Source organism: Shewanella maritima (assembly GCF_004295345.1).
GTDB lineage: Bacteria > Pseudomonadota > Gammaproteobacteria > Enterobacterales > Shewanellaceae > Shewanella > Shewanella maritima.
The window spans coordinates 1,095,756-1,326,441 of record NZ_CP036200.1 but is presented as its reverse complement, the minus strand read 5'-3'; the positions used below and the strand labels follow the sequence as shown (position 1 = coordinate 1,326,441).

The window sequence follows — 230,686 nt, the reverse complement described above, 5'->3', positions numbered from 1 at the left end:
CTACATGACAGATCTTCGCTATCAATTGAAAAACGAATTCGCTATAAAAATAGTTGGATCTTTTTTCATGCATGTAACTTTCGCTAGATTCAGTCAGTTAAGGTTCGTGCTTTTAGAGTAGGTGTAATGAGTTACCGTCGAGTAGTGATTAAATTGGGCACCAGTGTGCTGACATCAGGCAGTCAACAGCTTGATAAGGCACACATGGTGGAGTTAGCAAGGCAAATGGCCGCGTTAATGAAAGCGGGCGTTGAAGTTGTGTTGTGCACCTCGGGCGCGATTGCCGCAGGCCGTGAGCATTTAAATTTCCCCAGCTACCCCGACACTATGCCCAATAAGCAGCTATTAGCGGCGGTAGGCCAGAGCCAGCTTATTCTGGCCTGGTCACAACTTTTCAGTATTTATGGGCTGCATGTAGGGCAGTTGCTATTAACTCGCGCTGATCTGCAAGACCGTGAGCGCTATCTTAATGCTCGCGATACCTTAAATGCGCTGCTCGATAACAACATTATTCCAATCATTAACGAAAATGATGCTGTTGCCACCACAGAAATCAAAGTGGGCGACAATGACAACTTGTCCGCCCGAGCAGCGCTGCTTTGTGATGCCGACTTACTGATTTTATTAACCGACCAGCAAGGGCTATTTGACGCCGACCCGCGATCAAATGCAGATGCTAAGTTGATTAAGCAAGTGGTTAATATTGATGACAGTTTACGCAAGTTGGCTGGTGGCGCTATTTCAGGGCTAGGTACTGGCGGTATGGCGACTAAGCTGCAAGCTGCTGATATTGCGCGCCGCGCTGGCATTGAGGTGGTAATTGCTTCGGGTCATCATAACGATGTTATTGCTGAGATTGCAGCCAAAGAGCAAGTGGGCACTCACTTTAGCGCCATTGAAAACCCACTTGAAAGCCGCAAGCAATGGATCCTCGCTGGCCCAACTACCCAAGGACAAATCACGATTGACGATGGCGCAGTTAATGCGGTGGTCAATCAAGGACGCAGTTTGCTGTCAAAAGGCTTAACTAAAGTTGAAGGCCATTTCGCCCGTGGAGAAACCATTTTGGTGCTTAATCAACAAGGCAAAACGATTGCGAAAGGTATGGCGCGCTACAGCGCAAATGCCATGACACAAATTGCAGCTCAGCACTCAAATCAAATCGAAAATTTATTAGGTTATAGCTATGGTGGTGCGGTCATTCATCGCAACGATATGGTTGTACTAGGGCTAAACAGCTAAAGGAATAGGGGAAATACCATGTCAGATAATTCACAAATCAGTTTAGTGCAGCTAGGTCAGCAGGCAAAGGAGGCGAGTTTTGCTCTGGCCAACCTTACTGCTGCGCAAAAATCCGCACTGCTTAGCACAATTAAAGCGCGTTTAAGTGACAACATCGAGCTGATTTTACAAGCTAATGCCAAAGATATTGCACAGGCGAAAGACAATGGCTTGACTGATGCATTAATCGACCGTCTATTGCTAGACGAGTCACGTTTAAATGGCATTATCGGCGATATTGAAAACGTGATAAGCCTTGATGATCCTGTCGGGAAAGAGACCGACAACAAGCTCCTTGATAATGGCCTGCGTTTAACTCGTCGCGCCGTGCCCCTTGGCGTGATAGGTGTGATTTACGAAGCGCGACCAAATGTAACCGTTGATATTGCTGTGTTGGCGCTTAAAACCGGTAATGCGGTCATTCTGCGTGGCGGTAAAGAGACCATTAACTCCAATAAAGCACTAAGTGAAGTCATTCGCGCAGCAATTGTCGAGCATGGTTTACCTGCTGATGCGGTGCAGTTAATCACCTCTGCAGATAGAGCTTTAGTGACTGAGCTATTAAAGCTTGATCAGTACGTAGATATGATTATTCCACGCGGCGGCCAAAACCTGCAGCGACTTTGCGCTGAGCAAGCTACAATTCCGGTGATTTTAGGCGGTATTGGTATTTGCCATATGTATGTCGACGCCGATGCCGACTTAAGCCGCTCAACTGATGTGATTGTAAACGCCAAGGTGCAGCGCCCAACAGTGTGTAATGCGCTAGATACTGTGCTTATCCATGAGTCAGTTGCGAGTAGTTATTTACCACAACTGGCCAAGGAGCTTGGTGCACAACAAGTTAAATTAGTTGGCTGTCAGCAAACCAAAGCCTTGCTCGCTGGCTGTGGTATTGCAGTAACTGATGCTGATGATGAGTCATACTCAACAGAGTGGTTGTCATTAACGCTTGGGGTAAAGGTAGTTGCGGATATGAGTGAGGCTGTAGCCCACATACGCAAGCATTCAAGTGGTCACTCTGAGGCGATTTTAACTGACAATATTCATGTTGCGGCTGAGTTTGTTAATCAGGTTGACTCATCGGCTGTATATGTTAACGCTAGCACGCGTTTTACTGATGGAGCACAGTTTGGCTTAGGCGCTGAAGTTGCCGTTAGTACTCAAAAATTACATGCTCGTGGTCCAATGGCACTGGAAGCCCTAACCACCTACAAGTGGCTAGCTTGGGGAAACTATACACCGCGCAGTTAGTTTTTAAATTGAGAAGCTAGTTTGGTCTATTCAATGTGGATTAGTAGGCAGGCTAATAGGTTGCACGCGGTAGCAAAGCACATCATTGATGTTCTTTTTGCTATTAAGACTAAACGACACTTGCTTTTGCCTTGTTACTATCTTGCTATAGCTTACTGCACGTAAGGCAAGGTTTGAATGCGCTGTATGGTAGTAACAATCCATACAAGAAAGCTGGCACCGGTAAGAAAAATGGTCACAAGTCGAATAGCTTGGGTGTACTCGGTGACAAAGGTGAAGTAATGCTCTTGAATATTATCGGTCAGCGCAAGAGAGACAATTGCAAACAATGCAAAATGCATCGCAGGGAAAAGGGTAGCGGTTTCGTCAATACATGCTTCAAATCCTAGAACAGATACTACGGTGAATAGCACTACCATGCGCATCCATTTTGAAGTTGACTGTTTAAATTTCCATCTTGGCAGTCCGATTGCCATAAGCCCTCCAGCGCTTGATTTAATCTGTCACATCCAGTGAGCAGAGTCAGAGATGATAGTGTTATTTTTCGCTTTTGACACTGAGTTGTATTTGCTAATTGTAGGTTAGGGTTAAACAAAAAACTCAAGCGTTTGCTTGAATCGTAAGCCCAAGCCTAAATTGCTTCCAACTCGACGTCTTTATTCACACTTTTCAGGTCATTATGGAACCGCTTATTGATTACGTTTTGCAGCAATTTTTCCGCCTAATTGTTGGATGATCAGCCCACTAATAATCATTGCCAAGCCAAAAAAAGTGGCCGTTTCAATGGGCTCATCAAGAATAAACGCGATAAAACCTACTGACAGCATAGGGGTTAAAAAGGCCATGGTGCTGACATTGGCCGTTTTATCTGTGTGTTTAAGCGCCATTAACCACAGCACAAAAGTCACGCCCATTTCAAATAGTCCTACGTACATGCCTGCAGCCAAGCCTTTTAAACTCAGCGTGGGTAACTCCTGGGTTAGTAATAGAGTGAATAATACGATTGGCAGACCCACTAAAAAGCTCAGTAATAAGCTGACGATAGCATCACCTTTGTCTTTGGCATTGACCATCCAGTAACTGCACCACACGAGTGTGCTGGTCAGTGCAAGAGCCACACCTAGCGGGCTTTGTAATTCAAAGTCAGTGATTTGCCCTTTAGTTGCGATAACAAACACGCCGCAATAACCTACCAGCGCTGAAATAACATCGGTTGTCATCAGTTTGTGCTTAAGAATAGGCACTGCAAGCAAAGGCAACAGAATCGCCCAGGTGTAGTTGAGTGACAGAGCTTGTTGCGCAGGCAATAAGTCGTACGCTTCAAACAGCACAAAGTAATACAGAAATGGGTTCAGCAATCCAGTAACTAAGTAAAACTTAGGCTTTTGTTTAAACTGGCGTCCTACAAGGTGCATCTTCCCTTGTATTAGCAAGATGATGACTAACGCAATTATCGAAGTGGTTACCGCAACTAATACTAGCTGTAACGGAGTGAAATAACTTAAGGCGATTTTAAATGCGCTGGCAACGGTAGACCATAGCAGCACAGCGCCAAGGGCATAGATATAAGCAAGTTGATTGGTAGTCAAGATAATACTCAGTTAATGGTTAGCTTGGTAAAAGTTAGGTAAAGGTAATTCAGCACGGTTAGTTACCATCAATCGTCAAAATTGTTGGTGCCAGAATTGTATACAATATTCAATTGTCTAGTTTAGTAAAGCGTAATCTAAGCCGCAAGCAGCAATTGAACCAAATTTCCTTCTATATGAAAAAATCCTTAAAAAAATTGTTTTTTAGCCCTTGTAAAAGAATTTGTCGTCCCTATATAGGTATCAAGGATGATACAGCGGGCAACTAAAAGGGCTTGAAATTAAATCGCCTGACCCCATATCAGCAATCAGATAACAGAAGTTTACGACGCAAAGCGTCATTTCGGAGGACCCCATGGGTAAAATTATTGGTATCGACTTAGGCACAACCAACTCTTGTTTGGCAGTCTTAGACGGTGATACACCACGCGTAATTGAAAATGCTGAAGGTGAGCGTACTACTCCTTCAATTATCGCATATACCGATGATGAAACAATTGTAGGTCAACCTGCTAAACGTCAAGCTGTGACAAACCCAGCTAACACTTTCTTTGCAATTAAGCGTCTTATTGGTCGTCGTTTTAAAGATGATGAAGTACAACGCGACGTTGACATCATGCCATTCAAAATCATTGGCGCTGACAATGGTGACGCTTGGGTTGAGCAACGCGGTAACAAGATGGCTCCACCACAAGTTTCTGCTGAAATCTTGAAAAAGATGAAAAAGACTGCAGAAGACTTCCTAGGTGAAGAAGTGACTGAAGCAGTAATTACTGTACCTGCATACTTCAACGACTCACAACGTCAAGCAACTAAAGATGCTGGTCGTATTGCTGGTCTAGACGTTAAGCGTATCATCAACGAGCCAACTGCGGCAGCACTTGCTTACGGTATCGACAAGAAGCAAGGTGACAACATTGTTGCTGTATACGACTTAGGTGGTGGTACTTTCGATATCTCTATCATTGAAATTGACAGCCATGACGGTGACCAAACTTTCGAAGTACTAGCGACCAACGGTGACACTCACTTAGGTGGTGAAGACTTTGACAACCGTCTAATTAACTACCTAGCTGATGAGTTCAAAAAAGAACAAAGCATGGATCTACGTCAAGATCCACTAGCGATGCAGCGTCTTAAAGAAGCGGCTGAGAAAGCGAAAATTGAGCTTTCTAGCACTAACCAAACTGAAGTGAACCTGCCATACATCACTGCTGATGCAACAGGTCCTAAGCACTTAGTGGTTAAGATCACTCGTGCTAAGTTAGAGTCTTTAGTTGAAGACCTAATCACTCGCTCACTAGAGCCACTAAAAGTTGCACTAGCAGACGCTGACCTTTCAGTTTCTGACATCAACGAAGTGATTCTAGTTGGTGGTCAAACACGTATGCCTAAGGTTCAACAAGCAGTAACTGAATTCTTTGGTAAAGAGCCACGTAAAGACGTGAACCCAGACGAAGCGGTAGCAGTAGGTGCTGCAATTCAGGCGGGCGTACTTTCTGGTGACGTGAAAGACGTACTACTACTTGACGTGACGCCTCTGTCTCTAGGTATTGAGACCATGGGTAGTGTAATGACTAAGCTTATCGAGAAGAACACCACTATCCCGACTAAAGCTTCGCAAACTTTCTCTACTGCTGACGACAACCAAAGTGCGGTAACTATTCACGTACTTCAAGGTGAGCGTAAGCAAGCGAGCGGTAACAAGTCTCTAGGTCAATTTAACCTAGAAGGTATTGAGCCAGCTCCACGTGGCATGCCACAAATTGAAGTTGCATTTGACATTGATGCCGACGGTATCTTACACGTGTCAGCAACTGACAAGAAAACGGGTAAAGCACAAAACATCACCATCAAAGCCTCTTCTGGTCTAAGTGAAGAAGAAGTTGAGCAAATGGTACGTGATGCAGAAGCGCATGCTGACGAAGATGCTAAGTTCGAAGAGCTAGTTCAAGCACGTAACCAAGCTGATGGCATGGTTCACGCGACGAAGAAGCAAATCGAAGAAGCGGGCGAAGAGCTACCTGCTGACGAAAAAGAGAAAATCGAAGCGGCAATGGCTGAAGTTGATACTGCAACTAAAGGTAACGACAAAGAAGCGATTGAAAAAGCAACTCAATCACTAATGGAAGCGTCAGCTAAGCTAATGGAAATTGCTCAAGCTAAAGCACAAGCTCAAGGTGCACCAGGTGCTGAACAAGCACAAGGCGCTGAAGAAGCTAAGCCTGCTGACGATGTTGTTGACGCTGAATTTGAAGAAGTGAAAGACGACAAAAAATAATTGGTCAATTGACTAATTAACTGTGAAGCGGGCGTAGAGGTTCACCTCTAACGCCCGTTTGTATAAGTTGGTCTTTTAAAATTTTAGTTATTCACACTGTCTTCGAGAAACAAAAATATTATGTCAAAGCGCGATTATTATGAGGTTCTAGGTGTCGGCCGTGACGCTTCAGAGCGTGAGATTAAAAAGGCGTACAAGCGCCTAGCGATGAAGTATCACCCAGACCGTAACCCTGGTGATAAAGAAGCTGAAGTTAAGTTCAAAGAGACCAAAGAAGCTTACGAGATCTTAACTGATAGCGACAAGAAAGCGGCTTACGATCAGTTCGGTCACGCCGGTGTCGATCCTAACCGTGGTGGCGGTGGCTTTGGTGGCCAAGGCGACTTTGGTGACATCTTTGGTGATGTGTTTGGTGACATCTTTGGTGGCGGTCGTCGCGGTGGCGGACAACGTCAAGCGGCTCGCGGTAGCGACTTGCGCTACAACCTTGAGCTGTCGCTAGAAGAAGCGGTTCGTGGTTTAACTAAAGAGCTACGCATTCCGACCCTAGCAACCTGTGATGAGTGTGATGGCAGCGGTGCGAAAAAAGGTACATCTGCGACCACATGTGGTACTTGTCATGGTCAAGGTCAGGTGCAAATGCGCCAGGGCTTCTTTGCGGTTCAGCAAGCCTGTCCTACCTGTAATGGTCGCGGTAAGATCATTAAAGACCCTTGTAAGAAGTGTCATGGTGAAGGTCGCGTTGAGAAGAGTAAAACTCTTAGCGTTAAGATCCCAGCAGGTGTTGATACTGGCGACCGTATTCGTCTATCGGGCGAAGGTGAAGCGGGTGAGTTCGGTGCGCCTCCAGGCGATCTATACGTTCAGGTAAGTGTGCGTGAGCACAATATCTTTACACGTGACGGCAACAACCTGTACTGCGAAGTGCCTATTTCATTCTCTAAAGCAGCATTAGGCGGTGAGATTGAAGTGCCTACTTTAGATGGTAAAGTGAACCTGAAGATCCCAGCTGAAACCCAAACTGGCCGCATGTTCCGTCTGCGCGGTAAAGGTGTTAAGTCAGTGCGTAGCCACGCTGTAGGTGACTTGCTATGTAAGGTTGTGATGGAAACGCCAGTTAACCTGAATGAAAAGCAAAAAGAACTGCTACGTGAGTTTGAAGCAACGCTCACAGGTAAGTCGAAGAAACACAGCCCTAAAGCTGACGGTTTCTTTGATGGCGTGAAGAAGTTCTTTCAGGACTTAAATAGCTAGCCTCTATATTTAACTGCTAGTAACCTGACAGCCAGTAACTGAATTGAATAAATGCCTTGCAATCGCAAGGCATTTTTTTGCGCCTTTTTTGAGTCATTTCTTGAGCCAAGTTTGATAAACTTAGCAGATGATCATCATAACCAAGGATTAGATTGATGAAGCTAAATTGGGTTGTCGCAGCATTGCTTAGCTTTGCAGTTGCAGGTTGTGTGTCTAAGTCGCCAACGGGGCGTTCGCAAGTACTGACGTTTACCAATGCGCAGATGTCGCAAATGGGCGCAGAGTCGTTTGCACAAATAAAAAAGCAGCAGAAGATCAGTAATGATAAAGCCAAAACCGCTTATGTGAATTGTATTGCTGACCGAATTACCGATGTACTTGGCACTCAGCAGCCGTGGGAAGTTGTGTTGTTTGAGTCTGAGCAGGTCAATGCCTTTGCTTTACCTGGTGGCTACATTGGTGTGTATACCGGCTTGTTAGAGGTTGCAGAGAACCAACATCAACTAGCTACGGTTATGGGGCATGAGGTTGCCCATGTGCTAGCGCAACATGGTAATGAGCAGGTATCCCGGGCTCAGCTAACGGGTATAGGTATGCAGGTGGCGGATGCCGCGCTTGGCGCCAGTGGTGTCGATAATAAAGACTTGTATATGGCAGGGCTGGGGCTTGGCGCGCAAGTTGGCATTATGCTGCCATTTGGCCGCGCTCAAGAAAGTGAGGCTGATGTGATGGGCTTAGAGTTAATGGCCAAAGCGGGCTTTGATCCAAAAGAAAGCATCGCGCTTTGGCAAAATATGGCAAAAGCCGGCGGCGCTCAGGGGCCTGAGTTGTTGTCTACCCACCCGTCACACGGTACACGCATTGAAGATTTACAAGCCATGCAACAACAGGTGATGCCGCTTTATGCGCAGGCGCAAAAACAGTCTTTAGCTAGCTGTAATATAGCGCGAAATAACTAACAAATAGCTCATGCATAGACCAACAATTTCGTATTTTTTGTGATAAAATCCGTGCGAATTTTTAATCTATCAATGAGAGTAGAAAATATGTCTGATAAATTCAGCACAATCGAGCAGCAAGCAAGCTATGGTGTTGGTCGTCAAATGGGTGAGCAACTAGCGGCTAACCCTTTCGAAGGAATCGACATTCCTGCAGTACAAGCTGGTCTAGCTGACGCTTTTTCTGGCAGCGAAAGCCAAGTTTCAATGGAAGATCTACAAACTGCTTTCACTGAAATCAGCCGTCGTCTGCAAGAAGAGCAAGAAAAGAAAGCTGCTGAAGCATCTGCTGAAGGCGAAGCCTTCCTAGCTGAAAACGCAAAACGTGACGAAGTAACTGTAACTGACTCTGGTCTACAGTACGAAGTACTTGTACAAGGTGAAGGCGACAAGCCAACACTTGAGTCAACTGTACGTACTCACTACCATGGTACTTTCATCAACGGTGAAGTATTCGATAGCTCAGTATCTCGCGGTCAACCTGCAGAGTTCCCAGTAAACGGCGTAATCGCTGGCTGGACTGAAGCACTACAACTAATGCCTGTTGGTACTAAGTTAAAGCTATTTGTTCCTCAACACTTAGCTTACGGTGAGCGTGGTGCTGGTGCATCAATCCCACCATACTCAACTTTAGTATTTGAAGTTGAGCTACTAGACATTCTTTAATGTCATTCAAACGCCTAAGCTTGCTTAGGCGTTTTTGTATCAGGCTTTGACAATTTTATTGAGATGCTCAAAGCCATGTTTAGCAACCCAAATTAATGAACCTAGGAGAAGAAATGACAGCTACAGTAAAAATTGCCGTTGTTGGTGCAAGTGGCCGTATGGGACGTACATTAATTGAATCTGCTAAACATCATGACGCAATTTATTTAGGTGCAGCTATTGAACGCAGTGGCTCTACCTTGATCGGTGTTGACGCTGGTGAGTTGGCTGGCGTTGGTAGCATGAATGTAGCGATTGTTGATTCGCTGGATGATGTCGTTGATGACTTTGATGTGCTGGTGGACTTTACTTCACCTGAAGCAACGCTTTTTAACCTAGATTGGTGCGTACGTAATCAGAAAGCGATTGTCATTGGTACTACAGGTTTTAACCATGCTCAAAAAGAGCAGATTAATGCTTATGCCGATAAAACCCCAGTCGTCCTCGCGCCGAACATGTCAGTTGGCGTTAACCTAATGTGGAAGCTACTTGAGCTTGCCGCTGAGGTGATGGGCGATTACACCGATATCGAAATCATTGAAGGTCACCACCGCTTTAAGAAAGATGCCCCATCTGGCACCGCCCTTAAAATGGGCGAGGTGATTGCAGAGACGCTTGGCCGCGACTTAGAAAAGTGCGCCGTTTATGGCCGAGAAGGGATTACCGGTGAGCGTGACCGCGAAACCATTGGTTTTGCTACTGTCCGCGCTGGTGACTTAGTTGGTGAGCATACCGCTATGTTTGCTGATATTGGTGAAAGGCTCGAAATTACCCATAAAGCATCGAGTCGTATGACCTTTGCTAATGGCGCAATGCGCGCCGCAGTCTGGCTCAATGAACAAGACGCTGGCCTTTATGATATGCAGCAAGTTTTAGGTCTGAACTAATTTATAAAAACCACCATTCATTGGTGGTTTTTTTTGGAAACTAAATACGTTTTTTCAAACTAGACGTATCTCACAAAACACTATAAGATCGCCCGAATTTGTCAAAAATCCGCCCTTTGATAAATTCGCATCTTTACATTTTATAAGCTTTTAATAAGTAGCTTGGCTCTATTTGGAGGTCGCGTTGACACAGTCTGCCTTACTCGTACTCGAAGATGGAACCGTATTCTCTGGCACAGCAATCGGTGCACAAGGAACATCAGTTGGTGAAGTTGTTTTTAACACTTCTATGACTGGATACCAAGAGATTTTAACGGATCCTTCCTATTCTCGCCAAATGGTAACTCTAACTTACCCACATATCGGTAACACAGGTACCAATAATGAAGACGTTGAATCTGCAGCAGTTCACGCATGTGGTCTAATTATTCGAGATTTACCGCTTATCGCGAGTAACTTCCGTAACCAGCAATCACTAAGTGATTACCTAAAAGCCAACAACATTGTTGGTATTGCTGACATCGACACCCGTAAGCTAACTCGCATCCTACGCGAGAAAGGCGCGCAAGCTGGCTGCATTATGGTTGGTGACATCGATGAAGCAAAAGCGTTAGAGCAAGCTAAAGCGTTCCCAGGCCTTAAAGGCATGGACTTAGCAAAAGAAGTTACAACTGACAAAACTTACTCTTGGCGCTCAGGTAGCTGGAAGCTAGTTGGTGGCTTACCATCTGACACACCAGAGTCAGAGCTTAAGTTTAAGGTTGTTGCCTACGATTACGGTGTTAAGCGCAATATTTTACGTATGCTAGTTGACCGCGGTTGTGATGTGACTGTTGTGCCTGCACAAACACCAGCATCTGAAGTGTTAGCGATGAACCCAGATGGGGTATTCCTATCGAATGGTCCTGGTGACCCAGAGCCATGTGACTATGCAATTGCCGCCATTCAAGAAATTCTAAAAACCGATATCCCAGTATTTGGTATCTGTTTAGGTCATCAGTTACTAGCCCTAGCTTCAGGTGCTAAAACGCTGAAGATGAAGTTTGGTCACCACGGTGCTAACCACCCGGTGAGCAACATTAAACAAGGTAACGTGATGATCACCAGCCAAAACCACGGTTTTGCAGCTGATGAAGCAAGCTTACCTGAGAACATCAAGGTGACTCATAAGTCATTATTTGATGGTTCATTGCAAGGTATTCACCTAACTGATAAGCCAGCATTTAGTTTCCAAGGCCACCCTGAAGCAAGCCCTGGACCGCACGATGCCGCGCCATTGTTCGATCATTTCATCGAGCTCATTGAACAATACCGTCAAGCTTAAGCTGTTACCCAGGAGAAGATAGAAGCAATGCCAAAACGTACCGATATTAAAAGTATTCTTATCCTAGGTGCTGGTCCAATCGTAATTGGTCAGGCGTGTGAGTTTGACTACTCAGGCGCACAAGCATGTAAAGCCCTACGCGAAGAAGGTTACCGAGTTATTCTGGTTAACTCGAATCCTGCAACCATTATGACTGACCCAGAAATGGCCGATGCGACATACATCGAGCCTATTCATTGGGAGGTGGTTCGCAACATTATTGAAAAAGAACGCCCAGATGCGATTCTACCGACCATGGGTGGTCAAACTGCATTGAACTGTGCACTTGCGCTTGAAGACAAAGGCGTATTAAAAGAGTTCAACGTAGAAATGATTGGTGCCACAGCTGATGCGATCGATAAGGCAGAAGATCGTAGCCGCTTTGACGCCGCAATGAAGTCTATAGGTCTTGAATGTCCACGTGCGGGTATTGCCCACAGCATGGAAGAGGCATACGGCGTATTAGATCAAGTTGGCTTCCCTTGTATTATTCGCCCATCTTTCACCATGGGTGGTAGCGGTGGCGGTATCGCATACAACAAGGAAGAGTTCGAAGAGATTTGTTCTCGTGGTCTAGACCTTTCACCAACTAACGAGCTGCTTATTGATGAGTCGTTAATCGGTTGGAAAGAGTACGAGATGGAAGTGGTTCGTGACCGCAATGATAACTGTATCATCGTGTGTTCAATCGAAAACTTCGACCCAATGGGCGTGCACACAGGTGACTCTATCACAGTTGCACCAGCGCAAACCCTAACTGATAAAGAATACCAAATCATGCGTAACGCATCTCTTGCGGTACTGCGTGAGATTGGTGTTGAAACCGGTGGTTCAAACGTTCAGTTTGGTATTTGCCCGAAAACAGGCCGCATGGTGATCATTGAGATGAACCCGCGTGTATCGCGTTCATCTGCACTAGCATCTAAAGCAACGGGTTTCCCAATTGCGAAAATCGCTGCCAAGCTTGCAGTAGGCTTCACTCTTGACGAGCTAAACAACGACATTACAGGCGGTAAAACACCTGCATCGTTCGAGCCTGCAATTGACTACGTGGTAACTAAGGTTCCTCGCTTTAACTTTGAGAAGTTTGCTGGTTCTAACGACCGCCTAACCACTCAAATGAAGTCAGTTGGTGAAGTGATGGCAATTGGCCGTACTTTCCAAGAGTCGATGCAAAAAGCGCTACGCGGTCTAGAAGTTGGTCGTAATGGTCTTGACCCAATCATTGATGTAACTGCGGCAGAGTCAATGCAGAAAATCCGTCACGAGCTAAAAGAGCCAGGGGCCGACCGTATCTGGTACATCGCTGATGCATTCCGCGCTGGTTTATCACGTGATGATATTTTCGCGCTAACCAACATCGACCACTGGTTCTTGATTCAAATTGAAGATCTTATCGCGCTTGAAGGCAAAGTTTCTGAAGCGGGCTTATCAGGTCTAAATCAAGATTTCTTACGTCAGCTTAAGCGTAAAGGCTTCTCTGATGCTCGTCTTGCTGCTGTATTAGGCGTGAGCGAAGGTGAAGTTCGTAAGCTACGTCAACGTCACGAAATCTTCCCAGTCTACAAGCGTGTTGATACTTGTGCTGCAGAGTTTTCAACTGACACAGCTTACATGTACTCAACCTATGAAGAAGAGTGTGAAGCAGCGCCTTCAAACCGTGACAAAATCATGGTTTTAGGTGGCGGACCTAACCGTATTGGTCAAGGTATTGAGTTCGATTACTGTTGTGTACATGCAGCACTTGCGCTGCGTGAAGACGGTTATGAAACCATCATGGTTAACTGTAACCCTGAAACCGTATCGACAGACTATGATACATCTGACCGTCTGTACTTCGAGCCAGTAACGCTAGAAGACGTACTTGAAATAGTGCGCATTGAGCAACCAAAAGGTGTCATCGTACATTATGGTGGTCAAACGCCACTTAAACTTGCTCGTGATCTAGAAGCTGCAGGCGTACCAATTATCGGTACTAGCCCTGATGCAATTGACCGTGCAGAAGACCGTGAGCGCTTCCAGCAAGCAATTGAGCGTCTTGGCATGAAACAGCCTGAAAACGCGACTGTTACTACTGTTGAAGGCGCGGTAATTGAAGCTGAAAATATCGGCTATCCACTTGTTGTTCGTCCATCATACGTACTAGGTGGTCGCGCGATGGAAATCGTTTACGACAAGGCTGACTTAATGCGTTACTTCAACGAAGCGGTTAGCGTATCTAACTCTTCGCCAGTATTGCTTGACCACTTCCTAGATGATGCCATCGAAGTGGATATCGATGCAGTATGCGACGGTGAGACTGTGGTTGTAGGCGCGATTATGGAGCACATTGAGCAAGCCGGTGTTCACTCAGGTGACTCAGGTTGTTCACTGCCGCCATATAGCTTAAGCGCTGAAATCCAAGCGCAAATGCGCGAGCAGGTTTCTAAGCTTGCATTTGAGCTAGGTGTTGTTGGTCTGATGAACGTGCAGTTCGCGGTTAAAAACAACGAGATCTACATGATTGAGGTTAACCCTCGTGCTGCGCGTACTGTGCCATTTGTGTCAAAAGCAACCGGTGTACCGCTAGCTAAGATTGCTGCACGCGTTATGGCTGGTCAAAGCTTGAAAGAGCAAAACTTCACTGAAGAAGTAGTACCACCGTACTGCTCAGTTAAAGAAGTGGTACTGCCATTTAACAAGTTCCCAGGTGTTGACCCACTACTTGGCCCTGAAATGCGCTCAACTGGTGAGGTGATGGGCGTTGGTGAAACCTTCGCTGAGGCTTATGCGAAAGCCCAGCTTGGTGCCACAGCTGAAGTACCTAAGTCTGGCCGCGCACTCCTTTCTGTGCGTAACAGCGATAAGCACCGTGTAGCAGATCTTGCTGCTAAGCTGATTGAGCTTGGTTATGAGATTGACGCGACTCACGGCACGGCAGTAGTACTAGGTGAAGCGGGTATTAACCCACGCTTGGTGAATAAGGTACATGAAGGTCGTCCACACATTCTTGACCGCATTAAGAATGATGAGTACACCTACATTGTTAACACCACAGAAGGTCGCCAAGCGATTGAAGATTCACGTCAAATTCGTCGCGGTGCACTGCGTTATAAGGTTAACTACACCACAACCTTAAACGCAGCATTTGCGACTTGTATGGCGCATTCAGCGGATGACCGCAGCAATGTAAACTCTGTTCAAGAGTTGCACCAACGCCTTAAGTAATTAAGTTTGTTGATGTTTAAAGGGTCGCATTAGCGGCCCTTTTTGTTGCTCGTTTTGAATTAGCGACATCATCCTAGTTCAATCTGGTTGCCACCAAATAACGTCATTGCACAATAAATGCTAGCTTCAGAATTAGTTAAATCACTTCAATCTGCTTGTGAATTAGTTGATATAGGCGACATACTCAAGCGATAAAGCGCGCTGGGATAGCATCTGATCTCAGCTTTGTATAGAATGAGCTCATCCCACACTTATATTTTCCCTGTTGGCCAAATGTGCCGACAGAGGCTGCTTTTGTTTTAAAGGAGACGAAAGACAATTATGAATAAAGTTCCTATGACAATTGTTGGCGCTGATCAACTACGTAAAGAATTAGATGAGTTGAAGTTTGACCGCCGCCCAAAGATCTCTGAAGCCATTGCTTCAGCACGTGAACTAGGTGACTTAAAAGAGAATGCTGAGTATCACGCAGCACGCGAAGAGCAAGGTATTTGTGAAGCGCGTATTCGTGATATTGAAGGTAAGCTTTCTAACGCGCAGATTATTGATGTGACTAGCATGGAAAACACTGGCCGCGTTATTTTTGGTACTACTGTTACTATCGAGAACATTGATACTGAAGATGAAGTAACTTACCGCATCGTAGGTGATGACGAAGCCGACATTAAGCAAAACCTGATTTCTGTTAACTCACCTATTGCTCGTGGTCTTATCGGTAAAAACGAAGGCGATGAAGTGTCTATCAGCACACCTGGCGGCATGACAGATTTCGAAATCTTAAAAGTTGAGTATATCTAGTCAACCTGAGTTCTGGATAATAAATCGGTTTCTAACGGCTATTTTTGTCTATTTCTGTGTTGAAGCTACTTGCAATAGGCTAGCTATTGACGCGTAGCTTCGCCTTGAACTAAACAAAAACTATCTCGCTAGAAACATAATGGAAGGTATAGCTCAGGCCTAGGTAGTGGTTGGCACTTCCTTATCCAGAGTTCAGGTTAATCAGCAATGTTGTTGATTGATATTAGCTTTACATAATAAAAAACCACTGCCTTGGCAGTGGTTTTTTATTGGTTATCTTCGCGATATGACGAGCGAGATTATTTTGCCCGAGGCAATGCCACTTTCATTTCTTCCGATTGACGGAATAAAACTAAGATATGGCCAATTACCTGAACTTTTACTGATTGAGTTTCACGTACAATGGCGTCCATGATTGCAGCTTTCATTTCTCGGTCAGTAGTGGCAACTTTTACCTTAATCAGCTCATGGTGACTAAGTGCGCTATCAATTTCAGCGAGTACACCTTCAGTCAGTCCATTGGCACCAAGCAGCACAACTGGCTTTAAACTATGCGCCAATCCTCTTAAGTGCTGTTTTTGTTTGGTTGTTAAGTTCATTTCTACCAACTTTTTCTAGGTTACTGTTGAAAAGCCGCTATTCTACCCTTATATACAGCTTATGTAACTTTTATTTTTGTTGCGGATACTTAATGGCAGCTAAAAAACGTAGTGCGAGTTCAACTCGCTGGATGCAAGAACACTTCGATGATCATTATGTGAAACTCTCACAAAAGCGTGGTCTTCGTTCTCGTGCCGCTTTTAAACTGGAAGAAATCCAAGAAAAAGACAACCTGATTAAACAAGGAATGACGGTAGTTGACCTTGGTGCCGCGCCGGGTGGTTGGTCGCAAATTGCGGTAAAACTTGCAGGTGAAAAGGGCAAAGTGATTGCTTGTGACATTTTACCGATGGACCCAATCGTTGGCGTCGATTTCCTACAAGGTGATTTTCGTGAAGACAAGGTGCTTGAAGCCTTGTTGGATCGTGTAGGTGAAGACAAAGTCGATGTGGTACTATCAGACATGGCGCCCAATATGAGTGGTTCAGGCGCGGTCGACCAACCGCGTGCTATGTACTTGGTGGAGCTAGCGTTAGACATGTGTCATCAAGTATTGGCACCTAACGGCTGCTTTGCGGTTAAGGTCTTTCAGGGGGAAGGCTTTGACGAATATATGAAAGCCGTTAAACAAGCATTTAAAGTAGTTAAAACCCGTAAGCCTGAATCTTCTAGAGCCCGCTCTAGAGAAGTTTACCTAGTGGCGACCGGTTACAAGTTATAGTAGTCTAGTGGTAATAATCTCGAGACTTTAATAGAGGTCTAATAATTTGAGTGATATGGCAAAAAATTTAATACTCTGGGTCGTCATCGCCGTGGTGTTGATGTCGGTATTTCAGGGTTACTCCCCTCTTCTACGAACTCGCAGAAGATGGATTATTCCGCGTTTCTAAATAGTGTTGATAATGGTCAGATCGCTTCAGTTGAAGTGAAAAGTGACCAACGCACCATTGAAGGTACTAAGCGTAGTGGTGAAAAATTTGTCACCATTATGCCTATGTACGACCGCGATTTGATTAATGAACTTGATCGTAAAGGCATCGCAATGAAAGGTCAGGAAGCAGAAGAATCTGGCTTCTTGACGCAAATTTTTATTTCTTGGTTCCCAATGTTACTGCTAATTGGTGTATGGATATTCTTCATGCGTCAGATGCAAGGTGGCGGCGGAAAGGGCGCGATGTCCTTTGGTAAGAGTAAAGCCAAGTTAATGAGCGAAGACCAAATCAAAACGACTTTTGTTGACGTAGCTGGTTGTGACGAAGCAAAAGAAGAAGTGAAAGAGCTGGTTGACTATCTTCGTGACCCAACTAAATTCCAAAAGCTTGGCGGCCGAATTCCTACCGGTGTGTTGATGGTGGGACCTCCAGGTACAGGTAAAACGCTACTGGCAAAAGCCATTGCTGGCGAGTCTAAAGTACCGTTTTTCACCATTTCTGGTTCAGACTTTGTAGAAATGTTCGTTGGTGTGGGTGCATCGCGTGTGCGCGACATGTTCGAGCAAGCGAAAAAGTCAGCGCCTTGTATTATCTTCATCGATGAAATTGATGCAGTAGGTCGCCAACGTGGTGCTGGTCTTGGTGGAGGTCACGATGAACGTGAGCAAACACTTAACCAAATGCTAGTTGAGATGGATGGTTTCGAGGGTAACGAAGGTATTATTGTTATCGCTGCGACTAACCGTCCAGATGTATTAGACCAAGCATTATTACGTCCAGGTCGTTTTGACCGCCAGGTGGTTGTAGGCTTGCCTGATGTACGTGGCCGTGAACAAATTCTTAAAGTTCATATGCGCAAAGTGCCTTTATCTGACGATGTTAAGGCTAGTGTGATTGCTCGTGGTACGCCAGGCTTCTCAGGTGCAGACCTTGCCAACCTTGTTAACGAAGCAGCGCTATTCGCTGCTCGTGGCAATCGCCGTATGGTAGGTATGGAAGAGTTTGAGCGTGCTAAAGACAAGATCATGATGGGTGCTGAGCGCCGCTCTATGGTGATGTCTGAAGACGAGAAAGAAATGACAGCATATCACGAAGCGGGCCATGCAATCGTTGGCTGTCTAGTGCCTGAGCACGACCCTGTGCATAAGGTAACGATTATTCCTCGTGGCCGTGCACTTGGTGTGACTTTCTTCTTGCCTGAAGCTGATGCGATTAGTCAAAGCCGTCAAAAGCTAGAATCGCAAATTTCAGTGGCATACGGTGGCCGTATCGCCGAAGAGTTGATTTACGGTAGCGACAAGGTATCAACTGGTGCGTCACAAGATATTAAATACGCGACATCGATTGCTCGTAACATGGTTACCCAGTGGGGCTTCTCTGACAAGTTAGGTCCACTGCTTTATGCTGAGGAAGAAGGTGAAGTATTCCTAGGTCGCAGTATGGGTAAAGCTAAGGCTATGTCGGGTGATACCGCTGCGCTTATCGATAGTGAAGTGAAAACTTTCATTGATAAAAACTATGAACGCGCTAATCAAATGCTAACTGACAATATGGATATTCTTCATGCGATGAAAGAAGCGCTAATGAAGTATGAAACCATTGATTCAGAGCAAATTGATGATCTGATGAACCGTCGTGAGGTGCGCCAACCTGCTGATTGGCAGGCTGATGACTCATCTGATGACAGCAGCAGTGGCAATGCGCCAAAAGCGCAAGAACCTGAAGAGGCAAAAATGGACGCTTCAGCAGATGAAGCTGACGAGTCTCCAGCGAAGTAATTGAGCCGCTTATTGAGAAAACCCCGCGAGGGGTTTTCTTGTTTGTGGGTGTACAAAAAGAATAGTTGTAGTAGGTAAAGTGTGTTTGAACTGACAAGTGCTGACAAAACCTTAGATTTAAGCTCTCCGCAAATTATGGGGATAGCGAATATTACCCCAGACTCCTTTTCTGACGGTGGTCAGTTCGAGTCCTTTAATAAGGCGTGCGACCATGTAGATTACATGGTGGCAGAAGGCGCGGTAATTATTGACGTTGGCGGCGAGTCAACGCGCCCTGGTGCTAAGGCTGTCTCAGTAGAAGAAGAGCTTGAACGGGTGATCCCTATCATTAAGTACACGGCTGAAAAGCATGATGTGTGGATCTCCGTAGATACCAGTAAGCCTCAGGTAATGGAGCAAGCTGTGCAAGCCGGCGCCCACATGATTAATGACGTGAAAGCCTTGCAAGTGCCCGGTGCGCTTGAGGTTGCGGCTAAGCTTCAAGTACCTGTGTGCTTAATGCACATGCAAGGTAGTCCAGAGACAATGCAAGATGCGCCTGCGTATGTCGATGTGGTAGAAGAGGTACTGCATTTTTTTGAGCAGCGTATTGTGGCATGTGAAGCGGCAGGAATTGAACGCTCCAATTTAATACTCGACCCAGGTTTTGGGTTCGGTAAGACATTAGAGCATAACTATCGCTTACTAGCCTGTCTGCCAAGATTCCATGAGTTACACCTACCGTTACTGATCGGTATGTCGCGTAAGAGTATGATTGGTGATTTGCTTGAGCGCCCGGTAGAGCAGCGATTAGCGGGTAGCTTGTCTGCAGCGTTAATTGCCGCCCAGCAAGGCGCGCAAATTTTGCGAGTGCATGATGTTGCTGAAACTAGCGATGTATTGCGCGTTATGTCAGCGACCATGGCAAGTGTTTAGGTTAGCGAAAGCAAGAAAAGAGATAATAAAGTGAAACAAAGACAATTTTTCGGTACAGATGGCATTCGCGGTAAAGTAGGTTCAGGCAAGATGACGCCTGAGTTAGCGTTAAAGCTAGGTTGGGCTGCAGGGCGTGTGCTTTCGCGGAATGGCACCAAAAAAGTGATTATTGGTAAAGACACGCGTATTTCAGGCTATTTATTTGAGTCTGCGCTAGAAGCTGGTCTATCTGCTGCTGGCTTAGACGTATTTTTACTTGGCCCTATGCCAACGCCAGCTGTGGCTTATTTAACCCGCACCTTCCGTGCAGAGGCCGGCATTGTGATTAGCGCATCACACAACCCTTATTACGATAACGGCATCAAGTTCTTTGCTGCCGATGGCAGTAAGCTTGATGACGACATTGAGCTGGCGATTGAAGCTGAGCTTGAAAAACCACTTACCTGCGTTGAGTCACATGAGCTAGGTAAGGCTAAGCGTATTGATGATGCCGCTGGGCGTTACATTGAATACTGTAAAGGTCACTTTCCTAGTCAATATTCGCTTAGCAAGTTAAAAATTGTTGTCGATTGTGCCCATGGTGCGACTTACCACATTGCGCCAAACGTATTTCGCGAGTTGGGTGCAGAAGTCATCACCATTGGTGATAAACCTAACGGCACTAACATCAATGATAAAGTTGGCGCGACGTCAATGGCGCAGATTTGTGCGGCAGTGACTGAGCACAATGCGGATCTTGGTATTGCCTTAGATGGTGATGGTGACCGCATTATGATGGTTAATGCAGAAGGCGAAGTGGTTGATGGTGACCAAATCCTTTACATCATTGCAGATGACGCACAAAAACGCGGAGCACTGCAAGGTGGTGTGGTGGGTACGCTGATGTCAAATCTTGGTCTTGAACTGGCGTTAAAAGCGCAGAACATTCCATTTGCGCGCTCTAAAGTGGGTGACCGCTATGTTATGGAGCTGCTTAAGCAAAACAATTGGCGCATTGGCGGTGAAAACTCTGGCCATATTCTTGACCTAGCCCACGGTACCACGGGTGATGGAATTGTTGCTGGCATTCTTGTGCTCGCAGCTATTTGTAGACAAGGTCTGAGCCTATCTGACTTGATTAAACCGATCGTCATGCTGCCGCAAGTGCTAGTAAATGTACGTTTTGAAGGTGACGCTGATCCGTTGACATCAAGCGAAGTGCAACAAGCACAAGCCGACGTGGAAGCTAAGCTTGGTGAAACTGGTCGCGTATTATTGCGTAAATCAGGTACTGAGCCACTACTGCGCGTCATGGTGGAAGGTGAAGATTACGACCAAGTTTATGCTCACGCTCACGCAATTGCTGATGTTGTTAAAACAGCGTGTTAACATCAATTTGAGCTAGGTTGTCGCGAGCCTAAAAAATAGGCATTTCGACAACTTATCTCAATAATTCCCGCTTTATCTATTGTAACTTATCTAGTGGTTCGCTATTATTCACGCCGCTTTCAGAGGAGACAGTGATGGCACTTAGACGTCCAATGGTCGCAGGCAACTGGAAAATGAATGGCAGCGCACAGCTTGCGCAAGAGCTATTCAAGAAGTTTGCTGCAAAACTCCAAAATGATTCTGCTGAAGTGGTGTTATGCCCGCCAACTATTTATTTAGAAAGCGTGAGGCAACTACTTGAGGATAACAAGCAAACCCTAGATGGTGCGCTTGTTAGAATGGGCGCCCAGAATGTAAGTCAACACGACTTTGGCGCTTATACTGGTGAAATTTCAGGTCAAATGCTTAAAGACTCTGGCTGTCGATATGTGATTATCGGTCACTCAGAACGTCGTCGCATGTATGGCGAAACCAGTAACATCGTAGCTGAAAAATTCGCAGCTGCGCAGAAGCACGGTTTGACTCCAATCCTATGTGTTGGTGAGTCAGGTCCAGCTCGTGAAGCACGACGTACCTTTGAGGTGATCGCTGAAGAGCTAGACGTAGTTATTGAAAAAAACGGTACCATGGCTTTTGATAACGCGATTATCGCTTACGAACCTTTATGGGCAGTAGGTACAGGTAAGAGCGCTACACCAGAGCAGGCACAAGAAGTTCATGCGTTTATTCGCAGCCGCCTCTCTGAAGTGTCTCCATTTATTGGAGAGAACATCAGAATTCTATACGGTGGCAGTGTGACACCGAATAACGCCGCAGATATTTTTGCGCAACCTGATGTTGATGGTGGACTGATAGGCGGTGCTAGCTTAAACTCGTCGGAGTTTTTAAGTTTATGTACCATAGCAATGAGCGCGTAACATGTACGAAGTTCTTATAGTAGTTTATTTATTGGTAGCGATAGGCCTTATCGGTCTAATCCTAATCCAGCAGGGTAAAGGCGCTGATATGGGCGCATCATTCGGAGCTGGTGCTTCAGGCACACTATTTGGCTCTGGTGGTTCAGGTAACTTCCTGACTCGCAGTACCGCTATTTTAGCGATTGGCTTTTTCACTCTTAGCTTGATCATTGGTAACTTGAGTGCCAACCACGCTAAAGACGACAAAGCGTTTGACGATTTAAGCTCTACGGCTGAGCAAGTTGTTGAAGAAGTACCTGCAACAAACCCAGCGTCTGAGTCAGAAATCCCTGACTAAGACCTAGCTTCTATTGAAGCTGAAAGATTTAAATGCGGATGTGGCGGAATTGGTAGACGCGCCATCTTGAGGGGGTGGTGAGCTATGCTCGTGTGGGTTCAAGTCCCACCATCCGCACCACTTTCGATAGACTCGGATAAAAGTGATTTTTAAAGAGTTTGTCATTGCAAGTTAAGACGTAAGTCAATATAATTTGCACCAGTTGACGCGGGATGGAGCAGCTTGGTAGCTCGTCGGGCTCATAACCCGAAGGTCGTCGGTTCAAATCCGGCTCCCGCAACCAGCTCCTGTTGTAGATGAATGCAGTATGTAATCATCTCAACATTACAGGTTCTATAATAAATAGCCTCGTATTTACGAGGTTTTTTTGTTATTGGACTTTATAATTATCCATGTAGTGGATCGTTTTAGGGGCTTTATGCCCTTTTTTCGTTTTTTTGGGGGTCATTTTTGGCAACTTTAGAATCAAAATTGGTTGAAATGCTAACCGGTCCTGTTGAAGCGTTAGGCTTTGACTTATGGGGCATTGAGTATATTCAAGCAGGTAAGCATTCAGTTATCCGAGTTTTCATTGATGCTGAGAATGGCATCAATATTGAAGATTGTGCTGAGGCGAGTCGTCAGGTCAGTGCAATCTTGGATGTTGAAGATCCTATCTCGACCGAATACACCCTTGAAGTGTCATCTCCTGGTGTGGACCGTCCTTTGTTCAGTGCTGAACAATACGCGGCATACATTGGTGAAGATGCCAAGGTACAGTTAACGATGCCAGTTAATGGCAGTCGTAACTTAAAAGGAAAGATAACCGCTGTTGATGGGCAAATGCTTACCTTCACGGTAGATGGAAAAGAGTTAATTGTTGCATTGGATAATATCCGTAAAGGCAACGTTATCGCTAAGTTTTGATGGTTCAGGTGAAGAACGAGGCAAGACCAAATGAATAAAGAGATCCTGTTAGTCGCGGAAGCGGTTTCGAATGAGAAAGCTGTACCGCGTGAGAAAATTTTTGAAGCACTAGAAATTGCACTTGCGACTGCAACCAAGAAAAAATACGAAGGCGATATTGAAGTTCGTGTTTCTATCGACCGTAAGTCTGGTGATTACGAAACTTTCCGTCGTTGGATGGTAGTTGATGACAATGGTGAAGCATTAGAAAACCCATTTGCAGAAATCACACTAGAAGCGGCGCGTTACGAAAATCCAGAAATTCAACCTGGTGAGTACATCGAAGACGAAATTGAATCAGTGGTTTTCGACCGTATTACGACACAAACCGCCAAGCAAGTTATCGTACAAAAAGTACGTGAAGCTGAACGTGCGCAAATTGTTGAGCAGTTTATCGAGCGCGAAGGCGAGATTGTAACTGGTGTGGTGAAAAAGAGCACCCGTGACAGTGTCGTTGTTGACCTAGGTAATAACGCTGACGGCGTACTTTACAAAGAAGACTTAATCAGTCGTGAGTCATTCCGCCCTGGCGACCGTGTACGTGCGTTGCTTTACGCTGTACGTCCAGAAGCTCGTGGTGCCCAGTTGTTCTTAACTCGCAGCAAGCCAGAAATGCTGGTTGAGCTATTCCGTGTGGAAGTACCGGAAATTCTTGATGAAATGATTGAAATCGTTTCAGCAGCTCGTGATCCAGGTGCGCGCGCTAAGATTGCGGTTAAGACCAACGACAAGCGTATTGACCCAGTTGGTGCATGTGTAGGTATGCGCGGTGCGCGTGTTCAAGCTGTATCGAATGAACTAAGCGGCGAGCGTGTGGATATTGTGATGTGGGACGATAACCCAGCACAGTTCGTTATCAACGCGATGGCGCCAGCAGATGTTGCTTCAATCATTGTTGATGAAGACAACAACTCAATGGACATTGCGGTTGAAGCTGACAGCCTAGCGCAAGCCATTGGCCGTAACGGTCAAAACGTACGTTTAGCTACCGAGCTTTCTGGTTGGGAGCTGAACGTAATGACAGTTGAAGAAATGAACGCTAAGCACCAAGCTGAAAGCGCGAAAATTATCGAATTATTCGTTTCTTCACTAGATGTAGATGAAGACTTTGCAACTGTACTGGTTGAAGAAGGCTTCACCTCACTTGAAGAAGTAGCTTATGTACCAGAGGCTGAGCTACTAGAAATTGATGGTTTTGACGAAGGAATTGTTGAAGCTTTACGTGAGCGTGCGAAAGCCGCTATTTCAACTCGCGCACTGGCTTCAGAAGAAGCATTAGATGGTGCACAGCCGAGTGAAGATTTACTTGCTCTTGAAGGACTAGAGCGTCATTTAGCGTTCGTACTAGCAAGTAAAGGCGTAGTAACGCTAGAAGACCTTGCTGAGCAAGGTATTGACGATTTAGTCGACATTGAAGAATTAACAGAAGAAAAAGCTGGTGAGCTAATCATGGCAGCCCGCAACATCTGTTGGTTTGGCGAAGAAGCATAAGTCGATCAACAGGGGGATTTATTGAATGGCAGATACAAGCGTAGAAAAGTTAGCTAGCGAAGTTGGCAAAACTGTTGAAAGACTCATTGAACAGTTTTCAGAAGCTGGCATTAGCAAGAAGAAAGCTGACACTGTGTCAGAAGGCGAAAAGCAGCAGCTTCTTGAGCACCTGAAAAAGCAACATGGTGGTGATAGCGCGCCGACCAAGATGACGTTGCAACGTAAAACCGTATCAACACTGAGTGTTGCCGGTAACGGTGGTCAGTCTAAAGACGTAAAAGTTGAAGTACGTAAAAAGCGTACTTTCGTTAAGCGTGACCCTGCAGAGTTAGCTGCACAAGCTGAAGCTGAAGCGAAGGCAAAAGCAGAAGCCGAGGCCGCTGCAAAAGCGCAGACAGAAGCCGATGCAAAAGCAAAAGCTGAAGCTAAGGCTAAAGCTGACGCTGAAGCAAAAGCTAAAAAAGAAGCTGAAGCTAAAGCAAAAGCTGAAAAAGCAGCTAAGCAAGCAGAAGCGAAAGCACAAGCTAAGCCTGAAGATGATGCTGAATCTGCAGCAGCAAAAGCTGAAGCCGACCGCATTAAAGCAGCGCAAGAAGAAGCGCTTAAGCAAAAGCAGAAGCAAGAAGCTGATGAAGCAGCTGAAAAAGCACGTAAGCTTGCTGAAGAAAACGAAAAGCGTTGGGCTGAAGAAGAGCGCGCGCGCCTGGAAGCTGAAAAGAACAGCGACCACCATATCACTAAGTCTAAAGAAGCTCGTGCTGCTGAAGACAAGTCTGATATGGAAGAAGAAAAGCGCGGTCGTCGTTCTCGTAACAAGAACGCCAACAAGAAACGTGGCGGCAAAGGCGGTCGTGACAACCGCGGTGCACGTAACAACCGCACTGTAGCGCCAGAGTCAATGGCTCACGGCTTTAACAAGCCAGCTGCAGCGGTAACTCGCGACGTACGTATTGGTGAAACGGTAACGGTTTCTGAACTTGCTCACTTGATGGCTGTTAAAGCTACCGAGATCATTAAGCAAATGATGAAAATGGGCTCTATGGTTACCATTAACCAGGTTCTAGACCAAGAAACTGCGCAACTTGTTGCTGAAGAAATGGGCCACAAAGTAGTACTGACTCGTGAAAACGAGCTAGAGCATCAAGTACTTTCAGACCGTGATGGTGATGTTTCAGTTGAGCCACGTGCTCCTGTTGTTACCATCATGGGTCACGTTGACCATGGTAAGACATCGCTACTTGACTACATTCGTGCGGCGAAAGTAGCGTCAGGCGAAGCAGGTGGTATTACCCAGCACATTGGTGCATACCATGTTGAAACCGACAACGGTATGATCACCTTCCTAGATACTCCTGGTCACGCCGCGTTTACCGCAATGCGTGCTCGTGGTGCTAAGGCTACCGATATCGTAATTCTGGTTGTTGCGGCTGATGACGGCGTAATGCCACAAACGATTGAAGCGATTCAACATGCTAAAGCTGGTGATGTACCGCTAATCGTTGCAGTGAACAAGATTGATAAGCCTGAAGCTGATCCTGATCGCGTCAAGTCTGAGCTAGCTCAGCATGGCGTGATGTCAGAAGATTGGGGCGGTAACAACATGTTCGTACACGTATCTGCTAAGCAAGGTACTGGTATTGACGAGCTGCTAGAAGGCATCCTACTTGAAGCTGAAGTACTAGAGCTTAAAGCGGTACGTGAAGGTATGGCTGCAGGTGTGGTTGTAGAGTCTAAACTTGATAAAGGTCGCGGCCCAGTTGCTACAGTACTTGTACAAGAAGGTACTCTGAAGCAAGGTGACATCGTTCTATGTGGTCTAGAGTACGGTAAAGTTCGTGCGATGAAAGACGAGAACGGTAAAGCAATTAAAGAAGCTGGCCCATCTATTCCAGTTGAGATCTTAGGTCTATCTGGTGTGCCTTCAGCGGGTGACGAAGCAACAGTTGTACGTGATGAGCGTAAAGCACGTGAAGTAGCACTTTACCGTCAAGGTAAATTCCGTGACGTTAAGCTAGCTCGCCAGCAGAAGTCTAAACTAGAAAACATGTTTGCCAACATGACTGAAGGCGAAGTTCAAGAGCTGAACATCGTACTTAAGGCAGACGTACAAGGTTCGCTTGAAGCGATTTCTGACTCTCTGAACAAACTGTCTACTGATGAAGTTAAAGTTAACATCATCGCTAGCGGTGTAGGTGGTCTAACTGAAACTGATGCAACACTAGCAGCAGCTTCTAACGCTATCATGGTTGGCTTTAACGTACGTGCTGATGCACAGGCGCGTAAGACAATCGAAGCAGAAAGCGTTGACCTACGTTACTACAGCGTAATCTACGACCTAATTGACGAAGTGAAATCAGCGATGGGCGGTATGCTTTCTCCTGAATTCAAACAAGAAATCATTGGTCTTGCTGAAGTACGTGACGTGTTCAAGTCTCCTAAGATTGGCGCAATTGCTGGTTGTATGGTGACTGAGGGTGTGGTTAAGCGCAGCGCGCCAATCCGTGTACTACGTGACAACGTGGTTATCTATGAAGGTGAGCTAGAGTCTCTACGCCGCTTCAAAGATGACGCAAACGAAGTTCGTAACGGCATGGAATGTGGTATCGGTGTTAAGAACTACAACGACGTACGTGTTGGCGACCAAATTGAGGTCTTCGAAACCGTCGAAGTGGCTAGAACACTTTAAGATATCTAAGGGCGGCATTAGCCGCCTTTTTTGATTAAACAAGATTTTAAGGGGCAACATTATGGCAAATGAATTTAGCCGAACTCGTCGTATCGCCCAGCAATTACAGCAAGAATTAGCGCTAGTATTGCAAAGAGATATTAAAGACCCTCGTGTAGGTTTCGTGACTGTAAACGACGTTGAAGTGTCACGTGACTTAAGCTACGCCAAAGTATTTGTGACCTTCTTTGAAGAAGACCAAGAGTTAGTCAAAGAGAAAATCGAAGCGCTGACAGCCGCTGCTCCATATGCGCGTACGCTAGTAGCTGGTCGTTTAAAGCTGCGCGTTATGCCTGAGCTGCGTTTTGTTTATGATTCATCACTGGTTGAAGGCATGAAGATGTCTAACTTTGTTAGCCAGGTGATCAGTAAAGATAAACAAAAACAAATCGACAGTGGCCGCGCAGATGAAGTAGACAACGACGAAGGCAAGGAGCAAGACTAATGGCTCGTCGTCAAAAAGGTCGCTTTATTAACGGTATTGTGCTGCTAGATAAAGATACTGGCATGAGCTCGAATCATGCTCTGCAACGCGTTAAGCGTTTCTTTAATGCCAACAAAGCAGGGCATACCGGTGCGCTAGACCCATTAGCAACGGGTATGTTGCCTGTGTGTCTTGGTGAAGCGACTAAGTTTTCGCAGCATTTACTCGACTCTGATAAGCGTTATACGGTTATCGCCAAGTTAGGTCAGCGTACCGACACTAGCGATTCAGATGGCGAAGTTGTACAAGAGCGTGAAGTCAATTTCACTGATGAGCAGCTGCAAACTGCACTCGAGCATTTTCGCGGCGATACCATGCAAGTGCCATCAATGTTTTCAGCGCTTAAGTATCAAGGCCAGCCGTTATACAAGTATGCTCGTGAAGGGATTGAAGTGCCGCGTGAGGCGCGTCCAATTACCGTTTTTGAGCTTAACTTTTTAGGCTTAGAAGGTGATGAGCTCACCTTAGATATTCACTGCTCTAAGGGTACTTATATTCGCACCATTATTGATGATTTGGGCGAGATGCTAGGCTGTGGCGCGCACGTGATTATGCTGCGCCGTACTCAGGTCGCAACTTATCCTTATGATCGCATGGTAAGTTTAGCTCAGCTAGAAAAGCTCGTTGATCAAGCTAAAGAGCAGGGGGTCGAGCCGAGTGATTTACTCGACCCGCTTTTACTGCCAATGGATACCGCTGTAAGCCATTTTGCAGAGGTTAATCTACCTCAAGCTATGCTTGAATATGTTATGCGTGGACAAGCGATTCAGGCTCCTGGATTACAGCCTGATGAACTCGTTAGGATCACCATAGGTGATGCTAAACAGTTTGTGGGTATTGGCAGCATGAATAATGATGGTTTGCTCGCTCCTAAGCGCCTCGTTGTGCTTCGCGATTAGTTCATAGTTTTTGAGTTCTTAGCATATTCCATCTAGCGATTAACTCGTTCGTTATCGAATACATTCTTGGCCAAATGCCTAAGCGCAAGCTGAGTATCGTAGGTTAAATCGAGTTTTTATTGCGCTAGTCTAGCTTTCTCGTTAGAATAGCGCGCCCTCTTCGGCTGAGTTAGTGATCGGCTGGGGTTAACTTAAGAAATTTTTTTGGAGATTTTCATGTCACTAAGTAATGAACAAAAAGCAAAAATCGTTGCTGAATTTGGTCGTGGTGAGAACGATACTGGTTCAACTGAAGTACAAGTTGCTTTATTAACCGCTCAAATCAACCACCTTCAAGGTCACTTCAAAGAGCACATCCATGATCACCACTCTCGTCGTGGTCTTCTACGTATGGTTAGCTCACGCCGTAAGCTTCTTGCTTACCTTAAGCGTACTGAAGTAGCTCGCTACACTGCTTTAATCCAAAAGCTAGGTTTACGTCGTTAATTCGACTTCTTGGTTGTGACGACAACCGAGAGACCGTAAAAAAGGAGGCTAACGCCTCCTTTTTTATTGCTCTATTCTCACTCGTTTTAGGAGTTTGTGTTTTATTTGCCCACAATTTTTGGCTGACGCATCTATAAATTGCTAGTTAGCGATGCTTTGTTGATCGTTGATAGCTGTTAAGCTGCTCTTTGTGCCAACTTCATTGGCATTGGGTAGGACATACTTTAGCTCAAACTCTTCAAGCGGTAATGGTTGGCTGTAGAAGAAGCCCTGACCGATTGGACAGTCGTGTTCTTTCAGCCAGTCTAATTGCTCTTGCGTCTCAATCCCTTCGGCAACGATGTCCAGGTTCAACTGTTTACCTAACATCAAAATGGTCGAAGCAATGGCGTTATCATCAGGCAGGTCATTCACAAACGCACGGTCAATTTTCATGGTAGTAATGGGTAGGTGGCGCAAATAAGAAAGCGATGAGTAGCCAGTACCAAAATCATCAACCGCAATACCAAAGCCAGCGTTTTTAAGCTGCTCTAACTTAACGATAGCTTCATCAATGTTATTCATTAATGAGGTTTCGGTGATCTCAATTTCAAGCAGCTCAGGTGATACCTGATGGCGTAAAGCAAGTTGTTTAATATCAGGAATAAGGCTGGCATCAGCAAATTGCTGCGATGCCACATTGACTGAAATCGGCAGGGCAAAATTGTATTGCTTTTGCCACTCTCGAATGATTTTACAGCTTTGCTCGATAACCCAGCGACCAATTGGAATAATGATCCCGGTTTCTTCAGCTACCGGGATAAATGAAACTGGGCTAACTAGTTTTCCGTCCTTTTTCCAGCGAATGAGCGCTTCACAGCTGACTACATCACCAGTTTGCAAATCCAGTTTTGGCTGAAAGTACAGTAAAAACTCGTTGTTTTTTAGCGCGTCATGTAGCGAAGCCTCGGTGCGCAGTCGCACAGCTGCTTGCTCTGTCATCTGTTGCTTGAAGAATGACCATTGGTTCGAGCCTGCTGCTTTGGCGCTGTACATGGCAATATCAGCGTGGCGAATTAAGTCTTCAGCGCACACGCCATCTTCTGGGTAAATTGAAATCCCGATAGACGCTGCTGGGTGAATGGCATGCTCGTCTAGTTGCACAGGTGCGTTGAGGTGCATCAATAGCTTGTCGACAAAGTCTGCAGCTTGATCTGGGTTTTCAATGTCGTCAGCAAGAATAACGAATTCATCGCCACCAAGGCGTGACACGCTGCCATTATCGCCAACCACACGCTCTAAAATGCGTGCGATACGAGCGAGGAATTGATCGCCAAGTGCATGGCCTAGTGAGTCGTTGACATTTTTAAAGCGGTCTAAGTCGATAAACAATAGGGCAAAGTTGCGCTTATGTACCCTAGAGCGCTGAATGGTGACGTTTAACGTTTCTAGCAGCAAAGTACGGTTTGGTAAGCCTGTTAACGGGTCGCGGGTCGCCATTTTGCGCAGTTTGTTTTGCGTCTGACTAAATTGCAGCAGGATTTGGTTAAACTTACTGGTTACTAGCCCGAGCTCGTCGTCCTTGTGGGCTTTAGCTGTCGGTAGCAGGTTTTCATCTGGGCTGTCGGTATCAATTTTGTCGATAGCTTCACTGATCTGCGCGATGGGTTGGGTTAAGAAACGGTGGAACACGACAGTAAGCACTAAGGTCAACAGCAATGCGCGTGCAAGGGTGGCGATAAAGCTCAGCTGCAGCTGATCAAATAGGCTGTTAGTCAGTTTTTGTGTGTCGTAGAAAATCGTTAAGGTGCCGATAAGCTGCTGCTGTTTACTGCCTTCGAAGTAAAACGGTCGGTACAAAGGGCGCGAGATTTCTTTTAAACCACCAAATAATTTGGTGCTGAGCATATAGTAATTTTCTGACAGCTCTGCGGCTTCGTTGGCGGCAGACACAAATAAGCTACCGTCGTCTAATTCAATGACGGCTGAACCCACATGGTCAACTTTAATGATGCCTTCAAGGGTTTGATTTGCCAGCTTATCGTCGAGTGACCAAACCGCATTTGCAGTAGTTTGTTCAACCGAATCAAGTAGTTCTTGTTGAGAAGCAGTTAATTGTTGCTTGGTGCTAATAACAACGAGGGCAATTTCAACAATGAAAATAGCAATCGCAAAGAACAGTGCTGTAAACACAACTAAATTGGTTTGTTTCCAAGTCAGAGATTTAAAGCTTGCATTCATTCAGTTGCTTCCGTGTCTTTTTAGACGTGATTATTATTGTGAAATCAATATATAACGACCGACACTCAGCTATCTTTAGCGTTTAGTTACAGTCTTTTTCATCGTACTACTTTTGTCAGCAGGGCTACACTAACTCTAGTCAAAATCATAGATATTGTCATCAACAATTCATATTACCAAAAACCACAGTGGTATAAGGTGTTAAATGAGCCATAGTTTTGTATAAATCTGTATCGATAGGGCGGTTAAGTACGAAGAATGTCTTAATTATTTTTTCGTCTGAATTAATACGGTGTTTAACTATCTCAGACATTTGCAGTATACTTATGCGCGAAATTTAAAGGTTAAATAAATTAAGGAATGGGTCTCGTGAATCCAATTGTAAAGAGTTTTGAGTATGGTCAACATACTGTCACCCTAGAAACAGGTGTCATCGCACGTCAAGCAGACGCTGCAGTTCTAGCGAGTATGGGAGATACAACTGTATTAGTTACTGTTGTAGGTAAGAAAGAGGCTGATGCCGGCCGTGATTTTTTCCCGCTGACAGTTAACTATCAAGAGAAGACATACGCTGCAGGTAAAATCCCTGGTGGTTTCTTCAAGCGTGAAGGTCGTCCTTCTGAAGATGAAACCCTAATCGCACGTCTAATCGACCGTCCAATTCGTCCTTTATTCCCTGACGGTTTTAAAAACGAAGTTCAGGTAATTATCACTGTTGTTTCGGTTGATCCTCAAATCGAGCCAGACATTGTTGCTATGATCGGTACCTCAGCAGCATTAGCTGTTTCAGGTATTCCATTCAATGGTCCACTAGGTGCTGCGCGCGTTGGTTACATCAACGGCGAATACGTACTAAACCCAAGCGTTGATCAAGTAGTTGAAAGCCAACTTGACCTAGTGGTAGCGGGTACCCAAAGCGCGGTACTTATGGTTGAGTCTGAAGCTGAAGCACTTCCTGAAGAAGTGATGCTAGGTGCGGTAACTTATGGTCATGACCAACAACAAGTTGTTGTTAACGCAATCAGCGAATTTAAGGCTGAAGCGGGCAAGCCTACTTGGGACTGGAGTGCACCAGAGCAAGATCAAGATCTAGTAGCTAAAATCAAAGACCTAGCAGAAGCTGGTTTGACTGAAGCTTACCAAATTCAAGTTAAGCAGGACCGTTACGCACAAGTTGGCGTGGTTAAAGCGCAAGCAAAAGCTAAATTACTTGAAGAGAATCCAGAAGCTGACACGCGTGAAATCGACGGTCTACTAGGTAGCCTAGAGAAGAACGTAGTACGTAGCCGTATTATCAGCGGCAAGCCACGTATCGATGGTCGTGAGCCTGACATGATCCGTGCGCTAAACGTATTAGCAGGCGTACTTCCACGTACTCACGGTAGCTCACTATTTACCCGTGGTGAAACTCAGGCGTTAGTGACTTGTACTCTTGGTACAGAACGTGATGCTCAAAAAATTGATAGCATCATGGGCGAGCGTACTAACCGCTTCATGCTTCATTACAACTTCCCTCCATACTCTGTTGGTGAAACAGGTATGGTTGGTTCGCCTAAGCGTCGTGAAATTGGTCACGGTAAGTTGGCATGGCGTGGTATCAATGCGGTAATGCCTTCTGCTGAAGAATTCCCATACAGCGTTCGTGTGGTTTCTGAAATCACTGAATCTAACGGTTCAAGCTCAATGGCTTCTGTATGTGGTACTTCACTTGCGCTTATGGATGCGGGTGTACCAATTAAGACTTCGGTAGCTGGTATCGCTATGGGTCTAGTGAAGGAAGGCGACGACTTCGTTGTTCTTTCAGACATTCTAGGTGACGAAGACCACTTAGGTGACATGGACTTTAAAGTAGCGGGTACTCGCGACGGTATCACCGCTTTGCAAATGGATATCAAGATCGAAGGTATTACTAAAGAGATCATGGATATCGCACTGCAACAAGCTTACGGCGCTCGCGTTCACATTCTAAACGTAATGGACCAAGCGATTTCTGGTGCACGTGAAGAGATTTCTGATCACGCTCCACGTATCACGACTATCAAAATCAACCCTGAGAAGATCCGTGACGTTATCGGTAAAGGTGGCGCGACTATCCGTGCACTTACCGAAGAAACTGGCACGACTATTGAGCTTGATGACGACGGTACAGTGAAGATTGCTTCTGCTGATGGCGCTGCGACTAAAGAAGCGATTCGCCGCATTGAAGAAATCACTGCCGAAGTTGAAGTGGGTCGTATCTACAAGGGTAAAGTTATCCGTATCGTTGATTTCGGTGCGTTCGTTAATATCTTACCTGGTAAAGACGGTCTTGTTCATATCTCTCAGATCAGCGAAGAGCGCGTAGCTAACGTATCTGATCACTTAGAAATGAACCAAGAAGTGGCAGTTAAGGTAATGGAAGTTGATCGCCAAGGTCGCGTTCGTCTTTCTATTAAAGAAGCACAAGCTAAAGAAGAAGCTGCAGAGTAAGCTTCTAGTTAACTTTAAGTGTTTTAAAAGGAGAGCATTTGCTCTCCTTTTTTATTTTAAGCGCTAAACCATCGACTTCAGTAGGTGGTGATTTACTTTCCCTACATGACAAATAAATCCCGCTCTGTCATAGCCCTAAAGCAATCAGATTGCTATGATGAGGCTAATGTCTCACCCTGAATAGGTTTCACCAATGGAATTAAAACTAGGCAACGGTTTCAGTGCCAAGTTAGCAGCGATAGTAGTCGGTGCCAGTATGTTGATGTCAGGTTGCGCTGCGACTCAGTCAGGGCAATCAGCAACAACGAGTCATATTGAAGTCGCGCCAGTGATGCCTGACTACAAATTGGAAGTCACACTAGCCAAATTAAATGAAATTCTGGCAACAATGGAATTAACTGACGAGCAACGCGCCCGTTTTCATTATGATCGCGGTGTCATATACGACAGTGTTGGTTTGCGTTTACTCGGCCGTATTGATTTTCATCAAGCAATTAAGCTGCAGCCTAACTTAGCTGATGCCTACAACTTCCTTGGGATCTATTTTACCCAAGAAGGTGAGCTTGAAAGCGCCTATGAATCTTTCGATGGCGTTTTAGAATTAGCGCCCAATTATGATTATGCATACCTTAATCGTGGTATCGCATTGCACTATGGTGAGCGCTACGAGCTAGCTCAGGCTGATATGCAGTCATTCTATGATCGTGACCCAAGCGACGGCTACCGAGCGCTGTGGCTATATATAGTGTCGCTTGATAATGACGCTGAAAAAGCCAAGCAAGCTTTAGCTAATAACCGAACTCAGCTTAAAGACAGTGCCTGGTCGAGTGTATTAGTCGACTTTTACTTGGGGAAAATGTCAAAAGAGCAAGTTTTTGAAGCGGCAAAGCAAAATTTAACTAACCCAAAAGAGTACGCTGAGCGCTTGTGTGAAGCTTACTTTTACATGGCTAAGCAAGCGGATCGTCAAGGTGATTACCAGCAAGCGGCAAACTTGTATCGCTTAGTGTTGGCAACCAACATTTATGACTTTGTTGAGCACCGTTATGCTCGCATTGAGCTGGCTAAAATGAAAAGCTTAATGTCACAAGCTTCTCAAGGCTAAAGCCGAAGCGATAGGGGCTCGCCCCTAGCTAAATTATCATCAAGGCGCTATAATTTGCGCCTTTTTTATTGTCTAGCGCACAAGGTTATCATGTCAGGTATTGCTGTAGAGGTCGATAAACGTCGTACCTTCGCTATTATTTCTCACCCGGATGCGGGTAAAACCACCATTACCGAAAAGGTTTTGTTGTTTGGTCAAGCGATTCAAACAGCTGGTACAGTTAAAGGGCGCGGCTCAAAACAGCATGCCAAGTCTGACTGGATGGAAATGGAAAAAGACCGTGGTATTTCGATTACTACCTCAGTCATGCAGTTTCCTTACTCTGATTGCCTAGTTAACCTGCTTGATACGCCTGGTCACGAAGACTTCTCGGAAGATACCTATCGTACGCTCACTGCTGTTGACTCATGTCTGATGGTTATTGACTCGGCTAAAGGTGTAGAGGATCGTACCCGAAAGCTAATGGAAGTCACGCGTCTACGTGACACGCCAATTATCACCTTTATGAACAAGTGTGACCGTGATATTCGCGATCCTATGGAGTTGCTAGACGAAGTTGAAACTGAGCTTAACATCGCTTGTGCGCCAGTTACTTGGCCGATTGGCTGTGGTAAATCCTTTAAAGGTGTTTATCACCTACACCGTGACGAGACTATCTTGTACCAAACGGGTCAAGGTCACACTATTCAGGAAGTGCGCATTGTTAAGGGACTAGACAACCCTGAGCTAGATACTGAAATCGGCAGCGAGCTTGCTGAGTTATTACGTGAAGAGCTTGAGTTAGTACTTGGTGCATCACACGAGTTTGACCATGATGCTTTCTTGAAAGGCGAGCTTTGCCCGGTTTACTTTGGTACAGCGCTAGGTAACTTTGGTGTAGACCACATGCTAGATGGCCTAACTGAGTGGGCACCTAAGCCGCAGCCTCGTGAGACCGACATACGCACGATTGAAGCCACAGATAACAAATTCACCGGTTTCGTATTTAAAATCCAAGCTAACATGGATCCAAAACATCGTGACCGCGTTGCCTTTATGCGTATTGTCTCAGGCAAATACGAGAAAGGCATGAAGATGCGACATGTGCGCGTGGGTAAAGATGTGCGTATTTCTGATGCATTAACCTTTGTAGCGGGTGATCGTGAGCAGGTTGAACAAGCATTCCCGGGTGACATCATTGGTCTGCATAACCATGGCACAATTCAAATTGGTGATACCTTTACTCAAGGCGATGCGCTTAAGTTCACAGGTATTCCTAACTTCGCACCGGAAATGTTCCGCCGTATTCGCCTAAAAGACCCATTAAAGCAAAAGCAGTTGCTTAAAGGCCTAGTTCAGCTTTCTGAAGAAGGTGCGGTGCAGGTATTTAGGCCGCTTGATACTAACGACTTAATTGTTGGCGCAGTTGGTGTGCTGCAGTTTGAAGTGGTTGTTGGCCGTTTAAAGAGCGAATACAACGTAGAAGCGATTTACGAAGCCATTAGCGTGAGCACTGCTCGCTGGGTTTACTGTGATGATGAACGTAAACTCGAAGAATTTCGCCGTAAGTGCAGTGGTAACTTGGCATTAGATGGCGGTGATAACCTAACGTATATCGCGCCGACTATGGTTAACCTAAGCCTGTCGATGGAGCGTTACCCTGATATTGAATTTGCTAAGACTCGTGAAAACTAGCGCTTAGTTTGCTCGAACCTAAAAGGTGACCATTGCGTCACCTTTTTTTATGCAGTTTAATGAATAGGCTGAGTATTTGGAGATCATCATGCTGCAAAAATTTCTACGAGTATGCGTTATTCGCCCGTGGCGAGCTTATATAAGCTGGTGTGATGAGATGGGACTCACCCTTGAGAATAAGCGTAGCTGCGCGCCAAGGCGTGAAGAACCCGATATAGAAGACTCACTACCTAAAAAGATCAATGATGGTTTGAATGGGCAAAAATCGCCACAAAAGGCAAAATAGTAAATTGGAGTAGGAAGGCTAGCATGTTTGATACTCACGCTCATTATGACTTTAATGACTTTGACCCTTGGCGAGCGCAGCTTTTTGATGAGTTAAGTAAGCAAGGCGTTAATAAAGTATTAATTCCTGGGGTATCACTATCTCGCAGCGTTAAGCAAATTTCAGTGGCCAAACAGTTCGATTGTTACTATGCGCTGGGCATGCACCCCTGGTATTTACCCAAAGATATCAGCCAATCTCTAGTTAAATTAGATAACCTACTAAGTGAGCAAAGGGAAGATGCTAGCCTAGTTGCTCTGGGGGAGTGCGGGCTCGATAAGCTCGTTGATGGCTTCGATAAACAAGTGGAGTTATTTGAAGGTCAATTAGCTCTTGCTCATCAATATGAGCTGCCGGTGATCTTGCATTGCGTAAGGGCTCACGAGGAGGTTTTAGCAAGATTAAAGCAACAAAACCTGGCAAAAGCCGGAGTGGTGCATGGCTTTTATGGCTCAACAGAGTTGGCAAAACGTTACATCAGTCTTGGTTATAAACTAGGAATTGGAGGGCTATTACTGCGCGACAATGCCAAGAAGTTACAAGAAGCTGTTGCTCATATTCCTTTAGAGCATATGGTGGTTGAGACCGATAACGTAAAATTTACCGTACAAGATGCCAGCGATTTTCCTGCCTATTGCCAAAAAATTCAAAAAATCACAACCAAAATCGCAAATTTACAAAATTTACCTACTGTTTTTGTCGTAGAACAGCTTGTTCGCAACAGTTTGCAACTGCTTGAGGTTTAATTCTTTTTTTGCAAACGTCGTTGGAATAAACACCAATCTTATCCTAAGATCCTGAAATTAAACTCTAAAAATTTGATCAAAACGGCGCTTTTCTGCCAACGCTCGGTTATAATCTACCTCGGAAATTTGGTGAGTTAACAACATTAATAATAACTGTTAACAAAAGGGTGATGTTTAATGGATATAGTAATGAGTTTGGTAGGGGTGGTCACCTTACTTGCAATTGGCTACCTATTATCAACAAACAAGAAAGCAATTAACATACGCACAGTAGGTGGTGCGTTAGCTATTCAAGCTTTCTTCGCGGGTTTTGTACTTTATGTTCCAATCGGTCAACAAGTGCTTGGTGGAGTTTCTCAAGCAGTAGCTGACGTAATTGGTTATTCTCAAGCGGGTATCGACTTCCTATTTGGTGGTTTAGGTACTGACGCTATGTTTGGTAACGGTGTAGGCTTCGTATTTGCTGTTCGCGTACTACCAGTTATCATTTTCTTCTCTTCTCTAATCGCTGTTCTTTACTACCTTGGCATCATGCAGGCAGTAATTAAGTTCATCGGTGGTGGTCTACAAAAAGCGCTGGGTACTAGCCGTACAGAGTCTATGTCTGCAACTGCAAACATCTTCGTTGGTCAAACCGAAGCGCCTTTAGTTGTTCGTCCTTTTATTCCTTCAATGACTAACTCAGAGCTATTTGCCATCATGGTAGGTGGTCTAGCTTCTATCGCTGGTGCGGTATTAGCGGGTTATGCTGGTATGGGCGTTAAAATTGAGTACCTAGTTGCAGCGTCATTCATGGCAGCTCCAGGTGGCTTAATGATGGCTAAACTGATGCACCCTGAAACTGAAGAAACCAAAAACGAAATGACTGACTTGCCTGAAGAAGAAGACAAGCCAGCTAACGTTATTGATGCTGCTGCGGCAGGTGCTTCTTCTGGTATGCACTTAGCGTTAAACGTAGGTGCAATGCTACTGGCATTCGTTGGTCTTATCGCAATGATCAACGGCATGTTAGGTGGCATCGGTGGTTGGTTTGGCATGGATAACCTATCTCTAGAGTTAATCCTTGGCTATATCTTCATGCCTTTAGCATTCCTAATCGGTGTACCTTGGAACGAAGCAATGGTTGCGGGTTCTTTCATCGGTCAAAAAATCGTAGTTAACGAATTCGTTGCTTACCTGAACTTTGCTCCTTACCTAAAAGACGTTGCTGACGGCGGCCTATTAGTTGAAGCAACAGGTCAAGTAATGAGTGATCGTACTAAGGCGATTATTTCATTCGCATTATGTGGTTTTGCTAACCTTTCTTCTATCGCGATTCTTCTTGGTGGTCTTGGTGCAATGGCGCCGTCACGCCGCCACGATTTAGCGAAGTTAGGTGTACGTGCAGTGATTGCTGCATCTCTAGCTAACCTAATGAGTGCAACACTAGCTGGTTTATTCTTAGCAATCTAATAATTATAAGGAGCCTTAATTGGCTCCTGTTTATATCTGCTGCTGTGCTGGGGAGCACAAGCAGTAGGTGTAAACATGTGTTGTACCACCTTTTCCACGAAGTAAATTTGAGTTGCATTCCCTGCGAGCAATCGCTAAGAACGCGCTTTATCGGTGAGAACTTGTTGGCGGTTTACATGGTTTTTGACATGAAACCGAAGTGCTCACTAGTACAAAATTTAATGTCTCGAAGCAGATAGTCCGTGATGTTAATTGAATCACTGGCACATAATATCGAGTCATTAAACCAACGCTACATAAATGGTAGCGAATTGATGAAAAATGGGGTTGATGATGAAAAATGTTAAAACTTTAGCATTAGCAGTAGCTGCGGCAGCTACTATGACTGCAACTACAGCACAAGCTGAGCAATACTACGGTTTTGCTAATGTGTCTGTAAACTATTTAGACTGGTCAGACGGTACTGAACAACGTTCTCGTGATGAAGGTGGCTTTGGTACTATTGGCGCAAAATCTGACTTTTTCTATTTAGAAGTCGAAGCAGGAGCTGGATACGATTGGGGTGATGTATACGGCTTTATTGATTTCGAAAACCCGACCAAAGGCAACATGGACGGTTATGATGACGGTTCAAAAGCTTTCCGTATTGCTGCGAAAGGCTCTGTTGCTGTCAATATTGGTGACACGAATTGGAACTATTACGGACACCTTTATAGTATTTCTGACTCGTCTGACTTTTATGAACAAAATATCGTTTTAGGTGTAAGCTACGACTACAACACTGACTTCGGTTTATGGGTTAAACCATTTATTGGTGCACACTACTTAAATGGTCAGAAGAAAGCTGGCTTCAATGGTGGTATGGCTGGTTGGGTACTTGGTTACAACTTCAAGCTAGGTGGTCAGGATATGATGATCACAAACTGGAATGAAATAGAGTTTGCCCGCCATGATGCTCACCGCGGTTTCTGTAATTCGGATACTTGTACAGGTCCTGGTGATGAAGGTTGGATTAAAACCAATGGAGAAGACCATGGCTTAAATGGTGCAGTAGCACTATGGTGGAATGCAACTAAAGACTTCACTTTAGGCGTGCAATACCGTTATGCAAACAACAAGCTTGGTACGCCAGCTTATCAAAATGCAGCAATCTTCTCTGCTAAGTACAACTTCTAAGTTGTACTTTTGGGAGCCATTTATGGCTCCCATATTTTTATGTGAATTTACGTAAAATTTACATAAAAATATGGGAATTTCATAAATTTTTAGTAAAGTACATTGTTCCCTATATCATAATAACCAATGTACTTTATTAAAGGTTAAACGCGCTAAAACGGACTTTTCGCGGAAATAGATGTCACATGTCTATGTTTCTCTTTTCCGGTCTTCATGGATTCAAGTCGTGGTACTCGCTATCAGATTGAATACAACATTGAGCAAGCTCATGACTTTTTACTGTGAGTTTGTTGGCAATAAATTGAGAAGGCCCGGCCATAACAATAATCATATAAGCCAGCTAATTATGTTGCCTATTCAGACTATTTTTTATATTTGTTTCGGAGAACAAAAATGACTGATTTAAAGCAAGCCGCCCAAATGGGAATTCAATTAATGGATCTCACCACCTTGAATGATAATGATACTGATCAAAAGGTTATCGATCTGTGTCATAAGGCGAAAACGCCAGCTGGCAACACAGCGGCAATTTGTATTTACCCACGTTTTATCCCAATCGCTCGTAAAACGCTGAACGAGCTTAACTGCGAAGATGTAAAAATCGCCACAGTGACTAACTTCCCTCATGGTAACGATGACATTGCAATTGCTGTGCTTGAAACTCGCGCAGCTGTTGCTTACGGCGCAGATGAAGTTGACGTTGTATTCCCATATCGTGCATTGATGGCAGGAAATGAAACTGTTGGTTTTGAGCTAGTAAAAGCGTGTAAAGAAGCCTGTGGTGAAGACGTACTGTTAAAAGTGATTATCGAATCTGGTGAGCTAAATGACCCAGCATTAATCCGTAAAGCATCTGAGTTGTCAATCGACGCCGGTGCTGACTTCATTAAAACCTCTACAGGTAAAGTGCCAGTTAACGCTACCATTGAAGCTGCTGAAATCATGCTAACTGTTATCAGCGAAAAGAACACTAAAGTTGGTTTTAAACCAGCAGGCGGTGTACGTGATGCTGCGCAAACAGCGGAGTTTCTAGGCGTTGCTCAGCGTATTCTAGGTGACGACTGGGTTAGCCCGCGCACCTTCCGCTTTGGCGCATCAAGCCTATTAAACAGCTTGCTTCATACTCTTGAGCTTGCAGAAGCACCTCAAGCAAACCAGGGTTACTAATTTCAATTAGGTTTGCCGTATTCAAGTACCTGCAGCGGTGTCATTTTGGACTCGGTTGCAGGTTGTTTGATTTAAAGTGACCTAACCCTAGGTGACTAGAGGAGCAGTATATGTTTCTAGCACAAGAGATTATTCGTAAAAAGCGTAATGGTGAAGCCCTGTCACAAGCTGAGATCCAGTTCTTTGTGGATGGCATCACCAACAACAGTGTTTCTGAAGGGCAGATTGCCGCACTGGGAATGGCTGTTTACTTTAATGATATGAACATGGATGAGCGTATTGCATTAACCAGTGCCATGCGCGACTCTGGCACAGTGCTTAATTGGGACAGCTTAAAAGTTCATGGCCCAATTATCGACAAACATAGTACAGGCGGCGTAGGTGACGTGATTAGCCTTATGCTTGGCCCAATGGCGGCAGCTTGTGGTGGCTATGTACCTATGATTTCAGGCCGCGGTCTTGGCCATACCGGTGGCACCTTAGATAAGTTTGATGCGATTCCAGGTTATCAAACTGAGCCAGACAGCGAGCTATTTCGTAAGGTAGTGAAAGATGCTGGTGTGGCGATTATTGGTCAAACGGGTGATTTAGTCCCTGCAGACAAGCGCTTTTACTCTATTCGCGATAATACAGCGACAGTTGAGTCTATTTCACTGATCACGGCTTCGATTCTATCGAAAAAGCTAGCAGCTGGTTTAGATGCCTTAGCAATGGATGTCAAAGTCGGTTCTGGCGCATTTATGCCAACCTATGAAGCCTCTGAAGAGCTTGCTAAGAGTATCACTGCAGTGGCTAACGGCGCAGGCACTAAAACTACCGCCTTGCTAACCGACATGAATCAAGTGTTAGCTTCATGTGCAGGTAACGCACTTGAAGTAAAAGAGGCTATTCAATTTTTAACCGGCGAGTATCGTAATCCGCGTCTTTATGAAGTCACCATGGGACTGTGTGCAGAAATGTTGCAACTTGGCGGACTGGCCAAGGATGAGACGGAAGCACGAAATAAACTCAACATGGTACTAGATAATGGTTTAGCGGCTGAAAAGTTCGCTAAAATGGTATCAGGATTAGGCGGGCCAACAGATTTTGTTGAAGCGTATGACAAGTACCTACCAAAAGCTGGCATCATTAAACCTGTTTATGCAGATAAAGCTGGCTTTGTAAATCAAATGGACACCCGTGAGCTTGGACTATCTGTGGTGACATTAGGTGGCGGACGTCGTAAACCTGGTGATGCGTTAGATTACAGCGTAGGTCTTTCAGATGTTGCAGCGCTTGGCAGTCAAGTTAATGCAGACAAACCGATTGCAGTGATACATGCACAAACGCAAGGGGCTTTTGAAGAGGCCGAGCAAGCGGTGAAAGCAGCAATTATTATTGCCGATACAGCGCCTGAGGCGACACCAGAAATTTACCGCTATATCCGCCACGGCGATTGCTAAGAGGTAAAGTTATGAAACGTACATTTATTTTAATGCTAGATTCTTTCGGCTTAGGTGCGACAGAAGATGCCGATAAATTCGGTGATGTTGGCTCTGACACCTTTGGTCATATTGCCAAGGCGTGTGCACAGGGCGAGGCTGAAGATGGCCGCAGCGGCCCGCTAACTCTGCCAAATCTAGCTAAGCTTGGTCTAGGTCACGCAGGTTTTGAGTCAACCGGTAAGTTTGCTGATGGCTTTGACGATAAAGTTGAAGTGATAGGTGCATACGGCCACGCTAAAGAGCTAAGTTCAGGTAAAGACACTCCAAGTGGTCACTGGGAAATGGCTGGTGTGCCAGTATTGTATGAATGGGGTTATTTCAAAGACGTTGAAAACTCATTCCCAACTGAGCTCACCGATAAAATTCTCGAGCGAGCAGGGCTAGATGGCTTTTTAGGTAACTGCCATTCATCGGGTACTGTGATCCTAGAAAAGCTGGGTGAAGAGCACATGAAAACCGGCAAGCCGATTTTCTATACTTCTGCTGACTCTGTGTTTCAGATTGCTTGTCACGAAGAGACGTTTGGGCTTGAGAACTTGTATCGCTTGTGTGAAATCGCTCGTGAAGAGCTTGAGCCATACAACATTGGCCGCGTTATCGCTCGTCCATTTGTGGGCAGCGATGCAAGTGACTTTGCTCGTACTGGCAATCGTCATGATTATGCGGTTCAACCTCCTGCGCCAACTGTGCTCGATAAGCTAAAAGAGGCCGGCGGTGAAGTGGTTTCTATCGGTAAGATTGCTGATATCTACGCTAACTGCGGTATTACGCAAAAGTTCAAGGCGAACGGTTTAGAGCAGCTGTTTGATAGCACACTTGAGCAGGTTAAACGCGCAGGTGACAACACTATCGTGTTTACTAACTTTGTTGATTTTGACTCGCATTATGGTCACCGCCGCGACATTGCCGGTTATGCCAAAGCGCTAGAGTATTTCGACTCACGTTTACCTGAGCTATTTGAAATTTTGCAGCCAGATGATTTGGTGATTTTCACCGCTGATCACGGCTGTGACCCATCTTGGCAAGGCACCGACCACACCCGCGAACACGTGCCAGTACTGGCGCTAGGTGGCGGTTTAGCTGCTGGCTCATTAGGGCGTCGTAATTCATTTGCTGATATTGGTCAGTCTATTGCAAGTTACTTTGGTTTACCTGCAATGGATTACGGTGAGTCGTTCATTTAACGGCTTTACCAACAACACATTTAATCATGAGCCCAACTAACTTGCGAATAACAGCATGTGGGCTCATAAGTTGAATATTTAAAGAAACATAGGGGTTATATTCATGGCAACACCACACATTAATGCAGCTGAAGGCGCATTTGCTGAAACCGTTTTATTTCCTGGCGATCCACTACGCGCTAAGTACATTGCTGAGACTTTCTTAGAAGATGTAGAGCAAGTGACTGACGTACGTAACATGCTAGGTTTTACTGGTACTTACAAAGGTAAGCGTATCTCTGTTATGGGTAGTGGTATGGGCATTCCATCTTGCTCTATCTATGCTCACGAGCTAATCAAAGAATACGGTGTTAAAAACCTAATCCGTGTTGGTAGTTGTGGCGCGATTAGTGCTGACGTTAAGCTTCGCGACGTGATCATCGGTATGGGTGCTTGTACTGATTCACAAGCAAACCGTTTACGTTTTAAAAACCAAGATTTTGCGGCAATTGCTGACTACAGTCTACTAAGCGCTGTTGTTGAATCTGCTAAAAAGCATGATATTAAGACAAAAGTGGGTAATGTATTCTCTGCTGATCTATTCTACACGCCAGACCCAGAAATGTTTGACGTAATGGAGCGCATGGGCGTTCTTGGTGTAGAAATGGAAGCTGCTGGTCTATACGGCGTAGCACACGAACTAGGTGCTAAAGCGCTGTGTGTTGTAACCGTTTCTGACCACATCCGTACTGGTGAACAAACCACTTCTGATGAGCGTCAAACGACTTTCAATGACATGATTATCATGACATTAGATGCTGCGGTTGACCTATAATCATTAGCTTTAATTAGTTGAATGAATTAGAAAAGGGCTCATAGAGCCCTTTTTTGTTGCTGTTTTAACTGCTGCGATTATTTGGGCTTAGCTTCAACTTCTGTCTGTTGTGCTTTACCTTTAGCGCGTTTCTTCGCTGATTTTGTCGCCTTTTTTCTTACCTTAGTTGGCGCAAGCCTAGTTTTTGCGCGGGTGCGTCTACGCATAAAGTCAGCCCGCTTAAACGATAGCGCGCGCGATAGCATTAAACCAATTACCCCCGCGACAACCAACATCATTTGCTGCAGCTCCATGCTCTTTTCATGTAGCACCTTAATTTCTTCAAAGAAGTGTTTTAGGTTGAGACGAATTTCAACATAACCCAGATTATTACCATTTTGGATGACATTTTCGATAAGTGGTGGGTAGCTTTGCAGTAAGCGCTTCATTTCGTCTGAATTAGCCGCGTATTCTTCGTAGGTGAGACTTTGCGAGAAGGCTAGACGCAATCCTTGTGAGCTATATATATGGATTGAAACCACTTTTGGGTCTTGAGTTAACGAGTTTGCCAACCATTGCAGCTGCTCATCATTTTGCAGGTACATAGCGGGTGCAGCGCCCGTCGCCACCTGTTTAGCCAGTAACCTTGCCATGATTTCAGTTTGGGATTGTATTAACTCTTGGCCGTTTTTAAGACTGGTTTGCCAAAGGTTCACTAAGCCAAAAATCAACGCGATTGCTGAGATGACTTGGAGCAGGCGGCTAAACTGTTGCCTTTTCTTAAGACCTTTAACAAATATCACTTTAATCCTCAGTTATTATTCTGTTTAATGTGAGTGGTTCGAGCCGAGGTATGACGCCTACTAGACTCACTAGAGAATGTAAGTTTTAAGCTAGCTTTCAAGTCACGCTTATATTTTTTGGCTAAAGAGCACTTAGTGGAAAGAGTATCAAGAGCATAATAAGTTTATGTTATCCAAAGCGAAAAGCAATGGTATTCACGGCTGAAGGTGTGTTTATTTTATTCTTGTTACAGCTGAGTCCTTACAGCGATATATCGTGCTGATGAGAATAAACCGTCATTCATTTCCCTATGTAACAATAACGCTAGTAAAGCAGACTAGCAGTGATAACAGCGGAGTATATTGTGGTTGAAGTTAGCGTTCTAAATTGGTTAACCAAGCAAACAACAAGTGTTTTAGACCTTGAACACGGGCAAGTTAGCCGCTATCAGGAATCTCAATTCGATAAAATAAGCTCAGCTACAAGCGCTCAATTGCGAGTGGTGTTTGACCCAAGTGATACTGATACCTGCGCCGCGCTTGATAACTGGTTGGCAAAGCTAACATTGACACGAGTAACATCAAACTATTCGATATGTTTGCTAACGCGTAGTAACAGTTACCTTGGCTTTGAGCTGACATTTAATGCTCAACATCAAGACGTGGTAGCTGATTTTCCCAGCTCAAGTTTAGCGCAATATTTTTGGGTGACTCAGCCTTTAGCAAAACTCGCTCAGCCAGGTTTGCTAGTGATGGATATGGACTCGACAGCCATTGAAATTGAGTGTATTGACGAGTTAGCCGCGATGGCTGGAGTAGGTGATGCGGTCGCTGAAGTGACGGCTCAGGCCATGCGTGGAGAGCTTGATTTTGAGCAAAGCCTGCGCACCAGAGTGAGTAAACTTGCTGGTGCTGATGAGGCAATTATTACTGAGCTTTGCGCTAATTTACCGATTATGCCAGGGCTTGAGGATTCGCTTAGTGAGCTTAAGCAGCACCAGTGGAAGTTAGTGGTTGCATCTGGTGGCTTTACACCTTTTGTGAACGACTTAAAGCAAAAACTGGGTTTAGATGCCGCGTTTGCCAATGAGCTGGTGATTGAAAGCGGCACGCTTAATGGCACCGTTACGGGCGATGTAGTCGACGCTCAGTACAAAGCCGATGTGGTGGTACGTATGGCTGAGCAATGGGGTATAGGGTGCGGGCAGCGTGTTGCAATTGGTGATGGTGCTAACGATATTCCTATGATTAATCAGGCTGATTTAGGCTTGGCATTTCACGCGAAACCTAAATTAAAACAGCAAGCCGATATTGCTATCGATAGGCTAGATATGCGCGCGCTGGTATTCTGTTTACAGGGCTAATCTCTTTACTGGGCTAGTTTCTGTACTGGACCAACAGTGAGTTAAAAGGTTTTGTTTTGAAAGCGCCTTATTGCCTAAGCGGTTGCGCTTGGGCAATTGAAACGCTAGTTTAGTATTATCACTCTAATTAAATTTTACCCTGTTTTGAATCTAGCTATTAAACAAGAGTCATTATTCCTTCCTTACCGTCAAGGGCAGCTGCATTTACGCCACATTGCCCCAAAGCTAGCTACACATAATCATCCACCCATTTTGATGCTGCATGGCGCTATGTCTAACGGCAAGGTGTTTTATAGCGATAAAGGTAAGGGCTTAGCGTGTTTTTTAGCAAAAGCTGGGTTTGATGTTTATGTGCTTGATAGTGCTGGGCGCGGTTTAAGCGAGCCTCCAATTAGCCGTGATTTTAACCTTGGGCAAAGCGATGTGATTAAAGAACAACTGCCGCTAGCACAAGCGTTTATTTTAAAGCGTCATCCTCTTGAGCAAAAAGTGCATTGGTGTGCCCATTCATGGGGCGGCGTGTTAATGGCGAGCTGTATCGTGCGCTTTGAGCATATTCAGCAAAGTGTATTGTCACTACTGACCTTTGGTACTAAGCGAACCATTAAGGTTCAGAACTGGCGCAAATGGTTAATGGTGGATTTGGTGTGGAATCGACTGGCACCAGCCTATGCTAAAAAGACCGGTTTTTTGAATGCGCAAAAGCTTAAAATGGGTATGGATAATGAAACCCGAGCCTCGCTTAGCAATACCATAGATTGGGTACGAGGTGACTGGATAGACACTGATGATGGTTTTGACTACCGTCAGGCTGCTGTAGATGTTAACTGGCCTAAAACCTGGTTTATTGCGGCTAAAAAAGATCGCGTGTTAGGTAATCCATCTGATGTACAAGATATGCTGGCAGAGTGTGGCCTAAACGAGGCTAAGTATACCTTGCTAGCTAAGCGAAATGGTTATCTTGATGATTATGATCATGCATCTATGCTTACCGCCCCTCATGCCATTGACGATCATTTTGTGCAGATCCGTCAGTGGTACTTAGCGCATGATCTTGGTTGAGGTGCAAAAGTATTTTTGGACTGAAATATATTAGTTAGCAGCGGAGCGTTGCTATTACTGATTAAGCTCAGGAAAGCGTAGCTCAACCTCGGCGGTAATATCAATCAACTCACCAGTACCCACCACGCGCCAAAGCTGTTCTTCCAGTTGTTTTGCCCTATGAGGTGCGTGGACATTGATAAATTCTAACTCGCGGCGAATGTACTTCATATCTGGCTTGCCTGTTGCGCCTCGGTAAACTCGCAGTGCCATAAATTTACCCGTCGATTTACTCTGCTTGATGAACAAAGCTTGTGATTCACTCGATTCAAACTCAGACACCACCTGACAAACTAAATGAATGTTGCCGCGCGCATGTTTTGTAAGCTGAATGAACACCTCAAAAAAGTCCATATCATGAGTGGGTTTCATTGCCTTAATAGGGTCAAGAATGTGTTCTTTTAAAACACCATTGTCCAGCAGAGGTGTCATGTCGTATTGCAAAACTTTGTCAGCATTTTGAGCAAATAAATGACTTATTTCATCAGGTTTTGTGCCTACTCCTAAACAGCCCATTTGCAGGTTCTTAGCGGTCTTTTCAATAAAGTAAGGCACACCCACCAGTTGCCTCATCGCTAAGTTTTTCATGCCATCAGCGAGCTCTTTCTGCTCTCCTTGGGTGTCAGATAGCTGAGCGAGCTTTTCTTTGTTGTGGACGATGAGTTTATTGAGAAACTCAACGCCATTGTGAGTGCTATGACCGATATTGGCACTAAGATGCAAGATCTGTCCATTCTGGCGAGCACGCAGTAATTGGTAGGGCTGATTACTCAGATCGGTTTTCCCAGCCATGGTTTGCAGCCTAGGGAAGCTAAGTTGAACCTCTGCAGGAAATTGGAAGTCAATTGGTTCATCTAAATAAACCTGTAAGCCGCGACTCGATATATCATGGGTAATCCCCACCGCTTTCTTGCCATTTTGCAGCACATGCACCAGAGTTTTAAAGGCAAAGCGTGCTTCACGGCGGCGTTCGCTAAAAGGCATGGATACTTTTCTAATGGTATCTTTGGCGACTTTTTTCTGGGTGAAAACTTTGAGTTTATTGACGTTATCGTTATTAAACCACTGCTTATACTGCGCTTTTATATCTTCATTGGTAAGGTCAATAAGTTGTAGTACGTGAGTGAACTTAGCCAACTCAGTTTCAGTGAGGCTTGCGTAGCGTTGATCTTCACCGGGCAAGGTTGAGGTTTTGTAGTTTTTACTGTGATCGATCTTTTGTACTGTGACCTTAAATACCCGCCAGCTTGCTTTTGAAGCACTAAAACCTAAAAACAGAGGCAGGCTATCGTGCTCTTTAAGCTCAGCAAGGGTTGCTGAGTAAAACCTCAGTTGCCCGTTGGCATTGTGGGTAAAGCAAAACATCAAATGATGATCGGGGTTTGTCGGTTGTTTAACCAGATTAACCAGGCGTTTAAAGGTGAGCAGTTCAGGTAGCTGGCTAACGTTATTTTCATCAGAGAAGTAATGCTGGAGCGGTTGGTTACCTCTAGCAAGCAGCTCATGAGTGATCTGCGGTCTGCCATTAACCATGGCGATAAACAGCGGTAAATGAGGCTGCAGCGGTAGGTAGTGACGCTCATGGCCTAAGCCTTTTGCCGTTACATTTACGTCGTTAATGTCAACTTTATAGCGAAACTTGTAGCCGCGAATTAGCTGAGTAATGACCTGATCTAGCTCTTTACCGCCGCCGACGCGTTTAAGGCGAAATATGGCATTGTTGTCTTTGTTTTCGATATTGACGATTTGATAGTCAACGCCATGTTGTAAATCTTCAAAGAAGAACTCTTCATTCAAGTCCAGTAGTTTGACCTTAAGTGGCTCATCTTGATCAAATCTATGCTTAATCGGTAATTTGACGCGGGCACCACCGACAGATAAATCCAGCGTAGCGCCAAATGTTTTCGCGCCGTTTGCCTGGCTGGCCTCAATCTTAATGCTGTAGTTCATCCGCTCTTCGCTGCGGTGAAAATAGCTGCCTAAAACCACACCCGGAACCAAAAATTGGTTAGTAGGCGATTCCGCTTCATTAACCGTGTCTCTAGCTTTGGCTCTGCGTTGACGGTGAGACTCAATCACATGCTCATAAACCCCAAGGGTGTACTTGTTGCGATAGAGAGGCAGGGCACTTAATAACGCTTCTTTGGCAGGTTCATCAAGAAAATGACGCTGCTCGGCTATGGTCACCTCTTCACATGGCAGCTCAGATTTATCGCGCAAATCAATAATACGCGTACACGCCGCAGTGATGCGGTTTAGCTCCATTTTTATCAAAAAACGGCTAGAGTTGCTTTCACCCGCGGTTAATTGCTCGAAGATGTCGGCGAAGTCAGGCTCCATCATCAAGGGTTTTAACTGTTCAATTAATTCGCTGTGATTGTCTAAACTCATTCTGGCATCGTTTTATTGATTAGTTTTTTAATGATTATTGTCAGTGCGGCTGATAGTCTTATCGGCAGACAAAGGCGATACTTGATTATCTCAGGTGAGATAATGTTTTTCCAATCTTTAGATAATCTTATGTGTCGGAGCCAAGTAAAAACAAGATAGAGACTTATGGCAAAAAATAAGACCGCATACGTTTGTAATGAGTGTGGACAAGACTTTCCCCGCTGGCAAGGTCAATGTAGCGCATGTAACGAGTGGAATACGATTACCGAAGTACGTTTAGGCAGCTCAAGCGCGAAGCGTACTCATCAATTTTCTGGCTATGCAGGGCAAACCAGTAATCACGTACAAACCTTAGATCAAATTGACTTGTCTGAGCTGCCGCGTATTGCCAGTAGCTTTGGCGAGTTCGACAGAGTGCTTGGTGGTGGTATTGTGCCAGGCAGCGCGATTTTAATTGGTGGTCATCCTGGCGCCGGTAAAAGTACCTTGCTACTGCAAACCCTGTGTCAGTTATCCGAGTCGATGAATGCACTGTACGTAACGGGTGAGGAGTCACTGCAACAGGTCGCCATGCGCGCTCACCGATTAGGACTGCCAACACAAAAACTTCGCATGCTCTCTGAGACTTCGGTAGAAGCTATTTGCGATATTGCCTTAAATGAAAAGCCAAAAATTATGGTGGTGGACTCGATTCAGGTAATGCATATGGCTGATATTCAGTCTTCACCTGGCAGTGTGTCTCAGGTGCGGGAGTCGGCGTCGTATTTAACGCGCTTTGCTAAGCAGCAGGGCATTGCGGTGATTATGGTGGGCCATGTTACTAAAGATGGTAGCTTAGCTGGTCCTAAAGTGTTGGAGCACTGTATTGACTGCTCGGTGATGTTTGAAGGCGATAGTGATAGTCGCTATCGCACCTTACGCTCACATAAAAACCGTTTTGGTGCGATCAACGAGCTAGGTGTATTTGCCATGACCGAGCGTGGTTTAAAAGAAGTGGCGAATCCGTCGGCAATTTTTTTGTCTCGCGAGGAGGCAAGCTCTGGCTCATTGGTGATGGTTGTGTGGGAAGGCACGCGCCCTTTGTTGGTGGAATTGCAGGTACTTGTGGATAATTCCGCCATGGCGAACCCGCGCCGGGTTGCAGTTGGTATGGATGCTAACCGCTTAGCGATGTTGCTTGCGGTTATGCATCGTCACGGTGGCTTGCAAATGTCAGATCAAGACGTATTCGTCAACGTGGTCGGCGGCGTTAAAGTCAGCGAAACCAGTGCGGACTTAACCTTGTTGTTAGCTATGGTTTCAAGCTTTCGTGGTGAGATTATGTCACCTGAGCTAGTGGTATTTGGTGAGGTGGGGTTGTCTGGCGAGATTAGGCCTGTGCCGAATGGGCAGGAGCGTTTGATTGAGGCGGCTAAGCATGGCTTTAAACGTGCGATTGTCCCTAAAGCGAATATGCCAAAAAAAGCGCCAGAGGGCATGGAAGTGATAGGTGTGACTAAATTAGCTCAAGCATTAGAAGCGTTATAAATTATGCTCGCGAGATAATGTAGAGCGGAATACAGTCAATGCAAAAAAGCGCTCAAAAGAGCGCTTTGGGGTATGAATCGCTCCAACCAATATAGGGAGCATGCTATCGCACTCGTTATTCGTTGTCTTTTAACTCGGCTAGTAGCTCAATTTCACGATTAAGTAGCTCGGCATCCCCGACATTGAGTTCAATGATCCGGCGCAAGTGACTAATGCTTTCTACATCAATGTGATGGCACTTTAATCCTAAATATTCAGGAGTTTTATGGATTAAAGTGGTCTCCATATGCAACTCAACGTCCGAGTCTGGCAAAATAAATTCTAGCTTGAATCCTGTATTTACCTGACCAGTAAAATTATCAGGGCGTTTTACCAGTGCGCCGTTTAAACTCAAATCAAGGATTTTAGTGCGCCAAGATTGATCCGTCTGGATAATGTAGGCACTGGCTGCAAATAGGGTTCGTGAAAACTTACGTCGCTCATCCATGGTTACGTCCTTAAGAGTAAAAGGAGTTTATAAGTATCATACGTCAAAATCAGTCCTTATGTACCTCTGAGGAGTAGATTTGTTTTGGTAGCTCTATCACAAACTTAGCACCTTTTTCTGGCTCAGTAATAAGGTCAACTTTGCCTTTTAGCACCTGATTAACCAAATTAAATAAAATGTTCATCCCAAGGCCGCTACCGCCTTTACCTCGCTTGGTGGTAAAGAAAGGGGTGAATATTTGCTGTTTTACTGATTCCGTCATGCCATGGCCATCATCTTGGTAGGTCATTGTGAGCCCATCTTGGTGCTCCACAAACGTTAGTGACAAATTACCTGATTCGCCCTGCTTAAAACCATGGATAATAGAGTTGTTTATTAAATTACTGATGATTTGATAGAAGGCGCCAGGGTGACTGTGAAGCACAATATCTTCAGGGCACTCGTAATGATAACTGTGTGGCGTACGTGACAGTAATGGTTTAAGTGAAACAAAAATTTCATCGAGATAATGTTTAAGGTTGAAGTCGCGCAAGTCTTCATGGGATTGATCTACCGATACCTTCTTAAAGCTTTGGATTAATGTTGATGCGCGGTTAAGGTTAGACAGCACCAGCTTAGTACAGTCTGCCACTTCGTCTTGATAAGCTTGGAAGTCTTCATGGGATACCTCTCCAGCATCATATTTGCGGTTAAACTCGTCAACGCTATCTGCAAGGTGCGATATCGCGGTCACGCTGATCCCAATAGGTGTATTTATTTCATGAGTAATACTGGCCACTAGGCCGCCAAGCGTTGCCATTTTTTCTTTGTCGATGAGTTCGTCACGCGTGAGCTGAAGCTCTTCTGTTCGTGCTTTAACTCTATCCTCTAGCTCAATGTTGAGCGCTTTTAGCTGTGCCTCGGTTTCTTTCAAGGTTTGAATGTTCTTGATTGTGCCTGTTATGCGCTTGGGTCTGCCTTGTTCATCTCGCTCAACAACTTTGCCGCGGTTAAGTACCCAAATCCAAGAACCATCAAGTCCTAAACCACGATAGGTCAACTCAAAATCTTGTTTGCCAAGTTTAAGGCACTTTTCAATATCGGATTGAACCTCAAGTAAATCATCTGGGTGCACGACAGTGTTTAGAGTGTGCGCTAAATTTTTTTCAACCTCGGGGTAGGTTAAGAATACATTGGAACGTATTGCTTTCTTTGCGGCTAAATCCCAGTCCCAAAACTCATCTCCGCTGCCCCATAATGAAAGTTGCAGTCGCTGTTCACTTTTAGCGACTTTTTCCATCATTTCAACCTTGGTTCGAAACTTCTTTAGCTGCATTGAAACGAGTAACCACACAATTACTGTTGCAGCTAAAAGATAGAGTAGATAAGCCCACCAGGTTTGCCATGGTGCAGGAGCGATATAAATATCTAAGGTTCTGGTAGGGCTATATTGTTGGTTGATGTTACGAGCTCTAACTTGAAATTGATACTGCCCTGGCGCGAGCCCGGTAAAATGTGCCCTGTAACTATTTTGGTCACTAAACCATTGGTTATGTAGACCTTGCATTCGATACTCATAGCTGATTTGACTCGCGTGATGCAGGTGCACACTATGGAATTTAAATGCAAACAGGGCATCTTTATGACTGAGGTTAAGCATTTTTGCATAACCAATATAGCCTGCTTGTGAGAAGCGATTATTCGGGCCTAATTGCTGTACTTTGCTGAGCAATAGAAACTCGTCAATAACCGGTGTTTTTGGCGCGCGAATAGGCGGTAATGCAGATACTAGTATATGGTTGAATCCGTTAATGCCGCCTAAATAAACGCGATTATCACTATCTACAAAACCTGCGCCAAAGTTAAATTCGTTCGCCTGCAGTCCGTCGATATCGGTATAGTTTTTGTAGGAATTTTCTTTGGGATTATAGACAGATAAACCGTTCGAGGTGCCAATCCAAAGCTGATCAATATTGTCTTTCAACATGAGGTAGGCAACATTGTCGATTAAGCCTGAGTCTTTATTTAATAGTTGTACCTGTTTGCTATTCGGGTCGAAAGCAAAAACGCCATCGCTGGAGGAAATCCATAGCTTTTCGTCAATGATATAAGCTTTAAATAGGTGCTTGCTGGGGAACTGTGGCAGTGTTTGCGGCGAATATTCGGTCATTTTACCTTGGGGCGTCATCTGAATAAGGCCGCCGCCATAGGTTAAAACCCAGTAGTTGTTTGCATCGTCCTGAAGAACGTTTGTCACCTCGTTGATTGGCAATCCATAACTATCATCGCTACTTGCAGCCCAGGTTCGAAATCCATTTTCTTGCCCCAAGAATAGGCTTAAACCGCCATCTTTAGTCGTCACCCAGGCTTGTTGCTGATTATCAAAATACAGGCTGTAGAGGTAGTCACTAGCTATGGTTTTTGGGTCGCTGGCGTTGTGGCGATACTGCTTGATATGGGCATTGTGACTGTCATACAGGTATAGGCCTTCACCTCGGGTACCTATCCAATACGTCCCTTCGGCGTCTTGTTTAATGAAACTAATAAAGCTGTAAGGATTAAAATCAGGATGTTCAAAGCGGCTAAACCCAGTGATTTGTTTGTCTGCAGACTCATCTGCTAAATACAAACCTTGAGCAGTGCCTATCCATAGCTGATTACTGCTGTCTCGATAGATGCTACGTATGTCGGTATCAAGCAGGTTATGGTTGTCAAAGCTGTATTGATTGATAGTGTTAAAAACCAAGCCATTGAGGTAGGTCTTGCTTAAACCATCGCCTTTGCTGCCTATCCACAATTGGTTTTCTTCGTCAAGCCAGAGTTTGGTCATTGCCGTGCTGCGCAGGCTAGTGATATTGCCCGGCTCGTATTTGAGGTGTTTAAATTCACTTCTGTCCTGACTAAGCCATCCTAGGCCTGCATTTGCAAATGCGATCCATAAATTATTTTGTCTGTCTTGCTGTAGATCACTTATTGCAAAGCCCGTTAGGCTTGCTGGTAACACATCTTGTTTAAGCTCAACTAATGGGTTGCTGTATTGATCTTCAAGTAGTGATACACAAATTAGCGCATCTTGCTCATTGGCGACCCATAACCTGTGGTCTTCTCCCTGAGTGATAGCGTGAATCGGTTGATTTAAGGCAGGGTGTTGAAAACCATGAAATCGCTTGGCATGACTATCAAATAGCTGCAGCCCATTTTCGTGCGCTACCCACACCCGTTTTAAATCGTCAAAGTAGATGTGGGAGATATTCTCACCACTTAAATTGGCTTGATTAAGTTTATATTGGCTAGTGACATTGAGAGATTTAGGGTCAAAGATAAAAATCCCTTGGTCACTACCGAACCAGATGTTTCCTTCATTGTCTTCGCTAATAGCTTGTATACCAGTTTGTGGCAGATCAGTGACATCTTTAAAATGCTCAAAGGCATCGTTTTTGTGGTCATAGCGATTAATACCATCGCTTAAGGTACTCAGCCAGAGTCGTCCGCTCTTACTGTAGTAAAGGTGGCTTATGTGGTTGGCTGATGGGCCCGAGTTGCCATTTTTTAAATAGACTTTGATTTCAGCGCCATTGTAACGATTTAGCCCTGCTTGCGTCGCGACCCACAAATAGCCACTTTGATCTGTAACTAGATCGTTGACTGTATTCATCGATAAACCGTGCTCAGCTGCTAGGGTTTCAAACTGTATAGATGCGGCAACTTGACCACTCAAAGCAAGAGTGGCCAACAAGGTTAAACAAAGTTGGCTGAGGGAGTTTACAAGCGCTTTCAAGCACAATTCCTATTTCAGTAAAAGGTATTAACGATACTGAAATAAGTGTAGGTGGAATTTGAATAATTGCGAGAAAATCAATGAAATACAAAAGGAGCACCGAAGTGCTCCTTTTAAGGTTTTAGGCTCTGCGCAAAGCCGCTTGTTAGGTCAGGTTTTATACCAATAGGTGACCCATTAGGGCAATCACAGGTAGGGTGACCAGAGTACGTAGGATAAATACCATAAATAACTCGAAGAAGTTAACCGGGATCTTACTACCAATCAGTAGCGCACCCACTTCACTCATATAAATCAGCTGAGTGACTGATAGCGCAGCAATCACAAAGCGAGTGAGATCTGACTCAATTGAGCTTGCAAGAATTGACGGAATGAACATATCCGCAAACCCCACCACAATCGTTTGCGAGGCAGCACTTGCTTCAGGGATTTGCAATAGCTCTAGCAGCGGAATAAATGGCATGCCTAGGTAGGTAAAGATTGGCGTATGTTCAGCTAGAATCAATGCAACTGTACCAATCGCCATGACAACAGGGATAACGCCAAAGACCATATCAATGGCATTCTTCGAACCTTCAGATAAAAGTTGTTTCACGCCGCCCGCTTTCTCTGCGCGTTTTAGCGCTAGACCAAAGCCCCAACTAAAAATTCCATGTTCGGTAGGAATGCTTTCGCTATCTTGTTTGGCTTCACTACCATCGATGTATTCATCTTTCTTCCAAGACAGAGGTGGCAGCTTAGGTACTATGATCGCAGCAATAATACCGGCTAAACAGACAGTTATGTAAAAAGGTACGAATAAGTGCTCAAGCTTAACTTGTGAAATTACTACCAGACTAAAGGTAATGGATACCGCCGAGAAAGAGGTACCGATTACAGCAGCTTCTCTTTGAGTGTAGAAGTTTGTTTCGTATTGCTTATTGGTCATCAAAATACCAACACTGCCATCGCCTAACCATGAAGCCATACAGTTAACCGCACTACGACCCGGAAGATTAAATACCGGGCGCATGATTTTGGTTAGCAAAGTGCCAAAAAACTCTAGCAAGCCAAAGTTGAGCAGTAGTGGGAGTAACATACCTGCAAAGATAAATACTGAGAAGAGTGTTGGGATCAAGTCGTTTAGTACAAATCCACCTGTTGCCCCCGAAATGATTGGTTCAGGGCCAATCTGAAATTGTGCCATCACAATGAAAATAGCACCGAAAACACGTACTACGCTCCAAAATGGCGATACGTTAAGTAAGGTATTGAGAAAGTGGCTTTGAGTGACTTGTTTCGGTTGGCTGACTTTCACAACTATAGTGACTAAAGCCATTAACACGACAATGCCAGTTGCAATGGCTGGAATGATATCGCCAAAGTAGGCTTGCACACCTTTTGACAATACTGCAATTGGAATCGTGATTGCATCGTTATGACTAATCGGTGTCATAAATAATAACAGACCTATGATTGATGGGATCAAAAAGGTCAGTATGGTTTTTAAACTGTGTTGTTGTTTTTGTGTGGTCACTTTATTTGGCCTTTGTTCTTAAGTGCAACTGAGGTTGCGTTTAGCTTGCCGTCGCAGTTAGGTAGGAGTTCCTTCCCATAAGGGCGCAAGATTACTCTCAATATAGTTTGAAGTAAAATGATTAGTGGTTTGAATATTTATTTGCTTAAAGTGATTAGTTATTTTGCTGTCTGGTTCACATATTAAAATATATAACAATCAATGTGTTAAATAAATGTTTACCACTGGTTTGTGGGTGTTTTGTTTGGTGTGAGATGTATGTTACTTGGTGGGGCGTTATTTTTTTGTTTTGAGCATGTCAGTTCCAGTTGCCACATCATGGAACTTAGAATGAAATTAATAACGAGTATAGCCAGTAGTATAATTACTGAACGAAAAACTGATTAACTTTACGTGAAAGCAAGAGGCAGCCCCATTTTTTTTTGTTCAACTTGAGTTAAGCTAGAGTTGTTAAAAAATAAAAGCATACTGATGACACAACAAAAAAGAATTTCAAATCTAGCATTTCGCTTCGGTGCCCTAGGGATATTTGGGATTGCACTAGGATGGGCTATTGCCATTTTGATTGAGGTCGACAGTCTGTTGCATATCCCTGAGTTTATGGCGCGCACCAGTTTAAGCGAGCTGGGTACCTACTCAAAATCGCCTGCAGCGGTTTTTTTAAATGGTGGATTATTTTTTGGTAGTTTAAGTGTTGCTCTAAGCTGTTTACTGGCATTGCAATTATCAAAAGGCGTCGCTCACGGCGTCTTTTGGTTTGCTTTAGCTTTGCAGTTTATCACGTTAGCCGCTACGGGTTTGTTCCCTATGAATGTGCACCACCTGCATATGAATGCGGTATTTGCTTATCTTTGTTCAGGCGTTTTATTAGCGGTGAGTTTATTGAGTGTTAGCAAATACTTATCGCCGAAGCTGATGTGGTTAGCTAGAGTTATTGCGTTTTGGGTGGTTGTTGCCCATGTCGCTTTATTGGTTATCCCACAATACATTGAAATGTCGCAGTCAAAACCACTGCTTAATTACCTTATCGTTGTCGACCAAATCACGTCTATCTCACCAAAACCTGAGATTTGGTGGCAAGCCATGACTTACTGGAGTAGTTTGGCGTGTGTAGTTACTACAGCAATTATTAAACTAAATGCTGTGCGCAGCAGTTATCGCTAATCGCTGCGCACACAGTTATGTTGAAATATCCCTAGCTTGTTTGCGAAGTCATACCAGCTTGCCCAAACCAATAACCATTGCAATCTAATTGAGTGTTTTGATTTATGCCCAACTCATGGGATTGAAGCTCGTCAGCTTTTGAGATCGCCGGTGCTGCAAGCTGCTCAAATGCCTGTTCAGCAATGACAAGATCATCAATGCTTCTTGCTGATAAACGCCAATAGTCGATACCCATTTGCTTCATATCATCCAATTCAGATAACAAGTTGATGCACCTGGCTGATTGAGTTTGAATGCCATTGAGCCTTAGTAGTGGTTGATTGTCCTGAGTCTGAACCAACAGCCCTTTTGGGTGCTGCTGACAGATGGTTTGGCAGTTGTCTTTATTTAGATTGAAGTGCTTAGCGGTAAAGCATCTTGCTGAGTGCGCTAATGGGATATGACCAAAACCGAATACTTCTACTTCAAATGCAGGCTTGGGCGTCATCACGTTATCGAGCCAGGCTTTAGACAGTTCATAAGGCATGACAAAACGAGTCATACCCTGTTTATGTAATAGCTCAAGTGAGGCACGGTTGTAGTTGTTGATTGTCGGGCCGCAAACAAAGCCAAGCTTTGCCTGACTAGCTAGTTGAACCCCTGCCATATCATTGGCTTCAATTTGCCATTGGCCATTGTCGACGTAACGCTTAAGCTCAGTAAGCTCTGACTGGGCTTCAATGAGCGCCATGGTAGACAGAACAACATTTTTACCTGCATCGCTAAGTTGATGGGCAATGGCAAGATAGTCTTTAAACTTTAGCTCGCGGCGCCTGCTGCAGACGGTTTCACCTAGATAAACCGTGTCTACCTTGCTTTGAGCTACCTGATTGTAAAAGTGTTCAGTATCTGCTTTTGACCAGCAGTAATGAATTGGGGCTAGAGATATTTTCATTGTGTTACTCGCTACTGCCATTGGCGGGCATAGACCCCAAGTGTGGTGATTTGACCTTCAGATACCTTGGCAAGTGCCTGATCCCAGCTTGCTTGTGATACAAACTGCTCGGGTGAGCGCAGGTAGCTGTCAATGGCTTCACGCCATACTTTAGCTACTTGGGCAACATAGGCTGGGCTGCGTTGGCGTCCCTCAATTTTGAGAGAACGTATGCCAGCCTGAGCAAGCTCAGGAAGCAGGCTTAGGGTATTGAGGCTAGTAGGGGATTCGAGCAGGTGTTGTGGCTCATGTGTATGCTCGCTGAGATAGCGACCTTTACATACCACAGGGTAGCCAAGGTGCTGATCTTTACTTGAGCGCTCAATCAGCACTTCATTTAAACGAGTGAGTTTGTCGTCGCCATCATCTTGCCATCGTACATGCTGCGCTGGTGAGCATGAGCCGCCTGTATTGGGTGATTGTCCCGTCACATAAGAGGATAAGTGGCAGCGACCTTCCGCCATAATGCACAAGCTACCAAAAGCGAATACTTCCAAATCTACTGGACTCACTTTAGCGAGATCTTTTACCTGCTTCATCGACAGCACTCGCGGTAGTACAGCGCGCTCAATATTAAAGTTTTCTTTGTAGAACTGCAGCGCAGCTAAGTTGGTAGCGCTGGCCTGTACAGATAAGTGCAAAGGTAAATGTTTATGTTTGCTGGCGGCATAATCAAGCAAGGATAAATCTGCCACAATTAAAGCATCCAATCCAAGGTCGGCAGCGATATCTACCGCTTGATACCAGCGTGATTCTTCACCTGGTTTTGGGAAAGTATTAAGCGTGAGAAAGATTTTTTTATTCTGTTTTTTAGCGAGCACTATTGCTTTAGCGAGTTGCTGCTCGTTAAAGTTTAAACCAGCAAATGAGCGGGCATTGGTATCGTTTTTAAGTCCTAAATACACCGCATCGGCGCCGGCATTAAAGGCCGCTTTCATTGATGCTAGATTGCCTGCTGGGCAAAGTAATTCCATAGATATTGCTCTTGTTTTTATGCAGAAATGGAGTGTAAAAGTGAATGACTGTAAATGAATTGATTTAAAACAGGTTTCGCTTGATAAACTCACAGTAAAATGGCGCTTTTTGAATCTTCTAATCGCGGGAATCCAATGTCACAGGCTATCACTCAAAAAATCGCCAAAGATATTTTTACTTTTGCGCCAAAACTTAGCAGGCAAACTCTAGCTTTAGTGCCAGATAAGCTAAAACTCGACTTGTTGAGCCAGCTACTTAACTTGTTACTTGCAGAGCAAATTAAGCTGCAAGAACTCGATTTTTTACAGCATAAGTGGGTAGGGATTGTTGTTGATGATATCGGCTTATCGTTTGAGGTATCGATAGACAATAACAAGTTGCAGATAAGACCAATGGCTGACAGTGACGTGGTGTTTAGTGCCAACGTACCAGAGCTAGTGCTGGTGGCTGCAGGTAAAGAAGACCCAGATACCTTGTTTTTCCAGCGTAAGCTATTGATTGAAGGTGATACTGAGCTAGGGCTTGAGGTGAAGAATTTATTGTTAGGTATTGAGCTAGATACTATGCCAAAGCCTGTACAAATCGCCATTGAGAAGCTTGCGATTACCATCCAGACCTTGCAAGGTCAGCTTGATATTCACTAAGCTCTGAAGCCAATGGCCTAAAGGGGTTAGCACAAGGCTACGAGCTTGGAGTTCTATTAGCAAATTTCCAAGCTAAACCTAATAAAAAAGCGCTTAATGTTATTAGCATTAAGCGCTTTTTTAATCGATATTGCTCGGCTATATTTTGCCAGTAATAATGCCAAATTTAACCATCAGCTCATCTTGAGATTCTTGATGGTTTGGATCTGGGTCAATACAGTCGATAGGGCAAACCGACACACAGGTTGGCTTGTCGTAATGACCGACACATTCTGTGCATAGGTCTGGGTCTATCTCGTAGATCTCCTCACCCATAGTGATGGCCTGATTTGGGCACTCAGGCTCACACATATCACAGTTAATGCAGCTATCATCGATTAGCAGTGCCATATGCCTAACCTTACGCCTTTGCCGCTTGATGCGGATTACGAGTGTCCTGACCTTGAGGTAGGTTACGCATTAAGATGGCTTTATCTACATCCACTTCTGCTGGCACATCAAGGAACACAAAGTGACCAGAACCTAAACCCGCTTCAATTGACTCACCTTTGCGGTTGATAAGCTCTTTAATGGTTAGGTTGATGTTACCTTGCGGCGTCATCACTTCAACGCTGTCACCAACGCTAAACTTGTTTTTAACGTCGATTTCAGCAAGGCCCGCATCATTACGCTTACCTGTGAATTCACCAACAAACTGTTGGCTGTCGCTAATTGAGTAACCATAGTCGTAGTTTTGGTACTCATCATGGGTATGGCGGCGCAGGAATCCCTCGGTGTAACCGCGGTGCGCTAAACCTTCAAGGTTACGCATTAAGGTGCGGTCAAAGTCTTTGCCCGCAGCGGCATCTTCAATGGCTTGACGGTAAAGCTGCGCTGTACGTGCTACGTAGTAGAACGACTTAGTACGACCTTCAATTTTTAATGAATCCACGCCCATCTTGGTTAGGCGCTCAACGTGCTGAATTGCACGTAAGTCTTTTGAATTCATAATATAAGTGCCATGCTCATCTTCAAATGCTGGCATGTATTCACCAGGGCGACCTGGCTCTTGTAACAGCACAACTTCGTCAGATGGTTTGCCCGCACCTAATGTTGGGTTTTCAATTTGCACGCCGTGTTGGTCAACGATACCTTGTGGCTGTACGGCGATAATGTCGCCTTCAACGGTTTCTTTTGCTTCATGGACATCGTATTTCCAACGACAAGCATTGGTGCAAGTACCCTGATTAGGATCGCGCTTGTTGATGTAACCCGATAGCAGGCAGCGACCAGAGTACGCCATGCATAGGGCGCCGTGAACAAACACTTCTAGTTCGATGTCAGGGCAGCGTTGGCGAATTTCTTCAATTTCATCAAGCGATAACTCGCGCGACAAAATCACGCGTTTAATACCTTGCTGTTCCCAGAATTTCACTGACGCCCAGTTAATCGCGTTTGCCTGTACCGACAAGTGTACGACTTGATCGGGGAAAGCTTCACGCACCATCATGATAAGGCCCGGATCAGACATGATCAGCGCATCTGGCTGCATATCTACCACTGGTTGCATGTCTTTAATGTAGGTTTTTAGCTTGGCGTTGTGAGGTGCAATATTGCTTACCACGTATAGCTTTTTGCCAAGGGAGTGGGCTTCTTTAATACCTGTTGCTAGGTTTTCCATTTTGAAGTCATTATTACGAACCCTAAGGCTATATCGAGGCTGACCTGCATAGACTGCATCTGCGCCGTACGCAAAAGCGTAACGCATGTTTTTAAGGGTGCCTGCAGGTGACAATAGCTCAGGTTTAAACATAACTTCTCTCAATTGGCCGCAAAATCGCGCAAAACGGGGGCGGAATTTTACTTAAGGATAGTATTAGATGCAAATATCAGCAGCGAATATTAGCGCTAGATAACCTTTGTATCACTTGTGGGTTACGACTTTAGTGCAGTTTTCTCGATACTTAAGTGCTAAATGGTTTAAATGTCACAGGCTTAGGGATATTTTTGTGGTTCAATTGCTGCTGAAAATAATCCACTTGGTATATAATCCTGTTTTCAAATTGTTAATCTTGGAAGCCGAATATGTCTACTGAGCACCAATTGTTGGTCGGATTATTAAAAAAATTGAAAGACGATGCCTTGGTGTTGCCAACATTGCCGGAAGTGGCGATGCGTGTGCAGGAAGTGGTTGCTAGTCCAAACTCAAGTTTGAAGCAGGTTGGCGATATTATTGGTCAAGATGCGGCAATCTCAGCGCGGATCATTAAAGTTGCTAACAGTGTGTTGTATTGCCGTGGTCCCAAAGCGGAAAACATTAGTGCTGCTGTTAACCGGATTGGCCTGGTGCAAATCAAGTCGATTACTACGTCAGTTGCGATGGAGCAGCTGTTTATCTCCACCAATGAAATGGTGTGGGAAGTGATGGACGAAGTTTGGAAAACCTCGATTGAAGTGACGGCTGCATCGTGTGCGTTACTGGAGCTTTATAACAAGCGTAACCCAACCAAGAAACTGGATAAAGAAACACTGACGTTGGCTGGGCTGGTTCATAACATCGGTGCGCTGCCAGTATTGTCTGAAGCAGAAGCTAATCCCCAGCATTTTAGTAGTATCGATCAGCTGCGCAGTCTCGTGCGTAAAATGCAGGGACCAATTGGCAGAGCCGTATTAAAGAGCTGGGATTTTGCTCCAGAAGTTACTGAGGTTGTAGAGCGCTGGGCTGACTTACACTATCTGCCAGAAACCGTGACTTATTTAGACTTCATTCGCAGTGCGGCATTCTATACTGGTGAGCTTCGCTCTGGTGGGCAGATGGAGGAACGGTTATCGATATTTGCCGAGCGTGGTTTGCCGGTTACACCCGATGAACTAGCCAGTGATGAGTTTTTAGATACGTATCACTCAATTAAGCAAAGTTACGAATAAGCGTTTACTTTTAATTTAGATATATCGAGTTAACGTGACAGTCAATCAAGCTCGTTAGGGGATTGGGCGTTAGCGACAAAGCCGAGGAGGGCACCAATATGTTTGACGCTATGATTGCACTCCTTGAGCAAAGTTTGCCATTGCTTTTAGCCTGCGTACTAAGTGTCATTGTTATCGCCTTTGTGTGGAACGCGTTTAAGCAGTTTCGTTTACTCAAATATTTAACCGAGAGTTTCGATACGCCTCATCAAGCTCTCGATTTGTCTACTGTTCCTCGCCTGTTAAAACCCCTCGTTGCCATCATTGAGCGCTATCATTTATCTGAGCAGGCGCAATCTGAGCGTGACAAGCTCACTAACCTTATTAATCGGGTTGGCATAAAGCGTATTTTGACGCAAAAGTTACCTTTAGCCAGTGGCTGCTTAATGCTGGTTGATATTCGTCAGTTTCGTTTTATCAACGACTTATGGGGTTTTAATGTTGGTGACCAGCTGCTTATTGCCTTTTCAAGGCGATTAAGCGAACTGCCGCAACAAGCTGATTATATTGCGCGCATGAATGGTAATGAGTTTTTATTGTACTTCGAGCACGGCCTAAGTCAGGGGCAAATCAGTGATACCTTGCGCCGCTTGGAGTTAGCTTACCAACTCGCTATTGAAGTCGATTTGGGTATTTCATCAAACGCAGACCAAACAGCTAAACCAGTGCAAAAAGTGGAGTTAACGCTGCAAGCTGGTGTGTTATCACTAAAACAACATGGTGCGGATATTAGTTTAACCTTGCGGCGTTTAGACCTGGCGCTTCAAAAAGCCAAGCGTAACAAGCTCAAGTTTGCGTTTTATGAACAAAACGAAGATAAGCGCCATCAACGTCAGCTTATACTTAGCAGTGGGCTTGCAAAGGCATTGGCTAATGACGAGTTATTTTTGGTTTTTCAACCCAAGTTAAATTGCCACCAAGGCTATATTGATCAAGTTGAAGCGCTTGTTCGCTGGCAGCATCCTGAGTTTGGGGTGATTTACCCAAACGAGTTTCTACACCTTGCTGAAAAGACTGGGCTCATGTCATCAATCAGCCTCTGGGTGATAAATCAGGTGGTTAAACAGCAGGCAGCCTGGCAGCAACTCGATATCAACTTAATGGTTGCGCTTAACTTATCCGCTACCGATATCACTAATACTCAGCTGGTGGATTCACTTGCCTTAAGTCTGCAAAAACATGGCGTCAGCGCTGATCGGATATCTATTGAAGTTACTGAAAGCGCGATGATGGCATCACTGTCATGTGCCATACGGGTATTGAATCAACTGCGTGAATTAGGCTTGAGCTTAGCCATTGATGATTTTGGTACTGGGCAATCTTCACTGGCATATTTGCGCCACTTACCAGTGAATGAAGTGAAACTCGACCGCGCATTTATGAGTGATATTGAATCTGACGATATCGCCAAGCAAATTGTCAAAACCACGGTGAAGCTAGCTCATCAATTACAATGCACCGTCACGGTTGAAGGTATTGAAACCCCATCCAGTCTTAACTATGTGCAAAGTCTCAATGTGGATTATGTGCAAGGCTTGCTTATCAGTGAGCCAATGGCTGCCGCGCAGATTGAAAAGCATCACTTGCTTACCAATTCATTTGCAGCCGAGCAGAGCAAATATCCATTTGTTAATCAACGCTCCGCTTGTTAATCAATAATCTTGTTAGTAAGTGCTCCGCTTGTTAATCAATAATCTTGTTAGTAAGTGCTCTGTTGGTTAGCTCTGTCGAAAATGTCTAAATTATCCGTTTGAACATCGCATTTGACTTTTACTTTGAATGTTAGCTGCCAAGCTTTGCTTGAGATTGTAAGTCAGTAATTAGCTCAACGGGCATGGCCTGTAGCTGGCGTTTCGTATTCATACACACCATTTCTATGGTTGCGGTCACCGCTGGCTTAGTGGCATTGGGGCGCCAGATCTCTTGCTTCCATACTGTGCGAAATTTGCTTTCAAAATAAAATTGCGTGCGCACATCAATTATGTCAGCAAACTCAACGCCATCATGGCATAGCATGTCGCTGCGATAGACGGCAAATCCTAGCCCTTGCTCGTTCCATAACTGATTTAATATATCGGCGCCGATCACGTGCTCACGGGCGCGCTCAAAGTATTTCAAAAAGTTTGGATGATAGACCACGCCTGAAAAGTCAGTGTCTTCATAATAGATTTGCACCGGGAAATGAAACACTTCACTTAATGAATTATCTAGCTGAGTTGTGGCAGTTGGTTTTTGCTGGGTCATGAAATGGTAAGTTAAATTTGTCGATGCCTGAGTTTAGCTAACATTGACCTTGGATGGTAGCGCGAGAAACTTGTCATTTGAGTTGCATACACTTGGCTAGCGCGTTATTTGCTTAAACAGCCATTAGCTAACCTGAACTCGGGATAATAAATTGGTTTCTAACGGCTATTTTTGTCTATTTCTGCGTTGAAGCTACTTGCAATAGACTAGCTATTGACGCGCAGCTTCGCCTTGAACTAAACAAAACTATCTCGCTAGAAACTAAATGTTAGATATAACTCAGGAATAGAGAGTCATTGACACTTCCTAATCCCGAGCTCTGGTTAGCTAGAAAGCGCCACTGGATTAAGCAGAGGAATAATTTTATCGACAGGCATTGGTGGATTAAATAGGTAGCCCTGAGCGCAGTGACATTGATATTGCAGTAACAGATTAAGCTGAGCTTGGGTTTCAACGCCTTCAGCAACTACATCAAGGTTTAGCTCGTTACCTAGGTTAATTATGTTTTTAAGTACTAGGTGGTTTTCTGGGCTTTGGAGCACCGCATCCATAAAGCCCTTATCAATTTTTAGGGTATCGATTGGGAATTGAGTTAAATAATTGAGAGACGAATAACCTTTACCAAAGTCATCTAGTGCTACGCGTACGCCAATAGCTTTTAAGCGGCTAAGTAGGGTTTTAGCCAACTCAACGTTTTCAATAAGAATAGATTCGGTTATTTCAAGCTCAAGCTTGTTTGGCGCAAAGCCGGTTTTCGCAAGTATCTGCTCAATATCTTCAACGATAGTGGCGTGATTTAATTGCACTGGTGAGATGTTAATCGATAAGTTGGTTTGCAGTAACCCAGCATCATCCCAAGCTTTACCTTGTATGCAAGCTTGCTCTAACACCCATAAACCAATCTCGATAATTTGTCCGCTTTGCTCGGCCTCTGGAATAAATTTGTCCGGCGCGATGAAACCATCTTCAGGGTGATGCCAGCGCAGTAAGCCTTCAAAACCAACGATGTGCTGGTGAGGTAAGCTCAGTTTCGGTTGATAGTAGAGTTTGAATTGTTGCTCGGTGATCGCATCGGCTAGTTTTTGTTTGATGGACAAACGCTCCATTAAGGCATCTGATAACGCTTGATTAAAGAAGTAAATGTCATTGCGACCTTGATTTTTAGCTGCATACATAGCGGTATCTGCATGCTTTAATAGCGTCTTACTATCTGCTCCATCTTCAGGGAAACGGGCAATTCCGATACTGGCAGAACTGTTAATCCAGTTGTCATTAATTAGGTACCCTGCGGCCATTGCTTCTTTTAAGCGCTGGGCTATCTTGATTAAATTCTCTTGTTCTAAAGGGCCGTTAATAATAATTGCAAATTCGTCACCACCGAGTCGTGCGAGCGTATCTTGCTGCTTGATGGTGTGCTTTAAACGTTTGCCCACTTGAATAATTAGCTCGTCACCAACATCGTGACCTAAGGTGTCGTTCACCTCTTTAAAGTGGTCCAGATCAATAAAGACAACTGCGCCAGACTGGGTTTCATTACTTAAAGTACGGTCCAGTGTTTGGTTAAAGAAGTATCGGTTTGCAAGGCCTGTCAAGGTATCGTAATTAGCTCGCATTTTTAGCTCATTGATCTGTCTAAAGCGGTTAACCACGTACAGGCAAGTCATAAGTACAATAATGCTTGCCAAAATAAACAGGGTGTACAGCCACCATGGTTGCTTAATCGTAAAGCTAAAGTTAGCTTGGTAGGGGCTCCAGATACCATCACTGTTACTGCCTTGCACTCTAAAGGTATACTTTCCTGGTGGCAGGTTAGTGTACATAGCTTGCGGGGTGCTTTGAGCATCAATCCAATCGTTGTCAAACCCCATTAATTGGTAGCGATATTGGTTGCGAGCCGGCTCGGTATAATCGAGTGCTGCAAAGGCAAATTGCACTACGTTCTGATCGTAGTCAAAGGTCAGTGGTGAGCCATCTTGGTTATTGACTTGATGGTAGTCGTTACCGGCGATAATCGCAGATGTGATGTGTACTTTAGGCTCAAACCTATTGTATGTGAGCTTGTTTATGTCGACTTGCAATACGCCGCGGTTGCTGCCAGCAATAAGATATTTTTCGGTAATGGTGAGAGCCGATTCTGAAAAATTCAGGTTACGCTCGTTGAATAAACTTGGGTAGTGAACAAAACGTTGCGTCTTAGGGTTAAACATCACAAGGTCTTGTTGACTGGTGAGCCACAGGCGTCCTTGCTTATCGCCAACAACAGCTTTCAATCGATTATCAGCCAGACCATGATCCTGATTAAAGTACTCTATGCTAAAGCCTGTTTCAGAGCTTTCATCAACGACGATTTTGGCGAGTCCTAACCCCAACGTCGCAGCCCAAATTGCACCATCTTGGCTTTGAAACAAGCCGCCAACACGAATGTTCTCTTGGGCTGAACCAAAGCTAATATGCTCAAAGCCTTCTTTACCAGGGGTGACGACAAATACGCCATTAGTGGTTGCCAGCCACAATTTACCATCTTGGGCTATTATGGTTTGAAAGCTGAAGTTACCGCCGAGTAAATATAGTGCGTTGATATCATCGAGGTAAGAATTAAGGATGTTGTTTTCTGGGTGAAAGTACAGTGCGCCCATCATATAGCCTGTTATCCACACTCCGCCTTTATTATCTGGCTCAGCAGTGTAGAACTCTCTTTCTGGAAAACCGTGTTTATTGTCTTCCGCCGAAGAATAGTGATCGACTTTATCACCCTTAATTCGAGTCAGGCCGTATGGGTGAGCAAGCCACAGATTGCCCAATTTATCAGTACGTACACCCCAAACTTCCGTTTTATTATCTTCAAAAAATTTTTTTAAGGGATCAAGTAGAGATATTTGCTCATCCAATAAAATTCTATCTAGTCCACCTTCAGTTGCGGCATACAGTATGTTTTCATTTTGTACTGCGAAACTAAATGCAGTACTGGCTGATAACTGTGTGTCTAACGGCCTCGGCTTATAAAATACTCCTGCGTCTCTCAGCGGACTGTAAAATGCAACGCCTTGATTAGTGGCGAACCAGGTGATACCAGCGTTGTCGATAAATATGTGATTGACGTATTTTGAAGGCAAGCTAGTCGGTTCAAACGGTATTGGTTCGATATGTTCGAACTCACCGGTGTCGATATTGAGCTTGATGGCGCCGCTATTGGTTGATAGCCAATATTCGCTGGCGTTTTTCTGAGTGATTGCTTCAATGGTATTATTCGGGATAAATCTACCTTGGATGCGGCTGCCGGTAGCAGAGTATTGATCAACTTTTCCTGTATCTGGGTCGAGTATAAGTAAACCTGAGTATTGAGTGCCAAACAGCAATTTACCATTTTCATGTTTTTGGGCAGTTAAAAAGTAATCGCCAAAAAACTGTGTTTGTTTTGGCGCTTCATAAGTGTCAAGGTAGTAGCTTGAGTCTTGCTCCTTGAATAGTACTAGCTCACTTTTGCCCGGCTTAAGAATAGCAAGACCTATGTCGGTTCCAGCCCATATAGCGCCGTTGTCATCCTCAACAATGCTGTAGATAGTGCTGTTATAGTAATTGGGTTGGTTATCTTCAGTTTGGTGTAAAAGCTTGAATGTTGTATAGCTTCCGTCTGGATTTGCTTTTGCTAGCCCTGCTCCTGTGCCAAGCCACATCTGCTTTTTTGAATCGATATATATGTCTGTTATCCAGCTAGATGGCAGGCCATTGTGTCCTTGGTAGTAAATTTCGATACTGCCATCAGGCAAAAGTTTGTTTAAGCCGTCTTCTGTCGCGAACCAAAGGTTACCTTGCTCATCTTCAACGATTTCATTGACGAAGTTATTGGATATATGACGTGGCTCGTCGGGCGAGAAGCGGTAGTGAACGAAATTGATGCCATCAAAACGGCTCACTCCACCGTCACTGGCAAACCACAAATAACCATTTTGTTGCTGGAAGATTTTATTGATTAGAGTCGACGGCAACCCCTCAGATACATTGATCTGCTCAAGGGAGTATTGCTTGGCTTGGGCTAGGTGAGTTAAGCCGCAAAATAAGCTGATGACAAATAAGCAAAAAGAAAGCTTTGTTTTAAACATCAATGCCTTGTCGATTAGTTACTGTTACTCAAATAATCAGCCTAATTCCTTGGCTATTTCGCGCCTATGAAGGTCACATTAAGGGCAGAATTGCGATGGTCATTGTGGCACATAATTTATTATGGGGAAATGTCACATTTTAAACATGCCGGCTATAAGCTGGATCAAATTGTATCGCCTTAATACTCTGTAGCTACGTAAGTATAAGGTTACCGAATTTGCTTTGCTGAAATCACAACCCAGTTATTATAATAGCCAATCTTACAAGCAACTGTTACCTAAGTGACGCTAGGCTCTATTTACTTATTTGTATTGATGGACGGACTATTATGTATGCCTATTGGAAAAGGTTGAAGTATTAGAGAAGGAATTGTGGGCAGATTGCGCGGTAGTGATCGCATTGGTCAATAAGAGACTTAGCAGTAAGCGTATTGACACTTATGACGCAAGTTTCACAGCCAATCGTGCGAACGCGTTTCAGTAATAGATCAAAATCACCATCGCCAGAAAGTAAGATTACTTTATCGACCCGAGGTGCAGCGTCTAGCACGTCTATGGTAATACCCACATCCCAGTCGCCTTTAGCACTGCCGTCACTGCGCTGAATATAAGGTTTAGTTTTAACGTTAAACCCCATGTATTTGAGTGCATCTTGAAACTTAGTTTGACCGTCATCTTGCGGGGCAATAGCAAAGGCGGTTGCTGAGACGATGTCATATTCATCATTAAGCTCTGCAATCAAGCGCCTGTAATTAAAGCTGCGGTTAAAGGCTTGCTTGCAGGTGTAGTAGATGTTCTGCACATCGACAAACACGGCGACTTTCTGTTTCAAGATCTCGTCCTTAACAATATTGGTTTGCTAGAATTTAGCTACTGTCTTGCTACTATCTCGCGATTTTGGCATGAGTATGGCGATTTCAATAAAAAAGCCAGCGTGAGTATTGCTGGCTTTGATAAGTCATTGAATTGAGCTGAACGAGTAACTACTTTTCTGTAGGCTCGTTAGTGAATTCAATCACCTGTTTTTTGGTCGACGGTTTCACACCCATAAAATACTCATAACCTTTTTCGGTAGTGACTTTTTTTGCGTCACCTTTTGGCATGCTGGTGTTGTCTGAAAATAGGGTGTACTTGGCTTTAGGTTTTGCTTTTTCTGCTTGTTTAGGCTGTTCAGGCAGACGTTCGACACTGTTTGCAACTTGTGGCTTGTCGAAGTTGTAGTTAAATACGCCATTACCTTCGATGTTCTCAACGCTCGACTTATCTTCCGATTGATAAGAAGCCAAAATACCATGTTTGCCTAGCGGAATTTCGTGGAACAGTTTTTTACCGGTTCCCACTTTGTTGCCATTGATGTACCAGTCGGCATCAACGTTACTTACTAGGGTGATCATGGCAGACTTTAACCCAAGCTCTTCATTGATGATGGCATCGATTTTCTTGTTGTATGATGGCTTGAACTTCATCGCTACTTTGTAGTTAAGCTCGCCATGCATGTTCATGTTGGCATCAAGCACTTCATAATCAAGCAATACTGATTTGTCGGTAAGAAAAGGTGACTCGTTGCGGGTATTGCTAAGAATGTAGCTTTTAGACTCTTTTAAACAGTCTGCAATAGATTGGAACTTACTACATTCAGTTGAGCCATTGATATTAACAGGTAGCTCACTGCTTGATTTAGATAAATCCGCTACTAAACGGTCAGTAATGTCTTTTTTTAGCTTGAACAGCTTTTGACTTTTCTCTGAGCGCTTTGCATTAATTGATTTGTATTCTGCTTGAATATCTTCACGCTCACCTTCCAGCGTTTGAGTGTCTAGTCGGGTTCGAGTTTCTAGTGAGTCGATGCCGTTAACTGTATCTTCAATTTGACGGTAAAAGGCTGGCATGTTGGCTTTGGCAAGAATTTTGTCTTGAAGTTGACCAACAAGTTCTTCATAGCGTGCTTTTTCAGACACTATCTTCTTTTTTAACTCTTCAATATCGTTGGCTTTTTTGTTGTGTCGAGAGAACTTGTCGTTAACAGAGATCAGTTGAGGGTCAATATTATATTGACGCTCAATATCTTTTAGGGTGTTTTTTTCTGAACTTGTTATGACTTCCAGTGCAGCATATGAGTTACTTGCATATAAGCATACTAGGGCAAGGGCAATTGAACCGTATCTCACTGATTTCTCCATTATTCTTCTTTATAGACTAGAACCATTAGCACTCAAAAACGCCATGAAAAATTCGGCTAAGGGCGAAATAATCCATTAAGAATTAATCATACTTAACTTGTTTTCGCTTTACAAACAGATTGTCATCGACTACCGCGTTTGGGTGACCGATTATTGATAAAGATCGAGTTATTAACTAACGATTGAGCTATAAAATAGAACGCTTGATTGGCGAGCAACGTTTTTTAGCTTTCTGTTGTTTGTATTTGCTATGTTCGCTTGTTGTTTATGTATTTTTTATGTGCTTTGGGAAACTTTTACAAAGCAAAACAGAGGTCATTTGACCTCTGCTTTTGTGTGGCATAGCTATTTTGCTACCGCCTTATTTGCTCATGCGCTTGTACTTCAAGCGATGCGGCTCAACTACATCTGCTCCATAAGTGTTCTTTAACCAGGTTGAGTACTCGGTGTAGTTACCTTCGTAGAAGTTAACCTGACCTTCGTCACGGTAGTCAAGAATATGGGTCGCAATACGGTCAAGGAACCAACGGTCATGCGAGATAACCATGGCGCAGCCTGGGAACTCAAGCAGCGCTTCTTCAAGTGCACGTAGTGTTTCTACGTCTAAATCGTTGGTTGGTTCATCGAGTAGCAATACGTTACCGCCAGCTTGTAGCAGTTTTGCTAGGTGAACGCGGTTACGCTCACCACCAGATAAGGTGCCAATGATTTTTTGCTGATCGCCGCCGCGGAAGTTAAAACGACCAACGTAAGCACGGCTTGGGATCTCTGTGTTGTTGATGCGCATAATATCCTGCCCATCAGAAATCTCTTGCCACACTGTTTTACTGTCGTCCATTGAGTCACGGAACTGCTCAACCGAAGCGATTTTAACTGACTCACCCACTTCAATAGAGCCACTATCTGGTTGCTCGTCACCTGAAATCATTCTAAACAAGGTTGATTTCCCCGCACCGTTAGCACCGATAATACCGACGATAGCACCTTTAGGTACGGTGAATGACAAGTCATCAATTAAGATGCGGTCGCCGTATGATTTAGTTAGGTTGTTAACTTCAATAACCTTATCACCTAGGCGCGGCCCTGGCGGAATGAATAGCTCGTTAGTCTCATTACGTTTTTGGTAGTCGTTAGTATTAAGCTCTTCAAATCGAGCCATACGCGCCTTACCTTTTGATTGACGACCTTTGCTACCTTGGCGTACCCACTCCAGTTCTTTGGCGATGGTTTTTTGCTTAGCGCTTTCGGTCGCCGCTTCTTGCTTAAGACGGTTATCTTTTTGCTCAAGCCAAGAAGAGTAGTTACCTTCCCATGGAATACCTTCACCACGGTCAAGCTCTAAAATCCAACCTGCCGCGTTATCAAGGAAGTATCTATCGTGGGTAATTGCCACAACAGTACCTGTGTACTCTTGTAAGAAGTGCTCTAACCAAGCGACAGACTCTGCATCCAAGTGGTTGGTCGGTTCATCAAGTAGTAGCATTTCTGGTTTTTCTAGTAGTAGACGACAAAGCGCTACGCGGCGGCGCTCACCACCTGAAAGTACCGCAATTTTCTCATCCCAATCTGGCAGACGTAGCGCATCAGCAGCGCGGTCTAACACCGCATCAAGGTTGTGTGCATCGGTTGCCTGAATAATGGCTTCGAGTTCGCCTTGCTCGCGAGCTAGCTCGTCAAAGTCTGCATCTGGCTCTGCGTATAAAGCGTAAACTTCATCTAAACGAGTTAGGGCGTTTTTGGCTTCAGCTACCGCTTCTTCAATGGCTTCACGCACGGTTTGTGATTCATCAAGCTTTGGCTCTTGCGGTAGGTAACCGATTTTTAGGCCAGGCATTGGGCGCGCTTCACCCTCAATTTCGGTATCTAAACCCGCCATGATTTTTAGAAGGGTTGATTTACCTGAGCCGTTTAGACCAAGAACACCAATTTTTGCTCCAGGGAAAAAGCTTAACGAAATATCTTTAAGAATTTGCTTTTTCGGAGGGACGATTTTGCCCACTCGCAGCATGCTATATACGAATTGCGCCATGAGGTTGTTATATCCTTTTTATCTAGATGGGCTAAGTTTACGCGATAAGTTCAACAACTCAATAATAAATCCCTTGGAAAGCGATGCGCTTATCGCTGTGGTTTCAATAGGCAATCAAGCATGAATCGTTTTGAATTTAAAACACAGTGAATTTCATGTTATTTGGGGTGTGATTCAGCTCACTTGCAGAGTAGAATACCGCGCAACCCTATATATAAGAACTTGCTTGGAGTTAACATGCTTAAAAAAGCGATGAACATTGCCGATTATGATCCTCAGTTATTTAAAGCGATCGAAGACGAAACGCTTCGTCAAGAAGAGCACATCGAGCTAATTGCTTCTGAAAACTACACCAGTCCACGCGTAATGGAAGCGCAAGGTTCTCAGCTTACCAACAAATATGCAGAAGGTTACCCAGGCAAGCGTTACTACGGTGGTTGTGAGTATGTTGATACCGTTGAAACTCTAGCTATTGACCGTGTGAAAGAGCTATTTGGTGCAACTTACGCCAATGTTCAGCCGCATTCTGGTTCACAAGCTAATAGTGCGGTATTTATGGCGCTGCTTCAGCCAGGTGACACAGTTCTAGGTATGAATCTAGCTCACGGTGGTCACTTAACTCACGGCTCACCAGTAAACTTCTCTGGTAAGCTTTACAACATCATCCCTTACGGTATCGACGAGTCAGGCAAAATCGACTACGACGAAATGGAAAAGCTAGCTTTAGAGCACAAGCCTAAGATGATGATTGGTGGTTTCTCTGCATACTCAGGTATTGTTGACTGGGCGAGAATGCGTGAAATCGCTGATAAAATTGGTGCTTACCTATTCGTTGATATGGCGCACGTTGCTGGTTTAATTGCAGCTGGTGTATACCCAACGCCAATCCCACACGCGCACGTTGTGACGTCAACTACCCATAAAACGCTAGCTGGCCCACGCGGTGGTATCATTCTTTCTGCAGCAGACGATGAAGACTTATATAAGAAGCTAAACTCTGCAGTATTCCCAGGTGGCCAAGGTGGCCCACTAATGCATGTTATCGCAGGTAAAGCGGTTGCATTTAAAGAAGCGTTAGAGCCTGAGTTCAAAGTTTACCAACAGCAAGTGGTGAACAATGCTAAAGCTATGGTTGAAGTGTTCCTTGAGCGCGGTTACAAAATCGTTTCTGGTGGTACTGACAATCACCTAATGCTAGTTGACCTAATTGGTCGTGAGCTAACAGGTAAAGAAGCTGATGCAGCGCTTGGTAGCGCCAACATCACAGTAAACAAAAACTCAGTGCCAAATGATCCACGCTCACCGTTTGTGACTTCTGGTATCCGTATTGGGTCGCCAGCAATCACTCGCCGTGGCTTTAAAGAAGCTGAGTGTAAGCAGCTAACAACGTGGATCTGTGACATTCTTGATGATGCACAAAACCAAGATGTGATTGACCGTGTTAAAGCACAAGTGCTTGAGCTATGTGCTAAGTTCCCGGTTTACGCTTAATCAGCGCAATCATGCGTAGGGCGCTTGTGCTTTAGGTGCTTATGCTTTAGGTGCTTTTGCATAACGAGATAGAGGCGCAGTTTTTAGCCTTTCACCTTAACCTACTGCTGTAAATAAGATAAACTTCAATGGCCGCTAATGTTAGAGGCCATTTTGTTTTTCTGCGGAGGCACAATGCATTGCCCATTTTGTAGCGCGACAGATACTAAAGTTATTGATTCCAGATTAGTTGCAGACGGCCATCAGGTTAGACGCCGCCGTGAGTGTATGGAGTGTCACGAGCGATTCACCACTTTTGAAGGGGCGGAGCTGGTGATGCCACGAGTGATTAAGCAAGACGGCACTCGTCAGCCATTTGATGAAGAGAAGCTCCGCGGCGGTATGCTGCGCGCGGTTGAGAAGCGTCCAGTGTCAATGGATCAAATTGAGCAGTCACTGAGTAAAATCAAATCTATGTTACGTGCTACAGGCGAGCGGGAAGTCAACTCAGAGATGATAGGTAATCTAATGATGGATCAGCTGATGTCATTGGATAAAGTTGCCTATATTCGTTTTGCTTCTGTTTACCGCGCATTTGAAGATGTTTCCCAGTTTGGTGAGGCCATCGCTAAGCTACAAAAGTAGTGCCGGCACAAGAATAATCTCTTCTTAATATAGTTACTAGGACGTTCAATGCCCACTTGGTCGACATTCGACATGCAAATGATGACCCGTGCTATGCAGCTTGCTGAGCGCGGTCGCTATACCACTCGCCCAAACCCTTGTGTTGGCTGTGTGATAACCAAAGGCAACACTATTATTACCGAGGATTATCACAAGGTGGCAGGGCAAGGCCACGCCGAAGCGAATGCGCTCAACACTCTTAAACAACAGCAAGTTAGCGCGCAGGGCGCGACGGCGTATGTCACCCTTGAACCTTGTAGCCATTATGGGCGCACGCCGCCATGCGCCGAGGCCTTAATTAATGCAAAAGTCGCCAGAGTGGTTGTTGCAGTATTAGATCCCAATCCACAAGTTGCAGGTCGCGGCATCAATATGCTTGAACAAGCGGGCATTCGAGTTGATGTGGGCTTGTTTGAAGCACAGGCTTATGCAATAAACCGCAGCTTTATGAAGCGCATGAAAACGAGCTTGCCTTGGGTGACAGTTAAGGTTGCCACCAGTTTAGATGGCAAAACTGCATTGAGTAATGGTGTGTCTAAATGGATCACTGGCCCAAAAGCTCGGCAAGATGTGCAGCGCCTGCGTGCTCAGCACTGCGCGCTTATAACAGGCGTCAACACTGTCACTATGGATGATCCAAGTCTCAATGTGCGTTATGACGAGTTAGGTAGCCTTAAAAATTCCCTTCATGAAACACAGATTCACCAACCGCTTAGGGTTGTGCTAGACACCCACGCGAGCTTAACGGCAGAATATCGGTTGTTTGCAATCGACTCCCCCATCTTGCTGGTGACTACAAAACCTTACCCTGAATTAGTAAAAAGCCAACTTCCATCACATGTCTCTGTTTTCAAGGCGGATTTAGATGATAAAGGTCGCATTAACTTGCAACAAGTTTTAGTACATTTGGGCGAATCTTGTAACTCGGTGTTTGTTGAGGCTGGCGCCACGTTGAGCGGCAGTTTTGTGGCGCAAAAATTAGTGGACGAGTTGGTGATATATCAGGCGCCGAAAATCCTCGGAAGCCAGGGCAGAAATATGCTTAACTTACCTGACTATTTACAAATGGATCAGCTTCCTGTTGGAGAAGTTGTTGAGCAAACAAGGGTAGGGCAAGACACCAAGATAGTGCTGCGCATGACTGGCAACGAGCAAACTAATTAGAAACCGAGTTTATAGAATAATTTTTCAAAGCGAGAGCATATGTTTACAGGGATAATTGAAGCCCTTGGTACCTTAACTAAGATTGAGCGCCAAAGTAATGATATCCGTTTGACGGTTGATAGCGGTAAGTTAGATCTTGGTGATGTAAAGCTAGGTGACAGTATTGCTACTAATGGTGTGTGTTTAACCGTAGTTGAGTGCTTAGCAAATGGTTATGTGGCAGACGTGTCTGCTGAAACAGTGGCGCTTACGGGTTTTGCAAACTATCAAGTTGGTCAAAAGGTCAATCTTGAAAAAGCTGTCACGGCTAATACGCGTCTTGGTGGGCATATGGTAAGCGGTCATGTTGACGGCATCGCCAAAGTGGTTAAGCGTGACATGCGTGGTCAAGCAATTGAGTTTTGGCTTGATGCGCCAAAAGAGTTAGCGCGTTATATCGCCCATAAAGGCTCAATTACCATTGATGGTGTGAGCTTAACGGTGAATGAAGTTGATGGCAGTAAATTCCGCCTCACTATCGTGCCGCACACCGCAGCCGAAACCACGTTAACTAGCATGAAAGCTGGGGATAGCGTCAACATAGAGGTGGACTTAATTGCCCGCTATCTTGAAAGGTTGATGGACCCTAGTGCAGCTAAAGATGCAGGCGAACACTCAGGTGTAACCATGGAGCTGCTGGCAAAGTCAGGTTTCATGCGCTAGCTCAAGCGCCGCTTAGCAAGAGAAAAGCCGAAGTTTGCGGCAAAGATACAGAATAAATCAAACGCCTGAGCCTGATGCCGATTGGTATTAAAATGGTTCGGGTGACAATAATAGAGACAACAACTCTAAAACGAGCGACTAGCAAAAAGGTTTTTATATGGCGTTACACAGCATAGAAGAAATCATCGAAGATATTCGTCAGGGTAAGATGGTTATCTTGATGGATGATGAAGACAGGGAGAATGAAGGCGACCTCATTATGGCGTCTGAATGTGTTACTCCTGCAGCAATCAACTTTATGGCGACTTATGGCCGAGGGTTGATTTGCCAGACCATGACCAAAGAGCGTTGTCAGCAGCTAAATCTGCCGTTAATGGTAACCAATAATAACGCACAGTTTTCAACTAACTTCACGGTATCTATTGAAGCCGCTGAAGGCGTGACGACAGGTATTTCTGCCCATGACCGCGCGGTGACAGTGCAAGCGGCGGTAGCTAAAGATGCCAAAGCTGCCGATCTTGTTCAGCCAGGGCACATCTTCCCGTTAATGGCGCAAGATGGCGGCGTGTTAACCCGTGCAGGCCATACTGAAGCCGGTTGCGACCTAGCGCGTTTAGCTGGTTTTGAACCTTCAGGCGTGATTGTCGAAATTCTTAACGAAGACGGCACCATGGCGCGCATGCCAGACCTTGAAGTATTCAGCGAAAAGCACGGTATTAAAATGGGCACCATTGCCGATTTAATCGAGTACCGTAACAACAAAGAAACCACAGTGGTGCGTGAAGCCCAGTGTAAGCTACCAACACGCTTTGGTGATTTTGACCTCGTGACCTTCCGCGACACCATCGACAACCAATTGCATTATGCGCTACTTAAAGGCGATGTGACTGAAAACTGCCTAGTGCGCGTGCATCTACAAAACACCTTTAATGACCTATTGCATTCTGAGCGTGATCAGCAGCGTAGCTGGCCACTAGAGAAAGCCATGGAGCGCATTGCAACTGAAGGTGGTGTGATGGTATTGCTGGGCAATCAAGAGCATAGCAGTGATATTCTTGCCAAAGTCAAAGCGTTTGAAGCTGAAGACAAAGGCGAAGCTGCTGCACCTGCTAAGTGGCAAGGTACGTCACGCCGTGTTGGTGTTGGCTCACAAATTCTAGCTAATGTAGGTGTGAGCACTATGCGCCTACTTAGCTCACCAAAACAGTATCATTCGTTATCAGGTTTTGGGTTAGAAGTAACAGAGTATATATCTGAGTAAGCTTTTACAGCTTACTATTTAACAATTTCATTAATTACATTGCGCTCAACAAGGGTGGCTATGGTATCATAGCGCCTCTTTCACCCGAGCTGGGTGCTTTAGCTAAATTAGGTAAGATAAGAATGAACGTAGTTCAAGGTAATATCGAAGCGAAAAATGCCAAAGTGGCGATTGTTGTATCGCGTTTCAACTCTTTTGTTGTTGAAAGCCTGCTTGAAGGTGCATTAGACACACTTAAGCGTTTTGGTCAGGTACAAGATGAAAACATTACTATTGTACGTGTACCAGGCGCAGTAGAACTTCCACTTGCTGCACGCCGTGTGGCTGCTAGCGGTAAGTTTGACGGAATTATCTCTCTAGGTGCGGTTATCCGCGGTGGCACTCCACACTTTGATATGGTGGCTGGCGAGTGTAACAAAGGCCTAGCTCAAGTGGCACTTGAATACGATATTCCAGTTTCATTTGGCGTATTAACAACTGATACCATCGAGCAAGCGATTGAGCGCTCTGGTACTAAAGCTGGTAACAAGGGCGGTGAAGCTGCACTTGGCATGCTAGAAATGGTTAATGTGCTGCAAGATCTAGAACAACAGTTGGTATAGTAGGAAATTTAATGAAGCCTTCAGAGCGCCGTAAGGCACGTCGTTTAGCTGTTCAAGCTATTTATTCATGGCAGCTTAGCCAAAACAATGTTGCTGATGTTGAACATGAGTTTTTAACTGAACAGAAGACAGATGGCGTTGACCTTGCTTACTTCCGTGAGTTACTGGCGGGCGTAGCGTCTAAAACTGCACAAATTGATGAGCGTCTTGTACCTCATTTAGACCGTGAATTTGATGACGTTTCTCCAGTAGAGAAGGCTATTGTTCGCCTAGCTGCGTATGAACTAACCTACCGTGACGATGTGCCATTTAAAGTGGCAATTAATGAAGCAATTGAGCTAGCGAAAGCATTTGGTGCTGACGATAGCCACAAGTTCGTTAACGGATTGCTGGATAAGTTAGTCAAGCAAAAGTAACACTGAAAACGGTATCTTCGGATGCCGTTTTTCATTTGTTGCTTGCTAGGCGTATTCAAGGTGCAAACAAGGTAGCGCGTAAGCGCAAACAACCACTGTGAAAGAATTCCAATTAATTGAACATTACTTTCGTGACCATGGTTTAAACAGGCGAGATGTTGAGCTTGGTATTGGTGACGATTGCGCTATCGTGTTACCTGCTGAAGGTAAATCGCTGGCGATCTCATGCGATACTTTAGTCGAGAATGTTCATTTCTTGTCTGAAATACCAGCCAGTGCTCTAGGCTATAAATCTCTAGCAGTAAACTTATCAGACCTTGCTTCCATGGGGGCCGAGCCTGCCTGGATGACGCTTGCGTTAACCATGCCTGAAGTTAATGAAGAATGGCTGACTCAGTTTAGTCAGGGGTTATTTGAAGCTGCTGAGTACTATGGTGTATCGCTGGTGGGTGGTGATACTACTCGCGGTCCATTGTCGATTACAGTGACAATTCATGGTCAAGTACCGCACGGTAAAGCGCTTACTCGCGCTGGTGCAAACAATGGCGACTGGATTTATGTTACAGGCACCCTAGGCGACTCGGCATTAGGTTTAGATATCTTGCTTGGTAAGCAGGAGGTTAGCTCTGATTACAAAGGCTACTTGATTAACCGTCATTACAATCCAACACCTCGCGTACTTGCAGGTCAAGCGCTGCGCTCATTAGCATCCAGTGCAATTGACCTGTCTGACGGCTTAATCTCAGATATTCAGCATATTTTAAAAGCATCCTCTGTGGGCGCAATTATTGATGTCGATGCTATTCCGCTATCAACTTCAATGCTTGAGAGTGTCGATAAAGACAAGGCGTTAAGCTATGCATTAACCGGCGGTGAAGATTACGAGTTACTATTTACTGTACCTGAGGCTCAGCGCGGCGCCATTGATACCGCTTTACTTCATGCCGGGGTTAAGTTTGTCAAAATTGGTCAAATCTGCCCGGGTGATAAGCTTAAGTTGGTACAAGATGGCCAGCCTTACCAGATTGAACAAAACGGCTTTGAACACTTTTAATGAAATTTCTATCTCAAGACCCTGCAGTTAAGCGTTTATCGCTTGCTAACCCAATTCACTTTTTAGCGCTAGGCTTTGGTAGCGGTTTAGCTGCTAAAGCGCCCGGCACTTTCGGTACTTTGGCTGCTATCCCACTATATTTGTTAATGGCGCCACTTAGCTTACCTATTTATCTTGCGTTAACCTTAGTGAGCATCATCGCTGGTATTTATATCTGTGATAAAGCCGCTAAAGATATGCAGGTGCATGATCATGGGGCGATTGTATGGGATGAAGTGGCAGGTTTACTAATCACCTTTATCGCGGCGCCAGCGGGCTGGATATGGCTGCTAGTAGGCTTTGGTCTATTTCGCTTTTTCGACATTATCAAGCCGTGGCCAATTAAGTGGTTAGATGCCAAGGTTGATGGTGGCTTTGGTATTATGATTGATGACGTGTTGGCTGGAGTATTTGCCCTGATTTGCTTGCAAGGGTTAGCTTACTTTTTAGCTTAAGCTAATACCGCCGCTCTATTAAGTCGCATCGATAAAACTAATGGGCATTAAGTGGATACTTAATGCCTTTTTAATACCTTGTTTATGCTAGGAACAGGTCTTAGCCATTGATTATATAACCATTCTAATGGTCATCAGTTTAAGAGCGCTAACTATCTGAAAGCCAACCTGTTAACCGTCTGGTACCTAAACCCTTTTATGTAAACACCCTCCTTATAAGTGTTTATCTTCAAAGGGCTAATCTACAAAGAGCCTATCTTGCCGATGTTTATTCTCACGGTGTTTAACTTAGACGCATGTATTAAGCTGTGAAGCTTGTGCGCCAATCTATATCAACGATAGATACTACTGCAGCAGCTCTTTAGCATTGGCAAGAGTGTTTTCTGTGATGATATCGCCACCTAACAGTCGTGCTAGCTCATTAACCCTTTGGTCTTTATTGAGCGGCGTCATCATGGTTTCGGTTTTGCCGCCTTTATTGAATTTATTAACGTACATGTGTTGATGGCCATTGCCAGCTACTTGCGGCAGATGGGTCACACAAAATACTTGGGTGGACTCACCAAGTGAGCGTAGCATTTTGCCGACTACCGCTGCAGTTGGGCCTGAGATACCCACATCAACCTCGTCGAAAATCAGTGTCGGTGTAGAGACTTTTTTCGCTGTAATAACCTGAATACCCAAGCCTATACGTGATAGCTCACCACCTGACGCTACCTTGGCGATAGGTTGCAGTGGTTGTCCTGGGTTAGTGGTTACCGTGAATTCAACTTTATCTGAGCCCATTGCGCTCATAGCGTCCTCGTTAAAGTCGACATCAATACAGAACTTGCCTTTAGGCATATTTAGCTCCTGAATTGATTGGGTCACTAGCTTGTTTAGCTCTTTCGCGTAGCGAGTGCGGCTTTGACTCAGTTTTTTCGCATGTTGCTGGTAAGCCTCTCGGCTTTGTGCAAGTTGCTGCTTAATTTCATCTAACTTGGTTTCATCACTGCTGAGATCCTCAAGCTCAATTTTTAAAGCTTGGTGATGCTTAGCGAGTTCATCGGCTGACACTTGATGTTTACGTGCCAGTTGCATAGCCATGGACAGGCGGTTTTCCAGGTACTCAAAATGCTGCGGGTCGAGTTCAATATTGCTAACGTAAGACTCAATTTCACTGGCGCTTTCTTGAACTTGAATAAGTGCTTGATTGAGCATTTCACTTACTTGAGCTAACTCTGGGTCAAACTCGCCGAGCCTGTCGGCAAGGCTGATGCTTTGGTATAACAGTGAGCCGATGTTTGCTTCTTCATTGTCGCTTAATAGCGATAAGGTGTGCTGACAGCTCTCAATCAATTCACTGCCGTTAGCAAGCTTTTTATGTTCTTGTTCTATCTCAATAAATTCAGTCGTGCCCAGGTTAAATTCATCAAGCTCTTCGACTTGATACTGCAGTAGCTGCTTACGCGCAAGGCGCTCGTGCTGAGCTTGTTCAAGCTGCTTTAATTCCTGCTCAATTTGGCGACTTCTTTGGTAGCTGCTGCTTACAGCATCAAGCAACATTTTATGGTTAGCATAGGCATCGAGCAGGGTAAGTTGGTGCTCGCTTTTTAGCATCGCATGGTGGGCGTGTTGGCCATGAATGCCAACTAATAATTGCCCTAGAGACTTTAGCTGAGTAACAGGTACAGGATTGCCGTTAATGTAGGCGCGAGAGCGACCTTCAGCGCTGATAGTACGGCGTAAAATACAGTCGTCATCTAAGTCGAGATCGTTATCTTCTAGCCAACGCTTTGCCAAAGGCACATCATCTAAAGTAAAGCGGGCGCTTACTTCAGTTTTGCTTGCTCCTGCGCGCACTGAGTTAGTGTCGACTCGGTTACCTAGGCACAAGCCAAGGGCGTCAATCGCAATCGACTTACCTGCACCGGTTTCGCCAGTAATACTGGTCATGCCCGCTTTAAAATCCAATTCTAAAAAGCGCACAATAGCAAAGTTGTTAATGTTTAGCTGGCAAAGCATCTTGTTGTCCTATTTTTACTCAACCACTGTATTGATAAACAGTATATACTGATTTTTTATACAGTAAAGGCGGTTGCTGAAAAAATGTGTCCTTGTATGCTTATATAACTTGGTAATACTGTTAAGCTGTTGAATTTTATTTAGATAAAAATAAAGCTCGCGACCGCGAGCTTTGAAATGAGTTATTAAAACGGCTATTAATACAGTAATTAAGCTTTACTGCTAATACCGAGGTTTGAGGCGTCGGCCTCAATGATGTCTCTGCGCAAACCTTTAATGAACTCGGCATTGAGAGGCTCTAGCTCAATGATATCAAGCAGCATACCTTGCAATTGCTTTTCTTGCTCCATCATAGGGTGGGCAAATACATAGTCGTCGAGTTGCTTGTGAGTTAGGTTTTGTCCTTCAAGCTCTTGCTCGCTCATGGCTTCAATGTAGTGCGCAACCGTGCTTGAAGAAAGCTTGCTGATGTTAACAATATCTTCTTCAGCTTGGGCATTGATGGCGCTGAGTAAGGTCGAAACCGCAACCGCGGCATCTAGAGCAGGATAGACGCCATAAACGTCAAAATCTGCCGGCTCTGGCATGATTTCTTCAAGGCGTTGTAAGTGTACATCAAGGTTAAACTTGAGTTTTTTGTCGTACTGACTTTGCCACAGTAATTCAAGCGCTGTGCTAAGTACTTGTGGTTTACCAAATTCACACACTTCGCTAAACAGTTGGTAGTTAGGAAGCATACGTTGGCATAAAGCGATAGCAAAAATTTGTTTTTGCGGCAGGCTAAGGGCTTTAAGACGTTTAAAAAAACCTGTCTTGTTAGTCATTGGGGATTTCCACCGATAATTGATCTATGACTTGCTGTGCTGCAGATTCTACCTTAGTTAACTCGTCAAGTAACTCTAGTATTTCTGGTTCAATGTCATTAATCGGGGTTTTCTGCTTTAACGCCGATTCAATCTCCTGACACAGCTTTTGCGTTCTTGGTACGCCGCTATAGCAGCTTGCGCCGTGAAGTTTATGTACGGCTTGCAGTAATCGCTCAGACTGGTGCTCGGCAAACGACTGCTCAATATTGTTCATGGTTTCAGGGATCGACTCCATCAACATTTTCAGCATGTCGAATGCAAGATCTGGCTTTTGGTTAGCTTGCGATAAACATAGCTCCCAATTGAGCGTGTGCACATCAAAGTGGGTAAATTGCGGCGCGGCGACCCATTTATTGATGACGGTTTTGAGGGACTCTTCATCAATAGGTTTAGGTAAGAAACCGTCCATGCCGCTTTGTAAAATATTCTCACGCTCCTCAGCAACCGCGTGTGCAGTAACTGCAATAATCGGCGTGTGACGATTAAGTGAGTTGTCACGAATAATGGTTGTGGCTTTTAAGCCATCCATCCCAGGCATTTGAATATCCATAAAGATGATATCAAAGACTTGATTGCGGGATGCTTGCACCGCATCTTCGCCGCTTTTGACTGTGGTCACGTTGGTGACTAACTCATTTAATAGCGTGTCGATAAGCTTTAGGTTGGCAAGGTTATCATCTACTGCCAGTACGTTAACATTGGCTTTCTCTTGTACTTTAACCGGTGTTTTGGTGATTTGCTGTAGCGGTTTAGGCTCAGGTGGGTAAATCATATGTCGCGCAAGAGTGTAGTCGCTCACTGGCGTTTTTAGTAGAACATCGGTATTTGGCGTGAGCACTTCTTCAATTAATCTTTGATCTTGAATCTCATGCATTAATACTAGGCATTTAGTATGTTGCTTGGCTTTTTGCAGTTGTTTGGTGAAGTCTTCATCTGTTTTGAAGCCTTTACAGCTGACAATAATATAGTCGAAGAACACCTTGTCATTGTCTAAAGTTGACTCAAAGTGATCCAGCTGCCCTACACTAGTAAGTGACATTTGCCATGACTCAAAGCGGCGGTTCAGGGTATCGCGGCTTAATGAGCGAGGCTCAAACACCAATACATTTTTGTGGTGCAGCGCATCCATAGGTAGAACTTCACCAATTTGGAATTGGCTAATGCCTAATGGCAGGATAAACCAGAAGTTTGAGCCTTGATTAGGACTAGAGGTAAAACCGATTTGCCCGCCCATTTGGTTGATTAGGCGCTTGGTAATCACTAGACCAAGACCTGTGCCCCCAAAGCGGCGGCTAATCGACGAGTCAGCCTGACCAAATGCCTGGAATAAGTAATCTTGTTGGCTTTCATCAATACCTATGCCGGTATCAATAATCTCACAGCGTAAGGTGGCAGTCTCATCACTTAAGGTCACTAAGTGGATTTTGATATTAACGCTGCCTTCGTCAGTGAACTTAATCGCATTGCCTACCAAATTAGTGATAATTTGGCTGATCCGCATCGCATCACCTGTAACACTTTCTGGAACATTTGAGTCAATATCGACAACCAGCTCTAGGCCTTTTTCTTGTGCACTTACTGCGATAATGCCTAAGGTCTCAGCGATGGTTTCTCGCAGGGCAAAAGGCATTTTTTCAAGTACCATTTTACCGGCTTCAAGCTTGGAGAAATCTAGAATATCGTTGATGATCCCAAGTAGGTTAGTTGCGCTGCGTTCAATGGTTTTAATGTAATCGAGCTGACTCGAGTGCAGTGGTGTTTTAATTAACTGACGAGCAAAGCCGATGACGCCATTAAGTGGTGTGCGCAGCTCATGAGACATGTTAGCTAAGAATTCCGACTTAATTTGGCTGGCCTCAAGGGCGCGTTTTTTTGCTAAATCAAGCTCGACGTTTTGGATCTCGATTTGCTCTAATGTTTCTCGAAGATCAGATGTCGCCTGGTCAATATTTTGCTGCATCTCGTCATGGTATTCCGACAAGGAGCTTGCCATAGCGTTAATACCACGTTTCAATAAATCCAGTTCACCAATCAAATTACCTTCAAGCCGAGCACTGAGCTTACCTTCACGGATTTTAGCCACCACGCGCACCATTTCGGTAATAGGGTGGTTAACAAACTTCACTAAGCGAAAGGTAAAAAACAGGTTAAATTGCACGCCAATTAAGATAATCACAAACGCTGCGATGGCTGAGCGGTGCTGTGCAAGGAGTGCATTTTCCTTGTTCATCAAAATCGCCATATAACCAAGAAGGCGTTCGTCACGTTCGTTGTAAACTTCATTGTTAGCAGTCGGTCTTGCGGGTTCAGCAGTTTGTGTCCGAGATGTTTGGGAATCATTGGCAAGCGCAATCAACTGCGCAGTAGTGTCTGACGGCAAAGTCTGATCATAACCTTGATATTGCTCAGCGCCATCGAGTAGATCCTCGGCATCAACATTAATGGGCCTGTTATTGGGGCGTGCTCGCTCTGGCTCTGACACAGCTGGAACATCGATTTGCTCAGTTTGAGATTGCGCCGCCTTTTTAGGCTTGAGCTCGGTGTTGGCTACCACAGGGACCCGGATGATCATGGTATCCCCTATGGTTTCGTGCTCGCTTTCTGTTAGTTGCGCAACAGGGTTGCGGTAGCGCATGGTCTCAAAATCTTTGTGGTAATGAGAGGTAACAAACAGTTGGTTATTAGTATCAAATAATGCAATAGAGTGTATCAGAGAGGCATTGCGAACTTGGGATGCAGATAGTAGGCGTTTGGTGGATTCTCTGTCGTTGCTGACAATACCAAATTCGCTGGCAATGGCTAGGGGCTCAGCAATACTCAGCCCTTTAGCAATTAACGTGTCTTCTAATTCGTAGAAACGATTAATTGTAAAATAGCTACCAAGTAAAATACCAACCACAATGGTGGGGGCTAACGCGAGTACCAGTACCCAAGATCGCAAACTGAATTTGGTTACACTGTTAGCTGTTTCCATGGTATCCAAAGCTGTCCTATTTGATATAATTTCGCTAGCACTTAGACTGCCAGATTTTGAGCAGTGTTGACTAGTTTTTTATTGCCAACTTGAGGCCGAAATGGCGCAATTTTACAAACCAAAAGCCAATAAATCCAAACAATTATCAAGCAAGCTGACTTTAGATGTAACCCAGCTTGACCATTTAGGTGCCGGCGTAGCCGAGCATAATGGCAAAGTGGTTTTTATTCCTGGCGCCCTGTCAGGCGAGACTGTAAGCGCTCAATTTGTCGAGCAAAAAAAGAATTTCGCCAAAGCCAAGCTGTTAAAAGTCATGCAACCTAGTGATGACAGAATCAAACCTTTTTGTCGTCACTACCAGCAGTGTGGCGGCTGTGACATGCAACATTTACAGCATAATCAGCAAATTGCCCATAAGCGAACTAGCTTGATGAATTTAATTAAAAAGTTGTCACCGATTAAGCAAGTTGATGACGCTGTGCTCGTGGGTGATATTACGAGCGAACCGGTGCATTACCGCCGCCGCGCGCGCTTAGCCACGTTATTTAATAAACAGGCGAACGAACTCAAGCTAGGTTTTCGTTCACCTGGCTCTAACAAGGTTGTTGCCATTGACGAATGTCAGGTACTAGCAAAGCCGTTATCTGAATTGATTGCGCCGTTTGCAAAAGCACTTAATCAATTAAAAGCTAAAACGAGTTTAGGGCATTTGGAGCTAACACAATCTGAAGATGAAGTGCTCGCGGTACTAAGAGTTACTAAATCACTACCCAATTCAGATAAGAAGTGGCTAATTAATTTAGCTGAAAAGTTGAAAGTTCGGCTATTACTCCAAGACGACCAAGGCGAGTTATTGCAGCTGTTTCCTGTGCTTGAACACAGGGAAAAAGATAAAGACCAAGCAGTTGCCTTACCTTATTACTTGCTCGCAGATGATCGCATTCGCTGCTCATTTACACCTGGTAATTTTGTTCAGGTCAACGCGCAGGTGAATAAAGCAATGGTCGAGCAGGCTATTGATTGGCTCGCCCCACAAGCAGGAGAGCGAATACTGGATTTGTTCTGCGGTGTGGGAAATTTCAGTTTGCCGCTGGCGCTCAAGCAAGCTGAAGTTATCGGTGTTGAAGGTGTTCCTGAAATGGTCGAGCAAGCCAGTGCGAATGCTAAGGTTAATGGCTTGGATAACATTAACTTTTATCACGCTGATTTAAGCAGTGACTTAAATCAGCAACCATGGCTTGGAAAAATCGATAAATTACTGTTAGATCCTGCGCGGGCTGGTGCTTATGAGTGCCTAGAAAACCTTGAGCAAATGCAGCCTAAAAGCATTGTTTACGTGTCTTGCAATCCAGCAAGTCTCGCTCGTGATATCGAAGTTTTAGTTAAGTATGGTTATCAATTAACCCGACTGGCTAATATCGACATGTTCCCGCAAACTCATCATATCGAGGCGATGGCGCTATTTGAGCTTGAAACGTGATAAAAGTTAGGTTTTTGCGGGCAAAGCGTTAAACAAGTGTTTTGCTTTATTTAGTATTTGATGGAATAAGATTACAATGCAGGGCGACTATTGGGATTTAGCAGTAATTAGATGAATTAACTGGTTATTTTTAAGTCATAGCAATAGGTTAATACCAGTTAGGATAAATAAGTGATCAGAGATTGCGCTGGAAAAATCGCTTAGAACAAGGCAGAAATTACAACTAGCTAGTTGTTCTACCTACAAAATTTTTAATGAAGTTATAAGCGATTTTGGCCAGTTAGGATGATCATATACTTGTTCTGATTGGTATAAGTTGTCGGAAGCTAGAAGAAGTTAAGGAAATTGACATGGTATCGGTTCGTGAAGCGCATTTTAATACCCAGCCCTTCCACCTGGAAGAATGGGTAGCACGATATATTGAAGACAAGCAAGATGCCAAATGTTTACTGGAGCTTATTGGCGAGCTAGAAGCCCTGCCAGTAGACAATTCAATTGCCCATACTCAATTGCTCGCTCGCGCCCGCGAGATGATTGAAATTCTTGCGCCGCTTAATATGGACATTGAAACCCTGCAAGCAGCAGTGCTGTTTGTGGTGTTAGATGCCGGCATTATCAACCTTGAAAAGATTGAAGACACCTATGGCAAGTCACTAGCCAAGCTCGTTTCTAGCGTAATCACCATGGACGCCATTGGCGCACTAAAAGTTGATGGCCATTCAGTGCGTACTGGCGAGCCGCAGGTCGACAATATTCGTAAAATGCTACTTGCCATGGTCGAAGACGTGCGTGCGGTTGTAGTGAAACTGGCTGAGCGTATTTGTTTGCTGCGGGCAGTTAAAACCGCCGATGAAGAAACCCGTGTACTGCTTGCTCGCGAAATCGCTGATGTTTATGCGCCGCTTGCTAATCGTTTAGGTATTGGTCAGCTGAAATGGGAGCTAGAAGATATCTCGTTTCGCTACCTACATCCGCAAACCTATAAAGATATTGCTAAGCAGCTAGACGGCAAGCGCCTCGACCGCGAAACCTTTATCGACAAGTTTGTGACTGACCTTCAAGCGCGATTAGACAAAGACGGCATTTTAGCTAAGGTCTATGGCCGCCCTAAGCACATCTATTCAATCTGGCGCAAAATGAAGGGCAAAGACCTTAAGTTTGATGAGCTATTTGATGTGCGCGCAGTGCGTATTGTTACCGAGCGCCTGCAAGACTGCTATGGCGCGCTCGGCGTTGTACACACGCTTTGGCATCATATTCCACGTGAGTTTGATGATTATGTAGCCAACCCAAAACCTAATGGCTATCAATCTATCCACACTGTCGTCGTTGGCCCAGAAGGCAAAACGGTTGAAATTCAAATCCGCACCGAAGAAATGCACCAAGATGCAGAGCTAGGTGTGGCGGCTCACTGGAAATACAAAGAAGGCGCAAACACAGCCAAACAAAGCAGCTACGAAGAGAAAATCAATTGGCTGCGTAAAATTCTGCAATGGCAAGAAGATGTGGCTGAAAGTGGTAACCTGGTTGACGAGGTTCGCAGCCAGGTATTTGAAGATCGCGTTTACGTGTTTACGCCAAATGGTGAAGTGGTTGATTTACCTCAAGGCTCAACTGTACTGGACTTCGCTTACTATATTCACTCACAAGTGGGTCATAGAGCGATTGGCGCTAAAGTTGATGGCCGTATTGTGCAGTTCACTTACAAGGTTGAGACTGGTGAGCGCATTGAGATCATCACCTCGAAAAATCCTAACCCGAAACGTGACTGGCTTAATCCAAACCTTGGCTATATTAAGTCGTCGCGTTCACGCTCGAAGATTCAGCATTGGTTTAAGCAGCAAGACAGAGACAAAAACATTATTGCTGGTAAAGAAATGCTCGAAGGTGAGTTATCTCGCATTGGCTTGAAGCTTAAAGATGCGCAAATAGCAGTTGAGCGATTTAACCTGTTATCTATGGATGACATGTTAGCAGCCATTGGCGGTGGTGATTTGCGTTTAAATCAGGTGGTTAACTACACTGAAACCCAAATTCGCCGTGAGCCTGAAAGCGATGAGAACCTGGTTGAAGACATTATTAAAAAGTCGCAGCCAAAACCGAAAAAGTCTGGTTCTGGTCAGGTTGAGGTTAATGGTGTTGGCAACTTAATGAGCCATATTGCCAAGTGTTGTCATCCGGTACCGGGTGATGAGATTTTTGGTTATATCACTATGGGGCGGGGCATTTCAGTCCATCGCAGCGACTGTGAGCAAGTAAAAGAGTTAATGCGCGCGCACCCTGAGCGTAGTGTCGATGTGGTTTGGGGGGAGAATTACTCAGGTGGCTACCGCATTAAGGTGCGGGTAGAAGCCAATGACCGTAGTGGTCTGCTGCGCGATGTTACTACTGTCCTCGCTGCTGAAAAGTCGAATGTGATGGCAATGAGCTCAACATCAGATGTGAAAACCCAAACCGCCACTGTTGAGTTAGAGCTTGAGCTGTACAATTTAGATGGTTTGTCTCGCATTCTTGCAAAACTGTCGCAAATTGATGGTGTGTTGCAGGCAAGACGCTTGTAACTTTCGCTACTATTCTATGCGCTAGCACTTCTTGCGCTAGTACTCTTTTCGTTAGAACTGTGCTAGAAAGGTGTTAGAGCTAAGCTAAAAGCTGACAGCTATGATGCTAAATGGTGATAAATCGATTCGGGTTTATCACCATTTTTTTGCACTGTGGTTATTCGCACCGCTTTATACTTGAGTAACTCTATATTCATACTGCTTTACTTCCCGCACCACCGTATACTCACACTTTCTTTTACAAGAATTGATACTGGCGCGAGTTATGCCAAGCGCAGCGTTATTCGTTAACCGCAATAGATTAAATTTAAAGTAGATTCAATTTAAAGCAGATTTTGAAGGTGGAACAACCATTATGGCCAATGCCAATAAGTTCAACTTAGATGTGATGCAGCCATTATTAGATATCATGGCGAAGCTGCGCGACCCCAAAACTGGTTGCCCATGGGATAAACAGCAAACCTTTGAGACTATTGTGCCATTTACCCTCGAAGAGGCCTACGAAGTTGCCGATGCCATTGAGCAAGCAGACTTTGAATCTCTGCCAGATGAACTGGGTGATCTATTATTCCAGGTGGTGTTCTATTGTCAGCTTGGGCGTGAGCAAGGCATGTTTGACTTTGCTGACGTTGTTGAGCGCATTTGCAATAAATTGACCCGCCGTCATCCCCACGTGTTTAATTTAGAGAGCGACACGCCAGAGCAAACGGCTAATCAAGTTAAACAATCGTGGGAGCAAATTAAGCAGCAAGAGCGCAGCGCCAAACAGCAAACTTCACTACTTGATGATATTCCGCAAGCTCTGCCATCACTCAATCGCGCGGTAAAAATTCAAAAGCGCGTGTCAAAAGTAGGATTTGATTGGCCGACACTTGAGCCAGTCGTTGACAAAGTAAAAGAAGAAATCGATGAAGTCTTGCATGAGGTTAAGGTTAACGACCAACCAAAAGTCGCTGAAGAAATGGGTGATTTGCTATTTGCTGTTGCCAATATGGCAAGACATTTGGGGGTAGATCCTGAACAAGCGCTGCGCCAGGCTAATCGCAAGTTTGAAACACGATTTCGCGGCGTTGAGCTGCTTGCGGCTCAAAGTGGTAAGTGTATGTCAGCGCACACACTTGAAGAACTCGATGCCTATTGGGATAACGTGAAGTCACAGCAAGCTTGATAGAGTAAGTCTAATGTGCTCGTTTTTTGACTTGCTTGATGATGTGGTTAATCAGTTTGCTTAACTTAGCTGACTGAAAAATAGTTTTCGATATTTCAAGGGCGATGATAATAAAAAATTGCGTTTGCTAATTGTTGTCCATGGCCTGATTTGTTAGAATGTCGCCCCGTCCTAGTGCTTTCTTACAAGCACGTATTTTCCAACACAAATTCTCAGGTTCAGCATGACTACAAGGTATATCTTCGTGACTGGTGGTGTGGTTTCATCACTAGGTAAAGGCATTGCAGCTGCATCTTTAGCAGCAATTTTAGAAGCTCGTGGCTTAAACGTTACGATCATGAAATTAGACCCTTACATTAACGTTGACCCAGGGACGATGAGCCCGACTCAACACGGTGAGGTTTTCGTTACTGAAGATGGCGCTGAGACCGACTTAGACTTAGGTCACTATGAGCGTTTCATCCGCACCAAGATGAACCGTCGTAATAACTTCACAACCGGCCGTATTTACGAAGAAGTACTACGTAAAGAGCGTCGTGGTGATTACCTAGGTGCAACCATTCAGGTAATTCCGCACATTACTTCTGCGATTAAAGAGAAAATCATTGCTGGTGGTGAAGGCCATGATGTGGCTATCGTTGAGATTGGTGGCACGGTAGGTGATATTGAGTCACTACCTTTCCTTGAATCTATTCGTCAATTAGGTGTTGAGCTAGGACGCGAACGCACATTATTTATGCACTTGACCTTAGTACCATTCCTTGGCGCTGCAGGTGAAGTGAAAACTAAGCCAACTCAACACTCAGTAAAAGAGCTACGCTCAATTGGTATTGCACCAGATGTGTTGGTTTGCCGTGGTGACCGCGCTATCCCTGCCAATGAAAAAGCAAAAATTTCGCTATTCTGTAACGTAGAAGAGCGTGCTGTTATTTCACTTAAAGATGTGGATAGCATCTATAAGATCCCTGCGCTACTACGCTCTCAAGGTCTTGATGAGTTAGTGGTTAAACGCTTCCACCTAGATTGCCAAGATGCAGATCTATCTGAGTGGGAAAATGTCATCTACCAAGAAGCTAACCCAAATGGCGAAGTGACCATTGGTATGGTAGGTAAGTACATTGAACTACCTGATGCATACAAGTCAGTAAATGAAGCACTTAAACATGCTGGCCTTAAAAACCGCGTGACAGTTAACATTAAGTACGTTGACTCACAAACAGTTGAAGCTAAAGGTGATGAAGTGCTGCAAGGCTTAGACGGTATTCTTGTACCAGGCGGCTTTGGTGAGCGTGGCGTAGAGGGTAAGATTCTAGCGGCGAAGTTTGCTCGTGAGAACAACCTTCCTTACTTTGGTATCTGTTTAGGTATGCAAGTAGCGTTAATTGAATATGCTCGTAACGTAGCAGGCCTAGAAGGTGCACATTCTTCAGAGTTCAACAGCGAAACGTCGCACCCTGTTGTTGGTTTGATCACTGAGTGGATCAACGAAGAAGGTGAAGTTGAAGAGCGTACTGAGACTTCTGATCTGGGCGGCACGATGCGTCTTGGTGCGCAGCTATGTCATCTTGTAGAAGGCTCGAAAGCGGCTGAAGCATATGGCAGTGCAACTTGTGTTGAGCGTCATCGCCACCGCTATGAAGTTAACAACAACTACATTGAGCGTCTAGAACAAGCGGGTCTGAAGTTCAGTGGATTATCATCTGACCGTAAACTGGTTGAGATGATTGAAATTCCATCTCACCCATGGTTTGTTGCGGGTCAGTTCCACCCTGAATTTACTTCAACGCCGCGTGATGGACACCCATTGTTTGAAGGTTTTGTTGCTGCTGCAGCAACATACCAAAAGCGTGACATTAACGCGTAATGAATACCAAGGCCGTGATGACATATCACGGCCTTTTTTATTGGATTTTTGAACTAAATCCACCTAGCTTTAGTAAACTCAGTTGAAGCCAAAGCGAATTCATTTTATTCTTAGCTTGCTGAATAAAACTTACAGAAATGAAAGTTTAATACTAATAAGTTTAGTTTGACGGCGATAAATTAGTATCACTGTGAAATTTATCAGTATTTATTTTTAGTTTTGTATTTTAAATTTCAATTTTACGGAAGGAAGTAAGAGGACGTTATGGCTAACATCGTTAAAGTTATTGGTCGTGAGATCATGGATTCTCGTGGTAACCCAACAGTTGAAGCTGAGGTTTACCTAGAAGACGGTTCATTTGGCATGGCTGCAGCACCATCTGGTGCATCAACGGGTTCTCGCGAAGCGTTAGAACTACGTGACGGTGACAAAGCGCGTTACCTAGGTAAAGGTGTATTAAAAGCAGTTGCTGCAGTAAATGGCCCAATTGCTGATGCGCTAGTAGGTAAAGATGCATCTGCACAAGCTGAAATCGATCAAATCATGATTGACCTAGACGGCACTGAGAACAAAGCAAACTTTGGTGCTAACGCTATTCTTGCTGTGTCACTTGCAACGGCAAAAGCTGCTGCTAACGCGAAGAAAGTGCCACTTTACGCGCACATTGCTGATCTAAATGGCACCCCTGGTGTTTACTCTATGCCGTTACCTATGATGAACATCATCAATGGTGGTGAGCACGCTGATAACAGCGTAGACATTCAAGAATTCATGATCCAACCTGTTGGTGCTAAGAATTTCCGCGAAGGTCTGCGTATGGGGGCAGAAGTATTCCACAGCCTAGCTAAAGTACTTAAAGCCGCTGGTCATTCTACTTCTGTAGGTGATGAAGGTGGTTTCGCGCCTAACCTAGAGTCAAACGCTGCTGCACTTGCTGCAATCAAAGAAGCGGTTGCCAATGCAGGTTACGAGCTAGGTAAAGACATCACTTTAGCACTAGACTGTGCGGCATCTGAGTTCTACAACAAAGAAGCCAACATCTATGACCTACAAGGTGAAGGTAAGCAATTCACTTCTGAAGAGTTCAACCACTTCTTAGAAGAGCTTGTAAACCAATACCCAATCGTATCGATTGAAGATGGTCTAGATGAGTCTGACTGGGACGGTTTTGCTCACCAAACTAAACTACTTGGTGACAAGGTTCAGCTAGTAGGTGACGATCTATTCGTAACTAACACTAAGATCCTTAAGCGTGGTATCGACAACGGTATCGCCAACTCTATCTTAATCAAGTTCAACCAAATTGGTTCACTAACTGAAACCTTGGCTGCAATTAAGATGGCGAAAGATGCAGGCTTCACCGCTGTTATCTCGCATCGCTCTGGTGAAACTGAAGATGCAACCATTGCTGACTTAGCCGTTGGTACTGCTGCAGGTCAAATTAAGACTGGCTCGCTAAGCCGTAGTGACCGTGTTGCTAAGTACAACCAATTACTGCGTATTGAAGAAGCGCTAGGTGAAAAAGCACCTTACAAGGGTCTTAAAGAAGTAAAAGGCCAAGCTTAATCGCTCTTTCAGGCTGAAAAGAACTAAAAAGGTCACCACTTGGTGGCCTTTTTTGTTGTACTATACCAAGCAACTTATTCATGTAGCTTGTCTTAACTTACGGCCTGATTTAACGATGAAACGGATTTGCTTTGCACTCGTTGCTATTTTAGCCATGTTGCAATATCGCCTTTGGTTTGGTGAGAATAACCTGTCTCAATACGTGGTGCTTGAAGCTCAGATCCTCGAGCAACAGCAAAGTAACGAGAAACTCATCGCTCGCAACCAAATTCTCAAGCAAGAAATCCTCGACTTAAAAAGTGGCACTGAAGCCATTGAAGAGCGGGCTCGCAACGAGCTCGGCATGGTCAAAGAGGGCGAGACTTTTTATCGCGTCGTGGGCAGCGACATTCGCCAAAGTAGTCAATTCGGACAGTAACTCTCTATTTTATTTATGCATACAGAAATCGTCGCTATTGTACCTGCCGCAGGTATAGGTAGCCGAATGAAAGCGGATATCCCAAAGCAGTACTTAATGTTAGGTGAGCAGCCGATATTGGCCCATACGCTAGATTGCCTGCTGTCCCACCCACAAATTACCCAGGTGATAGTAGCGCTCAATCCACAAGATGAGTTTTTTGCAGACTTACCACAAGCAAGACACCCTAAGCTCGTTATCGTCATTGGCGGGGCAGAGCGCGCCGATTCCGTGCTTGCAGGTTTACAAGCCGCCCCAGCAGATAGCTGGGCATTAGTGCATGATGCGGCAAGGCCGTGCTTAACCCATCAAGATATTGATGCTCTGATTGCTTCGAGGACTGAGTTTACGCAAGGGGCAATATTAGCCATGCCGGTGCGCGATACCATGAAGCGCAGTGATGCGAATGGACGAATAGTTGATACTGTCGAGCGTGAGCTTTTATGGCATGCGTTAACGCCGCAATATTTTGCTAGTGCAGAGTTAAAACTCAATTTACAGGCGGCGCTCGATGCTGGCGCTAAAATTACCGATGAAGCTAGCGCGATGGAATGGGCTGGAGTGAACCCAGGCTTAGTTGTAGGCCGCGCTGATAATATTAAAGTTACCCACCCTGATGACCTAGCTCTGGCAAAACTGTTTTTGTCGCATCGCGCTTAGGTCAATTTCAGGTTTCTTTTAGCGTTACTTTTTATTGGTAGTTTTTCACTCGTAACGTTTTAGTGGTTACTTTTTGCTGGTAATACCAATTGGGATAAATGAGTGATCAGATATTACGCAGGAAAAATCGTTTAGAACAAGGCAGAAATTGCAGCTAGCTAGTTGCTCTACCTACAAAATTTCTAACGACGTTATAAGCGATTTTAACCAGTAAGAATGATCACATTCTTATACTTATTGGTATAACTTTACCAACAATTGAGGCGCTTAATTAGCATAGCTGGTAAGGTTTTATCCAGCTTGTATTGGAGATAAACACGTGAAAATCCGTATTGGTCATGGCTTTGATGTACATAAATTCGGTGGTGATAAACCGCTTATTTTGGGCGGGGTAACTGTTCCCTATGATACAGGCTTAATCGCCCACTCAGATGGCGATGTGGTGTTACATGCTGTCAGCGATGCGATTTTAGGTGCGATGGCTTTGGGTGATATTGGCAAACACTTCCCTGACACCGACCCAGAATTTGCAGGCGCCGATAGCCGCGTGCTGCTGCGTCACTGTTTTAACCTAGCGCTGCAGCAAGGCTTTAAAATCGGTAATTTAGACGTCACTATTATTGCTCAGGCGCCGAAAATGCTGCCGCACATTAATGCAATGCGTGAGTGTATTGCCAAAGACTTAGCTACAGACATTGGCAATGTAAACGTAAAAGCGACCACCACTGAAAAACTCGGTTTTACTGGCCGTAAAGAAGGCATAGCTGTTGAGTCTGTGGTGTTGCTCACTGCTAGTTAACTATTAGCTATGAGCTAAGTGCTACGTTTAGCTAAATGCGGCGTTAACTAACTTTAGCTGATTTATTTGCTCAATTTAATACAAGTTTTTATCGATGACACAATTACATTACTTACATGGTAAACCTCAGGTTACCGCTGATTTGCGCACTGAAAATGCAGACTTTATAGTGCAAGAAATCCTGCCGTTCTCACCAACAGGAGAGGGCGAACATCATTTAGTGCAGATCCGTAAGTCCGGCTTTAACACCAATCAAGTGGTGGATATGTTAGCCAAGTTTGCCAAGGTTCACCCAAAAGAGGTGACCTACGCAGGGCAAAAAGATAAAAACGCGGTAACAGAGCAATGGTTTGGTATACGCATTCCCGGTAAAGACACGCCAGACTGGCAAGCCTTCAGTCAACAAAATATCACTGTGCTGCAAAGCAGTCGTCACAGTAAAAAACTACGTATTGGCGCTTTGCTAGGTAATAAGTTTACCCTGACTTTACGCAACGTTTCAGATACAGCTGCTTTCGAGGCTCGCCTTGAGCAAGTTTTAAAAACTGGAGTGCCTAATTACTTTGGCGAGCAGCGATTTGGTCACAATGGTAAGAACCTCACGCTAGGTCGCAATATGCTTAATGGCGGCCGTAAGATTAAAGACCGCAAAAAACGTAGCATGTTCTTATCTGCCGTGCGCTCTAACATCTTTAATTTGGTAGTTTCTCACAGGTTGCAAACGAGTGGCTTACAAGGACTTGATGGCGATTGTGTCATGCTCTCTGGCAGCAAAAGCTACTTTGTGGCTGACAGTTGGGATGACACTATAGAGCAGCGACTAATCACCAAAGATATTCAGCTGTCTGCTCCTTTATGGGGGCGAGGCGCTGCTTTGGCACAAGGTGATGCCGCGCAAATCGAGCAAGCCGCGCTAACTGGCTTTGAGCAAGACCTTAAAGGATTAGAGCAGGCAGGACTTGAGCAAGAGCGTCGCCCGTTAATGCTTGAGCCACAAGGTCTGAAGTGGCAACTAGCTGACAATACAATGGTATTAGAGTTTATTTTGCCTGCCGGCAGTTATGCGACATCTGTGCTTAGAGAGCTTGTCGATTATCAAGACGTGCAGCAAATCGCCTGGCAAAAGATGGTAGCAGAGCAAAGTGAACAACAGGCAAGCGCACAAGCTGAGACTGGCCAAGGTGAAGCACGTGATTAATATTCTTGTTAGCAACGATGATGGTGTTCATGCCCCTGGTATTAAAGCGCTTAGTGATGCGTTAGCCACGATAGCTAAGGTTACTACTGTTGCGCCTGATAGAAATTGCTCCGGCGCGAGTAATTCTTTAACCTTGACGAACCCTTTAAGAATTAATAGCTTAGACAATGGCTATATCGCTGTTAATGGCACACCGACCGATTGTGTTCATTTAGCCATTCGCGAGTTATGCCCTGATGAGCCTCATATTGTGGTTTCTGGCATTAATGCTGGAGCTAATATGGGTGACGATACCCTCTATTCCGGCACGATTGCTGCGGCAATGGAGGGGCGCTTTTTAGGTTTGCCTGCTATTGCGATTTCGCTTGTTGGTAAGCAGCTTAATCATTATGAAACAGCGGCGCATTATGCTTGTAAGATAGTTAAAGGCTTACTTGAGCATCCGTTAAATAGCGATCAAATTTTAAATGTTAACGTGCCTGACTTGCCGCTTGAGCAAATTAAAGGTATTCAAGTCACGCGTTTAGGTGCTCGCCATAAGGCTGAGGGTATGATTAAAACCCAAGATCCGGCGGGTAGAGATATCTATTGGCTTGGCCCTGTTGGCACCGAGCAAGATGCAGGGCCAGGCACCGATTTTGGCGCTGTCGCTGAAGGTTATATATCAATTACACCACTTACTGTTGATTTAACTGGGTACAGACAAATAGATAATTTAGCAAATTGGGTGACTCAACTATGACGCTGGCAGCATCGACTTTGTCTGTGAATCTTGCTCGCAAGTTAGCAGAGGCTGGCATACAAGATCAACGTGTGTTGCAGGCTGTTGCTAACACGCCTCGCGAGTTGTTTCTTGACGCAGCCCTTGGTCATAAAGCTTATGAGAATACTGCGCTTCCGATTGGACAAGGGCAAACTATTTCTCAGCCTTATATTGTTGCTAGAATGACCGAGCTACTGTGCCAACTAGCGCCTAAAAATGTACTCGAGGTTGGTACTGGCTCTGGCTATCAAGCGGCCATTTTGGCGCAGCTGTTTCCCACACTGTGCACCATTGAGCGCATTAAGGCTTTACAGATCCAGGCAAGGCAGCGATTGAAGCGTTTAGATCTACACAATGTATCATTTAAATATGGTGATGGCTGGAAAGGTTGGAGTAACCGCGGCCCATTTGACGCCATTATGGTGACTGCAGCCGCAGCGAGCGTACCTGAAGCATTACTGCAGCAACTTAGCGATAGTGGTGTATTGATTATCCCCGTGGGGGAGGAAAGCCAGCAGCTGCTTAAGATCACTCGCAGTGGCGATCAATTCCAGTCGCAAACTATTGAGGCTGTTAAGTTTGTGCCCCTGGTAAATGGTGAGTTGGCTTAAGCTCTTTATTTGCTAGCTTTTTGATTTAAACGACTTCAACGTTATTGATTACAAGGAAACGACTTTGAAATACAGTGTTTGGCTAGCAGTATCCCTTTTTATTGCCTTGCTTTGCACTGGTTGTAGTTTTCAATCACATCAAGCCGCGCCGGTCGAAAGCCTCTCGGCGAAATCTAAGCCTAAGTATGATCGCGGATCGCTTACCAAGCGTTGGTATAAGGTGAAGAAAGGCGATACCTTGTACTCGATAGCTTGGGGCGCGGGTAAGAATTATTCTGACGTTGCGAGGCTGAATAAGTTACAAAAACCGTACACTATTTATCCAGGTCAAGTGCTTGCTTTGTATCCAAAACCTGCTGCTCCTACCAGTGCTAAAAAAGCGACAAATGTAACCAAGGGTGTCGCGATCACTACCGCCCCTGCGACCCCAATAACGGTAAAAAGTTCGGAAAATCAAAAGCAAAGCGTAAAATTCCAGTCGTCCACTACAGCGAACAATCGCTCAAAAAAAGAGCTTGATCGTAGCCAAGAGTCTGCGTATTCTGTAACAACTACCCAACAAAAAGTTAACCAAACTGTAAGTCAACCTGTGTCGACCCTACCAAAAAAGGTGAAGCGTTGGTTGTGGCCAGTCAAAGGCAGAATTATTGGGAGATTTTCTGCCAGCGAACAAGGCAATCAAGGGATTAAGATTGCTGGCAACCGTGGTGATATTGTGAAAGCCGCTGCGGATGGGAGAGTGGTGTATGCAGGGAATGCTCTGCGAGGCTATGGCAACTTAGTCATTATCAAACACAATGATGATTACTTGAGTGCATATGCCCACGCTGACAAGATAATGGTTAAAGAAAAGCAATTCGTTAGTGCAGGACAAACAGTTGCAAAAATGGGCAGTACAGGAACCAACAAAGTGATGCTTCATTTTGAGATTCGCTTTCATGGTAAATCAGTTAACCCATTAAAATATCTACCTAAACAGTAATCGTTTAGCAACATAAACATCGGAGGATAGGCAAGTGCAGTAGATTAATCACCACAAGCAAGGTTTGGGAGAGCAATATGAGCCGAAAAAATAACGCTGCGACAGCAGAACATCTAATCGATCTAGCTAAAGAACCACAAACTGAAGTTGCCGAAACCGGCAGTGGCCTAGTGCAAGAACTAGAGATTGAAGAAAAAGTCCAAGACGACTTACAAAAAAATCTCGATGCAACTCAACTCTATTTAGGTGAAATAGGTTTCTCACCGCTATTAACTGCGGAAGAAGAAGTTTACTTTTCACGTAAATCCCTCAAAGGCTGCGAAAAATCTCGCAACCGCATGATTGAAAGTAATCTAAGACTCGTCGTTAAAATTGCCCGTCGATACAATAATCGAGGTTTAGCACTGTTAGATCTGATTGAAGAAGGTAATTTAGGTTTAATCCGCGCCGTTGAAAAGTTCGACCCTGAACGTGGTTTTAGATTCTCGACTTATGCTACCTGGTGGATCCGCCAGACGATTGAACGGGCGATTATGAATCAGACCCGTACCATTCGTTTACCTATTCATGTGGTGAAAGAGCTTAATGTATATCTGCGTACTGCGCGTCAGTTAGCGCAAAAGCTTGATCATGAGCCGACAGCTGAAGAGATTGCTGAAAAATTAGATGTATCTACTGGCGATGTTAGCCGTATGCTCAAGCTCAATGAACGTATTACCTCAGTTGATACGCCATTAGGCGGTGAAGATAATGACAAAGCCTTACTTGATGTGATTGCTGACGATGACAGTGTTGGCCCAGATTACCGTGTACAAGATGAAGATTTATCTAAATCGATTGTTGGTTGGCTAAACGAGCTTAATACTAAGCAGCGTGAAGTGCTTGCAAGACGCTTTGGTCTACTTGGTTATGAGCCTTCAACGCTTGAAAATGTTGGTGCTGAGATTGGCTTAACTCGAGAGCGTGTACGTCAAATTCAAGTGGAAGCATTAAAACGCTTGAAAGATCTGCTTGGTTCTCAAGGCCTGTCGGTAGAGGCGCTGTTTAGAGAGTAGTAGATCCACTAATCAGCCAAATATTTACTGCATATTGAAAAGGAGCGTATCAATGCTCCTTTTTTTACTTCGCAACCAATAGATTAACTTCAAGCACTATTCATAAGCGGTAAAAACTCACTTTATCAACTAGTCCAGCAGCTGCTTTAACTGATACAAGGCATCTAACGCCTGACGCGGAGTTAAGTTATCTGGTTCAATAGTAGCGAGCTTTTCCTCCACCATACTAGGCTCAGGATCATAAGCGGCAAGTGGTAAGGCTGCTTGAGTTGGTGTGCTTGCTTCAAGCGGACCTCCACGGCTTTCAAGCTGGGCAAGTTTATGTTTTGCTGACTTAATCACATGAGCTGGCACCCCCGCTAGTGCCGCAACTTGTAGACCATAGCTTTTACTTGCTGCGCCTTCTTGAACCGCGTGCATAAAGGCAATGGTATCTTCATGCTCTATGGCATCTAAATGCACATTAGCCACACTTGGGATCATATCTGGCAGTTGAGTAAGCTCAAAGTAATGGGTCGCAAACAAAGTGAGGGAACTGACCTTGTTAGCCAGGTATTCAGCAGCAGACCAGGCTAGAGACAGGCCATCATAGGTTGATGTGCCGCGGCCAATTTCGTCCATTAACACCAAACTTTTAGGTGTTGCGTTGTGCAAGATATTAGCGGTTTCTGTCATCTCTACCATAAAGGTTGAGCGGCCAGAAGCTAAGTCATCTGATGCGCCAATACGAGTAAAGATGCGGTCTACCTCACCAATCTGAGCCTGCTCAGCAGGCACAAAGCAACCTATGTGAGCCATCAAGGTGATTAGAGCAACCTGACGCATATAGGTCGACTTACCGCCCATATTTGGGCCAGTTACAACCAGCATTTTGCGCTGTGAATTTAACTCGACAGGGTTAGCAATAAAGGCACTTTGACTCACTTGCTCGACAACAGGATGACGGCCAGCATCGATTTTGATGCCAATGCCTGACTGCATCACAGGGCAATGATAGTTAAGGGTTTCGGCGCGCTCAGCAAAGTTAGTCAGTACATCTAATTGCGCGGCAGCGGTGGCAAAGTCCTGAAGCTCTGCAAGCTTAGGCAGTAGCAGGTCGAATAGTTGTTCCCAAAGCTGTTTTTCTAGCGCTAGCGCTTTACCCTGGCTTGAAAGAACCTTCTCTTCATACTCCTTTAGCTCAGGGGTGATGTAGCGCTCAGTACCTTTAAGTGTTTGACGGCGCTGGTAGCTAAGTGGCACCTTGTCAGACTGTAAGCGGCTCACTTCTATGTAATAACCGTGGACGCGGTTATAGCCAACCTTCAACGTATTGATCCCCGTTTGCTCTTTCTCGCGTGCTTCTAATGCGACAAGGTAGTCACTGGCGCCTTCACTTAAGCTGCGCCATTCATCAAGCTCAGCGTTGTAACCGGGTTTAATCACGCCGCCGTCACGAATAAGCACTGGAGGATTATCAATAATGGCGCTATCTAACAGCGCGTGTTGCTCTGGAAATTCACCCATTAGCTTGGCAAGAGCGCGCAGCTGCGGCTGCTGACAACTAGCTAGTGTCTGTTGGATCTCTGGTAACAATGCCAGTGCTTGTTTTAAGCGGGCAAAATCCCGTGGTCTAGCACTTCTCAGGGCAAGTCTTGCCATGATACGCTCAACATCACCTAAGGCTTTGAGTTGGTCGTGCAGTTCATCGTAGAGATTGCTGTCGATCAATTCATTGATTGCATTGTGGCGCGCCGTGATCTTTTGATGCTCTCTAAGCGGCTGGTGGATCCAGCGCTGCAGCATACGACTGCCCATTGGCGTTGCAGTGTTGTCCAACACAGAAGCGAGGGTGTTTTCATGCCCGCCTGATAAGTTGACTGTCAGCTCAAGATTCTTGCGGGTTGCTGCATCTAGTACAATTGACTCGCTTGGGTTGAAACGTACAATTGAGTTGATATGAGGCAGGGCGGTTTTCTGCGTGTCTTTAACATATTGCATCAAGCAGCCAGCAGCTTGCAGACCCGAGCGAGCATCTGTAATGCCAAAACCGCGTAAGTCTTTGGTGCCAAATTGGTTGAGCAGTAGGTTGATACAGGTGTCGTAATCAAACTCCCATTCAGGGCGACGACGGTTACCTTTATATTGACTCAGTAGCAGGGTGTTATGAAACTCTTCGTTATATAACAGCTCCGCAGGATTGGTACGTTGCAGCTCTGCTTCTAATGCTTCGTCGGTTTCAAGCTCGGCAATAACAAAACGGCCTGATGACACATCAAGTGTGGCATAGCCATAACCCACTTTCGCCTGATAGACCGCAGCCAGTAAGTTGTCTTGTTTCTCTTGTAGTAGAGCCTCATCGGTGAGCGTACCTGGCGTTACGATGCGCACAACCTGACGCTCAACTGGGCCTTTGGTTGTAGCAGGGTCACCAACTTGCTCACAAATCGCAACTGATTGACCTAGTTGCACAAGTTTAGCGAGATAGTTCTCAACTGAGTGATACGGGATGCCTGCCATAGGAATTGGGTCACCGCCACTTTTGCCACGTGCGGTGAGCGAGATACCAAGCATCTCTGAAGCGTCTTTGGCATCGTCGTAGAACAACTCATAAAAGTCACCCATGCGATAAAACAATAACATGTCAGCGTGGGCGGCTTTTAATGTTAGGTACTGGCGCATCATAGGGGTGTGTTTATCTAAATTTGAGGTATCTACTTGTGTCATGCTTGGTTGGAACTCTTTATTCGATGGGAAATCGCAAAGGGGCTATCTTAGCAAGTTAATGGCAAGAGTAGAATCAGCTAGGAGTAACTAACCTGAGCACAGGATAATAAATCGGTTTTCAACGGTAATTTTTGGCTGTCTCTTAGTAAAGTGAAGATGTTGAAGCTACTTGCAATAGGCTAGCTATTGACGCGTAGCTTCGCCTTGAACTAAATAAAACTATCTCGCTAGAAACTTAATGCTGAGTATAACTCTGTACGAAGGACTTATTGGCATTTTCTAATCCCGAGTTCAGGTTAACTACATAGGTAATTAATTGAATCGATGTAAGAAATAGTTAACTGTTAAAAAAAAGTCGATCCAGCTATTGATACTGTATGATTGTACAGTATACTTATCATCATATTGAGCAGCACCTAGTTAGCTGTAATCACAAGTTAATACGAATATTTTGCATAATATTGAATACCTTAGAGGGTTTTACAATGAAGGTTGATCCGAATAAAGAGAAAGCACTGAACGCTGTATTAGGTCAGATTGAAAAGCAATTTGGTAAAGGTTCAATTATGAAGCTTGGCCAAGACCGCACCATGGACGTTGAGACTATCTCTACCGGTTCATTATCATTAGACGCAGCGCTAGGCGCGGGCGGTTTACCTATGGGACGTATCGTTGAGATTTATGGTCCTGAGTCTTCTGGTAAAACGACATTAACCCTTGAAGTTATTGCTGCGGCGCAAAAAGAAGGTAAAACCTGTGCCTTTATCGATGCTGAGCACGCGCTTGACCCAATTTATGCTAAAAAGCTAGGTGTTGATATTGATAACCTACTTTGTTCTCAGCCTGATACTGGTGAGCAAGCATTAGAAATTTGTGATGCGTTAACTCGCTCTGGTGCAGTTGATGTGATTATTGTCGACTCGGTAGCGGCACTAACACCAAAAGCTGAGATTGAAGGCGAGATTGGTGATTCGCACATGGGTCTTGCTGCTCGTATGATGAGTCAAGCAATGCGTAAACTTGCTGGTAACTTAAAGCAGTCAAATACCCTGCTTATCTTCATTAACCAAATCCGTATGAAGATTGGCGTTATGTTCGGTAACCCTGAAACAACAACCGGTGGTAACGCACTTAAGTTCTACGCTTCTGTTCGCTTAGATATTCGCCGTACAGGTGCAATTAAAGATGGTGATGAAGTTGTAGGTAACGAAACACGCGTCAAAGTGGTGAAAAACAAAATTGCTGCACCATTTAAGCAAGCTGAATTCCAAATTCTATATGGCGAAGGCATTAACCGCACTGGTGAGCTAGTTGACCTAGGTGTCAAGCACAAGCTACTTGATAAAGCTGGCGCTTGGTACAGCTATAAAGGCGACAAGATTGGTCAAGGCCGTGCTAATGCCGGTCGTTTCTTAGGCGAAAACCCAGCAGTTGCTGCTGAAATTGAAGCGGCGCTTCGCGGCATGTTGCTAGCGAACAAAGCAGATGCAGTTGAAGGTGAAGAAAATATCGACTTAGAGACTGGTGAAGTATTCTGAGCCAATCAGCAAAGTCATACGCGGTAGCGCTGTTAGCGCGCCGCGATTACTCCCGCCAGCAGCTTTACTCTAAGCTGCTGCAAAAAGACTTCGAACAACTCGAAATTGAGCAAACATTAGATTACTGCGAAGCTCAAGGTTTTCAATGTGATGATCGTTATGCAGCCTTGCTACTTAAAAGCCATATTGCCAAAGGTCATGGTGTAATGCGCATCTCCCAAGCGATGGCGCAAAAAGGCCTGGGTAAAAACGTGATAAGGCAAGCCATTGACGCCAGCGATTGTGATTGGTTTGAACTTGCCAAGCAAAAAGCGGTTAAAAAGTACGGCACACCCAAGACAAGCGATCATAAAGAAAAAGCAAGACGGGTTAGGCATCTAGTTGGCCAAGGGTTTAGCTTTGATCAAGTTGCATACGCCCTTGATTATGACCCATATCTTGAAGACTAAGCTTTACGTATCCACCTACAAGTTTCACTTGGTATTTTGTAAATTCTCCTTCAGCTTTTAAGGCGTCAATTTGTCAAAACAGTCATTGCCTTCAAATTGTCCACGCTAATCCCCTAAAGTACCTGTTTGCATCAGGATTACCACTGTATTTAATCGCTTTTATCATCTCGCTTATTGACGCACAATAGGTATATAATGCCGACATTTCTATGTGTAGGCTGGGCTTGCGCTAAGCTTACATTTATTGAGTTTTCAAAACTGATATCCAGGATCATTTCATGTTTCAAACCACTGCCGAATTAAGAAGTGCATTTTTAAAGTACTTTGAGTCAAACGGACACCAAGTTGTAGACAGTAGTTCACTTGTCCCGCATAACGACCCAACCTTGTTATTTACCAATGCGGGTATGAATCAGTTTAAAGAAACCTTCCTGGGTATGGAAAAGCGCAGCTATAACCGCGCAACAACGTCACAACGCTGTGTTCGTGCCGGTGGTAAGCATAACGATTTAGATAACGTGGGTTATACTGCGCGTCATCACACTTTCTTTGAAATGCTAGGTAACTTTAGTTTTGGTGATTACTTTAAAGAAGACGCGATTGAGTTTGCGTGGAACTTCTTAACTCAAACCTTAAAGCTACCAAAAGAAAAGCTATGCGTAACCATCTACGAAACAGACGATGAAGCATTTGAAATCTGGAACAAGCAAATTGGCGTAGCCGCTGAAAATATTATCCGTATTGGTGATAACAAAGGCGCACCTTACGCGTCAGATAACTTCTGGCAAATGGGTGATACTGGCCCTTGTGGTCCATGTACTGAAATTTTCTACGATCATGGTGAGCACATTTGGGGTGGCCGCCCTGGCACACCAGAAGAAGATGGCGATCGTTTTATCGAAATCTGGAACATCGTATTTATGCAATATAACCGTCAAGCTGACGGTGAAATGCTGCCATTACCTAAGCCATCAGTAGATACAGGTATGGGTATTGAGCGTATCGCTGCAATTATGCAAGGCGTGCACTCAAACTATGAAATCGATATTTTCCAAAAGCTAATTGCTAAAACTGCTGAAATCATCGGTGTTAAAGATTTACAAAACAAATCACTACGTGTGATTGCCGATCACATTCGTTCATGTGCGTTCTTAATCGCAGATGGTGTTATGCCATCTAACGAAGGCCGTGGTTATGTACTGCGCCGTATTATCCGCCGCGCTGTGCGTCATGGTAATAAGCTTGGCGCGACAGACTCATTCTTCTACAAGCTTGTGCCAACATTGATTGAAGTGATGGGCGATGCAGCCAAAGAGCTAGTGTCGATGCAAGCGATTGTAGAAAAGTCACTCAAAGCTGAAGAAGAGCAGTTTGCTCGTACCCTTGAACGTGGTCTGCAAATTCTTGATGGTGCACTGAATGAACTTAAATCTGACACCTTAGACGGTGAGACAGTATTTAAGCTTTACGACACCTATGGCTTCCCGGTTGATTTAACTGCAGATGTATGTCGCGAGCGCGATATTAATGTTGACGAAGCTGGCTTTGAAGCTGCGATGGCTGAGCAGCGTAGCCGCGCTCAAGCTGCAGGTAACTTTGGCGCTGATTACAACGCAGGCCTGGTTATTGAAGATGATACTGAGTTCTGCGGTTATACCGACCTTGTAGGTCAAGGCGCGGTGACTGGTATTTATGTTGACGGTAACGCAGTTGAAGTATTGAGCGCAGGTCAATCAGGTATTATCGTACTTGATAACACGCCGTTCTATGCTGAGTCAGGTGGTCAGGTTGGTGACAAAGGCCTGCTGACTGCTGATGGTATCGAGTTTAAGGTTAGTGACACGCAAAAGTTTGGTAGCGCGACAGGTCATCAAGGTGAGGTGAGCCAAGGTGAGATTAAACTGGGCCAGCAGCTTAATGCACAAGTTGATAAAAAGTTACGTCATCGCACTGAGCTAAACCACTCGGTTACTCACTTATTGCATGCTGCCCTTCGTCAGGTGCTAGGTAGTCATGTGACTCAGAAAGGCTCTCTTGTTGAGCCAGAGCGTTTACGTTTTGACTTCTCTCACTTTGAAGGCGTGAAAGCTGAAGAGCTAAAGACGATTGAAGATTTGGTTAACACTCAAATTCGTCGTAACCATCAGCTAACTACTGCTGAAATGGACATCGAAGAAGCCAAAGAGAAGGGCGCAATGGCGCTATTTGGTGAGAAGTACGATGATAAAGTGCGTGTAGTATCTATGGGTGATTTCTCGATTGAGCTTTGTGGTGGTACCCATGTTGGTCGCACTGGTGATATTGGTTTGTTTAAAATTACCTCTGAAGGTGGTATCGCTGCTGGTATTCGCCGTATTGAAGCGGTAACTGGCGCAGCTGCAATGGAGCATGTTGCTGAGCAAAAAGCCCAGCTAGATCAAGCTGCGGCACTATTAAAGTCAGATTCAGCTTCAGTGGTTGCTAAGCTGCAAGCTCAACTTGATAAAGTGAAGTCTTTAGAGAAAGAACTATCGCAACTTAAAGATAAGCTAGCCGCTGCGGCAAGTGCTGATTTAGCTGGTGATGCCGTTGAAATTAATGGCATTAAGGTCTTAGTTAAGAAGCTAGAAGGCGCTGACCCTAAATCGCTTCGCGGCTTGCAAGACGAGTTAAAGCAAAAGCTTAAATCCGCGATTATCGTGTTAGGTATTCCTGGCGACAATAAGGTGAACTTAATTGCCGGTGTAAGTAATGACTTAACTAAGCAAATTAAGGCTGGTGAGTTAGTCTCTATGGTCGCTCAGCAAGTAGGTGGTAAAGGTGGCGGACGCCCTGATATGGCGCAAGCTGGTGGTAGCCAACCAGAAAACCTTGATGCTGCACTTGCATCTGTTATTCCTTGGATAACCGATAAGTTGTAATTCATTACCATTGAACATTGGTATATAAACAAAAAGGCTTTCATTTGAAGGCCTTTTTTGATTTTTAACCTTAAACCATTGAACTAGAAAAGGTGGTTATCATCAAATAGAATGTGCCTGAAAACGCTTGTGCTCTGCCGATGTGTCTAAACGAATAATCAACTCATATGGCAATGATGTTCAAAGTTCGAAGCACGCTACTTTCTGTCTGTTTTTTCAAAGGTTTTTATGGAAATAGTCTTTTTTATCATGACCTTAACTGTCAACGCAGGCGAGAGTTAAAGCTGCATCTCATTAGGCAATGGCTAATAAAAGTATACGTTGCTTGCATTCACTTATAAATTGTCAGGGTAATTATTCGCTTGATGTGTACGGAACAGCTTGAATTATTTGTATATTACTTGTGACTCTAACCGAGTTTTGGCATAGTGGATAAAGCTAGAGATCACTTTTTCGACTAAGCTTTAGTCAAAGTGATGCATTTACATAAGGTCGTAAATGCTTGTGTCGATAAAATGTACGTTTTACATGTTCAAATTGAAAATTATGTTAAAAGTATGTTTGTTATACTTTGGTTTTTTTGGTGGTTTATGCGGTTAAAAAGCGCTAGGGCATCTTAATTAACAAAAAATCTTATTTATACGGCGTATTTAGTAATAGACACTATGATTTTGTCGTTAGCTGACCTTATAATGAGCGCATATTACGGACAAAGTGTTATGCAGATTGAACTAAAGGAGCAATCGAATGCTGATTTTGACTCGCCGCGTAGGCGAAACATTAATGATTGGTGACGAAGTCACTGTAACTGTTCTTGGTGTTAAAGGTAACCAGGTTCGCATTGGCGTCAATGCACCAAAAGAGGTTTCTGTTCACCGTGAAGAGATTTATCAGCGCATTCAATCTGAGAAATCAGGTTCATCTTCAGAAGGTGGCAACTTCTAATCGAAGTTGGAAGCGTAACATTAAGTCAGCTCATTGCTGGCTTTTTTGTTTTTGGGATAAGGCGAAAGCACAAATTGATTGGTTAGTCCTTGCCTAAACCTAGCTTTTCGATAGTCAGAACTGATTAGCAGTCGCTACTAATATCAGGCTTCAGGTTCAGTGATGGACAAGTCAGAGAGAGATTCATCAACTTCTTATTACCAGTTGTGCAAAAAACCTCCAGCAATACTTCATTATAACATTCCCACATTTTGCGCTTTACATGATTACTTGCTTAATAAAGTTCGATTAGCACAGTTCAAAAGCCGTAAGGAGTCACCACTATACTGGTAGATAGGCGCTAATGAGCTTATTTGGTGTTTTGATTTTGTACCGTTTTTATCGGGCGAGTATAATTTTTGTAATTTAAAACACTGTTTTCATCATGATTTGACGCCAAACTCCGCAATGTGATTAAAAACACCCCAAATGACTGAGTGTTTCCTAAAAAGGGTTTGACTTATTTCCGGCAGACAGTAATATGTGCGCCAAGAAAACGGAGAGGTGGCCGAGTGGCCGAAGGCGCTCCCCTGCTAAGGGAGTATGGGCTTTATCTCCCATCGAGGGTTCGAATCCCTCCTTCTCCGCCATTTCTTACTTGATAAAAAACGATGCGCGTGTAGCTCAGCTGGATAGAGTACCTGGCTACGAACCAGGCGGTCAGAGGTTCGAATCCTCTCACGCGTACCATTTTTATTAAGGACTATTGCAAGAAGATATAAGATGCGCGTGTAGCTCAGCTGGATAGAGTACCTGGCTACGAACCAGGCGGTCAGAGGTTCGAATCCTCTCACGCGTACCATCTCTGCATTAGATTAGTAATATCCCCAAATTTGTGCGCGTGTAGCTCAGCTGGATAGAGTACCTGGCTACGAACCAGGCGGTCAGAGGTTCGAATCCTCTCACGCGTACCATTATTTGTGTGGAGAGGTGGCCGAGTGGCCGAAGGCGCTCCCCTGCTAAGGGAGTATGGGCTTTATCTCCCATCGAGGGTTCGAATCCCTCCTTCTCCGCCATTCTTTACTGCATAAGTTGAGGCAAGTTAAATTACTTAGTCTATGCTGTAAGGAACAAAACTGATTTGCGCGTGTAGCTCAGCTGGATAGAGTACCTGGCTACGAACCAGGCGGTCAGAGGTTCGAATCCTCTCACGCGTACCATATCAAACAAAAATGCCCTGCTTTATAGCGGGGCATTTTTGTTTTCTGCCCAAGATCATCAATTTCATAAGGTGGTTATCGTTCAATTAGGCTACTACTTCAGCTGGTTAGGCTAGACCCTCTTTATAGTTTGCTCGCATATAACCCACTTTTTAAGCGGTAGTAACATGCTGCTTTAATCTGTATTTCCCGTATCGCGTTACTTAACTAGTTCGTTCCTGAACCTTCCATAAACAATACTTTGCATCCACCGTGCAAGCATTACTACTTATCTAACTAAAATTTCTCGAGCAAACTTAATCATTTGTCAGCCAGACTTAGATTTATATCTAGAAATTTAACCAGTATTGTGTTTTGTTTAATCACTAACACAAAGCTTGTTAATCATGTCATTAATTGGTGAATAATTCTGTTGCTGACCGAATTGTCTGTGAATTGAGCAGTTTTTCACAAACTATAAAAATAATTCTTGGTGAGCTTGTTTTTTTGAATATTCATTAAAAATTTGCGGTTTTTATTGGGGTATGTTCAATTGTTTGATTGAGTAATTATTATTTTTGGTAAGACCATTTTACACGGGCGTACCTTTCTTGGTATAGATTGAATACATTTTGTCATTGGTTTTGAGCTGATTTAACCTCTTTTGCCATCAAAACCTGAGCTTTAGGCTCGAATTAAGGTTGCTAACTGAGGTGTATAAATAGACTCATAAAATATTTACGCATTGCTTGCAGTAGTAAAGCATTGAATTGCGGATTAACAGGGGAAGTCGCAAATTATGGGAGAGTTAAGCCAACAGTTATCTGAAGCTCTTAGCATCATGATAATGGGGATGGGATTGGTATTTATCTTCTTAAGTACTTTAATCATAGGGATTAGCATTGTCGCCAGATTGTTTCCCGCAACGCAACAAGCGGTGGTGCCAACGCAAGCCGCTGTCAACACTCAAGCTGCACCTGCAGGCACGTTAGATCCAGCACTCGTTGCCGCTATTACCACAGCTGTTCATCAATATCGTAAACAACATCGTCAGTCTTAGGAGACGTTATGACCAAGCCTTTAGCACTAACCGAGGTAGCGCTGCGCGACGCCCATCAATCAATTCTGGCGACCCGTCTACGTATTGACGATATGTTACCTATTGCTCCACTTCTAGACAAAGTTGGCTACTGGTCAATGGAATCTTGGGGGGCGCGACGTTCGACTCTTGTATTCGTTATCTTGGTGAAGATCCGTGGGATCGTATCCGTGAGCTTAAAAAAGCCATGCCTAATACACCGCAGCAAATGTTGCTTCGTGGGCAGAATCTACTAGGCTACCGCCATTATGCTGATGACGTAGTTACACGTTTCGTTGAGCGTGCACATACCAATGGTGTTGATGTATTTAGAATTTTTGATGCCATGAACGATGTACGCAATCTTCAAACTGCAGTAAAAGCAGTTAAGAATGTAGGCGGACACGCGCAAGGCACCATTTCTTATACCACTAGTCCAGTACATACTCTTGATACCTGGGTTGATATGGCAAAAAGCCTTGAAGATATGGGCGCTGACTCTCTGTGTATCAAAGACATGGCTGGCTTGCTCAAGCCAATGGAAGCTTATGAGCTTATTAGTCGCCTTAAGAGTCAAACTGACTTAATGGTGTCGCTGCATTGTCATGCGACTACCGGTTTGAGCACTGCAACCTATCAAAAAGCTATTGAGGCAGGTGTTGATGTGCTTGATACGGCCATTTCTTCAATGAGTCAAACCTATGGTCACAGTGCCAGTGAAACCCTAGTTGCTATGGTGGAAGGTACAGAGCGTGAAACCACTTATGACTTAGCCATTATGGAAGAAATTGCAGCCTACTTTAGAGAGGTACGCAAGAAGTACGCTCGATTTGAAGGTGCACTAAAAGGCATTGATTCACGTATTTTGCGCGCGCAGGTGCCGGGCGGCATGCTAACCAACATGGAAAACCAGCTAAAAGAGCAGGGCGCAGCTGAGAAACTTGATGAAGTGTTAGAAGAGATCCCACGGGTACGTGAAGATCTTGGCTATTTGCCATTAGTGACTCCTACTTCGCAAATTGTTGGTTCACAATCGGTTATTAACGTGCTGATGGGCGAGCGATACAAAGCGCTGACCAAAGAAACCGAGGGCGTGCTCAAGGGCGAATACGGCGCAACACCGGCAGCGGTTAACGCTGAGCTGCAAAAGCGGGTGCTGGGTGATAGTGAAGCGATTACTTGCCGCCCTGCCGATTTGCTTGCGCCTGAACTAGACAAGCTACGTCAAGAGCTTAGCGACATTGCTAAAGACAAAGGGTTAACGCTGGCAGATGAAACAGACGATGATGTAATGACTTACGCTTTATTTAATCAAATCGGTCTGCAGTTCCTTGAAAACCGCGGTAACCCTGAAGCCTTTGAGCCTGTTCCAAGTGCTGATGATGTCGCACCTGCTGCGGCCAAGCCTGCAACTGGTCCTGAAACTTACACTGTGAATGTACAAGGTCAAAGCTACGTGGTTGAAGTTGCTGAAGGAGGCGATATCAGCCAAATCGCACCAGTTGCCGCGCCAGTTGTATCAGCTCCAGTCAACACTGCGCCTGTAGCAGCCACGCAAGCGGCCAATAGCGCTGCTACAACTATGAGTGCACCGCTTTCTGGCAACATCTTTAAAGTGCTAGTAAGTGATGGTCAAAGCGTTGAAGAAGGCGAGGTGGTCATTATTCTTGAAGCCATGAAGATGGAAACTGAAGTACGCGCTCAGCAGTCTGGCGTTGTGACTCAACTAGCTGTTAAGCAAGGCGATACCGTATCGGTCGGCTCACCTTTATTAGCGATTGCATAAGAGGGTGGCATGGACGGACTAATTGCATTTTGGAATGAAACCGGTATTGCTAACTTTGAGGCAACTCAGTTAGTGATGATAGGCGTTGGCTTATTGCTGCTTTATTTGGCTATAGGTAAGCGCTTCGAACCTCTGTTATTGTTGCCGATTGGCTTTGGCGCCATTTTGGCGAATATTCCCAACGGCGGATTTACCGATGAAGGTGGCCTGCTGTACTACGTTTATTACGTAGGTATTGAGACGGGTATTTTCCCGTTGCTGATCTTTATGGGCGTAGGCGCAATGACAGACTTTGGCGCCTTGATTGCAAACCCAAGAACCCTGTTGTTAGGTGCATCAGCCCAATTTGGTATCTTTGCTACCTTGCTGGGTGCCATTGGCTTGAATTTAGTGCCAGGATTTGAATTTAGCATGACTGACGCTGCAGCGATTGCCATTATTGGCGGCGCAGATGGGCCAACAGCTATTTTCTTAGCATCCAAACTTGCGCCTGAGCTGCTAGGCGCAATTGCGGTTGCTGCCTACTCTTATATGGCGCTGGTACCACTTATTCAGCCGCCAATTATGCGTTTACTTACCACAAAAGCTGAGCGTGAAATTAAGATGGAGCAGCTGCGCGAGGTGAGTAAGCAAGAGAAAATCATCTTCCCGCTAATGGTGCTTGGTTTAACTATTTTGTTTTTACCTGCAGCCACGCCACTTGTTGGTATGTTCTGCCTAGGTAATTTGATGAAAGAATGTGGTGTGGTCGATCGCCTGTCATCAACGGCGCAAAATGAGCTGATCAATATAGTGACCATCTTCTTAGGTTTGGCTGTGGGCTCTAAGTTGTCAGCAGATCAATTCTTAACCATTAAAACCTTGGGCATTCTGGTACTAGGTGCAGTGGCGTTTAGTATTGGTACCGCGGCTGGTGTGTTAATGGCTAAGCTGATGTGCAAACTATCAGGCGGTAAGGTGAACCCACTTATTGGCGCAGCGGGTGTATCTGCTGTACCTATGGCGGCGCGTGTGGTGAACAAGGTCGGTCTTGAAGCTAACCAACAAAACTTCCTGCTGATGCATGCGATGGGGCCAAACGTCGCTGGCGTATTAGGTAGTGCTGTTGCTGCAGGTGTATTGCTTGCGGTTCTGGGCTAGCTCAACAGGTTAACCATTTAGTATTGAAAGGCGCACCTTAATCGGGGCGCCTTTTTGTTTTTAGCTTTAGCCCACCGACTACACTAGTTGGGCATCAGGGTGAGCGCATGAGTGATTGATTATCAGCCATGTACTAAGGATTAACGAACTTTGATTGCGCAAGGCGCCGTTAAATCATCCCTGATGCCTCCGCTTTAGCATCCCTGCTAAAGAGGCTTGCTTACTCAAAGCTCCTTAATCCCATAAGATAACGCGCGATAAATGTTCATGATCTCGCCTTGCTTCAAGATAGCTCACACAAAGCCACCTTTTTCATCAGGTACACGTTTACTTTGTTCGTCTAAATCTGCTTTGACGCTTGCTTACAGGTCGCTTTCAAAGGTCGATACATTCGGTATTTACCCAGAGCCTTATTGATTAACTTTTTGTCTGATTAGTCGTAATTAACCCTAAGGCCTTCCCTTTTTATTTTCTCCTTGTTTTTGTTCGTTTTCCCTTATTTTTGCCCCCAAATTTTTTAGGGTTTTTATATACCTCTTTTGGTGCAGTTAAGTAGTGAGATGCTCACAAACTGCACAATCTAGCTGTGCATATTTCTGCTTTTATCTCTCAAAATGTAATCAAAGTGTTAACTATCAAAGGTTTATGAATATTGGCACAGATAGTGAAATATCCCTTTTGAGATACATTGTGAAACATTTAACTGGGGGCGTTAGTTAAACCAAGTTGGCTAACAGCCTATAAAACAAATTATTTCCGCACAGAACTCCATAGTTTTTACTCACTTTGAGGTATCTGTTTGGAGCTGTTTTTTGGTTTATTAATAGAAATGAGGGAGCATATGAAAATTACTTCTAGCTATCAGAAATTGCTGACCGAGGTTAAGCAAACACAAGGTAAATGGGCGTCAACGCTCAATAGTGTGTTAACCAGCATCAAGCCTATTGCCTTAGGTTTGGGTCTAAGTGCATCTATGGTGAGCATAGGCGCTCAGGCTGAGCTGGGTTACCCAGAGAAAGAAGAGCTTAAGTTCGGCTTTATTAAGCTGACGGATATGGCACCGATTGCCATTGCCTACGAGAAGGGGTATTTCGAAGATGAGGGGCTTTACGTCACTATTGAGGCTCAAGCCAACTGGAAGGTATTGCTTGATGGCGTGATTGATGGCCGCTTAGACGGCGCGCACATGCTAGCGGGTCAGCCAATTGCCGCAACTATTGGTTATGGCACCGAGGCGCACATTATTACGCCTTTCTCGATGGACTTAAACGGCAACGCGATTACGGTTTCAAACGATGTATGGGCCAAAATGAAGCCAAACATTGCTAAGCAAGCCGATGGTAAGCCGGTGCATCCAATTAAAGCTGACGCATTAAAGCCTGTGGTCGATTCATATACCCAGGCGGGCAAGCCATTTAACATGGGCATGGTATTTCCGGTATCGACCCATAACTATGAGCTTCGTTACTGGTTAGCGGCTGGCGGTATTCACCCTGGATACTATGCGCCGCACAAAGGTGATACCTCAGGTCAAATTGATGCTCAAGCGCTTTTATCAGTTACACCGCCACCGCAAATGCCATCAACCTTAGAAGCAGGTACCATTTATGGTTACTGCGTGGGTGAACCGTGGAACCAACAAGCAGTATTTAAAGGTATTGGCGTACCGGTCGTCACTGACTATGAGATTTGGAAAGACAACCCTGAGAAAGTATTTGGTATCACAGCTGAATTTGCCGAGAAGTATCCAAATACCACTATTCGCTTAACTCGCGCACTCATTCGCGCAGCGAAATGGTTAGATGACAACAATAACGCTAACCGCCCTGAAGCGGTGAAGATCTTGTCGCAATCTAACTATGTCGGTGCTGATTATGATGTGATTGCCAATAGCATGACAGGTACCTTTGAGTATGAAAAAGGTGATAAGCGCTCAGTACCAGACTTCAATGTGTTCTTTAGACACAACGCGACTTACCCATACTATTCTGATGCGATTTGGTATCTAACCCAAATGCGTCGTTGGGGTCAGATTGCAGACGACAAGCCTGATACTTGGTACAAGGATGTCGCGGCTAAGGTCTATCGCCCTGACATTTATGCTAAAGCGGCAAAATCACTGATTGCCGATAAGCTGATCAGCGCTGAATCATTCCCTAACTTTGAAACTGAAACCGGTTTCAAGCAGCCACAAACTCACTTTATCGATGACATTGTCTATGACGGTAGTAAGCCAAATGCTTACATCAACTCATTTGCAATCGGTCTAAAGCAAGGCGAAAGACTGTAAGTCCGCACGGGCTTAGAGGATTTGCGTAAAGGAGTATGGATATGAGTAGTATTTCATCCCTCGAAAACGCCGAGCTGAGTAAAGGCAAGTTGCAGAGCATGTTTGCCCAAATACTAGCGAGCAGCAAGGTGTTGCTGCTACCGCTAGTGGGGATTAGTTGCTTCCTATTAGTGTGGGCTATCACAGCTAATAGCATTAATACCTCGCTGGGCAAGTTTCCAGGCCCTGTGGCTGTACTGACTCAGTTTGACAATCTTTATCAAGAGCATGTTACTGAGCGGCAAAAAGCACAGGCATTTTATGAGCGTCAGCATAAACGTAATGCAGATAGGGTCGCCAAAGACCCTAGCTATCAAGCTAAAGTGCGCCCATACACTGGCAAAGAAACGTTTTGGGATCAAATCGTCACTAGCTTGATTACGGTGATGAGTGGTTTTGGTTTAGCAGCGTTTCTGGCGATTCCGTTGGGGATCTTAATGGGGTTAAACGCGAGTGTTCAAGCGGCAATAAACCCGATTATTCAGCTATTTAAACCTGTTTCACCACTAGCTTGGCTGCCCTTGGTAACCATGGTAGTGAGCGGTGTTTATGTTTCTGCCGATCCTATTGTGGCTAAGTCGTTTATCAACTCAATGCTCACGGTCACCTTATGTAGTGTGTGGCCAATGATCATCAACACCGCCATAGGTGTGTCAAGAATTGATCAAGACTTGCTCAATGTGAGTCAGGTGCTGAGATTATCGACATGGACCCACATCAAGAAAATCGTGCTACCCGCGTCTGTGCCGATGATTTTCACCGGCATGCGCTTATCTCTTGGTGTTGCTTGGATGGTATTGATTGCCGCAGAAATGCTGGCGCAAAACCCAGGGCTGGGCAAATTCGTCTGGGACGAGTTTCAAAACGGTAGCTCTGAGTCCTTGTCGAGAATTATGGCAGCGGTGTTAGTGATTGGCTTTATTGGCTTTTTACTAGATAGAGGTGTGTTAGCGGTGCAGCGCTGGGCATCTTGGGAAAAGCACTAGGCTAATCAGTTACCTAGCCATATTTAAGGAGTTGTTATGGGGACGTTTTTAGAGATCACCGGCGTCGATATGGTATTTCCCACCCCAAAAGGGGCGTTTACCGCACTGCAAGACGTCAATTTAAAAATCAATAAGGGCGAGTTTGTATCGCTTATCGGCCACTCAGGCTGTGGTAAATCTACCGTACTTAACATAGTAGCGGGTATTTATCAGGCATCAAACGGTGGCGTGTTGCTTAACAATAGCGAGGTCACCGAGCCTGGGCCTGAGCGAGCGGTGGTGTTTCAAAACCACTCGTTAATGCCATGGTTATCGGCTTATCAAAATGTTGAGCTAGCGGTTAAGCAGGTGTTTGCCAACAAAATGAGCAAGGCTGAAATGCACGACTGGATTGAGCATAACCTTGAGCTGGTACACATGGGGCACGCGATGGACAAGCTGCCAAGCGAGATCTCTGGTGGTATGAAGCAAAGGGTAGGTATTGCCCGAGCCTTGTCGATGCAGCCGGAGGTTTTGCTGATGGATGAGCCATTTGGCGCGCTGGATGCACTGACAAAAGCGCATATGCAAGACTCACTAATGGAGATCCAGGCACAGTTAAATAACACAGTAATTATGATCACCCATGATGTCGATGAAGCCGTGTTGTTGTCAGACAAGATTGTGATGATGACCAATGGCCCTGAGGCAACGGTAGGGGAAGTGCTTGATGTGAACTTACCAAGACCAAGGGATCGTTTAGCACTGGCACAAGATGCGCAGTACAACTATTTGCGATCAGAGGTGTTGAAGTTTCTTTATGAGAAGCAGCGCAAAGTTGAATCAATCAGTCAGCCAAAAGTGGTATCAAAAATGCCGGAATTGCGACAAAGTGCTAAATATGTCACAGAAAAGTAAACGTTTGGTTGCTAAGGTTTCGCTTGGGTGATGCGTTGCTTAATTGAATGTAAGTAACGTGAAATAGGCAAAACTCGATTTTTGCCAAATTAAAGAAAAATAGGGATAGATGATGAACAAAAAAATTGCAATGTCAGCACTTAGCTGTGCGGTGTTAATGGCAATGGGGACTGCTCACGCAGAAGATGCCAAAGTAAACTCCATTGCAGATGCTTTCACGCAAGGGAGCGCGAAAGTTGATCTTAACTTCCGTTATGAAAATGTAGCGCAAGATAATGCACTTAAAGATGCCGATGCATTAACCCTGCGTACTCGTCTTACTTTTGCAACGGCAGATTACTATGGTCTGTCAGCATTAGTAGAGTTTGAAGATTCACGTAATGTGTTTGGAGTTGATGACTATAACGACACATTAGGTAAGAATCCTGAATATTCAGTGATTGCTGATCCTAACACCACTGAGCTTGATCAAGCATTTTTACAATACAAGCGCCAAGGCTTTAAAGCCAAGCTAGGTCGCCAAGTCATCGCATTAGGTAATCAACGCTTTGTGGGCCATGTTGGCTGGCGTCAAGACCGCCAAACCTTTGATGGTATCACTATGCAATACGCAGTTGATGCTTTCCAGGTTGATTATGGCTACATTACCAAGCGTAACCGTATCTTTGCTGAAGCCAAGGACGTGCGCGCAAAAGACCACATGTTTAACGCTTCATACAACCTAGGTTTTGGTAAAGTCACCGGTTATGGCTACCTACTTGAAGTTGATAACGATGTTAAGAATGGCCTAGATACTTACGGTGTTAACTTTACGGGTTCAACTAAGCTTGCTGACACCAAAGTCATGTATAAAGCAGAATACGCTAAGCAGGAGTCTACGACAGCGACAACTAAGTATGATGCTGATTACTTAGCGCTTGAAGCTGGTGTTGGTCTAGCTGGCTTTACGATTAAAGGCGGCTACGAAAAACTGGGCTCTGACAACGGTCAGTATGGCTTCTCGACACCACTGGCGACACTACATAAATTCAACGGTTGGGCTGACCAATTCTTAGGTACGCCAAATGAAGGCCTAGTTGATCTTTACGCCTCAGTTGGTGGCAAGCTAATGGATGGTAAGTGGGCACTGGCTTATCACAAGTTCGATGCAGATAAGTCTTCTGCCACGGTTGATGATTTAGGCTCAGAGATCGATGTATCGTTCACGCTACCTATTCAAAAGAACTATCTACTAGGTATTAAGTATGCTGCTTACTCTGCGGGTGATGCAGGTGCAGGTAAAGTCGATACCGACAAGGTTTGGGTTTGGGCTAACGCTAAGTTCTAACCTCGACAAGCAGGTTATCGTGAGCACGTCCATACAAATGTGTTAACGGTGTCGTACTGCGAAACCAAAAGCGGGCATGTCCATAGGGCATGCCCGCTTTGCTTTGTTAGTTTTGTTATTTTCGATTTTGTTGAATGTGCAGTTGCCATGACACTTGCATTGACTTCATTACCTTTCTTGACACAGATTTACGTATGGCCGTTGTCATAGTTAGCGAGATGTAATTGAAAGGTTAATGAGGTAACCATGGATAATAATTTTCGCTCACTAATGTTGGTGTCTTTAATCGGTACAAGTTTACTGGGTTGCGGCAGTGATTCTGATGATTCAACCGATACCAGCGGCTATTTTCAGTACTACAATGCCAGCGCCAATAGCACCTTAACCGCTGTGCTAATTGACGATTACACCTATGGCACAGTCGACTTTGCTGACGCTATTCCGCGTTACAGCTATACCACAGGCACCATGGAGTTTTCGCTGTATGGCCTTGATGAAGATGGCACTAGCTTCGAGCTATACACCCAGGATGTCACCCTAGATGGTGAGAATGAACACCTGTTAGTGCTTTATGGCGATTTTCACTCTCCTGAGGTGCTAGATGTTAGCTTTTCACGCACTGAAATGGATGAACTTAACAGTGACGAAGACAATGAATACTCGAAGATGCAAGTGCTGGTGGCTAATGCTGCAGTAGAGCAAAGTTTTGATGCTTATATCGCCTTAGAAACACAAGCTATTGAAGAAGCAGTGCTGTTAGGTACAGTCGATTACGGCAGTTACACTACAGAGCAAATATTCGATACCGAAGATTATGTCGTGTATCTAACTGATGTTGGCACCAAAGATGTGGTTTATACCACAGGTAGTATGAGTCTAAGCGCCAATACAGTGTACAAATTGGTGATGCGCCCAAGCTTTGGCGCAGGGGAGCTTGGCTTTACTATTGATAATGTCGACTCTACAACTACGCCAACTAACTACACTGCGCTGGAGTCCGAAGCCGAAATTAACGTATTCAACGGGCTTGAGAATCAAACCATTGATGTTGAAATCGTCAGTGAAGATGAAAGCCAATATGTGCATGATTTAACTAGCTTCGCCGTCAGTCCGTTTGAATCTATTGGGTACAACGACTTTGCTGTTAAGGCAAAGTCGGCAGAAGACGGGACTATCTTATTTGATAATCTGCTAATGACCTTTAACCAAGGCGAGATTAAAACTGTATTGGTCTACCCAACCAGTGACACACAAGCCAGTGGCATAGTGATTGAGCAAGATTTAAGGCCAAGACCTTATGAATTTCGAGTTGATATTACTAACCTGACCTACTTTTATGACGATTTAAACGTGTACTTTGTGCGAGATAATGAGACCGTTGAAAATGCCGAATACACGCTTACAGACGTTGATTTTGAAGAGCAGTTATCCATTGATTTACCTATAGAAGATTACCGTATCAGCGTGGTGAGTGAGAGTGATAATGGTACGCAAACGTTGGTATATCAGTCAGACTCTATCAGTGTTGAGGGCGAGGGGAATTACAGCTTTGTATTAATTCCTGATGCTATGAGTCCTTTTGAGCATAGCTTGATTAAGTTATAAATCGTCGCAGTATTAAATCATTTGAGTTAAATAAAAAACCACCTAGCTAGAAGGTGGTTTTTTATATTTTCTAAACATTCATTGAAACGCGTTTACGCTGCTTGATGCTCCACGCGGTTTTCATCACTATCAAACTGCGCTTGGTCAAATTGACCTTCGCTTTTACCAACCACCACGGCTGTCATCATGTCACCAGTGACGTTAGTTGCAGTGCGGATCATATCAATTACGCGGTCAATGGCGGCAATAAAGGCAATACCTTCAAGTGGCAGACCTACTGCACCTAAGGTTACAGTTAGCATCACCATAGCGCTGCCCGGCACACCCGCAGTGCCCACAGATGCTACGGTAGCGGTAATCGCAATCAGCATGTAATCGCTCATATCTAGCGGAATACCGTAAATCTGCGCGATAAAAATAGCTGCGATTGCAGGGTAAATACCGCCGCAGCCGTCCATGTTCATGGTTGCGCCTAGTGGCAGCACAAACGCGCTATAACGTTTTGATACCCCCATCGACTCGCTACATTTAGTGCTTACGGGTAAGGTGCCAAAGCTTGATGCCGTAGTAAACGCGACTAGCTGCGCAGGCATGGCTTTACGGAAAAACTTTAGTGGGCTGACTTTGGCGACAAACTTAATTAAACCACCGTAAACAAAAATAATGTGGATTAGCGCCGCGATATAAATGGCGATGATAAACTTACCTAACGGCAGCAGCGTGGTGAGACCATATTTGCCAATCACCCAGGCCATTAAACCGAATACACCAATAGGGGTGAGCTTTAGTACCATGCGAGTCAGCTGGAACATGACCTCAGCGCCGGCTTCAATGGTTTTCTTTAAAGGCTCTGCCTTTTCGCCCACAGCATTGATTGCAATACCGATTAGCGCGGCAAATACGATGATCTGTAAAACTTTACCTTCAGCCAAAGAGGCAAAAGGGTTAACCGGGATCATATTCAGCAGCACTTGAGCAAAGCCTGGAATATCACGCTCTCTCACCTCTGACGTCGCTAGTTCAAGTGTGCCGCCCATGTCGATAACTGAGCCAATAGTCAAGCCAATAAATGAAGCTGCTGTACCCGTTAGCATAAACATGCCAAGGGTTTTAAAGCTTAATCGTTTAAGATTCGTCTGTGAGCCCAGTGAGGTAATGCTGACAACAATGGCGCAAAATACCAAAGGTGCGACCAGCATTTTAATCGCACCAATAAACAGGTCACCTAAAGGCTTTAATGCCGTCGCTTGCTCACCAAATAACACGCCAACAATGGCGCCTAAGGCAAAACCAGCAAGGACTTTTTGCCAGAAAGGAATACGGTTAAACACTTGTAGCATAGATATTTCCAACTCAATTTTTGTAGCCGCTCAAGGGCATTGTTATTGTTTTTAGGTCAAGCGCCTTTTTGTCTAGAGCCAGTTTGGTTAAGAGCTATCCTAGCTTAAAACTATTCTGCTCTAGAGTAATAGACCGGATTTTGGCTAGGTTTATTACACTAGTTATCTTACATCTTGTTCGGTTTATTGAATGTGACAAGACGAGACAAGACAATAATGAATTAAGATTAATAGCATTGTATGAGTTGACCTACAGACAAACAAAGCCGATTTGTTATAACTTATATGCTTATAACGTTTTGTTATTAATACGTTAAATCCACCTACAGGTAAAGTCTGTTTTTTAGACAACTTGTATCGCAACAAATTTTAAAGGTAAATCTAGCCTCATGTTAGAACTATGGTTGATGTTTAGCGGCGCATTTCTTGCTGCGACCTTGTTGCCAGGCGGCAGCGAAGTGCTATTAATTGGCCTGTTAAATCAGCAACCTGAGCTTTGGTTGGAACTATTGGTTGTCGCCAGTGTCGGTAATACATTAGGGGCGATAACCAGTTACTATCTAGGCTATGTCGGCCGTTATGCAAAATCGCCGGATGCGATTCACTCTCCGCGTTATCAAAAAGCTTTAGGCTGGATTGAGCGCTACGGCAGCTGGTCATTACTTTTGTCTTGGCTACCTGTAATTGGCGATATTTTGTGTTTGATGGCAGGTTGGTTAAAGTTACCTATAACCTCGTCAGTGGTATTGATTTTTATTGGTAAGGCACTGCGTTATAGCCTTATCGCCTGGGCGATAATTTAACCTCAGTGCTTGGTGCATGGCTCTTGTCTCAAGTGAAGATGATTAGATTTTTAGTCAAGCAGCTATCAATGGCTAGCTGCTGACATTGCAAAGCTGGTGGCTTTTGAGTCAGGCCAGCTTTTATATATTTACAGGAGTGTAATGTGAAACATTGGATGATAGCGGCAGCGGTATCCGCTGCTTTATTTGGCTGCAGCGCAGTTAAGTCTGAACTGGACTCAGCTGCTCCTGCTGCGGTAACCCTAGTTGAAACTGTCGAGCATCAAGCTGGGCAAGCCAATATTCCCTACAAAAAATATCGGTTAGCCAATGGCTTAACGGTAATTTTACACCAGGATAATTCGGATCCGCTGGTGCATGTTGATGTCACATACCATGTTGGATCGGCGCGTGAGTTTGCTGGCCGCAGCGGCTTTGCGCATTTGTTCGAGCACATGATGTTTCAAGGCTCGCAAAATGTGGCTGATGAGCAACACTTTAAAGTGATCACTGAAGCGGGAGGCACCCTAAATGGCACCACCAATACTGATCGTACTAACTACTTTGAAACAGTACCAAGCAATCAGCTAGAGAAAATGCTGTGGTTAGAGTCAGATCGTATGGGCTTTTTCTTACCTGCGCTAACCAGTGAGAAGTTCGAAGTGCAACGTGAGACGGTAAAGAATGAGCGTGCTCAGCGTATCGACAATCGTCCTTATGGCCGCCTAAACGAGCGATTCAGTCAGGCGCTGTACCCTGCAGGGCACCCTTATTCGTGGCCAGTGATTGGTTGGCCAGAAGATCTCGAACGTGCCACTCTTGCCGATGTTAAACATTTCTTCCAGCGCTGGTATGGTCCAAATAACGCAACCTTAACTATCGGCGGTGATTTTGACGAGGCGCAAACGCTAGCCTGGGTTGAAAAGTACTTTGGTGAAATCCCAGCAGGTCCCGAAGTCAAAGCTGATGAAAAGGTACCGGTCACCCTAGATAAAACGCGTTATATTTCAATGGAAGACAAGGTGCATCTGCCGCTTATCTACATGGGTTACCCAACTGTCTATGCTGGTCACAAAGATGAAGCAGCGTTGGATTTACTCGCAAATATCATCGGTGGTGGTAAAACCTCGCTATTTTATAAAAACATGGTTGAGCAAGGTGTGGCGGTACAAGCTGCAGTAAGCCATCCATGTCAGGAGCTAGCTTGTCAATTTACGCTTTACGCTCTAGCAAATCCTGCTCAAGGCGGCGAGCTTGCTAAGCTTGAGGAAAAAATTGCTCAATCGGTGGCGGAATTTGAAAGCCGCGGCGTGACCGATGAAGACTTGCAAAAGGTGAAAGTGCAGTTTGAGGCTGACACTATTTATGGCATGCAAAGTGTTAAAGGTAAGGTGTCGACCCTTGCCGCTAACCAAACCTTCTACGGCAATCCTGATCAGGTAACTAACGATTTAGCCCGCTATGCCAGTGTTACCAAAGAAGACGTGATGCGTGTGTTTAATACTTATATTAAAGACAAGCCGATGGTGGTCATGAGCGTGGTACCAGAAGGGCAAACGCAGTTAGTTGCCAAACCTGATAATTTCATAGCGCCAAGTCCACAAGTGGCAGAGCATGCGGTAGATGTAGAAATTGATGCCGAGCAAATTGTCTCAAGCTTTGACCGCTCAGTTATGCCAAAAGCTGGCGACGCGCCAGTGGTTAAAGTGCCTAAATTATGGCGTAGCAAGCTTGAAAACGGTATTGAAGTCGTCGGTACTAAAAGTGATGAAACGCCTACGGTAGAGTTAGTTGTTTATCTTGATGGCGGTCATCGTTTAGAGCCAGTTGAACAGTCAGGTTTAGCTTATTTAACTGCGGCTATGCTTAACGAGTCGACTACCAAACGCAATAGCGTGGAGCTAGCGAATGCGTTAGAAATGTTAGGCTCATCGATTCATTTCTCAGCCAACGCGAGTCAAAGCTCAGTGCAGCTATCGAGCTTAACAGCTAATTTGCCACAGACTCTGAGCATTCTTGAAGAGCAGTTATTTAGCCCAGCTTTTAACGAGCAAGACTTTAATCGCGTTAAGCAGCAGCATTTGCAGTTCCTGCAGCAACGTAGCTCAGATGCGAATTACCTAGCACGCACTGAATATGGCAAGTTGCTCTATGGTGACAATGTGCACTTTGGTATTGGTGCATCAGGCAGTATTGAGTCGGTGTCTAAGCTGACCCTTGATGATGTGAGAGCTTTCTATCAGCTGCAGTATCGTGCTGGTAACGCCAAGGTTGTTGCGGTATCTGATCTCACTCAACAGCAAGTCACTTCTAAGTTAGGCGCGCTTGCAAGCTGGCAGGGCGAAGCAACCGAGCTTGCGCCGGTTAACCCGATTAAAACCGCAAAAACAGGTGCTATTTACCTATACGACAAACCAGATGCGCCGCAATCAGTCATATCTATTGGCCGCCTAGCCCTGCCGTTTGATGCAACTGGCGAGTACTTTAAAGCGGACTTGATGAACTACCCGTTAGGTGGCGCATTTAATAGCCGCATTAACTTGAACTTACGTGAGGATAAAGGCTACACCTATGGTGCTCGCAGTTATTTTTATGGTGTAGCTGAGGTAGGTACCTTTACTGCGGGCGCGAGCGTTCGCGCCGATGTGACAGGTGATGCGGTAAAAGAGTTTATTGCTGAAATCAACCAGTTTAAAGCGCAGGGTATGACGGACAAAGAACTGAGCTTTATGCGCAGCTCAATCTCGCAAGGTCACGCGCTTGAATACGAAACACCTTATCAAAAAGCGGGTTTCTTACGCCGTATTCAACGTTATCAACTTGCTGATGACTATACGGCTGAGCAGCAGAGAATTATTGAATCGGTGACAAAGCAGGAGCTAAATGCGTTGGCAGATAAATGGCTTAATATTGATGATATGGTAATTTTGGTTGTCGGTGATAAAGCTACAGTTAAACAACAACTTGAACAACTTGGTTACCCAGTGAAAATGTTAAATTAACTCAAGTAGCATTTAATTTAGCCTTAATCACTTGCAATTGCTTGATTTAGCCGCATATTAAAGTGGTAAACAAGCTGGGGTAGCAGGTCATCAAATGTACGAAACGGTAACCTAAAATGTTACCGTTTCGCGTTTTTGTAAAAAGATGTGATCCGCTATCGGCATTGGAGTGTTAACTTAGGTAGAATGCTCGGCTATTAAAAAGTCATATCTTGCCATGAATGTTAGGTGCGTTAGCAGCTTTCTGGTGATATGAGTCAACAAGAGAAGTGAATATTGAAATCATTCAATGAAGTTATTGAGCACTTAGATACCAGTGCAGGGCGCAGTGCATTATTAGGTATGCAGCGCGGTATTGAGCGCGAAGCTTTGCGTATAGATGAGCAAGGCCAGTTAGCTAAAGACGCTCATCCAAAAGCATTAGGCAGTGCATTAACCCATTCACGGATCACCACAGATTACAGTGAAGCCTTACTTGAGTTCATCACGCCTGTTAATCAGGATATTGATGTGCTGCTTGAAGGTTTAACCCAAACCCATGCCTATAGTGTGCAAAACATCTATGGACAAAAGCTATGGCCAGTAAGCATGCCTTGCTTTGTGGGCAATGAAAAAGATATTCCTATCGCTCAGTATGGCACCTCTAACAACGGTAAAATGAAAACTCTTTACCGTGAAGGTTTAACTCACAGATACGGCCCATTAATGCAAATTATTGCAGGGGTACACTTTAATTTCTCTGTGTCTGATGAATTATGGCAGCAGCTATTTGAGCTTAAGCTTGCTAACACCTCAACCGTTGGCAGCGAGTGCAGTAAACAAGACTTCATTTCTGAATCTTATTTTGGCTTAATTCGCAATTACCGCAGGCTGGTTTGGGTGATGCCATATTTGTTTGGCTCATCACCTGCGCTATGTGGCTCGTTTATCAAAGACCAACAACATAACTTTGATTTTAAAACCACGGGCAAAGGGACGCTATATTTACCTTACGCCACCTCGCTGCGCATGAGTGATTTAGGCTATACCAACAAAGAGCAAGATACGCTAAACATTAGCTACGACTCTTTACCTGAGTATTTACAAGGTGTGCAAGCAGCTATTCGTCAACCTTCAACTGAGTTCGCCAAAATTGGCGTCAAAGTCGATGGTGAGTATCGTCAGTTAAACAGCAATATCTTACAGATTGAAAACGAATTTTACTCGCCAATTCGCGCTAAGCGTGTGACACAAGCTGGCGAGAAACCGTCAGAAGCACTTGCTAGAGGCGGCGTTGAGTACATTGAAGTGCGCGCGCTAGATGTAAACCCATTTAGCCCGATTGGTATTGAGGCCAGTCAGGTACGCTTTTTAGATTTATTCCTATTACATTGTTTGTTGTCACCATCTTTGCCGAGTAGTGAAGCGCAAGAAGCCGAAATCTCTGCAAACCTTAATAAGGTGATTGAACTTGGGCGTCAGCCAGGCCTAACGCTTAGCCGCGATGGCCAAGAAGTTAGTATGCAGTCATGGTTATTAGAGTTGTTTGGTGAGCTGCAGCAAATAGCTAAGCTGCTAGATAAGCAAGAGTTTGCACAAGGTGAAGAGAGCAACCGTTACCAGCAAGCTCTGAGTCAATGGCATAGTGCCGTGCTCGACCCTAATTTAACCTTATCTGGTCGCGTGCATCGCGATGTGGTTGAACAAGGTCAAGATCATGGTCAATGGGTACAGTCATTGATGGATGAGTACCATGGCTATTTGGCTGACTACCAACTCGGTGCTGATATCCAAGCTGCTTATCAGCAAGAAGCAGATACGTCATTAAACCAGCAAGCGCAAATCGAAGCGCAAACGAGTGTCGATTTTGATCAATTCTTAGCAGACTATTTCAAAGATGTGGTTGCGAGCTAAGTCTTTCAAGCTATTGGGGTTTGTGGCAAGTATCAGCTTGCTACTCACCTCGTGCGCATCACAAGTTGAATACGCTCCTTGTGGGGTCGTTGCAGCCTTTAAAAATCCAGCTGGTGAAGATAGCTACTACCGCGCAGTGGTGACCCACTTGAACGGCATGCCCGTTATTTCAAGACCTTATTACATATTGCCCGTGGGTGAATATGAGTTCACCCTTGCAGAGTTAATTTCTGCACCGCAGTTAAAAGTCTCGCTCAGTGCCCGCGGCACCAAAACTGTAACAGTGATAGTCGAAGACGATACTCGCTATCATCTGGCTGCTAAGTTCAAAACTGACAAAATCTATGCGGGTAAGAATAGTGACTACTGGCAAGCTGTTGTGTGGCAACAAGAGTCCTATCAATGTGAGGCCAGCTCACAGCTAGTAGGCAATTAGCAATCAACACTTAATTGCCCTCTAATTACAGTAATGAGGTGATTGCATTAGCGAAAACAAGATGTGACACTAAAGCCATTGATTATTCACTGATTGGTTTGTGTATGAAGCGCCTTATCGGCCCTGCTTGTTGCTTGTTGTTACTGTCCCTCGCTGGCTGCGCCACGCCACCGCCAAAAGACCCTGATAATATTTGCTCCATTTTCAAAGAGAATCGCTCCTGGTACAACGCTGCGGTAGATACCCGTGATAAATGGGGGGTACCTGTACATGTCCCCATTGCCATGATGTACCAAGAAAGCTCGTTTAAACATAATGCCGCGCCGCCTATGCAATATTTTTGGGGCTTTATTCCAATTGGCCGAGCCAGTGATGCCTATGGTTATGCTCAGGCTAAAACCATGACTTGGGATGACTATGTTAGAGAAACGGGCAACTCATGGTCGAGCCGAGATAATTTCGCCGATGCCATGGATTTTATGGGCTGGTTTATCAGCAAAACCCATAAAATCAACGGTGTTTCTAAGTGGGATGCTAAAAATCAATACCTTAATTACCATGAAGGTTGGGGCGGCTATAAACGCGGTACCTACAAGAAAAAGAAATGGCTTGGTCCTGTCGCTAAAAAAGTAGATGATCGTGCTCGTCGATACGCTACTCAATATCGTGGTTGTAAGGAAGATCTTGATTCTTCGTGGTTGTGGCGTCTATTCTTCGGCTAACGGCTATTCTTTAACAGCCTCGATGGTTGAGTTACTTTCCAGTAAAACGTTTTAGTGAAGAGTAGGCACCAAAGGCGAAAACTAGAATGCTCCTGTAAAGGAGCATTTTTTGTGAGTCGTAAAGTTCAAAGTGGCAGATGTGTCTCATTGAAGGTTTCTATAGGTATTATTTCGCGTTGTAACAACTTTATGTTTAATCTGAAACATATTGGTTTAAGAAGTGAACCTATCACCAGAGATTTAAAGAGTGATTAACGATTAGCCTCTAGCACACATAATACTAATTAGGATAAATGATCACATACTTGTGCTGATTGGTATAACTAGCAGGCATTTATTACCGCTGTAGAGGGAGTTATTAATGAGCGACATTTTGCTTATCACAGGTCCAATTTTGTTAGTGGACGTACTTAACCCTGTGTTACTGGCGTTCATGGTTTATGCAGCAGGTACCTCACGACCAGTTGCCCACAGCATGGCGATTCTAATTGGTCACACTCTGGCATATTTTGCGGCGGGTGTGCTGCTGGCACCTATGCTTGAAAGTATCTCAGGGCGCCTTAATAACCCACTGCCGATTGATTATGTTATTAGTTTAGTTATCGGTGCGCTATTGCTGTATCTCGCTCTAAAAAAACCAGCAGAGCAGGGAGATAAACCGCAAGAGTCGGGTGAGCTAACGCCAATGAAAGCCTTTGGTTATGGCGCAGTGCTTAACTTCGTCGGGATGCCCTTTGCACTGCCTTATTTTGCCTTGGTAAATCAGCTGATTAAAGAGCAGCTAACGCAAATTGAAATGCTGTTGGTGCTGGTGGGGTATAACCTGGCCTATGCTGTGCCATTTTTGCTTATCCCACTGATCTTAGTATTTATGAAAGACAATAGCGCCGCGTTACTGCAGCGAATTAATCAAAAAGTGGACAAGGCAAGTCAGGTGATTATGCCGCTTATGTTAGGCGGCATTGGAGCACTGTTTGTGGTAGATGCCCTGATGTATATACTGTTGGGCGAGGGCTTGTTATAGCCATTTTGCTGCGATGACTTAGGCAATTCGGATTAAACAAAAAGGAGCCAATAGGCTCCTTTTACAATTGCATTAGTCATAATCGAGTACTAGCTGAACTCTTTTATAATCCACTCAAGTGGCGCTTGATATTGCTCAGGCATCCATTGTTTTAGCTTGGCAATACTATCTTGCACTAGCTCATCGTTATGGGCTGATAAGTTCAAGTGACCGACTTTACGGCCGACACGGACTTCCTTGTTGTACCAAAATAGCTCGGCATTTGGCAGGCTTATCCAACGATCGTCTTTTTCAATACCAATCAGGTTAACCATCACACACGGGTAGTTTACTTGAGGTGTATGAATAGGTAGGTTGCACAGCGCGCGCAGGTGTAATTCAAACTGGTTGATATGACAGCCTGCTTGAGTCCAGTGACCTGAGTTGTGCACCCTTGGGGCTAACTCATTCACTAAAAGCTCATCACCAACACGGAAGCACTCCATTGCCATTACACCTACATACTCAAGACCATTCATAATGGTGCTAAGCATACGTTCAGCTTCAGCTTGAAGGTGAGATAGGCGAGCAAGTGGTGCTACTGACGCCATCAAGATGCCATCTTGATGCAGGTTCAGCGCTAATGGGTAAAACAGGCAACGGCCATCTTGGGTACGTACGCCAACTAAGGACACTTCTTCGTCAAAGTTAATCGCTTGCTCGGCAATCGCTTCATTGCGCCAGTCAGCAGGAATCGTGGTGCTCTCAGCTTGTTTTAGCCAGTGCTGACCTTTACCGTCATAACCACCAGTGCGGCGCTTTAGTAATACGCGATCGCCATAGGCCTGATGTAAATTAGACTCTTGAGTTTCATCTTCTACTAGCTCCCATGGCGCAGTTGCAACCTCAAGCTCATCAAGTAGACTTTTTTGGGTAAAGCGGTCAGCTAAGCGCGCAAAAATAGCACCATTGATAAAGTTTGGGTGCTCGCTTAATTGCAAGCTGGTAGATGACTCAGGCCAAAGCTCACGCTCTGCAGTGATGATGTCGTTATCTGCCAGCGGCAGCTTATCATCTGTTGGGTTCATGATATCAACAGGGCGAACATCAAGTGCCAGTGGTTGACCAGCATGAGCAAGCATTGCACCTAGTTGACCGTTACCCAGTACCCATACCTTTTGTTGTGTCATTATGCTTCTCTCGGATCAGGATTTTCTAAAATCGTCTCAGTTTGCGCAGTTCTAAATGCGTTTAAGCGTTCCATCAGCTCAGGGTCTTGCGTTGCAAGGATTTGGCTAGCAAGTAAACCTGCGTTGAATGCACCTGCTGTGCCAATCGCTAAGGTACCGACTGCAATGCCTTTTGGCATTTGTACAATTGAAAGCAAGCTATCCATACCTGAAAGAGCTTTACTTTGCACTGGCACACCTAAAACAGGAAGCGGGGTTTTAGAAGCAATCATACCTGGTAGGTGAGCTGCGCCGCCTGCACCGCCGATGATAACCTTGTAACCTTTGTCTGCTGCTGTGCTAGCAAAATCCATTAATTTATCTGGAGTACGGTGCGCTGAAACCACCTCGACATGATATGGAACTTTTAACTCGTCCATAATTTGAGCTGCGGCTTCCATAGTTGGCCAATCACTTTTTGATCCCATTACAACGGCAACAAGCGCTTGCATGTTAACTCCTCAATATACTGATGGTGATTCACATTGAATCTATCCTAAGTCGCTGAAACCTGGCTAATTCCACAACAAACTAGCGCAATGTGACTTAGGCTATAAAAAAAGGGGCTAGATAATAGCATTTTTGCTTAGTTAGCAGTGTTTTTTGCGGCTAACACTCAGTTTAGATTTGTGAAAACTCATTTCGGCAAAAACCGTACTGATATTATGGAAATGTTTGGAGTTTGTAAGTGAGTATGGTAAAGATGGAGGCTGTTATTCTATAAGGGTTTAGCGGGAAAAACTGATAAAAATAACCATAACAATGATGAGAAAGATAACAAACTATAACAAGATTTTCAGACAGCTATTTATGCTAGCAATCATCGTACTTTCTGGTGTTTGCTCTGCTGCCCTAGCACATACCGTTGAATCCGGCAAAAACTCCCACCCCAAAACACAAGATGCGTTAAAGGCTGTGGTAATGGGAGTGTTTTCAGACGGCAGCCTGGATATTTCTGAAATTGAGCCAATGAGTATTCTCGATATGTTGCATGTACACAGCGATGGCATGCTGAATTTTTCCCATAACCAGGTGAGTTTAAACCGTGGGTGGTTAGAACTGAGTAAGCGTGAAAATGCTTGTATGTTCAACAAGCTGAAAACGCCAGAGCGTGAAAAAGTCGCTTACTACAGCCAGTATCCCATTACCTTGTATCCACCACTGCGCTTAATTGTATTGAAACAGCAGCGTCACTTATTTCCAGAGGTGATTGACCTAGATACCTTAAAGGATTGGCAGCTCGGTCTTATTGGCGTGTCGGCATCACGTGCTTATGGCAAAGTCATTGATGAGAAGATTGCCTTATCTGATATGCCCTTTTTTAAACGAGAGGGCGGTGACTCATCACGTAAACTGATTGATATGCTAGTTAAAGGCCGAGTGAATGCGGTAATTGAGTACAGTGATTTTGCAGCAAGTTACGTTGAAGATAATGACTTGCCACAGCAAGTGAGCAGTATTGCGATTAAGCAGGTCAATCAGGCATCTGCAGGCTACTTTGTCTGCTCAAAAACAGAATATGGACTAAAGTTAATTAAGCAAGTGGATGCAGCGATGTCGCGTAAGGCTTTTCAGCAAGAGTTTTTTGATATCCACAAGCGTTTTGCATCAGTCGATGACACTGCTGTGTTAGAAAAAGCGCTGGAGTTTTACTTTTAGCCGATAGTTCATCATTTACCGTTATTCGAATTACAGGAGGGAAAGTAACGGCAGGAGGCCAATTGCTTTAGGAAGAAATAGCAAGTTGTGTTGCACGTAGTTGAGCTGAGCTAGCCTGATACAAGACGTAGCTAGTCGTGAGCTTAGTGCAATTAATCCAAAAATATAATAATAGGGTTAGGGCATAGATGCTAAGAAATTCAGTCGTTATTATTGGTCTTATTTTGTTGTGGTTTTCTCCTGTACATGCCACGCCGCTAAAAGGCATAGTGTTTGCGGACACTGACCAAGAAGATGTTAATTTAACTCAAGAGCAACCTATGGGAATGCTAAGCTTATTGCTTAAGCACTCTGCGGGTAGCCTTGAGTTTGAGCAACAACAAGTAAGCTTTAAAAGGGGGTGGTTTGAGCTTAACCGCCTTGGTAATGCTTGTATGTATAATAAGTTTAAAAGCCCTGAGCGAGAAAAATTAGGTTACTTTAGCAAGTTGCCTATCAGTATTTACCCACCTTTAAGACTTATCACCCTCAAGAAAAATGCGCATTTATTCCCACATCCCGTCGATTTAACCAAGCCTGAAACCATGACTAAGCACAGTATCGGCGTGGCGCTAAATCGTTCTTATGGCAATACCATTAATGCCTATATTGCACAAAGTCCTGATTTATTCTTTAAGCGTGGTGGCATGGACTCGTCGGAAACCTTAATCGATATGATGGCGGTAGGGCGCGTTAAAGCCATTATTGAATACTCTGAAGAGGTTAGCGCTTATTTAGAGCGCAACAATAAACAGTTGGAGTTTGATACCGTGATGATCCGCGGCGTAGAAAAGGTCGATCGCGGCTACATGGTATGTGCTAAAACCCCGATGGGCAAACAATTAATCGATAGAATAGACGCCATTATGCAGCAAAAAGCGTTTCAGCAAGAGTACATTGAAATGCATAACGAGTTTTTCACTCAGGAAGAGCGTTTACTGCTTCAACCTGAACTTTTAGGTATTTTTGAAAGCTCAGAGTCACATTCAATCCCACGTTCAAAGTCAGATTAACCCTTTTTTGTTTTTGTTGCGTTTATATAGACATAAGCATTGTTCATCAAGGGGATCTAAGATGGCACTATCTATTAAACGCAGTAAAACTGATTGTTGCAAAAAAATCACTCAAGAAACAAAGTCGCCAAATACAAAAGAAAAAGAGCTGGGTGCAAAGCATGAGCAATGCTTTGCAAAGCTCGCATCAAGATCACCCAACATTAGTTGGCATCAACGTCCAGCATTCTTGTTAAGTGCGGTGGTGGTGCTCAGTTTAATGAGTATGGAGCTCACTGCTGCGGGCTTAAAGCAAGGCCCAGATCTTAATATCAAGCCACGCCACTTTAATGGGCTGAGGGTAACAGCTGAAACGCCTATTTCGCAGCTAGCACTCAATTTCACTCAGCTCAACCTTAATAATAAGTTAGATTTACGTACGCCAGTAGAGCTTGGGCAGTCCTGCGCCGATAAGTCACTATGCTTGCCGCTGCCATGGCAAAATACTGTTGACCAAGCGTTGTTGCCTTTAGCTGCGCAACTAGATTTTAATCATACAAGCTTTGACCATTTTGGCGATGAGTCCGTTACGCCCATTTACCGCCAACATCGGCCCCATGATAACGACACTACACAGTTGCAAGCATATCGCCCCGGCGCAAGTCAGGCGGTTTTTCCTAAGGTGTTGTGGCGCAGCGAGATAGCAAGTTCACCTTATAATCCTGATGCTGCGTTGTTGATGCTGGCTGTAAAGGTGCCTGCAGCTATGTTAGGTAAAGGCTTGCTGCAGGTGAGCTTTAATCCGCGTCAGATCAGCGAATATCGTTTGCTTGGATATAATCCAGTTGATTATCGACTTGCTGACGACAAGAGTAAATCCAAAGGCATAGATGTTAGCCCCGTATCTGTGATGATGTTTGAGCTGTATTTAAACACGTCTTATCACGGCTCTTCTTCGCGCTCTCAGCAAAAGCTTAGCTTAGATGCCATGCAGCTAAGTAGTGGCAATAACCTTGATGATGTTCAACAAACGACTGAAGCAGCGCGTTTTACGCCGCAGCAAGCCAGCAGGCTTGGAATGGGCTGCATCGATGTTAATCGTTTTCCTAACTCCATCGCTTATGTGAGCCTTAAACTAGAAAACCAGCCTAGTAGCCTGCCAGTTGAGCTTGAACCCGAATATGGCTTGTTTACTCTGGGTAAGCCGAACAACACCTTAAAACCGCTAAAACAAAGATGTAGTAGTCAATACCGCATTGCTATGCCCAGCCAGATCCGAGATATTGAAACTGCTAGTGGCTATATGCAAAGCTTTGCTGCGGTAGCCGGCCTAGTCCAAGCCTTTAACCATAATCCTTATATGCGCAGCTTTGACTATGCTAAATTAAACACACTCGCCAAAGCTGGCGCAGAAACAAATCGGTCGCCTTCGTATCAAGGTGTGTTGCAGTTTATTGAGCAACAACAAAAGCCACTGCAATATTTATTGTTAAATCATTTTCAGGGGCGAGATTATAAGGTGGCTAACTAATGAGCATGAGGATAAATTGTGTCGCAAGCAGCATCATTATCTGCAGCAGAAACATCAGATGAACAGCTTATGCTGGACTATCAAGCTGGTAATAGCAGCGCATTTGAACAGCTTTATATAAAGCATAAAGGGGCCTTGTATCGCTATTTTGTGCGCCAGCTAAGTGATAAACAGTTGGCTGAGGACCTATATCAAGATACATGGGGTAAGGTGATTAAGGCAGCAGCGTCTTATCAAGCTACGGCTAAATTCACTACCTGGCTTTATAAGATTGCCCACAATTTGGTGATTGACCATGTTCGCGCGGTTAGGCCGCTAGATTTAACCCAAGCCCCAACTTCTGACGAGCTAGCCGACCACATGGATAGTATTGCTGATTCGGAAGCTAATTCACCCGAGCAGCAAGTTACCGCATCAGCGCAGCAGCAAGATATGCAAGCATGTATTGCCAAACTGCCGGCAACCCAAAAAGAGGCTTTTTTACTAAACGTTGAGCTAGGTCTAACCGCAGCATCAATCAGCGAAATTGCAGGTGTTACGCTAGAGGCGACCAAAAGCCGTATTCGTTATGCATATCAGAGCATTAAAAACTGTATCTCCCTAAGATGGCAGGAGACAGGCTAATGAGTGATAAAACTAAGCAAAACATGGATGATAATGCCTTTGCCAAGCTGCAAGATGAGATCCGTAGTCAATATCATCAGCAGGATTTAGAGCAGCCGCCTAAGCATATTGATGCGGCAATTCTGGCGTTAGCGTCTCAATCGCATCAGCAGGTACATTCTGCCGCAGAAGCGCAAATGGAAGCTGACAAAAAGGTGGTGCAGCTCAGTTGGTGGTCAAAGAATAAGCTCGGTATTTCATCGGCGGCGTCGGTCATGCTGGTAGCGGGCTTGTTTCTATTAAATCCAGAGTTGATGCAACAAGGTGCTAAGCTGCCCGGCGTTGATGCCAATATACCCAGTGAAATGCAAGCCGAGCCGATGTTGATGATGTCCGGTGCACCATCTGACGAGGCAATTGAAACAGCAGGTGATGGCAGACAAAGTGCAGCGCCTCTAGATAACTCTGGATTTGAAGCTATGGCTGAGCCTTCAGCGCAAACGGCTAGTTCAAGTGCAGCAGGTACAACCGCAAGTGATATGTTAGCAACGCCAAAACAGCGAAGTTTGCCAACTGAGGCGTTAGCAAACGGCGCTAAGCTGCTTGGAACTGATCAGTATGAGGAAAGAGTAATAACGCTAGATACCGCCGAAAAAGCTCTTGAGCGCCTACAAGGCTTAGTTGATGCGGATGAGATATCTCAAGCAAGAATGCTGGTGGAAAAGATAGATAAACGCTTCCCTGAGTTAGCTCAAAAATCCCATCCATTGTTTGCTCGATACAGTGAGCTCAAGCAACAATTGACCAGTTACTAGCAACTACTGGCAAGGTTTGAGTGAGACCCGAATAATAAAAAGGAGACCAAATGGTCTCCTTTTTATATCGTTTTTGGCGTTAGCCGTTTAGCTTAAATCAGTTTGAGCCTAAATCGAATTTACTGCGCCGCAGCTTGTTGCTGTTGCTGTTGCTGCTGTTTTTGCATTTGCAGTAACCATTTACCGTAAATGTAGATACCCACAGCTGAGATAATACCGATAGCTGCAATGATGTACCAAGCCATACCGATATTGTTAGCAGCATACAGGTTATGGGTAAGTTGCTGCGCTTCAATGCCCGTTACTTCTACCAAACGCATAAAGGCCTCACCTTGAGGGATAGCGTCAACATCGGCTTGCGATAAACCATTAGTTAACAATTCATTGCGTGAGATCACTTCTTTTGAGGCGTACATTTCATACAGCTTAGGTGCGAAGTAACCTTCTAATGTCCAGCCGATACCCTGAGGTAGCATCACAAAGCCTAGGTACATGGCTTTTTTTCCTTCAGGTGCAATATTACCCATGAACTCATTCTTTTTCGGGCTGATCATCATCTCACCCAATGAGAACATGGCAATGGCTAATACAATCATCCAAGCCGCATTAAACAAGCCAACAAACATGATGGCAGTAATACTTAAAATACAGCCAATTAGCATCGCAGTGGTAATACGATACTTGGCAGTAAATGCAGCTACAAGGAAACAGGTGGTCATGATCATACCAGCGTTAAGGTTAAGCATACCCTCAGGCATCACCTTAGTACCTTCGTTGTTTAGACCAAGCCAGAACTGCAAAATACCGCTGCTGGTGCCCTCAGGGCCAAATAGTGAGGTCACGATAATGCTGGTATCAACCCATTCAGCAATGTGAATAGGTAATACGTCAAACAGTGAGTTGAACAGGAACCAGAATCCGGCAAAGACTAACATGTAGTAGATTACCACAGGCTTTTTCAGCTCGTGCCAGGCGTCTTTCCACAGTGCTTCTTGCTGGATTTCACCTGATTTGATTTTGCGAGCACGTTCGATGCGCTCTTCTTTACCTGGCTCTTTGTAAGCCAGTAAGAATAGGAAGTTCAGCGAGATAATCGCAGCGCAGGCATAAAATACATTGTCCCAAGAAAGCTGACGCATATGCACCGCAACGAGAGGACCTAGGAAGCCACCAATGTTCACTACCTGATAGAAAATGCCCCAGGCCATTGAGGTGTTTTCTCGTCTGGTGGATAATACCAGTGTGCCTTGAATACCCGGTTTAAAGATACCTGTACCCGCGGCTAGTAGCATAGCGCCACCTAAGAATCCCCAGAAATTAGGGAAGAATGCCATACATAGATAACCGGCAATCTTGATTACTGTTGATGCAAAAATGGTTTCTTTATAACCCACACGGTCAGAAATACCGCCGGTAAACACTGGAACGAATGTTTGCAGTAGTGCCCAAATGGCAAGAATAATACCGTAGTCATGCAGGTCGATACCTAGGCCACCTTCAGATGCTGGTGATTTTGCATAAAGACCGGCACTCGCTTTAACGCCGTAATATGCAATACGCTCAACCAATTCCATGCCACCAACTAACCAGAATAGATAACCTAAACTGGTAATCGAGGCCCACATACCTAATTGTTTTACTTCACTCAGATCGTTCACTGAGTTAGGAGGAGTTGCCATAATTCACCTTTATTATGATTATTAGCTTCGAATTAATAGCCCAACACTTTACCTAATTTGTGACTATTTACCAAAGGTTGTGTTGCTAAAATGGAGAGCAAATTGTTGTTTTTTGGCATTTACAGCTGAATTCATATGCAAATTGCATAAATAACCTGAACTCTGGATAATAAATCGGTTTCTAACGGCTATTTTTGCCTATTTCTTCGTTGAAGCTACTTGCAATAGGCTAGCTATTGACGCGTAGCTTCGCCTTGAACTAAACAAAAACTATCTCGCTAGAAACATAATGTGAGGTATAACTCAGGCCTAGGTAGTGGTTATCACTTCCTTATCCACAGTTCAGGTTAACTAGTCTTTTTCGATAACCGTTCTTCGATTTTTATTTGGTTAACTTTTCTAAGGTAGATGTCCGATTTGAGCAGCCCAAGTTGAGTTTTAAAGTTTGAGCTGTTCGTTCTAGAAATGCGTTAACACTTTTACGATGAGGTGGGCAAGTTAAAAGAACCATCGCATCGCCAGTTGGTACTGGTTCTCGGTGAGTTTACTTGGCAGAGCTTGTGCACTTCGCGCCGGTCGCTCGCTATATAGATGATTGTATTCGCCGTGAATGAACCAGTTCTTATTCATTCGGTACTGGTAGGATGCTGTAAAGCCGTGTCCCTGTTCGTGGTTATCATCATCTGGTGTTAAGTCGTTATCTGTGACTGAAAACTGCTCAGCGCGCACACTTAATCTTTGTACTCCCCAGCGCCGACTTAACATGATATATCCCGATTGGTAATCGTTGTTGACGGCATCTGTGCCATCTGGTGCGCTCATAAGCGTGCTGCCATTCATGTACTGACTAAGTAGCTCAATTTTGTATGGCAGTCGCCACTTTATCCCTAGATGAGAGAAGCGAGTGAGCCAAGTGTATTGTCCATTGATAACTATGCTGGTATCGGCGTTGTTGTCGTAGTAGCCAGCTGTGAGTTTGCCATATCCGCGATACTGCCACTGACCGTGGACGTGATAACCAAAGCGGTTATCTAGTTCGATAAAGGGATCGGAACTTCTGGCTTGTCCGCTTAAACTGCCATCTAAGCTTGGCATCTTGCTTAGCTTCACGTGCTGCTGCAATAAGGTTTGCTTTGAGCTATTGGTCCAGCCATGCCAAGCAAGCAGTGCGCCTGCGGTGTCATTGTTTTTAAAGGCCGCTCCAGATAAGGTAAAGCTGTGTTTGGAATTGGTGAACTTGCCGAGTTTTTCAAGTGTAAACTCAGCGCCCACATGGCGCAGTTCTTCACCTAGCCAACTATTTATAGCTGAGTAACTTAATGTATAAGGTGATGCCCAGGCTGTAGCGATATTCTCTAGCGAGATGGTCGGGTACATCAGCCCAAGTTTTGCCTGAGCGCGCAGCCCTGATTGACTCGGTAGTGAGCGGTATTTAATAAAACCTTCGGTGATCCCTAAGCTGGGGTTAGATTGGTCGACATAAGCATTGGCAATAAGGTGGGCTGAAAAAGGGTTGTCCCAATCCAGGGTATAACTGAGTCCAGCCTGAGCAAGTGATAACTGATTGCCAGGATCAAATCGATACTTTCCTAGGCCAGCATTGGTGTGACTTGTATCGCTGCTTGCGCCAGAAGTATGAGTTAAACGCATATCAATCACAGCCGCAAAGTCGTGCTCCGCTTTTAGCTTTTCTGTCGCTCTCTTTTCTGTTGCAACCTTTTCTGTTGCTAAGAGTGGAGCTGCAAAACTAAGCTGAGCAACACAAATACCGCTTAGGCATAATCTGCTACCTAATCGCGCTTTATTTTGCATCTCAAGCCAAGCTTTCATCCGTACTCCTTATTGTTGTTTTTACGGATATCGTGTTAATTGGTAATGCTAGTAAGGGCCCTAGGTTTCAGCGCTATTTGGGCCGTAAGGTGAGCGTGCTAGCCAGTTTGCTAACATTTTGGCATCCACAGGTTTAGAAAGATAAAACCCTTGCCCTAACTCACAATTATGTTTGGCAAGCCATTTAAGCGAGCCTTCATCCTCTATGCCTTCTGCAACCACTTTTAACCCTAGATTGTGGGCTAGCTGGATCGTTGAGCTCACAATGGTTTTGTCGTCGTCACTTGTCATTAGATTTTGTACAAATGACTTGTCGATTTTGAGCTCATCTACTGGCAATTGTTTTAACTGAGCGAGCGAAGAGTAGCCAGTGCCGTAGTCATCAATCGATAGCGTTAAACCATGTTGCTTAAGTTGGTTGAGCTGCTTGATTGCGTTTTCTGGGTCGGCAACAACTGCATCTTCGGTGATCTCTAGTGTCAGCGCTTCTATCGGTACTTGGTGTTGCTCAATCGCGCTAAGCACAAACTCACCAAAGCTTTGATTTTTTAGATTTTCTGCCGATATATTAACCGCAATAGCTAGCTCAATCCCCTCGGCTAACCATAAATGATATTGGCTAAGCGCTTGATGGATAACCCAGTGGGTGAGGGCGTTCATTTGCCCCATTTGTTCAGCAATTGGAATAAAGGTATCCGGTGGGATCATGCCTCTAACAGGGTGCTGCCATCTCACTAACGCTTCGACATGGGTGACCTTGTTAATAGCAAGGTTGAGCTTAGGCTGATAAAACAGTACCAGCTCATTATTTTCAATCGCCGCTTTGAGTTCATTAACTAGCTGCAGTCTGTCGAGCGAGTTTGCATCAATTTGCTGGCTGTATGTTTGTAGATCGATACGGTTACGCTTGGCGTGTTGCAGCGCGGTATCGGCTTGGCGCATCACAGTTTGTAAATCACTCGGGTAATGGGCAAAACTCACGCCTATGGTAACTTGCAAATGCAGCGAAATATCTTGATAGCGATACTCTGCTTCCACAGCTTCTTGCACCTTGCGGATAAGCTGGTTAAACGCGCTAGATTGTATCTCTTTAATGGCGAGTACAAACTCATCGCCGCTAAGCCTGCACACCAGATCAATTTCACTAAACTCTGATAAGCGTCGACCAACCTCGACAATGACTTTGTCGCCAACCAGGTGACCTAGGGTGCCGTTTACTTCAGTCATGCGGCGAATGTTGATAAGACAAATCGCTAAAGGTGATTTATTAGCAAACCAGTCAGCAGTGACCTGACTGAGTTTGTTCTTATTACCCAAATTGGTCAAAGGGTCATGGTAGGCTTGGAAGGCAATTTTATTCTCACGACTTAAAATGGCTTGTTGCATCACGGTAAACTCTTCAGCCAATGCCAGCATTTCCGTGCTGCTACCCACCTCTACTTTGGAGTTGTAATTACCTTTAGCAATAAAGCGCGCTTGATTGATTAGTAAGGTGATTGGCTTAGTCACGCCGCGGGCAATCATGTAAGCCACCATCAAAGATACGGGCAACATAATTAAGATAAGCACTAATTGAGGGAGCCATTGTTCGTGTGACGCTGCCAGTGCAAGGGCGTCACGCTGACTTATATACATAAAGGCATGTAGCTGCTGCTCGTCTATTTGCCCTAAAGAAGACTGCCATAAAATGTAATCTTTATGCTGTAGCCCGCTCGAGATTAATTGACCTATTACTTTTTTATCTCGCTCAGTAATATCATGGTTAGAAATACTGATGAGCTGAGCATCAAATGCTGGCTCATCTAGTTGTGAATTTGGCTCTGTGAGAATAAAGCCAGTATTTAAACCAGTTTGCTCGGATAAGTTATTAGTTAACTCATCGCCAATGACAAAACCAAAGCCTACCCAACCGATAAGGTTACCTGCACCACTGGTTAGCGGCGCAAAACTGAGCTGGTAGATATTGCCTTGCAGTGCGTACAAGGTGTTGATGGTGATAAATTCAAAGTCTAATGTTTGCTTAAATGCTTGACCTTGCTCTGGGCCGACTTTCACTTTGCCTTTGTTAGCGTCATTAAGTGATGTGAGTAATTGACCAATTATTTTGCCTTGCTTGTCAACGGCGATAGCTAAGTCGGCGTCAATGCGTTTACGATGGTTATTTAGGGCGACCAAAAAGCTGCGGCTATCCTTGTCGATAAACACTTCTTTAAGACCAAAATCTTTGGCAGCGGTTTCTGCAAACGCAGACAGGTAATAAGCTCGGTCATTGTATTCAGACTTAAACACTAACTTGGCTATCGACAGCTGGTTTTTCAGTTGTTGCTGCTCAAGCAGCTCATTGCCGTAGTAGGTTAGGGCGAACGAGATGGTTTGTACTGCCAGCAGTAGCAGTACAAACCAAGCAAAAATTCGTGTTTGAATACGGTTAAACAGTGCCGGCATTAGTATCCTTCCAGAAATTCAAAATCATCCAGGCTTTGCTGACTCGGTATTTCACCCATGGTGTCCGTCACCGTCAGGGTTAGCGGCTTGCTAAGTGGCAGGTCAATCTGGTAGCTATTTTGATTGTTTATTGCTTGAAGTTGCGGGTGCCAAACAACAAGTTGGTATTGCCCTGGGGCAATATTGTCAAAGCTGACTAATCCTTTATTGTCTGTATTTGCAAAGTGCGGCGTGTCGACAATGAGAATATGACCACTCATCCAGTCGTGGATATTACAGCCCATTGAAATATGCCCAAGTTGGTCGAATACCATGTCTTTGTTAACGCCATCTTGGCGCAACTTAAATGAAAATCGCTTGGGGCCAGAAGCGGAGTAGATATGATGGGTAATGTCATCATCATTAACAAACTTGAGCTGATAACCCTTTTGCACAATGGTAATGTATGGGCTGAATTGCTTGTCTTTTTGATGCACTTCAACTGGGTTTTGACGTGCCTGAGTTGTTGAGGAGTCAGAGGCTAAAGCGGGAGTGGCAAATGCGGCAGGATTATTAGATTGAAGGTAAACCACCATATTCTCCATAGGTTGGTTATTGTCATCCATTATGTAGATATTGGCTGCTTGTGCCTGCAAAGCCATACTTGATGCTATTGTGCCAATGGCTATTGCCATGTAGCTTATTGTTTTAGTCACTCTATTCCCCTAATGCTCTCTCTCAAGGCCATTTGTTAGCTTGTACTGAGTTAATAAGAACCTAAAACTTGATAAAAACTTTCATTAACATCCTGATTATCCCCCAATTGTTCATCATAGCAACAATTTAGCAACACAGGTGTGTTTATACCAATTAGCACAAGTATGTGATCATTCTTACTGGTTAAAATCGCCTATAACTGCGTTATAAATTTTGTAGTTAGAACAACTAGCTAGCTGCAATTTATGCCTTGTTCTAAGCGATTTTTCCTGCGTAATATCTGATCACTTATTTATCCCAATTGGTATTATCCATCGAATATCTGTTTAGCTTTGTATCAAAAATTGGCAAGTTTGATGGGAAAGGAGATTGGCTTTGTATGTGGAAAGCCGGAAATGGGAAAAACAAAAAGGCAGCCTAATTGGCTGCCTTTGATGTACTTTTGCTTATTAGCGGCGTTAGCGTTCTAGCCTAGTCTTCTAACTTAGCCAACTCAGCTTTTTGCTCGTTAAGCTTTTCGATGTCGCGAGTAAACTCTGCCAGTTTGCTACGCTCTTTCTCAATAACCGCTTCAGGCGCTTTTGCCACAAAACCTTGGTTATTAAGCTTGCCTTCAATGCGCTTAGTCTCGTTAAGTAGTTTATCTAACTGCTTATCGATACGCGCCATTTCAGCTGCAACGTCAATCAGACCTGCCATTGGGATCAACAGCTCCATATCACCCACAAGTTGAGTGGTCGACATAGGCGCAGTTTCATCGTCTGCCAGTATGGTCATAGACTCAAGTTTCGCTAGGGTCTTGAAGAATGCTTGGTTAGCTTCAAGACGCGCCTTATCTTGCTCACTTACACTGCGAAGCAGAGCATTAAGCGGCTTAGATGGCGCAATGTTTAGCTCGGCGCGGATGTTACGCACAGCAACAATCACTTGTTTAACCCATTCGATGTCAGCCATTGCTTGCTGGTCAACTTTTGCTGCATCGAACTCAGGGAACTGAGCTAACATCAAGGTTTCGCCTTCAACGCCTGCTAAACCTTTAACACGCTGCCAAATGGTCTCAGTAATGTAAGGCATGATTGGATGCATTAAACGCTGCATCTTTTCAAGCACAGTTACCAAGGTGTGGCGAGTACCGCGTTGCTCGGCTTCAGTGCCGTTTTGCAGTACTGGCTTAGTTAGCTCAAGGTACCAGTCACAGAACTGATTCCAGGTGAACTCATAAAGTGTGTTAGCTGCAAGGTCAAAGCGGTATGCTGCCATATGCTCATCAAACGTTTGTACTGTTTGATTGAACAGGCTAATGATCCAGCGATCCGCTAAAGAAAGCTGCATCTCGCCACCGTTTTGACCACAATCTAGTGCCTTACCGATTGCATCTTCAGCAGCGCCTTCTTCTTGCACTTCTGTGTTCATCAGCACGTAGCGTGATGCATTCCATAACTTGTTACAGAAGCTACGGTAACCGTCTAGACGCTTCATGTCCCAGTTAATGTCACGGCCAGTAGATGCCATTGCCGCTAAGGTAAAGCGCAGCGCATCAGTACCATGAGCTTCAATGCCATCAGCAAATTCTTTGCGGGTGCTCTTTTCAATCTTGGCTGCTAGTTGCGGCTGCATCATGTTGCCAGTGCGCTTTTCAACTAATGACTCAAGATCGATACCGTCAATCATATCTAGCGGGTCTAGGACGTTACCCTTAGATTTTGACATCTTGTTGCCCGCTTCATCGCGGATAAGGCCAGTCACATAAACTGTTTTAAATGGTACTTGTGGTTTGCCGTCTTCATCTTTAATGAAGTGCATGGTCATCATGATCATGCGCGCAACCCAGAAGAAGATGATATCGAAACCGGTAACCAACACATCGGTTGGGTGGAAGGTTTTTAAATCTTCAATGTTGTCAGGCCAGCCTAGAGTAGAGAAGGTCCATAGCGCTGAGCTAAACCAGGTATCAAGTACGTCATCATCCTGGCGCAGGCTAACTGAGTCATCAATGTTGTGCTTAGCGCGCACTTCAGCTTCATTACGACCAACGTAAACTTTACCGTTTTCGTCATACCAAGCTGGAATACGGTGCCCCCACCATAACTGGCGCGAGATACACCAGTCTTGAATATCGCGCATCCAAGAGTAGTACATGTTCTCGTATTGCTGTGGCACAAACTTAATGTCGCCATTTTCAACGGCTTCTAGGGCAGTTTTCGCCATAGGCGCAACCGCAACATACCATTGGTCAGTCAGCATAGGCTCAATAACTACGCCTGAGCGGTCACCATAAGGTACTTTAAGTCCATGTGGTTCGATTTTCTCAAGCAGGCCTAGAGTTTCAAACTCTTCAACGATTTTGGTTCTTGCTTTAAAGCGATCAAGACCCACATAACGCTCTGGTAGCGCGATTTCGATGTCTTTGTTTGGTGTGCCATCTGTGTTGATCACTTCAACTTGCGCACGTACAGCGGCATCTAAAGTAAAGATGTTGTACATAGGTAGGCTGTGACGCTTACCTACTTCATAGTCGTTAAAGTCGTGTGCTGGGGTGATTTTTACACAACCAGTACCAAACTCCATATCAACGTAGTCGTCTGCCACGATTGGGATAGGACGATTAACGATAGGCAGCATTACGTGCTTACCAATTAGCGATTGGTAGCGCTCGTCATCTGGGTGAACCGCAACAGCGCTGTCACCTAACATGGTTTCAGGGCGCGTGGTGGCGATTTCTAAATAGTCTTTACCGTCAGCAGTTAATGCACCGTCAGCAAGTGGGAAGCGGAAATGCCACATGCTGCCGTTCTTTTCTTTGTTTTCTACTTCAAGATCAGAAATTGCCGTTTGCAGTTTACAGTCCCAGTTTACTAGGCGCTTACCACGGTAAATTAGGTCGTCTTCGTACAGGCGAACAAACACTTCTTGAACCGCTTTTGATAAGCCTTCGTCCATAGTGAAGCGCTCACGGCCCCAATCAACTGATGCACCCATGCGGCGTAGCTGTTTGGTAATCGTACCGCCAGATTGGTTTTTCCAATCCCATACTTTGTCCATAAACGCATCACGGCCTAAGTCGTGACGAGTTTTGCCTTCTTCGGCTTCAATCTTACGCTCAACCAGCATTTGGGTTGCGATACCCGCGTGGTCAGTACCCACTTGCCAAAGGGTGTTTTTGCCCTTCATGCGTTGGTAACGAGTTAGCGCATCCATGATGGTGTCTTGGAACGCGTGACCCATGTGCAAACTACCTGTGACATTCGGTGGCGGGATCATAATGCAGTAGTTGCCTTGTGACGTATCACCGTGCGGCTTGAAGTAGCCTTGCTCTTCCCAGTTTTGGTACAGAGACTGTTCTATCGACTTAGGATTGTATGTTTTTTCCATGGGTGCGTAATTTCTTCAGTAAAAATATGGGTTAAACGGCAAGCGGTTGCGTGCTCACTTGCATGCCAAGTTGTTGGTATTGGCGGTAGCGTTGGCGAGCCTGTTGTTTTAACGCATCGTCTTGCGCGACAAAATCAATAATATCTGGCAAGTTTACCGCAAATTGCGGCACTTGTTGTGCAAGATTAATCAGTAGTTGGCGACTTTTATTTGGGCCAACGGGATCAAAGCCAATTTCCACTGGCGAGCCATTGATTAACCCTTCACCTTTGAGGTTGTGTGGAACGAAGCTTGTGGGCTCAAATTGCCACAGTAGTTCGTCAATTGCATGGGCCTGTTGCTTGTCTTGGCAATGAATATAAACACTGCGCTGCTGACGATAATTTTGCTCAGCCAACTGGCAAGCAGCAAGATACACTGCATCAATGGCAGTGGTATTGGCTGCAAGAGCAGGCATAAGGAAAAATTGAGCTTGAGGCATTAATGAATATAGGCAATTAATTGAACGAGAATTTTATACTAAAACCTCAGTTATAAGCTAGGGGCAGGTGGCATTTGCCACTTAAATTTCAGTGCTCATTGATATGATACCAATTAGCACAAGTATGTGATCATGCTTACTAGTTAAAATCGCTTATAACTTCGTTATAAATTTTGTAGGTAGAACAACTAGCTAGCTGCAATTTATGCCTTGTTCTAAGCGATTTTTCCTGCGTAATCTCTGATCACTATGTTATCCCAATTGATATGAGCGGCAGATTAATTCGTCCCATGAACAAAAAAGGTGAAGCCTGAGCTTCACCTTTTATCATTTTAAGCTGTCGTTAGCAGCTATTCGTTAGTGACTATTCGCCAGCTTCAACACCTGATTTGTTTATCAGGAATTGTGCTAGTAGTGGCACCGGACGACCCGTTGAGCCTTTGTTTGCGCCGCTGTTCCAAGCAGTACCTGCCACATCAATGTGTGCCCAGTTGTACTTCTTAGCAAAGCGAGAAAGGAAACAAGCTGCTGTGATTGAACCTGCTGGGCGGCCACCTAAGTTGGTCATGTCAGCAAATGGGCTGTCTAGCATGTCTTGGTACTCATCCCATAGCGGCATGCGCCATGCGCGGTCACCACTTTGCTCGCCTGCATTGAGTAGCTCATGGGCTAGCGGGTTATGCGAGCTAAATAGGCCTGATGCGTGTTTACCAAGAGCAATCACACAAGCACCAGTTAGGGTTGCTGTGTCGATAACCAGTTCAGGGTCAAAGCGCTCAACGTAAGTTAATACGTCACATAGCACTAGGCGACCTTCTGCGTCAGTATTAAGTACTTCAACAGTTTGACCAGACATAGTGGTTAAGATGTCGCCAGGGCGATAAGCATTGCCAGATGGCATGTTTTCACAGCCAGCTAGAATACCAATCACGTTGATTGGTAGCTTCATCTCACAAAGGGCTTTCATTGCACCGATAACACCGGCTGCACCGCCCATGTCGTATTTCATTTCGTCCATGGCTTCGCCTGGCTTAAGTGAAATACCGCCTGAGTCAAAGGTTAAACCTTTACCAACAAGTACTATTGGCTTTTCAGTGCTATCGACTGCGCCTTGGTACTCCATGATGGTCATGATTGACTCATTGGCACTTGCGCGGCCCACTGCTAGGTATGAGTTCATGCCTAGTTTTGCCATTTGCTCTTCACCTACCGTGGTGATTTTTAGGTTCTCGTAAACTTCACCCATTTGGCGAGCTTGCGATGCCAGGTAAGCAGGGTTACAGATGTTTGGCGGCATGTTTGCCACGTCGCGACACAGGTTCATACCTTCTGCAACGCCAACGCCATGCTCAATTGCACGTTCGCCAATGGTGAGTTCGCGGCGAGTTGGTACATTGAATACCATTTTGCGAAGTGGGCGACGGGTTTCACCTTTGCGGCTTTTCAGCGTGTCGAAGGTGTAAAGAGTGTTTTGTGTGCTCTCAACTGCCTGACGTACTTTCCAGTAGGTGTCGCGGCCTTTAACGTGTAGTTCAGTTAAGAAGCATACTGCTTCCATTGAGCCTGTTTCGTTAAGCGTGTTGATGGTCTTGGTGATGATTTGTTTGTATTGGCGCTCATCTAGCTCGCGCTCTTTGCCACAACCAACCAGTAGAACACGCTCACTTAATACGTTTGGTACATGGTGAAGTAGTAACATTTGCCCTGGCTTACCCTCAAGGTCACCACGGCGAAGTAGGTTACTGATATAACCTTCACTGATTTTATCCAATTGCTCCGCGATACCAGATAAACGGCGTGGTTCGTATACGCCCACAACGATACAGGCTGAACGTTGTTTCTCTGGGCTGCCGCTCTTTACGCTAAACTCCATGAGCACTCCTAGATTATTAAAGACAAATTTTTATATTTATAAGATAATGTTTCACTTCGGCGAAATCGCCATCATGAATAACGTTTAGGTGATAAACTTCTTTCATTCAAAACTTTTGCTTACTTTGCTTGTCATTATTGTAATAAGTAAATGAGTCGTTGGTTGCAAATTGCTGTCAGCAATCAACTCAGCAAATGAATGCTTTGAAGCACCTTCCAAGCTGGTCAGAAAATTATCAAAACTGCTAAAAGTAGACAGTTTACATGAAAGATAGCCTGTTACCAGTAAAAAGATAAGTTAAGCTCCCGGATCCTTGTTGTGATTGTATTTAGATACTTGATTGGCGAAGTTTTAAAGGCACAATTCGCGGTATTAATTGTGCTGTTAACTATTTTTATTAGCCAACAGTTTGTTCGCGTTTTGGCCGATGCCTCGGACGGCGAATTTCCTGCCTCACTAGTGCTTACCCTGTTAGGTTTAAATTTACCTCAGTTAACCGTGTTGGTTTTACCCTTAAGCTTTTTCCTCGGTATTTTGCTTGCCCATGGCCGCATGTACGCTGAGAATGAAATGGTGATTTTGCATGGTGTGGGCGTCTCTGAGTGGTACGTTACTCGTGTGACTTTATTGCTTGGTTTGTTCAATGTCATTGTCACCGCGATACTGGCGATATACGTCAGTCCATGGGCTGAAGAGCAACAAAATCAGGTGCTGGAGCAAGCTCAATCTGAAGCTGGCTTAGCTGCGCTTGTACAAGGGCGCTTTCAAACCAGTCCCAATGGCCGTGCGGTATTGTTTGTAGAGAGAATTGGCAAAGATAACCAGCTAGAGAAAGTATTTGTTGCTCAGTTACCAGACTTAGATAGTGATTCTGATATCACCAATGTGGTGGTGGCAAACAATGGCCGCGTTATCGAAGATGATTACGGCAGTCAGCAACTCGAGCTTAATTCAGGTACGCGTTATCAGGGGAGTGCGCAAGCACCTAATTACCAAATTATCGAGTTTGGCGGCTACCAAATGGAGATTAAAGAGCAGCAAGTAGATGAACGTAATCGCCGTTTGTCAGCATTGCCTATCGATGAATTGGTTAACACGCCTGGCCCAGAAGCCGTGGCTGAGTTCCATTGGCGCATCGCCATTCCCTTAGCGATACCTATGATGACCTTAATTGCAGTACCGCTTGCCAGGGTGAATGTACGCCAGGGTAAGTTTGCCAAAATTTTCCCAGCTATTTTACTGTATCTTGGCTACTTTGGGCTGATGGTCGCAGGGCGTAAAGCGCTTGAAGATGAGGTTATTCCTGTGCAGCTAGGTATGTGGTGGATCCATGCAAGTGCCTTGGTCATGGGACTATTGCTGCTCAGTAAAGAAAGGCCAAAAGCCTTGAAGCTGTTTAATGGACTTAAACGTAAGCAGGTGAAAAGCGCATGATTTTAGACTTTTATATTGCGCGAGTGATTTTAAGCACCTCGGCGTTGACCTTACTTATTTTGACGGGCCTGTCGGGCATTATTAAATGGGTTGACCAACTTCGCCTTGTTGGCCGTGGTACTTACACCATGTTGGATGCGGGTGTTTATGTACTGTTCTTAATCCCGCGAGATATTGAGATGTTCTTCCCTATGGCGGTGCTGCTTGGAGCATTGATTGGTATGGGCATGTTGGCGTCAAATTCTGAATTGGTGGTGATGCAAGCGTCAGGGTTATCGCGTTTGCAGATCACTCAGTCAGCCATGAAAACCGCTATTCCGTTGATGATTATGGTGATGGCCTTGGGTGAGTGGGGCGCGCCAGTGTCTGAACGCGTGGCTAAAGAGATGCAAGCATTGAAGCTTTCAGGCGGTAGCATGATCGCTTCTCACCGCGGGGTGTGGGCGAAAGACGGTGATATGTTTGTCAATATTGGTGAGGTACAAGAGGTCACGAAGCTTAACAATATCACCTTCTATGAGTTCAATGATAAGCAAGACTTGGTCAGCATGAGCCATGCTAAAACCGCTGAATATATGGGTGATGAATGGCTATTATCTGAGGTGCAAAAGACTCAAGTCGAGCCAGATAGAATCGTACCTTCGTACGTAGAGAATCAATCTTGGCAGTCGACATTAACCCCTGACAAACTGAGTGTGGTGTCGGTAAAACCAGAGGCTCTGTCTATTCAAGGCTTAGTTGGTTATTTAGATTATCTGCAGCAAAACAATCAGGAAGCTAGCCGTTATGAGTTGGCGCTGTGGCGCAAGATAATGCAACCGGTGACCGTTGCAGTGATGATGCTAGTGGCGCTTTCATTTGTTTTTGGCCCACTTAGAACCGTCACCATGGGTGCACGGGTATTACTTGGGGTAGTCGCTGGCTTTAGTTTCTACATTTGTAATGAAATATTCGGCCCGATGAGCATTGTGTATGAGTTACCCGCTGCAGTAGGGGCTATGGCGCCGAGCATTCTGTTTACTGGTGTTGCAGTGTACTTCATCCGGCGCTAGTTAATGTGGCGCAAGGTGCAAGAGTCTGGACTACAAAACAATAAAAAATGCGGCTATGAAGCCGCATTTTTTATGTCTAACCCTAAATCATCTACGTTACTATGTGGTTATCATTCAACTAGACTTTGCATGTCAAATTCTAGTTTTCTTCAGATTTAGCAACTTAAATAATGACTTCACGTTGCAATAACACTTAAAGCACGCCGTAAACACCTCCCCTCTTTGTTTCACAAGAATGCTCGACCAAAACATCCATGTTTTGAACGGCTTTAGATGTCATTGCAACTCTAGTTTATAGCTTCAACTGGTGAAGCTAGGCTCCCTTTTAGGGCGCTCATACAAAGCCACCTTCTTCAGAAAGGTGGGAATGTCCACACTTGGAAAGCATCGCCGAGTGATCAAGCACCATGCCAGTTACGCATCTGGTTAGCCTCAACCGATAACACAACCACTTCAGATTGGGTCAGTTTGTCTTGCAGTGCTAGCTTTTCACTATTCAGTAAAATGTATAAGTTGCCTATCCCAAGCAACGACCAAACTACGCGAGCGCAAGCGGTGATAAAGCTAAGGTTTTGCCCATTTGGGTGTTGAACTTTTAAACGCCAGGCGCGCATGCCGAGGGTTTGACCGCCGCGACTCCAAAATAGCGCGTAAAACCCACCAACGCAGCATGCTAGGTAAAATTGATAGACTCCTGAGTAGACTGGGGTGCTATTTAAGGCATCAGATACATGCTCGTAACCATTCATTGATACTAGACCTATGCTGGTTAACCCAAAAAATATCCCGAACCCGATAGCGCCAGCAAACATATACACAGCGACGGCTAGCATCGCGTCGTAGATCATGGCACCGATTCGGCGAAAGAAGGTAGCGCGAGGGAAGTTAGCGTGTTCTGGGTTAATCATCTATCACTCACTATTAATCAGTTATTGTTGTTTTTGAGTTGTTTTTGAGTTGTTTGTCGAGCGGTTAGCGAATGCTATTTAGCAGGCTCGTCGTCTTCGCGAACGAACTTAATGCTAGTAAAACCAAAGCGGGCAAATTCAGTGCGTCTAAAGTCGCGCTCAGCTTTAGCGCCTTTCTTTGACGTCATGGCAATTTGCGCTTCCATCTTTAAAAAGTTAGTCAGGTCGATACCTTCTGCTTCTGCCGCGGCTTCATACAAATCGTGATGTTTGTCGTAACTAAATGCGATGGTTTTGGTTTCACCCTTAAAGGTGTAGATAACTTGGCGAGCCATAAGTGCGCCTCAAATGTACTGGTTCAAAAATTGTCGCTATTGTCACACGGAACCCGAGTTTGTCCAAGCATAGCGAGCGGATGTTTAAGCTAATTTAAAGCTTGGACTGAAGCGTAAGGAAGGCTGATACCATTAACTGCGGGTAAGGTATTGGGTGTTTTCTGGGTAGCTAGCCAGTGAGGCTCTAACCTTATCAGGTAAAACGTTAGGCGCGCTAAAACCAAGTGTTTGCCAGAATGTCAGCGCTTCAGGCAGGGCAACCAATGCCATGTGACCTAGTTGGTTTTGCTGCTTGATTGCTAAGAGCTGCTTGAATAATTGCTTGGCAATGCCTTTACCCTGAAAGTTTGGGCTTACTGCCATATCGTGGATATATAAACAGTCTGCGGACTCAATAGAGGTAAGCTCAAGATTTAAACTGGGAGCATCAAGTTGTTGCCAGGGATGAGCAAAAACATAGGCTGCAACTTGCCCATCGAACTCTACCACCAAACAGGACTCAGCAAAGCGCTGCGCTTTATCTTGCAAAACGGCTTTTGACTCGCAGGTGTCTTGTGGGTAGCACTGGCTTTGAATCGTCATAATTGCTAGCCAGTCACCTGCAGCAATAGGGCGGATAATCATCTTGGTATATCTAACTCTGTATGACTAGTTTAGGGCTAAGCATAACAAGATGGCGTTACTGAAACACCTCGGCCTTAGTGTATTTGTCGATGAGTTGTTCAACATTGCCTTGTTGCTGCAATTGTTTAATAGCGCTGTTAATTGCGGGCAACAAATGGGCGTGTTCTTTTCTAAGTCGCATAACAAGGTATCCGTCTGAATGTAGCGCCGCTAGGCTGATAGGCATATTCAGTTCTTTAGCCCAGTAAAGTGCGGGTAAGTCACCTGAAATAGCCGCTTGTACACGGTTTTTCGAGATAGCTTTTATCAGCTCGCGCTCCGAGCTGAAATCTACGCGAGTGAATTGATCTGTGTCGTGATAGTAATAGCCGCGCACCGTGCCTATGCGTTGGCCTTTTATCTTATTGATATCAGTCCAAGCATCAGCATTGGCTTGAGTGGTAATGATGAACTCTTTAATTGGCATTAGCGGCTCAGACTGCACAAATAGCTCACCTAAATCATGATTGGGAAACCAGTCTGGGCTAACAAAATCAAAGTCTAAGTCACCATTTTCAATAGCTTGATTGGTTCGTCTTGGCGGCAAGTTGTGTTTTTGGATGTCAATTTGGGCCGTTGCCATCAGCAGAGGCACAATTTCACCGAGGATCCCTGGTTTATCGTCTTGATGGGGAATGTAATAGGGAACCCAGCCACTTGATGCATTGACATTGTACTTGAGCACCGTGTCGGCCATAGCGGCGACACAAGTTAACATGGAGAAAAAGCAAACGGCTGTTACAACTAGTCGCAAGGCAATTGTCCTTTGGGTAAAACAATAGGTTGATATCAGTCTAACAACTGATACAAAGATCTCAACTATGTTAAAGCTTATCTATCGGTGGTATTGAACGTGGCTGCGAACAGTGCGTCTCGTTTGGAGGGTTTAGGTAAGCGCAAAATTAGATATTTGTAAGGAAAAAGCGAAAAGGAAAGCGCAATATAAAGAAAAGGGAAAAGTTCAGCGCTCGTTAATACTGCTCCTAGCCCTGATAGCACTAGGTGTAGTTTATTGCCCATCATTGGCGTAGCCGTGAAAGCAGATGCTTAGTCTTGCGCCGTTAGCAAACATAGCTGTTTAAGCTGATTCGCGACACCAATTTGGTAAGCTTTATGGTGTTTAATGAGTGAGGCTTTTTTATTACCTTGGCTGACGAGCAACCCTTGTGCTAGCGCTTGCTTAGCAAACAGAGCTTCATTGCCGCGCACATAGACCAGAATCGATTTTATCAGCTCACCATCTTTAATTGCATCTTCGAGCACATCTGCGCATACCACCAAGCTTGATTGACCTTCACTGTTAAGTTTTAACTTGGTATCAATAGTGGTGTCGGCAATCACTAGCCATTCTAGCTCTTCTAAGGTTTCTAATAGCTGCTCGAGCTTAGTGCCAAGCTGACTGTCGTGCTGCTGCGCAACTTGGTAATGACGCTCAATATTTGCCAGTAATTCGGGGAGTTGCGCGCCAGCTCCCTGACTACGTGCAGTGCGGATCCACATGGTTAAATCATCGGCTACCAGTTTTGAGAAACGTTTGGTTTTTAACGATTCAACCATCCAGCTACACAAGTAATGGCTTTGCTGCGCGGCCGTGCGCGGTGAGCTAAATTGTGCAGCCCAAGTGTTGAGTGCTTGAGTGCCAGTTTGAGCCAATTCGAGAATTGCCTGATTATAGGTTTGTGTTGCCATGGGTTTTCCGAGTGGTGAAATTAACCATAAAAATGAGCGCCAAATTATAAATGATTTTGGCGCTCTTAGGTTAAATAGGTTGTCACCTTGTATTGATTACAGCTTATATTGGCTTTGCAACTCTAAAATTTGCTCTATCTTCATCGGTTTGAAGAAGTAAAAACCTTGAATATGCTCAACCCCCATTTCTCTTACGAGTACCAGCTGTGCCTGAGTTTCTACGCCCTCAACAATCATTTCTTTACCCAGCTTTTGTCCCATGTTGATAATGCCTTCCAGCACCACCTGTGCTTTTTGATTGCCTTCTAGGTGCGACACAAAAGCGCGGTCGATTTTAATCGTGTGCAGAGGTAAGCGCAGCAGGTAACCAAGGGATGAATAGCCTGCGCCAAAGTCATCTAAACAGATGGTAAATCCGTATGCGGCAAGTCTATCTAGCTCACGGATTGCTGTTTCAGAGTGAATAAGTGCGTTCTCGGTGATCTCCAGTTCCACCCGGTTTAGCGGCACCTGATTGCGAATGAACACATTGTGTAGGTCTTCGACAAAGGTTTCGTGGTTCAACGAGTTCGCCGACAGATTTATCGAAATAGGATGTGATAACTGTTTATTTTGATTAATTAAATCACATGTCGCCTGTGCGACATACAGGTCAACATCATAATATAGTCCAGATTTCTCCACCGCAGGAATAAAGGCATCCGGCGGAATATTGCCTTGCAGCTCATGTTCCCAACGCAGCAGTGCTTCGTATCCCATGATGCTCAAATCAGCTGAATTCACTTTAGGTTGCATGACCAAATAGAGTTCTTTGCTGTCGATAGCTTGGCGGATATCACTGAGTAGGCTCATGCGATGACGAGAGTTACGCTCATAGTTGCTATCGAACAACTCACCCGAGCCGCGGCGATTCTCCTTGGCGACCTTAAGTGCTATTTCAGCGTGGCGCAACAACAAAGACGGGTCGAACTCGTCGATAGATTCACCTTCTTCGAGTTTGGCTGCACCTACCGTCATTCCTAGACGAATAGCATGGTCGTCAATGTTAAACGGAATCGAGCTACGCATGGCGACTTCTTGCGCTTTGATATTGCTATGGGGCAGGAGTAGGGCAAATACGTCTGAGTGCAGCCTTGCTAGCACCACATCTTCCCCATAAGAAGCCATTAAGTGACGGGCAATACGCTTAAGAATTTTGTTACCAAAGTCGTAACCTAGGCTTTCGATAATATTGTGGAAGTAATCAACATCAAGCAAATACAAACACAGTTCATCGCCATGGCTGCGATAGAAAGTGCGGGCATTATCAATAAAACCTGCGCGGCTAAATAGGCCCGTTACTTCATCATAATAGGCGGCTTTATTGAGATAATTGAAAAACTTAGCATTCTCAAGCCCAATCGCTACATTCATGCAGAACACTTGCAATAACTCTTGATCTACTTGTTTTAATTTTTCAGCGCGCTCAGCAATAATCACTCCTTCCCATTGTGAAGGGGTGCTTAAATACAAACAGCTATATTGCTCAGAAAAAATATGCTGCTTTTTCTGCAGTACTTGTTTAACGATATCAATTGGTGCATCAGATAAACCGGTTTGCCCAATTGCGCTAATGGGTTTACCAAACAAAGGCTGGTACTTCTCGCTTGCCGCCACCACAAAGTACTCATCTGATTGGCGGGCACTAATGGCCGACGGGCCATTATGTGGTCGCTGGGAAACACAGAATATGCTTTCGGTGTTTAGTTCAAATAAAGCGCTAATTTGATCCAGAACGCCGCTAGCAAAATCATAAACCGAGCGCTCTTGAATCAGGCTGGAAGAGGCTTCGATAATCGCCCTTAATCCCTGGCGGCTTTTCTCAAGAGCGGTGATTTGTCGGTAGCTTCTAATACCTGTTGCCAGAGCTGTAAATAACTTGGAGCGAGTGAGCTCACTTTTAGTTTTATAGGCATTAATCTCGTAGTCGACCATTACCTGCTCTTCAGGGGCAAAACCTGGCTGGCCGGTACGTAGAATGATTTGAATAAACTTGTTGCTAAGCTCTTCACGTATACGTTTAACCAAGCACAGGCCGGCATCGTCGGTTTCCATTACCACATCTAGCAATACCAGCGCCATTTCTGGGTGACGTTCAATGAGCTCATAGCCTTCATGGGCACTATAGGCGCTAACAAATTTAAGTGGTCTGTCAAAGATGGTGATCCGCGACAACGCCAGTTTAGTTACGTCATGCATCGAGGGTTCATCATCAATAATGCCAATCAACCAAGGGTCTAGCTTAGGTTTTGCTTCACTAGGCTCTTTGTGTTTTTTTATTTTTAAGAAGCCACCAGACATACACTATTCTCCCTGTGGTGCTTGTAATGGAATATTGATGGTAAATTGAGTGCCATGAGCATCCGCATCTTGGCTGCTACTCAGGCTTATTTCGCCGCCAAGCATGCCACTTACTATGTTATACACGATATTCATCCCAAGCCCAGACCCGCCTTTCCCCATTTTAGTGGTAAAGAAAGGATCAAAGACTTTGGCTACATGATCTTTTGGTATTCCTTTACCGTTATCGGCAAATATTATCTGAACCCATTTGCTGCAGGTTTTGCTAATGCTGATATTGATTTCACCGGTATTACTGCCATCAAAACCGTGCAGCACTGCATTATTGAACAAGTTAGTGATGACTTGCCCAAGTGGGCCTGGGTAGCTGTCGATTAACACATCCTGATCGCCATTGAGATTGACCACATATTGCTTGGTTTTTATTTGGTGTTTAACCGTGTTGAGCACCTCGTTAATCACCTCAAAAAGATTAAACTCTCGCCTCACTTCGCTTGATTGGTCTATGGCCACTCGCTTAAAGCTATGGATGAGTTCAGCCGCCTTGTTAAGCGAGCGTAGCATGATCTCCAGGCCTTCTAGGCTTTCTGCTTCAAACTGTTCAAGATCTTCCATTGTCACTTCGCCGCTACTGGCTTTTGCCATAAACTCTTTAATTCGGCTTTCAAAGGTGGAGCTTATGGTGACCGCAATACCAATTGGAGTGTTGATTTCGTGGGACACACCAGCGACCAAGGCACCTAAAGATGCCATTTTCTCGTTTGTGACCAGTTTATCCTTCGCAAGATTAAGATCTTCAAGGGCAATTTTTAGTTTGTCGCGCTCGCTCTCAAGCTGTTGTTTATAGGCTTTTTCTTGCTCGCGTAGATCATCTAGCGCTTGTAAGTCTTGTTGAAAATGCTCGACATTAACAAACACATCGCCAAGCTCATCATTGTTATGTTTTAGCTCAATATTACGCTCGCCCTGACGCAGTCTATCTACCGCATGAGCAAGTGCACGAATAGGCTTGTAAATGGTAATACGGGCATGACGTTGAATTGAAAACAGCCCAATAAGTGCAAACAGTGTCATGGTGGCAATTAAGCCAAAGGTAAGGTTGTTGATGTAACTAAGGCTGGCAAGTTGATCTATGACTTCATCTTGTGAGTTTTGCGACAGCTGACCGAGAAGATTTTCAATTTGTGAAAGTTGCTGCTGCTCCATCTGTTTAAAGGTTTGAATTGCATTTTGATATTGCTGTGGATTATAGAGCTGGAATAATCGGTTACCGTCATCAACTAGCGTTTGATAATGATGGCGAATAATAGCTAGGTCCTGCTGCTCATCAACATCTTGCTCAAGCGGTGATACTAACTCAAACCATTGTAAAAACTCTTTTGAGTCTTGCTCAAAGCTTGTCTTGGCGTGTGGGTCATTGAGTAGGTAGCGAGACAGGCCATTTTGCATGTCGCCGACCTTATCTACCATCCTCAAGTAATAACTAATAGCAGGAATATCATCATTACGTAGCTCGTTCTCGTCTGAGCTTGTCATAGCGCCTTCTATTTCGTCATTAGCGCGACTTTCTATCAAGGTTTCAAGCGGTATGGCGACAGTATTTAGCAGGTTAATGGCGATGTTCTCTGCTGCTGATTCATCCCCAGGATTGTACTGACTAAAAATTTGCTCAATGTAGATCTGATTGATTGCCTGACTCAGCTCAGATATTTGATTAAACAGCTCAACTTGCTGTGGGTTTTGCAGCAATTCGTTATCTAAGATGAACTGCTGAGCTTGATTTAATCGCTCGATATTATCGCGATAAATCGCTTTTTGTTGATAGTCGCCTAGGAGGTATTCGGCAGCATTACTTTGCATCGACTTATGGGCTGAAATCATCTTTGCAGATGCCGCCTCTAGTGGAAAGTCGTATTGAATAGTTGAGCTAGAGATGGACTGAATTTGATAGCTGGTGAAACTGAAAACAGCGGTGTTCACAATCACCAATATCATGATGAAGTAAAATACCCGGTTAAGGCGCTTAAGGATAGAGGTCCTTTTCGTCATATCCGCCGTCAATGCTCCAATAAATTATCTATTAAAATTGTCTAATCGTTGAGAGTGCTGCGTGAATCGATGCATTAGATAAAGTGTAGCAAAGGATATTGAAAAGAAAGGATAATTTTTGAAATGGCGTAAAGTTAGCTAGCCGCCTTTTGTTACATATAATGGCTATCAGTCATCTATGGGTTAACTAGATAAAAAAGCAGCGTTGAAGCATGGGGTGCGACAACGCTGAAAGACATGACTTTTGATGATGAAGTCAGTGGGGGTAAAACAGTTTAGCGATTACTTGGCGACAACCAGCTTTGCAGCAGTCATGATTAACTCAGAAGCTGGACGAACCTTGTAATTTGGGTTGGCATATTGAAAGTGAATCAAGCCTTGGTTATCTGCAATGTAAATTGCTGGAACCGGCAGTACTAGGCGCTCTTGCCCCTGGGCATTTTTGAACAGGTGGTTTTTAACACCAAGCTTAGCTTGATACATGTCAGTCACCTTTTGACTGGTAAAGAAAGCTAAACCAAAAGCTTTAGTTGCTTCTAAGTTCTCGTCTGACAGCAGCATATAGCTAAGCTCATTGTCGGTCATCGATTCACGTAGTTTCTCAGGTGAGTCAGGAGAAATACCGACTAATTGGAATCCCATTTCAATTAACTTTGGCTCAATGGCTTTGAGTTGACCCATTTGGATATTACAAAATGGGCACCAGCCTCCGCGGTAAAAGAAGAAGATAGTTGGCTTAGCTTCAACCAGCTTTGCTAAATCGACAGGCTTACCTTGATAGTCGTTAAGGGTTACTTTTGGAATGTTATGGCCATTTAACAGTGGAGAAATATTGTTCTCATCAACGGCGATAGGTTTTGCTTGAGCTTCTGACATGCTCATAGCTGAAAAAGTGATGACAGCGGCTGAGAATAGGGTAACGAGTAACTTGTTTAGCATTATAGGTCCTTGTGTTTGCTACTAAGTTGATGGGTTAAAACGCCCGTTATTTACGGGCGATAACCTAGGTGCAACAATAGACCTGAGTGGTTGAGGAAAAATTTCAGGTTATGGCAAAAAGATTAGTTTTCTGCCATTAAAATGAATGGTCAACCCGATTGTGATGCGGCAGTCATCAAGACGAAAGCTGTTGTTAGAGCGAGTAAATACCAAGAAAAATTACTTGATTGGTTTTGTTCACTTTGTTGCTTATGGTGCTCAATCATAGCAACGCTTGACCCCTTGAAACGTCCAAAATTGTTGATGGTATATGCCTTAGAGTCAGGTAGCTGAGTAAAGTAATCTTTATACTTTGCTAGGTATTTTCTTAGGTGATATGACTCAACGCCTGATTTTTTTGACAAGTTGCTTATGCCTACTCCTTTAGGTTGTTCAGCTTCTAATATTTGTAAGATTGCGGTGAGTTGTTCAAGGTTCATTTTGTAGCTTCCATACTTATTCACTCTAGCGTTATAACAAAAACTAGTCCTGTTAGGTACACTTTCTCTGCTGCTCAAAACAAAGCACCAACAAAAAACGCCTTAGGCATTGAGCGCTAAGGCGTTTTTGTATTCAACTTGTATAGAAGCTAGCGTGCAAAAAGCAGCTACTTAATCTTCTTATACTGCACGTTGTTTGATTTCTTGCCGACTTTGACGTGGCGACCTTTTAGGTTCTTCTCGGCAATCATTTGCTCGCCAGCGTTGTCGCTACGTTGCTTCTTCTTGGCAAAGCTGCGGCGCTTTTGAATTTGTTTAAGCAGTAGCTCACGGCTACTGACTTCATAACCCGGCACTGAAATACGGCGGATTTTCTGGCCGATTAGCTTTTGAATATCTTTTAATGTGCGCTCTTCTTCGCGGCTGACAAACGAGATGGCGACACCGGTTTTACCTGCACGGCCAGTGCGACCAATGCGGTGCACATAATCTTCTGCAAGAAATGGCAGATCGTAGTTAACCACGTATTCTAAGTCTTGAATATCAAGACCACGAGCGGCGACTTCGGTTGCCACCATCACGCGGGCTTTACCTTCCATAAACTCACGTAGCGCGCGGCGACGGCTGCCTTGGGCTTTCTCGCCATGTACCACTACAGAGTGAATACCATCGAGGTTTAACTCTTTTACTAGTGTGTCAGCATCTTCACGGGTTGCGGTAAATACCAACACGCGGTGCCAGTTTTTGGTACCGATCAGCTCTGAGAGCAGTTCACGTTTGCGGCGCTGCTCAACTGGGTAAACCACCTGGCTAACGGTTTCTGCTGTGGTGTTTTGCTTGTCGGCATTAATCAGTTTTGGCTTGTTAAGCATGTCGTTGGCAAGTTGCTTAACCGCGCTTGAGAAGGTGGCTGAGAACAGCAGGTTTTGACGCTTTTTATTCACCGCTTGCAAGATTTTTTGAATGTCTGAGCTAAAGCCCATATCCAGCATGCGGTCAGCTTCATCCAGCACTAAAAACTCAACTGTTGAAAGGCTCAAGTTACAGGCAACTATGTGCTCTAGTAGGCGACCAGGCGTTGCCACAATCACATCTGCGCCGTTTTTAAGCTTTTGCGACTGCGTATCCATCTTCACACCGCCATAAATGGTGTGAACCGTTAGCTCTAGATTTTTACCATAGTCTTTAATGTTGTCAGCAACTTGCGCAGCTAGTTCACGGGTTGGCGTTAGGATTAACGCGCGAGTATTTGAGTGTTGCAGTGCTTTTGGCTGCTCAGCAATACGCTGCAAAATAGGCAGTGCAAAGGCTGCCGTTTTACCTGTACCTGTTTGCGCGCTGGCAAGGACGTCTTCGCCACGACGAATAGCAGGAATAGCTTGTCTTTGTACTGGGGTCATTTCTTTATAACCGCAGTCAGCGATCGCACTGAGAATTTCTTGAGCGAAGCTATATGATTCAAATTTCATGCTGATTTCCTGTTAATTCGTGGGTCTGGGCGCATATTGGTTAGTGCACTCAACACCGAGTCGTCATTTTGCGGTCGCGGAGTATAGCAAACTTTTGTCGATTGCTTGAATTTTATCAGAGTTTTCACTGCTGTTTTTAACTAATGGACCTTAGCAAGTGCCGATAAATATAAATTTCACGGTTATGTGGGGCTAATTGATAATAAATGGCTGATGGTGCAAGTGTTGAAGCAGTCTCATTGCTACCGTGATTCCAAGATTGTTCAATGAGGTACCAACTCTAGGGGATAGATTCGCAAGCCGCCGTAAAATCACCCCTGATGGCTTCGCTACGGCATCCTTGCCGTAAAGACTTGCTCCAATACCCCCTAGAATTGTTTGGCGAGTTCGCATACTTATCTTCCACAAAAAAGGAGAGCCTAAGCTCTCCTAAATCGGTCGTTCGTGCTTGAACGTTACATTTAGGGCTACTAAATAGCTCGCGTTGCCTGAGTTAACCAAGCTAAATCGTCGCCGCTAAGTAGTGGGCTAATGGTCTGCTGAACTTTAGCGTGATAATCATTTAACCAATTGATTTCAGTTGCGGTCATTAATGATTTATCTACCAGACGGGTATCGATTGGGATAAGCGTTAACGCGTCAAACTCATAGGTTTCACGCTCGCTGCCATTAAGTGCTTCACAAGGGCGCACGGCAACTAGGTTTTCGATACGAATACCAAAGCCATCTTCACGGTAATAGCCTGGCTCGTTTGAAATCACCATGCCCGGCAGTAATGGCACATTGTTGGCATTTTTCGCAACACGCTGCGGCCCTTCATGCACACTTAAGAAGTGGCCAACGCCATGACCTGTTCCATGGTCATAATCAAAACCGTATTGCCATAAATGTTGACGGGCAAATGCATCAAGTTGCTGACCAGTTGTGCCTTTCGGGAAGCGGGCTAAATCAAGTGAGATATGACCTTTAAGCACTAGGGTAAACATTTGTTTTTGCTCTGGCGTCACCTCGCCAATGGCAATGGTGCGGGTAACGTCGGTGGTGCCATCTAGGTATTGCGCGCCAGAATCGACCAGGTAGATACTGTTCGGCGTCATGGTTGCTGGCGTGCCATTGTTGTGGTTGTAGTGGCACATGGCAGCGTTGGCGCCGGTTGCCGAAATAGTATCGAAACTTGGCTCGCGATATAGCGGATCTGGCAGGCGATAGCTCTCTAATTGATCGGCAAGTTTGCCTTCATCGTGCATGTTGCCTTGAGCAACTTGATTATCTAACCAGGCTAAGAATTTAGAAACGGCTGCGCCATCACGCACGTGACTTGCGTACATGCCAGCAAGCTCAGCGCTGTTTTTTTGTGCTTTAGGGATTGCAACAGGGTCTGCACCTGCAATTAAGCTTGCGCCGCCTTGCTCAGCAGTTAACTGCGACCAGGCATTGGCAGTATTTGGATCGGCCAATAGCTTAATGTCGCCGAGGTTTAATAAGGCTTGCTCTAGCTCTGACTCATCTTTAAAGCTCACGCCTGCGCCAACGTGCTCAACTGCATTCGCTGGTAACTTGCTGGTGTCGGTAAATAAGGTCATGTCGCCATTGGCAGATAAAATCGCATTGCCAAGTAATACTGGCAGGCGCGGTACATCGCTACCGCGCAGGTTCAGCAGCCAACAGAATGAGTCTAGTGCACTGATAAGGGCTGCGTCAGCACCGGCTTTAGCCACTAGCTCACCAATCTGCTTACGCTTTTGCACACTGTCTGCGCCAGCTGACTCATGACTAAATAGTGTAATAGGCGTTTGCGGCAAGCTAGGACGGTTTTGCCAGTGTTGATCAATCGGGTTACCCGCAACTGATTTAAGCTTAATGCCAGCTTGGTCTAATTTACTTTTAGCTTGTTTGTACCATGCAAGCGTATGCAGGCGTGCATCAATGCCTACTGTGCTGCCGCTAGGCAAGGTGTCAATTAACCATTCGACTTGTGGATCATCAACCAAGCTTAGGTATTGAAATAGCTCGCCATCAACTTGTTGGCGTACCTGCACAGTGTAGCGGCCATCGGTAAATATCGCAGCAGTATCTGCAAGAACAATTGCCATACCTGCCGAGCCAGTAAAATTGGTTGCCCACAATAGGCGCTCGTTTTTCTCGGGTACGTATTCGCCTAAGTATTCATCGGCGCGGGGAATAATAAAGGCATCAACGGCTTGCTCTGACATTGATTGACGAATAAGGCTTAGGCGGTCGGCGATAGTTGCAGGCATATCTACTCCAATTGGGCTGCTTTAGGCAGTGCTTATCATTATTTTTTGTCACGCTACTGCTCATCACATAAGTAAAGCGTGAGCGAAGATTGTGAGGCTATTATGGCAATTAAACCTTAGCTGGCAAGGGCTAGCAGAGCTTATATTGCTAATATTTTTGTAATGCTTCTAACAATCAGCCAGTGCTTAATGTGCTAGTTTTCTTGCCAATCTAAAACTGATTGCTGCTGACGATAGCACAATATTCGCAGATGATGATATATTGTATGCAATTTTACAGTGTATGCACTTAGCTATCTTTCCGAATTCAGATTCATTAGTTTGAGCCTTTTACTCGTCTCAGCAGATGCTACGAGCGGATTTGAGCAGCTAGGTGCGTAATAGATTATTGGAGACAGTAATGACAATTGGTGTAGGTGGAAAAACGCCAGAGCAGGCGTTAGCGACCTTGGAAAATATGACTCAAGGCGTTGAGCCGATTGCGCTAAGTGAGTTCAAGGCGCGCATCGCCAAAGCTCAGCAACTCATGGCTGAGCAAAATATTGATGCCATGTACCTCAATGCTGGTACCAACCTTTATTATTTTACCGGCCTGAGATGGTATCCAAGTGAGCGTATGGTGGGCGCGATTTTGCCAGCAAACGGTGAGCTAGAGTTTATTGCCCCAGCATTTGAACTCGACACCCTAAAAGGCTTTATGCAAATTACTGGCGAGGTAAATACCTGGCAAGAAGATGAAAGTCCTTATGCGCTATTTGCTACTGTCGTCAATCGCATGGGGCTTAATCACAACCGAGTCGCAGTTGATGAAGCTGCGGCCTTTTTTATCGCCAATGGCGTTGATAAAGCACTCACAAATGTTGAAGTTATTAATGCAAGCTGCGTGAGTGCAAAGTGTCGTCAAATTAAATCAGCTGCCGAGCTTGCCTTATTGCAGCGCGCTAAAGATATGACGCTTGCGGTGCATATAGCCGCTGCAAGTATTTTGCGTGAAGGTATTACCACGCAAGAAGTTGAAGCCTTTATTCATCAGGCGCACATTAAGGTGGGCGCACCAAAAGGGTCTTACTTCTGTATCGTGTTATTTGGTGAAGACAGCGCCTATCCACATGGTGTGATGTCGCCCAAAGCGCTTGAGCTGAATGACACTGTGCTGATTGATACCGGGTGTCAGCTTGAAGGTTATAACTCAGATATTACCCGTACTTATGTATATGGCGAGCCAAGTGAACGCCAACGTGAGCTTTGGCAATATGAGCAAGATGCGCAATTAGCCGCTTTTGCTGCAGCGCAAATTGGTACGCCATGTAGCGAGGTAGATAGAGCAGCACGAACTGTGCTTGAGCAAGCGGGTTTTGGCCCAGGTTACGACGTGCCAGGGCTGCCGCATCGCACAGGTCACGGTGTTGGCTTAGATATTCACGAATGGCCATATTTGGTATTAAACGATCATACGCCACTTGCTGCTGGCATGTGTTTTAGTAACGAGCCAATGTTATGCGTACCGGGTGAGTTTGGAGTGCGCCATGAAGATCATTTCTATATGGCTGCTGATGGTCCTAAATGGTTTACCAAGCCTGCGAAGTCAATTGATGACCCATTTGATTTAGCTGACAACTAAGTCGACAAAATTTCTTATAAATAACCAAGCGGTGATGTAAGTCACCGCTTATTTTTTGCAAATTTATTGTTGGATCATCTACGGGCTGGGGTTACGAATATTTACCGCGCGTTTCCTTTAGTACATGGCTGATAATCAATCTCTCATGCACTCGCCCTGTGAGCTGACCTAGGTTTGCTTGATGCCTGGGTTTGGTTAATATCTAGGCTTTAGATGCTTCCATGCCTGCGTCACTACCTTCAAGGTTTATCTCACCCTCAACATCGCCTTCGAGATGAATTTGCTTGAGCAACAAACCGATTGCGACAACTTGGTAAATCATCCCAGACCAAGAAAGTAAATATAAAGAAAGGCTTAGGTTCATCAAGTTGGTAAGCACAAACGCCAGCTTTAGTTTGTTTTGTGCTAAATATAGCACCGCAAAGCTGCTGAACACCCCAGCGCCAACCGCGCACCATTCGCTCCAATGCTGCGCCCACAAAATCCCTTGTAATAGGGCGATTAAACTAAATCCTGTGGCGAGTATTAGTGGCCTTGCCCCTGTACGGCAACGCCTGCTTTGCCCTGCAGTAAAGCGCCCCATATTAATCAGCTGATTAGCCATACCCGCCATGCTGCCCATTAACCCTAGGTGTATTGCGGTGAGCAGTGATGCCAACATATTGTTGCGCATAAAGCCTGAGTGTGAGTTTTGGGTGCAAGCGCGCCAGCCAAAAATCATGGCAATAAAGCCAATGCATTGGGCAATCACTTGATAGCTAAACTCAGTAATATTCATGGATGCTGCGCTCTAGTTTGATCTTGGTTTTCACAAGGGTTGAGACCTTGGGCTTCACCGTGCTGCGATGAAAATTCAAAGGGCGCGCATTGTATGTTTTTTGCACTTGTATGCTGTGATCTACCTAGCAAAGGCGCATATTGAGGCGGTTTTGAGGGCGAGTTTTCGAAAAGTGTTTGTTAGCTGTTTTGCAGACGTGTGTTAGGTGTTTGAAATTTGTTTTCAAAGCGTAAAAATTGGCGAGGCTAGAAATTGTTGACTGAGCAAGCTTTATCTCAAATACATTTGAGATAAAAAGAGACATGAACTGATCCTTGAGCTAACTTTTAACGTATTGTTAAGCAGTTATTTTTTTGTTTTTGAAGCAGGCCGTTGATCGATACAAGATAAGGTCGATAAAAGATCGGTTCGATAAAAGATAGGGAGTAAATATGGCTGATGCCAGCAACCTAGCGAGTGTGCCAGCAAGCACTACGCACGGCACAGAGGTTAAGTTAGCTAAAAGTGAAAGCGTACAGGGCATTAATGCTCAAGGCGTTGAAGCTGAGCTGCCTAGTGCTATTGCAAATTTTATCGCGATGTATCAGAAGCTAGGTAAAGATAATTTGAGCCTACTTGATGAAGTCTATAACGAGCAAATCGAGTTTAAAGATCCGCTTCATCACATCAAAGGATTGCAACAGCTGAAGCACTACTTTGCTGGCATGTATGAAAACGTGCTTGCCATCAAGTTCGATATTCACCAGGTTGATATCAGTTCAGGTCAGCCGCAGAGTTTAGATGTTCGACATGCCAGCGTGTTTTGGACTATGACCTATCAACACCCCAAACTCGCCAAGGGTGAGCCAATTGAAGTTGAAGGCATGAGCCAACTCAAATTTGCCGACAAGGTGATGTTCCACAGGGACTACTTCGATGGAGCAGCTATGGTTTATCAACACATACCTGTGCTTGGTTGGGCGATTAACAAAATTAAACAGCGGGTGGCAACAGATGAGTAAACAATATATAGCAGGCTCTAGCTCAACAGAGTTTAATGGCCAAAATACAATGCCTTGTGTCCTTATTACCGGGGCCAGTTCGGGCATTGGCTACAGTCTAGCAAAACATTATTTTGATCAGGGTTGGCAGGTCATTGCTTGCGGGCGCAACAGCGCTAAGTTAGCGTTGCTGGAGGAATCATGTTTGGCGGCTAGTTGTGCAATCTCGTTCGACAACAACTCATCGACCGGTTGTGTTCAAGGCAAGATTCATCAGCTTAGTTTTGATATTACCAACAAGCAGCAGGTGTTATCTGCCGGTGAGCAACTAAAGCAGCTCATTGCCGATGAAAATCTAAGCCTCACTCAAGTTGTGCTTAATGCGGGAAGTTGCGAGTACATAGATGATGTGTCGCGTTTTGACAGTGACCTGTTTGCTAGGGTCATCAATACTAATGTTGTTGCAACAGGTTTTTGCTTAGAGGCCTTTTTGCCGCTGTTAGTCGAGGATGGGCGCATTGCTTTAATGAGTTCGAGCGCAATTTATTTGCCGTTTCCCCGTGCTCAAGCCTATGGCGCATCAAAAGCTGCAGTAACTTATTTGGCAGAAAGCTTGCGCGTAGATCTCCAAGCATCTAAGCGACATGTCAGTGTCATCCATCCAGGGTTTGTTCAAACACCGTTAACTGACAAAAATGATTTTTCGATGCCAATGCGCATCTCTAGTGAGCAAGCAGCAAGTTATATTTATCAAGGCATGAAAGTTGGCCGCAATGATATTCATTTCCCTAGGCGATTCACCTATATGTTGAAGTTATTAGGCATGTTGCCGACATTTATCAAGCTCAAACTATTAGGGGCTGATGCTAACAACAAAAGTTCTCGTAACAAGCAAGATTCTGGACCGAAATTAACATCAAATAGCAAATCATCAGCAACTAAACGGGTGAAACAGGTTTAAGGCAAAGCAGGTAAAACTCGAATAATTTGAATTAGCTACAAGATAAGCTGGACAAACAAAGGCAATCACAAACAGGACGTAAAATGAAAAAAATAGCCGTAGTAGGAAGTGGTATTGCAGGTTTAACTTCAGCCTATTTATTGAGTAAACAGTATGATGTGACTGTGTTTGAAGCCAATGACTATATTGGCGGGCACACGGCAACCGTCGATGTCGAAGTCGATGGCAAAAGTTATGCAATTGATACTGGCTTTATCGTATTTAACGATCGCACTTACCCTCGATTTCAAAAACTCATGGCGCAGATTGGCGTGAGCTCGTTGCCAACTGAAATGAGTTTTAGCGTGCACAATGCGCTGACTGGGCTTGAGTACAATGGCCATAGTCTTTGGAGCATGTTTGCGCAAAAACGCAATTTACTGAACCCTAGATTTTATCGATTTTTACAAGAGATCCTACGCTTTAACCGCATTTGCAAAGAACTGTATGAGCAAGACAATTTTCCTTATGCCTCATTAGGGCAATTCTTAGACGAGCAAGGTTTTAGCGAGTATTTTTCTCAGCACTATATTTTGCCAATGGGCGCGGCTATTTGGTCGGCAAGTATTGACGATATGCGGGTATTCTCGCTGCAGTTCTTTATTCGCTTTTTCCATCATCACGGCTTGCTTAATGTCAGCGACAGGCCGCAGTGGTATGTCCTTGAAGGCGGCTCACGCAGCTATATTCCAGGTTTAACCGCGCCATATGCGGACAAGATACACCTTAATACGCCAATCAAGCAGGTGAAGCGCAGCGATGATGGTGTTGAACTTACACTTAATAACGGTGAAGTTAAGCTTTTTGATGATGTGGTACTTGCGTGTCATAGCGATCAGGCGTTAGCCATGCTGAGTGATGCCAGTGATGATGAGAAACGGTTGCTGAGTGATTTGGCTTATCAAAACAACGAGGTAGTGCTGCACACAGACACCGGTTTGTTGCCAAAGCGCAAGGCTGCGTGGGCAAGTTGGAACTATCGTTTAGATGGGGCGAGCCAGGCGGAGCTGTTGTCACGACCTGCGAGTGTGACCTATAACATGAATATTCTGCAGCGATTGCCTAAAGGCTCACCGACGTTTTGTGTAACCTTAAACCAAACGCAACTGATTGATGAGTCGAAAATCTTACGTAAGTTTAACTATGCTCATCCAGTATTTAATCAAGCAGCGAGCGATGCTCAGGCTCAGCGCGGACTTATTAATGGTAAAAACAATACCTATTTTGCTGGCGCATATTGGTATAACGGTTTTCATGAAGACGGTGTGCGCAGCGCGGTTGATGTGTGCAATATGCTTGGGGTTGAACTCTAATGGATAAGAAAACTGACAGTGCGCATTGCGAATTTAACGGCGGCATTTATCGAGGCAGTGTCATGCACAGACGCTTTGCGCCTAGTGTGCATCAGTTTAATTATCCTTTTGCCATGTTAGTAATTGACCTTGATGAGTTAAATAACCTCTCTGAGCTTAGTGCCAGCTTTTCATCATCTGGTTTTGCTCCAATACGTTTTAATTGCAATGACTACCTTAATCAGCTTGATAAGCAGTTTGACGAAGAGCTAGCGATAGTTAAATCGGAAGATAGTGCCAGTGCGCTTAAGTCGCGGGTCATATCAGTGGTTAAGCGTTTAGCTGAGCAGCATAGCACTCAGCTATCCCGCTTTTCACAAGAGCCACAAGCGTCGCAGGGCGTTCAAGCTCCTCAAACTGAGGCTTTTGACCCAGATTGTATTGATAAGGTGTTGTTTGCCGGACAGGTGCGCCACTTTGGATTTTACTTCAGTCCGGTTAATTTTTACTTTTGCTATCAAGATGGGCAAGCGCGAGTGATGTTGGCTGAAGTGAGTAACACGCCTTGGAATGAAAGACATTGTTATTTAGTGGACTTATCGACAACCCAAATGACAGACAAAGACTTTTTAGTCTCGCCATTCATGGGGCTCGATATGCAATATCGCTGGCGAGTATTGCCACCAGAAAATAAGTTTTCTATCAGTATCAGCAACCTAGATAGTGGTCGTCAGCGTTTGTTTGAAGCCAATATGGCACTCAAACAGCAACCTTTTTCTAAAGCGAATTTACGAAGTTTTGCCTGGCGCTTTCCTTTGATGACATTTGGCATAGTTGCGCGTATTTACTGGCAAGCATTCAAGATCTGGCGCAAGAAGATCCCATTTCTTGGCAAGAGTGCGCTGGTCTCGAAGAATGCCGAGGTCTAAGCGTATTAGGCGCATACTCGAACTTAAGTTATTCGAATTGATACACGTTAAACCAAATCCTCTTTGTGTGCGTATAAGCTTCTAACTTAATTATTGGTTTTACATTAGCAAATCATGTTGCAACGGAGTGAAAAATGGAAAATACAGCTAACGGATCTGTACTTACTCAGGCGACGCTTTCTCAAAACGTGGCGAAAAAGCTCATATTAAAAGCGCTATCTGGATTGCAACACGGGTTTCTCACCATTCATGACACCGCAGAGCAGGGAAACGGTGGCTCGCAGAGCTTTGGTGATCCTAAATCAGATATTCATGCCAGTATTCAGGTTACCCACCCAAGTTTTTATCGTCAGGTGTTAACTGGTGGGTCAATTGGTGCCGGTGAAGCTTACATCCAAGGCCATTGGACTAGCCCTGATTTAACCAAAGTCGTGCAGGTGTTTGCCAAAAACCTAGCTCTGCTTGATAGCATCGAAGGCAAGTTCTCCTGGTTTAGTCGAGTGGTCAATCGCTTCAAGCACATGTTTAATCGTAACTCTAAGGCGGGTTCAAAACGCAATATCCTTGCGCACTACGATTTAGGTAACGACATGTACCAGCAGTTTCTTGACCCAGAAATGTTGTACTCAAGCGCAATTTATCCGTTTATCGACTCAAGCCTGGCGCAGGCTCAAATCCATAAGTTAGATACCATTTGTAAGCGTCTTGATTTAAAGCCAGGCCAGACCTTACTTGAGATTGGTACCGGTTGGGGCGCGTTAGCCATTTATGCTGCTCAGCACTATGGCGTTGAGGTAACCACAACTACGATATCCGATGCACAGTATGACTACGCGAAAGCACGTATTGAAAAGCTGGGTTTGCAGGATAAAGTTACCCTACTAAAACAAGACTACCGTTTACTCGAGGGTAAATTTGACCGCCTAGTGTCCATCGAAATGATCGAGGCTGTGGGGCATGAGTACCTAAGTGGCTTCTTTGACAAGCTTAACTCGCTGCTTAAATCAGACGGACGCATGCTTATTCAGGCCATTACCATTGCCGACCAAAGATACGATAGCTATCGCAGCGGAGTTGACTTTATCCAGACCTATATCTTCCCCGGAGGTTGCCTGCCATCAGTGAGTGAGATGACCAAACACCTCGCGAATAAGACTGACATGGTGGCGTGTTCGATTGATGATATTGGCTATGATTATGCGCGTACATTGGCTGACTGGCATCATAATTTCGACGCCGCGTACGACAAGGTAAAACAACTGGGTTATGGCGATGATTTCGTTCGTATGTGGAAGTTTTATTTTAGTTACTGCGAAGGTGGCTTTTTAGAGCGTACAACCAGTGCAGTGCATCTGGTGGCTAACAAGCCAGATTATCGCATTAGCATTAGTTAGCGTCTCGCAATATCTAGCCCATCAACAGTTTGAAAGGTTATCGTAGGAGGAAATATGACCTCGTTGTATATGATGATTTTTAACCTGGTTAGCTTTCAGGCTATTTGGTGGCTTGGTGTGCTTTGGGGCAATGTTTACCTGTGGTTATCTAGCCTGCTGTTGCTCGGACATTTCGTTTTATCAAAACACAAAATGCGTGATTTGCGCGTCATGTGGTTTGTTTCACTAATTGGTATCAGTGTTGATGCTGCGCTCATCTTTTCTGGCTTTTTTATCTTTTCTTCAACCCCTGTGTGGCTGATGGTGCTTTGGGGAATTTTTGCGATAAGCCTACAATATAGTTTGGGCTTCTTGTCTCGCCTCTCTGTTTACCTTCAAGCGATTTTCGGTGGCGTGTTCGGCACCATTAGTTATTTAGCTGGCTACAAGTTTGGCGCGGTTGAGCTTGGTTACTCGATGACCAACAGTGTCATAGCTTTAATTTTGATCTGGTCTATCTTACTGCCCGTATTGATTGCTATTGCCAACATGAGTGCAGTTAATCGAGGCCAAGATGACCAATCTATTACCCAATAAATCGAACCTATTACCCACTAAATCAAATCTGTCTACACCAGCGCTAGCTGGATTGTTAATGATATCGAGTCTAGTGAGTAGTGGGCTTGTAGCAAAAAATTTGGCTGCTCAGCCTCTACCCAATAATGTTAGCTTTGAAGAGTTCAAGTTAGTGGGCGAAGGAGAAATGTCATTTATGTGGTTTGATGTTTACCGAGCCAAGTTACTCACTGAAGATGGTAGATATTTTAGTAAGCAGCAGCCGCTGATTTTGGACATTGAGTATTATCGCGATATTGAAGCTGACGACTTAATTGAGGCAACGGTTGACCAATGGCAACACCTCGGTATGGCGCAGTCTTTGATTGATGAGTTTGCTCCCTCACTAAAGCATGCTTGGCCGGATGTTAAACAAGGTGACAGGCTGACATTTAAAGTTAACACCAATGGCGAAGGTGCATTTTGGTACAATGATGAGCATGTCCACACAGTCTCAACTCCCTATTTTAGTCAGGCGTTTGTATCGATTTGGTTATCTGAAAACACCAGTGAACCCGGTCTTAGGCAAGCATTGTTAGGCGACAGTTTTGACTTGCCTCTTGAGTCTATTGATTCTGAAGCAAGTGTAGATTCGTCGATAACTTATGCTCAAGAACTACCGAGCGATACTCTAAACGCTGACTCCGCGACAGCGTCAAATACGCCACTAAACTCTTTATCAAATGCCCAACCAAACTCCCATCCTCAAAAAGTCTCACAGCTAAATCCCGTAGGAGCAAATGATGAATAGAGTTAAGGCGTTTGTTTTTGTCTTGTTTACCTTGCTATTGGCATCCTGCGCATCGCCTAGCATTGATGATTATGTCGATACGAATCCCAAACTTGATTTAAAAAAGTTTTTTGAAGGCGAGTTATACGCCGCAGGTGTAGTTGAGGATTATTCAGGCAAAGTTGTGCGAAAGTTCACCGTGTCGATGGAAGGATCATGGCAAGGGAATGAAGGGCTGCTAAAAGAGTGGTTTATCTATGATGATGGTGAAAAACAGACGCGCTTTTGGTATTTGACAGATCTTGGTGATGGTAAATACAAGGGCAGAGCGGATGACATACTAGGTGAAGCACTGGGTCAAGCTAAGGGCAGTGCACTGCGCTGGCGTTACGATATGATGCTGCCCGTTGATGGCGATACCTATCAGGTTCATTTTGACGATTGGATGTACCTTGTAGACGACAACACCATTATTAACAAAAGCGATATTATTAAGTTTGGTATCACCGTCGCTAAGGTGACTCTAGTTATTTCAAAGGTTAACGGGCGCTAGGTTTAAGGCTCTAGATTTAAGACCCCCAGATTTAAGCCCTTAGCCCTTAAGTTTAGAATTATCGACTTGTTTACGATCAAAATATTCAAAAGGAAATACGTTGCGTAGCTGCTGAGCAATATTGTCACCCACATTAGCTGAAATATTCAGCCTTACATCACCTAAGCGCTCAGCGCGAATAGTACACGTGAGCTTGTGTTTTTTAGCGATGACGCGGCTTTCGCGAAGAAACTTTTCTGGAATTTTGCCCTTGTGTTTATCTAAGCGTCCATCTTTATAGTGCATTTCAAATAATGTCAGCCCTTTTTTGCCTGCGAAAATCAGTTTGTAAGCAAGAAAGGCAGCGGCCGCTAAGAAGGTGATTTTTATAATTGTGTCTAACATAGGCATACTCTCCGTGTTCCTTAACGACTCTAACAACATAACCTGCTGACAACAATGGTATCGTTCCACTCATGTGCGAGTGTGTGAGCTAGGTAGATAGGCTTGTCATCTCGTATCACTTTGTAACAGTTTGTACATTTAATAGCACGCGATGAGTTCTATGTTACACTTTTATTACATTAGCGCTTGCTTGATGAGTAATGGTTAAACTAGATGCGTAAGCTAACGATATGATTTAACAGTTAAATAGTCATCAACAACAGTAAGCAATGGAAGGCAATCGATAACTTTAAGGATGATATTATGGCTGTAACTAATGCCGCTCGTTGGAGCGAGATCTGTGAAATTCAAAAATCATTACTGGCAAATTTGGCTGGTAAATTCCCTCAGCGTGATGAGCAGTTAAAAGATTTAATGTCTAACTGGGACAGCTTTAAGTGCCAATTAGAAAGTGACTGCTTTGCTAGAGCATCACGCGATACTGAAATTAAGTAATCCACAGTAAAAATTAACATCAAGCCTCTATTGTTAGAGGCTTTTTTGTGTCTTGCAGCTATACGCTGCGGCGGTGATAGCGAGCAGTTTACTGTGCTATAGTGCGATTATTGTTAGAAGTTGTTTGTGCAGCATAACTAGGTCAATCATCCATGAACTCGCCCATTAATTCACCCAAGAACTCGTCCACTAAGTCACCCAAGAAGTCACTCAAGAACAGAGAAGAAAGTACCTTGAAGTTATTGCCAAAGCTTGCGGGTAATCCGCTATTCAAGCTGCAATGCTATATCTCTGGGAAGTGGTGTGATGGGGAAGGAGGTGAAACTGATGCTGTGATTAATCCTGCAACGAGTGAGGTGATTGGTTACTCGCCGAAGATCAGCGAAACTCAATTGAGTCAGGCAATGATATTTTCGCAGCAGGCGCAAACTAGCTGGCAGGCACAAACCGCAAAGCATAGATCAGCATTGTTGCAAAAATGGTATGAGTTAATTGTTGCTAACCAAGAGTCACTGGCGCAGATAATTACCACAGAGCAAGGTAAGCCGTTAGCGGAGGCAATAGCTGAGGTGAATTACGCTGCTAGCTATGTGCAGTGGTATGCTGAGCAAGCGAAACGCGTGTATGGCGAGGTTATTCCAGCCCATCAAGCGCAGCTGCAGCTCACTGTGGTAAAGCAAGCTGTAGGCGTTTGCGCCGCGATAACACCGTGGAATTTCCCTGCGGCTATGATTGCTCGTAAAGCAGCTCCGGCGTTGGCAGCGGGCTGCGCCATAATCGTCAAGCCTGCGCCAGCAACGCCATTTACTGCATTTGCGCTAGCTTCGCTTGCTGAGCAAGCCGGCATTCCGGCAGGATTATTTAATGTGGTGACAGGTGATGCAGTCATGATAGGTGAGCAATTTTGTCAAAACCCAATCATTAAAAAGCTGTCGTTTACAGGCTCCACTGCTGTCGGGCAGCAGCTTATCCGTCAAAGTGCCAGCAACGTGACTAAGCTATCGCTTGAATTAGGTGGAAATGCCCCGTTTATTGTTATGGATGATGCCATTATTGAAGATGCCGTTGATGGCTTGATTCAATCTAAATTCCGTAACAGCGGCCAAACCTGCGTGTGTGCCAATCGTATCTATGTTCATCGTGCTATTTACGCTGAGTTTTGCCAGCAATTTACCAATAAAGTCGCCAAGCTAAATCTTGGTAATGGCTTTGATAATGACGTTCATTTAGGGCCTTTGATTAATCAGGCTGCGGTGGAAAAAGTTCAGCAACATGTTGATGATGCGATTGCCAATGGTGCAACACTGGTATGTGGTGGCAAGGCGACAAAAGGGTTGTTTTATCCCGCAACAATAATAACTAACGCCAGTCACGGTATGCGCTTTGCAAGGGAAGAGACCTTTGGCCCTGTTGCAGCAATTATTGCGTTTGATGATATCGAACAGGTGATTAACTATGCCAATGACACCCCATTTGGGTTAGCGGCTTACGTCTATAGTCAGAATGTATCCCACATTCACCGTTTCGGCGCAGAGTTAGCCTATGGCATGGTTGGGATCAATACTGGGCTTATCTCTACCGAAGTTGCACCATTTGGTGGCATTAAAGCTTCAGGTTATGGGCGGGAAGGCGGCAAAGAGGGTATCGAAGAGTATCTAGTGCAAAAGTATCTGTGTCAGGGGCGTTGAATCCCCATTTAGCTTGCTTGTTTAACCAACACTTTATATTAGGCATAATAATGGCTTGTGCGCCTCGGAACCGTCATTTATGAGCTTCTCTTTAATCGATACCATCGCTTTTTTGTGTTTTGCCACCTGTTGGATTGGCTACACTAACTTTTCTCGCTTAAAGGCTAAAAACACCGACTGTATTTCTCGATGTTTACACCAACACCGTATTCACTGGATGAATTCGTTACTCAGCCGTGATGTGAGAGTGGGGGAAGCGGCGTTAATGGCAAACATCGAGCGCAACATTGCCTTTTTTGCTTCGTCGACCTTGCTGGTGCTTGCCGGTGTATTAACCCTATTTGCTCAAGTTGATAAACTTGAAGAAGTGATTAATTCCATTCCGTATGCTTCTGCGCCTAACCATGCGCTAGTGCAAGTTAAGCTAGGGGTGCTGGTGGGTATTTTTGTGCTCGCCTTTTTTCATTTCACTTGGGCGATGCGCCAATATGGTTTTTTAAATGTGATGATAGGTGCGGCGCCATATGACAGTACTGGGCGTGATAAGGCTTTATTCGCCTATGCCAGACAAATGGCAACGGTTGGCGATCAAGCCGCTCATGCCTATAACTATGGCCTTCGTTGTTATTACTTTGCCATGGCTAGCCTATGTTGGTTTTGGAACCCACATGCGCTGATTATTGCTAGTTTACTCGTTGTTTATACCCTTTACCGCCGCGAGTTTCATTCTCGTGCGGTAAAAGCATTTATAGCGGCGCAAAATGAGTTGGAGATTAATGCTAAAACAAGGGGCATTGATTATATTAAGTAGCGGCGCAAACACTCAGTTTAATACAACAAAGCCTACAAATTTGTAGGCTTTGTTGTTTATAGCGTGAGCTTTAGAATAGGTGCATGAACTTGTTATACCAATTGGGATAAATAAGTGATCAGAGATTACATAGGAAAAATCGCTTAGAACAAGGCGGAAATTGCAGCTAGCTAGTTGTTCTACCTACAAAATTTTTAACGAAGTTATAAGCGGTTTTAACCAGTAAGAATGATCAAAAACTTGTGTCAATTGGTATTAGTTAATAGCAAATAGCTCAACATCAAAAATCAGTACAGAGCCGCCTTCAATTTTACCTGCAGCGCGGTTGCCGTAGGCTAATTGGCTTGGAATATAAAAACGGAACTTATCGCCAACTGTCATCAGCTGTACGCCTTCAGTCCAGCCTTTAATCACCTGATTTAGTGGGAAGGCAATGGTTTCACCGCGATCAACTGAGCTGTCAAACACTGTGCCGTCGATAAGTGTGCCGTGGTAGTGCACTGTCACTTTGTCAGTCGCTTTTGGATGTTCAGTACCTTCACCTTTAACCAATACTTCATATTGCAGGCCAGATAGGGTTTCTACAACGCTTTCACGTTTGGCGTTTTCGGCTAAAAAGACTTTACCTTTTTCGATATTCTCTGCAGCTTTTTTTGAGTTGTTTGATTGAGTGAAGAAGTAAAAAATTACCCCTGCGATGCAAAATACCGCTAGTAACATTTTCATAGTTTTATCTTTAACCTTTAGGTGTGAATACTGAACGCCGATAAATTTTATAAGTTCGTCAGCTAGTTTGATTAACAGGGTGAGTGTATCGTATCTATTGATATCAGACGATAGTAAATCTAGATGTCGATAAGGTTGGTGTCAGTCTTTTATTTGGACAAATGAGCTTTGATCGCGCAAGACGCCGTGAAATCATCCATGATGGCTCCGCTTTAGCATCCCTGCTAAAGAGGCTTGCTTTCTCAAAGCCCATTTATCCCCTAAGTAGGTTGCTGTTTATTTTAATGCTCTCGTTTTGTTAAATAATCGCGTTTGTTAAATCGATCGTCAATTTGTCCATTTACTGATGTAGGGGATGTTCAGAGATTGCGACTGAAACAGGAAGTACCCCAAGCTGGCGATAATGCAGGTTTGCAATACCGCGATTAGATAGAAGTTACGCTTGAAAGGCTGTTTTTGAGTCTTGTGTCGTAAGCTCTGCTGAGCGAAATAGGCCGCTGGCCAGCTAGCAAAGGCGCCACTAACTAGCAGCATTTTTTCAGATACTCGTTGCCAGCCTTTAATGGCGCAAAGCTTATCTATGGCGTATAGGCAAAAACTCCACAGGCAAATGCCTAACCATAACCATAAGGCATCAACATTCAGCGAGTAGATAACAGCGGCAAACAGCGGGGCACAAATAAGTGCAATAAGCTTTATCAATTTAGTGAGTCTCGGTTTGTTACTGAGGGGGACAAGGTCGCTATTGTAGCGGTTTTCGTTTCGCCTTTTGGATTACTCATTCAAATTTATACAAAGTTCGCTTTTTACTTCACGAGCCTTTTTACTTCACGAGCACTTTATTTGACGAACTCGGCATAAATCTCCAACGTCACTTCATCGCCAATAAGCGGTACATAGCTGCCCATATCAAAATCAGAGCGTTTAATGGTGCCGCTCGCGCTAAAGCCTAAGGTGTACTTGCCTGTCATCCAATTATCTGCGCCGCCATGAAAGGTTGCTGCAAAGCTCACTGGCTTAGTTACGCCGTGCAAGGTGAGCTCGCCATTAAAGTTAAATTGGTTGTCACTAATTGGGGTTACAGATGTAGAGGTAAAGACAGCTTGCGGATAACGCTGCTCATCAAACCAACTGTCGCCCATTAAGGTTTCGGATAGCTCAGCGTTATTAATGTCTAACGATTTTATCGTCACGCTTGCCTGCATTTTGGCCTGGGTCATATTATTTGGATCAAAACTTAGGCTGGCATCAAAGTCATTAAAGCGCCCAACATAGGTCGACAGCCCAAGGTGGCCGATTTTAAATAAGAGCGCGGCGTGGTTTTTATCAAGCTGATATTCGCCTTGCTCAAGTTCAACAAGCTCTGATTCAACCTTGGGAGTCACCCAGCTGACGCAACCACTAAGCAAAGCAATAACTAAGCTAGTCGATAACACTGCACTCGCGCGTGAGGTTACTAGCTTAACGCTGGCTATCAGCGTTGAGCGGATAGATTCTATAACTTGATATAAATTGTTGCTTATAGTCTTGAGAGGTTTCACTGACGACTCCTTTACATTCAGTTTATTTTTAATGCTATTGCAGTTTTGGTTTGGCAAGCAAACGTAATAGCTTTTCTAATGGCCCTTGCTTAAATACTCTAACGTACACATTGGCGATCACTAGTTGTGCCGCCGCAACGCCCAGCGCCAATAGCAAATAATCGATAAGGTTAAACTCGCTTTGCCACTCGGGGAAGATAAACCTAAGTAAACTCACACCAATAATTGATTGCAGTATGTACAGGCTTAGCGACAACTTGCCGACATTTTGCAGCCACTGCAGTTTTAATGGGTTGTTTTGGCACAGTTTAACAATAATATGCAGGTAAATAGCCGCCATTGGTATCGCACTGATCGTCATAATAGCGGCAGACGCTTGGGAAAGCGTCGCATTGCCGCTATAGCGTAATCCACAGTCTAAAGCGCTTAACAGCAAGCTTGCAGCAGCGAATTTTAATAGCTGCGTTTGGCTAAAGCCTTGCTCAAAATAGCCTTGTTTCCACAGCGCCATGCCAAGCACCATTAGCCCAGAGCAGAACCACAAGGTTGATATCGGCAGCATGAAAATCATCAAAAATGTCAGCCCAACCTGATGTATTAGCTGGTAGACGTAACTGCCGGTCCAAATTGCAAGCTCTTGATTAAACAGCTCACTACCACGATGCCATTCTTCATCAAGTGGGATAAGTGTCATGAGCAAAAAGACGACAAAACCAATGGCGATAAACTTTTTCGCCTTGGTGTATAACTCATCGACACTCAACTGGGTGTAGCGATAAATCAATAAGCCGCATACACCATAAGTCAGTAAAATATCGCCCGGAAACAATAAGCAGCCATGTGCAAAGCCAAATAAAATTAACCATTTAAGGCGCTGTTTTATTGGCGTCGCTGCTAGTGGAGTTAGCTCATTGTGTTGCGTGACTTTCTGCACTTGTAGTAGCAGAGCCACCCCAAACAACATAGAAAACAAACTGATAAAGCGCCCTTCTAAAAAGATGCTGGTAAACACACCGACAGCTATGTCACTGGCAATTTCGGGCGAGTGGGGCGCGTAACCCATCAGTGAGTTACTCATCATCAGGATATTGAGAAAGAAGATGCCAAGTAGAGCTAGGCCGCGAATTGCATCAAGGTTAGCGAACCGTGTGCGAGTTGTTGCTGCACTAGTTTCATAGCTTGAGTCAGCTTTTGGCTTGGTTTGTATGCTTGCTTGCAGATCGGCTTCAGTGCCAATTGTGGTGTTTTGGCTAGGCAGCGTTTGAGGTAAGGGAGTTGTGTGGTTAGTGGTCATGACGAGTTCCATTCGACAAAATTTGGCTGTTGCTAGTTGTTCGAGTTTAAAGCGGCTTAACGCCCGAGTCTATAACAAAAAAATAAGGCAACTCAAACGGTTGCCTTAACTGTTTAATCATCAGTGATAGCTGACGATTGGTTTGTGTATTGATTTACTTAACCGGCTTTTCGGTGATCCACAGCTTAATTTTGCCATCAACGACTACCACACCATCAGTGTCATAAGCTTTTACGTCAACATACAGGTCGCCCACTTGCCATTGGTCTGGGTGAACCTGCGCTACACACAAAATATCGCTACCCGCTTTAGCTGTATATTCTACATTCATGCCTTTTGGTATCCAGCGCAGGTGCTTAGGAATAGACGCCTCAGCCATGGTGCCCATTGCCATTTCTAAACCATTACAAATCGCAATTACATGTACTGTGCCTATGTGATTTTGCACACCTTTACGTTTTTTAATCAACACTTCACAGCGGTTAGCTGTGAGTGACTGAACATAAGGTTTAACCGTGCCAAAGTAAGGCGCCATGCGTGACACCATTTTTGAGAAGATATGATTGCCGAAAGGATAACTGGTCACTTTTTTGTAAAGTGCCATCACTTTATTGGTTTTTGTTGTCATAGCGGTATTGTCCTTAAACCGGATAGAGCGGAACTCGCGCCGAGTTTCTGTGTCTGTAGAGTGGGTTTCTATATTATCTTTCTTCATCTGGTCGGATGAGGTTAACACTGTTATTAACACTTTTGAAACGATAATTATTCAAAGATTGCAGTATCATGGGGTTAATACGGCTATAGAAGCTGGTTATAATCCATCATTATCTATATAAATAAGGGTTTGTTTTGAATTACTTGCTTAACTATCTAAAAGGCATGGCAATGGGCGCCGCCGACGTAGTACCAGGGGTTTCGGGTGGTACTATCGCTTTTATTACAGGGATTCTTGACCCTTTGTTAGACGCAATTCGCAAAATTAACCCGTCATTATTCGGCATTATTAAGCAGCAAGGTATTAAAGCGGCATTTTTACATATTAATGGCCCGTTTTTGGTTTGCGTGTTTGGCGGTATTCTCACCAGTATTTTCACCTTGGCGAAGATTATTTCCTGGCTGCTGGCGAACCAACCCATCCCGGTGTGGTCATTCTTTTTCGGCTTAATTCTGTTTTCGGTTATCCATATGGTCAAACAGGTAAAAGGCTTTAACGCTGCGCGTATCGCCTTGTTTATTGCCGGTGTGGCATTTGCTTGGTTTATCACGGTGCTGAATCCTATCGAGTTGGAAGCTAACTATTTAACCTTCTTCATTGGTGGTGCAATTGCCATTTGTGCGATGATCCTGCCGGGTATTTCTGGCAGCTTTATTTTGCTACTGCTTGGTTTGTATCCTGCAGTACTTGCGGCAGCTAAAGGCTTTGATGTGGTATCTCTTGGCTGTTTTGCTGCGGGTTGTGGTATTGGTCTGCTTAGCTTTAGTCATGTGCTATCAGCATTGCTGCGCAAATTCCATGATGAAACCTTAATGTTCTTGACCGGTTTAATGCTTGGCACTCTCGGCAAAATTTGGCCATGGAAAGAAGTGCTAACCTGGCGCACCAATTCAAAAGGTGAGCAGGTGCCGCTAACCGAAGCTAACCTATCACCAATGCAGTTTGAGGTGGTCAGTGGTGAGTCGGCACAAATTGGTATCGCGATTGTGTGCTGCTTGGTGGGAATCGGCCTTGTATGGGGGCTGGAAATTTTTGCCAAGGTATCTAAAAAGCATGCCGCATAGAATCTAAATGTTACAAAGCCAAAAAGCAGAGTCTAGACTCTGCTTTTTTTATGCCAATTTTACTGTAATTATTTTTTAGTTTTATCCTTGAAATTAAACCTTTTTTGTCTGTTAAGCGTATACTTTAAAAACGATTTTAACGCTTGTCATGAAGGTGAGCTTCAGTTTTTAGCAAGCCAAGGAACCCAACGTAGATTGGTCAGGTGAGGTGATTATGGAACAAGTTTCTGAGCAAGGTGTACACAAGATTAATATTGGTATTAGTAGCTGCTTGCTGGGCGAAAAGGTTCGCTTTGATGGCGGGCATAAGCAGTCGCTATACTGCAAGAAAGAAATCGCTCCATTTTTTGATTACGTGCCAGTATGCCCTGAAATGGCGATCGGTATGGGCGCGCCCCGCAAAAGTATTCGTCAAGTGCGAGATGGCGACAAACTATATGTGCGCAGCGCAGACGGTAGCTTGGACGTTACCGAGCAGCTTGAAGCTTTTAGCGATAAAAAAATTCCCAGTCTTGCGCACCTTGATGGCTATATCGTTTGTGCCAAATCGCCCACTTGTGGGATGGAGCGCGTAACCGAATATAAAATCGATACCAACAACGGCAGCAAAGATGGTGTTGGTGTATTCACTAAAAAGTTAATGGCTACCTATCCGCACCTGCCTGTTGAAGAATCAGGGCGTTTGCATGATCTGGTACTGAGAGAGAACTTTTTCACCCGCGTTTATGCACACAATGATTGGCAGCAAATGCGCCGCTCAGGTTTAACCAAGCACAAGCTAATTAAGTTTCACTCTCGCTATAAGTATTTGCTGATGGCGCATAGCCCGGTTTGGTATCGTGAGTTAGGGCCTCTGCTTGCAGATATTCAAGACCTTGATGCTACGGCTGATGCTTATTTTGATGGCTTTATGACCGCGCTAAAAATTCGCGCTACTAGAAAAAATCACACTAGCACGTTGCAACACATTCAAGGCTACTTTAAAAAGCAGCTTTCTCCAGTTCAAAAGCAAGAGCTGACCCAAAGCATTATGAAGTATCGCGAAGGACTTGTGCCCCTGCTGGTGCCAATTACACTGATTAACCATTATTTGGCTCAGTTTCCAACGCCTTACATTGAAGATCAGGTGTATTTAAACCCACACCCTGAAGAGATGCGTTTACGTTACGCCTACTAACGTTAACCACAGTGTTCAATAACTGTAATGTCACCAACTTTTATTAGCTAACTATGAACTCATTGATCTGGTTCCGTCAGGATCTACGCCTGGCGGACAATAAGGCTTTTTATCAAGCCTGCAGCGACATTCGCTCGCGCAACACTGCTACTGTCGTAGAAGCAAAAACAGCCACTGTCACTGAAGCAAATGCGGCCTCAACAGCCCAACTGCGTGCGGCCTATATTGTTACGCCTAAACAGTGGCTTGCCCATGATGTTGGCGCTATGCAAATCGACTTTATTGAGCGTCATGTCAATTTGCTGGGCGAGAACCTTGCCAAGCTGGGCATTGAGCTAGATGTGCTCACCTGTGATGATTTTGATGGCGTTGATGAGCTGTTATTAGCTTATATTGCGCAGCATGATATTAAGGCTATTTACGCATCAAGCGAACTGGAACACAACGAGCGCCAGCGTGATTCTCGGCTGCATGCTCTGCTTGAAAGTAAAAGCGTTAGCTTCAATCTATTTGAGCAGCACTGCGCCATTACACCTGGTAGTGTCACCAACCTAAGCGGCGACATGTATAAGGTGTTTACGCCGTTTAGTAAGCAGTGGCGAGCCAAAGCTATGTCTGAGTCTTTTGCTCCTCTGCCTGTGCCCGAAGTTATGCATGGATGTGAGCAGGGGAGCCAAGTTGCATATGAGCCTGTTAGGTTTGAGCTTGGTGATAGTTATATCGAGCGCGTGTCAAGTGAACAGTGGAGTGCAGGCGAGGAGGCTGCGAGTGAGCGCTTAAATCAGTTCATTGAAGGACATATTAGTCAGTATTCAGCTAAGCGAGATATCCCTGCCATTGATGGTACCAGTAGTTTATCGCCCTATTTGGCTTTGGGGGTATTGAGTCCTCGCCAGTGTATTGCCGCTGTATTGTTCTATTATCCTGATGCTTTAGTCAATGAAACCAGTGTGTGTAAAACATGGATTAACGAGCTTATTTGGCGAGAGTTTTACCGCCACTTACTTGCGGCGTTTCCACGCTTAAGTAAAAACGCTAATTTCAATGTGCTTGGTGATGGAATTCAATGGCGCAATGACGCGGATGAATTTGCAGCTTGGTGTGAGGGGCGCACAGGTTACCCGATAGTAGATGCCGCCATGCGACAACTCAATCAAACTGGTTGGATGCATAACCGATTGCGGATGATTGTTGCTAGCTTTTTAACCAAACACTTGCTGGTGGATTGGCGTTGGGGCGAGAGATATTTCAGACAAAAGCTGATTGATGGCGACCTTGCTGCCAATAATGGTGGCTGGCAATGGTCGGCAGGCACTGGTTGTGATGCTCAGCCGTATTTTCGAGTATTCAACCCGTATTTGCAAAGTGAGAAGTTTGACCCGCAAGCTATATTTATCAAACGCTTCGTGCCTGAGCTAAATAACGTCGCTCCTAAGCTTTTGCACAAACCTCCAAGCGGTGGGGGCTATCTCGGTAATACGCACTCCAAAAGTGAGAGTCAGGCTAAGTACAATGAACCAAGAGTGATAGATATGTTCGCCGATGTTAATGTTAGTGCTAGTGCTAATATGAGTGACACTAGTGGCGTTAATGCTAGTGGTGAACAAGCGCAGGCCGTCTGTTATCCATCGCCGATTGTAGAGCATAGCTTTGCTCGTACCCGCGCGATTGAAGTGCTAGCCGCATTGAAGAAGTCTTAGGTTTGGGTTAACTCATTTTTCTAGTTAATCCAATTTTCGGCTAACTCATCTGACGAATAGTCTAAGCTGAGACTTTGAGGCTTACTTCATATTTTCTCCATGCATTTTAAGTTCACAATGCATTTTGGGTTCTCGGTACATTTATGCTCGCCACATTAACCACTTAGCGCTTTTTAGCTTATGCTGAATATTGACCTCAGTCGCAAAAATATTAAACATATATATTAAATGCATGTTTAGGTGTTATAGTAGCGGGGTCAATTTCTTATAGCTGTGAAAGAGTTTACCTATGCTCAATATCGACGACCCTAAGCAGGTAGAAACCACTCCCGCAATTTTCAGACTTGGCTTTAGGCCATTCTTCCTTGGCGGCGCTGCACTTGCCATGTTGTACATTCCGCTGTGGCTGATGGGATGGTATACCCCTAAATACAGCTTGTTTAACGGTGAGTTTTGGGCAAATGTGCTGCCGCTTTGGTGGCATCCTCACGAAATGCTATTTGGTTTTACCCTAGCGATAGTGTGTGGCTTTTTGCTTACCGCAGTGCAAACTTGGACCAATCAACCCTCAGTAAAAGGTAAGTCGCTAGCACTTATCTTTGCCTGCTGGCTCGCAGCCCGTTTATTGCTGCTGTTGCCGTTTAATATTCCCCTAATATTGCCAGCTATATTTGATAGTGCATTTTTATTAATTAGTGCAGGTGTGCTGTGGCGCTGTATTTACAGGGTTAAACAGTGGCGCAATATTGGTTTTCCTATCCTATTAACGGTTGCCGCGCTCGTTAACTTACTCAGTTACTACGCTTTATATAGTCGTGATTTCTCGCTCTCTACGCAGATTTGGCAGGCGATGATTTGGTGGGTTGCTGTAGTGATAACCATTGTGGGCGGCAGGGTTATCCCGTTTTTTACCGCGATGCGCATAAAAGCCGACAAGCCTGAGCCAATTGTAGGGTTAGATTGGTGCATAATCTTGCTGATGATCACGCTATTTGTACAAGCTTTGACGCATATGTTGCCAAAAGGTGTCGAGCAGGTCATTCTTGCCGCCGCCGGATTATTGCAGTTAGTGCGCTTTAGTCGTTGGCAAGGCCACAAAACCTTAAAAGAACCTATGTTGTGGTCATTACATGTTTCATACCTTGCACTGCCAGTCACCTTGCTCGCCATGGCATGGCATGTCAACAATGAGTTTGCTTATCGCACCTTGCTGCACTTATTTGCCGTAGGTGGGTTAGCGTCATTATGCTTGTCGATGATATCGCGGGTATCACTAGGGCATACCAGTCGTAATATTTATCAAGGGCCAAATATGGTGTTGGCCTTTGCGTGTTTGCCTATTGCTGGTTTGCTGCGAGCGGTGATGCCGCTGTGGATGCCAGAGCACACTCAAATGTGGCTATGGTTAGCTGGCGCTTGTTGGTCTTTGGGTTTTGGTATGTTTGTTTGGTTTTATGCTCCGATATTATCTCGACCACGAGTTGATGGTCGCCCAGGGTAAGAATCTAAATTGATGAGTAGGACAAAATGATGAGAGAGAGTCGTACTAGTTTTTTAAAGTGGTGTGGTGTGGCGTTACTGTTGCCCCTCACTGCAGTTGCTCAGCCGGAAACGGATGCTAATCAGGTTAAGTTTCCTAAACAGTTTGAAACCTGGGCTGCTACCCAAACCCAGTCTGAGTCAGAAGACATGTTGGCGCATTATCCTGCCAGCATTATCTTGTGGGCGGGTAGCTCGTTTGCCAAAGAGTACCGTAGCCCAAGAGGTCACCAATTTGCGGTAGCAGATGTGTCACGTACTCTGCGTACTGGCACGGCCGTACCGGCAGGCGAGAAAGGTTTATCGGCAAGTTGCTGGACTTGTAAAACGCCTGATGCGCCAAGACTGATGAAAGAAATGGGTGTTGAAGGATTTAGTGATGCTAACTTTGTCGATTTAGGGCAAGAGATAAAGTCAGTGGTTTACTGTAGCGATTGTCATATCGATGGCAGCGCTAAGCTGGCTTTACCACGTCCTCATGCACAAGACGCCATGGCAAAAGTACACCTGCCGTTTGAAAAGCAATCTAGCGCGATGCAAGGGGCGCAAACCTGTGGTCAGTGCCATGTGACTTATTACTTCCAGCCCGAGCGCAAGAACAAGGTGAATATTCCGTGGATTTTCGGCAACACGGCTGACGATATCGAGAAATACTACGACACACGCCGTTTTTACGAGTGGATCCATCCAATTTCGAAAACGCCAATTTTAAAAGCACGTCACCCTGAGTTTGAGCACTGGAGTCGCAGCAAACATGCCGAAGTCAACGTCACCTGCGTGACTTGCCACATGCCAGCTGCAACTGATGCTAAAGGTAATGAGTACACTGACCATCAAGTGGGCAATTCTCTACAGCATTTCGACACTGCTTGTGCAGGCTGCCATGAGAGCCAAGCTGAGCTTACCTCAACCCTTGATAAGCACAAAAAGGACATTGATGCTAAAGCTCGCAAGGTAGAGGATTTACTTGTAAAAGCTCACTATGAAGCAAAAGCAGCCTGGGATGCTGGTGCTACTTGGCCAATGATGAATGACGCGATTATGGGAATTCGCCATGCCCAATGGCGCTGGGATTTTGCCATGGCATCACATGGTCTATATGCTCATAACCCACAAGAAGGTCACGCTTTACTAGATAAAGCGATTGAGCAGGTAACCGATGCCCGTAACGTGCTTAAATTTGTCGCTGGACATATTGGTGCCAGCGAGCCGCAGTATCCAGATATCAGCACCAAAGAGGCGGCCCACAAGGCCATCGGCTTTGTTGAGTCGGATGCACAAAAAGCTAAAGACGCCTTTATCAAGCAAGAGATCGAAAAACACTGGGACCCAATCGCTAGCACGGGTTACTAGTTGTTTGAGATAAAGCGACTAAGTTAGATAATAAAAAAAACCGCCTTTTTAGGCGGTTTTTTGTGGGAGAGCTCTATGTTATGGTGGCGAATCGTAGAGTCTGCTGCCTATCTGTATTTAACCCGAAAGCAAGTATTCTTGATAGGTAGACTAATAAACATGAACTTAATAATTTCTTATAAGTCCCATTCATACTGATGTTTGACCTATTAGCTAACCACCCTGAATAGCTCATTGAACAAGTTTTAAAGGGCTAGTTTTTGCTGCAACTAAGTAGTTTGTTCCGTTGGGCTTTGTGCTTAACGCAACGTTGATAGTAACACGTTGACCTGGTTGAAACTTTGCTCTTTCAGAACGGGCGCACTCGATATACAACCCGGCGTCGAAATGAGTGTTCTTAAGCGATTTAACACGTTTTCGGCCATTTTCGTAGACGATAATACCAAGAGCTACCTTTCGCTGGCTATTGGTACGGCCGTAGACCGTAGAGGTCATTTTCTTGTTTAGAGTTACTCGCTCTGGGACTTGTGTATCGATTGACTGAAAGCCATAGTCTCTATCGAATGGAACTAACTCAGGGCGTTTATTGAGCTTAGGCTTGTAAAATAAAATTGCAGCTGCTTCTCGATTACGGGCTAGCTTTTCACTAGTTGTAGAGGCTATTAGATAGTGTTTCCAGTTTGTGGGACTGTATTTACGCAGTGAAGCCTTGAAAGGGGCTGAATAGTTACGATTGAGTTTATCAACTGAGTCAGAGATGTGTTCTGCCCAGCGCTTAGCAGGATCCGAGCTAAAGCCTATATACATTTCGCCAGCTGAATTTATGTGCGCATAGACGAAGTGAGATACTTTGGCTGAGTTGGGGTTATGGGCGTGGCGATTGATCTTTAAAAAATCCATAGTTTTTCCTTTCAAGTGTTACGATTTATCTTGATTGCATTCATTGACCTAGTTCTATTAAAACGCGAATTTAAGTCGCAAATGCAACACTCGCCTAAGCAGCCTGACGTAGCTTTCAAGCTCGACTTGAGGCTGCCTGTACTCAAGGCATGCTCTTGGCCTTAAATTCCATCACCCTCGCACCGTACTTACTTTTTCTTTACGGTTTATAATGCGTGTTATTCGAATACGTTGATTATAAAAAGTTGGCTGAAGAGTAATATTTAGTATCTATAACTAAATCTAATAGATGAGAAAATTATCGAAGGTAGAAAATACTCTTCTTATCCATATACACTGGATGAGCTTTCTGACGGATTGGTTAGTTTTTTGTAATTTGAAGAATGACAAGCTTGTTTAGTTGTTAGCCTCTACAGTTGCCTATGGATCATAAACGAGTCCGCTAAAACTCAGCCGAGCACTTTTATACGGGTACATATCTCATCTAGCATAATTTCCACTCTTAGCTCACATTAGCCATCATTAATCGATTGCTGGGGAAGGGGGGCTCGAAACTAGCAAGCCACTGTTTTTACATCAATGTCATCACTTTGTCTTATAGCCAAGCTAGCTTGGATATTACGACTAACTTGATGATGACTGTATGGCATTATTTGCAAGGCAACGGACTTTTGAAGTGGATATGCTGGCGAGAATTATCGCTCAGCATCAGCATTTGTTTCGTCATCACACCCTTGCTGAGCGTATGTGCCTTGGTCAGCCTCTTCCTGTAAAATCAATTGAGCTGGGTGCTCGCGGCGTAGGTATGCCCACAGTGTTGTTTGTTGGCGGTATTCATGGTGTTGAGCGCATCGGCTCTCAGGTTGTTTTATCTTTTCTATCAAGCTTGCTTAAACGCCTTGATTGGGACGTGCATTTACAGCAGTTGTTGCAAAAAGTGCGTATTGCGTTTGTGCCCATTGCTAACCCGGTAGGTGTATTCAAAGGCACGCGTGGCAATGGCAATAACGTCGATTTAATGCGTAACGCACCACTTTCAGCCATTGAGCCTGTGACCTTTATGGTTGGTGGTCAATCGGTGAGTAAGCACTTACCCTGGTATCGAGGCGAAGGTGACACTGAGTTAGAAACTCAGGTGCTGATTGATTATGTGCAGCGCTTAATTGACAGCAGCTCAAGCCTTATTTCACTTGATGTGCATTCAGGGTTTGGGTTGTTAGATCATTTATGGTTTCCCAACGCCTACACTAAAGCGCCATTTGCAGGTGCTGCTTATGTGCAGTATTTAAAGCAGTTGTTTGATGCGGGTTATCCTCACCATAGTTACTATCAATGTGCGCCCCAGAGTCAGTTTTATCGCACCCATGGTGACCTTTGGGATTATATTTATCAGCAAAATATGCCAGCTTCAGTTGATGCAGGAAATAGGGGGACCAGCTTGCCAAAGTTAGTGCCGTTAACCCTAGAAATGGGCTCGTGGGCGTGGGTAAAAAAGAATCCAAGGCAAGTGTTTAACTTTCATGGTTATTTTAACCCACAGCAACGCCATCGGCATCAACGTATTTTACGTCGGCATATTACCTTGATGCAGTTTTTACTTGATGCTGCTTATAGTGAGATGTTGGAGAAAATGCCAAACTCAGCATTTGAGCAATATCGTCAGCAAGCTCACGCTAAATGGTACAAGCGCTAAAAACTAAACGAGCACGAGTGACGGAAAGTTAGATGCGGATTTGGGAGGACGGATGGTCATAGTGTTACTACGCGGTTTAATGCGAGACAGTCGCCATTGGGCAGGGTTTGAGCAGCGTTTGCGTGAGCTAGGGCATAAGGTGATTTGTATTGATGTGCCCGGCAGTGGCAAGTTGGCGCAGCAGTCAAGCCCAATCGTTCTTCAAGATTATTGCCCTGCACTGATTGCACAGATACGAGAGCAGTTAGCGGAAATAGTATCATTAGATAAGCAAAGCGAATTGCCAGCGCTGCATATTGTCGGCTTGTCTATGGGCGGCATGCTTGCCACCTTGCTGGCACGGCAGTTAGAAAGTGAATGGCTACAAAGTCAGGTCGCAGTGCAAGATACACAACAAGTAACGCAAAACGTTGCACTTAAAGTGGCTAAAGTGAGCTTGCTTAACTCAAGTGCGGGTAATTTATCGCCTTGGTATCAAAGGTTTAAAATCACGGGTTTGTTATCGGCATTTAAACGTCAGCTGTTATCTCCAGCGGCTAAGCCTGAGCGTTGCCAACATTGGTCATGGTTTGAGCGCTATACCTTGCAGCTGACTTCAGTGCTTCATCATCAAAATGCAAAAATCATTGGGGACTGGTCGCAATATCGCCATGATAATAAAACATCAGTTGTTGACGGAGCGAGGCAGCTGTTGGCTGCGGCTAGGTTTAACGCTCCTCAATTAACATGCCCTTTGCAGGTGATTGTGGGGCGTGATGATAAGTTAGTAAGCACTAACTGTAGCGAGAATTTAAGCCGCTTCTATAGTGCTGAATTACATGTGATAGACAATGCAGGGCATGATGTCACCTTAGATAAGCCAAGAGAAGTCGCCGAATTGCTCAGTGGCTAATCGCAATATCTCATAAGTTGATAGCTCGGTTTGTGAACCGTTAACGTGCTGTGTTTATGCCAATTCTCTGTTATTGATAACAGAAATTTTGTTGCATTCAAGGTACACTTGCTGCAATTGTCTCTATCGATAAGGGTTAGTCAGTGCTAACTAAAATACTCATCACATTGCTCGTCATTGCTGGTGCTATGGCATATTTGCGCCATGGCCGAAAACAACAACAGCAAGATACCCAAAGATATGAGCAGGCTCATGGTAAGGTGTCGGGTGCCAAGTTAAGCATTTATGGCGTGATAGCCTTATCACTTGTGGCGACGATGGCCTATTGGGGCTGGGGTTGGTATCAAGACAATACTGTGGTGAATGTGACGATTACATCACCGGTTGAGGGGCAATCGCAAACCTACCAGGTACGCCGTAAAGATATTGAAATGCAAAGAATTACTACCGTTGACGGCATTCAAATTCGTTTATCGAATCAAGAGCGGATCACCATTTCTCAAGTTGCAGACTCAGACGGACAATAATCAAACGATTGGTCGTTAGATATTTAAAAGGCTTGCTAACTTTCTCAAGCGGGAGTGTTAGCAAGCCTTTAGTCTTTATGAGTGTTAACTATTTCTGATTGTCGTTTTTGTTGATCAGCAAGATGATCAGCAGCAGTGCAAATAGGGTCACAATACTGACCTGAAGTTCACCCGAAATCACAAAACCCATGTTAGAGCCGTTAAGAATATCGAAGATATCTTTAAGTGCACCGACGGAAATTAGTGCCATTGAGCCAGACAGCACACTGGTTAAGCGCTTGGTATTACGACTTTGCAGCTGCTCATAAATACGTGCGCTTTCAGCAATAATTTCATCCTGACGATATTGGATTTTGGCTAGTGTGTCTTGAGTGCGGCTATGAAGATTCTCAAAATCCATATACTCAAAAACTTGCTTTACCATGCGAGTATGATCAGGGAAGGTCATCATACTGCCAGCGTTAATCAAATCCAGTAGCCAGTGAGCGTCGCTAGTAAATTGCTTCAGGCTTTTGCGCTCAGCTTTTAGTACTTCAATACGTGCTTTTAATACTTTGGCTGACTGTTTTTTTGAACCGTTAATAGCAGGTGTAGTCGATAGCTGATTTTTCTTGAGCTGCATGCCAAGTTCAGTATTCGTTAGTTGGAACATATTGGTAATAACTGCAGCTACATCCATCATTTCAGCGCTTTGGTCTAGCACCCAGTTAGGTTGTTCCAACAGACCTAAAACACATTCATGACGGTTGGTGTAAACAAATTCCTGACGGTTATAGCAGGCTTTATTTAGATTGTGTTCTTCGGCTGTGACTGTGCGCAAACACCAGTCATCAACCGCACTGCGAAGCTCTCGCTGCGGCAATACAAAAGCAGGGTAACCTATATGGGCTTTTAGGGCTTTAGCATCAACTGGGGTGAATTCGCCGTTCATGTACTCCATCATGCGATCGAGTCTTGTTGATACATAACGGTTTTCGACCGTGTTGTAGTGCAGCAGGGCGTTACCTGGTGTTTGTTCAATGTCAAAATGGGCGTGTAGTGCACTTGCTACCTCGGCGAAGCGCTCATCGGCAAATTCTTGGAATAAGCCGACTTGTTGGCCATTCCAGTGCATTAGCTGATCCATCGCAAACGGTGTGCCTAGCGACATTGCATGGCGCACGCCACTCGCGCTGACTTTATCTAGCTGGCCTTTAAGGTTAAGCGCAAAGATCCCCATCGGGTAATACACCAGCTCAATATCAAACTCGAGGTTAGTACAAATATCGCCATTGTCGCGAAATGGCATAGTGAGTTTGGGTAACTCCCATGAGTAGATATCAGCAAAGTCTTGAGAAATACCAGACCAGATATCGTTAAGCATGTTGCGCTGAGGAACCTTGTCGTTCCATTGTTCAAAGTAAAGCTTATGGTTAGGGCAGCGGTTGTCGATAATGTCAGATAGCACTTGACGAAACTCTTGGCTGACGTTGTGGCTGACCGTGGCGAAATAAGAAATGCTAATGGCGCCGCGCTCGATAAAGAGCTCGCCTGTCCCGGGCTTACGTTGCTCGCTAAAGAAGTCTAACGGCGGCCAAAGTGACTCGAGGTCTGTAGACATAATGTATTTATCGGCTTGCGTAAGCTGATCAACGGCCTGCAAGAATAGCGGCTTGTTTTGCGCCATTTTTGCAGTGAGCACTTTAGGATCTTGCCAGCGAATAGCGTATAAATCTGAAACCACTTTTACGCCGCTGCTGTAGTGTTTATAGGCAGTAAACTCTGGCAATAAATATTCAGAATAAATACTAGCTTCAACGTCATTAAACAGGTTGCTTAGCGCATTAACATTGGCAAGGTACACTTCAATATTTTCAGTGGCTTGCTGCATCAGCCATTCCTGACTGGTATAGATGCCTCGGTCGATTGTACAAATATCGATTTGAATCGCAGCGAACTTCTCTAGCACCTTAAGCAAGCGGCAATCTGGCATAGACTCAAGCGCAGTAATTGAAGAGCGAACTAAGGTTTCGGCGTGATAATACCAGTTACTTTCTTCTACCTCGTGTCTGGCTAGGCCATAACAAGCTGCAAACAGAAAAAAAGCTTGTTCATCTGTGAGGGCTTCACAGTGTTTAAGCTCAATCTTTGGCGTAGTTTCTATGCTTTCCACCATAGATAAGGCGCTAGATTTAGTGGCTTGTAACTCGGTTTTCGCCCAATGGAAACATTTCTCAAATTCTTCTTCTTGAATAAAACCAAAAAAGCTGTGGATTAACGGCTCAATGGATTTAATGTCGAAACTCATAATGCGTCCTGTGCTTGGATATGGGCAAGTTGCTTAATTAGTCTTGGGTCGTCATCACTGAGGTAATAGCTTTGACGGAAAATATGACCCACCATTTTCGTTAGTTTTTCTGGTGTGGGTTTAACAAGACTGGACTCAGCGTGATACATCAATGCCATAGGCGTTGACTGGTCATCGTCGTAGTGTGGTGACAAAAACTCGATGTTGAAGCGGATAAACCCTAAGCGTTGATAGAACTTTTCTGGCCCAGCTTCGGCTTCTACCAGTAACCAATGGTATTCATCACGCTTGGCAAAATAGTCGAACAATTCCTGACAAAGTTGTTTACCTAGGCCTTGTCCCTGGTGATTTGGCGAGATAAACAGATAACCCAGTAGGGCAAAGTTCATTTGGGGATACAGCTCGGTAAGTGTCATTCCAACAGCTTTACCGTCTATAACAGCGACAATACAGCGCGATGAACCTGCATTAACAGCAGCCGCCATTTCATCAATAGGCTCACGCTCCCACTGGGGGAATACCTCACAATAGATGGCCATTGATTGATCCCAAAGTGGACCTTGAGCTTGGGTAAGGGTAAGGATTTGCATGATTTATCTGATTGTTATCGTTTCAGAAATACTATCAAACCTTACCCGTAAATGACTAGATATCCTGATAGGGAAAACGACGAAAATCAGTTGTTGATCTTGTCTTTAAATTTAGCCTTAGTTGTATCGTCTGCTTTGTTGTACCAGTAATCCAGCATTTGTAAGATTTCAGCTTGATCTTGCTCAATGGTTTTGACTGTCATTTCTGTGCTAGCTTGCGGTGCTGGTGCACTTGGTGCCGTTGATTGAGGTTGGGGTTGTACTTGTGCTTTTGAAGCTGCCACGGGCGTTGCAACAGTAACCGCAGGTGCTAGCGCGGCTACAGATGCTCTATCACTACTTTGATTATATGCTGCGATTTCTGCTTGATAGTTACGCCCAAGTTGCATTCCACTGACCTTTAGGGTGTCGTATACAAAACTAACTTGATTGCCAGTATTGGTTTCAAGGCTAATTTGAGGATTTTTATTAAACTTTTTCCCAGCCTTTTTTGAGCGCACCGTACCCGCGCTTAGGGTAAGCGCATTTGTAGAAATAACCGAGGCAGTATCAAAGGTTACGACAATTACATCAGAGATAAACTTCTCGCGATTGCCTCGTTCCATGAAAAAACTGCGCACATTAAACACTAGCTGTTGTTTCGCCTTGGTGTCTTCTAGTCTTGTTGTGCCCTCATCTTCAACTAGCTCGCCGTTAACCGCAATGAGCTCAATGTTGTCGTCATACTTCAAATCTATGTTGGCACTCGCATTGGTGCTAATAAGTGTATTAGCAGCTAACAAGGCGATAAAAATACTTACCTGAGACAGACGGTTTAAAAGGCGAACTTGCATAGTGAGATGCTCCATGAGAGTTTGTGTTTTTAGCTTAGCGTAAAATGGGCGGCGACTTTGATTATTTAATCCAAGTGTCATACTCAATACCAACTTTGAGCTAAGTTGCTTATTTAGCCAAACGTGGGGCGATATTGCTCTGGTAGTTCGAACACTTTGCGCTCATTGCTTACTGGGCAAATAAACTCAAAGTAGCAACTGGTGAGTTTTAAGTCTGGGCTGGTTTCGTCGGCATCGCCGTGGAGGCGATCGCCAACTACGCTGTGACCTAAGCTTGCCATATGAATGCGTATTTGGTGCTTGCGACCTGATTCAATTTTTACCTGAACTAATGATTGATCTAGCTCGCTGTTGTATTGCAAACGTCTGGCTCGCGATAACGCAGGTTTATTATCAACATCGGTATTAATGGTGACTTCATCATCAGGGAAACGACCATTGACGATAACCTGATAATGTTTGCTCAAATTGCGGGTTTCGAACATTTTTGCAATGTCGCGAGTTGCTTGTTTGGTATGCCCAAGAATAATCAAGCCTGTTGCAGCTCTGTCTAGTCGATGAATTAGATAGGCACTGCGCTGCGGCGTGGCGTTTAGCTCAACAAAGCGATCAATCGTTGTGTGGTCGCTCCATTTTGAGCCCTGACAACGCATGCCGTAAGGCTTGTACCACAAGCTGTATTGCCCTTCATCAAATAGCATTTTTGCTGGAGTAACTTGCTCCGCAAGAATATGGGCGTTGTAGTACAGGTGTAGCTCGTTACCCACAGCTAGTGCTTTTTTGGCACGTCTCAAGCGCGAGGTTTGCTTACCACGAGTAAGCCATACCGCACCTTTTTGCATGGCATTTTTAATCACCTGTTTTGACAACTTGGTTTGCTCAGCAAGCAGACTCACTGCATCCTGGTCTGGCTGGCTTACCTTAATATGGCACTCTATTTTGCTTTGGGTCATGGGGTAGTTTGTTGTGATTGATCGCGGCAAAGCCATTGAATAAAGGCGATCTTACGTTATTTATTTGTTTAGGCACAAGATTCAAATAATGTTAACTCGAAATCCGCTGTTGATAGGGATATGATTGCTGCGATAAACCCATTTGGAGAACCACTTTTGGAACATTTTGTATGGAACGTTGACCCTGTACTGCTTAGTCTGGGGCCTCTGAAAGTACACTGGTACGGTGTATTATTTGCAACAGCCATCGCCGCTGGTTTTATGGTGATGAAGCACATCTATAAGCGTGAAAACTTGCCTGTAGAATCGTTAGACGATTTATTGATGTATTGCGTTGTTGGCATCATTGTAGGCGCAAGGCTTGCCCATTGCTTGTTCTATGATCCTGATTTTTATCTGAGTAATCCAATTAAGATTTTATATATCTGGGAAGGTGGGTTAGCCAGTCATGGTGGTGGTTTAGGTGCGATTCTAGCGCTGTTTTATTATCACAAAAAGATGCAACTACCATTCTTGTTCTTACTTGACCGCTTAGCCATTGCGACGGCAATTTTTGGCTTTTTCGTGCGCATGGCGAACTTTGTCAATTCAGAGATCCTTGGCGAGCCGACAAACTCAGCATTTGGCATTGTGTTTGCCCGCATCGATAGTGTTGCTCGCCATCCTGCGCAGCTTTACGAGGCAATTGCCTACCTCACTAGCTTTGCCGTGCTTTATTGTGTGTACCGTTTCACTTCACTCAAGCAAAAACATGGTGGTATTTTCGGGCTATTCCTGCTGCTTATTTTTAGCGCTCGCTGGGCAATTGAAGCGGTGAAAGTGAGTCAAACTGCATACCAAGAGCAGTTCTTAACAACAGGCCAAGCGTTAAGCGTGCCGTTTTTAGCTGTGGGTATTGTGCTATTTGCTCGCGCTTTATTTGTCGCAGCAAAACCTGATAAAGCCTGATAGCTCCTGATTTTTATAGGGCATGACTTAATAGAGCGTGGCTTAATAGAGCATGGTTTAACTGGCTTGAGCTTAATTTGAGCTATCAAAATGCAGTTGTGGCGTTGATGATTCAATTCCCGCAGCTGCATTTTTTTGTGCCTTTCTAATTAATTATGCTGACTAATCAGTGCTCACTTGTTGACCCTGAAGGGTATAACTTGTTCAATCATTGTACGAATATCTAGCACTTTAGTTGTAAAACGCCTACTGGTTGACCAGTAGGCGTTTTTGTTTGCCAAAATTGAGGTATGTTTTATACATACCTTTATACAGACATATTTTTACAAGGGTATGTCATACAAAACAGATACTTGGTAAGGAACACTGATGAAAATATCTGGCTCTTTCGACGTTGAAATGCAACCAATGGATGTTGATATCGCTGGTACAGACGGTAATCTCCTCGGGCAAAATAAATTGTTGAAACGTTATCAGGGAGATTTAACAGCGCAAAGCCAAGGCAGCATGCTAAGTGTAATGACTCCAGTTAAAGGCTCGGCGGGATATGTGGCAATTGAGAAAGTAGATGGCACGCTTTGTGGCAGGCAGGGCACTTTTGTATTGCAGCACTATGGCATTATGGGAGCAGGCGGTGAGCAACTGATTTTAGAGGTTGTGCCCGACTCTGGTACCAGTGAGTTAGTTGGGTTGAGCGGCAGCATGGCAATTCATCGCGAGAATGGTCAGCACTTTTACGATTTTGATTTTGAGCTTTAATGCTGTAGTCGTGTCGAGGCTCAAACTTTAATTAGCAAATGGATATTGTTTAATTCCAGCCTAGGAGCAGCATAAATGGATTTAGCGAAACAAATGCAATTAGCCTTAACAATAGTGCTTGCATTGTTAGTTATTGTATATGGCGCGTTTTGGAAGTTCGCCCGTGATGAAGTGTATTTTTTGTGTGGCAATTTTCATATTGGGGTGAGTGAGCGCAGTGTACTTAGGCAGCTCGATACGGCTGAGTTGTCACGCTATTCAATTGTGCCTACTTATACCGGCAGTACCATTACTTTTAGCAGCCCAATTAACTTTTCGTTTTATCAATGTGTGATCAATCTAGACGTTCACGGCCAGGTGAAACAAGCACAGTTTATTTAACCGTAAGTTAAGTAAAAGGCTGTTTATCTGAAAACTTGTATAGCTTGCCATCAGTTACCGTACGTAATGATGAATCGTTAACGAATGTCCTTGCTGCGAGTGTGTGCTAGCGCTAGTATCGGCCTCATTCGCTTATCTTTTCTCGCATTTTATTCCATGTCTAATACAGTCACTCACCAATCTAGTTCGCTGTCTGCTGCTGAAAAACAAAAACTGGCTAAACAAACACAGCGTCATCAGCAGATTAAAAAGCAAGTTAGGCAGAAATCTGCACTTGCAACCCAAGACTGCCACCGCGTGGTGTTGCTTACAGGCAATGGTAAAGGCAAAACCAGCTCGGGCTTTGGCATGGTATTTAGGGCATTAGGCCATGGGCAAACCTGCGCCGTGGTGCAGTTTTTAAAAGGTGATGCTGAGTGTGGAGAGCGTAATTTGCTTGAGCAATTGGGCGTTAAAGTGATCACTATGAATACAGGCTGCTCGTTTAAGGATGGTTACTGCGCCGAGCATGAGCGAGTACGTACTCAGCAAGTGTGGCAGCAAACTTTGCCACTACTTAACGATGCTAGGATCGACGTGCTACTGCTTGATGAGGTGACTTACACTCTGGCGCGCAAACACTTAGATGTGGACGACATGGTAGCTGCTATTCAAGCTCGCCCAGAAAATCAATCAGTTATTTTGACTGGCCGCGGCGCGCATAGAAAGCTTAAGCAAATCGCCGATACAGTCTCACAAGTCAACAATGTCAAACATGGTTTAGAGCAAGGATTGAAAGCCCGCAAAGGGATTGAGTATTAACTAGAGCTCGATATAAAGCCTAAGCATGTCCTGATGTTGAATACCGTTTTCGAAAATTGGCTGGTCATAGTTATCAATAAAATGGTCTTTTATCACTGCATCGACACGAAAACCGCAGCGTTGATAATAGCTTAGTTGATGACCAAAGGTGCCGGTGCCAAGCTCCACACGAGTGACCCCTTTGGCTTTTAATTGCTCCAGTACAAAATTTAGTAACGCAGTGCCAATACCAAGCTTTTGATGTTGAGGGGCAATACTGATATTCATAATCTCAACACTATGCGCAGCCTTTTTATCAACAATACATGCCCCAACAGCTGTTTCAGTGGTGGGCACATATGCCGCAAAGCAGAAACTCTGTTCATTTAAATAGCGTGCGATGCTATTAACACATGGGTCGGCTTCGAGCAGTAATTCGGTGGCGATATCGTTTGGACTAACTTCAATTAACTGCATGGTGGCTCGCGTTCCATTTTCGTTTGGTTAAGTGCGCATGATTCAGTACTGATGGTTAAGTGCGCATGATTCAGTTCATATAGAGCAGGGCACTTGGATTAAGGCATAGGTCTTACTATCGATAATTATAAAACAGCGGCGTAGATAATCTACGCCGCTGTTTTATAGGTTGAAGACTTGGTTAAATCTACTTGGTTCGTACGGGTTAGTTAACCAATTAATCCTGCAAACGAAATATCGCTTCAATGGTATCGGTAATGGCGATTTGTCCTTGCTGATAGCTTTGGTTGATTGCCCCTGCATCTGCCATTGCGCGCATTTCTGTGTGACGCTTAGGGACTTGATAGTCGTGATAACGCACTTGCCATACTCCTTGTACCTGAGTGTCAAAACTCTTGGCGATAGCTTGTGCTTTTTCGCGGGCATCTTTAATCGCTAACTCACGTGCTTGTTGCTTGTATTGCGCCTCTTTGCTCGACTTAAGATTGATTTGATTTACATGGTTAATACCTTGCTCAAGCGCACTATCTAATAGTTCATTTAGCATGTTCAAGTCTCGCACAGTGACTGTGATATCGCGGTGCGCCTCGTAACCTGTAAGTTGCCTGCCATTTTCTTTGTCGTAATGGTATTGGGCGCGCAAGTTTAGGTTAGCGCTAGCAATATCATTGGTAGCAATTTTGGCTTGCTTTAGTTTGCTGACAAAGGCGGCAACCGCTTTGTCTGATTCAGCCTTAGCTTGTTTGGCATTAGCCGCTTCAACACGCACTGCAACAACAATTTCAGCCATATCTGGCGATACTAAAATCTCGCTACTACCCACAGTTTCAAGGTGAGGAAACTCTGGCGCACTGGCATTTGCCGCGTTTGAGAACAAAAAGCATGAGCTAATAAGCAACGCAACAGCACCAATTTGACCTGCTAGGCGAGAAGGCTGGCGTGTAGATAGACGAGGCTGATTGAGAGTTAGCTTTTGAGATAGCATTTGAGACAGTTTTTGAGATGGCTTTTGAGATAGCTTCATAAAATACTCCAAAGAAATAATGTGAAGTTAGTTTGCGTAAACTAACGACTGTTGTTTGTGAAAGTTATTCCTATAAACGCAGCAGATCTGAAAAGGGGTTAAAAAATTTAAAATTATTTTTGAGGCTATGATTTAACTATTGCTAAAGTAACTAATGTAGTCATATTAGATACTAGGTTGGTGGTAATCGAGGCTTAACTGTTAAGGCAGGATATCAGCCACAATCAATAAGCGTGCGAAAAGGATAACAAGATGGCGATATGGCATTACTTAAAGTTTATGACCATTCACTTAATGGGCTTGTATGCCGTGGTAGTGATCACCCTAGGGCAGGAGTACATAGTCTATGGCTATCTGTTATGGACGATATTCTACATCGGCGGTGATGGCATCTTGGGCGATGACACCAGTACGCCTGAGTATAAGTATCCTAAGTTGCTGACCTGGCAATTATGGCTTGCTTTGCCGCTGCTTTGTTTGATTACCTTTGTGTTTTGCTGGCACTTCGCGCCAACTGATATTGCTAACTATGGCTATATTGTTGAGCAGCTAACAGGCTATAACGCCAACGCTGCTAAGAGTGCGACACCCTGGTATGCCAACCTCGTGTTATGTGTGTTTGTTGGCTTTGTCATTGGTGTGATTGGAACTGTGACAGGCCATGAGTTAATCCATCGATTAAATGACAAAATATCGCTCACCATTGGCCGTTGGCTACTCGCATTTAGCTTTGATGCGAACTTCTCGATTGAGCATGTGTTTGGTCATCATAGGCATGTGAGTACCGACATCGACCCTGCCTCAGCCCCAAGAGGGCGTAATGTTTATCAGCATATTTGGCGCTCTACCATTGATGGCAATATCAGTGCCTGGCGTATAGAGCAGCATAGATTAGCTAAGCGTAAGCAAGCTTTATTCTCCGTTCATAATCAAGCGTTGCGTGGCTATGCCATGAGTGTATTGCTAGTTGTTATTGTCAGTATGCTGACGAGTTGGCAAGGCTTAGCTTTTTTCGTCATTACAGCCTTGTGGGCGAAAGCCACGTTGGAGATTGTTAATTACATGGAGCACTATGGACTGGTGCGTGAGCGCGGTACTCGAGTGCAAGCCTATCACTCCTGGAATACCAATAAGCTGGTTAGCTCATGGTCGTTGTTTAACTTAACCCGTCACTCGCATCATCACGCCAAAGCTCAGGTTAAGTATCAAGACTTAAAACCCTACCAAGATGCACCAATGATGATCAGCGGTTATCTGTTTACTGTCACCATCGCGATGATCCCGCCACTGTGGCACAAGCTGATGATCCCCAAGCTAAAGGCATGGGATTGTGAATTTGCATCTGAGGCAGAAAAGGCACTGGCTGATAAAGCCAACCAGCAAACAGGGATGGCAGGTTATATGGCGATGCACGCTAGTTAATGGTTAATAGTTAATGGTTAATGGTTAATGCGCTCCAGCAAGTGATTCATCAGCTTATATCTAAGCTTCTATCTCTACTTTTGCCTCAGCTCGCACCTCAACCAAAACTGCTTCAATACTCACTGTTTGTCCTTGCTCTAGCTGACCAATAGCACGGCTTATTGCTGCATTGGCAGGCGTGGCGATGCCATGTTGTTTACCCAAATCCGCAACAGCACCATTTAGAAATTCAATCTCAGTTTTGCGTCCATCTTGAATGTCTTGCCACATTGACGAGCGTGCACTTGGGTCAATGTCGAGCATTTGTTTTGCTACGCGGGTAAATAAAAAATCGGGTAAACGCAAAATGCGGGGTAACCATGTTGGTTTTACCTTAGTCAGTTGCGCAATCGGCAACTTGGCTGCGGCGCAAATATCCAACCATTCTTGCATGGCACTGGCGAGCAGCTTGCGATATGGCTCGTGCTCAAGTTGAGTTTTTAGCGGTAAATCACTAATGGCGTTGATGGCATTATTAAGGTTTAGCAGCAATTTACCGTGGATGATTGCGTTAATGTCATCACTTGTTTGTGCAGAATTTAACTGCTCCAGCGCAGTAGTAACCGCTGTTAACTGAGGGTGTTTGGCAAATAAAAATGTGCCCTCAGTCGCTTGATGGTATACACCGTTAGCCTTGGTTATCACGTTGAACTGAGTAATACCTTGCACACATGGGCGAGGGATTAGTTGCTCAGCAATTTGCTGCTGACTGCCTAAGCCATTTTGCATGAACACCATGCAGGTTTGTTGATGGCTGATGGCAATTAAGTCTTCAGCGACCAGTGGTAAGTGGTGGCATTTTAGAGTGATAAAAATGATGTCGAATAACTCATTAGCTTCAGAGGCACGAGTAATTACGTTGTCGACTTGTACTCTGTCGGTTTCGCCATTGTAATGACTTAAACCTATGCCGCCGTTTTCGGTAATTAATTGCTTGGTGTAGTCACGACCAATAACAGTGACGTTAAAACCTGCCTGCGACAACTTACCAGCTAGATAACAACCAGTGGCACCCGCGCCAAACACGGCTATTCGCAGCGGTGATGTTGGCTCACTCGTTTGGACGGTAGATGCTGCATGTGGGTTGCTATTGTTATTGAGCTGGGACATTGAGCGCACCTTTATTATCTACACAAAATGTTAGCTGTTGGCATCAGTGTTAAATTGGCACACCTTATTACGCCCAGATGTTTTAGCTTGATACATCGCCGCATCCGCATCTGCAATAAGCTTATCGAGCGATGAGCCTGACGAGCTAAAGTCACTGACGCCAAAACTGCCGCTAATGTTGAAGCTAAAACTAGTTTCTTGCGTGCTAATTTGGGTGAGCTTTTCACGGTATTCTTCAGCTATCGCTGCTGCATCTTCTTTAGTGCAGTTAGGTAAGAATAAACAGAATTCTTCACCACCAATGCGGGCGAAAATATCTTGTTTGCGCACCATAGGTTTACAGTGCTGCGCCACTTGTTTTAGCACCCAGTCACCGGTTTTGTGGCCGTAGGTATCATTGATGGACTTAAACTTATCCAGGTCGAACAAAATACAGCTGCCTGATTGTGAGTACTTAAGGCATTTGGCAATCGCGCGGTTTGCTTCTTGAGTGAAGTGGCGACGATTAAACAGACCGGTTAAACCGTCATTTTGTGCCAGATGACGCAATTTAGCCTGAGTTGTTTTACTGCGATAAGCGAAAATCGACAGTAACGAAATGGCGAGGATGAGTAGGGCGATGAACAGGCGGTTATTCTCAGCCTGAACCTTGTCGTATTTCTGTTTTAGTAACAGCAGGTTATTCTGCTGGCTTAAATACTCGATGTGACTGCGCTGCTCGGCGGCTCTATGTTGTGCTAGCTGGAATGCAAGGTGTTTAGTTTTTATATCGTCTAAATAGGCTTTGTCAGCCTCAGCGTATTGTTTGAAATACTTCAATGCTGCTTCGGTGTCACCACGCTGCTCAGCCAAACTATAAAGCACTTGATTGGCGATAACTTTTGGCTCTGAGCTACCTAAAGTCTCAGCATAGCTTAGGGTTTGCAGCGCGAAGCTTTCAGCTGCCTCTTTGTTACCTAGCGCGAAATGGGTTTGTGACAGTAGGCTGTAGAAATAAGCTAAGTAGGGCGGGTACTTGGTTGATTCGATTAGTGGTTGAGCTTTTTCTAAAATTTGCTTGGCGGCAGCATACTGGTTGTTTTTAATTTCGTACGCTGCTTGATATGAATAGATCGAACTTAGAGCAACAGGTTCTGCAGCCTCTTCGCATGCTGCAATGGCATCAGTGAAGATATCTTTGCTTAAATTTGTTTTGCTCAATTTAAAGCTAGCTTCGGTAATTAAACTATTGGCTAAACATCGGTTTCTTGTAGAAGTCTCACTTTGAATTAGCTTTGTCGAATAATCTAGAGCAAGTTCGTACTGTCCCAGTTGATTGTAAAACACGCCAGTAATCACCGAGTGGATATCTTGATACTGCTTCTCTTTAATTTGAGGAAGCATTTGTTGTGACAATAACAGGTGCTTTAATCCCTCATTCCATTCATTCGATATCGCGTAGATATTAACTAGTGACATATTGGCTCTGAACTTAATTAGAGGTGTGCTGGAATTATCACTAGAGATTTGAGTATATAGTTTGACAGCTTCTTTAAAGTCTCCTTGGAAGGACTTCATGTATGCCTGCAAATATTTGTAATGACTAAGCTGATTTGGCGTAAGATCAGCTGTTTTGTTACTAATTTCTTCTAAAATTTCTTGAAAAGTTGTGGGATCACTTGAGCGTAAGCTCTCTGCTTTATCAAGCAAATTATCTATGTAATTTGCATTAAGTGAGAATGAACAGCTTAGGGCAAAGGTTAATGCCACCAATTTTAGATAGTTCTTGAACATGTTACCTTTGCCCATCAAGGTTATGCCAGACGCTTCAACTGGACTTCGTCTGGTTTATCATCGTTGTCTTCATCTGGTTCATCAGGCTTATCTGGAACCATTAAGCAAACAACATCAGGACAAACGTCTAGTTCTTTATGAAGCGCTTGCGCATCTTGATTAACAAGTGCTTGCTTTTGCTCTGCTGAGATCTCAGCTTGAGCAATTTCTTGAGCCAGTTGCTGCGCATCTTGTAGCTGAGCATCTTGACCCATACGCTCTAAAAGTTGAATGATATTTGACATCTTATCTCCTTAATTTTTATTGCAAATCCTGCTAGTACTTTGCAAATGTCGTTGGTTTATTATTAAGTTCTTGCTATCTAACTTATCCACAGCCTAGATATCCCTGTTAGCTAGCCTTTGTATCTGTTGCAGCCTCCGATTGGGCAAGCAGGTCAGCTTCTAGCTTTTCTATTCGTGCAAGCATATCTGGGTTTTGTTGCAGCTTTTCGCTTGGTGGTATAACTAGCGTGGTGTGCTGGTGGACTTGCGCTTTTGCTAATTCGCCTAACGTCACCGTCTGCTGACGTACTTTATCGATAGGTAATACCGCCGCTTCATACAAAATTACTTCATGCTGTGCAGGGTAGGTTTCTAGCAGCAATTCGACTAAAAGTTGCCTATGAGCACTGCCAGTTTTAAAGCGGCCTAGCGTTCTATCTCCAGCCACACCTACTTGCCATAAAATTAAATAGGCAGATGGGTCGAGCTGACGACGATAAAACATAAACTGGCTGGCTTCGTATTGCTGGCATCCTACCCGACCTGGGTCTATGCCAAGATCTGCAAATAAGCAGTCTTCGGCAGATATACCAGGTAGCATTTTGGCATCAAAGCCTTCTTTCTTGGCTTGTTCAATCGCAACATGGGGCGCTTTAGCAAATACCCCTGGGTGACCGTAAAATGCGCCGACGACATTTTTGCCAAGGCGAACTTGCTCTAGCATGGCATCGACCCATTGTTGATAGGTTGTGTTACGTGATTTTCCTTGCTGATAGTATTGCTGTAAGTCGCGCACGTCATGGTGCATTTCTTGTAACCATAGGCCAACGATGGCGTTAGACACGCCAGAAAACACCACATCTGCATTGTCGATATAGCTTTTGCTTATTGGGCTAATGTGGGCACCTAGTGTCATGCCAAGGCCGACACAGGTTAAACTTCCTTTCATTGTAATAGCGCCTAAGGTTATTAGTTTGTTGGTTTTTTACAGTAAGTTAACAGTTTGTGCGACGTATGGGCAGTTAAAAATGCCATTTTTCAGCCTCTAGATAACAAGTGAGCGAATTTTGCGCTGTTTGCTTATTGTTATCCGTATCTTGTGTTGATTCGTAAGTGAAATTCAATCGTTTGGTAATACGTTTAGTCGCAAGGTTTTTATGGTCAAACTCAGCATAAATACGCCTAAAATTTAGATGCTTAAAACCAAAGCTCACTAAGCCGATGGTGGCGTCCATGGCAAAGGGCTTTCCGTGTGCTTGTTGCAGTAACATAATGCCGATGTCTGCGTCATTATCTGTGGCTTTTCTTATCCCTAAACTCTGCAATCCAATGGCTTTACCTTGATGCTCTATTACCCACATCCAGTAACGGTAGTGTTGGTCATGGGTTCGAGTTAGCGCCAACTCGAACGTTTTAGTTAATTGCTCAGCATCAAATGGTGCGCAAATTTTACGCATGGTTTTCTCATCGCCATAGAGTAAGGCAAATAGCGCAAAGTCATCTTTGCTTAACAGGCGCATGTTGAGTTGTGGGGTGGCAAAGTTTAATTGCATCTGTTTGCTAGGCCTCTACTTGCGGTAATACGCCATGTGGCGGTTTTTGCTCGGCGAAGCGAATTACTCCTGTGCCATGTTCTTCGCGGTCAAAAATCACATAGTAATTATTGAGTAGCGGCAAGCCGACCAGGGTTTGGTTGGCCCAGCTTGCAAGTTTGCCAATTATTTTGAAACACGCTTTGCCTTTGGCTGGCGCGTTTACCTGCCAGTAGTCATGTGGCTTGCAGGTGAGCATCATAGGCTCAGGGTTATCTGGGTCGTGGTGATGGTCGTGATGGTGATCGTTGTGAGGTGTACCGTCACACTCGCTATGCCCTGCAAATACAAAGGTAATATCTGGCCAGAGCGTTAGATCTAGCTCGCTGGCATCAATGCCAACATCTTGGTAAGTCAAATCGACAAAAGGGGCAATTAAGTTTAAGTAATCTTGCACGGGTAAACCTGCTGCTTGTCGCTGCTGCTTTAGTTCAGCCAGATTACGCTTAAAGCCTTCAAATAACACGTCGGTCAGCATTATGCCGCTAACGCCCGTATCGACAATGGCATTCGTTAAAAAGTAGTCGTATTGGGGTTTTAATGGCGCAGCTTCAATCATGTCGAAATCGCCAACTTTTATGCCAAGCAAGGTGACGTTGTAGTGCACGTCGTGCTCTACTTTAATATGTTGAAATTCGCCTTGATACAGCTGGGTTTGCTCTTTACCGCCGCCGAGAATTAACCAGCCTTGGTTAAGTGGATCTTGCTTTAATTGTTCTGTAGTTGGGTTGTCAGTGGCGTGATGGATGCTGCTGCGCTGAGAATAAAAAGCGAACTTGTTAGCACACAAACCTTGAGTTTCTAATTCGGTAAAGTAGGGGATGATGTCTTGTTCTGGTTGCTGTCGAAGAAATGCTTTAAAGCGAGCAAGATCGTTACTACTAAAGGCATCGTCACATTGCGCTGCTTCGACTTGTGCGTTGGCATTATTGCTTTGCTGGCTTTGCTCTTGTTTCTGTTCATGGGCTAGCTGGATTTCGCTATGTTCATGCGGGCAAACAGAGCCAGGTTCAGCAAATGGCCAAGGGTAGGTGACAGCCGGGTCATGACCTTCTTCAGTAAGGTACTCGGTTAAGTCATAGCCTGGATTAAGTTGGCGATAGGCGAGTCCCAAAATACCATTGGCCTGAGCAAAGGTTTTACGCTGCTCCATGGTTGAGACTATGGCTAATGGGCATTGCTCAAGGGTGATTGAGAATACATCATTACTTATGGTGACATCAGTGTGCACCAAAGGGCCGTCCCAACCGCCTAAGCCATATTTAACCGCTTGTGCGTAAGGTGTTGCGGTTAAACTCGTGTCGTTTTCGGGTTTGTAGGCGAGTTGGCCGACAACCAGGGTGCTACTGCCTGTATCAACAATCAGGTTTACCGGCGTTTTCTCGCTACCAATTTCAAATGTAACGCAGTAGCCGCCCTTGGCGTAAATATTAACCAAGGGTAAGGCCAATGGGTGAGAGTTACTCATGTTTGCAATCCAGTGCTTTTTATTTTTGTCCCGTGTTAGTTCTGCCGAGCATTATTCGATAATTCTCAGTATTGCTCGCTAACACATTGCCGCTGTTGGCATTCGCGCTTTACTCAAGCTTTGTCTAATCTACACTAACGGCACGATATCTCGATAAGTTTTTTAGCTTATTTCACCAGAAAGTACTAGGGAAGTATTAGTAGCTTGGGCTAGCTAAAATTCGATTAATCAACTATTGCAATCCAGTCTCGACAATTTTTGCGCTTTTTTGATGTAAGCAGGCAGCAAAAGTCGCTGATTTGATATAGAATTCGCCGCACAAAAATTAGAGGGGGTTCACCAATGTCAGATAAATTATATATTAGCGCTCAGCAGCTACTTGAAGACTCGTTCAAAGTCGCTGCTCAAGTATATGAAAGTGGCTTTAGACCGCAGTTTATTGTGGGTATTTGGCGTGGTGGTGCTCCAATTGGTATCGCGGTACAAGAGTATTTTGACTTTAAACAAGTTGAGACTGACCACATTGCTGTGCGTACCTCTTCTTACTATGGTATTGGTACCGATAAGCAAGATAAAAACATCAAAGTACATGGCCTGCATTACATTATTGAAAATGCTAACGCTGACGACGGTTTATTGATTGTTGATGACGTGTTCGACTCAGGCCGCAGTGTTGATGCGCTGATTAAAAAGCTAAACAAGTTTATGCGCTTAAACACGCCTAAAGATATTCGTATTGCTTGCCCTTACTACAAGCCAAAGAACACCAAGGTAGATTTGAAGCCTGATTACTTCATTCATGAGTCTGAAGAATGGCTAGTGTTCCCGCATGAAGTGTCTGGTTTAACGCCGGATGAAATTGCTAACGGCAAGTCTGACTTAAAGAACATCCAAGATTTATTTATCTAAGCTGGGTATTTTTAACTCAGTTTTGTTAGAATAAGCTCAATTAGTTTTATTGATAAGAGTGCGTCAACAGTGTTGTTGGCGCACTTTTTTATCTTTTTGCGATGAATAACCCTATGGCTTCTGTAGAAACTTTTAATCCTGCAACCTTCCAAACCCCTGCTCAAGAGTCTCGCGAGCTCGTGTTGGATAACGTAAAAATTACGCCAGCAGCAGACGGCAGTAAACGTCAATTAGAATTGTTAGCTCCGGCGAAAAATGCTGACTATGGTATTGAGGCGATTCGCCATGGTGCCGATGCGGTATACATTGGCGGCCCAGCTTTTGGTGCGCGTCACAATGCTGGTAACAGTGTTGAAGATATTGCGCGTTTATGTGCTTTTGCCCATCAGTATCACGCCCAAGTATTTGTAGCGTTGAACACCATTTTAATGGATGACGAGTTAGATAAAGCGCAGCAGCTAATTTGGGATTTATACAATGCAGGTGTTGATGCGTTAATTATTCAAGACATGGGCGTATTGCAATTAGATTTACCACCAATTGCGCTGCATGCCAGTACGCAAATGGATAACCGTACTCCTGAAAAGTCGGTGTTCTTAGAGCAAGTCGGCTTTACTCAGGTGGTGTTAGCTCGTGAGCTAAATCTGCCGCAGATTAAAGCCATTGCCGATAATACCAAGATGAAGCTTGAGTACTTTATTCATGGTGCGCTTTGTGTGAGCTACAGTGGTTTATGTAACTTAAGTCATGCGTTTTCTAACCGCAGTGCTAACCGTGGTGAGTGTTCGCAGCTATGCCGTCTGCCTTGTAACCTGGAAACTCGTGACGGTGAAGTGCTTGCTGAGAACCAACACCTATTGTCGCTAAAAGATAATAACCAAACCGAAAACCTTGAAGTCTTAATTGATGTTGGCGTGACTTCATTCAAGATTGAAGGCCGCTTAAAAGATATTACTTACCTTAAAAACGTCACCGCACATTATCGTCAGCAGCTTGATGCCATTATCGACCGTCGTGATGACCTAGAGTCTATCTCTCATGGTCGCTGTGAGTTTAACTTCACGCCAGATCCTGACAAGAGCTTTAACCGCGGTAAAACAGACTACTTCGTCACTGAGCGTACCCAAACGATTGAGCACTTTAGCTCGCCTAAGTTTATTGGTGAGAAAATCGGCCGGATTAAGCGTATGGGCAAAGACTTTATTGAAATCGATACCACTGAAGCGGGTAAAGACATCACCTTTAATAATGGTGACGGCCTTTGTTACTTTGTGGAGCACTTTGAAAAGCAGCGTTTGTCTGACGATAAAATTGCTGGCTTAAGGGTGAATCGCGCTGATGGTAATGTGCTGCATTTCACTGAAATGCCAAAAGATTTAAAAGTTGGCGTGATGATGTTCCGTAACTTTGACCATAAGTTTGAGTTAGGGTTAAACAAAGAGTCAGCCAAGCGTAAAGTGGCAGTTGATGCATTGTTAACAGATACTGACAATGGCATCGCACTGACTATGCGTGACGTTCATGGCTTTGAAGCGACAGTAGAGTTAGAGTGTGACAAACAAGCCGCTAATGACCAGGCGAAAACCGCAGCTAACTTGAAAAAGCAATTGGGTAAGTTAGGTTCAACTGACTTTGTGCTTAATCAAGCCAAGCTGCGAACTGAGCAAATGTGGTTTATGCCAGCCTCGCAAGTGAACGAGCTGCGTCGCGAAGCCATTGAAAAGCTAACGCAGGTGCGTATTGACGGTTATCAGCGCCCAACGCGTGGCGAGTATGATGCGAGTGCCACTTACCCACAAAAGTCGCTGAGTTTCTTATCGAATGTTGCCAACGAAAAAGCCCGTAGCTTTTATGAGCAGCATGGTGTGATTCAAATTGAAGACACCTATGAGAAAAATAAGATCCTCACCGATGCGCCGTTGATGGTGACTAAGCATTGCTTACGATATAGCTTTAATTTATGTCCGAAAGAAGTAGAAGGCATTAAAGCTGAGCCAATGCACCTAGATATTGGCAAAGACAAGCTTAAATTAGTGTTTGACTGCCAGAAGTGTGAAATGATGATTGTTGGCTCGAATCAACTAGTTAAGCGTTAGTTATCGTTAAAACGATAAATGGGTTAAAAGAAAAAGCCGAATATGCCGCATCAGTGCTGCTCATATTCGGCTTTTTTGATTTTTGCTGTTGGCAACCGCTACAACTAAAGGTCATAAATTCTGCTAATATGGTGTTAAATAAAACAATTTTTATCCAATCCTGTTATTGATAGGATATACTGTTTAGATATTGGACTATCTTTTAGATAAACAATTGCACCTTACGCGCAGCATCCTTTGCGCCAAGTGAGCAATGATTTAGGGCATGGACGATGAATAAACCGACTCAGCTAGCACTGATAGGAGGGCTTATATTATTAAGCACTCCGCTTGTGGTGAGCGCGGTTGATAAGTCTGTGCCAGTTAATCAAGCCCCTCAACAATCCCATGTTTTACCTGCCATCGGCTCTGGCGAGCAAGAAGACTTAGGCATGCCGCAAAACGTGCAGCAGCTAACTAAGTTCGCTAAGCAGTTCGGCTTTTTACCGCCGCAAGATTGGAAGCTGGCGTTTCATGAAATCTTAGGTGATATGTTTATGGCTGAGTTTATTCCTGCTAACGAATCACTTAACGACTGGAGCGGCATGGTGTGTATGCAAGGCTTTAAAGGTTTAGCGAATGACGTTGACCCAGAGCGCTTTTTAGACACCATGGCAGATAAATACCGCGACCATTGCGAAGGCGAGATTATTTATCACAAGCTTGGTGGTTCAAAAGTTGATGACTTAACCGCAGTGCATGGCATTCTTGGCTGCACTGTCATGCCAAATATTCATCACGCCACACCATTTGCGCCGCAAACCTTTTTAACCAAGCTAAAAGGTGAGATAGGCTACTTTACTGTGGTTAGCGGCAGCGAAGATATGTACCTGATCCACAAGTCGATGCGCACCAAAACCTTCACCGTTGAGAATGCGCCCATCACAGTTGAAAACTACCGCGAGTTTATGGCAAAGGATTAATTTCTTTGCTCGCTATACTCTCAACTCACTTTCCTCATTCTTTCATTTACTCCCTATTTCATCCGCAGCCTAACATGAGTCAAGCTCATCATCAGCTATTATCTACAACAGTTTCAGCGGCTTTACAGCAACTCTGCTCCGTCCTAAATGAAATATTCTCTTTTCAGTCGTTTATCGCTCCCGCTGGGGCTGCAACTTGTATATAATCACGCCTCATTCGCATACTGGATGGTATGCGAGTGCAAATGATGATCAATCTTTTGTGGTGCCGATAGTGACAAACACTATTGGATAATCGGGAAAACAGTGTGAACCTGTTACTGCCCCCGCAACGGTGAATGGTGAGAATGTTGGGCGCGGCATTACTTAATGTGCAGCGTTAAAACCGACATTTGTATATCGCTGCAAAGCGATATAGAACCTAAGTCCGGAGACCGGCCCTAAAGATGATTTCGAAGATTTCGGTGGGCAGATCTCGAAGTGTGATATTCAAGTTATTCTCGGTGAAGCTGCTTGCTTATTAACACCTATAAGAAACAACTTGGCTATGTATGACGGCATTCCTGCCCCATTTTTCCTTTTAGGAGTTAAAGGTAAATGGGTACTAAACCAACATTAACTGCATTGGCTATCAGTGCATTCTTTAGCATTTCTTCCGCTCAAGCTGCTGATGAGCAATTAACGGCTTCAAGCGGCGCAAATGACCAAGACATCGAAAAGATCGTGGTCATTGGTCGCAGTGAGCAAACCCCAATTAATATGGCTGCCAATGTGACGGTAATTGACGCTGCAGAGATTGAAATGAGCGGCGCAACTACCATTGAGTCTTTACTGCGCAACCAGGCGGGTATTCAAATTTCTGATAGCAACAGCGGCCCAGTATTTTCAATGCGCGGCTTTGGTTCATCAGGTGCGGCAAATAACACACTCATTTTAGTTGATGGCCGTCGTTTGAATAACATCGATATTTCTGCGCCAACAATTGGTGCTATTCCAGTTAACTTAATTGAACGTGTTGAAGTGCTTTCAGGTAGTGCTGGTGTGCTTTACGGTGATCAGGCTGTTGGCGGCGTTATCAATATTGTGACCCGTGCACCACAAGCCAGTGGCGGTGGTATTGAGCTTTCTGGCGGTAGCTTTAATACGTTAGAAGCTAAAGGTGATATCGCTGGTGAGATTAACGATAACTGGCGCTACTTTTTAGCGGGTAGTCAAAAGAATTCAGACAATTACCGTAAGAATAACGAGAGTAAAACCGCTTCTATTTTAGGTCGTTTGCAATACGCTGATGACGTGCAGGACTTCTTTGTTGAGGCCAACTACTATGATAACCATCGTTTGCTTGCTGGCGCGATTAGTGAAGATGAGTTCAACAAGGACCCACGTCATTCAAATAATGACAGCAGCAAATATACCCATGAAATGACCAACTCAACGCGTTTGGGTTATGTGCGTCAACTCTCTGAGCAGTGGGCAATTGATACAGGTGTTAGTTATACAGATACTTTGACCACAAGCTTTAACTGGTCAGCTAGTCGTAACAAACGCAGCCAATTCGCCTTTTTACCTAAAGCTGTTGGTACTTACCAGTTGGATCAGGGTGAAATGACCATTGTTGCTGGTGCAGACATTCTTAGCGGCAAGGCTGACTTTTCTTCTATGGGGCGTAGCAATACCCAAACTCAGTTAAGTGGCTATGTCCATGCAACCGTGCCATTAACGAGCAGTGTGTCTTACGTTGTGGGTGGCCGTTATGCGAAAGCAAAAGACGATTTAGTCGACCAAGCGGTTTATCCTGCAGGTGTTGATCTAGACCAGTCAGCTCATGCATTTGAGCTAGGTTTGAACTATCGTCCAACTGAGTCACAACGCTTATATGTGCGCGCAGATGATAACTTCCGTTTTGCTAAGGTTGATGAGCAAGCTTATACACCTAAAGGCGTGGTTGGTCTAAAACCTCAGGTTGGTCGCTCGTATGAAGCCGGTTGGGACTTTGCAAGCGGTGCCAACGCGATTAGCATCAACGCTTACCGTTTAGACCTTGAAGATGAAATCATCTTTGATCCAAGTGCTGAAAAGCCTGAGGGTGGTAACTTCAACGGCGCTAACGTTAACGCGGAAGCTTCGCGTCGTTACGGCGTACATGCAAAATACGAAGTTAGTTTCGCCAAAGCTTGGTTGTGGGGTATCGAGTATAACTATATCGATGCTGAGTTTACCGAAGGCGTTAACAAAGGCAAAAAGCTGTCTTGGGTTGCTGAGCATTCAGGTCGCAGCTTTATTAACTACGATATCACTGACAACCTACAAACCTTTTTAGAGGCGAGCTATACCGGCGATCGCTTCATGCAGGGCGACAATGCCAATGTTGGGAACAAGATTGATAGTTACCTGCTGACTAACCTTGCAGTTAACTATAACCGTGGTGACTGGAAAGCTAGCCTACGTGTCGATAACCTGTTCGATAAACAGTATGTTAGCTCTGGTTATTTCTCAACTTGGGGTAATGGTTACTACTCAGGTACTGGGCGTGAAATTCGTTTAACCGCAGGCTACCGTTTCTAATAAATTTGATAGAGACAGCATTGAAGATAATAGCCAGCACACTATGCTGGCTTTTTTTGTATTCTTTGGTGCTGATAGCTTGACCTAGGGCTCACTTCTATGGATAAATTCCAAGGTAAAAATAATAACAAGGTGCTGGATAAATATGACGTCATTAGAGCGTGAAGTGTTCGATCAGGTACGAGCTATCATTAGCAATGAAGAGCAAGTGTTAGGTCGCCGAGACATTCTCACTCCGCTAAAAAAAGCCTTAATCAATGAAGCTGATATTCGTGTGGTTATCGATACAGTATCGGCCGACCCCGCGTTAGCTGCGCACTTACTTATTCGCGCCAATTCAGCTCAAGCCGCAGGCGCTGTGCAATCAAAAAATCGCAGTGTGAAAGATGCGCTTATCCGTTTAGGGCAGGTGAATATTTATCGCTACGCTTTTGCGTTTTATTTAAAAGAGCGACTTGATGCTTTAGTTGAGCCATACCGTAAGTTAGTACACGGTTATTGGCAGCTAACTGAGGATATTGCCAGCTCTGCTTTAGAGTTAATTAAGCAAGATGTTGATGCAGGCAAGCAGGTCAATATTGATGTTGACGAAGTGCAAACCCTGGCGCTATTTAGTGTGTTTGGCCAGGTGATCACTTTAACTGCGTTTGCTTATTTAAATGCCAATGCTGAGCCGCCGCTGTCACTGCGAATCGTAAAGTCGATAATTGATAAGCAACAAAAATCGTTGTCATTAGATGCGTTTGAAAATTTAGGCTTAGATGACGATTTAAAGCAGGAGTTTATGGTTGCCCATAACCTCGCACAAACCACAAACCCTAATTCGGCAGGGCTTGTGCTAAGGCGAGTATTGGCCAAGAGACAACTGCTGATTAACCCTTTGTAAGCGAGCAGTTGCTTTATAAGTGAGCTGTTCCTGTAAAGCGGTATTAATTCATGCGCTGTAGTTTTAGCCCTTCCTGAGCGACTAGCTCAAACCATTTATGGATGAGGTTGGTGTTGGTTGTGTTGCGACGATACGCACCAAACAGCGGCCTCTTCAATCCTTCACTGCCTAGTTTTAGCGCTTTCAAGCTCAAGCCTTGACCCTCATTCATAGACCAGTTCGGCAAAGTCGTCACGCCGTCATTACAGGCGACACGTTGCAGCAGCATAGGTGTGAGCTCACATTGCTTTTGCACTCCAGGTTCAACACCTGCTGGCTCCAAAAAGTGTTTGTATAAATCAAGTTTAGTTAGCGGCACTGGATAGCTAATAATGGCTTGCTGGCCTAAGTCGCTTGGCGCAACCACAGATTTTGCAGCAAGTGGATGCTCGGTCGAAACCAGAAGTTTAACTTCAAAGTCGAATAGATGTTGATACGACACCGTGTGCCCCGGCACAGGGTCTGAAGTCAATACAATATCCAGCTCACCAGACTGCAGCGCATTGAGCGAGTCAAATGCATAGCGGCTAGAAATATCGATTTGTGCCTGTGGAAATTGAGCTTTGAACTCTTCAATGACAGGCATTAGCCAGCGAAAGCAGCTATGACACTCGATGCCCAGTTTAAAGCTTTGGGCTTCTCCCTCTAGGCCGCGTTTCAGATCAGACTCAGTTTCGATCACTTTCGGCAGAATTTCTTCGGCAAGATCGAGCAAGCGCGCACCTTCATGGGTAAAGGCTAACGGTTTGCTTTTACGAACAAAAATCGCAGAGTTAATGCGAGTTTCCAGTTCCTTAATTTGATGTGACAAGGCAGATTGAGTTACAAAGCGCTTCTTTGCTGCGCCCGCTAAACTGCCGCTCTCTTTTAACGCCATTAAAGTGCGAAGGTGTCTTAGCTCTATCATTTTGTCCCCACATGAAATCTGTTCACGTTGCCATTGAAATCAATTCGATTGATTGCATTCAGACTAACACAATAAACTTCTAGACGTCCAGACGCCTGTGTAATTTTTTTACATATAGGCAACAATTACTGCTGTGTTAGGAGAAAAGGGTATGAAAATTACAAACTTAGGATTTCCAAGGATTGGTCGTGATCGCGAGTTAAAGTTCGCTTTAGAGCAATATTGGCGCGGAGAGATTGATCAGGCGCAGTTAGAAGCTCAAGCGCTAACCCTTAAGCAAACTCACTGGCAATGGCAGGCTGACGCCGGTATCGAGTTTATTCCGGTTGGCGACTTTGCATACTATGACCATGTTTTAACGTTAAGCGCGATGCTCAATGTTATTCCGGCGCGCCATCGCCAACTCAATGCAGACGGCACTGCAGCAAAGATTACCCTAGACACTTTGTTCAATATTGCCCGAGGCGCTGAGGTGAATGGCGAGCAAGCAAGTGCGAGCGCAATGAAGAAGTTTTTTAATACTAACTATCATTATCAAGTACCTGAATTAGAACAAGATCAGGTGTTTGAGTTGGCATTTGAACAGATCTTTGAAGAGGTAGAGCAGGCTAAAGCCTGCGGTCATCAGCCAAAACCTGTGTTACTTGGCCCGGTGAGCTTTTTAGCCTTGTCTCAAGCAAAAGGCGAGTTCGACAAGCTGCAACTATTGACGAAATTACTGCCAGTTTATGAAATTATATTACAGCGATTTGCAGAGCAAGGTGTGACTTGGGTGCAGTTTGATGAGCCTATACTCGCTAGCGAGCTGAGTCAGAGCTGGCAGCAGGCGATTAGCCAAACTTATCAGTATTTTGCTGATAGCAAGCCCTCGTCTATTAAAGTCTTACTCGCTAGTTATTATGGTGACATTCAGCACCATGCCCAGCTTGTAAATCAACTGCCGGTTGAAGGTCTGCATATTGACCTGATTGCGGGCAACCAGACTGCAGCGGCGTTTTTACCAACGCTTGAACAGCAAAAAGTGCTGTCGCTGGGGGTCATTAACGGTCGCAACGTGTGGGCAGCAGATATTGACGATATTGCTGAGCAAGTACAAAGCTTAATCAATGATTATGATGAGCAAATCTGGCTGGCGCCATCTTGTTCGTTGCTACATAGCCCAGTGGATCTTGATGCTGAGACTGAGCTTAATGATGAGCTTAAACTGCAGCTGGCGTTTGCCAAGCAAAAACTCAATGAGCTAACTGAACTGGGGCATCTTGTTACCCATCCACAAAGTGAGCGCAGCCAACATATACGTAGCCTTTGTGCCAAACGTAAGCAAGCACGTAGTGCAAGGCGTAACGAGGCCGTCTATCAACGTCTTGATAATCTCACTGAGCAAGATTTTGAGCGCGGCAGTGCGTACAAGCAGCGCCAAGTTGCACAAGCCAATGCGTTAAAACTGCCAAGTTTGCCTATTACAACGATTGGTTCATTCCCGCAAACTGCTGCGATTCGAGGTCTGCGCCGCCGCTGGCGTCAAGGCGAGCTTGCTGAGCTTGATTATCAACAACATATAAAAGCGGTGATTAAAGACACCATTGAACGTCAGTCGAGTATTGGCATTGATGTGCTGGTTCATGGTGAGTCAGAGCGTAACGACATGGTGGAGTATTTTGGCGAGCAGCTCGAAGGTTTTGCCTTTACGCAAAAAGGTTGGGTACAAAGCTATGGTTCACGTTGTGTTAAACCGCCGCTCATCTATGGTGATGTTAGCCGCGCGAAACCAATGACGCTAGATTGGACAACCTATGCTCAAAGCCTAACTGACAAGCCAGTGAAAGGTATGTTGACTGGACCTGTTACCATTTTACATTGGTCGTTTGCCCGCGAAGATATTGAGCGCGAGGTGATTGCTAACCAAATTGGACTGGCGATACGAGATGAGGTTGTAGACCTTGAACAAGCTGGGATAGGTATTATTCAAATTGATGAGCCAGCCTTTAGGGAAGGGTTACCGATTAAGCAAAGTGAGTGGCAAGGTTATCTTGATTGGGCGGTGAAGGCGTTTAGGTTAAGTGCCTGCGGTGTTGAGGATAAAACCCAGATCCATACCCATATGTGTTATAGCGAGTTTAATCATACTATCGAAGCGATTGCGGCAATGGATGCGGATGTAATTACCATTGAAACTTCACGCTCGCAAATGGCATTACTTGATGCGTTTGAGGATTTTGCTTACCCGAATGAGATTGGCCCTGGTGTTTATGATATTCATTCACCGAACATTCCTAAACAGCAAGATATTACTCACTTATTGCAAAAAGCGGCGGATAAAATCCCTGTGTCTCGACTTTGGGTTAACCCAGATTGTGGTTTAAAAACCCGAACTTGGGATGAGGTTGAGCCTGCATTGGTTAATATTGTTGCAGCAACAAGAGAACTTAGACGCCAATTGTGTTAACAGTCTTAACTTAACCTTAAAAAGCGAACCCGTGATACAGGTTCGCTTTTGTCTTGAAAGGCTGTTGCAGATCAACAAATGAAAAATCCATAAAATTTACCGCTTTATCTTATTGACGATTGCCGTTTAACTATACGCACTGAAATTTAGCGCTCTGTCTGTTCTTTGAAGAACATTTGTGGCGAATAATGTGAGTGGTTAATCGTATGATGGGAGGTAAATGTGTTGTTTTTTAATCGTCAGTTTATGCTGTTTGTTCTGTGTTTATGCATTTTACCAGCTCAAGCATTTGGCCAGGTAATGATCCCAGTTGAAGCGATTAACATTACGCCAGATTATTCATTTGCTAATCAAAATGATGAGTTTCGCACTTGTCATATGGAACCCGCTCCCGTGTGCGACACTAAACCTGATTTTATGCCGTTGGCTGTGTGGTTTGTGCTAATGCCATTATTACCATTAATGGTACGCTTACTTCACGTAGGACTCGAGCTACCTAAGCTACCTCGCCCGCGCCGTTGCTAGTTTGGGCTCGGTATGCCACGTTAGATCTCTAATGGCGAGTTAGCTAATTTACATTGCTATCGACTCATCATCTCTAGTTTAAGCATCGCGGCTTAAGCCTTTTTGTACCGTTCTGATAACCCTTTGGGTTTTGCGGCTAATCTCAACGCTTTTAGTTTGCTGTCGCTCTATTGCCCAGTCGATGTGTTCTATTACCATGTCATCAACTTGCTGTGAGCTGCGCTTGTCTTGTAGCGCTTGAACAATATCTTCACTGTATGGCGCGTTGCCCAGCGCAATAGCAATATTTCTTAGCCAGCTTTTATGGCCAATACGGCGGATAGCACTGCCTTGAGTTGTGGTTAAAAAGTGTTGTTCATCCCAGGCAAATAGGGTGAGCAAATCTGGCTGAATTAGGTTGTCGCGGGTGTGAAAGTCGCGCTCTTGGGTCAGTGGCGCGCTCGCATTAAACGGGCACACTAACTGACAGTCATCACACCCGTATATGCGATTGCCAATAGCTTCCCTAAATTCAACTGGGATGGCGCCTTGAAGCTCAATAGTTAAATAGGAGATGCAGCGGCGGGCATCGACAATACCTTCAGCCACGATGGCATCGGTTGGGCAAGATTTTATGCAGGCTATGCAGGTGTTGCATTGCGGCGCAATTGGTTCATCAATTGGCAGTGGAATATCAACGAGCAGCTCACCTAAGAAGAACCAGCTGCCGGCCTCTGGATGAATAAGTAAGGTGTGCTTGCCGGTCCAACCTAGGCCTGCGTTGTCAGCGAGTGGCCGCTCGAGAATAGGTGCTGAATCGACAAAAGGACGAAAATTGTGCTTGCTAGAACCTAAGCTTTCACAGTGGGAGCTAATTTTCTCGCCGAGTTTCTTAAGGCGTTGGCGCATGAGTTTATGATAGTCACGTCCGCCAGCGTAGCGGGATATATAACCTAGGTTAGGGTCAGCAAGGTTGGTAGCGAAACCGGCGTTGGGTGGGAGATAGTCCATACGCGCGCTGATCACTCTAATTGTGCCTGGGTGCAGCTCTGCAGGGCGAGCGCGCATCATGCCATGGGTTGCCATGTAGCTCATTTCACCATGGTAGTTGTTGTCTAACCATTGCTGTAGTTTATTTTCATGCGCAGATAAATCGACGTGAGTAATGCCGACATGAGCGAAACCTAATTCCTGACCCCAAACTTTGATTTTGCCAGCAAGTTCATCTAGTTCGGTTACACTTAAATATGACGAGGTCACACAGGTGTTACCGCTATTGGCTTGGGGTTGTTGTGTCATGCGTGTTGAACCATGTGGTTGATTTATCTGCGAGTGTTGTTCGTTGTCGATTATACGCCAATGCAAGTCGCATAGAGACAAATAATTATAATAGGAGTCACTATTGAAGCTCGCCGCTGCGGTTATTTTAATCTTATATGCTTTTTTATCACGTGGGGCATTTGCCACCGATGAGCGTTTAACCATTATTGCTGAAGACTGGCCACCAGTAAGTTTTCATCAAAATGGAGAGCATAAAGGCTTTGCTATTGAGTTGGTAAATCACATTCAGCAGCGCCTGGGTATGCGCCAAGACATCTTTTTTCTTCCCTGGGCAAGGGCGCAGCAGTTAGGGCGTAGCCGCGCCAATGTATTGCTGATTTCAATGGTCAAAACCCCTGAACGATTAGAACACTTTAGTTTTGTTGGCCCTGTAGCCGAAGGCAATATTGCTGTGTATATGCGCGCAGATGACAACGCTGAGTTTGCTAACCCTAGTGAGCTTATCGGACAAGGGCGCATAGGCATTTATCGTGATGGCGCCTGCGAGTATCAACTAAAAAAACATGGGTTAAGTAACTTTTCTATTGCTAGCTTTCCTAAACAAACCGCGCAACAACTGCTTAAAGGACGCATTCGTTTCTGGTGTCAGGCTGACCTTGGGGTGCCTTTCATGCTTAATTTAATCAATGCCGAACAAGACCGGGTTAAAGTGGCTGTGAATCTTTCTGAGCTTACCTTGTACTTTGCTTTTTCAAAACAAACGCAGGATCAAATAATTAATCAATGGTTTGATACACTTGTTGAGTTTAAAGCCACAAACGAATACCGTAAATTATATAAAAAATGGTTTAACAGTGACTCAATACCATTAAAGAGTCAGATTTACCGATAAATAAGCTTTGCACAGCAGGGGTGACTGTGACGAAGCGGCATTAAGGATATGAGTTTGAGTAAGCCGTATACAATCGATGAAATAAACTGGCCATGCAAAATGGACAGTAACGTGCAGCAAAAATTGCTCGAGGCGAGTCAGCCTTATCAAGGCATAGATGTACTGAACAAAATGTTTGATGACCCGACTTTTCGTGGACTGCTTTATTGCACTAAAGGTATTAGCACCATGAGTAATACCCGGTTGGATGGGCAGTTACTCGTGTCTTTGGTTGTGGGTAAAGGCGATTGGGCTGGGGTTAATCGTATTGATGATGGCTTGGCATTAACGCCAGTTAAGACAGCGTTAGCTTCATTAAAAGCCAATATCGCCGTTAATGAAGTACAAGATAGCGAGTTTTTGTATATCCCAGAGAAAGCAATAGTAGAGTTAATGCAACAGGATAGCTCTGTGTATCAGTTTCTGTTTTATCTAGCTAAGCGGATGACCAATAAACTAATGCAAAGCTCGCATATTAGCTTTTTCAAGCCTGAGTCTAAGGTGATTTTTTACCTAACGGAAATGATGCGTAAGGTTGAAACGCCAGCAGGTGTAAAACCATCATTGTCGATTACTCAGCAACTGCTTAGCGAAATTATCAATGTGAGCCGCCCACGCACCAATGAAACCTTAAAAGCGTTAGTCAATGAAGGATTAATAGCCATTGACCGAGGTAGGATCACCTTGCTGGATTTACCTGGGTTGCATCAGCGGATCCAGAGTAACGAGTTTGAATATTACTGGCATGAAAAACGCTAACCTTTGGGTTAGCGTTTTGCTTTTCAGGCCATTAATCACCTGCTTTGGTCGGTGGGTATCATCAATTAGGCTTTGCCTGTGAATTCTAGTGTTTTCAAGATTTAGCAGCTTTAATAATTAGCTGACTACGCTAGGTTGTATCGCTCTTATATCAGGTTGTACTTAGGCTGAATCGACAACATCACTTTTGGCAGTTGCTGCTCATCCATCAAAAAACTCACTACAATTTGACCGTGAATTTCTGGCGAATTAGCCAGATTATTTTTTAGCTTCACAGGCATAGTTTGTGGCTGTTTGCTGGTAAACACCTGATTTATCACATAGGCAATGGAATACTTAAATGGTGAAGCTTGCTGCAAGCAAAAGTCCACAGGTTGTCCGACAAGCTGCTTGGTATCGACTGTTAGCCATTGCTGCGCTTTTTGGTTGACGCTATCAATTTCCTGCTCAGTATTAACCATAATAATCAGGTCCTGACTAGCATCGAGTAACTGCTTAAAACGTTCAAGTTGCTGTTGCTGTTGGCTCGAGAAATGATTGATATTGTTGATTAACTGCTCAATTTCAAAGTGGCTGCCGCTTTGTATATTTTCAAGCTTTGGCAGGTGGCTGGCATTAACCTGTTTTGCTGTATTAACTTGCTCAATCACAGCGCTGATTGGCAATACCACCTTGCGGCGCATGAAGCTTACCCAAATCAATGCTGCAATAATCAAAATGGACGATTGAATTACCAAAATAATACTGAGTTTTTGGCGCATGGTTTGGTTAACAGGGATTGCGACCGACAGCTCAACCGGCATTACTCTACCTTTAAGGTGCAATGAAAAGTTACCAATAATCGTATCGCCAGACCATTGGTGTAGCTGCAACTTGGTTGTAATAATATCATCTATTTCTACGCGAAATGGCTTGCCGTCACCGACTTTGATTTGCTGATGAATATCAACGCCAAAGTCTTCGGCAATATCGTCTATGACCATTTGGTTTTGTTTACGAAAGAAAGTCAGCATGCCGTTGCTATGTAGTTTGTTTTCAGCTTGTTTTACATGCATGGAAACATAATCAATGATTTGACCGTTCAAAATCACGATACCTTTCTCTGGGTTCAGGCTTTCTTGAACTGAAAACAGACTCATTAGTTGGTTATGAGTGGTGTCGTCAAAAATGCTGGTGGTTTTAACGGTTTGGTTTGCATTATTACTTAGGCGCATTGCTACCAGATTAGATAGCTGCAGTTGCTCGGCTTCAATTATTGCGGTCGCAGTAGAGATTTGTTTTTGTTTACCAGTGCGATTGAACTCCTCAATCGTATTATAGGTTTGCTCCCAAATGGCATAGTCCTGGGTCATGGTGGAAAGATCTTCAAAGCGGCGAGTTTCCAGCTTGATGATCACCTCACCAAGGTTTTTAAGACGCTGCACTTCTCCGTCTTGTCTGAGCTTATCAAAGATACTCATGCTCACGGTGAACTGATAAATCACTGCAATCACAATCGCGATGATGGTAAATAAGCAAACTTGTTTTTTCAGTGGAATATTCAAAATCATGATGCCACCTTGTGAGTTTGATACCAGGCTTGTGCTTGCTCTAGCATGACAACAAGATCGTTAAAAAAGCTGTCAACTAGGGTATTTTGCTCGTCGCTATGGGTGATTTGCTGCCATTGTTCAATAGTCGTTACTGCATCTACTAACGACTCTGCAGCAAGATAGCGCAATGAGCCTTTGATTTTATGTGCAATATTGTGAGTTTCACTCGATTTAGTGTCATAGGCTTCACGCAGTTTACTGATATCTGCGGGAGCAGACTCAACAAATACCGACAAAATATCGACCGCTAATTCAGTGTCATCGTCACTCAGTTGGATGAGCTTATCTGCAATAAACAATTGCTTAGAGTAACTAGCTGAAGATGGCGCGGTGCGAGGTACATCGTTGGCTTGGTAGATTGTGTCTTGTGCAAGGCTGTTTGCTGGCTCAAGGCTGTTATCAGGTTTGTTTTCAATTGACTCAAGACCAAACTCTGCGGCGAGTGTGCTCATTTCGTCTTGTTCAATATTGTCATTAGCTTTTAAATCTTGTGGTTCGCCTGCAACACCTGCTGA

The 230,686-nt window shown here is 44.6% G+C and carries 187 protein-coding genes, 8 tRNA genes, 1 pseudogene and 1 riboswitch (1 of these 197 running past the window's edge); of the genes and pseudogenes, 129 read left to right on the top strand and 67 right to left on the bottom strand.

The window, feature by feature from the left end; all coding sequences use genetic code 11:
• Window positions 1–126: 126 nt before the first annotated feature.
• Entirely contained in the window at window positions 127–1,242 is a 1,116-nt protein-coding gene (proB, locus tag EXU30_RS05570; RefSeq protein ID WP_130598201.1) for a glutamate 5-kinase, read from the top strand.
• 18 nt (window positions 1,243–1,260) lie between these two features.
• Window positions 1,261–2,535, top strand: coding sequence for a glutamate-5-semialdehyde dehydrogenase (locus EXU30_RS05565; RefSeq protein ID WP_130598200.1), 1,275 nt, complete (start codon window positions 1,261–1,263; stop codon window positions 2,533–2,535).
• A 152-nt stretch (window positions 2,536–2,687) separates the two neighbouring features.
• Here EXU30_RS05565 and EXU30_RS05560 read toward each other — a convergent pair whose 3' ends face one another.
• Both EXU30_RS05560 and EXU30_RS05555 read right to left on the bottom strand, forming a co-directional pair.
• The gene (locus tag EXU30_RS05560; RefSeq protein WP_130598199.1) at window positions 2,688–3,011 is read right to left on the bottom strand and encodes a hypothetical protein; all 324 of its coding nucleotides are present in this window, start codon (window positions 3,009–3,011) and stop codon (window positions 2,688–2,690) included.
• Window positions 3,012–3,224: 213 nt separating this feature from the next.
• Window positions 3,225–4,124, bottom strand: a complete 900-nt coding sequence (locus EXU30_RS05555; RefSeq protein WP_130598198.1) for a DMT family transporter — start codon at window positions 4,122–4,124, stop codon at window positions 3,225–3,227.
• 355 nt (window positions 4,125–4,479) lie between these two features.
• On the opposite strand from EXU30_RS05555, the gene dnaK reads away from it, so the two are divergent.
• The 8 genes from dnaK (at window position 4,480) to greA (ending at window position 15,617) form a co-directional block, all read left to right on the top strand.
• A complete protein-coding gene (dnaK, locus tag EXU30_RS05550) occupies window positions 4,480–6,405 on the top strand; it encodes a molecular chaperone DnaK (RefSeq protein ID WP_130598197.1) in 1,926 nt (641 codons plus the stop codon).
• A 120-nt stretch (window positions 6,406–6,525) separates the two neighbouring features.
• On the top strand, window positions 6,526–7,659 hold the full coding sequence (gene dnaJ / locus EXU30_RS05545) for a molecular chaperone DnaJ (RefSeq protein ID WP_130598196.1): 1,134 nt from the start codon (window positions 6,526–6,528) through the stop codon (window positions 7,657–7,659).
• A 155-nt stretch (window positions 7,660–7,814) separates the two neighbouring features.
• The gene (locus EXU30_RS05540) at window positions 7,815–8,618 is read left to right on the top strand and encodes a M48 family metallopeptidase (protein WP_130598195.1); all 804 of its coding nucleotides are present in this window, start codon (window positions 7,815–7,817) and stop codon (window positions 8,616–8,618) included.
• Between the two features lie 87 nt (window positions 8,619–8,705).
• Window positions 8,706–9,323, top strand: coding sequence for a BamJ family beta-barrel-assembly machinery protein (gene bamJ, locus EXU30_RS05535; RefSeq protein WP_130598194.1), 618 nt, complete (start codon window positions 8,706–8,708; stop codon window positions 9,321–9,323).
• 113 nt (window positions 9,324–9,436) lie between these two features.
• Window positions 9,437–10,249, top strand: a complete 813-nt coding sequence (dapB, locus tag EXU30_RS05530; protein WP_130598193.1) for a 4-hydroxy-tetrahydrodipicolinate reductase — start codon at window positions 9,437–9,439, stop codon at window positions 10,247–10,249.
• A gap of 172 nt (window positions 10,250–10,421) precedes the next feature.
• Window positions 10,422–11,573: a glutamine-hydrolyzing carbamoyl-phosphate synthase small subunit gene (gene carA, locus EXU30_RS05525; protein ID WP_130598192.1), complete on the top strand. Its 1,152-nt coding sequence runs from the start codon at window positions 10,422–10,424 to the stop codon at window positions 11,571–11,573.
• Window positions 11,574–11,600: 27 nt separating this feature from the next.
• Window positions 11,601–14,819, top strand: a complete 3,219-nt coding sequence (gene carB, locus EXU30_RS05520) for a carbamoyl-phosphate synthase large subunit (protein WP_130598191.1) — start codon at window positions 11,601–11,603, stop codon at window positions 14,817–14,819.
• 321 nt (window positions 14,820–15,140) lie between these two features.
• Window positions 15,141–15,617 (top strand): transcription elongation factor GreA, encoded by a 477-nt coding sequence (gene greA, locus EXU30_RS05515; RefSeq protein ID WP_130598190.1) that lies wholly within the window; start codon window positions 15,141–15,143, stop codon window positions 15,615–15,617.
• 299 nt (window positions 15,618–15,916) lie between these two features.
• Here the strand turns inward: greA and yhbY are convergent, their stop codons facing one another.
• Entirely contained in the window at window positions 15,917–16,216 is a 300-nt protein-coding gene (gene yhbY, locus EXU30_RS05510; protein ID WP_130598189.1) for a ribosome assembly RNA-binding protein YhbY, read from the bottom strand.
• A 92-nt stretch (window positions 16,217–16,308) separates the two neighbouring features.
• Here yhbY and rlmE point away from each other — a divergent pair, with 92 nt between their 5' ends.
• The 14 genes and pseudogenes from rlmE (at window position 16,309) to rpsO (ending at window position 29,494) form a co-directional block, all read left to right on the top strand.
• The gene (rlmE, locus tag EXU30_RS05505; RefSeq protein WP_130598188.1) at window positions 16,309–16,938 is read left to right on the top strand and encodes a 23S rRNA (uridine(2552)-2'-O)-methyltransferase RlmE; all 630 of its coding nucleotides are present in this window, start codon (window positions 16,309–16,311) and stop codon (window positions 16,936–16,938) included.
• 46 nt (window positions 16,939–16,984) lie between these two features.
• Window positions 16,985–18,927: pseudogene (gene ftsH / locus EXU30_RS05500) on the top strand (ATP-dependent zinc metalloprotease FtsH).
• 81 nt (window positions 18,928–19,008) lie between these two features.
• Window positions 19,009–19,842 carry a dihydropteroate synthase gene (gene folP / locus EXU30_RS05495; RefSeq protein ID WP_130598187.1) on the top strand — a complete coding sequence of 278 codons (834 nt, stop codon included), beginning with the start codon at window positions 19,009–19,011 and terminating at the stop codon, window positions 19,840–19,842.
• 30 nt (window positions 19,843–19,872) lie between these two features.
• On the top strand, window positions 19,873–21,210 hold the full coding sequence (glmM, locus tag EXU30_RS05490; protein WP_130598186.1) for a phosphoglucosamine mutase: 1,338 nt from the start codon (window positions 19,873–19,875) through the stop codon (window positions 21,208–21,210).
• A 134-nt stretch (window positions 21,211–21,344) separates the two neighbouring features.
• Window positions 21,345–22,127, top strand: a complete 783-nt coding sequence (gene tpiA / locus EXU30_RS05485; RefSeq protein ID WP_130598185.1) for a triose-phosphate isomerase — start codon at window positions 21,345–21,347, stop codon at window positions 22,125–22,127.
• A gap of 1 nt (window position 22,128) precedes the next feature.
• Window positions 22,129–22,464, top strand: coding sequence for a preprotein translocase subunit SecG (gene secG, locus EXU30_RS05480; RefSeq protein ID WP_130598184.1), 336 nt, complete (start codon window positions 22,129–22,131; stop codon window positions 22,462–22,464).
• 34 nt (window positions 22,465–22,498) lie between these two features.
• A tRNA-Leu gene (locus tag EXU30_RS05475) sits at window positions 22,499–22,584 on the top strand.
• A gap of 86 nt (window positions 22,585–22,670) precedes the next feature.
• Window positions 22,671–22,747 (top strand) — tRNA-Met (locus EXU30_RS05470).
• A gap of 167 nt (window positions 22,748–22,914) precedes the next feature.
• Complete coding sequence (gene rimP / locus EXU30_RS05465) at window positions 22,915–23,370, top strand: ribosome maturation factor RimP (protein WP_130598183.1); 456 nt, start codon at window positions 22,915–22,917, stop codon at window positions 23,368–23,370.
• A 30-nt stretch (window positions 23,371–23,400) separates the two neighbouring features.
• A complete protein-coding gene (gene nusA / locus EXU30_RS05460) occupies window positions 23,401–24,900 on the top strand; it encodes a transcription termination factor NusA (protein WP_130598182.1) in 1,500 nt (499 codons plus the stop codon).
• A 25-nt stretch (window positions 24,901–24,925) separates the two neighbouring features.
• The gene (infB, locus tag EXU30_RS05455; protein WP_130598181.1) at window positions 24,926–27,586 is read left to right on the top strand and encodes a translation initiation factor IF-2; all 2,661 of its coding nucleotides are present in this window, start codon (window positions 24,926–24,928) and stop codon (window positions 27,584–27,586) included.
• Between the two features lie 61 nt (window positions 27,587–27,647).
• Window positions 27,648–28,070 (top strand): 30S ribosome-binding factor RbfA, encoded by a 423-nt coding sequence (gene rbfA, locus EXU30_RS05450; RefSeq protein ID WP_130598180.1) that lies wholly within the window; start codon window positions 27,648–27,650, stop codon window positions 28,068–28,070.
• Window positions 28,070–29,008, top strand: a complete 939-nt coding sequence (gene truB, locus EXU30_RS05445) for a tRNA pseudouridine(55) synthase TruB (RefSeq protein WP_130598179.1) — start codon at window positions 28,070–28,072, stop codon at window positions 29,006–29,008. Before rbfA ends, truB begins: the two co-directional genes overlap by 1 nt.
• Window positions 29,009–29,224: 216 nt before the next feature.
• A complete protein-coding gene (gene rpsO, locus EXU30_RS05440; protein WP_130598178.1) occupies window positions 29,225–29,494 on the top strand; it encodes a 30S ribosomal protein S15 in 270 nt (89 codons plus the stop codon).
• A gap of 141 nt (window positions 29,495–29,635) precedes the next feature.
• Here the strand turns inward: rpsO and EXU30_RS05435 are convergent, their stop codons facing one another.
• Window positions 29,636–31,714, bottom strand: coding sequence for a putative bifunctional diguanylate cyclase/phosphodiesterase (locus tag EXU30_RS05435; RefSeq protein ID WP_130598177.1), 2,079 nt, complete (start codon window positions 31,712–31,714; stop codon window positions 29,636–29,638).
• Window positions 31,715–32,083: 369 nt separating this feature from the next.
• On the opposite strand from EXU30_RS05435, the gene pnp reads away from it, so the two are divergent.
• From pnp to deoD, 11 genes are all read left to right on the top strand, one after another.
• Entirely contained in the window at window positions 32,084–34,183 is a 2,100-nt protein-coding gene (pnp, locus tag EXU30_RS05430) for a polyribonucleotide nucleotidyltransferase (protein ID WP_130598176.1), read from the top strand.
• A 193-nt stretch (window positions 34,184–34,376) separates the two neighbouring features.
• Window positions 34,377–35,288: a lipoprotein NlpI gene (gene nlpI, locus EXU30_RS05425; protein ID WP_130598175.1), complete on the top strand. Its 912-nt coding sequence runs from the start codon at window positions 34,377–34,379 to the stop codon at window positions 35,286–35,288.
• A gap of 90 nt (window positions 35,289–35,378) precedes the next feature.
• Window positions 35,379–36,962: a peptide chain release factor 3 gene (gene prfC, locus EXU30_RS05420; protein WP_130598174.1), complete on the top strand. Its 1,584-nt coding sequence runs from the start codon at window positions 35,379–35,381 to the stop codon at window positions 36,960–36,962.
• Window positions 36,963–37,050: 88 nt separating this feature from the next.
• Window positions 37,051–37,248 carry a hypothetical protein gene (locus EXU30_RS05415; RefSeq protein WP_130598173.1) on the top strand — a complete coding sequence of 66 codons (198 nt, stop codon included), beginning with the start codon at window positions 37,051–37,053 and terminating at the stop codon, window positions 37,246–37,248.
• A 23-nt stretch (window positions 37,249–37,271) separates the two neighbouring features.
• A complete protein-coding gene (locus tag EXU30_RS05410; protein WP_130598172.1) occupies window positions 37,272–38,033 on the top strand; it encodes a TatD family hydrolase in 762 nt (253 codons plus the stop codon).
• A 177-nt stretch (window positions 38,034–38,210) separates the two neighbouring features.
• Window positions 38,211–39,485 (top strand): NupC/NupG family nucleoside CNT transporter, encoded by a 1,275-nt coding sequence (locus tag EXU30_RS05405; protein WP_130598171.1) that lies wholly within the window; start codon window positions 38,211–38,213, stop codon window positions 39,483–39,485.
• Between the two features lie 381 nt (window positions 39,486–39,866).
• Window positions 39,867–40,661: an outer membrane protein OmpK gene (locus EXU30_RS05400; protein ID WP_242620328.1), complete on the top strand. Its 795-nt coding sequence runs from the start codon at window positions 39,867–39,869 to the stop codon at window positions 40,659–40,661.
• A 393-nt stretch (window positions 40,662–41,054) separates the two neighbouring features.
• Window positions 41,055–41,828 carry a deoxyribose-phosphate aldolase gene (gene deoC, locus EXU30_RS05395; RefSeq protein ID WP_130598169.1) on the top strand — a complete coding sequence of 258 codons (774 nt, stop codon included), beginning with the start codon at window positions 41,055–41,057 and terminating at the stop codon, window positions 41,826–41,828.
• Between the two features lie 110 nt (window positions 41,829–41,938).
• Complete coding sequence (gene deoA, locus EXU30_RS05390) at window positions 41,939–43,270, top strand: thymidine phosphorylase (protein ID WP_130598168.1); 1,332 nt, start codon at window positions 41,939–41,941, stop codon at window positions 43,268–43,270.
• Between the two features lie 11 nt (window positions 43,271–43,281).
• Complete coding sequence (locus tag EXU30_RS05385; RefSeq protein WP_130598167.1) at window positions 43,282–44,496, top strand: phosphopentomutase; 1,215 nt, start codon at window positions 43,282–43,284, stop codon at window positions 44,494–44,496.
• Window positions 44,497–44,599: 103 nt separating this feature from the next.
• Window positions 44,600–45,310 carry a purine-nucleoside phosphorylase gene (deoD, locus tag EXU30_RS05380; protein WP_130598166.1) on the top strand — a complete coding sequence of 237 codons (711 nt, stop codon included), beginning with the start codon at window positions 44,600–44,602 and terminating at the stop codon, window positions 45,308–45,310.
• Between the two features lie 77 nt (window positions 45,311–45,387).
• Here the strand turns inward: deoD and EXU30_RS05375 are convergent, their stop codons facing one another.
• Window positions 45,388–46,092, bottom strand: a complete 705-nt coding sequence (locus tag EXU30_RS05375) for an AhpA/YtjB family protein (RefSeq protein ID WP_130598165.1) — start codon at window positions 46,090–46,092, stop codon at window positions 45,388–45,390.
• A gap of 323 nt (window positions 46,093–46,415) precedes the next feature.
• Here EXU30_RS05375 and serB point away from each other — a divergent pair, with 323 nt between their 5' ends.
• Window positions 46,416–47,435: a phosphoserine phosphatase SerB gene (serB, locus tag EXU30_RS05370; RefSeq protein WP_423213361.1), complete on the top strand. Its 1,020-nt coding sequence runs from the start codon at window positions 46,416–46,418 to the stop codon at window positions 47,433–47,435.
• 144 nt (window positions 47,436–47,579) lie between these two features.
• Complete coding sequence (locus EXU30_RS05365; protein ID WP_130598164.1) at window positions 47,580–48,497, top strand: alpha/beta fold hydrolase; 918 nt, start codon at window positions 47,580–47,582, stop codon at window positions 48,495–48,497.
• A 54-nt stretch (window positions 48,498–48,551) separates the two neighbouring features.
• Here the strand turns inward: EXU30_RS05365 and EXU30_RS05360 are convergent, their stop codons facing one another.
• Window positions 48,552–50,927 carry a PilZ domain-containing protein gene (locus EXU30_RS05360; protein ID WP_130598163.1) on the bottom strand — a complete coding sequence of 792 codons (2,376 nt, stop codon included), beginning with the start codon at window positions 50,925–50,927 and terminating at the stop codon, window positions 48,552–48,554.
• Window positions 50,928–51,092: 165 nt separating this feature from the next.
• On the opposite strand from EXU30_RS05360, the gene radA reads away from it, so the two are divergent.
• Window positions 51,093–52,454 carry a DNA repair protein RadA gene (radA, locus tag EXU30_RS05355; RefSeq protein WP_130598162.1) on the top strand — a complete coding sequence of 454 codons (1,362 nt, stop codon included), beginning with the start codon at window positions 51,093–51,095 and terminating at the stop codon, window positions 52,452–52,454.
• Between the two features lie 115 nt (window positions 52,455–52,569).
• Here the strand turns inward: radA and EXU30_RS05350 are convergent, their stop codons facing one another.
• From EXU30_RS05350 to EXU30_RS05340, 3 genes are all read right to left on the bottom strand, one after another.
• Window positions 52,570–52,941, bottom strand: a complete 372-nt coding sequence (locus tag EXU30_RS05350; protein WP_130598161.1) for a PilZ domain-containing protein — start codon at window positions 52,939–52,941, stop codon at window positions 52,570–52,572.
• A 49-nt stretch (window positions 52,942–52,990) separates the two neighbouring features.
• On the bottom strand, window positions 52,991–56,698 hold the full coding sequence (locus EXU30_RS05345) for a two-component regulator propeller domain-containing protein (protein WP_130598160.1): 3,708 nt from the start codon (window positions 56,696–56,698) through the stop codon (window positions 52,991–52,993).
• Window positions 56,699–56,855: 157 nt separating this feature from the next.
• The gene (locus tag EXU30_RS05340) at window positions 56,856–58,133 is read right to left on the bottom strand and encodes a YjiH family protein (protein WP_130603269.1); all 1,278 of its coding nucleotides are present in this window, start codon (window positions 58,131–58,133) and stop codon (window positions 56,856–56,858) included.
• A 552-nt stretch (window positions 58,134–58,685) separates the two neighbouring features.
• Between EXU30_RS05340 and EXU30_RS05335 the strand changes: the two genes are divergently transcribed.
• A complete protein-coding gene (locus EXU30_RS05335) occupies window positions 58,686–59,378 on the top strand; it encodes a hypothetical protein (RefSeq protein ID WP_130598159.1) in 693 nt (230 codons plus the stop codon).
• 31 nt (window positions 59,379–59,409) lie between these two features.
• Here the strand turns inward: EXU30_RS05335 and EXU30_RS05330 are convergent, their stop codons facing one another.
• Together EXU30_RS05330 and ubiU are read right to left on the bottom strand one after the other, a co-directional pair.
• On the bottom strand, window positions 59,410–60,312 hold the full coding sequence (locus EXU30_RS05330; RefSeq protein ID WP_130598158.1) for a U32 family peptidase: 903 nt from the start codon (window positions 60,310–60,312) through the stop codon (window positions 59,410–59,412).
• A gap of 11 nt (window positions 60,313–60,323) precedes the next feature.
• On the bottom strand, window positions 60,324–61,325 hold the full coding sequence (ubiU, locus tag EXU30_RS05325; protein WP_130598157.1) for a ubiquinone anaerobic biosynthesis protein UbiU: 1,002 nt from the start codon (window positions 61,323–61,325) through the stop codon (window positions 60,324–60,326).
• Window positions 61,326–61,460: 135 nt separating this feature from the next.
• On the opposite strand from ubiU, the gene ubiT reads away from it, so the two are divergent.
• Window positions 61,461–61,970 (top strand): ubiquinone anaerobic biosynthesis accessory factor UbiT, encoded by a 510-nt coding sequence (ubiT, locus tag EXU30_RS05320; protein ID WP_130598156.1) that lies wholly within the window; start codon window positions 61,461–61,463, stop codon window positions 61,968–61,970.
• A 138-nt stretch (window positions 61,971–62,108) separates the two neighbouring features.
• Here ubiT and EXU30_RS05315 read toward each other — a convergent pair whose 3' ends face one another.
• Both EXU30_RS05315 and trhP read right to left on the bottom strand, forming a co-directional pair.
• Window positions 62,109–62,360 carry a YfhL family 4Fe-4S dicluster ferredoxin gene (locus EXU30_RS05315; RefSeq protein WP_130598155.1) on the bottom strand — a complete coding sequence of 84 codons (252 nt, stop codon included), beginning with the start codon at window positions 62,358–62,360 and terminating at the stop codon, window positions 62,109–62,111.
• Between the two features lie 10 nt (window positions 62,361–62,370).
• Complete coding sequence (gene trhP / locus EXU30_RS05310; RefSeq protein ID WP_130598154.1) at window positions 62,371–63,762, bottom strand: prephenate-dependent tRNA uridine(34) hydroxylase TrhP; 1,392 nt, start codon at window positions 63,760–63,762, stop codon at window positions 62,371–62,373.
• Window positions 63,763–64,034: 272 nt separating this feature from the next.
• Between trhP and EXU30_RS05305 the strand changes: the two genes are divergently transcribed.
• Window positions 64,035–64,877: an HDOD domain-containing protein gene (locus EXU30_RS05305; RefSeq protein WP_130598153.1), complete on the top strand. Its 843-nt coding sequence runs from the start codon at window positions 64,035–64,037 to the stop codon at window positions 64,875–64,877.
• A gap of 98 nt (window positions 64,878–64,975) precedes the next feature.
• Complete coding sequence (locus EXU30_RS05300) at window positions 64,976–66,568, top strand: putative bifunctional diguanylate cyclase/phosphodiesterase (RefSeq protein WP_130598152.1); 1,593 nt, start codon at window positions 64,976–64,978, stop codon at window positions 66,566–66,568.
• 130 nt (window positions 66,569–66,698) lie between these two features.
• On the opposite strand, the gene EXU30_RS05295 is transcribed toward EXU30_RS05300, so the two are convergent.
• From EXU30_RS05295 to ettA, 5 genes are all read right to left on the bottom strand, one after another.
• Window positions 66,699–67,160: a thioesterase family protein gene (locus EXU30_RS05295; RefSeq protein ID WP_242620327.1), complete on the bottom strand. Its 462-nt coding sequence runs from the start codon at window positions 67,158–67,160 to the stop codon at window positions 66,699–66,701.
• A gap of 323 nt (window positions 67,161–67,483) precedes the next feature.
• Window positions 67,484–71,260: an EAL domain-containing protein gene (locus EXU30_RS05290; RefSeq protein ID WP_130598151.1), complete on the bottom strand. Its 3,777-nt coding sequence runs from the start codon at window positions 71,258–71,260 to the stop codon at window positions 67,484–67,486.
• 358 nt (window positions 71,261–71,618) lie between these two features.
• Window positions 71,619–72,095 (bottom strand): LabA-like NYN domain-containing protein, encoded by a 477-nt coding sequence (locus EXU30_RS05285; RefSeq protein WP_130598150.1) that lies wholly within the window; start codon window positions 72,093–72,095, stop codon window positions 71,619–71,621.
• A 148-nt stretch (window positions 72,096–72,243) separates the two neighbouring features.
• Window positions 72,244–73,440 (bottom strand): hypothetical protein, encoded by a 1,197-nt coding sequence (locus EXU30_RS05280; RefSeq protein ID WP_242620326.1) that lies wholly within the window; start codon window positions 73,438–73,440, stop codon window positions 72,244–72,246.
• A gap of 361 nt (window positions 73,441–73,801) precedes the next feature.
• A complete protein-coding gene (ettA, locus tag EXU30_RS05275; RefSeq protein ID WP_130598149.1) occupies window positions 73,802–75,469 on the bottom strand; it encodes an energy-dependent translational throttle protein EttA in 1,668 nt (555 codons plus the stop codon).
• A 237-nt stretch (window positions 75,470–75,706) separates the two neighbouring features.
• On the opposite strand from ettA, the gene glyA reads away from it, so the two are divergent.
• The 9 genes from glyA (at window position 75,707) to EXU30_RS05230 (ending at window position 83,316) form a co-directional block, all read left to right on the top strand.
• Window positions 75,707–76,960 carry a serine hydroxymethyltransferase gene (gene glyA, locus EXU30_RS05270; RefSeq protein ID WP_130598148.1) on the top strand — a complete coding sequence of 418 codons (1,254 nt, stop codon included), beginning with the start codon at window positions 75,707–75,709 and terminating at the stop codon, window positions 76,958–76,960.
• A gap of 174 nt (window positions 76,961–77,134) precedes the next feature.
• Window positions 77,135–77,584, top strand: coding sequence for a transcriptional regulator NrdR (gene nrdR / locus EXU30_RS05265; RefSeq protein ID WP_130598147.1), 450 nt, complete (start codon window positions 77,135–77,137; stop codon window positions 77,582–77,584).
• 48 nt (window positions 77,585–77,632) lie between these two features.
• The gene (gene ribD / locus EXU30_RS05260) at window positions 77,633–78,787 is read left to right on the top strand and encodes a bifunctional diaminohydroxyphosphoribosylaminopyrimidine deaminase/5-amino-6-(5-phosphoribosylamino)uracil reductase RibD (RefSeq protein ID WP_130598146.1); all 1,155 of its coding nucleotides are present in this window, start codon (window positions 77,633–77,635) and stop codon (window positions 78,785–78,787) included.
• A gap of 39 nt (window positions 78,788–78,826) precedes the next feature.
• Window positions 78,827–79,489, top strand: coding sequence for a riboflavin synthase (locus EXU30_RS05255; protein WP_130598145.1), 663 nt, complete (start codon window positions 78,827–78,829; stop codon window positions 79,487–79,489).
• Window positions 79,490–79,646: 157 nt separating this feature from the next.
• Complete coding sequence (gene ribBA / locus EXU30_RS05250) at window positions 79,647–80,750, top strand: bifunctional 3,4-dihydroxy-2-butanone-4-phosphate synthase/GTP cyclohydrolase II (RefSeq protein WP_130598144.1); 1,104 nt, start codon at window positions 79,647–79,649, stop codon at window positions 80,748–80,750.
• A gap of 122 nt (window positions 80,751–80,872) precedes the next feature.
• Window positions 80,873–81,352, top strand: coding sequence for a 6,7-dimethyl-8-ribityllumazine synthase (gene ribH, locus EXU30_RS05245; protein WP_130598143.1), 480 nt, complete (start codon window positions 80,873–80,875; stop codon window positions 81,350–81,352).
• Between the two features lie 11 nt (window positions 81,353–81,363).
• Window positions 81,364–81,768 carry a transcription antitermination factor NusB gene (gene nusB / locus EXU30_RS05240; protein ID WP_130598142.1) on the top strand — a complete coding sequence of 135 codons (405 nt, stop codon included), beginning with the start codon at window positions 81,364–81,366 and terminating at the stop codon, window positions 81,766–81,768.
• A 97-nt stretch (window positions 81,769–81,865) separates the two neighbouring features.
• The gene (thiL, locus tag EXU30_RS05235; protein WP_130598141.1) at window positions 81,866–82,822 is read left to right on the top strand and encodes a thiamine-phosphate kinase; all 957 of its coding nucleotides are present in this window, start codon (window positions 81,866–81,868) and stop codon (window positions 82,820–82,822) included.
• Window positions 82,822–83,316 (top strand): phosphatidylglycerophosphatase A family protein, encoded by a 495-nt coding sequence (locus tag EXU30_RS05230; RefSeq protein ID WP_130598140.1) that lies wholly within the window; start codon window positions 82,822–82,824, stop codon window positions 83,314–83,316. The genes thiL and EXU30_RS05230 overlap by 1 nt, the downstream gene beginning before the upstream one ends.
• Window positions 83,317–83,661: 345 nt before the next feature.
• Here the strand turns inward: EXU30_RS05230 and recN are convergent, their stop codons facing one another.
• From recN to barA, 3 genes are all read right to left on the bottom strand, one after another.
• Complete coding sequence (recN, locus tag EXU30_RS05225; protein ID WP_130598139.1) at window positions 83,662–85,320, bottom strand: DNA repair protein RecN; 1,659 nt, start codon at window positions 85,318–85,320, stop codon at window positions 83,662–83,664.
• A 209-nt stretch (window positions 85,321–85,529) separates the two neighbouring features.
• A complete protein-coding gene (locus tag EXU30_RS05220) occupies window positions 85,530–86,144 on the bottom strand; it encodes a YjaG family protein (protein WP_130598138.1) in 615 nt (204 codons plus the stop codon).
• Window positions 86,137–89,160, bottom strand: a complete 3,024-nt coding sequence (gene barA / locus EXU30_RS05215; RefSeq protein ID WP_242620325.1) for a two-component sensor histidine kinase BarA — start codon at window positions 89,158–89,160, stop codon at window positions 86,137–86,139. Before barA ends, EXU30_RS05220 begins: the two co-directional genes overlap by 8 nt.
• 100 nt (window positions 89,161–89,260) lie before the next feature.
• Here barA and rlmD point away from each other — a divergent pair, with 100 nt between their 5' ends.
• The 13 genes from rlmD to rpoS all read left to right on the top strand — a co-directional run bounded on the left by rlmD (window position 89,261) and on the right by rpoS (window position 104,324).
• The gene (rlmD, locus tag EXU30_RS05210; protein WP_130598137.1) at window positions 89,261–90,640 is read left to right on the top strand and encodes a 23S rRNA (uracil(1939)-C(5))-methyltransferase RlmD; all 1,380 of its coding nucleotides are present in this window, start codon (window positions 89,261–89,263) and stop codon (window positions 90,638–90,640) included.
• A gap of 350 nt (window positions 90,641–90,990) precedes the next feature.
• Window positions 90,991–93,201, top strand: a complete 2,211-nt coding sequence (gene relA / locus EXU30_RS05205) for a GTP diphosphokinase (protein ID WP_130598136.1) — start codon at window positions 90,991–90,993, stop codon at window positions 93,199–93,201.
• A gap of 355 nt (window positions 93,202–93,556) precedes the next feature.
• Window positions 93,557–94,369 carry a nucleoside triphosphate pyrophosphohydrolase gene (gene mazG, locus EXU30_RS05200; protein WP_130598135.1) on the top strand — a complete coding sequence of 271 codons (813 nt, stop codon included), beginning with the start codon at window positions 93,557–93,559 and terminating at the stop codon, window positions 94,367–94,369.
• Between the two features lie 223 nt (window positions 94,370–94,592).
• Window positions 94,593–96,233 carry a CTP synthase gene (locus EXU30_RS05195; RefSeq protein WP_130598134.1) on the top strand — a complete coding sequence of 547 codons (1,641 nt, stop codon included), beginning with the start codon at window positions 94,593–94,595 and terminating at the stop codon, window positions 96,231–96,233.
• Window positions 96,234–96,497: 264 nt separating this feature from the next.
• Complete coding sequence (eno, locus tag EXU30_RS05190) at window positions 96,498–97,799, top strand: phosphopyruvate hydratase (protein ID WP_130598133.1); 1,302 nt, start codon at window positions 96,498–96,500, stop codon at window positions 97,797–97,799.
• Between the two features lie 115 nt (window positions 97,800–97,914).
• Window positions 97,915–98,217, top strand: coding sequence for a cell division protein FtsB (ftsB, locus tag EXU30_RS05185; protein ID WP_130598132.1), 303 nt, complete (start codon window positions 97,915–97,917; stop codon window positions 98,215–98,217).
• 15 nt (window positions 98,218–98,232) lie between these two features.
• On the top strand, window positions 98,233–98,916 hold the full coding sequence (gene ispD / locus EXU30_RS05180; RefSeq protein ID WP_130598131.1) for a 2-C-methyl-D-erythritol 4-phosphate cytidylyltransferase: 684 nt from the start codon (window positions 98,233–98,235) through the stop codon (window positions 98,914–98,916).
• Between the two features lie 319 nt (window positions 98,917–99,235).
• The gene (gene ispF, locus EXU30_RS05175; RefSeq protein ID WP_130598130.1) at window positions 99,236–99,715 is read left to right on the top strand and encodes a 2-C-methyl-D-erythritol 2,4-cyclodiphosphate synthase; all 480 of its coding nucleotides are present in this window, start codon (window positions 99,236–99,238) and stop codon (window positions 99,713–99,715) included.
• A 94-nt stretch (window positions 99,716–99,809) separates the two neighbouring features.
• Entirely contained in the window at window positions 99,810–100,913 is a 1,104-nt protein-coding gene (gene truD / locus EXU30_RS05170) for a tRNA pseudouridine(13) synthase TruD (protein ID WP_130598129.1), read from the top strand.
• Window positions 100,906–101,655, top strand: coding sequence for a 5'/3'-nucleotidase SurE (surE, locus tag EXU30_RS05165; RefSeq protein ID WP_130598128.1), 750 nt, complete (start codon window positions 100,906–100,908; stop codon window positions 101,653–101,655). Before truD ends, surE begins: the two co-directional genes overlap by 8 nt.
• Window positions 101,652–102,287, top strand: coding sequence for a protein-L-isoaspartate(D-aspartate) O-methyltransferase (locus EXU30_RS05160; protein WP_130598127.1), 636 nt, complete (start codon window positions 101,652–101,654; stop codon window positions 102,285–102,287). Before surE ends, EXU30_RS05160 begins: the two co-directional genes overlap by 4 nt.
• 64 nt (window positions 102,288–102,351) lie before the next feature.
• On the top strand, window positions 102,352–103,269 hold the full coding sequence (locus EXU30_RS05155) for a peptidoglycan DD-metalloendopeptidase family protein (RefSeq protein ID WP_130598126.1): 918 nt from the start codon (window positions 102,352–102,354) through the stop codon (window positions 103,267–103,269).
• 77 nt (window positions 103,270–103,346) lie between these two features.
• Window positions 103,347–104,324: an RNA polymerase sigma factor RpoS gene (gene rpoS / locus EXU30_RS05150; protein ID WP_130598125.1), complete on the top strand. Its 978-nt coding sequence runs from the start codon at window positions 103,347–103,349 to the stop codon at window positions 104,322–104,324.
• 129 nt (window positions 104,325–104,453) lie between these two features.
• Here rpoS and mutS read toward each other — a convergent pair whose 3' ends face one another.
• Window positions 104,454–107,030, bottom strand: a complete 2,577-nt coding sequence (gene mutS / locus EXU30_RS05145) for a DNA mismatch repair protein MutS (RefSeq protein WP_130598124.1) — start codon at window positions 107,028–107,030, stop codon at window positions 104,454–104,456.
• A gap of 485 nt (window positions 107,031–107,515) precedes the next feature.
• On the opposite strand from mutS, the gene recA reads away from it, so the two are divergent.
• The 18 genes from recA (at window position 107,516) to EXU30_RS05055 (ending at window position 125,188) form a co-directional block, all read left to right on the top strand.
• A complete protein-coding gene (gene recA / locus EXU30_RS05140; protein WP_130598123.1) occupies window positions 107,516–108,568 on the top strand; it encodes a recombinase RecA in 1,053 nt (350 codons plus the stop codon).
• 29 nt (window positions 108,569–108,597) lie between these two features.
• The gene (locus EXU30_RS05135) at window positions 108,598–109,017 is read left to right on the top strand and encodes a regulatory protein RecX (protein WP_423213376.1); all 420 of its coding nucleotides are present in this window, start codon (window positions 108,598–108,600) and stop codon (window positions 109,015–109,017) included.
• Between the two features lie 278 nt (window positions 109,018–109,295).
• Window positions 109,296–111,917 (top strand): alanine--tRNA ligase, encoded by a 2,622-nt coding sequence (alaS, locus tag EXU30_RS05130; RefSeq protein WP_130598121.1) that lies wholly within the window; start codon window positions 109,296–109,298, stop codon window positions 111,915–111,917.
• Window positions 111,918–112,664: 747 nt separating this feature from the next.
• Window positions 112,665–112,862: a carbon storage regulator CsrA gene (gene csrA, locus EXU30_RS05125; RefSeq protein ID WP_011865020.1), complete on the top strand. Its 198-nt coding sequence runs from the start codon at window positions 112,665–112,667 to the stop codon at window positions 112,860–112,862.
• Window positions 112,863–113,399: 537 nt separating this feature from the next.
• Window positions 113,400–113,491: transfer RNA gene (locus EXU30_RS05120), tRNA-Ser, on the top strand.
• Window positions 113,492–113,514: 23 nt separating this feature from the next.
• Window positions 113,515–113,591, top strand: a tRNA-Arg gene (locus EXU30_RS05115).
• 35 nt (window positions 113,592–113,626) lie between these two features.
• Window positions 113,627–113,703: transfer RNA gene (locus EXU30_RS05110), tRNA-Arg, on the top strand.
• Window positions 113,704–113,738: 35 nt separating this feature from the next.
• A tRNA-Arg gene (locus EXU30_RS05105) sits at window positions 113,739–113,815 on the top strand.
• Window positions 113,816–113,825: 10 nt separating this feature from the next.
• Window positions 113,826–113,917: transfer RNA gene (locus tag EXU30_RS05100), tRNA-Ser, on the top strand.
• A 67-nt stretch (window positions 113,918–113,984) separates the two neighbouring features.
• Window positions 113,985–114,061, top strand: a tRNA-Arg gene (locus EXU30_RS05095).
• Between the two features lie 778 nt (window positions 114,062–114,839).
• Window positions 114,840–115,100, top strand: coding sequence for an OadG family protein (locus EXU30_RS05090; protein ID WP_130598120.1), 261 nt, complete (start codon window positions 114,840–114,842; stop codon window positions 115,098–115,100).
• A gap of 145 nt (window positions 115,101–115,245) precedes the next feature.
• Window positions 115,246–116,904 carry a sodium-extruding oxaloacetate decarboxylase subunit alpha gene (gene oadA / locus EXU30_RS05085; protein WP_423213360.1) on the top strand — a complete coding sequence of 553 codons (1,659 nt, stop codon included), beginning with the start codon at window positions 115,246–115,248 and terminating at the stop codon, window positions 116,902–116,904.
• A 9-nt stretch (window positions 116,905–116,913) separates the two neighbouring features.
• Window positions 116,914–118,044: a sodium ion-translocating decarboxylase subunit beta gene (locus tag EXU30_RS05080; RefSeq protein ID WP_130598119.1), complete on the top strand. Its 1,131-nt coding sequence runs from the start codon at window positions 116,914–116,916 to the stop codon at window positions 118,042–118,044.
• A gap of 973 nt (window positions 118,045–119,017) precedes the next feature.
• Window positions 119,018–120,334, top strand: coding sequence for a CmpA/NrtA family ABC transporter substrate-binding protein (locus EXU30_RS05075; protein ID WP_242620390.1), 1,317 nt, complete (start codon window positions 119,018–119,020; stop codon window positions 120,332–120,334).
• A 41-nt stretch (window positions 120,335–120,375) separates the two neighbouring features.
• Window positions 120,376–121,359, top strand: coding sequence for an ABC transporter permease (locus EXU30_RS05070; protein ID WP_130598117.1), 984 nt, complete (start codon window positions 120,376–120,378; stop codon window positions 121,357–121,359).
• 36 nt (window positions 121,360–121,395) lie between these two features.
• Complete coding sequence (locus tag EXU30_RS05065) at window positions 121,396–122,256, top strand: ABC transporter ATP-binding protein (protein ID WP_130598116.1); 861 nt, start codon at window positions 121,396–121,398, stop codon at window positions 122,254–122,256.
• Window positions 122,257–122,365: 109 nt separating this feature from the next.
• On the top strand, window positions 122,366–123,583 hold the full coding sequence (locus tag EXU30_RS05060; protein WP_130598115.1) for an alginate export family protein: 1,218 nt from the start codon (window positions 122,366–122,368) through the stop codon (window positions 123,581–123,583).
• A gap of 246 nt (window positions 123,584–123,829) precedes the next feature.
• Window positions 123,830–125,188: a hypothetical protein gene (locus EXU30_RS05055; RefSeq protein ID WP_130598114.1), complete on the top strand. Its 1,359-nt coding sequence runs from the start codon at window positions 123,830–123,832 to the stop codon at window positions 125,186–125,188.
• Between the two features lie 92 nt (window positions 125,189–125,280).
• Here the strand turns inward: EXU30_RS05055 and EXU30_RS05050 are convergent, their stop codons facing one another.
• Window positions 125,281–126,528, bottom strand: a complete 1,248-nt coding sequence (locus tag EXU30_RS05050) for a dicarboxylate/amino acid:cation symporter (RefSeq protein WP_130598113.1) — start codon at window positions 126,526–126,528, stop codon at window positions 125,281–125,283.
• Between the two features lie 389 nt (window positions 126,529–126,917).
• Between EXU30_RS05050 and EXU30_RS05045 the strand changes: the two genes are divergently transcribed.
• From EXU30_RS05045 to EXU30_RS05020, 6 genes are all read left to right on the top strand, one after another.
• Window positions 126,918–127,331: a YqaA family protein gene (locus EXU30_RS05045; RefSeq protein WP_130598112.1), complete on the top strand. Its 414-nt coding sequence runs from the start codon at window positions 126,918–126,920 to the stop codon at window positions 127,329–127,331.
• Window positions 127,332–127,474: 143 nt separating this feature from the next.
• Window positions 127,475–130,312: a M16 family metallopeptidase gene (locus EXU30_RS05040; RefSeq protein ID WP_130598111.1), complete on the top strand. Its 2,838-nt coding sequence runs from the start codon at window positions 127,475–127,477 to the stop codon at window positions 130,310–130,312.
• 276 nt (window positions 130,313–130,588) lie between these two features.
• Window positions 130,589–132,205, top strand: a complete 1,617-nt coding sequence (gene gshA / locus EXU30_RS05035) for a glutamate--cysteine ligase (RefSeq protein WP_165398971.1) — start codon at window positions 130,589–130,591, stop codon at window positions 132,203–132,205.
• A complete protein-coding gene (locus tag EXU30_RS05030; protein ID WP_130598110.1) occupies window positions 132,189–132,641 on the top strand; it encodes a hypothetical protein in 453 nt (150 codons plus the stop codon). The genes gshA and EXU30_RS05030 overlap by 17 nt, the downstream gene beginning before the upstream one ends.
• Before the next feature lie 104 nt (window positions 132,642–132,745).
• Entirely contained in the window at window positions 132,746–133,363 is a 618-nt protein-coding gene (locus EXU30_RS05025) for a transglycosylase SLT domain-containing protein (protein WP_207234115.1), read from the top strand.
• 361 nt (window positions 133,364–133,724) lie between these two features.
• A complete protein-coding gene (locus tag EXU30_RS05020) occupies window positions 133,725–134,387 on the top strand; it encodes a GAP family protein (RefSeq protein WP_130598109.1) in 663 nt (220 codons plus the stop codon).
• Window positions 134,388–134,476: 89 nt separating this feature from the next.
• Here the strand turns inward: EXU30_RS05020 and purK are convergent, their stop codons facing one another.
• Together purK and purE are read right to left on the bottom strand one after the other, a co-directional pair.
• Window positions 134,477–135,556 carry a 5-(carboxyamino)imidazole ribonucleotide synthase gene (gene purK / locus EXU30_RS05015; RefSeq protein ID WP_130598108.1) on the bottom strand — a complete coding sequence of 360 codons (1,080 nt, stop codon included), beginning with the start codon at window positions 135,554–135,556 and terminating at the stop codon, window positions 134,477–134,479.
• The gene (gene purE, locus EXU30_RS05010; RefSeq protein WP_130598107.1) at window positions 135,556–136,047 is read right to left on the bottom strand and encodes a 5-(carboxyamino)imidazole ribonucleotide mutase; all 492 of its coding nucleotides are present in this window, start codon (window positions 136,045–136,047) and stop codon (window positions 135,556–135,558) included. The genes purK and purE overlap by 1 nt, the downstream gene beginning before the upstream one ends.
• A 358-nt stretch (window positions 136,048–136,405) precedes the next feature.
• Between purE and EXU30_RS05005 the strand changes: the two genes are divergently transcribed.
• From EXU30_RS05005 to EXU30_RS04985, 5 genes are all read left to right on the top strand, one after another.
• Window positions 136,406–137,254: a hypothetical protein gene (locus EXU30_RS05005; RefSeq protein ID WP_130598106.1), complete on the top strand. Its 849-nt coding sequence runs from the start codon at window positions 136,406–136,408 to the stop codon at window positions 137,252–137,254.
• Between the two features lie 188 nt (window positions 137,255–137,442).
• On the top strand, window positions 137,443–138,306 hold the full coding sequence (locus EXU30_RS05000) for a hypothetical protein (protein ID WP_130598105.1): 864 nt from the start codon (window positions 137,443–137,445) through the stop codon (window positions 138,304–138,306).
• Window positions 138,307–138,367: 61 nt separating this feature from the next.
• Window positions 138,368–139,816 (top strand): hypothetical protein, encoded by a 1,449-nt coding sequence (locus tag EXU30_RS04995; RefSeq protein WP_130598104.1) that lies wholly within the window; start codon window positions 138,368–138,370, stop codon window positions 139,814–139,816.
• Window positions 139,817–139,885: 69 nt separating this feature from the next.
• Window positions 139,886–140,440 (top strand): sigma-70 family RNA polymerase sigma factor, encoded by a 555-nt coding sequence (locus EXU30_RS04990; protein ID WP_130603259.1) that lies wholly within the window; start codon window positions 139,886–139,888, stop codon window positions 140,438–140,440.
• Window positions 140,440–141,234: a hypothetical protein gene (locus EXU30_RS04985; protein WP_130598103.1), complete on the top strand. Its 795-nt coding sequence runs from the start codon at window positions 140,440–140,442 to the stop codon at window positions 141,232–141,234. Before EXU30_RS04990 ends, EXU30_RS04985 begins: the two co-directional genes overlap by 1 nt.
• A 119-nt stretch (window positions 141,235–141,353) precedes the next feature.
• On the opposite strand, the gene EXU30_RS04980 is transcribed toward EXU30_RS04985, so the two are convergent.
• From EXU30_RS04980 to pepA, 7 genes are all read right to left on the bottom strand, one after another.
• Window positions 141,354–142,913, bottom strand: coding sequence for an MFS transporter (locus EXU30_RS04980; RefSeq protein ID WP_130598102.1), 1,560 nt, complete (start codon window positions 142,911–142,913; stop codon window positions 141,354–141,356).
• A gap of 498 nt (window positions 142,914–143,411) precedes the next feature.
• Entirely contained in the window at window positions 143,412–144,743 is a 1,332-nt protein-coding gene (locus EXU30_RS04975) for a hypothetical protein (protein ID WP_207234103.1), read from the bottom strand.
• A gap of 60 nt (window positions 144,744–144,803) precedes the next feature.
• Window positions 144,804–147,188 (bottom strand): EAL domain-containing protein, encoded by a 2,385-nt coding sequence (locus EXU30_RS04970; protein WP_130598101.1) that lies wholly within the window; start codon window positions 147,186–147,188, stop codon window positions 144,804–144,806.
• Entirely contained in the window at window positions 147,188–147,883 is a 696-nt protein-coding gene (locus EXU30_RS04965; RefSeq protein WP_242620324.1) for a hypothetical protein, read from the bottom strand. The genes EXU30_RS04970 and EXU30_RS04965 overlap by 1 nt, the downstream gene beginning before the upstream one ends.
• Before the next feature lie 472 nt (window positions 147,884–148,355).
• Entirely contained in the window at window positions 148,356–151,256 is a 2,901-nt protein-coding gene (locus tag EXU30_RS04960; RefSeq protein WP_130598100.1) for a valine--tRNA ligase, read from the bottom strand.
• 31 nt (window positions 151,257–151,287) lie between these two features.
• Window positions 151,288–151,737, bottom strand: a complete 450-nt coding sequence (locus EXU30_RS04955; RefSeq protein ID WP_130598099.1) for a DNA polymerase III subunit chi — start codon at window positions 151,735–151,737, stop codon at window positions 151,288–151,290.
• A gap of 364 nt (window positions 151,738–152,101) precedes the next feature.
• A complete protein-coding gene (gene pepA / locus EXU30_RS04950; protein WP_130598098.1) occupies window positions 152,102–153,610 on the bottom strand; it encodes a leucyl aminopeptidase in 1,509 nt (502 codons plus the stop codon).
• A gap of 318 nt (window positions 153,611–153,928) precedes the next feature.
• Between pepA and lptF the strand changes: the two genes are divergently transcribed.
• Complete coding sequence (lptF, locus tag EXU30_RS04945) at window positions 153,929–155,044, top strand: LPS export ABC transporter permease LptF (RefSeq protein WP_130598097.1); 1,116 nt, start codon at window positions 153,929–153,931, stop codon at window positions 155,042–155,044.
• On the top strand, window positions 155,041–156,096 hold the full coding sequence (gene lptG, locus EXU30_RS04940; protein ID WP_130598096.1) for an LPS export ABC transporter permease LptG: 1,056 nt from the start codon (window positions 155,041–155,043) through the stop codon (window positions 156,094–156,096). The genes lptF and lptG overlap by 4 nt, the downstream gene beginning before the upstream one ends.
• Before the next feature lie 398 nt (window positions 156,097–156,494).
• Here lptG and EXU30_RS04935 read toward each other — a convergent pair whose 3' ends face one another.
• The 11 genes from EXU30_RS04935 to EXU30_RS04885 form a co-directional block, all read right to left on the bottom strand.
• Window positions 156,495–157,004, bottom strand: coding sequence for an RDD family protein (locus tag EXU30_RS04935; RefSeq protein ID WP_130598095.1), 510 nt, complete (start codon window positions 157,002–157,004; stop codon window positions 156,495–156,497).
• 74 nt (window positions 157,005–157,078) lie between these two features.
• The gene (locus EXU30_RS04930) at window positions 157,079–157,339 is read right to left on the bottom strand and encodes a DUF2960 domain-containing protein (RefSeq protein ID WP_130598094.1); all 261 of its coding nucleotides are present in this window, start codon (window positions 157,337–157,339) and stop codon (window positions 157,079–157,081) included.
• Window positions 157,340–157,471: 132 nt separating this feature from the next.
• Window positions 157,472–157,963, bottom strand: coding sequence for a GNAT family N-acetyltransferase (locus EXU30_RS04925; RefSeq protein ID WP_130598093.1), 492 nt, complete (start codon window positions 157,961–157,963; stop codon window positions 157,472–157,474).
• Between the two features lie 55 nt (window positions 157,964–158,018).
• Window positions 158,019–158,756: a substrate-binding periplasmic protein gene (locus tag EXU30_RS04920; protein ID WP_242620323.1), complete on the bottom strand. Its 738-nt coding sequence runs from the start codon at window positions 158,754–158,756 to the stop codon at window positions 158,019–158,021.
• Window positions 158,757–159,049: 293 nt separating this feature from the next.
• Complete coding sequence (locus EXU30_RS04915) at window positions 159,050–159,691, bottom strand: DUF2913 family protein (RefSeq protein ID WP_130598092.1); 642 nt, start codon at window positions 159,689–159,691, stop codon at window positions 159,050–159,052.
• Window positions 159,692–159,787: 96 nt separating this feature from the next.
• Window positions 159,788–162,031 carry a bifunctional diguanylate cyclase/phosphodiesterase gene (locus tag EXU30_RS04910; protein WP_130598091.1) on the bottom strand — a complete coding sequence of 748 codons (2,244 nt, stop codon included), beginning with the start codon at window positions 162,029–162,031 and terminating at the stop codon, window positions 159,788–159,790.
• A gap of 3 nt (window positions 162,032–162,034) precedes the next feature.
• A complete protein-coding gene (locus EXU30_RS04905) occupies window positions 162,035–164,080 on the bottom strand; it encodes a sensor histidine kinase (protein WP_130598090.1) in 2,046 nt (681 codons plus the stop codon).
• A 282-nt stretch (window positions 164,081–164,362) separates the two neighbouring features.
• Window positions 164,363–164,962, bottom strand: a complete 600-nt coding sequence (locus EXU30_RS04900; RefSeq protein ID WP_165399063.1) for a peroxiredoxin-like family protein — start codon at window positions 164,960–164,962, stop codon at window positions 164,363–164,365.
• A gap of 206 nt (window positions 164,963–165,168) precedes the next feature.
• Entirely contained in the window at window positions 165,169–165,498 is a 330-nt protein-coding gene (locus EXU30_RS04895) for a hypothetical protein (RefSeq protein WP_130598088.1), read from the bottom strand.
• A gap of 167 nt (window positions 165,499–165,665) precedes the next feature.
• Window positions 165,666–166,967, bottom strand: a complete 1,302-nt coding sequence (locus EXU30_RS04890) for a DEAD/DEAH box helicase (protein ID WP_130598087.1) — start codon at window positions 166,965–166,967, stop codon at window positions 165,666–165,668.
• A 470-nt stretch (window positions 166,968–167,437) separates the two neighbouring features.
• Complete coding sequence (locus EXU30_RS04885; RefSeq protein WP_130598086.1) at window positions 167,438–169,225, bottom strand: aminopeptidase P family protein; 1,788 nt, start codon at window positions 169,223–169,225, stop codon at window positions 167,438–167,440.
• Between the two features lie 400 nt (window positions 169,226–169,625).
• On the opposite strand from EXU30_RS04885, the gene EXU30_RS04880 reads away from it, so the two are divergent.
• Window positions 169,626–170,846 carry a M24 family metallopeptidase gene (locus EXU30_RS04880; RefSeq protein ID WP_130598085.1) on the top strand — a complete coding sequence of 407 codons (1,221 nt, stop codon included), beginning with the start codon at window positions 169,626–169,628 and terminating at the stop codon, window positions 170,844–170,846.
• A gap of 202 nt (window positions 170,847–171,048) precedes the next feature.
• Here EXU30_RS04880 and EXU30_RS04875 read toward each other — a convergent pair whose 3' ends face one another.
• Window positions 171,049–171,624 carry a YgjV family protein gene (locus EXU30_RS04875; RefSeq protein WP_242620322.1) on the bottom strand — a complete coding sequence of 192 codons (576 nt, stop codon included), beginning with the start codon at window positions 171,622–171,624 and terminating at the stop codon, window positions 171,049–171,051.
• Window positions 171,625–172,055: 431 nt separating this feature from the next.
• Between EXU30_RS04875 and EXU30_RS04870 the strand changes: the two genes are divergently transcribed.
• The 8 genes from EXU30_RS04870 to EXU30_RS04835 all read left to right on the top strand — a co-directional run bounded on the left by EXU30_RS04870 (window position 172,056) and on the right by EXU30_RS04835 (window position 179,096).
• Window positions 172,056–172,625, top strand: a complete 570-nt coding sequence (locus EXU30_RS04870; RefSeq protein WP_165398970.1) for a nuclear transport factor 2 family protein — start codon at window positions 172,056–172,058, stop codon at window positions 172,623–172,625.
• A 49-nt stretch (window positions 172,626–172,674) separates the two neighbouring features.
• Window positions 172,675–173,565, top strand: coding sequence for an SDR family NAD(P)-dependent oxidoreductase (locus EXU30_RS04865; protein WP_130603249.1), 891 nt, complete (start codon window positions 172,675–172,677; stop codon window positions 173,563–173,565).
• Between the two features lie 83 nt (window positions 173,566–173,648).
• Window positions 173,649–174,917 carry an NAD(P)/FAD-dependent oxidoreductase gene (locus tag EXU30_RS04860; protein ID WP_130598084.1) on the top strand — a complete coding sequence of 423 codons (1,269 nt, stop codon included), beginning with the start codon at window positions 173,649–173,651 and terminating at the stop codon, window positions 174,915–174,917.
• Window positions 174,917–175,825 (top strand): DUF1365 domain-containing protein, encoded by a 909-nt coding sequence (locus EXU30_RS04855; RefSeq protein ID WP_130598083.1) that lies wholly within the window; start codon window positions 174,917–174,919, stop codon window positions 175,823–175,825. The genes EXU30_RS04860 and EXU30_RS04855 overlap by 1 nt, the downstream gene beginning before the upstream one ends.
• Before the next feature lie 134 nt (window positions 175,826–175,959).
• Window positions 175,960–177,219 carry an SAM-dependent methyltransferase gene (locus tag EXU30_RS04850; protein ID WP_130598082.1) on the top strand — a complete coding sequence of 420 codons (1,260 nt, stop codon included), beginning with the start codon at window positions 175,960–175,962 and terminating at the stop codon, window positions 177,217–177,219.
• Window positions 177,220–177,273: 54 nt separating this feature from the next.
• On the top strand, window positions 177,274–177,795 hold the full coding sequence (locus EXU30_RS04845) for a DUF2878 domain-containing protein (RefSeq protein WP_130598081.1): 522 nt from the start codon (window positions 177,274–177,276) through the stop codon (window positions 177,793–177,795).
• Complete coding sequence (locus tag EXU30_RS04840; RefSeq protein ID WP_130598080.1) at window positions 177,773–178,564, top strand: chalcone isomerase family protein; 792 nt, start codon at window positions 177,773–177,775, stop codon at window positions 178,562–178,564. The genes EXU30_RS04845 and EXU30_RS04840 overlap by 23 nt, the downstream gene beginning before the upstream one ends.
• On the top strand, window positions 178,554–179,096 hold the full coding sequence (locus EXU30_RS04835) for a DUF3833 domain-containing protein (RefSeq protein ID WP_423213359.1): 543 nt from the start codon (window positions 178,554–178,556) through the stop codon (window positions 179,094–179,096). Before EXU30_RS04840 ends, EXU30_RS04835 begins: the two co-directional genes overlap by 11 nt.
• 39 nt (window positions 179,097–179,135) lie before the next feature.
• Here EXU30_RS04835 and EXU30_RS04830 read toward each other — a convergent pair whose 3' ends face one another.
• Window positions 179,136–179,480, bottom strand: coding sequence for a DUF3634 family protein (locus EXU30_RS04830; protein ID WP_130598079.1), 345 nt, complete (start codon window positions 179,478–179,480; stop codon window positions 179,136–179,138).
• Window positions 179,481–179,783: 303 nt separating this feature from the next.
• Here EXU30_RS04830 and EXU30_RS04825 point away from each other — a divergent pair, with 303 nt between their 5' ends.
• From EXU30_RS04825 to EXU30_RS04815, 3 genes are all read left to right on the top strand, one after another.
• Window positions 179,784–179,975, top strand: a complete 192-nt coding sequence (locus EXU30_RS04825; RefSeq protein WP_130598078.1) for a hypothetical protein — start codon at window positions 179,784–179,786, stop codon at window positions 179,973–179,975.
• A 152-nt stretch (window positions 179,976–180,127) separates the two neighbouring features.
• Window positions 180,128–181,663, top strand: coding sequence for an NAD-dependent succinate-semialdehyde dehydrogenase (locus EXU30_RS04820; protein WP_130598077.1), 1,536 nt, complete (start codon window positions 180,128–180,130; stop codon window positions 181,661–181,663).
• A 79-nt stretch (window positions 181,664–181,742) separates the two neighbouring features.
• Window positions 181,743–182,474, top strand: a complete 732-nt coding sequence (locus EXU30_RS04815; protein ID WP_130598076.1) for a DUF599 domain-containing protein — start codon at window positions 181,743–181,745, stop codon at window positions 182,472–182,474.
• 255 nt (window positions 182,475–182,729) lie between these two features.
• On the opposite strand, the gene bamJ (EXU30_RS04810) is transcribed toward EXU30_RS04815, so the two are convergent.
• The 5 genes from bamJ (EXU30_RS04810) to EXU30_RS04790 form a co-directional block, all read right to left on the bottom strand.
• Entirely contained in the window at window positions 182,730–183,200 is a 471-nt protein-coding gene (bamJ, locus tag EXU30_RS04810; protein ID WP_130598075.1) for a BamJ family beta-barrel-assembly machinery protein, read from the bottom strand.
• A gap of 327 nt (window positions 183,201–183,527) precedes the next feature.
• Complete coding sequence (locus EXU30_RS04805) at window positions 183,528–183,902, bottom strand: DUF1294 domain-containing protein (RefSeq protein WP_130598074.1); 375 nt, start codon at window positions 183,900–183,902, stop codon at window positions 183,528–183,530.
• 137 nt (window positions 183,903–184,039) lie between these two features.
• Entirely contained in the window at window positions 184,040–184,741 is a 702-nt protein-coding gene (locus tag EXU30_RS04800; protein WP_242620321.1) for a YceI family protein, read from the bottom strand.
• 34 nt (window positions 184,742–184,775) lie between these two features.
• Window positions 184,776–186,035, bottom strand: coding sequence for a DUF418 domain-containing protein (locus tag EXU30_RS04795; protein WP_165398969.1), 1,260 nt, complete (start codon window positions 186,033–186,035; stop codon window positions 184,776–184,778).
• A gap of 154 nt (window positions 186,036–186,189) precedes the next feature.
• Window positions 186,190–186,663 carry a hotdog fold domain-containing protein gene (locus EXU30_RS04790; RefSeq protein WP_130598072.1) on the bottom strand — a complete coding sequence of 158 codons (474 nt, stop codon included), beginning with the start codon at window positions 186,661–186,663 and terminating at the stop codon, window positions 186,190–186,192.
• A 221-nt stretch (window positions 186,664–186,884) separates the two neighbouring features.
• Between EXU30_RS04790 and EXU30_RS04785 the strand changes: the two genes are divergently transcribed.
• The 5 genes from EXU30_RS04785 (at window position 186,885) to EXU30_RS04765 (ending at window position 193,583) form a co-directional block, all read left to right on the top strand.
• Window positions 186,885–187,814 (top strand): polyprenyl-phosphate transporter, encoded by a 930-nt coding sequence (locus EXU30_RS04785; protein WP_130598071.1) that lies wholly within the window; start codon window positions 186,885–186,887, stop codon window positions 187,812–187,814.
• 214 nt (window positions 187,815–188,028) lie between these two features.
• The gene (locus tag EXU30_RS04780; protein WP_130598070.1) at window positions 188,029–188,991 is read left to right on the top strand and encodes a YbgA family protein; all 963 of its coding nucleotides are present in this window, start codon (window positions 188,029–188,031) and stop codon (window positions 188,989–188,991) included.
• Window positions 188,992–189,044: 53 nt separating this feature from the next.
• Entirely contained in the window at window positions 189,045–190,691 is a 1,647-nt protein-coding gene (locus tag EXU30_RS04775; RefSeq protein ID WP_130598069.1) for a cryptochrome/photolyase family protein, read from the top strand.
• A 289-nt stretch (window positions 190,692–190,980) separates the two neighbouring features.
• The gene (locus tag EXU30_RS04770; RefSeq protein WP_130598068.1) at window positions 190,981–192,192 is read left to right on the top strand and encodes an NnrS family protein; all 1,212 of its coding nucleotides are present in this window, start codon (window positions 190,981–190,983) and stop codon (window positions 192,190–192,192) included.
• Between the two features lie 26 nt (window positions 192,193–192,218).
• Entirely contained in the window at window positions 192,219–193,583 is a 1,365-nt protein-coding gene (locus tag EXU30_RS04765; RefSeq protein WP_130598067.1) for an ammonia-forming cytochrome c nitrite reductase subunit c552, read from the top strand.
• Between the two features lie 231 nt (window positions 193,584–193,814).
• Here EXU30_RS04765 and EXU30_RS04760 read toward each other — a convergent pair whose 3' ends face one another.
• Complete coding sequence (locus EXU30_RS04760) at window positions 193,815–194,483, bottom strand: GIY-YIG nuclease family protein (protein WP_130598066.1); 669 nt, start codon at window positions 194,481–194,483, stop codon at window positions 193,815–193,817.
• A gap of 643 nt (window positions 194,484–195,126) precedes the next feature.
• Here EXU30_RS04760 and EXU30_RS04755 point away from each other — a divergent pair.
• The 3 genes from EXU30_RS04755 to EXU30_RS04745 all read left to right on the top strand — a co-directional run bounded on the left by EXU30_RS04755 (window position 195,127) and on the right by EXU30_RS04745 (window position 197,595).
• On the top strand, window positions 195,127–196,176 hold the full coding sequence (locus EXU30_RS04755; protein ID WP_130598065.1) for a M14 family zinc carboxypeptidase: 1,050 nt from the start codon (window positions 195,127–195,129) through the stop codon (window positions 196,174–196,176).
• A gap of 52 nt (window positions 196,177–196,228) precedes the next feature.
• Entirely contained in the window at window positions 196,229–197,068 is an 840-nt protein-coding gene (locus EXU30_RS04750; RefSeq protein WP_130598064.1) for an alpha/beta fold hydrolase, read from the top strand.
• 143 nt (window positions 197,069–197,211) lie between these two features.
• Window positions 197,212–197,595: a hypothetical protein gene (locus EXU30_RS04745; protein WP_130598063.1), complete on the top strand. Its 384-nt coding sequence runs from the start codon at window positions 197,212–197,214 to the stop codon at window positions 197,593–197,595.
• Window positions 197,596–197,683: 88 nt separating this feature from the next.
• On the opposite strand, the gene EXU30_RS04740 is transcribed toward EXU30_RS04745, so the two are convergent.
• The 4 genes from EXU30_RS04740 to EXU30_RS04725 all read right to left on the bottom strand — a co-directional run bounded on the left by EXU30_RS04740 (window position 197,684) and on the right by EXU30_RS04725 (window position 202,258).
• Window positions 197,684–199,882 carry a hypothetical protein gene (locus tag EXU30_RS04740; RefSeq protein ID WP_130598062.1) on the bottom strand — a complete coding sequence of 733 codons (2,199 nt, stop codon included), beginning with the start codon at window positions 199,880–199,882 and terminating at the stop codon, window positions 197,684–197,686.
• Window positions 199,879–200,472 (bottom strand): GNAT family N-acetyltransferase, encoded by a 594-nt coding sequence (locus tag EXU30_RS04735; protein ID WP_130598061.1) that lies wholly within the window; start codon window positions 200,470–200,472, stop codon window positions 199,879–199,881. The genes EXU30_RS04740 and EXU30_RS04735 overlap by 4 nt, the downstream gene beginning before the upstream one ends.
• A gap of 86 nt (window positions 200,473–200,558) precedes the next feature.
• Entirely contained in the window at window positions 200,559–201,386 is an 828-nt protein-coding gene (locus EXU30_RS04730; RefSeq protein ID WP_130598060.1) for a YccT family protein, read from the bottom strand.
• A gap of 32 nt (window positions 201,387–201,418) precedes the next feature.
• Entirely contained in the window at window positions 201,419–202,258 is an 840-nt protein-coding gene (locus tag EXU30_RS04725) for a pseudouridine synthase family protein (RefSeq protein WP_130598059.1), read from the bottom strand.
• A gap of 156 nt (window positions 202,259–202,414) precedes the next feature.
• Between EXU30_RS04725 and lgt the strand changes: the two genes are divergently transcribed.
• From lgt to EXU30_RS04705, 4 genes are all read left to right on the top strand, one after another.
• The gene (lgt, locus tag EXU30_RS04720) at window positions 202,415–203,206 is read left to right on the top strand and encodes a prolipoprotein diacylglyceryl transferase (RefSeq protein ID WP_130598058.1); all 792 of its coding nucleotides are present in this window, start codon (window positions 202,415–202,417) and stop codon (window positions 203,204–203,206) included.
• Between the two features lie 369 nt (window positions 203,207–203,575).
• Window positions 203,576–203,965 (top strand): DUF3224 domain-containing protein, encoded by a 390-nt coding sequence (locus EXU30_RS04715; RefSeq protein WP_130598057.1) that lies wholly within the window; start codon window positions 203,576–203,578, stop codon window positions 203,963–203,965.
• Window positions 203,966–204,040: 75 nt separating this feature from the next.
• Complete coding sequence (locus EXU30_RS04710; protein ID WP_130598056.1) at window positions 204,041–204,346, top strand: hypothetical protein; 306 nt, start codon at window positions 204,041–204,043, stop codon at window positions 204,344–204,346.
• Window positions 204,347–204,502: 156 nt separating this feature from the next.
• Window positions 204,503–205,147 carry a cob(I)yrinic acid a,c-diamide adenosyltransferase gene (locus EXU30_RS04705; protein WP_130598055.1) on the top strand — a complete coding sequence of 215 codons (645 nt, stop codon included), beginning with the start codon at window positions 204,503–204,505 and terminating at the stop codon, window positions 205,145–205,147.
• Here the strand turns inward: EXU30_RS04705 and EXU30_RS04700 are convergent, their stop codons facing one another.
• Window positions 205,148–205,603 carry a GNAT family N-acetyltransferase gene (locus EXU30_RS04700; protein WP_130598054.1) on the bottom strand — a complete coding sequence of 152 codons (456 nt, stop codon included), beginning with the start codon at window positions 205,601–205,603 and terminating at the stop codon, window positions 205,148–205,150. It abuts the gene before it with no gap.
• Between the two features lie 217 nt (window positions 205,604–205,820).
• Window positions 205,821–206,627: an oxidative stress defense protein gene (locus EXU30_RS04695; protein ID WP_130598053.1), complete on the bottom strand. Its 807-nt coding sequence runs from the start codon at window positions 206,625–206,627 to the stop codon at window positions 205,821–205,823.
• Window positions 206,628–206,879: 252 nt separating this feature from the next.
• Between EXU30_RS04695 and EXU30_RS04690 the strand changes: the two genes are divergently transcribed.
• On the top strand, window positions 206,880–208,049 hold the full coding sequence (locus EXU30_RS04690; RefSeq protein WP_130598052.1) for an alkane 1-monooxygenase: 1,170 nt from the start codon (window positions 206,880–206,882) through the stop codon (window positions 208,047–208,049).
• A 60-nt stretch (window positions 208,050–208,109) separates the two neighbouring features.
• Here EXU30_RS04690 and EXU30_RS04685 read toward each other — a convergent pair whose 3' ends face one another.
• From EXU30_RS04685 to EXU30_RS04660, 6 genes are all read right to left on the bottom strand, one after another.
• A complete protein-coding gene (locus EXU30_RS04685) occupies window positions 208,110–209,198 on the bottom strand; it encodes a 2-dehydropantoate 2-reductase (RefSeq protein WP_130598051.1) in 1,089 nt (362 codons plus the stop codon).
• A gap of 30 nt (window positions 209,199–209,228) precedes the next feature.
• Window positions 209,229–210,656, bottom strand: coding sequence for a tetratricopeptide repeat-containing diguanylate cyclase (locus tag EXU30_RS04680; RefSeq protein WP_165398968.1), 1,428 nt, complete (start codon window positions 210,654–210,656; stop codon window positions 209,229–209,231).
• A 335-nt stretch (window positions 210,657–210,991) separates the two neighbouring features.
• A complete protein-coding gene (locus EXU30_RS04675) occupies window positions 210,992–211,255 on the bottom strand; it encodes a hypothetical protein (protein WP_130598049.1) in 264 nt (87 codons plus the stop codon).
• A 106-nt stretch (window positions 211,256–211,361) separates the two neighbouring features.
• Window positions 211,362–212,183, bottom strand: a complete 822-nt coding sequence (locus EXU30_RS04670; RefSeq protein WP_130598048.1) for an SAM-dependent methyltransferase — start codon at window positions 212,181–212,183, stop codon at window positions 211,362–211,364.
• A 73-nt stretch (window positions 212,184–212,256) separates the two neighbouring features.
• Window positions 212,257–212,787 (bottom strand): GNAT family N-acetyltransferase, encoded by a 531-nt coding sequence (locus EXU30_RS04665; RefSeq protein ID WP_130598047.1) that lies wholly within the window; start codon window positions 212,785–212,787, stop codon window positions 212,257–212,259.
• Between the two features lie 7 nt (window positions 212,788–212,794).
• Window positions 212,795–214,294 (bottom strand): pepsin-like aspartic protease, encoded by a 1,500-nt coding sequence (locus tag EXU30_RS04660; protein ID WP_130598046.1) that lies wholly within the window; start codon window positions 214,292–214,294, stop codon window positions 212,795–212,797.
• Between the two features lie 342 nt (window positions 214,295–214,636).
• Here EXU30_RS04660 and EXU30_RS04655 point away from each other — a divergent pair, with 342 nt between their 5' ends.
• From EXU30_RS04655 to EXU30_RS04635, 5 genes are all read left to right on the top strand, one after another.
• Window positions 214,637–215,203, top strand: coding sequence for a phosphoribosyltransferase (locus tag EXU30_RS04655; RefSeq protein ID WP_130598045.1), 567 nt, complete (start codon window positions 214,637–214,639; stop codon window positions 215,201–215,203).
• Window positions 215,204–215,316: 113 nt separating this feature from the next.
• Window positions 215,317–217,299: a peptidase U32 family protein gene (locus EXU30_RS04650; protein WP_130598044.1), complete on the top strand. Its 1,983-nt coding sequence runs from the start codon at window positions 215,317–215,319 to the stop codon at window positions 217,297–217,299.
• 272 nt (window positions 217,300–217,571) lie between these two features.
• On the top strand, window positions 217,572–218,261 hold the full coding sequence (locus tag EXU30_RS04645) for a hypothetical protein (protein WP_130598043.1): 690 nt from the start codon (window positions 217,572–217,574) through the stop codon (window positions 218,259–218,261).
• 246 nt (window positions 218,262–218,507) lie between these two features.
• Window positions 218,508–218,718, top strand: a riboswitch (cobalamin riboswitch).
• A 140-nt stretch (window positions 218,719–218,858) separates the two neighbouring features.
• On the top strand, window positions 218,859–220,826 hold the full coding sequence (locus tag EXU30_RS04640) for a TonB-dependent receptor (protein WP_130598042.1): 1,968 nt from the start codon (window positions 218,859–218,861) through the stop codon (window positions 220,824–220,826).
• 145 nt (window positions 220,827–220,971) lie between these two features.
• The gene (locus tag EXU30_RS04635; protein ID WP_130598041.1) at window positions 220,972–221,712 is read left to right on the top strand and encodes an HDOD domain-containing protein; all 741 of its coding nucleotides are present in this window, start codon (window positions 220,972–220,974) and stop codon (window positions 221,710–221,712) included.
• A gap of 43 nt (window positions 221,713–221,755) precedes the next feature.
• Here the strand turns inward: EXU30_RS04635 and EXU30_RS04630 are convergent, their stop codons facing one another.
• Window positions 221,756–222,658, bottom strand: a complete 903-nt coding sequence (locus EXU30_RS04630) for a LysR family transcriptional regulator (RefSeq protein ID WP_130598040.1) — start codon at window positions 222,656–222,658, stop codon at window positions 221,756–221,758.
• Between the two features lie 151 nt (window positions 222,659–222,809).
• Here EXU30_RS04630 and metE point away from each other — a divergent pair, with 151 nt between their 5' ends.
• Both metE and EXU30_RS04620 read left to right on the top strand, forming a co-directional pair.
• On the top strand, window positions 222,810–225,104 hold the full coding sequence (gene metE / locus EXU30_RS04625) for a 5-methyltetrahydropteroyltriglutamate--homocysteine S-methyltransferase (RefSeq protein WP_130598039.1): 2,295 nt from the start codon (window positions 222,810–222,812) through the stop codon (window positions 225,102–225,104).
• 222 nt (window positions 225,105–225,326) lie between these two features.
• Window positions 225,327–225,629, top strand: coding sequence for a hypothetical protein (locus tag EXU30_RS04620; RefSeq protein WP_130598038.1), 303 nt, complete (start codon window positions 225,327–225,329; stop codon window positions 225,627–225,629).
• Between the two features lie 78 nt (window positions 225,630–225,707).
• Here EXU30_RS04620 and queG read toward each other — a convergent pair whose 3' ends face one another.
• Window positions 225,708–226,907, bottom strand: a complete 1,200-nt coding sequence (gene queG / locus EXU30_RS04615; protein WP_130598037.1) for a tRNA epoxyqueuosine(34) reductase QueG — start codon at window positions 226,905–226,907, stop codon at window positions 225,708–225,710.
• 103 nt (window positions 226,908–227,010) lie between these two features.
• Here queG and EXU30_RS04610 point away from each other — a divergent pair, with 103 nt between their 5' ends.
• Both EXU30_RS04610 and EXU30_RS04605 read left to right on the top strand, forming a co-directional pair.
• Window positions 227,011–227,781: a substrate-binding periplasmic protein gene (locus EXU30_RS04610; RefSeq protein ID WP_130598036.1), complete on the top strand. Its 771-nt coding sequence runs from the start codon at window positions 227,011–227,013 to the stop codon at window positions 227,779–227,781.
• Between the two features lie 54 nt (window positions 227,782–227,835).
• Window positions 227,836–228,579 (top strand): Crp/Fnr family transcriptional regulator, encoded by a 744-nt coding sequence (locus EXU30_RS04605; RefSeq protein WP_165398967.1) that lies wholly within the window; start codon window positions 227,836–227,838, stop codon window positions 228,577–228,579.
• A 146-nt stretch (window positions 228,580–228,725) separates the two neighbouring features.
• Here the strand turns inward: EXU30_RS04605 and EXU30_RS04600 are convergent, their stop codons facing one another.
• Window positions 228,726–230,129 carry a CHASE4 domain-containing protein gene (locus EXU30_RS04600; RefSeq protein WP_130598034.1) on the bottom strand — a complete coding sequence of 468 codons (1,404 nt, stop codon included), beginning with the start codon at window positions 230,127–230,129 and terminating at the stop codon, window positions 228,726–228,728.
• Window positions 230,126–230,686: the 3' end of an ATP-binding protein gene (locus EXU30_RS04595; RefSeq protein WP_165398966.1), read on the bottom strand. 3,270 nt of this gene lie beyond the right edge of the window; the window shows 561 of its 3,831 coding nt (coding positions 3,271–3,831); its start codon lies beyond the right edge, outside the window — the gene reads right to left on this strand; the stop codon is at window positions 230,126–230,128. The genes EXU30_RS04600 and EXU30_RS04595 overlap by 4 nt, the downstream gene beginning before the upstream one ends.

Bases quoted from the DNA above. Each gene is read 5' to 3' on its own strand.
- proB (WP_130598201.1), top strand. From the start codon at position 127: ATGAGTTACCGTCGAGTAGTGATTAAATTGGGCACCAGTGTGCTGACA.
- EXU30_RS05565 (WP_130598200.1), top strand. From the start codon at position 1,261: ATGTCAGATAATTCACAAATCAGTTTAGTGCAGCTAGGTCAGCAGGCA.
- EXU30_RS05560 (WP_130598199.1), bottom strand. From the start codon at position 3,011: ATGGCAATCGGACTGCCAAGATGGAAATTTAAACAGTCAACTTCAAAA.
- dnaK (WP_130598197.1), top strand. From the start codon at position 4,480: ATGGGTAAAATTATTGGTATCGACTTAGGCACAACCAACTCTTGTTTG.
- dnaJ (WP_130598196.1), top strand. From the start codon at position 6,526: ATGTCAAAGCGCGATTATTATGAGGTTCTAGGTGTCGGCCGTGACGCT.
- EXU30_RS05540 (WP_130598195.1), top strand. From the start codon at position 7,815: ATGAAGCTAAATTGGGTTGTCGCAGCATTGCTTAGCTTTGCAGTTGCA.
- bamJ (WP_130598194.1), top strand. From the start codon at position 8,706: ATGTCTGATAAATTCAGCACAATCGAGCAGCAAGCAAGCTATGGTGTT.
- dapB (WP_130598193.1), top strand. From the start codon at position 9,437: ATGACAGCTACAGTAAAAATTGCCGTTGTTGGTGCAAGTGGCCGTATG.
- carB (WP_130598191.1), top strand. From the start codon at position 11,601: ATGCCAAAACGTACCGATATTAAAAGTATTCTTATCCTAGGTGCTGGT.
- greA (WP_130598190.1), top strand. From the start codon at position 15,141: ATGAATAAAGTTCCTATGACAATTGTTGGCGCTGATCAACTACGTAAA.
- yhbY (WP_130598189.1), bottom strand. From the start codon at position 16,216: ATGAACTTAACAACCAAACAAAAACAGCACTTAAGAGGATTGGCGCAT.
- rlmE (WP_130598188.1), top strand. From the start codon at position 16,309: ATGGCAGCTAAAAAACGTAGTGCGAGTTCAACTCGCTGGATGCAAGAA.
- tpiA (WP_130598185.1), top strand. From the start codon at position 21,345: ATGGCACTTAGACGTCCAATGGTCGCAGGCAACTGGAAAATGAATGGC.
- secG (WP_130598184.1), top strand. From the start codon at position 22,129: ATGTACGAAGTTCTTATAGTAGTTTATTTATTGGTAGCGATAGGCCTT.
- nusA (WP_130598182.1), top strand. From the start codon at position 23,401: ATGAATAAAGAGATCCTGTTAGTCGCGGAAGCGGTTTCGAATGAGAAA.
- infB (WP_130598181.1), top strand. From the start codon at position 24,926: ATGGCAGATACAAGCGTAGAAAAGTTAGCTAGCGAAGTTGGCAAAACT.
- rbfA (WP_130598180.1), top strand. From the start codon at position 27,648: ATGGCAAATGAATTTAGCCGAACTCGTCGTATCGCCCAGCAATTACAG.
- truB (WP_130598179.1), top strand. From the start codon at position 28,070: ATGGCTCGTCGTCAAAAAGGTCGCTTTATTAACGGTATTGTGCTGCTA.
- rpsO (WP_130598178.1), top strand. From the start codon at position 29,225: ATGTCACTAAGTAATGAACAAAAAGCAAAAATCGTTGCTGAATTTGGT.
- EXU30_RS05435 (WP_130598177.1), bottom strand. From the start codon at position 31,714: ATGAATGCAAGCTTTAAATCTCTGACTTGGAAACAAACCAATTTAGTT.
- nlpI (WP_130598175.1), top strand. From the start codon at position 34,377: ATGGAATTAAAACTAGGCAACGGTTTCAGTGCCAAGTTAGCAGCGATA.
- prfC (WP_130598174.1), top strand. From the start codon at position 35,379: ATGTCAGGTATTGCTGTAGAGGTCGATAAACGTCGTACCTTCGCTATT.
- EXU30_RS05415 (WP_130598173.1), top strand. From the start codon at position 37,051: ATGCTGCAAAAATTTCTACGAGTATGCGTTATTCGCCCGTGGCGAGCT.
- EXU30_RS05410 (WP_130598172.1), top strand. From the start codon at position 37,272: ATGTTTGATACTCACGCTCATTATGACTTTAATGACTTTGACCCTTGG.
- EXU30_RS05405 (WP_130598171.1), top strand. From the start codon at position 38,211: ATGGATATAGTAATGAGTTTGGTAGGGGTGGTCACCTTACTTGCAATT.
- EXU30_RS05400 (WP_242620328.1), top strand. From the start codon at position 39,867: ATGACTGCAACTACAGCACAAGCTGAGCAATACTACGGTTTTGCTAAT.
- deoC (WP_130598169.1), top strand. From the start codon at position 41,055: ATGACTGATTTAAAGCAAGCCGCCCAAATGGGAATTCAATTAATGGAT.
- deoA (WP_130598168.1), top strand. From the start codon at position 41,939: ATGTTTCTAGCACAAGAGATTATTCGTAAAAAGCGTAATGGTGAAGCC.
- EXU30_RS05385 (WP_130598167.1), top strand. From the start codon at position 43,282: ATGAAACGTACATTTATTTTAATGCTAGATTCTTTCGGCTTAGGTGCG.
- deoD (WP_130598166.1), top strand. From the start codon at position 44,600: ATGGCAACACCACACATTAATGCAGCTGAAGGCGCATTTGCTGAAACC.
- EXU30_RS05360 (WP_130598163.1), bottom strand. From the start codon at position 50,927: ATGAGTTTAGACAATCACAGCGAATTAATTGAACAGTTAAAACCCTTG.
- radA (WP_130598162.1), top strand. From the start codon at position 51,093: ATGGCAAAAAATAAGACCGCATACGTTTGTAATGAGTGTGGACAAGAC.
- EXU30_RS05350 (WP_130598161.1), bottom strand. From the start codon at position 52,941: ATGGATGAGCGACGTAAGTTTTCACGAACCCTATTTGCAGCCAGTGCC.
- EXU30_RS05340 (WP_130603269.1), bottom strand. From the start codon at position 58,133: ATGACACCGATTAGTCATAACGATGCAATCACGATTCCAATTGCAGTA.
- EXU30_RS05335 (WP_130598159.1), top strand. From the start codon at position 58,686: ATGACACAACAAAAAAGAATTTCAAATCTAGCATTTCGCTTCGGTGCC.
- EXU30_RS05330 (WP_130598158.1), bottom strand. From the start codon at position 60,312: ATGAAAATATCTCTAGCCCCAATTCATTACTGCTGGTCAAAAGCAGAT.
- ubiU (WP_130598157.1), bottom strand. From the start codon at position 61,325: ATGGAATTACTTTGCCCAGCAGGCAATCTAGCATCAATGAAAGCGGCC.
- ubiT (WP_130598156.1), top strand. From the start codon at position 61,461: ATGTCACAGGCTATCACTCAAAAAATCGCCAAAGATATTTTTACTTTT.
- EXU30_RS05315 (WP_130598155.1), bottom strand. From the start codon at position 62,360: ATGGCACTGCTAATCGATGATAGCTGCATTAACTGTGATATGTGTGAG.
- trhP (WP_130598154.1), bottom strand. From the start codon at position 63,762: ATGTTTAAACCTGAGCTATTGTCACCTGCAGGCACCCTTAAAAACATG.
- EXU30_RS05305 (WP_130598153.1), top strand. From the start codon at position 64,035: ATGTCTACTGAGCACCAATTGTTGGTCGGATTATTAAAAAAATTGAAA.
- EXU30_RS05300 (WP_130598152.1), top strand. From the start codon at position 64,976: ATGTTTGACGCTATGATTGCACTCCTTGAGCAAAGTTTGCCATTGCTT.
- EXU30_RS05295 (WP_242620327.1), bottom strand. From the start codon at position 67,160: ATGACCCAGCAAAAACCAACTGCCACAACTCAGCTAGATAATTCATTA.
- EXU30_RS05290 (WP_130598151.1), bottom strand. From the start codon at position 71,260: ATGTTTAAAACAAAGCTTTCTTTTTGCTTATTTGTCATCAGCTTATTT.
- EXU30_RS05280 (WP_242620326.1), bottom strand. From the start codon at position 73,440: ATGGAGAAATCAGTGAGATACGGTTCAATTGCCCTTGCCCTAGTATGC.
- ettA (WP_130598149.1), bottom strand. From the start codon at position 75,469: ATGGCGCAATTCGTATATAGCATGCTGCGAGTGGGCAAAATCGTCCCT.
- glyA (WP_130598148.1), top strand. From the start codon at position 75,707: ATGCTTAAAAAAGCGATGAACATTGCCGATTATGATCCTCAGTTATTT.
- nrdR (WP_130598147.1), top strand. From the start codon at position 77,135: ATGCATTGCCCATTTTGTAGCGCGACAGATACTAAAGTTATTGATTCC.
- ribD (WP_130598146.1), top strand. From the start codon at position 77,633: ATGCCCACTTGGTCGACATTCGACATGCAAATGATGACCCGTGCTATG.
- EXU30_RS05255 (WP_130598145.1), top strand. From the start codon at position 78,827: ATGTTTACAGGGATAATTGAAGCCCTTGGTACCTTAACTAAGATTGAG.
- ribBA (WP_130598144.1), top strand. From the start codon at position 79,647: ATGGCGTTACACAGCATAGAAGAAATCATCGAAGATATTCGTCAGGGT.
- ribH (WP_130598143.1), top strand. From the start codon at position 80,873: ATGAACGTAGTTCAAGGTAATATCGAAGCGAAAAATGCCAAAGTGGCG.
- nusB (WP_130598142.1), top strand. From the start codon at position 81,364: ATGAAGCCTTCAGAGCGCCGTAAGGCACGTCGTTTAGCTGTTCAAGCT.
- EXU30_RS05230 (WP_130598140.1), top strand. From the start codon at position 82,822: ATGAAATTTCTATCTCAAGACCCTGCAGTTAAGCGTTTATCGCTTGCT.
- recN (WP_130598139.1), bottom strand. From the start codon at position 85,320: ATGCTTTGCCAGCTAAACATTAACAACTTTGCTATTGTGCGCTTTTTA.
- EXU30_RS05220 (WP_130598138.1), bottom strand. From the start codon at position 86,144: ATGACTAACAAGACAGGTTTTTTTAAACGTCTTAAAGCCCTTAGCCTG.
- barA (WP_242620325.1), bottom strand. From the start codon at position 89,160: ATGGAAACAGCTAACAGTGTAACCAAATTCAGTTTGCGATCTTGGGTA.
- rlmD (WP_130598137.1), top strand. From the start codon at position 89,261: ATGGCGCAATTTTACAAACCAAAAGCCAATAAATCCAAACAATTATCA.
- relA (WP_130598136.1), top strand. From the start codon at position 90,991: ATGGTATCGGTTCGTGAAGCGCATTTTAATACCCAGCCCTTCCACCTG.
- mazG (WP_130598135.1), top strand. From the start codon at position 93,557: ATGGCCAATGCCAATAAGTTCAACTTAGATGTGATGCAGCCATTATTA.
- EXU30_RS05195 (WP_130598134.1), top strand. From the start codon at position 94,593: ATGACTACAAGGTATATCTTCGTGACTGGTGGTGTGGTTTCATCACTA.
- eno (WP_130598133.1), top strand. From the start codon at position 96,498: ATGGCTAACATCGTTAAAGTTATTGGTCGTGAGATCATGGATTCTCGT.
- ftsB (WP_130598132.1), top strand. From the start codon at position 97,915: ATGAAACGGATTTGCTTTGCACTCGTTGCTATTTTAGCCATGTTGCAA.
- ispD (WP_130598131.1), top strand. From the start codon at position 98,233: ATGCATACAGAAATCGTCGCTATTGTACCTGCCGCAGGTATAGGTAGC.
- truD (WP_130598129.1), top strand. From the start codon at position 99,810: ATGACACAATTACATTACTTACATGGTAAACCTCAGGTTACCGCTGAT.
- EXU30_RS05160 (WP_130598127.1), top strand. From the start codon at position 101,652: ATGACGCTGGCAGCATCGACTTTGTCTGTGAATCTTGCTCGCAAGTTA.
- rpoS (WP_130598125.1), top strand. From the start codon at position 103,347: ATGAGCCGAAAAAATAACGCTGCGACAGCAGAACATCTAATCGATCTA.
- mutS (WP_130598124.1), bottom strand. From the start codon at position 107,030: ATGACACAAGTAGATACCTCAAATTTAGATAAACACACCCCTATGATG.
- recA (WP_130598123.1), top strand. From the start codon at position 107,516: ATGAAGGTTGATCCGAATAAAGAGAAAGCACTGAACGCTGTATTAGGT.
- alaS (WP_130598121.1), top strand. From the start codon at position 109,296: ATGTTTCAAACCACTGCCGAATTAAGAAGTGCATTTTTAAAGTACTTT.
- csrA (WP_011865020.1), top strand. From the start codon at position 112,665: ATGCTGATTTTGACTCGCCGCGTAGGCGAAACATTAATGATTGGTGAC.
- EXU30_RS05090 (WP_130598120.1), top strand. From the start codon at position 114,840: ATGGGAGAGTTAAGCCAACAGTTATCTGAAGCTCTTAGCATCATGATA.
- EXU30_RS05080 (WP_130598119.1), top strand. From the start codon at position 116,914: ATGGACGGACTAATTGCATTTTGGAATGAAACCGGTATTGCTAACTTT.
- EXU30_RS05075 (WP_242620390.1), top strand. From the start codon at position 119,018: ATGGTGAGCATAGGCGCTCAGGCTGAGCTGGGTTACCCAGAGAAAGAA.
- EXU30_RS05070 (WP_130598117.1), top strand. From the start codon at position 120,376: ATGAGTAGTATTTCATCCCTCGAAAACGCCGAGCTGAGTAAAGGCAAG.
- EXU30_RS05065 (WP_130598116.1), top strand. From the start codon at position 121,396: ATGGGGACGTTTTTAGAGATCACCGGCGTCGATATGGTATTTCCCACC.
- EXU30_RS05060 (WP_130598115.1), top strand. From the start codon at position 122,366: ATGATGAACAAAAAAATTGCAATGTCAGCACTTAGCTGTGCGGTGTTA.
- EXU30_RS05055 (WP_130598114.1), top strand. From the start codon at position 123,830: ATGGATAATAATTTTCGCTCACTAATGTTGGTGTCTTTAATCGGTACA.
- EXU30_RS05050 (WP_130598113.1), bottom strand. From the start codon at position 126,528: ATGCTACAAGTGTTTAACCGTATTCCTTTCTGGCAAAAAGTCCTTGCT.
- EXU30_RS05045 (WP_130598112.1), top strand. From the start codon at position 126,918: ATGTTAGAACTATGGTTGATGTTTAGCGGCGCATTTCTTGCTGCGACC.
- EXU30_RS05030 (WP_130598110.1), top strand. From the start codon at position 132,189: ATGTGGTTGCGAGCTAAGTCTTTCAAGCTATTGGGGTTTGTGGCAAGT.
- EXU30_RS05025 (WP_207234115.1), top strand. From the start codon at position 132,746: ATGAAGCGCCTTATCGGCCCTGCTTGTTGCTTGTTGTTACTGTCCCTC.
- EXU30_RS05020 (WP_130598109.1), top strand. From the start codon at position 133,725: ATGAGCGACATTTTGCTTATCACAGGTCCAATTTTGTTAGTGGACGTA.
- purK (WP_130598108.1), bottom strand. From the start codon at position 135,556: ATGACACAACAAAAGGTATGGGTACTGGGTAACGGTCAACTAGGTGCA.
- purE (WP_130598107.1), bottom strand. From the start codon at position 136,047: ATGCAAGCGCTTGTTGCCGTTGTAATGGGATCAAAAAGTGATTGGCCA.
- EXU30_RS05005 (WP_130598106.1), top strand. From the start codon at position 136,406: ATGCTAGCAATCATCGTACTTTCTGGTGTTTGCTCTGCTGCCCTAGCA.
- EXU30_RS05000 (WP_130598105.1), top strand. From the start codon at position 137,443: ATGCTAAGAAATTCAGTCGTTATTATTGGTCTTATTTTGTTGTGGTTT.
- EXU30_RS04995 (WP_130598104.1), top strand. From the start codon at position 138,368: ATGGCACTATCTATTAAACGCAGTAAAACTGATTGTTGCAAAAAAATC.
- EXU30_RS04990 (WP_130603259.1), top strand. From the start codon at position 139,886: ATGCTGGACTATCAAGCTGGTAATAGCAGCGCATTTGAACAGCTTTAT.
- EXU30_RS04985 (WP_130598103.1), top strand. From the start codon at position 140,440: ATGAGTGATAAAACTAAGCAAAACATGGATGATAATGCCTTTGCCAAG.
- EXU30_RS04980 (WP_130598102.1), bottom strand. From the start codon at position 142,913: ATGGCAACTCCTCCTAACTCAGTGAACGATCTGAGTGAAGTAAAACAA.
- EXU30_RS04975 (WP_207234103.1), bottom strand. From the start codon at position 144,743: ATGAAAGCTTGGCTTGAGATGCAAAATAAAGCGCGATTAGGTAGCAGA.
- EXU30_RS04970 (WP_130598101.1), bottom strand. From the start codon at position 147,188: ATGCCGGCACTGTTTAACCGTATTCAAACACGAATTTTTGCTTGGTTT.
- EXU30_RS04960 (WP_130598100.1), bottom strand. From the start codon at position 151,256: ATGGAAAAAACATACAATCCTAAGTCGATAGAACAGTCTCTGTACCAA.
- EXU30_RS04955 (WP_130598099.1), bottom strand. From the start codon at position 151,737: ATGCCTCAAGCTCAATTTTTCCTTATGCCTGCTCTTGCAGCCAATACC.
- pepA (WP_130598098.1), bottom strand. From the start codon at position 153,610: ATGGAGTTTAGCGTAAAGAGCGGCAGCCCAGAGAAACAACGTTCAGCC.
- lptG (WP_130598096.1), top strand. From the start codon at position 155,041: ATGATTTTAGACTTTTATATTGCGCGAGTGATTTTAAGCACCTCGGCG.
- EXU30_RS04935 (WP_130598095.1), bottom strand. From the start codon at position 157,004: ATGATTAACCCAGAACACGCTAACTTCCCTCGCGCTACCTTCTTTCGC.
- EXU30_RS04930 (WP_130598094.1), bottom strand. From the start codon at position 157,339: ATGGCTCGCCAAGTTATCTACACCTTTAAGGGTGAAACCAAAACCATC.
- EXU30_RS04925 (WP_130598093.1), bottom strand. From the start codon at position 157,963: ATGATTATCCGCCCTATTGCTGCAGGTGACTGGCTAGCAATTATGACG.
- EXU30_RS04915 (WP_130598092.1), bottom strand. From the start codon at position 159,691: ATGGCAACACAAACCTATAATCAGGCAATTCTCGAATTGGCTCAAACT.
- EXU30_RS04910 (WP_130598091.1), bottom strand. From the start codon at position 162,031: ATGTCTGGTGGCTTCTTAAAAATAAAAAAACACAAAGAGCCTAGTGAA.
- EXU30_RS04905 (WP_130598090.1), bottom strand. From the start codon at position 164,080: ATGACGAAAAGGACCTCTATCCTTAAGCGCCTTAACCGGGTATTTTAC.
- EXU30_RS04900 (WP_165399063.1), bottom strand. From the start codon at position 164,962: ATGAGCATGTCAGAAGCTCAAGCAAAACCTATCGCCGTTGATGAGAAC.
- EXU30_RS04895 (WP_130598088.1), bottom strand. From the start codon at position 165,498: ATGAACCTTGAACAACTCACCGCAATCTTACAAATATTAGAAGCTGAA.
- EXU30_RS04890 (WP_130598087.1), bottom strand. From the start codon at position 166,967: ATGAAATTTGAATCATATAGCTTCGCTCAAGAAATTCTCAGTGCGATC.
- EXU30_RS04885 (WP_130598086.1), bottom strand. From the start codon at position 169,225: ATGCCTGCAACTATCGCCGACCGCCTAAGCCTTATTCGTCAATCAATG.
- EXU30_RS04880 (WP_130598085.1), top strand. From the start codon at position 169,626: ATGACAATTGGTGTAGGTGGAAAAACGCCAGAGCAGGCGTTAGCGACC.
- EXU30_RS04875 (WP_242620322.1), bottom strand. From the start codon at position 171,624: ATGAATATTACTGAGTTTAGCTATCAAGTGATTGCCCAATGCATTGGC.
- EXU30_RS04870 (WP_165398970.1), top strand. From the start codon at position 172,056: ATGGCTGATGCCAGCAACCTAGCGAGTGTGCCAGCAAGCACTACGCAC.
- EXU30_RS04865 (WP_130603249.1), top strand. From the start codon at position 172,675: ATGCCTTGTGTCCTTATTACCGGGGCCAGTTCGGGCATTGGCTACAGT.
- EXU30_RS04860 (WP_130598084.1), top strand. From the start codon at position 173,649: ATGAAAAAAATAGCCGTAGTAGGAAGTGGTATTGCAGGTTTAACTTCA.
- EXU30_RS04855 (WP_130598083.1), top strand. From the start codon at position 174,917: ATGGATAAGAAAACTGACAGTGCGCATTGCGAATTTAACGGCGGCATT.
- EXU30_RS04850 (WP_130598082.1), top strand. From the start codon at position 175,960: ATGGAAAATACAGCTAACGGATCTGTACTTACTCAGGCGACGCTTTCT.
- EXU30_RS04845 (WP_130598081.1), top strand. From the start codon at position 177,274: ATGACCTCGTTGTATATGATGATTTTTAACCTGGTTAGCTTTCAGGCT.
- EXU30_RS04840 (WP_130598080.1), top strand. From the start codon at position 177,773: ATGACCAATCTATTACCCAATAAATCGAACCTATTACCCACTAAATCA.
- EXU30_RS04835 (WP_423213359.1), top strand. From the start codon at position 178,554: ATGATGAATAGAGTTAAGGCGTTTGTTTTTGTCTTGTTTACCTTGCTA.
- EXU30_RS04830 (WP_130598079.1), bottom strand. From the start codon at position 179,480: ATGTTAGACACAATTATAAAAATCACCTTCTTAGCGGCCGCTGCCTTT.
- EXU30_RS04825 (WP_130598078.1), top strand. From the start codon at position 179,784: ATGGCTGTAACTAATGCCGCTCGTTGGAGCGAGATCTGTGAAATTCAA.
- EXU30_RS04820 (WP_130598077.1), top strand. From the start codon at position 180,128: ATGAACTCGCCCATTAATTCACCCAAGAACTCGTCCACTAAGTCACCC.
- EXU30_RS04815 (WP_130598076.1), top strand. From the start codon at position 181,743: ATGAGCTTCTCTTTAATCGATACCATCGCTTTTTTGTGTTTTGCCACC.
- bamJ (WP_130598075.1), bottom strand. From the start codon at position 183,200: ATGAAAATGTTACTAGCGGTATTTTGCATCGCAGGGGTAATTTTTTAC.
- EXU30_RS04795 (WP_165398969.1), bottom strand. From the start codon at position 186,035: ATGACCACTAACCACACAACTCCCTTACCTCAAACGCTGCCTAGCCAA.
- EXU30_RS04790 (WP_130598072.1), bottom strand. From the start codon at position 186,663: ATGACAACAAAAACCAATAAAGTGATGGCACTTTACAAAAAAGTGACC.
- EXU30_RS04780 (WP_130598070.1), top strand. From the start codon at position 188,029: ATGGAACAAGTTTCTGAGCAAGGTGTACACAAGATTAATATTGGTATT.
- EXU30_RS04775 (WP_130598069.1), top strand. From the start codon at position 189,045: ATGAACTCATTGATCTGGTTCCGTCAGGATCTACGCCTGGCGGACAAT.
- EXU30_RS04770 (WP_130598068.1), top strand. From the start codon at position 190,981: ATGCTCAATATCGACGACCCTAAGCAGGTAGAAACCACTCCCGCAATT.
- EXU30_RS04765 (WP_130598067.1), top strand. From the start codon at position 192,219: ATGATGAGAGAGAGTCGTACTAGTTTTTTAAAGTGGTGTGGTGTGGCG.
- EXU30_RS04760 (WP_130598066.1), bottom strand. From the start codon at position 194,483: ATGGATTTTTTAAAGATCAATCGCCACGCCCATAACCCCAACTCAGCC.
- EXU30_RS04755 (WP_130598065.1), top strand. From the start codon at position 195,127: ATGGCATTATTTGCAAGGCAACGGACTTTTGAAGTGGATATGCTGGCG.
- EXU30_RS04750 (WP_130598064.1), top strand. From the start codon at position 196,229: ATGGTCATAGTGTTACTACGCGGTTTAATGCGAGACAGTCGCCATTGG.
- EXU30_RS04740 (WP_130598062.1), bottom strand. From the start codon at position 199,882: ATGAGTTTCGACATTAAATCCATTGAGCCGTTAATCCACAGCTTTTTT.
- EXU30_RS04735 (WP_130598061.1), bottom strand. From the start codon at position 200,472: ATGCAAATCCTTACCCTTACCCAAGCTCAAGGTCCACTTTGGGATCAA.
- EXU30_RS04730 (WP_130598060.1), bottom strand. From the start codon at position 201,386: ATGACACTTGGATTAAATAATCAAAGTCGCCGCCCATTTTACGCTAAG.
- EXU30_RS04725 (WP_130598059.1), bottom strand. From the start codon at position 202,258: ATGACCCAAAGCAAAATAGAGTGCCATATTAAGGTAAGCCAGCCAGAC.
- EXU30_RS04715 (WP_130598057.1), top strand. From the start codon at position 203,576: ATGAAAATATCTGGCTCTTTCGACGTTGAAATGCAACCAATGGATGTT.
- EXU30_RS04710 (WP_130598056.1), top strand. From the start codon at position 204,041: ATGGATTTAGCGAAACAAATGCAATTAGCCTTAACAATAGTGCTTGCA.
- EXU30_RS04705 (WP_130598055.1), top strand. From the start codon at position 204,503: ATGTCTAATACAGTCACTCACCAATCTAGTTCGCTGTCTGCTGCTGAA.
- EXU30_RS04700 (WP_130598054.1), bottom strand. From the start codon at position 205,603: ATGCAGTTAATTGAAGTTAGTCCAAACGATATCGCCACCGAATTACTG.
- EXU30_RS04695 (WP_130598053.1), bottom strand. From the start codon at position 206,627: ATGAAGCTATCTCAAAAGCCATCTCAAAAACTGTCTCAAATGCTATCT.
- EXU30_RS04690 (WP_130598052.1), top strand. From the start codon at position 206,880: ATGGCGATATGGCATTACTTAAAGTTTATGACCATTCACTTAATGGGC.
- EXU30_RS04685 (WP_130598051.1), bottom strand. From the start codon at position 209,198: ATGTCCCAGCTCAATAACAATAGCAACCCACATGCAGCATCTACCGTC.
- EXU30_RS04680 (WP_165398968.1), bottom strand. From the start codon at position 210,656: ATGTCACTAGTTAATATCTACGCGATATCGAATGAATGGAATGAGGGA.
- EXU30_RS04675 (WP_130598049.1), bottom strand. From the start codon at position 211,255: ATGTCAAATATCATTCAACTTTTAGAGCGTATGGGTCAAGATGCTCAG.
- EXU30_RS04670 (WP_130598048.1), bottom strand. From the start codon at position 212,183: ATGAAAGGAAGTTTAACCTGTGTCGGCCTTGGCATGACACTAGGTGCC.
- EXU30_RS04665 (WP_130598047.1), bottom strand. From the start codon at position 212,787: ATGCAATTAAACTTTGCCACCCCACAACTCAACATGCGCCTGTTAAGC.
- EXU30_RS04660 (WP_130598046.1), bottom strand. From the start codon at position 214,294: ATGAGTAACTCTCACCCATTGGCCTTACCCTTGGTTAATATTTACGCC.
- EXU30_RS04655 (WP_130598045.1), top strand. From the start codon at position 214,637: ATGTCAGATAAATTATATATTAGCGCTCAGCAGCTACTTGAAGACTCG.
- EXU30_RS04650 (WP_130598044.1), top strand. From the start codon at position 215,317: ATGGCTTCTGTAGAAACTTTTAATCCTGCAACCTTCCAAACCCCTGCT.
- EXU30_RS04645 (WP_130598043.1), top strand. From the start codon at position 217,572: ATGAATAAACCGACTCAGCTAGCACTGATAGGAGGGCTTATATTATTA.
- EXU30_RS04640 (WP_130598042.1), top strand. From the start codon at position 218,859: ATGGGTACTAAACCAACATTAACTGCATTGGCTATCAGTGCATTCTTT.
- EXU30_RS04635 (WP_130598041.1), top strand. From the start codon at position 220,972: ATGACGTCATTAGAGCGTGAAGTGTTCGATCAGGTACGAGCTATCATT.
- EXU30_RS04630 (WP_130598040.1), bottom strand. From the start codon at position 222,658: ATGATAGAGCTAAGACACCTTCGCACTTTAATGGCGTTAAAAGAGAGC.
- metE (WP_130598039.1), top strand. From the start codon at position 222,810: ATGAAAATTACAAACTTAGGATTTCCAAGGATTGGTCGTGATCGCGAG.
- queG (WP_130598037.1), bottom strand. From the start codon at position 226,907: ATGACACAACAACCCCAAGCCAATAGCGGTAACACCTGTGTGACCTCG.
- EXU30_RS04600 (WP_130598034.1), bottom strand. From the start codon at position 230,129: ATGATTTTGAATATTCCACTGAAAAAACAAGTTTGCTTATTTACCATC.